This window comes from Streptomyces sedi (genome assembly GCF_006335015.1).
In the GTDB taxonomy this organism is placed as follows: Bacteria; Actinomycetota; Actinomycetes; order Streptomycetales; family Streptomycetaceae; genus Streptomyces; species Streptomyces sedi.
In genome coordinates this window covers 1-168,917 of sequence record NZ_VDGT01000014.1, presented here as the reverse complement: position 1 = coordinate 168,917, position 168,917 = coordinate 1, and the positions used below count along the sequence as shown (strand labels likewise).

109 protein-coding genes, 1 pseudogene and 1 riboswitch are annotated in these 168,917 nt (G+C 74.6%); of the genes and pseudogenes, 45 read left to right on the top strand and 65 right to left on the bottom strand.

The features are described from left to right. Positions 1 to 8 precede the first annotated feature (8 nt). On the top strand, positions 9 to 122 hold the full coding sequence (locus tag FH715_RS18990) for a DUF397 domain-containing protein (protein ID WP_342782180.1): 114 nt from the start codon (positions 9 to 11) through the stop codon (positions 120 to 122). A gap of 5 nt (positions 123 to 127) precedes the next feature. Next, the gene (locus FH715_RS18985; RefSeq protein ID WP_139646902.1) at positions 128 to 316 is read left to right on the top strand and encodes a DUF397 domain-containing protein; all 189 of its coding nucleotides are present in this window, start codon (positions 128 to 130) and stop codon (positions 314 to 316) included. A gap of 61 nt (positions 317 to 377) precedes the next feature. Here the strand turns inward: FH715_RS18985 and FH715_RS28305 are convergent, their stop codons facing one another. Next, entirely contained in the window at positions 378 to 731 is a 354-nt protein-coding gene (locus tag FH715_RS28305; RefSeq protein ID WP_170184766.1) for a peptidoglycan-binding domain-containing protein, read from the bottom strand. 322 nt (positions 732 to 1,053) lie between these two features. On the opposite strand from FH715_RS28305, the gene FH715_RS18975 reads away from it, so the two are divergent. Continuing rightward, complete coding sequence (locus FH715_RS18975) at positions 1,054 to 1,911, top strand: helix-turn-helix transcriptional regulator (RefSeq protein ID WP_170184765.1); 858 nt, start codon at positions 1,054 to 1,056, stop codon at positions 1,909 to 1,911. Positions 1,912 to 1,946: 35 nt separating this feature from the next. Here the strand turns inward: FH715_RS18975 and FH715_RS28610 are convergent, their stop codons facing one another. The 4 genes from FH715_RS28610 to FH715_RS18955 all read right to left on the bottom strand — a co-directional run bounded on the left by FH715_RS28610 (position 1,947) and on the right by FH715_RS18955 (position 18,360). Beyond that, positions 1,947 to 2,801, bottom strand: coding sequence for an RICIN domain-containing protein (locus tag FH715_RS28610; RefSeq protein WP_139646898.1), 855 nt, complete (start codon positions 2,799 to 2,801; stop codon positions 1,947 to 1,949). Positions 2,802 to 2,911: 110 nt separating this feature from the next. Then, positions 2,912 to 3,799, bottom strand: a complete 888-nt coding sequence (locus FH715_RS18965; RefSeq protein WP_139646896.1) for an RICIN domain-containing protein — start codon at positions 3,797 to 3,799, stop codon at positions 2,912 to 2,914. A 57-nt stretch (positions 3,800 to 3,856) separates the two neighbouring features. Further along, a complete protein-coding gene (locus FH715_RS18960) occupies positions 3,857 to 6,154 on the bottom strand; it encodes a right-handed parallel beta-helix repeat-containing protein (protein ID WP_139646894.1) in 2,298 nt (765 codons plus the stop codon). Beyond that, positions 6,151 to 18,360 carry a hypothetical protein gene (locus tag FH715_RS18955; RefSeq protein WP_139646891.1) on the bottom strand — a complete coding sequence of 4,070 codons (12,210 nt, stop codon included), beginning with the start codon at positions 18,358 to 18,360 and terminating at the stop codon, positions 6,151 to 6,153. The genes FH715_RS18960 and FH715_RS18955 overlap by 4 nt, the downstream gene beginning before the upstream one ends. A gap of 231 nt (positions 18,361 to 18,591) precedes the next feature. On the opposite strand from FH715_RS18955, the gene FH715_RS18950 reads away from it, so the two are divergent. The 3 genes from FH715_RS18950 (at position 18,592) to FH715_RS18940 (ending at position 20,392) form a co-directional block, all read left to right on the top strand. After that, on the top strand, positions 18,592 to 19,563 hold the full coding sequence (locus FH715_RS18950) for a serine/arginine repetitive matrix protein 2 (RefSeq protein ID WP_139646889.1): 972 nt from the start codon (positions 18,592 to 18,594) through the stop codon (positions 19,561 to 19,563). 72 nt (positions 19,564 to 19,635) lie between these two features. After that, positions 19,636 to 19,941 (top strand): hypothetical protein, encoded by a 306-nt coding sequence (locus tag FH715_RS18945; protein WP_139646887.1) that lies wholly within the window; start codon positions 19,636 to 19,638, stop codon positions 19,939 to 19,941. Positions 19,942 to 19,951: 10 nt separating this feature from the next. Continuing rightward, on the top strand, positions 19,952 to 20,392 hold the full coding sequence (locus FH715_RS18940; RefSeq protein WP_139646885.1) for a hypothetical protein: 441 nt from the start codon (positions 19,952 to 19,954) through the stop codon (positions 20,390 to 20,392). Positions 20,393 to 20,479: 87 nt separating this feature from the next. On the opposite strand, the gene FH715_RS18935 is transcribed toward FH715_RS18940, so the two are convergent. Genes FH715_RS18935 through FH715_RS18925 form a run of 3 tightly spaced genes read right to left on the bottom strand, consistent with a single transcriptional unit; the run spans position 20,480 to position 27,054 of the window. Beyond that, entirely contained in the window at positions 20,480 to 25,153 is a 4,674-nt protein-coding gene (locus FH715_RS18935; RefSeq protein ID WP_139646883.1) for an FtsK/SpoIIIE domain-containing protein, read from the bottom strand. A gap of 45 nt (positions 25,154 to 25,198) precedes the next feature. After that, a complete protein-coding gene (locus FH715_RS18930) occupies positions 25,199 to 26,419 on the bottom strand; it encodes a hypothetical protein (protein ID WP_139646881.1) in 1,221 nt (406 codons plus the stop codon). Continuing rightward, on the bottom strand, positions 26,416 to 27,054 hold the full coding sequence (locus FH715_RS18925) for a sigma-70 family RNA polymerase sigma factor (RefSeq protein ID WP_211367708.1): 639 nt from the start codon (positions 27,052 to 27,054) through the stop codon (positions 26,416 to 26,418). The genes FH715_RS18930 and FH715_RS18925 overlap by 4 nt, the downstream gene beginning before the upstream one ends. 692 nt (positions 27,055 to 27,746) lie before the next feature. Here FH715_RS18925 and FH715_RS18920 point away from each other — a divergent pair. Next, the gene (locus FH715_RS18920) at positions 27,747 to 28,208 is read left to right on the top strand and encodes a Rieske (2Fe-2S) protein (protein WP_139646878.1); all 462 of its coding nucleotides are present in this window, start codon (positions 27,747 to 27,749) and stop codon (positions 28,206 to 28,208) included. Positions 28,209 to 28,519: 311 nt separating this feature from the next. Here FH715_RS18920 and FH715_RS18915 read toward each other — a convergent pair whose 3' ends face one another. The 4 genes from FH715_RS18915 to FH715_RS18900 form a co-directional block, all read right to left on the bottom strand. Beyond that, on the bottom strand, positions 28,520 to 29,707 hold the full coding sequence (locus tag FH715_RS18915; protein WP_139646876.1) for a glycoside hydrolase family 64 protein: 1,188 nt from the start codon (positions 29,705 to 29,707) through the stop codon (positions 28,520 to 28,522). Positions 29,708 to 30,351: 644 nt separating this feature from the next. Further along, positions 30,352 to 31,443, bottom strand: a complete 1,092-nt coding sequence (locus FH715_RS18910) for a hypothetical protein (RefSeq protein WP_139646874.1) — start codon at positions 31,441 to 31,443, stop codon at positions 30,352 to 30,354. Positions 31,444 to 31,528: 85 nt separating this feature from the next. Continuing rightward, positions 31,529 to 32,434 carry a LysR family transcriptional regulator gene (locus tag FH715_RS18905; RefSeq protein ID WP_139646873.1) on the bottom strand — a complete coding sequence of 302 codons (906 nt, stop codon included), beginning with the start codon at positions 32,432 to 32,434 and terminating at the stop codon, positions 31,529 to 31,531. Between the two features lie 79 nt (positions 32,435 to 32,513). After that, on the bottom strand, positions 32,514 to 33,860 hold the full coding sequence (locus FH715_RS18900) for an aminotransferase class I/II-fold pyridoxal phosphate-dependent enzyme (protein WP_246108836.1): 1,347 nt from the start codon (positions 33,858 to 33,860) through the stop codon (positions 32,514 to 32,516). A gap of 79 nt (positions 33,861 to 33,939) precedes the next feature. Between FH715_RS18900 and FH715_RS18895 the strand changes: the two genes are divergently transcribed. Beyond that, on the top strand, positions 33,940 to 34,611 hold the full coding sequence (locus FH715_RS18895; protein ID WP_139646871.1) for a pyridoxamine 5'-phosphate oxidase family protein: 672 nt from the start codon (positions 33,940 to 33,942) through the stop codon (positions 34,609 to 34,611). A gap of 185 nt (positions 34,612 to 34,796) precedes the next feature. Next, entirely contained in the window at positions 34,797 to 35,513 is a 717-nt protein-coding gene (locus FH715_RS18890) for a DUF4232 domain-containing protein (RefSeq protein WP_139646869.1), read from the top strand. 97 nt (positions 35,514 to 35,610) lie between these two features. Here FH715_RS18890 and FH715_RS18885 read toward each other — a convergent pair whose 3' ends face one another. Both FH715_RS18885 and FH715_RS18880 read right to left on the bottom strand, forming a co-directional pair. Continuing rightward, a complete protein-coding gene (locus tag FH715_RS18885; RefSeq protein ID WP_211367711.1) occupies positions 35,611 to 36,375 on the bottom strand; it encodes a CPBP family intramembrane glutamic endopeptidase in 765 nt (254 codons plus the stop codon). Between the two features lie 124 nt (positions 36,376 to 36,499). Beyond that, entirely contained in the window at positions 36,500 to 37,990 is a 1,491-nt protein-coding gene (locus FH715_RS18880; RefSeq protein ID WP_139646865.1) for a glutamate-cysteine ligase family protein, read from the bottom strand. Between the two features lie 272 nt (positions 37,991 to 38,262). Between FH715_RS18880 and FH715_RS18875 the strand changes: the two genes are divergently transcribed. Then, positions 38,263 to 38,832 carry a hypothetical protein gene (locus FH715_RS18875; RefSeq protein ID WP_139646863.1) on the top strand — a complete coding sequence of 190 codons (570 nt, stop codon included), beginning with the start codon at positions 38,263 to 38,265 and terminating at the stop codon, positions 38,830 to 38,832. A 78-nt stretch (positions 38,833 to 38,910) separates the two neighbouring features. Here the strand turns inward: FH715_RS18875 and gcvP are convergent, their stop codons facing one another. Then, positions 38,911 to 41,802 (bottom strand): aminomethyl-transferring glycine dehydrogenase, encoded by a 2,892-nt coding sequence (gene gcvP, locus FH715_RS18870; protein WP_139646861.1) that lies wholly within the window; start codon positions 41,800 to 41,802, stop codon positions 38,911 to 38,913. Positions 41,803 to 41,978: 176 nt separating this feature from the next. Then, a riboswitch (glycine riboswitch) is annotated at positions 41,979 to 42,081 on the bottom strand. A gap of 145 nt (positions 42,082 to 42,226) precedes the next feature. On the opposite strand from gcvP, the gene FH715_RS18865 reads away from it, so the two are divergent. After that, positions 42,227 to 42,601: a PRC-barrel domain-containing protein gene (locus tag FH715_RS18865; protein WP_425472744.1), complete on the top strand. Its 375-nt coding sequence runs from the start codon at positions 42,227 to 42,229 to the stop codon at positions 42,599 to 42,601. Here the strand turns inward: FH715_RS18865 and FH715_RS18860 are convergent. From FH715_RS18860 to clsA, 9 genes are all read right to left on the bottom strand, one after another. Continuing rightward, positions 42,520 to 43,953, bottom strand: a complete 1,434-nt coding sequence (locus FH715_RS18860) for a DNA polymerase IV (RefSeq protein ID WP_139646857.1) — start codon at positions 43,951 to 43,953, stop codon at positions 42,520 to 42,522. The two genes, FH715_RS18865 and FH715_RS18860, sit on opposite strands and share 82 nt — an antisense overlap. A gap of 241 nt (positions 43,954 to 44,194) precedes the next feature. Then, entirely contained in the window at positions 44,195 to 44,815 is a 621-nt protein-coding gene (locus FH715_RS18855) for a MerR family transcriptional regulator (RefSeq protein WP_139646855.1), read from the bottom strand. A 143-nt stretch (positions 44,816 to 44,958) separates the two neighbouring features. Next, on the bottom strand, positions 44,959 to 45,432 hold the full coding sequence (locus FH715_RS18850; RefSeq protein WP_097232511.1) for a bifunctional nuclease family protein: 474 nt from the start codon (positions 45,430 to 45,432) through the stop codon (positions 44,959 to 44,961). Between the two features lie 76 nt (positions 45,433 to 45,508). Beyond that, entirely contained in the window at positions 45,509 to 46,210 is a 702-nt protein-coding gene (locus FH715_RS18845; RefSeq protein ID WP_139646853.1) for a double zinc ribbon and FHA domain-containing protein, read from the bottom strand. Positions 46,211 to 46,374: 164 nt separating this feature from the next. Then, positions 46,375 to 47,160, bottom strand: coding sequence for a DUF881 domain-containing protein (locus tag FH715_RS18840; protein WP_139646850.1), 786 nt, complete (start codon positions 47,158 to 47,160; stop codon positions 46,375 to 46,377). A 5-nt stretch (positions 47,161 to 47,165) separates the two neighbouring features. Further along, the gene (locus FH715_RS18835; protein WP_097232514.1) at positions 47,166 to 47,498 is read right to left on the bottom strand and encodes a small basic family protein; all 333 of its coding nucleotides are present in this window, start codon (positions 47,496 to 47,498) and stop codon (positions 47,166 to 47,168) included. Next, positions 47,495 to 48,424 carry a DUF881 domain-containing protein gene (locus tag FH715_RS18830; RefSeq protein ID WP_139646848.1) on the bottom strand — a complete coding sequence of 310 codons (930 nt, stop codon included), beginning with the start codon at positions 48,422 to 48,424 and terminating at the stop codon, positions 47,495 to 47,497. The genes FH715_RS18835 and FH715_RS18830 overlap by 4 nt, the downstream gene beginning before the upstream one ends. Before the next feature lie 53 nt (positions 48,425 to 48,477). Then, complete coding sequence (locus FH715_RS18825; RefSeq protein ID WP_139646846.1) at positions 48,478 to 50,973, bottom strand: mannose-1-phosphate guanyltransferase; 2,496 nt, start codon at positions 50,971 to 50,973, stop codon at positions 48,478 to 48,480. Between the two features lie 133 nt (positions 50,974 to 51,106). After that, entirely contained in the window at positions 51,107 to 51,715 is a 609-nt protein-coding gene (gene clsA / locus FH715_RS18820; RefSeq protein WP_139646845.1) for a cardiolipin synthase ClsA, read from the bottom strand. A 130-nt stretch (positions 51,716 to 51,845) separates the two neighbouring features. Between clsA and ptsP the strand changes: the two genes are divergently transcribed. Beyond that, a complete protein-coding gene (ptsP, locus tag FH715_RS18815; protein ID WP_139646843.1) occupies positions 51,846 to 53,582 on the top strand; it encodes a phosphoenolpyruvate--protein phosphotransferase in 1,737 nt (578 codons plus the stop codon). Between the two features lie 55 nt (positions 53,583 to 53,637). Here the strand turns inward: ptsP and FH715_RS18810 are convergent, their stop codons facing one another. Together FH715_RS18810 and FH715_RS18805 are read right to left on the bottom strand one after the other, a co-directional pair. Beyond that, on the bottom strand, positions 53,638 to 54,354 hold the full coding sequence (locus tag FH715_RS18810) for a hypothetical protein (protein WP_139646840.1): 717 nt from the start codon (positions 54,352 to 54,354) through the stop codon (positions 53,638 to 53,640). A 32-nt stretch (positions 54,355 to 54,386) separates the two neighbouring features. After that, a complete protein-coding gene (locus tag FH715_RS18805; RefSeq protein ID WP_139646838.1) occupies positions 54,387 to 56,408 on the bottom strand; it encodes an acetoacetate--CoA ligase in 2,022 nt (673 codons plus the stop codon). 147 nt (positions 56,409 to 56,555) lie between these two features. On the opposite strand from FH715_RS18805, the gene FH715_RS18800 reads away from it, so the two are divergent. Beyond that, positions 56,556 to 57,287: a M15 family metallopeptidase gene (locus FH715_RS18800; RefSeq protein WP_139646836.1), complete on the top strand. Its 732-nt coding sequence runs from the start codon at positions 56,556 to 56,558 to the stop codon at positions 57,285 to 57,287. A gap of 236 nt (positions 57,288 to 57,523) precedes the next feature. Here the strand turns inward: FH715_RS18800 and FH715_RS18795 are convergent, their stop codons facing one another. Beyond that, positions 57,524 to 57,973, bottom strand: a complete 450-nt coding sequence (locus FH715_RS18795; protein ID WP_139646835.1) for a roadblock/LC7 domain-containing protein — start codon at positions 57,971 to 57,973, stop codon at positions 57,524 to 57,526. 112 nt (positions 57,974 to 58,085) lie between these two features. Then, entirely contained in the window at positions 58,086 to 60,491 is a 2,406-nt protein-coding gene (locus FH715_RS18790) for a sensor histidine kinase (protein ID WP_139646833.1), read from the bottom strand. 269 nt (positions 60,492 to 60,760) lie between these two features. On the opposite strand from FH715_RS18790, the gene FH715_RS18785 reads away from it, so the two are divergent. After that, entirely contained in the window at positions 60,761 to 61,150 is a 390-nt protein-coding gene (locus tag FH715_RS18785) for a hypothetical protein (RefSeq protein WP_211367707.1), read from the top strand. On the opposite strand, the gene FH715_RS18780 is transcribed toward FH715_RS18785, so the two are convergent. The 4 genes from FH715_RS18780 to FH715_RS18765 form a co-directional block, all read right to left on the bottom strand. Next, positions 61,045 to 65,688 (bottom strand): hypothetical protein, encoded by a 4,644-nt coding sequence (locus FH715_RS18780; protein WP_139646831.1) that lies wholly within the window; start codon positions 65,686 to 65,688, stop codon positions 61,045 to 61,047. The genes FH715_RS18785 and FH715_RS18780 overlap by 106 nt on opposite strands. 90 nt (positions 65,689 to 65,778) lie before the next feature. Beyond that, entirely contained in the window at positions 65,779 to 66,654 is an 876-nt protein-coding gene (locus FH715_RS18775) for a hypothetical protein (protein ID WP_139646829.1), read from the bottom strand. Next, complete coding sequence (locus tag FH715_RS18770; protein ID WP_139646913.1) at positions 66,651 to 68,153, bottom strand: hypothetical protein; 1,503 nt, start codon at positions 68,151 to 68,153, stop codon at positions 66,651 to 66,653. The genes FH715_RS18775 and FH715_RS18770 overlap by 4 nt, the downstream gene beginning before the upstream one ends. 609 nt (positions 68,154 to 68,762) lie before the next feature. Then, positions 68,763 to 71,171, bottom strand: a complete 2,409-nt coding sequence (locus FH715_RS18765; protein WP_139646827.1) for a SpoIIE family protein phosphatase — start codon at positions 71,169 to 71,171, stop codon at positions 68,763 to 68,765. A 246-nt stretch (positions 71,172 to 71,417) separates the two neighbouring features. Between FH715_RS18765 and FH715_RS18760 the strand changes: the two genes are divergently transcribed. Further along, the gene (locus FH715_RS18760) at positions 71,418 to 71,873 is read left to right on the top strand and encodes a cyclic nucleotide-binding domain-containing protein (RefSeq protein WP_139646825.1); all 456 of its coding nucleotides are present in this window, start codon (positions 71,418 to 71,420) and stop codon (positions 71,871 to 71,873) included. A gap of 10 nt (positions 71,874 to 71,883) precedes the next feature. On the opposite strand, the gene FH715_RS18755 is transcribed toward FH715_RS18760, so the two are convergent. Together FH715_RS18755 and FH715_RS18750 are read right to left on the bottom strand one after the other, a co-directional pair. Beyond that, the gene (locus FH715_RS18755; protein ID WP_139646823.1) at positions 71,884 to 75,474 is read right to left on the bottom strand and encodes a hydantoinase B/oxoprolinase family protein; all 3,591 of its coding nucleotides are present in this window, start codon (positions 75,472 to 75,474) and stop codon (positions 71,884 to 71,886) included. A 174-nt stretch (positions 75,475 to 75,648) separates the two neighbouring features. Continuing rightward, on the bottom strand, positions 75,649 to 77,070 hold the full coding sequence (locus tag FH715_RS18750) for a HEAT repeat domain-containing protein (RefSeq protein ID WP_139646819.1): 1,422 nt from the start codon (positions 77,068 to 77,070) through the stop codon (positions 75,649 to 75,651). Positions 77,071 to 77,296: 226 nt separating this feature from the next. On the opposite strand from FH715_RS18750, the gene FH715_RS18745 reads away from it, so the two are divergent. After that, positions 77,297 to 78,676 carry a PP2C family protein-serine/threonine phosphatase gene (locus FH715_RS18745; protein WP_139646817.1) on the top strand — a complete coding sequence of 460 codons (1,380 nt, stop codon included), beginning with the start codon at positions 77,297 to 77,299 and terminating at the stop codon, positions 78,674 to 78,676. A gap of 144 nt (positions 78,677 to 78,820) precedes the next feature. On the opposite strand, the gene FH715_RS18740 is transcribed toward FH715_RS18745, so the two are convergent. Continuing rightward, positions 78,821 to 80,269 carry a DNA-binding protein NsdB gene (locus FH715_RS18740; protein WP_139646815.1) on the bottom strand — a complete coding sequence of 483 codons (1,449 nt, stop codon included), beginning with the start codon at positions 80,267 to 80,269 and terminating at the stop codon, positions 78,821 to 78,823. A 235-nt stretch (positions 80,270 to 80,504) separates the two neighbouring features. Between FH715_RS18740 and FH715_RS18735 the strand changes: the two genes are divergently transcribed. Then, complete coding sequence (locus FH715_RS18735) at positions 80,505 to 81,602, top strand: aminoglycoside phosphotransferase family protein (protein ID WP_139646813.1); 1,098 nt, start codon at positions 80,505 to 80,507, stop codon at positions 81,600 to 81,602. Between the two features lie 347 nt (positions 81,603 to 81,949). Continuing rightward, a complete protein-coding gene (locus tag FH715_RS18730; protein WP_246108834.1) occupies positions 81,950 to 83,932 on the top strand; it encodes a DUF2264 domain-containing protein in 1,983 nt (660 codons plus the stop codon). A gap of 31 nt (positions 83,933 to 83,963) precedes the next feature. Here the strand turns inward: FH715_RS18730 and FH715_RS18725 are convergent, their stop codons facing one another. Continuing rightward, positions 83,964 to 85,487 (bottom strand): alpha-N-arabinofuranosidase, encoded by a 1,524-nt coding sequence (locus FH715_RS18725; RefSeq protein ID WP_139646811.1) that lies wholly within the window; start codon positions 85,485 to 85,487, stop codon positions 83,964 to 83,966. A gap of 171 nt (positions 85,488 to 85,658) precedes the next feature. Here FH715_RS18725 and FH715_RS18720 point away from each other — a divergent pair, with 171 nt between their 5' ends. From FH715_RS18720 to FH715_RS18705, 4 genes are all read left to right on the top strand, one after another. Beyond that, a complete protein-coding gene (locus FH715_RS18720; RefSeq protein WP_139646809.1) occupies positions 85,659 to 86,039 on the top strand; it encodes an ArsR/SmtB family transcription factor in 381 nt (126 codons plus the stop codon). Further along, positions 86,039 to 86,521 (top strand): SRPBCC family protein, encoded by a 483-nt coding sequence (locus FH715_RS18715; RefSeq protein ID WP_139646807.1) that lies wholly within the window; start codon positions 86,039 to 86,041, stop codon positions 86,519 to 86,521. The genes FH715_RS18720 and FH715_RS18715 overlap by 1 nt, the downstream gene beginning before the upstream one ends. Positions 86,522 to 86,533: 12 nt before the next feature. Next, positions 86,534 to 87,022: a pyridoxamine 5'-phosphate oxidase family protein gene (locus FH715_RS18710; RefSeq protein WP_139646805.1), complete on the top strand. Its 489-nt coding sequence runs from the start codon at positions 86,534 to 86,536 to the stop codon at positions 87,020 to 87,022. A 110-nt stretch (positions 87,023 to 87,132) separates the two neighbouring features. Then, positions 87,133 to 88,128, top strand: coding sequence for a LacI family DNA-binding transcriptional regulator (locus FH715_RS18705; protein WP_139646908.1), 996 nt, complete (start codon positions 87,133 to 87,135; stop codon positions 88,126 to 88,128). A gap of 25 nt (positions 88,129 to 88,153) precedes the next feature. On the opposite strand, the gene FH715_RS18700 is transcribed toward FH715_RS18705, so the two are convergent. From FH715_RS18700 to FH715_RS18685, 4 genes are all read right to left on the bottom strand, one after another. Continuing rightward, positions 88,154 to 88,651 (bottom strand): hypothetical protein, encoded by a 498-nt coding sequence (locus tag FH715_RS18700; protein ID WP_139646803.1) that lies wholly within the window; start codon positions 88,649 to 88,651, stop codon positions 88,154 to 88,156. A gap of 157 nt (positions 88,652 to 88,808) precedes the next feature. Beyond that, positions 88,809 to 90,638, bottom strand: coding sequence for a serine/threonine-protein kinase (locus tag FH715_RS18695; protein WP_139646801.1), 1,830 nt, complete (start codon positions 90,636 to 90,638; stop codon positions 88,809 to 88,811). A 144-nt stretch (positions 90,639 to 90,782) separates the two neighbouring features. Next, positions 90,783 to 92,999 (bottom strand): MMPL family transporter, encoded by a 2,217-nt coding sequence (locus FH715_RS18690; protein ID WP_139646799.1) that lies wholly within the window; start codon positions 92,997 to 92,999, stop codon positions 90,783 to 90,785. Positions 93,000 to 93,199: 200 nt separating this feature from the next. Further along, positions 93,200 to 93,937 (bottom strand): maleylpyruvate isomerase family mycothiol-dependent enzyme, encoded by a 738-nt coding sequence (locus FH715_RS18685; RefSeq protein ID WP_139646797.1) that lies wholly within the window; start codon positions 93,935 to 93,937, stop codon positions 93,200 to 93,202. A gap of 219 nt (positions 93,938 to 94,156) precedes the next feature. Between FH715_RS18685 and dhaK the strand changes: the two genes are divergently transcribed. The 3 genes from dhaK to FH715_RS18670 are packed head-to-tail and all read left to right on the top strand — an operon-like array spanning position 94,157 to position 96,192. Then, on the top strand, positions 94,157 to 95,155 hold the full coding sequence (dhaK, locus tag FH715_RS18680) for a dihydroxyacetone kinase subunit DhaK (RefSeq protein WP_139646795.1): 999 nt from the start codon (positions 94,157 to 94,159) through the stop codon (positions 95,153 to 95,155). A gap of 12 nt (positions 95,156 to 95,167) precedes the next feature. Then, positions 95,168 to 95,779, top strand: a complete 612-nt coding sequence (dhaL, locus tag FH715_RS18675) for a dihydroxyacetone kinase subunit DhaL (RefSeq protein ID WP_139646793.1) — start codon at positions 95,168 to 95,170, stop codon at positions 95,777 to 95,779. Beyond that, positions 95,776 to 96,192 carry a PTS-dependent dihydroxyacetone kinase phosphotransferase subunit DhaM gene (locus FH715_RS18670; RefSeq protein ID WP_139646791.1) on the top strand — a complete coding sequence of 139 codons (417 nt, stop codon included), beginning with the start codon at positions 95,776 to 95,778 and terminating at the stop codon, positions 96,190 to 96,192. The genes dhaL and FH715_RS18670 overlap by 4 nt, the downstream gene beginning before the upstream one ends. On the opposite strand, the gene FH715_RS18665 is transcribed toward FH715_RS18670, so the two are convergent. From FH715_RS18665 to FH715_RS18655, 3 genes are read right to left on the bottom strand one after another with little or no spacing between them, the layout of a single operon-like run. Further along, positions 96,177 to 96,683 carry an NUDIX hydrolase gene (locus FH715_RS18665; RefSeq protein ID WP_139646789.1) on the bottom strand — a complete coding sequence of 169 codons (507 nt, stop codon included), beginning with the start codon at positions 96,681 to 96,683 and terminating at the stop codon, positions 96,177 to 96,179. The genes FH715_RS18670 and FH715_RS18665 overlap by 16 nt on opposite strands. A 7-nt stretch (positions 96,684 to 96,690) precedes the next feature. Further along, positions 96,691 to 97,485: a glutamate racemase gene (locus tag FH715_RS18660; RefSeq protein WP_139646787.1), complete on the bottom strand. Its 795-nt coding sequence runs from the start codon at positions 97,483 to 97,485 to the stop codon at positions 96,691 to 96,693. 52 nt (positions 97,486 to 97,537) lie between these two features. After that, the gene (locus tag FH715_RS18655) at positions 97,538 to 98,830 is read right to left on the bottom strand and encodes a TerD family protein (protein WP_139646785.1); all 1,293 of its coding nucleotides are present in this window, start codon (positions 98,828 to 98,830) and stop codon (positions 97,538 to 97,540) included. Between the two features lie 245 nt (positions 98,831 to 99,075). Here FH715_RS18655 and FH715_RS29030 point away from each other — a divergent pair, with 245 nt between their 5' ends. Next, complete coding sequence (locus FH715_RS29030; RefSeq protein ID WP_246108833.1) at positions 99,076 to 99,675, top strand: DUF6643 family protein; 600 nt, start codon at positions 99,076 to 99,078, stop codon at positions 99,673 to 99,675. A 49-nt stretch (positions 99,676 to 99,724) separates the two neighbouring features. On the opposite strand, the gene FH715_RS18640 is transcribed toward FH715_RS29030, so the two are convergent. Together FH715_RS18640 and FH715_RS18635 are read right to left on the bottom strand one after the other, a co-directional pair. Continuing rightward, on the bottom strand, positions 99,725 to 101,122 hold the full coding sequence (locus tag FH715_RS18640) for a family 2B encapsulin nanocompartment shell protein (protein WP_139646783.1): 1,398 nt from the start codon (positions 101,120 to 101,122) through the stop codon (positions 99,725 to 99,727). 332 nt (positions 101,123 to 101,454) lie between these two features. Beyond that, a complete protein-coding gene (locus tag FH715_RS18635; protein ID WP_139646781.1) occupies positions 101,455 to 102,891 on the bottom strand; it encodes a family 2B encapsulin nanocompartment shell protein in 1,437 nt (478 codons plus the stop codon). A 457-nt stretch (positions 102,892 to 103,348) separates the two neighbouring features. Between FH715_RS18635 and FH715_RS18630 the strand changes: the two genes are divergently transcribed. After that, positions 103,349 to 105,769, top strand: a complete 2,421-nt coding sequence (locus FH715_RS18630) for a right-handed parallel beta-helix repeat-containing protein (protein ID WP_139646779.1) — start codon at positions 103,349 to 103,351, stop codon at positions 105,767 to 105,769. 363 nt (positions 105,770 to 106,132) lie between these two features. Here FH715_RS18630 and FH715_RS18625 read toward each other — a convergent pair whose 3' ends face one another. Next, on the bottom strand, positions 106,133 to 108,481 hold the full coding sequence (locus FH715_RS18625; RefSeq protein WP_211367706.1) for a hypothetical protein: 2,349 nt from the start codon (positions 108,479 to 108,481) through the stop codon (positions 106,133 to 106,135). Positions 108,482 to 108,615: 134 nt separating this feature from the next. On the opposite strand from FH715_RS18625, the gene FH715_RS18620 reads away from it, so the two are divergent. From FH715_RS18620 to FH715_RS18610, 3 genes are all read left to right on the top strand, one after another. Then, the gene (locus FH715_RS18620) at positions 108,616 to 109,464 is read left to right on the top strand and encodes a DeoR/GlpR family DNA-binding transcription regulator (protein WP_139646777.1); all 849 of its coding nucleotides are present in this window, start codon (positions 108,616 to 108,618) and stop codon (positions 109,462 to 109,464) included. A 91-nt stretch (positions 109,465 to 109,555) separates the two neighbouring features. Beyond that, on the top strand, positions 109,556 to 111,199 hold the full coding sequence (locus FH715_RS18615; RefSeq protein WP_246108832.1) for a bifunctional 3'-5' exonuclease/DNA polymerase: 1,644 nt from the start codon (positions 109,556 to 109,558) through the stop codon (positions 111,197 to 111,199). 269 nt (positions 111,200 to 111,468) lie between these two features. Further along, positions 111,469 to 111,840 carry a VOC family protein gene (locus tag FH715_RS18610; protein WP_139646773.1) on the top strand — a complete coding sequence of 124 codons (372 nt, stop codon included), beginning with the start codon at positions 111,469 to 111,471 and terminating at the stop codon, positions 111,838 to 111,840. A 10-nt stretch (positions 111,841 to 111,850) separates the two neighbouring features. On the opposite strand, the gene yczR is transcribed toward FH715_RS18610, so the two are convergent. After that, the gene (yczR, locus tag FH715_RS18605) at positions 111,851 to 113,356 is read right to left on the bottom strand and encodes a MocR-like transcription factor YczR (protein ID WP_139646771.1); all 1,506 of its coding nucleotides are present in this window, start codon (positions 113,354 to 113,356) and stop codon (positions 111,851 to 111,853) included. Positions 113,357 to 113,457: 101 nt separating this feature from the next. Here yczR and yczE point away from each other — a divergent pair, with 101 nt between their 5' ends. Both yczE and FH715_RS18595 read left to right on the top strand, forming a co-directional pair. Beyond that, positions 113,458 to 114,159 carry a membrane protein YczE gene (gene yczE, locus FH715_RS18600; RefSeq protein ID WP_170184763.1) on the top strand — a complete coding sequence of 234 codons (702 nt, stop codon included), beginning with the start codon at positions 113,458 to 113,460 and terminating at the stop codon, positions 114,157 to 114,159. Between the two features lie 169 nt (positions 114,160 to 114,328). Continuing rightward, complete coding sequence (locus FH715_RS18595; RefSeq protein WP_097232556.1) at positions 114,329 to 114,703, top strand: RNA polymerase-binding protein RbpA; 375 nt, start codon at positions 114,329 to 114,331, stop codon at positions 114,701 to 114,703. A 130-nt stretch (positions 114,704 to 114,833) separates the two neighbouring features. Here FH715_RS18595 and fxsA read toward each other — a convergent pair whose 3' ends face one another. The 5 genes from fxsA to FH715_RS18570 all read right to left on the bottom strand — a co-directional run bounded on the left by fxsA (position 114,834) and on the right by FH715_RS18570 (position 121,082). Continuing rightward, positions 114,834 to 115,409 carry an FxsA family membrane protein gene (gene fxsA / locus FH715_RS18590; protein WP_139646769.1) on the bottom strand — a complete coding sequence of 192 codons (576 nt, stop codon included), beginning with the start codon at positions 115,407 to 115,409 and terminating at the stop codon, positions 114,834 to 114,836. Further along, on the bottom strand, positions 115,390 to 116,178 hold the full coding sequence (locus FH715_RS18585; RefSeq protein ID WP_139646767.1) for a polyprenol monophosphomannose synthase: 789 nt from the start codon (positions 116,176 to 116,178) through the stop codon (positions 115,390 to 115,392). The genes fxsA and FH715_RS18585 overlap by 20 nt, the downstream gene beginning before the upstream one ends. Positions 116,179 to 116,182: 4 nt before the next feature. Beyond that, positions 116,183 to 117,955 carry an apolipoprotein N-acyltransferase gene (lnt, locus tag FH715_RS18580; RefSeq protein ID WP_139646764.1) on the bottom strand — a complete coding sequence of 591 codons (1,773 nt, stop codon included), beginning with the start codon at positions 117,953 to 117,955 and terminating at the stop codon, positions 116,183 to 116,185. A 987-nt stretch (positions 117,956 to 118,942) separates the two neighbouring features. Next, positions 118,943 to 120,583, bottom strand: a complete 1,641-nt coding sequence (locus tag FH715_RS18575) for an amidohydrolase (protein ID WP_139646762.1) — start codon at positions 120,581 to 120,583, stop codon at positions 118,943 to 118,945. Between the two features lie 46 nt (positions 120,584 to 120,629). Continuing rightward, the gene (locus FH715_RS18570) at positions 120,630 to 121,082 is read right to left on the bottom strand and encodes an Lrp/AsnC family transcriptional regulator (protein WP_170184762.1); all 453 of its coding nucleotides are present in this window, start codon (positions 121,080 to 121,082) and stop codon (positions 120,630 to 120,632) included. A 232-nt stretch (positions 121,083 to 121,314) separates the two neighbouring features. Here FH715_RS18570 and FH715_RS18565 point away from each other — a divergent pair, with 232 nt between their 5' ends. After that, complete coding sequence (locus FH715_RS18565) at positions 121,315 to 121,704, top strand: hypothetical protein (RefSeq protein ID WP_139646757.1); 390 nt, start codon at positions 121,315 to 121,317, stop codon at positions 121,702 to 121,704. Between the two features lie 4 nt (positions 121,705 to 121,708). On the opposite strand, the gene FH715_RS18560 is transcribed toward FH715_RS18565, so the two are convergent. Beyond that, positions 121,709 to 122,881 (bottom strand): acyl-CoA dehydrogenase family protein, encoded by a 1,173-nt coding sequence (locus FH715_RS18560; RefSeq protein ID WP_139646906.1) that lies wholly within the window; start codon positions 122,879 to 122,881, stop codon positions 121,709 to 121,711. A 169-nt stretch (positions 122,882 to 123,050) separates the two neighbouring features. Next, positions 123,051 to 123,566, bottom strand: coding sequence for a cupin domain-containing protein (locus FH715_RS18555; RefSeq protein ID WP_139646755.1), 516 nt, complete (start codon positions 123,564 to 123,566; stop codon positions 123,051 to 123,053). A gap of 220 nt (positions 123,567 to 123,786) precedes the next feature. Here FH715_RS18555 and FH715_RS18550 point away from each other — a divergent pair, with 220 nt between their 5' ends. Continuing rightward, positions 123,787 to 124,539: a GNAT family N-acetyltransferase gene (locus FH715_RS18550; protein ID WP_139646753.1), complete on the top strand. Its 753-nt coding sequence runs from the start codon at positions 123,787 to 123,789 to the stop codon at positions 124,537 to 124,539. Positions 124,540 to 124,564: 25 nt separating this feature from the next. Here FH715_RS18550 and FH715_RS18545 read toward each other — a convergent pair whose 3' ends face one another. The 4 genes from FH715_RS18545 to FH715_RS18525 form a co-directional block, all read right to left on the bottom strand. Then, positions 124,565 to 125,185 (bottom strand): L-threonylcarbamoyladenylate synthase, encoded by a 621-nt coding sequence (locus FH715_RS18545; protein WP_139646751.1) that lies wholly within the window; start codon positions 125,183 to 125,185, stop codon positions 124,565 to 124,567. 272 nt (positions 125,186 to 125,457) lie between these two features. Continuing rightward, a complete protein-coding gene (locus tag FH715_RS18535; protein WP_246108831.1) occupies positions 125,458 to 126,549 on the bottom strand; it encodes an enoyl-CoA hydratase/isomerase family protein in 1,092 nt (363 codons plus the stop codon). Positions 126,550 to 126,985: 436 nt separating this feature from the next. Beyond that, complete coding sequence (locus FH715_RS18530) at positions 126,986 to 128,569, bottom strand: alanine/glycine:cation symporter family protein (RefSeq protein WP_139646744.1); 1,584 nt, start codon at positions 128,567 to 128,569, stop codon at positions 126,986 to 126,988. A 391-nt stretch (positions 128,570 to 128,960) separates the two neighbouring features. Continuing rightward, positions 128,961 to 129,998 (bottom strand): LacI family DNA-binding transcriptional regulator, encoded by a 1,038-nt coding sequence (locus FH715_RS18525; protein ID WP_139646743.1) that lies wholly within the window; start codon positions 129,996 to 129,998, stop codon positions 128,961 to 128,963. Between the two features lie 775 nt (positions 129,999 to 130,773). Between FH715_RS18525 and FH715_RS18520 the strand changes: the two genes are divergently transcribed. From FH715_RS18520 to FH715_RS29335, 4 genes are all read left to right on the top strand, one after another. Further along, complete coding sequence (locus FH715_RS18520; RefSeq protein WP_139646741.1) at positions 130,774 to 132,066, top strand: ABC transporter substrate-binding protein; 1,293 nt, start codon at positions 130,774 to 130,776, stop codon at positions 132,064 to 132,066. Positions 132,067 to 132,138: 72 nt separating this feature from the next. After that, the gene (locus FH715_RS18515) at positions 132,139 to 133,029 is read left to right on the top strand and encodes a carbohydrate ABC transporter permease (RefSeq protein WP_139646739.1); all 891 of its coding nucleotides are present in this window, start codon (positions 132,139 to 132,141) and stop codon (positions 133,027 to 133,029) included. Next, positions 133,026 to 133,916 carry a carbohydrate ABC transporter permease gene (locus tag FH715_RS18510; RefSeq protein WP_139646737.1) on the top strand — a complete coding sequence of 297 codons (891 nt, stop codon included), beginning with the start codon at positions 133,026 to 133,028 and terminating at the stop codon, positions 133,914 to 133,916. Before FH715_RS18515 ends, FH715_RS18510 begins: the two co-directional genes overlap by 4 nt. Before the next feature lie 299 nt (positions 133,917 to 134,215). Beyond that, complete coding sequence (locus FH715_RS29335; RefSeq protein ID WP_139646735.1) at positions 134,216 to 137,113, top strand: SpoIIE family protein phosphatase; 2,898 nt, start codon at positions 134,216 to 134,218, stop codon at positions 137,111 to 137,113. 67 nt (positions 137,114 to 137,180) lie between these two features. On the opposite strand, the gene FH715_RS18500 is transcribed toward FH715_RS29335, so the two are convergent. After that, on the bottom strand, positions 137,181 to 138,758 hold the full coding sequence (locus tag FH715_RS18500) for an alpha/beta hydrolase (RefSeq protein ID WP_139646733.1): 1,578 nt from the start codon (positions 138,756 to 138,758) through the stop codon (positions 137,181 to 137,183). Between the two features lie 427 nt (positions 138,759 to 139,185). Here FH715_RS18500 and FH715_RS18495 point away from each other — a divergent pair. Further along, positions 139,186 to 140,334: pseudogene (locus FH715_RS18495) on the top strand (acyltransferase family protein); the annotation flags it as partial. A 219-nt stretch (positions 140,335 to 140,553) separates the two neighbouring features. Here the strand turns inward: FH715_RS18495 and FH715_RS18490 are convergent. The 6 genes from FH715_RS18490 to FH715_RS18465 form a co-directional block, all read right to left on the bottom strand. Then, a complete protein-coding gene (locus FH715_RS18490; RefSeq protein ID WP_139646729.1) occupies positions 140,554 to 141,153 on the bottom strand; it encodes a helix-turn-helix transcriptional regulator in 600 nt (199 codons plus the stop codon). Further along, complete coding sequence (locus FH715_RS18485; protein ID WP_139646727.1) at positions 141,150 to 141,773, bottom strand: response regulator transcription factor; 624 nt, start codon at positions 141,771 to 141,773, stop codon at positions 141,150 to 141,152. The genes FH715_RS18490 and FH715_RS18485 overlap by 4 nt, the downstream gene beginning before the upstream one ends. Before the next feature lie 267 nt (positions 141,774 to 142,040). Continuing rightward, the gene (sbnB, locus tag FH715_RS18480) at positions 142,041 to 143,075 is read right to left on the bottom strand and encodes a 2,3-diaminopropionate biosynthesis protein SbnB (RefSeq protein WP_139646726.1); all 1,035 of its coding nucleotides are present in this window, start codon (positions 143,073 to 143,075) and stop codon (positions 142,041 to 142,043) included. Continuing rightward, positions 143,069 to 144,109 (bottom strand): 2,3-diaminopropionate biosynthesis protein SbnA, encoded by a 1,041-nt coding sequence (gene sbnA / locus FH715_RS18475; protein ID WP_139646724.1) that lies wholly within the window; start codon positions 144,107 to 144,109, stop codon positions 143,069 to 143,071. Before sbnA ends, sbnB begins: the two co-directional genes overlap by 7 nt. A 105-nt stretch (positions 144,110 to 144,214) precedes the next feature. Beyond that, the gene (locus FH715_RS18470; RefSeq protein ID WP_139646722.1) at positions 144,215 to 144,433 is read right to left on the bottom strand and encodes an MbtH family protein; all 219 of its coding nucleotides are present in this window, start codon (positions 144,431 to 144,433) and stop codon (positions 144,215 to 144,217) included. A gap of 471 nt (positions 144,434 to 144,904) precedes the next feature. Beyond that, positions 144,905 to 146,140, bottom strand: a complete 1,236-nt coding sequence (locus tag FH715_RS18465) for an MFS transporter (protein WP_139646719.1) — start codon at positions 146,138 to 146,140, stop codon at positions 144,905 to 144,907. Between the two features lie 207 nt (positions 146,141 to 146,347). Here FH715_RS18465 and FH715_RS18460 point away from each other — a divergent pair, with 207 nt between their 5' ends. From FH715_RS18460 to FH715_RS18435, 6 genes are all read left to right on the top strand, one after another. Continuing rightward, on the top strand, positions 146,348 to 153,679 hold the full coding sequence (locus FH715_RS18460) for a non-ribosomal peptide synthetase (RefSeq protein WP_139646716.1): 7,332 nt from the start codon (positions 146,348 to 146,350) through the stop codon (positions 153,677 to 153,679). After that, complete coding sequence (locus FH715_RS18455) at positions 153,679 to 154,695, top strand: TauD/TfdA family dioxygenase (protein ID WP_139646714.1); 1,017 nt, start codon at positions 153,679 to 153,681, stop codon at positions 154,693 to 154,695. The genes FH715_RS18460 and FH715_RS18455 overlap by 1 nt, the downstream gene beginning before the upstream one ends. Positions 154,696 to 154,828: 133 nt before the next feature. Continuing rightward, entirely contained in the window at positions 154,829 to 164,395 is a 9,567-nt protein-coding gene (locus FH715_RS18450; protein WP_139646712.1) for a non-ribosomal peptide synthetase, read from the top strand. Next, on the top strand, positions 164,392 to 165,720 hold the full coding sequence (locus tag FH715_RS18445) for a diaminobutyrate--2-oxoglutarate transaminase (protein ID WP_139646710.1): 1,329 nt from the start codon (positions 164,392 to 164,394) through the stop codon (positions 165,718 to 165,720). The genes FH715_RS18450 and FH715_RS18445 overlap by 4 nt, the downstream gene beginning before the upstream one ends. A gap of 65 nt (positions 165,721 to 165,785) precedes the next feature. Further along, positions 165,786 to 166,727: an ornithine carbamoyltransferase gene (locus tag FH715_RS18440; protein ID WP_139646708.1), complete on the top strand. Its 942-nt coding sequence runs from the start codon at positions 165,786 to 165,788 to the stop codon at positions 166,725 to 166,727. A 140-nt stretch (positions 166,728 to 166,867) separates the two neighbouring features. Continuing rightward, positions 166,868 to 168,917: lantibiotic dehydratase (locus FH715_RS18435; RefSeq protein WP_139646706.1), on the top strand; the 2,050-nt coding region annotated here is incomplete at its 3' end.

The following is a 168,917-nucleotide window of genomic DNA, read 5'->3' as shown; positions in this document are numbered from 1 at the left end:
CCGCGCGACTGGACAACGGCCAGGCCATGGCCATCCGCGACACCAAGGACCGCACCCTCCCCGCCTTCACCTTCACCGGCGATGCCTGGAACACCTTCCTGACCACCGTCAAGGAAGGCTGACGCCCATGGCGGCGAAACCCCGTTGGTTCACCTCCAGTTACAGCAACGACCAGGGCGGCGACTGTGTCGAAGCCGCGCGACTGGACAACGGCCAGGCCATGGCCATCCGCGACACCAAGGACCGCACCCTCCCCGCCTTCACCTTCACCGGCGATGCCTGGAACACCTTCCTGACCACCGTCAAGGAAGGCTGACGCCCTCGCGCCCGCTCGGCCAACGGCCGGGCGGGCGCGGGGTGTTGCGCGCTATGTCACGTCAGCACCAGGTGGTGTCGGGGTGCAGCGCGTCCCAGGTGTTCGGGCCGATGATGCCGTCCACGCTGAGATTGCAGTGCCCCTGGACCCACCTGACGGCGGTGGCCGTCCCGGGGCCGAACTCGCCGTCCTGGGTGATGCCCCGGCCGTGCACCGCGTTCAACAGACACTGCGCGTGCAGCACCGCCGCACCACTACTGCCCTGCGAGAGCGTCGGGTGGCTGCCGTTGTAGTTGCAGCTACCCAGCACGGAGACCGAGCCGGACGCCGAGGTCGCCGCCGTCGCTGCCGGGGCCAGGCTGACGCCGACCAGGAGGACGGCGAGGGCCAGCATGGTTCGGAAGACATGCCTCATGAGTGTTCTTACCTTCCCTGCGTTGGTCGTCCACTGTGGGATCGCAGGGGGGAGGACCCCCCGATGCCCCGCTGGCACCGCGGCCTTCTTCCGTGCGTGGTGGCACGGCCCCCCGGTCGCGGTGGTGCGGTGGCGTGACCCATGGTGGCGGGGAGGGCGGCCCCGTGGGAGGGGTCGGGCTGACCCCTTGTGCGGCCTGTTATGTCCTGCTATGGCGCGCGGGCCGCCTTGTTGCCCGACCTTGTCCGAGGGATGCCCGAGGCATGTCCGTGACTTTTGCGGGGCTTGTCCCGACAAAGCGTCCACCCCGATACTCGACCGCATGGATCGCCGCTCAGAGCTGAGGGACTTTCTGCGTTCCCGCCGGGCCAGGTTGAGCCCGGCCGAGGTGGGGTTACCGACCTACGGGGAACGGCGCCGGGTGCCCGGCCTGCGCCGCGAGGAGGTCGCGAGTCTCGCCGGCACCGGCGCCGAGTACTACGTGCGGTTGGAGCAGGGGCGCAACGACCGGGTGTCGCCGGGTGTGCTGGACGCGGTCGCGCGGGTGCTGCGGCTCGCGCCGCTGGAGAGGACGCATCTGCACCGGCTGGCCCGACCGGCCAGGCAGCGCGCGGCGCGGCCCTGCCCGGACAGCGCCGCGCCCGGGATGTGTGAACTGCTGGACTCCCTCCCCTCGTTGCCCGCGTGTGTCATCGGGCGGCGTACCGAGTTGCTGGCGTGGAACCGGCCGGCCAGGCTGCTCTTCGGCGAGGTGTTCTCCCCGGAGCCCGGCGCGCGGCACATGGTGCGGCAGGTGTTCGTGCACCCGGCGGCGCGCGGTCTCCTCCGCGACTGGGAGTTGACGGCTCGTCTGCTCACCGGGCGGCTGCGGCTCAGCTTCGGGCGATGTCCCGACGACCCCGAACTCCTCGCGTTGATCGAAGCGTTGTCGGCGGCCAGCGCCGAGTTCCGGCGGGTCTGGTCGGAGCAGCACCTGGCGATGAGGAGTCACGGCTCCTATCGGATCACGCATCCCGCGTTCGGCGCGTTCACCCTGCCCTACCGGGCGTTGAGCCTTCCGGACGAACCTGACCAGTTGCTGGTGGTCCACTCCGTCGCCCCGGGATCGGAGCTGGCGGCGGCGTTGGGCGGACCGGCAGGCCCGTCGAAACGGCCTCCCTCCCCGGAGAGTTCCGGGTAGGGAGGCCGTCTCGTCTCGCCGTGGTGCCGCGTTGGCTACGCGCGCTCCAGCTTCCAGGACTGGGCGATGCTGCCGTTGCAGTTCCACTGCTGGATGCGGGCCTGGAGGGCGTTGCTGCTGGACTGGATGTCCAGGCAGTAGTCGCTCTTCTCGGACCGCAGGCTGGCCGTGCCGTCCTCGTTCAGCTCCACGCGCCACCGCTGCGGCGACAGGCCGTTGCACGTCCACGTCTGGATCTCGGCGCCCATGGACGTCGAACCGTTGGGAACGTCAAGGCAGTTGCCCATGGCGGAGAGCGTGAAGACGTTCGGGGAACCGGCCTGGCGCAGTGTCCACTGCTGGGCCGAGGTCCCGTTGCACTCCCACTGCTGGATCTTGGCGCCGGCCTCCGTGTTGCTGGCCTCGACGTCGAGGCAGCGGTCGGGTCCCGTCGTGGCGACCAGATAGTAGGCGGCGCCGTCCACGATGGTGAGGGACGGCTGGTTCGCGAGGGGCTCGGGATCCGGCTCCGGCTCCTCCTCGGGTTCCGGCTCGGGCTCGGGTTCTGGTTCGGGCTCGGGCGCCGGGGCGGGAGGGGGAGCGGGTTCCGGCTCTGGCTCCGGCTCGGGCTCCTCCTCGGTGGGTTCCGGTTCGGGTTCCGGTTCCTCGGTCTCCTCCTCGGTCGGTTCCGGCGCGGGGGGCGCGGGGGCCGCGACGGGGCGGCCCTCGTCTCCCCCGAAGACGCCACCGACCAGTTGGACGGAACCGGCGATCACCGCCACCATGACGAACGCCCACACCAGGGAGGTGTAGACGCGCTTGGCCGGCAGCAATCCCCGGCGCGCCTTGGTCGGTTGACGCGCGAACGCGTCCGCGAACCGACCGTCGGTGCGGTTCGGCTGTTGTTTCATCAGTGCCTCACGGTCAAGACGAGGGGCGCCACACGGGTGCCCTCGTCGTGGTTCGTCAGGGGTGCCGTCGCGGCGTCGGGGCGGCGACGGACCTGGGGGTTCTCTCCTGGTCAGCCACCTCCCTGCCGCGCACTGCCGCCGATGTCCTCGGGTCGGACGATGTCCCACTCCTGGTCGTCGGTGTTGGTGCACGTGAAGATCATCAGGTGCAGCTGCTCTGCGTCGTCCCGGTTGCCCGGGACGTCGAGGCAGACGTTGTTACTGGCGTAGTTGCGTATCCAGTAGGTGCCGTTGTCCTGCTCGTCGAACCACCACAACTGGTTGTCCTCGGTGGTTCCGTCACAGGTGAACTCGTAGACGCGGGTGTGCAGCGGCCGGGCGCCGTACTTGGGCAGGTCGAGGCAGAGGCCGTCGAGGGCGTTGCGGATCTGGACGAGGGGGGCGCCGCCGGGGCCCTGGTCCTCGTACATGACCTCCAGGTGCCACTGCTGGTTGTCCTCGTCGGGGAGGCAGCGGTACTGCTGGACCTTGCCCGAGGGCTCGCCCTCGCCCTCGCCGGGGATGTCCACGCAGCGGCCGGTGGCGTAGTTGCGCAGCATGACGTTCTCGGCCGGGACCGGCGCGGGCTCCGGGTCGGCCATCGGCTCCGGTTCGGGTTCCGGTTCCGGTTCGGGTTCCGGCTCGGGGACGGGCTCCGGTTCGGGCTCGGGCTCGGGTTCCGGTTCGGGCTCCGGTTCGGGTTCGGGCTCGGGTTCCGGCTCGGGTTCGGGTTCCGGGACGGGGGGCGCGACGGCGGCGACCGGGTCGGTCTCCTCACCGTCGGAGAAGACGGCGCCGACCGCCCGGACGGAGCCGGTGATCACCGCCACCGTCAGCACGGCCCACACCACGGAGGTGTAGACACGCCTGCCGGGCAGCAGTCCCCTGCGGGGCCTGGCCGGCTTCCGGGCGAAGGTGTCGGCGAACCGGCCGTCGGTCCGGTTCGGCTGGTCTGTCATCGCTGCCTCACGGTCGGGGCCCGGCGTGGGGGGCTCGGGCGGTCGGGGGCGGGGTGGTCAGGAGGTGGAGTCGGGCAGGTCGTTGTCGTCGAGGGTCGTCAGGTCGCTCTCCTTGGGTGAGGTGAGCTCGGCGACGCGCATGGCCTGGTGCTCGGTCATCCGCTGGAAGATCTGGCGGGCGCTGCGCCCGTTGCCGAAGCCCTCGCCCCTGGGGATGGAGCCGATGTGGTCGCCGAGCGCCTTGCGGGCGCCTTCGGTCAGCTCGTAGCGGTGGCGCCTGGCGTGGTGCTCGACGATGCTGACCAGTTCCTCGGTGGAGTAGTCACTGAAGAGCAGGCTGCGGGTGAAACGCGAGGCCAGGCCGGGGTTGGAGTCGACGAAGCGGTTCATCTCGCCCGGGTAGCCGGCGGCGATCACGACCACCTCGTCGCGGTGGTCCTCCATCAGCTTGACCAGTGTGGCGACCGCCTCCAGGCCGAAGTCCTGGCTGACGCCGGCGGGGGTCAGGGCGTAGGCCTCGTCGATGAAGAGCACGCCGCCGCGCGCCCTGTCGAACGCCTCGGTGGTCTTGGGGCCGGTGTGGCCGATGTACTCGCCGACCAGCGCGCTGCGGTCGACCTCGACGAGGTGGCCGCGGGAGAGCAGGCCGAGGGCGTGCAGCAGCCGGCCGTAGAGGCGGGCGACGGTGGTCTTGCCGGTGCCGGGGTTGCCGGCGAAGACCAGGTGGCGGCTGAGCGGGGGCGCGGGCAGTCCGGCCTCCTGGCGCATCCGGACGGTCTGCATCAGCTTGACCATGCCGCCGACGTCGCGCTTGACGGTCTCCAGGCCGACGAGTTCGTCGAGTTCGGCGAGGAGGTCGGTCAGCGACTCGGCCTCGATCTCGCCGTCGTCGCCGTCCGCGCCCTGGCCCGCGGCGGCGGTGGCCGTCGGCGCGCCGGCGCGCGCTCCGGCGCCCGCGCCGGGGGACGCGGGGGGTGTGCCGGCCGGGCCCTGGGGGCCGCCGGGGTCTCCGGCGGGCGGGGTGGGGCCGCTGTCGCCGGCGCGGTCGCGGGACCGGGGGGCGGGGGTGCCGGGCTCGGTGCCGCCGCGCCGGACGCCGGGCAGCCGGGGGGAGCCGACGTTGATGGAGACGCAGTTCTCGAAGACAGGGCTGGCGCCCTCGAAGACGCCCAGGTCGTGGGCCGAGTCGAAGACGCGGCAGCCTCGGAAGCGGGGGGCGGCCTCGCGGCCGACGTGCAGCGCGGGGAAGCCGGTGGCGATGACGTCGCAGTGGTCGAAGGTGCCGCGTGAGCCCTCGCCGACCATCACGCCGTGCTTGCCGCTGCGGGCCACCCGCACGCCGCGCACCCGGGCGTCGGCGCCCGACTCCAGTTCGACGCCGTTGCCCTGCTGGCCCGTCACCGAGCAGTGCAGCAGGGTCGACTCCTCGGTGGAGCGCAGGCGCACGCCGGTCTCGCCGCCGACGACCCGCACGCCGCGCATCGTGACGCGCGCCTGGTCGCGCACCTCGACGCCGGACAGGCGCGCGTCACGCAGCGTGGACTCCTCGATCTCGGCGCGCGCGGTGTGGTCGAGGCGGATGCCGGAGCGGGCGGCGTTCTCCACGCGGCAGTCCGTCAGCAGCGCCTCGGCGGCGTCCTGCACGAGGAGGCCGTTGCGTCCGGCGCCGAACAGGCCGCTGGCGCGCAGCAGTACGCGGGAGGCGTCGCGGGCGCGCAGCGCCGAGCCGGAGCCGCCGTGGACCCGCAGCTGGTCGGCGCGGAGGACGGCGGTGCCGGAGACGGCGACGCCGATGCCCTCGACGTCCTCGATGGCGGTGTCGTCCAGCCGGGCCAGGGCGTCGCCGGTGAGGTGGAGCGCGGTGTGGCGGGCGGCGCGCAGCCGGCTGCGGCGGGCGACGAGGACACCGCCGGCGGTGGGGTCGGCGAGGTCGGCGGCGAGGTCGTGGTTGAGGGGGATGTCCGTCACCGGCTGGTCGGGGCGGGTGGCGTGGTTGCGCGAGCCGAGGACCTCGACGCGGCCCTGGCTGATGACGCAGTGCTCCAGGGTGAGCCCGGCGGCGTCCTCGACCCGCAGCAGCGCCTCGCCGGGGTCGACGCCGCGCAGCACCAGGCCGTTGACGCGGCAGTCGGGGGCGGCGACGGAGAGCGCGCCGGCGGCGGCCGGGACGGCGACGGTGACGGAGCCGGGTCCGTGCTGCGGGACGAGGGAGACCTTGCGGATCAGCCGGAACGACTCGCGGTACTCGCCGGGGGCGATGCTGATCACGGCTCCGGCCGGGGCGGCGCCCAACGCCTCGGTGATCGTCCGATAGGCACCCCGGACGCGGGGCGCTACGCGGATCGGCTCTGTCATGGGTTCTCTCCGGGGGCGTCTGAGGTCGTCTCGGGGTCGCCCGAGGCGTCGGGAACGGATGGGGTCTCCGGCGGCGGCGGCGGAACCGGTGAGGTGATGCCGAGGATGTCGCGGACCTCGGGGCCGAAGACCAGCTGCCCCAGTGGCTTGTCGATGAACTTGCCCATGACCGGGACGACCACGAAGTCCATCACACCCTGCCGGTGGTACCAGCGGGCGCCCATCGAGTTCTGCATCGCGGCCTTCAGCGCGCCGGTCGCCAGGCCACCGACGACGGTGCCCAGCGCGGTGGCGCCGGCGAGCGCGGCGGCCTGGCCGAGGGAGACGTCGTGCCACTCGCCGTCGGGGCCCTTGACGCCGAGCGCCTCGGCGGCGACCAGGGTGCCGAGGAAGGAGCCCAGCGGGGCGACGACGAAGCCGTCCTTGAAGAAGTCGTAGGTGCCGCCGCGCCAGCGCAGCACGAACTCGTTGGAGGCCCACTCCCCCGCCCAGTCGTCGTCGTCCTGGCGGTGGCGGTAGGGGAAGCCGCGGTCCTGCCAGTTGAGGCCGACGCGGAACTGCGAGTGGTGGGCGGCGAAGTTGTGCAGCCCGATGAAGCCGGCCTTGACGGAGGCCCCGACGAGCGCGCGCAGCGCCGCCGCCGCCACGTCGTTGAGGCCGAAGTCCCCTGGCATGGCCGCGTAGATCGCCATGCCGACGCCGAAGTCCAGCACGAACTCCTGGGCGAACTCGATCGCCATGTGCTGGAAGTTGCGCAGCGCGAACGGCGTGTAGGTGGACTCGCCGGTGGCCTCGACGCCGGAGCCCCAGGGCGTGCGCCGGGGCTGCCGGTACATGCGCTCGAAGCCGCGGAACTCGTTGAGCGCGTCGATGTAGTAGGTCTCCCGGCCGGTCAGCCGCAGGTCGCCGCCGAAGCGGGCGGCGCCCTCGGCGCTGAACGAGGCGGCGGGGATCTCCCGGACGTAGCCGGCGACGGAGCGCTCGGTGAGGACCTTCCAGGTGCCCGCGTCGGCGTCGTAGTTCCACCGCCGCCAGTGCTTGGCCATGGCCTCGATCTCCAGGAAGGTGCCGTCCGGCAGCTGGGTCTTGCGGCGGGCGACGGCGCCGGACTCGAACTCCGTCCAGGCGAGACCGCGGTGGTTGTCCCGCGTGCGGGGCAGCGTGGTGAGGCTGTTGGCGTCGGGGAAGTACTCGCGGACCCGCAGCGGGGAGTCGTTGAACGCCTGGCGGATCGAGCTGCCCACGGCGGTGGGCAGTTCCTGGACGACGGTGTAGCCGCCGCCGGGGTTGACCAGTCGGTCCTCGAACCGGCGCATGTCGTCGAACCAGACGCGGACCCGCTGGCCCTGCTCGCCGAAGTTCATGACGTTGCCGAAGCGGTCGACCTTGTTCCAGTGCCAGGTGTCGGGCGCTCCGTCGGCGCCGCGCCCCTTCCAGGCCATGACGGCGGTGTTGTCGGAGAGGACCCGGAACTCGCGGACCAGCTCGCGCTGCCCGTTGACGGTGGCGTAGTCGCGGAACGACTCGCGGTCGAAGTACTGGTGGTGGTCGAACTGGTTGCGGGAGGCCAGGCTGCGGCTGCCGCCGAGCGTGGTGCCCTCGACGGACCAGGTGACCTTGCCGCCGCTGTAGAGGCTGAGGACCCGCAGGTCGGCGCCGTTCGCGCCGGCTCCGACCCAGGTGTCCATGCGGCCGATCAGCTTGCCCTGGTGGGTCATCAGCGTCCAGTCGCCGTTGCCCGCGTGCACGGTGCGCTGGAAGTCGAGGCCGCCGTCGCCCGCCTGCCCTCCGGTGCGGGGCGGCGGACGGAAGTCGAGGATGGTGCCGTCGCGGAAGCCGATGCGGTTGGTCTGCCAGGCGTCGCCGGCGTTCCGGGTGTACCAGTTGCCGCCCGCCGGCACGTCCGCGCGGAACTGGTCCTGCCAGAGCACGTCGGCGCGCGTCTTACCAGTGGCGGCCGGCGGGTCGATGAAGTCGGCCGCCTGGAAGGTGCGCTGGCCCGACAGCTTGCCGGGGCCCTCCGTCCAGGGCAGGTAGCCGTCCTGGCGCGTGGCGCCGTCCGGCAGCTTGACGGTGGGGCCGACCTCCAGGGTGTTGCCGTTGGTCAACGGCCTGGTCTCGCCGGCGATTCGGCCGTCGTGCGAGATCATCATGGTGTTGAAACCGCGGGTGCTGGTCACCTGCACCCCGTGGTCGAGCACGGTGTCGCCGCGGCCGATGCGGTACTCGTTGGTCTGGAGCCGGCTGTCCATGAACCAGGGCGCGTCGCCGCCCTGCCCGAGGTAGCGGTTCTCCCGGGGCAGGAACGGGTGCGGCAGCCCGAAGAAGCGGCCCCGCGAGGTGTTCATGTCCATGTGACGGAACTCGGAGGAGAGCAGCGCCCGGAAGATGTTGTTCGGCCGCTGCTCCGCGATCCTGTGGGTGTCCATCCACAGGTCGTCCGGCAGGTCGCGGTGGGTGCGGACGTCCTTGGCCTGCGGCGAGACGCTGACGAAGCCCTGCTTGGGCAGGCCGTCGGTGCCCAGGTCGTCGGCCCTGAAGGTGCGCAGCCCGTGCACGCCGAGGCGACCGATCTTCTCGTTGACCTGCGCCACGGTGTTGGTGCGCGGGTTGGGCATCTCGTCGTGCCAGCCGTTGCCGAACCAGCCGTAGCGGCGGTTGCCGGTGGCCTGGAGGCCGAGGTCGCCGTCGAAGCGGTACCAGCGGCCGACCTCTCCGGTCTGGAACGACAGCCCGTCGCGGGAGTCGCGCAGGCCCAGCACATAGCCGCCCTGCGGGGTCTCCCGGTAGTGGTGGACCGGGCCGGTGGAGGTGCGGGAGACGTGGATCTGCTCGCCGTAGTCGTAGAACGTGCGGCGGCTGGTGCCCCAGATCCGCAGGCCGTCGCCGGCGGCGTTGCCTCCGGCGTCCAGCTGCTGCCAGCGTTCGCGCTGCGTCGTGCCGAACGAGAAGACGCCCCTGCGCTTGACGAAGTCGGCGACGGCGCCGGGCGCGTGGGCGTCCAGCACGCCGCCGTTGGGCAGCGGGCGGCGTTCGAAGGCGAAGCCGCGGATGCCGTGCTCGTTCATGGTGAGCAGGAAGACGTGGCCCTCCGAGGCGCCCTTCGGGTCGACGCGGCCCCGGTCCAGCCACGGACCGCGCGCGGGTGGCGCCTCGCCGCCGCGCCAGTGCTCCCAGGAGCCGCCGGTGACCTTGCCGTTGGCGTCGTGCTCGTAACGGACCAGGTAGAACTCGCCGTCGGGGTGCCGGCCGTGGTGGACGATGTTGACGCGCTGCTCCAGCAGGCGGCCGTCGGCGGCGTACTGGCGGTACTCGCCGTCGCGCAGCCCCCGGGCGTCGCCGGTGTAGCGGAAGCCGCCGCCGTCGGTGGCGGTGGTGGTGCGCCCGGGCATCGGGGCGAAGTCGACGTCGCGCACCAGGCGGGCGCCGTCGATCTCGGCGAAGCGCCGCCCCTTGGCGTCGCCCATCTCCACCACCCGGACGGTCCGGGGCTCGATGGCGCCGCCGCCGGCCGGCTGCTCGTAGGTGGTGAGGGTCCGGACGCGGCTGCCGTCGGCCGCCGCGGTGCCGAGGTGGGCCTCCAACCGGCCGTCGCGGCCGAAGACCCAGACGCGGCCGTCCCCCGTGTCGCGCACCCGGAAGCCGCCGTTGAGGTCGACATCGGTGGGTGTGGCCTGCCGGCCGACCACCAGGCGGTCGGCACGCGGCGTCAGCGTGTTGTCCAGCACGTCGTAGGCGCGGTAGGTCTGCCCCTTGTAGGTCATCTCGTGGACGCGCACGAAGTCGCCGACATCCCCCGCGTTGCCGCCGGTCAGCGGCCTGACCTGGAAGCGGAAGGCGCCGGTGTCGGTGAACACGTCGGTCAACGTGTCGCCCGCGCGGGTCACCCGCAGGCCGCCGTCGGCGGTGCGGACGACCTGGGGGCCGGCCAGCTCCGTGCCGTCGGCGGCGCGCGGCGTGGGAAGCACCGCGTCGTCGGCGAGCCGCACCCAGGCGTGGGTGCCGGCGGTGGCGTCGGAGCCGGTGAAGCTGATCACGCGGTGGGTGGCACCGCCGGTCGAGGGGTCGACGATCAGGTGGTCCTGCTGGAAGCGGACGCGCAGCGAACCGTCCGTCTGGAAGACGGCGGTGACGGAGCGCGCCTCGCCGCCGGGGGGCGTGATCCGCGCTCGGCCGGGGTCGCGCGGGAGGTCGAGCCGGTGGCCGTCCAGCGCGCCGCCGTTGAGGGTGAGGCGCTCCATCGTGAAGCCGCCGTCGGCGTCGTGCACCCGGGTGATCCCGCCGCCGCCCGGCGTGGAGACGTGGTACTCGCCTCCCACGACCCGGAAGTCGGCGGTGTGCTCGGCGCCGCCCGCGGCGCGGAGCACGGGCCCGCCGCCGGCGGCTGCGTCGACGGACCGGAAGACCCAGGCGTCGGCGGCGCCGGCGCGCGGCGTCAGCGGCACGGCGGTGTGGGTGACGTGTCCCGTGCCGTCGACCACGGTGTGCGGCCGGCCGACGCCCTCGTCGATGCGGAAGCCGTCGAAGCCGCCCCAGTGCTGCGCGGTGGCCTGCTGGTTCGCGGCCCCGGGGGTGCGGACGTGCGGCGGCTGCCCGTCGTGCGGGACGACCAGGGTGCGGCCCGGCACCGGCCCGCCGGCGATCGGGTGGCTCTCGCGCAGCAGTTGGCCGGCGAAGCCGCCGCCGGCCGCGGCGTCGGCCCGGTACTCGAAGTGGGAGCCGCCCCTGGTGACGGTGAACTGGCCGTCGATGGCCGGGTTGAACCTGACGCCGAGGTCGCCGACCTCGTCGGCCGCGTTGACGAAGAAGTGCTGCCCGCCCGGGCGTTGGGACCAGGCGACCAGGCCGGTCGTGCCGTCGGGCAGCGTCGTCTCCACCAGGCGGTGGCTGAAGGCGCCGGTGTCGTCGACGACGCCGTGCGCGCCGCCGACGCGCACCAGGTAGCCGTGGTCGCCGAGCGGGGTGGCGGAGCCGCCGGGCACGGGGGCGCCGCCGCGCGTGAGGTGCGGCACGCCGCCGGTGTGGGGCACGACGAGGTCGACGCCGTCCAGCCCGTCACCGGCGCCGCGCACCCGGTGCGCCTCGCTCAGCAGGGAGCCGTCGGTGCCGTGGGTGAACGCGGAGTCGCCGCGGTGGACTTCGACGGCGCCGCCGACGATCCGCACGTCGTGGCCGCCGACCACGGCGTGGGTGGTGACGTTCCGCACCTGCGCCGGCCCGCCGGGCGGGGTGTGCAGCGCCCAGTCGGACGCGGTGCCGTCGGCGTTGCGCAGCGGCAGCGTGACCTCGGTGGGGGCGCCGGCGCGGTTGACGCCGGCGATCGCGTCGTCGGAGACGAGCAGCAGGTCGTCGCCCCGGGGGACGACGCGCACGTCGAGGGCGCCGCCGGCGGCGTCGACGAGGCGGGGGCCGCCGGTGACCGGGTTGACCAGCCACGCGCCGTCGAACGCGGTGCCGCCGCGGAGGCGTTGGGCGAGGTGGACGAGGGCGCCGTCGGCGCCGTGCGAGGCGACCGTGTCGGGCTGCTCCAGGCGGCGGACCTCGAAGCCGTCGCCGACCCGTTCGACGGTCGAGCCGGCGATCCGTCCGCCGCCCGCCGCCTCCAGCCACGCGGTCTCGCCGCCGGCCGGGCGCGCGGGCACCACGATGTGCTCGCCCGTGGTGTCGGGGCCGTGGCGCAGCGGCAGGTCGTCGCCGATCCTGGTGCCGTCCGCCCCGATCAACTGGCCGGCGCCGGTCGGCGGTTGGACGCGGAACCTGCCGTCGGTGAGGACGTCCACGGTCGCGCCCACGGCGGGGCGGCCGGGCGGGGCGACGAGCGTGGGCCGCGCGCCCGGGGTGCGGCCGGTGTCGGGCACGCGCAGGTCGTAGCCGCTCCACTGGCCTTCCGTCAGGTGGTGGACGCGGGTGTCGAGGGCGCCGGTCGCCGGGTCGTGGATGTCGGTGGTCTGGCCCCGGCGGATCGTGACGGCGTCCGCGGTGACGTCCAGCGCGCCGGGCCGGGCGTTGCCCGCGGCGTCCACCAGTACGGGGGCCCCGCCCCCGCCGCCGACGGGGGTGAACACGTGGTCGGTGGCCGGGCCGCCGCCTGCGGGGCGCAGCGGCACCACGGTGTGGGTCGTGGCGCCGGTGTGGTCGACCACCCGGTGCCCGTCGGCCAGGGCCAGGTGGAAGCCGGAGCCGTCGGCGAGCGGGGTGACCGCGTCGTCCACGGCGGCGAGCCCGCCGTCGGGGGTGACCCGGTGCAGCGTCAGGCCGCCGCCGGTGAGCCGGCCCTGGAGGCCGGCGCCGAGGGAGACCCAGCGTTCGGTGTGGACCTCGACGCCGTCGCGGATGACGCGCACCACGTCGCCGTCCGGGCCGTTCTCGAATCGGACGGTCGGCGGGGTGGCGCCGTCGGCGGCGGAGCCGGTGAGGTCGGCGCGCGCGAGGCGGCCGGTGCCGGGGTCGAACGCGAGGCGCAGGTCGTCGGGGGCGAACGACGCGCCGTGTCCCGGGTTCCCGGCGCCGCCGGCGTTCCCCGTGGCGCCCGGGTTCCCGGCACCGCCCGCGTTCCCCGTGGCGCCCGGGGGCGGCACGAGCGGGCTCTCGTCCATCGCCCTGGCGACGATGAGCGTGCGCGGGATGTCCGGCATCGGCGGCGTCGGGCGCTTGACCGCCTCCATGAGCTGCTGGCGGACCAGGGCCTGGTCCTCGGCGTTGAGCAGGCGGTAGTCGACCTCGGTGACGCGGTGCGCGCCGGGCATGGAGGGCTGGTCGGACCGGAAGGCCCCGTTGAACAGGTCGTGGCTGACGGCCCGGGAGTCCGGCGTGTACACCACCAGTCGCGGCGCGCCCCTGACATACCGCCCGTCGGCGCCGATCTCCGTCGGGTCGACGCGGCGCACCGTGTGGTCGGTGAGCGTGACGCCGTCGGCGCCGCGCGGGTGCGGGTAGATCGTGCCGTGGCGGCCGACGACCGCCATCATGTCCGGCTCGCCGGGGCGGCCGGTGAGGACGATCACCCGGTGGACGTCCGTGCCGCCGGGCTCGATCAGGTGGTGAATACCACCGTCGGTGGTCATCAGGTGACCACCGGAGCCGAGCGGGGCGACGTCGGCGTCGGGCACGGCGCGGCCGTCGGCCTCGACCAGGCGGGGCGGCGCGCCTTCGGGGATGAGGAACACCCGGCCGTCGAGCGGCCCGGCGGTGACGGGCAGGGCGCGGCCCAGCACGCTGCCGTCGGCGGCGACGAAGTCGGCGGTGCCGTCGGGGAGTTCGCGGCGCAGCACCGCGCCGTCCAGCCACGCCCCGTCGAGCGGCTGGGTGCGGCCGGCGCCGGCGGGCAGCGCGACGAGCCGGTCGGCGCCGCCGGGCACGGGCACGTGCACGACGGGCTGGGCGCCCAGCCCGGTGCGGTCCAGCAGCACCGCGCCCTTGCCCGGCACCTCGGCCAGGAACAGGTCGTCGCCGAAGCGGGCGACCGTCGCGGCGTCCAGGATCGCGCCGGCGGCGTCCGCGACGCGGTGCGCGCCGCCGGGCAGCAGCGTGACCTGGTAGCCGGCCAGCGGGCCCTCGTCGACGCCTCGGCGCAGCCCGGTGAAGCGACCGCCCATGTCGTAGACGGCGCCCGAGCCGCCCTCGCGGCCGATGAGCAGCAGGTCGCCGTCGTGGACCAGGTTGATCCCGCGCGCCGGGGTGCCGTCGGGGCGGAACGCGAGGGGCACGCCGCCGTCGCGCAGCGGCATGCCGCCCAGGCCGTGGGTGGCGCCGTCGCCGCCGCGCAGCGGGAAGACGTCGTGGGTCTGGACACCGGCCCCGTCGACCACGCCGGGCCGCTGGCCGGGGACCTGCACCAGGTGGCCGCCGTCGCCGGCCGGCCGGACCGTGGCGCCGGGCACGGGGGCGCCGTCGGCGTCGACGACGCGGGCCCGGCCGCCGCCGGCCGACACGTCGAGGCGGTTGCCCTCGCCGAGCGGGCCGCCGGCGCGTGCGGCGCCGGAGCCGAGGAACGCGCCGTCGGCGCCGTGCACGGTGTAGGTGGCGCCGGTGCGGACGACGACGCGGTTGCCGTCGAAGCCGGCGGTCACGTCGTCGGTCAGCAGCCGGCCGTCGGTGCGGTAGACGGCGCCGCCCGCGGTGCCGGTCGGCGGGGTGTAGACCAGCTCGGTCGGCTGCCCCGCGCGGTCGCTCAGCCGCACCGCGGGGCTCGACGAGCCGGCCGCGTCGACCAGTTGGAACGGTCCGTCGCCGAGGCGGACCAGCGTGCCGTGCGCGCCGAGGCGCACCGCGGGCCCCGCGTCGGTGAAGGCGCCGCCGACGTCGCGGACCAGCACCGGCTTGCCGTCGAGGGCGCGCTGCGGGACGGCCAGCATCAAGTCCTCGCCGCCGTCGGTGAACCGGAAGGCGTCGTGGGTGTGGACGCCGTCGCCGTCCATGACGACCGCGCGGTGGCCCGGGCGTTCGACCAGCAGGCCGTCGCCGAAGGGCCGCACGCCCGCGCCGTCCAGGAGCTGCCCGTCGGGCCCGACGACCTGGGCCGGCCGGCCGCCGGGGGACGTCATCAGCTCGTGGCCCCCGCGGCCCGGCAGGCCGTGGGCGGAGCTGAGCAGGTCGCCGTCGAGGGAGTGGAAGTCGACGGTGCCCGGCTTGCGCTGGACCAGCAGGGAGTCGCCGACCACCTTCGCCGGGTGCGGGAGTTGGTCGCCTCCCCTGCCGATGAGCGTCACCTCGTCGCCGGCGCGCGGCAAGGCGGCGAAGCCGCCGGCCGTGCCGCCGGAGCCGCCGCGCAGCGGGACCAGGTCGTGGGTGTGGGCGCCGGAGGCGTCGACGACGGCGCCGCGCGGCGCGCCGGGCGGGACGACGGCCCAGCCGAGGTCGCCGACCCGGCTGACGGTGGCTCCGGCCACCGGCTGCCCGCCGAGGGTGACCAGGCGGGGCGCGCCGTCGAGCGAGGTGACGACCGCGTGGCCGGCGAGCGGCCCGGAACGGTGGGCGGTCAGGCCGCCGAGGTAGGCGCCCGCGTGGTCGTGGAGGGCGACGCTGTCGCCGCCGCGCACGGTGAGGCCGTCGGGGAGTATCCGCACCTCGCCGGGGGTCTGGGTGTCGCCGCGCAGCAGCGCGGGCGGGCCCTCGCCCCGGCCGGCGACGGTGACGCCGGTGGGGGCGCCGTCCTGGCCGAGGAGTTCGACGCGGGAGTCGGGCCGGAACGCGCCGCCGCCGTCGACCTCCGTGCCCCTGGCGGGGGTGCCGACGGGCGCGGCCGGGGCGTCGTCGAGGGCGGCGATCAGGTGGCGCACCGGGTCGGCGGGCGGCGGGGTGGCACCGTTGCCCGGGCCGTGGAAGAGGCCGAACCCGTTCGCCTCGCCCCCGCCGGCGCCCCGGGGGGTGAGCGCCGGTGGGGGCGTCGCGGCGGTCGAGGGGGGTGTGAGCGGCGCGGCGGCGGCGGGCCGGTGGGAGACGACGATGTTCTCCACGGGGACCACGCCGGGGCCGTGGCTGCCGGGGCGCTGGGCAAGCCCCAACGCGCCGTTGTCCGCGCCGCCTTCGCCGCCGCCCGCGCGGCTGACGGGCGGCGGGACGGAGGAGGCGATGCCGTCGGCGGGGGCGCCGGTGCCGGTGTCGAGGGAATCCAGCCGCACGGGCTGGATCCCGGAGCCGTGGATGCCCTCGCCTTCGAGCCCGCCGCCGCGCGGCTGCCGCACCGGCGCCGAGACCGTGCCGTCCAGCGCGGGCGCGACGGTGGAGGGCGGCGGGGTGGTGGTGGCCCTGACGGCGCCCGAGGTCTCGCCGCCCACGTGGCCTATCCCGCCGAGCGGGCGGGCGAGCGGCACGTCGCCGGCGGCGCGTGCCGCGCCGTCGCCGAGGTCGACGAGCGTGGAGCCGCTGTCGCCGCGCGCGGGGGTGGGCGTGACGCCGCCCGCGGTGTCGGTGACACCCGTGCCGGGCGTCGTCTGGTCGACGGGCCTGGCGGGGGCGCCGTCGACGGGCGCGGTGTGGAAGTCGGAGGTGGCGCGGGCGCCGTTGCCGATCTGGGAGGCGTCGGGGGCGGCCATCCCCATGCCCTGGTCGGCGAAGCCGACGCGCAGCGGCGGCGGCGCGCTGTGGGTCAGGTCGGCGCCGAGGTCGCCGGTCACCTTGCCGCCGACACCGGTCACCCCGGTCGAGGTGCCGACCTGCGGGACGGTCGCCGGGTTGACGGTGGAGACGTTGACGTTGACCGCGCCGGACTCGGCGCGCGGCGGGGCGATGCCGGCGGGCGGCACCGCCATGGTCTCGCCGAGCTGCTGCATCCCCGTCACGTTGACGGCGGGCAGGTCCGTCACGGCGCCGTCGGCGCCGACCATGCGGCCGACGTCCAGCGCCTGGTCGAAGCGGAGGGAGCCCACGTTGGCCTGGGAGACGTCGGCGCCGACCCCGCCGGTGTTGACGGCCTGGCCGCCGGGCACGGCGGGAGTGGGTGTGTTGACCTGCGAGAGCAGCGGCATCTCCACGCCGACGACCTGGCCGCCCGGGCTCGGCATGTGGGTCACGACGGAGGCCGGCGGCGCCACGTACAGGTCGCCCGGCAGATGGCCCATGCCCTCGACGGAGCCGATCTGGGAGCTGGGCGGGGCGAGGCTGGGCACGCCCATCCGGGTGCCCGACTCGGCCATGTGGACCGAGATCGGGGACACGGGCCGCATGTCCGCGAGGGACATGTCCACCATCTGGCCGTTCTGCGGCGACGGCACCGAGGGCGAGGTGACGGCGGTCGGCGGCTGGAAGGTGCCGGTGGGCGGCGGGTTGGTGACGGAGAGGTCCATCACGGAGGAGTTGGGCGTGAGGATCGGCGTGCGGTTGCCCGGGGTGAGGGCGAGCGGGGTGCCGGTCGGCGAGATGTCGCCCATGTTGAGGTCGACCGAGGCGCGGTTGGGCGTGCCGAGCCCGTTGAACCCGCCGCCGATCGTGATGACCGGCGCCTTGCTGGCGTCGCCGAGACCGGCGCCGAGGCCGCCGAGGAAACGCGCGGTGGCCGCGCCGCCCGGCTGGTAGCGCGACCACAGGGCGACGTTCACCTGCGGGTTGCGGGCGCCGTCGAAGCCGGCGATGGCACGGACGTCGATGGTGTGGGTGCCGTGGACGAAGGCGCCGGTGCGGTACTGGTTGAGCACGCCCCGGTTGAACATCGAGATCTTGAACGCGTTGGTGAAGCCGGAGAGGGACCACGCCTTGGAGCCCATCTCCATCACGTTGACGGGCAGGATGATCGCCGAGGGGCCCATCCCCTTGAAGTGGGACGTGACGTAGCCGGCGAAGCCGTCCACCCCGCCGAGGCCCTTGAAGATGGAGTTGTCGGCCCAGGCACCGCCCCTGATCAGTTCCTTGGTGCCCTTGATGGTGGTGGTGATGATCCCGCCGATGAACGCGATGCCGCCCGTGACCAGGCGCTTGGGGATCGTGCTCAGCTTGGTCACGATGTCGCGGAACGTCATGCCGGAGAACTTGGTCCAGGTGGAGGCGCCCCAGCTCTTGATGGCCTTGAAGGCGCCGATGACGTTCAGGCCGCGGGTGGTGGGGACCAGCATCCCCAGCACGGAGAGGACCAGTTCGGCGACGCTCGCCTTGCCGCCGGCGAAGTCGATGGCGGTCTTGACCATCAGCACCGCGCTGAGGGTGAGGAAGAGCACGGCGGTCGGGCCGCCGAGGATGATCGCCGGGAGGATCAGCGCGAGGACGAAGTAGGTGAGGAACTTCCAGAACTCCTCGCAGGGGTCGATCATCGAGCTGATGTCGGAGCCCGCGGTGGAGACGACGCCGGCCGCGGTGGAGGCCGCCTCGGAGAGGGTCTCACCGGCGTTCTTCGCGGTGGTCTGGTGCTCCTCCCACTCGGAGTCCTCCTTGTCGAGGCCGGCGGCGCTGCTCAACGCGCTGTCGGCGATGCCCTGCTGGGTGACCATCACGCCGTGGTAGGTGGTCAGGGCGTCGTACACCGACTGGTGGGCGTCCCGGAAGCTCTGGACGAACTTCCGCACCCGGCTGTCCATCTCGTCGCGGAGCGCGTCGGCGGTCTCGCCGATGAAGTAGGAGCTGTTCTCGCTCATCAACTCGTCGAGGCCGTCGTCGATGTCGGCCGCCAGGTCGATGATCTCCTTCTGGGCCTCCAGCAGCGCCTCAAGCTTGTCGGGGTCCCCGGGGGTGGGGTCCTCGTCCAGGTCGAGGGAACTCCAGTCGGACGAACGGGCCACGACGTGTCCTCTCCTCTCGACGGCGCGTCAGCCGGGGCGGCGCCGTCCCCCGCCGGGGGACGGTCGGGGGCCGTCCGCGACCAGCCCCTCGTCTTCTTACTACGTACGAGAGCGCCCCGAGGTTCACCGGGAGTGGCATAAATGCTGAACCTTCCGCCGGGCCGGTGCGTGGAAAGGGGTGAGGGCGCGCCTCACGGGGCCGCCGAGGCGAACGACGAGGAGGGAGGCACGATGGCGGACCTCGCCATGGACTACGACAAGCTCTACGCCATGCAGCGCGGGCTGCACGCCCTGGTGGAGCGGGCGGACACGGCCGGCGGCATCGGGGCCTGGCAGGAGATCGGGGACGGCACCGCCACCTCCAACGAGTCGATCTTCGGCAACTACGAACTCTCCTACGAGTTCCAGGTGTTCTACGGCCTGTCCAAGACCCGGATCGACGAGGGCAAGGACAAGCTGGAGCGGTTCGGCGACATGTTCGGCGGCGTCGCCGACGCGATGCTCCAGCAGGACGCGACGCTGGCGAGCAACGCGCTGGTTATGGCAGGTCAGACGCTGCACGACCGGTGGCTCGGCGAGAAGGAGGCCGTCGAGAACTGGGAGGACCGCAACGACGCCTGGAACTCCTACCTGGAGGAGATCGGCGCGTCCGACTACTTCGACGAGCACCCGGACGCCGACATCTGGGAGGTCTGCTCGAACCCGGAGGCCCCCGAGTGGTGCCAGGCGTGGAAGGACGACTACGGCGAGGACCGGCCCGCCCCGCCCGGCGAGCGGCCCCCGGACCCCGAGGACGACCAGCCCACCCACATCTGGCTGGAGGACGAGGACGGCAGCAGCGTCAAGGTGTGGCTGGAGTTCGACGACGACCACAACGTCATCGGCGAGAAGACCACCGTCGACACGGGCAACGGCCAGGAGACCACCACCACCATCGAGTACGACGGCGCGCCCGACCCGAGCGAACCCGACGACGACGGCAACACCTACGACCGTCGGGACTACACGATCACCACCATCAACCCGGACGGCAGCGAGACCGTCTCCGAGGTGACCATCAACGAGGACGGCTCCGGCAGCCAGACCTCCACCACGACGTCGACCAACGACGACGGCGAAGAGGAGACCGAGGTCACCGAGTACACCCGCAAGGGGCCGAGCGGTGACGACGCCGAGTGGGTGGAGGTGGACGAGGACGACTGACCGCCGGCGCCCGCCCGGCCATCCGACGGACGTCACCCAGACGAGACCTTGACGAGCAGGAAGTGAGTGGTCATGCCCAACATCAGCATCACGTACGAGGAAGTCGAGTCCGCCGCCTCCGCGATGAAGAGCTCCAACAACGACACCATCAGGCCGGCGAAGGACTCGGCCAAGGGCGCGATCGACGACGCCCTGGGCACCTCGTTGGTGCTGCCGGAGACCAACGCGGCGATCACCGACCAGTACAACATCCTCCACGAGCAGCTGGGTCAGCTCTGCGACGCGATCGACGGCTTCGCCGAGCAGTTCCGGCAGATCATGGAAGGCATGAAGGACTTCGACAAGCAGTACGCGGAGAACATCCGCAACCCGAAGTGAGGCCGGGGACATGGCAGACATCTCAGCCGACTACGCCGGCATCGCCGAGACGGCGGGCAAGCTCAGCACGCAGTGCAACATCATCGTGCCCGAGATCTACAGCCTGCTCAGCACGGTGGGCACGCTGTTGGACAACGGGCTCTACCTGGAGCAGGCGAGCCCTGCGCTGAAGACCGCCTACGAGGAATTCAGCAAGTCCATGCACATGGCGGCCAGCAACATCCAGAACTGGGCGAACCTGTTCACCAGCCTCAACGACGCGTTCCAGAACAACGACGCGGAGCTGTTCGCCGCGACGCTCTCCAGCATCGACGGCGAGGGCGGCCTGGAGGTGACCGCCGACGAGGTCACCACCGACACCGACGACCCGCCGGAGTGGAACGACTCCGAGGGCCTGGACGGCACCCCGGTGGAGTGGAACGACGACCGCACGGAGATCAGCCAGAGCTGACGCGGCCGTCGCACCACCGGGGGCCCGGACGCCGCGTCGGCGTCCGGGCCCCCGGTCCTTCCGGCGTCCTCCCGTTGCTCCGGCGGGCTACTGGAGCACGGTCAGCGGCACCTGCACGGCCCTGACCCGGCCGTTGGGCCCCGCGGTCCAGGCCCGGCCGGGCACGGCGCCGCCGCGCAGGTGCTCCGGCGTCAGGCGCGCGCCGATCAACTCGCCCTCGTTGAGCCCCTTCGGGCCGAGCAGCAGACCACGCCGGCCGCGGCGGGCCACGCCGATCCACCCCATGGTGGTCATCGACTCCGCGGGCGCGGCGAGCAGCAGTCCGTGGCCCCGGTCGCGCCCCGAGGAGCCGACCTGCCGCAGTGGCCGGTCCAGCCGGCTGTTGACCAGGAGTTCCGCGTCGTCGACGACGACCACGGCCGGCCGGTCGGCGACCTCGGCCAACGCCTCCTCCAGCACCTCGGGGTCGGGGTCGACCTCGGCGATCACCCGCGCCAGCCCGTGCCGGGACAGCTGCCGCAGCGGCGAGTCCCTGGGGGTGAGCACCACCAGCGAGGTGCCGCTCATCACCAGCGAGACGCACATCGCCGCCAGCGCGGTGGAACGCCCGCTGTGCGGCGGCCCGGCGACCAGGAACGAGCCGGAGCCCTCGGCGAAGTCGTAGCCCAGCACCCCGCCGTCGTCGCCGCCGACGCCCAACAGCGCCCACAGCGGCCTGCGTTGTTCGTCCGTCATCTGGTCGGCGACCTCCTGGAAGCCGACCATCTCCGGCAGCGAGGCCATCGCGAACGGCCGCTGCTCGTCGGCGACCCCGCCGTCCCGCAGCGTCGCCTGCCGGCCGATGGCCCGCAGCGCGTCGGCCTGGTCGCCGCCCTTGGCCAGTGCGGACAGCGGCAGGGTGAGGACCTGGCCCTCCACGCCGCCTGGCGAGGACCAGCCGCGTCCCGCGGGCACGTTCTCGGGGACCACCCTGCGGTTGACGCCGACCACCGCGTAGTCCATGCGGTCGGCCTGGCGCAGCATCAGCCGCCGGTCGTTGTGCTGGCCGGCCCTGCCGCCCAGCAGCATCCGCTCCGAGGTGGCGATCACGTGGAGCCCCGAGGTGGCGCCCTCGCGCAGCAGCCGCAGCAGGTCGTCCGTCGCCCGGCCGCCGTCCTGCTTCTCCAGCATGGTGACCAGCGCGTCCCAGCCGTCGATCAGCAGCAGCAGGTGCGCCGGACGCTCGGCGGGCGCCAGCTTGGGACGCAGCTCCGTCAGGGACGACACGTCGTGCTTGGCCAACAGCGCCTGCCGCCGCGTCAGTTCGTCGGTCATCCGCCGGATGAGGCGGTCCAGCCGCTCCCCGTCGTGCCGGGGCACCACGGCGCCGCAGTGCGGCAGGGACTCCAGCGCCGCCAGGCCGCCGCCTGCCGCGTCGATGCCGTAGATGTGCAACTGGTCGGTGGTCAGGTGCAGCGCCGCCGACCCGGCGATGGTGCGCAGGGTCTGGGTGCGGCCGGAGCGCGGGGCGCCGATGACGTACAGGTGGCCGAAGACACCGAAGTCGATGTGCCCGAGCCGCTGGTCCTGGTGGCTCGGCAGGTCGAAGAAGATGTACGGCACCGGGGGCAGCCGGGTGGCGCCGGGGCGGGGATCGCCCTTCGGCGCCTCCATCGGCATCGTCGGCGGCAGCGGCGGCAGCCACGGCCTGGGCTGCGCCTCGAAGTCCTCCAGCGCCTCGGCCGCCGCCCGTACGGCGTCGACCAGCGCGGTCAGCTCCGTCGGCGGGTCGCCGGGGCGCTCCTCCCCCTCGGCCTCCCGCGCGTCCTCGTCGAGTTCCTCCTCGCCGATGACCGGCGGTTCGTGGACGAACTGCGGCGCCGGCAGCGGCTCACCGAGCTGGTCCAGGCTCAGCTCTGCGCCGCGCGCCGTGCGGGGCTTGGGGCGCTCCACGCCGTCCGCGCCCTCCGGCGGGCGCTCCGCGCCGGCCCAGGCGGTCTGGAACGGCAGCGGCGGCCCGTCGCCGCGCCGCACCAGGGCGCGGCCGGGCGTGGAGGGGGAGATGGAGGCGGCGGTCGGCGCGTTGATGATGTCGGTGCTCTCGGTGCGGTCGGTGACGCGCAGCGCGATGCGGAGGTTGGTGTTGGCGCGGATCTCGTTGGAGACGGCGCCCGCCGGCCGCTGGGTGGCCAGCAGCAGGTGGAGGCCGAGGGAGCGTCCCCGCTGGGCCAGGCTGACCAGTCCGGGTACGAACTCGACCAGTTCCCTGACCAGCGTGGCGAACTCGTCAATGACCAGCAACAGCCTGGGCAGCGGCGGGAGTTCGGGCTCCCTGGCGCGGCGGGCCTGGTACTCGCGATGGTCCTTGACGCCGACATCCGCCAACACCTGCTCGCGGCGCCGCAGTTCGGCGTCCAGCGAGGCCAGGGCGCGCTGGACCAGATGGCCGTCGAGGTCGGTGATCATGCCGAGGGTGTGCGGGAGTTCCGCGCACTCCCGGAACGCGCTGCCGCCCTTGTAGTCGATCAGCACGAACGTCAGCTCGTCCGGCCGGTTCACCGCGGCCAGCGAGGCGATCATCGTCTGGAGCAGCTCCGACTTGCCGGCGCCCGTGGTGCCGCCGATCAGGCCGTGCGGCCCGTCGGTCACCAGGTCCAGATAGGTGGTCCCGTCGTAGCCGGCGCCCACGGGGAAGCGGGTGCTGGCGGGCGCGCGTTCCCAGGCGCGCACCAGCGCGGCCGGGTCCGGCGGCTCCTGGCCGAGCAGCGGCAGCAGCCGCACCTCGGAGGGCATTCCGGCGTCGGACTCCACGGTGACGTCGCGCAGCGGCGCCAGCGCGCGGGCGGTCTGCTCGCACCACTCGGGGGTGACCTGGTCGGCGCGGATCTCCGAGACGGAGGGCGTGCCGGAGACCCGCATGGTCAGCCGGTTGCCGCTGGCGGTGACGACGGCGGCGCACTCCTCGGGGAGCAGGTACTCGCGCTCGTCGAGGCAGAGGCTGTAGATCCGCACCGGCGGTCCCTGCCGCAGGATGCCGATGACGCCCGGCACGTCGCGCAGCCGGTAGGCGCCGTCCATCACGACCAGGATGTCCGGCTCGTTGGGCACGGCGGCGCGCCCGGTGTTCTGCCCTGCGGCGGCGATGCGCGACTGGACGTCGGCGTACAGCTCGCTGACCCGCCGGGTGGTGGAGGTCTGGTCGCGGCCGAAGGAGACCAGCGGCGAGCGGGCGCCGGGCCGGACCGGGCGCAGATGGCGCAGCCAGCGCACCCAGGCCCACTCGGCGGTGTGCTCCTCGTCGGTGAGCACCACGATGCGCAGGTCGCGCGGGCTGTGCAGCACGGCGGACTGGGCGACGGCCCAGCGGGCGACGGCCCGGACGGTCCGTTCGTTGCCGGTCATGCCCAGCACGCCGAGCAGCGGGAGTTCGGCGCCGACCGGCACGTCGGCCAGCCGCCAGTTGACGCTGCGGTGGTTGCTCTCGCGCGCCTGGTCGGAGATGCGCTTCAACGAGGCACGCGTGACGGTGCCCAGCCGCAGCGTCAGATAGTCGCCGTGCGGGCGGCGGCGTTCCCACAGCTGGTGGCCGGGGCCCCTGGCTATCTGGAGGACGGCGGCCGGGTCGGGCGAGGCCGTGTTGCGCTGGTGGCGTTCCTCCACGGTGGCGCGGCGCATCTCGCGCTCCAGCGCGGCGCGGCGCAGCCGGTAGCGGCGGACCTGCTCCTCGTGGCGCTTGCGGTTGGTGCGGCGGCCCAGCATCCAGTTGCCGAGCGCCATCAGCGGCGTGAAGAGGATCAGGATCAGGAAGTAGAACGACCGGAAGATCGCCACCATGGCCATGCCCATGATCATCGGGGAGATCATCAGCATGAACGGGAACGGGCGGGGCCCCTGCGGCGCCGGCGGCCCGGGAAGGGTCAGGTTCTCGGCGTCCAGGTGCGGCAGGATGCGCGGCGGGCGGCTGTACTCCAGCGTCATCCCGTCGTCGGACAGCCGCACGGCGGCGTCCGCCTCGAACGGCGCGGCCAGCCGCAGCAGATGGTCGCCGAGGGTCAGGTCGGCGAAGGCCGGCCACGGCGCGGACCCGTCGCTGGGCGGCGGGCGGTAGCCGGGCGGCGGCAGCGGCTCGGGCTCGGGCAGCCCGTCCTCGCCGGCGGGCGGCGGCTCCTCGCTGTGCCCGCCGGGGCCGCCGTCGCGCGAGCCGGCCGGCTCCTCGTCCGTGAGCGGCGTGCCGGTCTCCGGGTCGACGGGCGGCGGCGGGGTGAGGCTGCGCAGCCCGCACTCCTCGGGGTCGGCGTCCTCGGGCAGCCGGAAGCGGACCGTGCCGTCGGCGTTCACCGTGATCCAGGTGCCGTCGGGCGGGGTCGCCGACTCCTCGTGGACGCTGCCCTCGGGGGCGTCGGGGCTGGGGTCGGCCAGCCGGATGGCGCAGCGGCGGTCGGTGCCGACCTCGTAGGTGCCGGGGCCCAGCCGCCAGACCTGGCCCGCGCCGGGGCCCGAGACGTGGCGCAGTTCGAGCAGCACGGGGTCGGTGGCCGGCGGGTCCCAGGCGTCGGCGGAGTCCTCGTCGACGAGCACGGGGGCGTCGAGCCCCAGCAGCACGCCGTCGCGGACGCCGCCGGCGCCCAGCGGCGTTCCGGAGTCCAGCAGCTGTTCGCCCAGGTACAGGCGCGGCGTCGACAGCACGGCGGCGAGCTCGGCGACGGTGGCGTCGCTCGGCAGGTCGAGCAGGTGGTCCGTCCGCCGCCCCTGGGGGTCGGCGGTGGTCAAGGTGAGCTTCAAGGGCCTTCCAACGGTGTGTTGAAGGGTGGCGGGGGGCGGAGGGGGTCAGGAACGCGCGGGGCGCGCCGAGGGCAGCGGGGTGTCCGGTGCCGCGGGAACGGGCGTGGGCACGGCCTCGGCCTCGTCCTCCTCCTCGGTCTCGGCGACCGGCGGGGCGGTCAGCCCGGAGGGGGTCGGGGTGGACGGCAGGGCGTCGCCCTCCTCGTCGACGGCCTCCTCGTCCAGCTCGGCGAAGGTCCGCGCGGTGCTGTCGGTCTCCCCCGCGGGCTCGCGCGGCAGCACCGGCGGGATGTCGGTGAGCACCTTGGCGACGGCGCGGCTGAGCGCGTTGCCCTCGGCGAGCAGGGGCGTGCCGACGACGCGGACCTGGCCGGTCCTGTCGGTCAGCACGATCCGCAGGTAGGCCCGTCCCTCGCCGAGCAGCAGCAGCCGCAGCTCGGGGAAGTCGCTGGGCGGCGCGGTGAGTTCGGGCGGCAGCGGGTCGGGCAGCTCGGCGGCGATCAGCACCGGCGCGATGCCGGCGCGCGGCTTCAGCCGGTCGGCGGCGCGGTGCGCGACGCGGGTGGGCATCCCCTCGTAGCCGCGGTGCACGCCCTCGGCGATCACGACCATGCCCTGCGGGAGCCGGACCTCGACCTGCGCGGCCAGCGCCTGGTGCAGGGCGACGGCGGCCCGGCTCTCGCCCTCGACGCAGACCACGGGCGGCCCCGAGCCGAGGTCGAGCAGGCAGCAGCCGCCCTCGGCGGCGCCGACGGCGACCAGCACGGGCGGCGCGAGGTCGGGAACGGGCACCACCGGCGGGAGTTCGGCGCGTTCGGCGCTCCAGTGGTCGGGGGTGTCGCCGTCGGCGACCCACCAGGGGCCGTCCTCGGGCGGCTCCTCGCCGAGCCCGGTCAGCAGCACGGTCACCGTGCGGTCGGTGATCAGCACCGCGTACGGCCTGGAGCGGCTGTCCCTGGTCGCGTGCCGGGCGGCGGCCAGGGCGAGTTCGGCGTCCCGCCAGGTCTCCGGCGCGCGCAGACCGTGGACCAGGACGCGCAGCGAACGCCGGTGGCGCAGCCACGCCTTGACGGGCGCGGCGAACGCGTGGGCGGTGACGGCGCACTCGCGCTTCACCCGTGCCCAGGCCGCCCCCCAGCCGCCGAGGCGCATGGCCACCGCGCGGATGATCAGGAACAACACCAGGAGCACGGCCAGCAGGCCCAGCACCTTGAAGATGGTGTCGCGGTGGCGGTTCAGAAAGTCGAGAGGGTCGGTGGTCCTCATCCGGCCGGGAACTCCCGTCGCAGGGTGGACAGAGCGTAGTGCACCCGGGACTTGACAGTTCCCTGGGGTATGCCCAGTAAACGGGCCGTCTCGTCGCGGGAGCGGTCACAGAGGTGCACGTGGACGAGCGCGTCGCGATGGCGGGGGCCGAGTCGGGCCAACGCCCCGGTCAGGGCGATGCGGTTGACGACGGTCTCCGCCATGTCCGGGGTGTCGGTGGCGCGTTGGAGCAGGCCGGCGGGGGTGATACCGGTCGGTGTGCTCCGGTCACGGCGACGGGCGTCCACGGCCAGGTTACGCGCGACGACGTACAGCCAGGCGGCGAGGCGGTCGTCGTCCTGCCGGGAGCGTGACTCGTCGTCGGCGAACTCGTCGGAGGCGAGCCAGGCGCGGAGCATCGTCTCCTGGACGATGTCCTCGGCGCCGTGCGGGTCGCCGCCGGTGAGGCGGTTGACGTAGCGCAGCAGGCGGTTGCGGTGGCGCTCGGCGGCCGGGGGGCGTTCCACCGCGGGGTGGCGTTCGGCGGCGGCGCGGCGTTCGGCCGCGGGGTGGTGGTCGGCCGCGGGCGGTGGCTGGTGCCGGGCTGCGGCCTTGGCCGCCCGCGGTGCGGGTGGCCGGGAGGGTTGTGTGTGCATGGGGTCGGCTCCAAAAGCGCACTGTGGATGGCGCCTTACGAGGCTGAGGTGCTGTCCGGCGGGTCCTCGCGGGACGCCCGTCGCCGTCGCCGACGTCTCGCCGGGATACCGAACTCCCCCGTGTGGCTACGTGCGTGGGGCGCTCCGGTACCCGGCGACGCGCCGTCCGCGGCGTCGCGCGTTCCCTACGAAGTTCCCCCGGACCGACCTTAGGCCGTGGAGGGCTGGAAGAGGGTTTCGATTGGGTTGCTTCTCTATGGTTTATAGGGTCGAAAGGCATCACATGTAGCTCAAGAAAAGCTCTGAACTTGATTTTTTTCGTTCAGTGCCGTGCCGGAGACCGTACGTCAGCGGCGCCGTGACCTGCTACCGCTGCCCCCGAGGGCAGAGTTCGGACGTCCGGCGGAACGACGCGGAGAGGCCGCGGAAAGGGTGACCGGCCGGTAGCTTCCCGGTTTCGCGGAGGCGGTCCTCCTGCCGGGCGGAGAAACGAGCGGGGAAACGGGCGGGGAAACGGGCACGTTTCCCGGGGAAAGCGGGCATGGGCCCGGACTCCGTTGCCGGCGAAGGCCGTTCCGGGACCCCACGCGGGGCAGAGGAAACGGGGGCTCCTCGGCTACCCTCGCCCGACGGCCGGGCGGACGGACGCGCGTACCGGGCGCCGGCAGAGCCTTCCGAGAGGGGTTGCGCGAATGAACGGTCCGAATACCACACGACGCACGGCGGTGCTGGCGGGCGCGGCGGGGCTCGCCGCCGCCGCGCTGACGGCCTGCGGCTCCGAGGACGAGGAGGACGGCGCGGAGAGCAACGGCGGCTCGGAGAACGGCGGTTCGGACGGCGGCGACTCCGGCGGGGACGGCGGCGGCGCCGAGGAGCTGACCTCGACGGCGGACGTCCCGGTCGGCGGCGGAACCATCCTGGACGAACAGAAACTGGTCGTCACCCAGCCCACCGAGGGCGAGTTCCTGGCGTTCTCCGCCATCTGCACCCACCAGGGCTGCCCGGTCTCCCAGGTCACCGAGGACGGCATCCTCTGCACCTGCCACGGCAGCGTGTTCGCGATCGCCGACGGCTCGGTCGTGGAGGGCCCGGCCACGCAGCCGCTGCCCGCCGAACCGATCACGGTCGAGGGCGAGTCGATCCTGCGCGGCTGACGCGCGCGGCGGGCCCGCGTGCGCGGGCCCGCCGGGCAGCGCCCCGCCCCCGGCGGCGGGCTCGGGGCCCGGCCGCCGGGGGCGGGGGTGGTCACGCGGGAGCCGGCCTCCGGTCACTGTCACCGACCGGGGGTACGGGTTCCCCGCGCCCGACGCGGTCGAGCGGGGCCGAACGATCGCGACCGATCACTGTCGTTCCTTCGCTGATCGCCGCCGGGCGATCAGCGAGGGAACGATCGGTCGGGAAACGATCGGTCACGGAACGCTCGGTCGGGGAGCGGTCATCCGACGGTCGCCCGTTCGGAGTGCGCTCAGTCGAAGGGCGTCAGCGTCATGAACGCCGCGACCGGGTCGCCGTCGTGGACCAGCGACTCGTGGTTGCCGACGTCGTCGAAGGCGAAGGCGTAGGCGTTGCCGTCCACCATCTGCTCGTGGATGACGCGCGCGTAGTGGTTGGTGTTCTCGTCCTGGTAGAAGTTCGAGTTGTCCGGGTCGGGCTGGTTCGGGTTGTCCAGCAGCGTGGTGCGGTTGAACCCGGCGCACAGGGTGCGGGCCAGCGGGCCGATGACCTGGTCGTTCGGGGCGTCCAGGTCCTTGTGGCAGCCGAAGACGCTGTCGGTGTCCGGCTTGTTGAAGCTGGCGACGACCTCGCCCGAGCCGTCGGTGAAGTTCATGACGTCACCCTCGACCGTGCCCTCGTACTGGTTCTCCGGCTCGTGGGTGATCGGCGTGACCGTCATGGTGTTGGAGGAGTAGTGCTCCCACACCCGGTCGATGTAGTCGCTCATCGCGTCGGCCGGCACGTCGCCGGTGGAGACGCCGTGGCCGGGCGAGAGCACGCGCAGCGGCTCGCCGTCCGGGCCGTTGTGGACCAGGTCGCCCCAGCCGGCGTCGCGCACGCCGTCGAAGACCGCCGAGTAACCGCCGGGCTTCAACTCGCCGGTGGACAGCACCTCGCCGCCCTGCTGCTCCACACCGACGGTGTAGGGGGCGGTGAACATGTCGACCTGGGTGCTGTTGATCCACAGACCCGAGTCGTTGAGCGTGTACTCGGACCAGTTGAAGAGGATGTCCCGGTTCGGGTCGTCCGGGTTCTGGATGGCGGGCTGGACGAGCCCGTCCTGGGTGAGGGAGAAGTGCAGTTTCTCGCCCACGGAGAAGTAGACGCGCCCGGAGAACTTGGGCATGTCGATCGTGAGGGTCTCGCCGTCGGCGGGGCCCTCGATCGAGGCGTCGGGGGCGGGAATCGGCGGGTTGTCCCCGGCCGGCCAGGCGTGGAAGGTACCTTCCGCGTCGGCGTAGCCCATCTCACCGCTGCTCAACTCGGTGCCGAGGTTGTAGATGTAGACCGGTTCGCCCCGGCCCGAGTCGTTGGTGATGGTCAGCGGGATGGTGTCGGGGACAGCCTCCGCCTCGGGCGCCGGGCCCGAGACGATCAGGCCCGTCGCCACGGCCAGGCTCGCGGCGCCGGCCACCAGTATTGTCCGCAAGCGGAACACCGGGTCCTCCTAGTTCGGCTGGATGCTGAACGCGCCGGGCGGGCCGCCGCCGTGTGTACGCGGAACGGGCAGGTGGTTCCCTCCCGCCGGCCCGCCGCCACGACGCGGCGCGGGCGGCCAGGGGCGCCCGGGAGCGTCAGGTGTTGACATGTTGAAGCGTGGAAACGCGCTCCCAGTGGGGGTGAGAGCGCTCTCACCGTCCCGTAAGGCCCTGTGGCTGTCAAGAGTTGAACCCACTCTCGCCCGGTTCCGGGTGCACACGGACCGTCAGCCGGCCCGTGCGCCGCGCGGTGGAAACGGAGGGCGCGTTCCGCTCGCGCGGCAGGGCCCGACGGGCCGCCGCACCGTGCCCCACCTGAGGGTGACGCGGATCGGGCGGCGGTTCAACCCGTCGCGCGCGCCGCGCCGTTGGCGGGTGGCGGGGGCGCACGTCGGGGGCGTGGGCCGAGCGCGGGTGACAAGTCGACACGACGACACCCGGGGCGGAGGCGTGGCGCCACCCTGCGGCACGCCTCCCCCGCCCGGCCGCTCACCCGACGGCGCGTCTCCCCTCCCGGGAGTCTCGGGAGGCCGCGCGGGTGACGGGCATCCGTCGTCCGGCGCGGGCGAGTCGAGCGGGCGGCGCAACCCCGTGGACGCGCCGGTCAGGCGACCCCGCGGGCTATCAGCTCCTCGACGCGCGCCCGGCGTTCCCCCTCCTCCAGCTCGTCCCGCACCCGGGTCAGCGCGGCGAGCGCGGCCCCCCTGACTCCCGGGGCCTCGCGCACGGAGCGCGCCAGCCAGGCCAGTTGCGCCCGGAAAGCCTTCTCGCCGGGGCGGAGCAGCACCCGCGGGGACAGCTCGACCACCCGGGCCGGCGGCAGCAGCTCGTCCAACACCTCCTGCGCGTGGACGACGACGGTGGCGGGGCCGCCCACCAGGAGACGGACGTAGTCGTCCTCGTACCGCACACACGCCTCGGGTGGGGGCGCGAGACACCGCAACGTCTCCAGACGGAATCTCATGACGTGTGCCACCCGACTGCCCCGGACCAGCGAGGCGAGCACGAGGCGGTGGAGACGGTCGGCGTCGAGGGTGCCGTCCGCCGCGAGGGAGGCGAGCGCCGCCGGCCAGGTGTCGTACTCGTCGCCAAGCATCACCTCCGGCTCCCAGTCGAGTGCGAAAAGGCGATCGAGGAGCGTGGGCAGGAACGGGTCGACGGCCAGCGCCGCGCGCCGCCGCCGCTTGGCCGTCTCCCGGGCCCAGGTGCGGACGAACAGCTCCGTGGTCGGCACCGGGCAGCCGGAGCGCCGGACCAGCTCGGTGACCAACCGGTAGTAGGGCTGGTCACCGGAGTCGGCCGGCGCCTCAGCGATCCGGCGGACCAACTCGGTCTGGAAGGCGGTGTCCCGGCTGTCGGGGCCGTCGGCGAAGAGGCAGCGGAGCAGTGGCTCGTCGGGCCGCCACACCCGCCATATCCGGATCGAGGGCACCCGCGTGTTGCCCGTGAGCAGCCAGTCGGCGACCGCGTCGACCGTGTCGAGGCAGCCGGCGCCGGCGAGTTGGACCGCCACGCGGCGGTCATGGTCGTGGCTCCGCGCGTCGGCACCGACCTCGCCGAGCGCGGCGCGGGCGGCCCTCAGCCCGGGAACGGCGGCCCGGCGCTCGTCCGCGGTCATGGCGGCCAGGGCGTCGGGGACGGCCTGGTAGTCGCCGCCGTCGATCAGTCGGAACAGCGTGTCAGCGGAGTCGTGCATGGTCGGAACGGTAGACCGTGGGTCTGACACTCGCCCGGCCCCGGGCGGCCGACGGAGCGACAACGCGTCGCCGCCGTGGCGGAGTTCAGAGCGGCGGCGCCGGGCAGGCCGCGCGCAGCGCGGTGACGGCGGCGCGGATCGAGGGGCGGGTGCCGGATCCCTCGCGCCAGACCGCGTAGACCCGGCGGGTGATGGTGCCGCGCACCGGGATCAGCGCCACCCCTTCGGGCACCGGGGTGCGGCCGAGGCGGGGCGCCACCGCGACGCCGAGTCCGGCGGCGATCAGGGCCAGTTGGGTGTGGTGCTCGGCGGCGGTGTGCACGATGTTCGGCTCGATGCCGCGCCCGCGCAGGGTGAACATCAGCCAGTCGTGGCAGATCGCCCCCGGTGGCCAGGAGACCCAGGGCTCGTCGGCGAGGTCGGTCAGATCCAACTCGGGCCGGTCGGCGAGGGGATGGTCCACGGGCAGGGCGAGGTCGGCCACGTCGTCGAAGAGGGGCTGCCGGCCGAGGCCGCCGGGTAGGGCGAGCGGGCGGTTGAACCAGTCCAGGACGACCGCCAGGTCGATGTCCCCGCGCGCCAGCACGGTCAGCGCGGCGTCCGGCTCCATCTCCCGCAGCGTCGGCCGCAGTTGCGGATGCTCGCCGCGCAGCGCGGCGAGCGCGGCGGGGAAGAGGCCGCGCGCGGCGGTGGCGAAGGCGCCCACCCGCAACTCGCCAACGGCCTGGCCGCGTTGGGCCTCCAGGTCGGCGTGGGCCAGCTCCAGCTGGGAGAGGATGCGGTCGGCGTGCTCGGCCAGCAGCCGGCCGGCGTCGGTGAGCCGGATGCCGCGCCCGTTCCTCGCGGAGAGCCGCTGGCCGGTCTCCCGTTCCAGCTTGGCCAGTTGCTGCGAGACGGCCGAGGTGGTCACCCGCAGGGCGAGGGCCGCGCCGCTGACCGAGCCGTGGTGGTGGACGGCGTGCAGCACACGGAGCCGGTCGATGTTCAACACCTGAGCGATGCTACACACTTCCCGGGGCCTTCTGTCAGCGATGCTTCACTGTGGGGCGCGGGCCGGGGCCGCGCACCGTTCACCCGAACCTGCGCCCGGTGGCCGGTCGGACCGCCTCGGCCACCGCTTCGGCCAGTGGCGCCGTCTCCGTCTCGGCCAGCGCGGCCACGGTGAGCCTGACGCCCGGCGGCGAGGAGAGCCGGAAGCGGGCGCCGGGCGCCACCGCCCAGCCGACGCGCAGGAGTTGCGCGACGGCGCGGGTCTCGTCCGGCACCGGCACCCAGACGTTGAGCCCGCTGCCGCCGCGGGCGGCGACGCCGCGTTCCGCGAGCGCGGTCAGCAGGAGACGGCGCCGCCCGTCGTAGGCGGCGGCCACCCGGCGCGGATCCACCGCGCCGGTGCGCCAGAGGTGGGCGGCGGCGGCCTGGAGCAGCCGGCTCACCCAGCCGGGGCCGAGCCGCTGCCTGCCCAGCACCAGGTCCACCGTGGCGCGGTCCCCGGTGAGCACGGCGACGCGCAGGTCGGGGCCGTGGGACTTGGCCAACGAGTGCGCGTGCGCCCAGTGTTCGGTGGTGCCGACCACCGGGGCCAGCGGCGTCGAGACGATGTCGCGCCCGTGGTCGTCCTCGATCACCAGCGTCCCGGGGTGCGCGGCCAGCAGGGAGCGCAGCTCGCCGGCGCGCGCCGGCGTGACGGAGGCGCCCGTGGGGTTCTGCGCGCGGGCGGTGAGCACCAGGGCACGCGCCCCCGCGTCCAGCGCGCGCGCCACCTCCTCGGGGCGCGGACCCGCGCCGTCGAGGCCGCAGGGCACCGGGCGCAGGCCGAGCGCGGCGACCAGGTCGAGCAGCGCGCCCCAGCCCGGATCCTCGACGGCGACCGCGTCACCTGGCCGCAACCGGGCGAGCAGCGCCCGCTCGATGCCGTCCAGGGCGCCGGAGACGACGGCGACCGGGCCGGCGGGCACGCCGTCCGCGTCGAACCTCTCCCTGGCCAGCGCCGTCAGCTCCTCGTCGAAAGGCTCGTCGCCGTAGAGCACGGGCGCGCGGGAGGCGCGCGCGGCGGCGTGCGCCAAGGCCTCGCCGAGCGGGGGCAGCAGGGCCGGGTCCGGGTTGCCCAGCGACAGGTCGCGGGCTCCGGGCGGCAGTGCGAACGGCAGCGCCTCGCGGGGCGCGGTCGCCGGCCTGGCGCGCACCCGGCTGCCGCGCCGACCGGCCGTCTCGATCACCCCGCGCTCGCGCAGGGTGCGGTAGGCGGCGGCGACGGTGTTGGCGTTGACCCCGAGCCGGGCGGCCAACTCCCTTTGCGGCGGCAGGAGAACGCCCGGCGCCAGGGCGCCGTCGCCGACCGCGCGCTCGACGCTGGCGGCGATCTCGGCGGCGCCGCGCCCGCTGATCGGATACCCTGCCGGGCTGTATTCATCTAGCACAAAACAGAGTTTGCACTAGTGCGATACCGGGCGCAAGGCGCGCCCGGCCCGCCGCACCCGTGAGCGAAGGAGCGAGGAGATGACCGGGCACACGCCGACCGATCCGACCGAGGAGTACGCCCGCACGGCGCGCACCACCCCGACCCGGGCCCGGGAGCGGGTCTCCTACGACCGGGAGTCCGTGCACGCGATCCTGGACGCGGCATTCCTGTGCCATCTGGGCTTCGTCGCCGACGGCCGGCCCGTGGTGCTGCCCACCCTCTACGCCAGGGACGGCGAACGGCTCTATCTCCACGGCTCCACCGGCGCGCGGGCGCTGCGCCGGGACGCGCTCCCCGTCTGCCTCACCGTCACCCATCTGGACGGTCTGGTTCTGGCCAAGTCCGCGTTCCACCACTCGATCAACTACCGCTCGGTCGTGGTGCACGGCACGGCGCGGCGGGTGACGGACGAGGCGCGGGCGCGGGCGGCGCTGGACGCGGTGGTCGACGCGGTCGCGGCGGGCAGGTCGGCGGACTGCCGGCCGGCGGACGCCAGGGAGTTGGCGGCCACCGCGGTGCTGGAGCTGGAGCTGGCCGAGGTCTCCGCCAAGGTGCGCGCCGGCGGTCCGAACGAGGAGCCGGAGGATCTCGGGCTGCCGCACTGGAGCGGGGTCGTCCCCCTGCGGACCGTCGCCGGCGTCCCCGAGCCGGCCGGTGGCGAGGCGGCGCCGGCCGAACTCCCCTCCTACCTGCGGGAACTGGCCGGCTGACCCGGTGCGGTCGCCGCGTGGGCGGCGGTGCGCCCGCCGGGCCACCGGCGCGTGGCGCCGCCCGCGCGCCCATCGCGCGCTTCCGCGCGCCCACGAGGGGAGTCACGAGGGGGAACCCGGGGTAGGTGCCGCTCGTCGAACCGGACAGCACTCCTCCGCAACCAGCCGAGACCCCCGGAGGACCGATGACCCCACGATCCCGTTCCCCTCTTTCCCGGCCCCTCTTCCGACGCTCCCCGTCCCGTGCCGCGTCCCGTGTCCCGCTCGCCCTCGGTGCCGCCCTGGCGGCCACCGGACTGCTGCTGACCGGCTGTTCGGGGAGCGAGGACTCCGAGGGCGACGCGGCGGAGCGCGAGGCGAGCGCGCCGGACGAGCGTTCCGATCCGCGCCCCCAGGCCGGCTCGGAGGGCTCGGACGCGCCCGACGACGAGAGCGCGGCACCGCCTCCCGAAGCGGACGGCGCCGCGGCCGACGCGGCGGACTGGTGCGCGACGGACGCCCTGTCGGCGACGGTCACCCCGCTGGACTCCGGCGCGGGCAACCGCCACGCGACCCTCGTGCTCACCAACTCCTCGGACACCGACTGCCGCACCCAGGGCTGGCCCGGCCTTGAGCTGGCCACGGGCGACGAGGCGCTGCCCACCACCACGGTCAGGGACACCTCGCGGGAGGCCGACCAGCTGACGCTGGCCCCCGGCGAGAGCGCCTGGTCCCAGCTGCGGTGGACCGTGGTGCCGGGCGAGGAGGACCCGGCGGACGGGCCCTGCGGCCCGGAGCCGACCACGCTGCGGGTGATACCGCCCGACACCCGCGAGGCCACCGAGGCCGACTGGGAGTGGGGCGAGGTCTGCGGCGACGGCCGCATCGAGGCCCGCGCCCTGGCGGCCGGCGAGGGCCCCTGAGGCGGCGACCGACCGGGGACGCGTGGCGTTCCGACGGTCAACGGGCGACGTGCGTACGCCCGTTGACCGTCGCGCCGACCGGGCGACGCGGCCCGCCTCAGAGGGTGGGCAGCCAGTCCACGCGTCCCGCGAGCAGCCCGTAGCCGACGAAGGCCACGATGTCGATCAGGGCATGGGCGACCACCAGCGGCATGACCCGGCCCCAACGCCGGTACAGCCAGACGAAGATCACGCCCATCGCCACGTTGCCGAAGAAGCCCCCGATGCCCTGGTAGAGGTGGTAGGTGCCGCGCAGCAGCGCGCTGACGACCAGCGAACCGGTGGCGCTCCAGCCCAGCTGGTCCAGCCGCCGCAGCAGGAAGCCCACCACGATGACCTCCTCCACCACCGAGTTCTGGATGGCGGAGGCGATCAGCACCGGGTACTTCCACCACACCTCGGGCAGCGACTCGGGGACCACGGTGAGGTTGGCACCGGCCGCGTGGGCGCCCAGGTAGAGCGCCAGCCCGCTGCCGCCGATGCCCGCCGCGACGACGGCGCCCCAGGCCAGGTCGAAGCGCGGCCTGGCGAGGTCGAAGCCGATCAGCCGCATCCCTCCCCCGCCGTAGCCGCGCTCACGCAGCAGCAGATGGGCCACGAGCAGCACGGGCACCAGCGCCGTCGAGATCGAGACCAGCTGCCAGGCGAGGTCGAGCCACGGCCGGTCGGGGGCGCGCGAGGTGTTGAGGTTGGCCGCCTGGTCGCCCAGCCCGCCGGGCCGCGTGACCGTCCCGGCGAAGCTGACCAACGCCCGCACGGCGCTCGCCCCCAGCGAGACGCCGAGCACCAGCAGCAGCTCGTGGCGCAGGGCGCGCGCCGGCAGTGCGCGGGGCGCCTCCCGGGCCGGTGGGTCGGCCGCCGCCCCTTCGTCACGCGTGAGCCGCACTCCTACTCCCGTCCGGCGCGCGCGCCGCGCCACCCCGGCGTGCGCGCCGACCCGCGCGCCCTCAGGGGCGGGTCGGCCAGTCGTGCACGGGGGTGTCGGTCCGCGCCAGTTCGCAGTACCGCCGCACGAGGCCCCGCAGGGCCGCCGCGCGGTCCTTTCCTTCCGCCACCAGCTGGTGGTAGACGGCAGTCTGCCAGCCCGCGCCGGTCACCCCACGACGGCACCGCCCCTCGATGACGGACAGATAGCGGTCCCGGTCGGCGGCGCTGACGCCCCAGGCGTCCAGCCCGGAGGCGGCCAGCGGCAGCAGCGTTCCCTCGACCAGCTCGGCCGCGGGCACCTCGCGCGGTGTGCCGTCCGGCCCCGGCCAGCTCAGCCGGGCGTCCAGGCCGTGCCGGCAGGCCGCCTGGAAGCTGCGTTCCGCCTGGTCGAAGGGGAGCCGCCGCCAGACAGGGTCCGGCTGGTCGGCCAGCGCCCGCACCAAGCCGTAGTAGAAGACGCCGTTGGCGATGGTGTCGGTGACCGTCGGCCCCGTGGACAGGACGCGGTTCTCCACCCGCAGGTGCGGAACGCCGTCCACCACGGCGTAGACCGGGCGGTTCCACCGGTAGACCGTGCCGTTGTGCAGGGTGAGTTCGCCGAGCGCGGGGGTGCCGCCGGCGGCCAGCACGGCGCGCGGGTCCTCGTCCGAGAGCAGCGGCAGCAGCGACGGAAAGTAGCGGACGCTCTCCTCGAAGAGGTCGAGCGCGGAGTCGATCCACCGTTCGCCGAACCAGGTGCGCGGGCGCACGCCCTGCGCGGCGAGCTCCGGCGGCCGGTCGTCGGTCGACTGGAGGAAGAAGAGCGGCCGGGACTCGGGCCACAGCTCGCGCCCGAAGACGAACGGCGCGTTGGCGCCGAGCGCCGTCTGCGCCGCCAACGCGGCCTGCGCGGCGTTCCACACCGGCGCGAAGCGCTCGGGGGTCACCTGGAGGTGGTACTGCACGGACGTGCACGCCGACTCCGGGGCGATCGACTCGAACGTCCTGGTCAGACGCTCGGCACCGGTGATGTCCAGCTGGATGGCCTCGCCGCGCGCCGCCATGATCTGGTCGTTGAGCAGGGTGTAGCGGTCACCGAGCGAGAGGCTGGTGGGCACCATCTGCTCGGCGGTGATGGTGGGCAGCACGCCGGTCATCACCACCTGCGCGTCGAATTCGCCCGCCATTCGGTCCGCGTAGCGCAGCGCGATACGCAGCTCCTCGGCCATGTCGGCGAAGACGCCGCCGGCGAGAGAGCGCGGCGACATATTCAGCTCGATGGTGAATTTTCCCAGCTCACTCTGGAAATCCCGGGTCCCCATTCGACCGAGGACTTCCTCGTTGACCATTCGCGGGGACCCGTCGGAATCGGCCAGGCAGAGTTCGACCTCCATGCCGACGCGGTCCTCCGGGCCGTGGAAGCGCCCCTCGGCCAGGAGCGTCCCCATGGCGTCGAGACAGGAGCCGAGCCGGTCTCTGAACCGCCCTCGGGCGGTGAGATCGAACCGGTCAGCCGCGACCTTCTCCCCCATGGGGCACCTCCTGCGTCGAGCGATGGGCGCCCTCGATCCTGCCCACGTCACGCCGGAGGTAACACGCAACGTGATCCTCGCCCCCCGAGGCGAGGGCATATTCCCCTGGCATGAGGCCGGGAGAAACCTCCCTTTTGCCGGCCGGATTTACCCTTGCCGAAACACTGCGGTAAGGCTAGCGGAAACAATCCACTATCGGGAATCGTATAAGATCTCGGTACGGCGTGTCTCCTATTAGAGGCGACCTACTCCAAAGCGAGAGGCGACCCATCATGCCCCTGAGCATCCCCCCGGCTCCCGGTGTCGTGGAGCGGACCATCGACGAGGCGCTGCGCTCGGCCGCCGTGCCCGCCCCGCGCGGGCTCCGGTTCGACCGCGGTTCCCTGCGCCCCACCCTGCCGCTTCCCGTGCACCGGCTCGAACGCCTGACGGCGCCCGCCGAGCCGCCCACCTCCCGACTGACCGGCTGGCGCTGCCTGCTCGCCAGGGACGACCGCTCCGTCGGCACGGCGGAATGCCGACTCACCACCGAGGGCTGGGAGTTCTCGCACTTCGGCGAGGGCCCCTACATGGCGTCGACCGAGCGCGCGCTCCGGCTCGCCGAGGAGCGCCAGGAGCACTACCAGCCGCGGTTGTTGAGCGTTCCCGAGCTGTACATGCTGACGCTCTGGCTGCATCCGGACCCGTCGGCCGACCCGGCGGAGGGCGGGCCCTCGGGGAGTGACCCGTTGATCCCGCTCGCGCCGGCGCCGCCGGGGATCGCGGCCGAGCGGCTGATCACCGTGGACGCGCTGGTCACCCTCGTCGCCAACCGCCTCGCGCCGCTGGGGCTCGCCAGCTGACAGGCCGCCGTGCCGTTCCGCCCGGGACCGGCCCGGCGCCCCACCGGGCGCCGGCGCCGCCCCGGGCGGACGTGCGTCTCAGGACTCGGCGAGCTCCTCCACGGGCGGGCAGGAGCAGACCAGGTTGCGGTCGCCGAACGCGCCGTCGATCCTGCGCACCGGCGGCCAGTACTTGGCGTCACCCGTGGAAGCGCCCGGGTAGACCGCCTCCCGGCGCTCATAGGGGTGCGGCCACTCCCCCGTCAACTGCTCGGCGGTGTGCGGAGCGTTGACCAACGGGTTGTCGTCGGCCGGCCATTCGCCGGAGGCGACCCGGTCGATCTCCCCGCGAATGGCGATCATCGCCTCACAGAACCGGTCAAGCTCGGCCAGGTCCTCGCTCTCGGTGGGCTCGATCATCAGCGTGCCCGCCACCGGGAACGACATGGTCGGCGCGTGGAAGCCGTGGTCGATCAGCCGCTTGGCGACATCGTCGATGGTCACCCCGGTCGCCTTGGTGAGCGGGCGCACGTCGATCACGCACTCGTGCGCCACCAGCCCGCCGGGACCGGTGTAGAGGACGGGGTAGTGCGCCTCCAGGCGCCTGGCCACGTAGTTGGCGCTGAGCACCGCGACCTGGGTGGCGCGGCGCAGCCCGGCGGCGCCCATCAGCCGGACGTACGCCCAGGAGATCGGCAGGATGCCGGCCGAGCCCCAGGGCGCCGCCGAGACCGGGCCCGAGCCCTCGGGCCCGGCGGCCGGCTGCGCCGGGTGCCCCGGCAGATAGGGCGCGAGATGGGCGCGGACCGCGACCGGGCCCACGCCGGGGCCGCCGCCGCCGTGCGGGATGCAGAACGTCTTGTGCAGGTTCAGATGCGAGACGTCGGCGCCGAAGCGGCCGGGCCTGGCCAGCCCGACCAGCGCGTTGAGGTTGGCGCCGTCGACGTAGACCTGGCCGCCGGCGTCGTGCACGGCGGCGCAGATGTCGCCGATGCGCTCCTCGAAGACGCCGTGTGTCGAGGGGTAGGTCACCATCAGCACCGCCAACTCGTCGCGGTGCTTGGCGATCTTGGCCTCCAGGTCGGCGACGTCCACGTCCCCGCTCTCGCTGGTGGCGACGACCACCACCCGCATCCCGGCGAGGACGGCGCTGGCCGCGTTGGTGCCGTGCGCCGAGGAGGGGATCAGGCAGACGGTGCGCTGCTCCTGGCCCTGGGCGCGGTGGTGGGCGCGGACCGCCAGCAGCCCGGCCAACTCGCCCTGGGAGCCGGCATTGGGCTGGAGCGAGACCGCGTCGTAGCCGGTGATCTCCGCCAGCCGTGACTCCAGCTCGCGGATCAGCGCCAGATAGCCCTCGGCCTGCTCCGGCGGTGCGAACGGGTGCAGCCCGGCGAACTCCGGCCAGGTGATCGCGGCCATCTCCACCGTGGCGTTGAGCTTCATGGTGCAGGAACCGAGCGGGATCATGCCGCGGTCCAGCGCGTAGTCCCGGTCGGCGAGCCGCCGCAGATAGCGCAGCATCGAGGTCTCGGAGCGGTGCGCGTGGAAGACCGGGTGGGTGAGGTAGGCGTCCTCGCGGAGCAGCCCGGCCGGCAGCGCCTCGGCGACCCGGGCGTCCAGCGCGGGGATGTCGGCCTCGGTGGCCGACACGCCGAACGCCGCCCACACGGCGGCCAGATCGGCACGCACGGTGGTCTCGTCGCAGGCCACGCCGACCCGGTCCGCGTCGATGTGCCGCAGGTTGACCCCGGCGGCGGAGGCGGCGGCGACCACCTCGGCCGCGCGCCCCGGCACACGGGCGGTGACCGTGTCGAAGAACGCGTCGTGCGCCACCTCGACGCCGCCCTCCCGCAGCCCGGTGGCCAGCAGCGCCGCCATCCGGTGGGTGCGGCGGGCGATGGCGGCCAAGCCCTCGGGGCCGTGGTAGACCGCGTAGAGCCCGGCCATCACGGCCAGAAGCACCTGGGCGGTGCAGATGTTGCTGGTGGCGCGCTCCCGGCGGATGTGCTGTTCGCGCGTCTGGAGCGCGAGCCGGTAGGCGGGCCGGCCGGCCGCGTCGCGCGAGACGCCGACCAGCCGCCCCGGCAGGCTCCTGGCGTACGCGGCGCGCACCGACATGTAGCCGGCGTGCGGGCCGCCGAAGGCCATCGGCACGCCGAACCGCTGGGTGGTGCCCACCGCGATGTCAGCGCCCAGCGCCCCCGGGGAGGCGAGCACGGTCAACGCCAGCAGGTCGGCGGCGACCGTGACCACCGCGCCCAGCTCGTGCGCCCGCGCGATCACCGGGCGCGGGTCGCGCACGGCACCCGACGCGCCCGGGTACTGGAGCAGCACGCCGAACACCCCGCGCTCGGCGGCCTCCGCGGGGATCCCCTCGCTCAGGTCGGCGACCAGCACCTCCACGCCGGTCGGCTCGGCGCGGGTGCGGACCACGGCCACGGTCTGCGGCAGGCAGTCGGCGTCGACCAGGAAGACGCCGCCCTCGCCCCTGACCACGCGCCGGGAGAGCGCCATCGCCTCGGCGGCGGCCGTGCCCTCGTCGAGCAGCGAGGCGCCGGCGGTCGGCAGGCCGGTCAGATCGGCCACCACCGTCTGGAAGTTGAGCAGCGCCTCCAGCCGGCCCTGGGAGATCTCCGGCTGGTAGGGGGTGTACGCCGTGTACCAGGCCGGGTTCTCCAGCACGTTGCGCTGGATGACCGGCGGCGTGTGGGTGCCGTAGTAGCCGAGGCCGATCATGGAACGGGCCACGGTGTTCCGCGCCGCCAGCGACCGCAGCTCGCCCAGCACGGCCGCCTCGTCCAGCGGGTCGGGCAGGTCCAGCGCCTCGGTCTGGCGGATGGTCTCGGGGACGGCGGCGTCGGTCAGCTCGTCGAGCGAGCCGAAGCCCACCTGCGCCAGCATCTTGGCCACGGCGCCCTGATCGGGTCCGATGTGCCGGTCGGCGAAGGGGATGCCCTGCTCCAGGGCGGTCAACGGGGTCTGCGCGGTCATCGTGGAGGCTCCTTGGGCCGTGGGCGACCTACGGGGCGCCAGGCGACACCGCCTGACTGCCTCCCCCTCTGTCATACGACCTGAGAGCTTCGCCCCACGCACGCGCCGGGCTTGCACCGTCGGTGAGGACCACCGCGGAAACGCCGCTCCGCCGTCGTCCTGCTTTCCAGAGTGGTTTCGCTCGCGCGGTACGGGTGCCTGAGAGATTCCGGGGAGGATTTGCTCCTTCGGCGCCCGGCACCCCCGACAGGGGCGACGGAACTCTCCCGCACGAGGTCGACAACCGCCTCCGAGACTACCAGCGCGCCGGCGCACGGCCGAGGGGTGGATCTCGACTGGCCGATCGGCCCGTTGTGGCTTTGGGTAGGAGACAGGGGGACCCGTCCCAGGGGCGTCGCGACCCGGCGCGCAGTTGGAGGAACCCGTGCGAACCGACATCGATCCGCGCGGCCTGATCGGCCGCAAGGCGTTCGACCGCCACGGCGAGAAGATCGGCACCGTGGACGAGGTGTATCTGGACGACGCCACCGGCGTCCCCGAGTGGGCCGCCGTGCGCACCGGGCTCTTCACCAGGGACGCCTTCGTGCCGCTGGAACCCAGCGAACTGGTCGGCGACGCGCTGCGCGTCCCGTTCGACCGGGCACTGATCCGCCGGGCACCCGATCTCGGCGTCGGCCGCCACCTCTCCCCCGAGCAGGAGCTGCTGCTCTACCACCACTACGGGCTCGACCTGCCGCCCGAGGAGGAGCCGCCCCCGGACAGCGACTTCGGCACGCTGGCCACCGACCCGGAGTCCTGACCGGCCGGGGCCCCGGGCACCAGCGGCAAGGGTGCACCCCGCCGCAGCTCCGGGTCGTCCACGGGGAAGGTACGCACCCGCCCCGGCGCGCGGTCCTCCGGCCGCTCGAAGCGCACCGTCACGCGCCCCACCCCGCTGCCCTGCACCCAACCGGGGCCGTAGCGCTCGTGCCGCGCGTCGAGCCCGGGCAGCCATGTCCGGTCCGCCTCGGGCGCCTCGTCCTCCCCGGCCCCCGGCGCGCGCGCCGGCTCGGGCGCGGGCGCGTTCTCGGCCGCCGCACGCCCCGATTGGGCGAAGAGATCCTCCTGGGTGAAGTCGGCCAACGCACTGACGCCGACGCCGAGCAGCCGCACGCCCTCCGTGGTGTCCACCCCCTCCAGCAGCCGCTCGGCCGCCTCCCGCACCACCGCCGGGTCGTCCGTCGGGCCACGCAGCGTCTCCGACCGGGTCAACGTGCTGAAGTCGTACCGTCTGACCTTCAGCACGACGGTGCGTCCCGAGCGTCCGGCCGCCCGCAGCCGGGTCACACAGCGCTCGGCGAGCCTGCGCACCTCGAACCTGATCCGCGCGCGGTCCGTCACGTCGACGTCGAAGGTGTCCTCCACCGAGATCGACTTGCCCTCCCGCTCCGCGACCACCGGCCGGTCGTCGATCCCGCACGCCATCCGGAAGACCCCGGCGCCGTGCGCCTTCCCCAGCAGCCGGGTCAACTCGGCCTCGCCGGCCCGCACGGTCTCCTCTATCGTGTGGATCCCCGCCCGCCGCAGCACCTCGGCCGTGGCCGGGCCCACCCCCGGCAGCGTCCGCACGGTCAACGGGGCCAGCAGCTCCCGCTCGGTCCCCGGCTCGATCAGCACCAGACCGTCGGGCTTGGCCCGTTCGGAGGCGATCTTCGCCAGCATCTTGGCGCCCGCCAGACCGACCGAGCCCGTGACCCCCGTGACGGCGGCGATCTCCTCCCGCAGCCGCTCCCCCACCGCCCGCGCCTCGGCCGCGGTCGCGGCACTCCCACCGGCGGCCAGGTCGACGAACGCCTCGTCCAGGCTGAGCGGCTCCACCAGCGGCGAGAGCCGGGCCAGCAGCGCCATCACCCGCTCGCTGACCGAGCGGTACACCTCGAACCTCGGTACCAGGTAAGCCCCGTGCGGGCACAGCCGCCGCGCCTGGGCGGTGGGCATGGCCGACCGCACCCCGAAGACCCGGGCCTCGTACGACGCGGTGGCCACCACCCCGCGCGGCCCGATGCCTCCGACGACCACGGCCTTGCCGCGCAGGCTGGGCTTGGCCGCCTGCTCGACGGAGGCGTAGAAGGCATCCATGTCGAGGTGGAGGATCGTTGGCTGACCCCTCACACGTTCGATACTGCCCTACCGTGACAGGTTCCGACGGCCAGGTGGAAGCGACAAGAGGCGCGGGAAACCACGCGAGCAACCCACCCCGGCCAGGGGCCGACCGCGGTGAACCGGCACACGATGACCCCGCCAGCCCCGCCAAAGGGGCGCGGGGAACTACGCGAGCGACCCACCACGGCCCGCGGCCGACAGCCCGCCCCGGCCAGGCACACGAGGAGTCGACCGCGCCCAGCGGCACGCGTCAGGGACGGACGCGCGCCCTGCGGCGAGCCAGCTCGTCCTCGGGGTGCTGTGGCGGCGCCACCCGCTCCCCCGTGTCCGTGCGCTCCGCGTGCAGCTGGGCCAGCGCCGTCTCCACGTCGCTCCACACCGCCCCGACCGCGATCCCGAAGATCCCGCGCCCGCCGCGCAGGAGCTCGGCCAGCGCGTCTGGCGAGTCGCAGCGGAAGACGGCCGCGCCGTCGCTCATCAGCGTCATCTGGGCCAGCGTGCCCAGCTCCGCCGTGCGCAGCGCCTCCGCGGTGGCGCGGATCGCCTGGAGCGACACCCCGGCGTCCAGCAGCCGTTTGACGATCTTGAGGACCAGCACGTCACGGAAGCTGTACAGCCGCTGTCCGCCCTGCCCTGGGGCCGGGCGGACCTCGGGCTGGACGAGTCCCGTGCGGGCCCAGTAGTCGAGCTGCCGGTAGGTGATCCCGGCCGCCGCGCAGGCGCTCGGGCCCGGGTATCCGAGCCGCTCACGCGGCGTCTCCTCCCTGGGGCCCGCCGGGGGTGCCACCGACTGCCGCAAGCCCGGAAGGGGCGCGGCACCCGGAAGTGCCGTGCTGCCCCCGACCGCCCTGCTGTCGCCGTCACCTGTCACGCCGGCCTCCGTTCCACATGTCCCGACCGTGCCCTCGTCACTCACCGGCTGTCACGATGAGTAGGCACACAGCGCTCCTCCCAAGACATGCCCCACTGAAGCTAGGTATCCACACCGAACGCGTCAACGATCGCCACGCGCGGCTACTGGCTGCTGGTACCGAAGTCCTCGGGGGAGATCTGGTCGAGGAACTCGCGGAACCGTTCCACCTCGTCCTCCTGCTCGTCGGGGATGATGATCCCGGCGTCGTCGAGCACGGCGTCGCTGCCGTAGATCGGCGTACCGATCCGCAGCGCGAGCGCTATCGCGTCCGACGGACGGGCGCTGACCTCGACCCCGCTGGCGAAGACCAGCTCGGCGTAGAACACGCCGTCGCGCAGATCCGTGATGCGCACGGCGCTGAGCTCCTGGTCCACCGCCTCAAGGACATCCTTGAAGAGGTCATGGGTCAGCGGCCTGGCCGGGGTCATCCCCTGCTGGGCGAACGCGATGGCGGTCGCCTCTCCCGGACCGATCCAGATCGGGAGGTAGCGATCACCACCGACTTCTCGGAGGAGCACGATGGGCTGGTTGTTGGGCATCTCCACCCGCACGCCCACGACATCGAGCTGATTCACACAGCAACCCTAGGCCGTGGCCGGTGCATTTGGATAGTCGAGCCTCGATCCCACGCGCTCGCGCGCCCCTGCATCGTCAGTGCCCCTGCCGTCCGGCGAAGTACACCATCCGGTACTTGCCGATCTGGACCTCGTCGCCGTTGGCCAGCGCGACGGAGTCGATCTGCTCCCGGTTGACGTAGGTGCCGTTGAGACTGCCGACGTCGCCGACGGTGAAACCCCCGTCCGGGCTGCGACGGAACTCCACGTGGCGACGCGAGACGGTGACGTCGTCCAGGAAGATGTCGCTCTGCGGGTGGCGGCCCGCCGTCGTGACGTCGCTGTCGAGCAGGAAGCGGGAGCCCGAGTTCGGTCCCCGGCGCACCACGAGCAGCGCCGAGCCGGCGGGCAGCGCGTCCACCGCGGCCTGGGCCTCCGGCGAGAGCACCGGAACCGGGTGCTGACCGGTCGCCTCGGCGTCGTACGCCTCCAGGCCCGAGATGGAGATCGTGGAGGTGGTCTCCGACGATCCCTCGACCCCCGGGCGCAGCGGGGCTCCGCAGTAGGAGCAGAAGCGGCTGTTGGGGGTGTTGGCGTTGCCACAGCGACCGCAGGCGGGACCGGCGGCGGCCTGGCCCTGGTCCGCTATCCCACCGGCCCCGGGGACCTCGTCCCGGAACAGCGGGCGGCCGGGCTCGGACGGCGGCGCCGGGGGCTGGCCTTGCTGGCGGGCGTGGGCCCCTGCGGCACTGTGGGTACCCCTCTGACGCCTGCCGAACAACCTAGCGAAAAAACTCACCAGCGATCCCCTCGCACCTAGCCCGTCCCGCCACCGGCGGCGGGACGGTCCATTCTCTCTCTCCACCGACCACACACGTCATACTGACAACGTGGGTGGTCTCCCTTAAGTTTCCCTCACTGGGCGGCACCGTGATCGACAACCCCCGTGACGTCGAGTTTCGGTCATGATGACGACTGAGCGTAGTCAGGCTGCTCCGCTGATCGCAAGGCGTCCACTGTCACTGTCTCAGGACGCGTCACGTCCACGGTCGCCTGCTTGTTCTCCAGGGACTGCACCACACCGCCGGGGATGTTCAGCGCCGGCTCCAGGTCCTGGGGGCGGCCGATCGCTTCCACCACGAACGGAGCACGTATCCGCTCCTCGTCCACGTGGACTCCACCGTTGTGGTCCACGAAGGAAGTACTCGCGACGACACGCACCTCGTTGATCTGGAGCGCCTCCGCACCCGCGGCGCGCAGTTCCTGAACCGCGTCGAGCAACATGTCCGCCGTGACGGCTCCCGTCGGATCGTCGACCCGGAGCGTGATGCCCGGGCCCTCGGCGGCCACCGTACCGGCCAGGACACCCAGTTGTCGCTCCCGCTCCTCACTCTGACGCCGGGCCTCCTCGGCCTGGTCGCCGCTGTTCTCCAGCTCGGTGCGCTGGTCCTCCAGGGTGGATCTCTCGTCCTCCAGCCGCGCCGACCGGTCCTCCAGGTCGCTCAGGATGCGCACCAGGTCCTCGGGTCTGGCGCCGCGCAGCGCGGTGTCCTCGCTGCCGGCGGCGCGCACCTGGATGGCCAGGCCGAGGCCGAGGACGAACAGCAGGACGGCGGCCACCAGTTGGCCCCGGCTGGCGCGCGGCGGCCACAGGGCGGCCCGCAGCGCGGCCCGGCCCGTGGGGCGGGGCGACTCGGCGGGCCCGGGCTCCGGCGTGGGCTCGGGGTGTCCCGGGTCGGGCTCGGTCATCGGCCTCACGCCCCGAAGACATGGCGGCGGATGGCCGCCGCGTTGGAGAAGATCCGGATGCCGAGGACCACCACCACACCGGTGGAGAGCTGGGCGCCGACGCCCAGTTTGTCGCCGAGGAAGACGATCAGGGCGGCGACCACCACGTTGGAGAGGAAGGAGACCACGAAGACCTTGTCGTCGAAGACCCCGTCGAGGGTGGCGCGCAGCCCGCCGAAGACCGCGTCGAGCGCGGCGACGACGGCGATCGGCAGATAGGGCTCCATCCCGGTCGGCACCACCGGGCGGGTGACCACCCCGATCACGACGCCCAACACCAGGCCCAGCACGGCGATCACGGGGCGGTCACCTCTTCCGGGTCCTCGGGGTGGGAGAGCGTTCCCTCCGGCTCCGGGGGGAGCGGGCGGGCGCTGCGGGTGGTCAGGCTGGGCGCGGCGGGCAGCCGCAGCCCGTTCTCGGTGGAACGGTCCACACGAATGTCGTAGTCGTCCCTGAGCGTGGCCAGGTAGTGGCCGGCGAGGGTCGCGTCGAACGCGTCGAGCAGGCCGTCCGGGTCGCCGAGGGCCAGCACGGTGTACGGCGGCACCAGTGGCCGGTTGTCGACCAGCACGGCGTCGCCCGCGGCGCGGATCGCGGAGAGCGCGGTCAGCCGCTGGTCGTTGACGGTGACGGCCTCGGCACCCGCCTGCCAGAGGCCGTTGACGACGCGTTGGAGGTCGCGGTCGCGGACGCGGCCGGTCTGGGCGAAGCCGTCGTCCCTGGGGCCGCCGGCGGTGCCGGCGACGTCCTCGGCGTCGTCGACGACCAGCTTGACGCCGGGGCCCTCCACCGCGCTGGCGCCGGCCAACAGGGCGACCAGCTCGGCGCGTTCGGCGTCCTCGTCGCTGAGCGCCACCCGCTGGCGTGCGTCGACGTCGGAGCGCAGGGCGTCGACCCGGCTCTGGAGCGCGTCCAGCTGCTCGGTGCCGTCATGGACGCGCTCCAGCAGCTCCTCGCGCTCCTTGGCCACGGTGGGGGCCGCCTCGCGGGCCTGGGCGGCGCCCAGGGTGACGACGAGGCCGGCGAGGACCAGGCCGCCGGCCAGCCAGAGCTTCGCGCGGGTGGTGCGCGGCAGCTCCGACCGGCCGGCCTCCCGACGCCTCGCCGCCGCCTGGGCGTAGCCCTCGTCGAGGGTGTGGTCCATGACGGTGGTGAGTAACGACATGGAGGCGTCGGGGCGCGCGCGGGGCGCGGCCCCCGGCTCCTGCTCTGGCATGGCGCACATGGTGGCACGCCGGTTGTCCGGAGATCGAATCGGGCCGGTCCGCCGGCCCCCGGTCAGCCCTCGGCGCCCTCCACCACGCGCGACCAGTCGTCCAACAGCTCCTGCGCCGCGGCGTCGTCGGGCCCCTCGGCCCACAGGTGGGTGACGGCCTCGGCCGGGTCGGGCAGGACCAGCACCCAGCGACCGTCGGGCTCGACGACCCGCACGCCGTCGGTGGTGTCGACGGAGCGGTCGCCGGCGGCCTCGACGACGCGGCGCATCACCAGGCCCTTGACGGCCCAGGGGGTGGCGACGTCGCGGCGCTGGACGTGGGCGCGGGGGATGCGGGCGTCGATCTGGCTGAGGGAGAGCTGGGTGCGGGCGACGAGGCCGAGTAGCCGGGCGAAGGCGGCGGTGGCGTCGAAGACGCTGCTGAACTCGGGGACGATGAGGCCGCCCCTGCCGTCGCCGCCGAAGACGGCGTCGTCGAGGTGGGCGGCCCTGGTCAGGTCGTCGGGCGAGGTGGTGCTCCAGTCGACCTGGGTGCCGTGGTAGGCGGCGACCTGCTCGGCGATCCGGGTGGTGGTGACGGGCAACGCGACCCGGCCGCCCCGGCGTTCGGCGGCGATCAGGTCGAGCATGACCAGCAGGGCGCGCTGGTCCTCGATGATCCGGCCGCGCTCGTCCACCAGCGCCAGCCGCTCGCCGACGGGGTCGAAGCGGACGCCGAACGCGGCGCGCGCCGAGGCGACGATCTCCCCCAGGCGCACCAGCCCGGCGCGGCGGGTCTCGGCGCTCTCGGTCGGTCGGGCCTCGTCGAGGCCCGGGTTGATGGTCAGGGCGTCGACGCCGAGCCGGCCGAGCAGGCTGGGCAGGACGAGGCCGGCGCTGCCGTTGGCGGCGTCGACGACGACCTTGATGCCGGACTCGGACAGTCCCGTGGTGTCGACCGCGCGGAGCACCGAGCCGGTGTAGGCGTCGAAGACGCTGGCGGGGAAGCGCAGGTCGCCGATCTCGCCGGGGAAGGCGCGGCGGTACTCCTGGCGGGCGTAGACCCGGTCCAGCTTGCGCTGGCGGGCCTGGGAGAGGTCGGCGCCTCGCTCGTCGAAGAACATGATGTCGACGGAGTCGGGGACGCCGGGGGTGGTGCGGATCATGACGCCGCCGGCGCTGCCGCGCGCGGTCTGCTGGCGGGCCACGGGCAGCGGCACGTTCTCCAGGTCGCGGACGTCGATGGCGCTGGCCTGGAGCGCGGAGATCACGGCGCGCTTGAGGGCGCGCGCGCCCCGGGAGTGGTCCCTGGCCGTGGTGACGGTGGAGCCCTTCTTCAGGGTGGTGGCGTAGGCGCTGGCGAGGCGGACGACCAGCTCGGGGGTGATCTCGACGTTGAGGATGCCGGAGACGCCGCGGGCGCCGAAGAGCTGGGCCTGGCCCCTGGCCTCCCAGATGACCGAGGTGTTGACGAAGGCGCCGGCCTCGATGGTCTTGAACGGGTAGACGCGGACGTTGCCCTGGACGATGGACTCCTCGCCGATCAGGCACTCGTCGCCGATGACGGCGCCGTCCTCGATCCTGGCGGCGCGCATGACGTCCGTGTTCTTCCCGATGACGCAGCCGCGCAGGTTGGTGCCTGGGCCGATGTAGACGTTGTCGTGGACGACGGCGCGGTGGAGGAACGCGTCGGACTTGACGACGACGTTGGAGCCGATGACGGTGTGCTCGCGGACCTCGGAGCCGGCCTCGATCTTGGCGTAGTCGCCGACGTAGAGGGGGCCGCGGAGCTTGGCGTCGGGGTGGACCTCGGCGCCCTCGGCGATCCACACGCCGGGCGAGATCTCGAAGCCGTCGATCTCGACGTCGACCTTGCCCTCCAGGACGTCGGCCTGGGCCTTCACATAGCTCTCGTGGGTGCCGACGTCCTCCCAGTAGCCCTCGGCGACATAGCCGAAGATGGGGCGGCCCTCCTTCATCAGGCGGGGGAAGACGTCGCCCGACCAGTCGACGGAGGTGTCGGGCTCGACGTAGTCGAAGACCTCGGGCTCCATCACGTAGATGCCGGTGTTGACCGTGTCGGAGAAGACCTGGCCCCAGGTCGGCTTCTCCAGGAAGCGTTCGACGCGGCCCTCGTCGTCGACGATGGTGATGCCGAACTCCAGCGGGTTCGGCACCCGGGTGAGGCAGACGGTGACCAGCGCCCCGCGCTCGCGGTGGAAGCGGACCAGGTCGGTGAGGTCGAAGTCGGTGAGCGCGTCCCCGGAGATGACGAGGAACGAGTCGTCGCGCAACGCCTCCTCCGCGTTCTTCACACTTCCGGCCGTGCCCAGCGGTTTCTCCTCGTGGGCGTAGGTGAGGTCCATTCCCAGCTCCTCACCGTCGCCGAAGTAGTTCTTCACCAGGGAGGCGAGGAACTGCACCGTGACCACGGTCTCGTTGAGCCCGTGCCGCTTCAGCAGGCGCAGCACGTGCTCCATGATGGGGCGGTTGGCCACGGGCAGCAGGGGCTTGGGCATGCTCGCGGTCATGGGACGAAGCCGGGTGCCTTCGCCACCAGCCATTACGACGGCCTTCATAACGGAAGTGTCCTCCTTGGGTCCGACAGTCGTTCCGACTGTGCCCGCAGGGAGGGGCCCGGGCCCGGGGTGGCTCCCCGGATTGCGTGCGACACGTACGGGCTCCGGACCCCCGCGACGCTGCCAGGGCACATCAGTCGGGCGTGGCATCCACCGTGAGAAGACGGCGGACCTGGACCACGTAGAGGATCCCTGCCCACCAGTAGAGCGCTGTACCCCAGCCGGCGAACGCCCATCCGAAAATAGCAGCGAGTGACCCGAGCACACCACTTGAGTCACTGAGGAGCAGCAGCGGGAAGGCGTACATCAGATTGAAGGTGGCGGCCTTGCCCAGGAAGTTGACCTGGGGTGGGGCGTAGCCGTGGCGGTCGAGCAGCCAGACCATCACCAGCAGCATCAGCTCCCTGGCCAGGAGCAGCGCGGTCAGCCACAGCGGGAGGACCTCACGCCACGTGAGGCCGACCAGGGTGGAGAGGATGTACAGCCGGTCGGCGGCCGGGTCGAGAACGCGGCCGAGCGCGCTGATCTGGTTCCACCGGCGGGCGAGTTTGCCGTCGAGGTAGTCGCTGACGCCGCTGAGGAAGAGGACGAGCAGCGCCCAGCCGTCCCTGTTGGGGCCGTCGAAGACCGGGGAGAGCACGAGCCAGAGGAAGAGGGGCACACCCAGCAGGCGGGCCATGCTCAGGACGTTGGGAATCGTCCAGATCCGGTCCGTCTGCACCCGCGTCTCCTGGACCTCCACCCGGAAGCCTCCCCATCGCACCGTGTCGTCGCCAACGCGTTCAGACCCTACCGGGCGGCGGTGACATCGGGCACGACGGGGACGCGCCGGAGGTCAGGGGCGTTTGACGACGGGTCGGCGGCGCCGTTCGATGACCTCGGGCGCCCCGGCGGGTGCGCCGGGCAGCCGATGCGAGGCGGGTGGAACGGGCGTGACGGAGACCAGACTGCTGGGTGTCGGGGTCAGCCACGGGGTGGCGATCGGGCAGGTCAGGCACATGGGAACGGGCGTGGTCGAGCCGCCGGCGCGGCGTGTCACGCCCGCGGACGCGCCCAGGGAGCTGGCCAGGACGCGGCGGGCCGTGCGGGCGGTGGCGGCCGACCTGCGGGCGCGGGGCACGCTGGCGGGCGGCGAGGCGCAGGCCGTGCTGGAGGCGCAGGCGCTGATGGCGGAGGACCCGGAGCTGCTGGCCGACGCCGAGCGGCGGATCAGCGTGGGCAGCGGCGCCGAGCGGGCGATCCACGACGCGCTGGCGGCCTACCGGGCGCTGCTGGCCGGCGCCGGCGACTATCTGGCCGGAAGGGTCGCCGACCTGGACGACGTGCGCAACCGGATCGTGGCGCGGCTGATGGGGCTGCCGACGCCGGGGGTGCCGGACAGCGACGAGCCGTATGTGCTGATCGCCCGGGATCTGGCGCCCGCCGACACGGCGTTGCTGGACACCTCGCTGGTGCTGGGGTTCGTCACCGAGGAGGGCGGGCCGACCAGCCACAGCGCCATCCTGGCGCGGGCGTTGGGGGTGCCGGCGGTGGTGGCCGTGGAGGGGGTGGGGCGGATCGCCTCGGGGACGGTGGTGGCGGTGGACGGCTCCACGGGGGAGGTGGTGGTGGAGCCGGACGCCGCGCGGCGGGAGCGGCTGGCCGAGGCGGCGGCGCGGCGGCGGGCGGCCGTGCTCAACACCAAGGGGCCTGGGGCCACCTCGGACGGGCACCGGGTGCCGCTGCTGGCGAACGTCGGCGGTCCGGCGGACGTCCCGGCGGCCGTGGCGGCGGGGGCCGAGGGGGTGGGGCTCTTCCGCACGGAGCTGCTCTTCCTCTCCGGCGGGGAACGGCCGCCGGAGGTGGCGGAGCAGACGCGGGTCTACCGGGAGGTGCTGGCGGCCTTCCCCGAGGGGCGGGTGGTGGTGCGGGTGTTGGACGCGGGGGCGGACAAGCCGCTGGCCTTTCTCGCGTCGGGGGCGACGGAGCCCAACCCGGCGCTGGGGGTGCGGGGGTTGCGGGCGCTGCTGGCCCATCCGGAGGTGTTGGCGGGGCAGTTGGCGGCGCTCGGCGAGGCGGTGGCCGGGCTGCCGGTGCATCTGGAGGTGATGGCGCCGATGGTGGCCGACCGGGCGGACGCCAGGGCGTTCGCCGAGGCGTGCCGGGCGGCGGGGCTGGCGGCGTCGCCGGGGGCGATGGTGGAGGTGCCGGCGGCGGCGCTGCGGGCGCGGTCGCTGTTGCGGGAGGTGGAGTTCCTCTCCGTGGGGACCAACGATCTGGCGCAGTACGCGTTCGCCGCCGACCGGCAGGTGGGGGCGGTCTCCCGCTGGCAGGACCCGTGGCAGCCGGCGCTGCTGGACCTGGTGGCGTCGGCGGCGCGGGCCGCCGGGGACGCGGGGAAGGGGTGCGGGGTGTGCGGGGAGGCGGCGGCCGATCCGCTGCTGGCCTGCGTGCTGACCGGACTCGGGGTGACCAGCCTGTCGATGGGGGCGGCTGCCATCCCGCAGGTGCGGGCGACGCTGGCGCGGCACACGCTGGCGCAGTGCCGCCGGGCGGCCGAGGCGGCGCGCGCCGCCGAGGGGGCGCGGGAGGCGCGGGCGGCGGCGCGCGGGGTCCTCTCCGGGGAGTGAGCCCCTGCGGGGAGGCGCCCCGCGGGGCTCACGCCTCGGGCGCGCCCTCGGGGGCTCAGCCCGGTGTGGCCTCCTCGCGCCGCCCGGGGCAGGCGCCGGTCGGCGGCCTCGGGGAGGCGCGGTAGTCGACGTCCGGCTCGGGGGGCAGCGGCTCGCCGGAGGTGGGGTCGGTGCAGTAGGCGGCGAAGACCTGGGCCTCGCTCAGCGGCAGCAGCCGCCCGGCCGTCAGCCGCCAGCCCCGGACCGACTGGCGCGGGGGCTCCTCGGCCGTCCGCAGCACCAGGCCGCCGGAGGCGCCGCTGACCAGGCCGGCGGCGAGCACCGCGCAGAAGACGGCGGCCTCCTCCTCCCCGTAGGCCCTGCCGCCGGAGGAGGCGGCGGGCTCGACGCCGAGGCTGGCGCTGAGCGTGGCGTCGGGCAGCAGCACGCTGCACACCAGGTGGTGTTCGCCGGGGCCGGCCCGCTCCAGCAGCCAGCGCAGCAGGCCGGCGGCGCGCGCGAAGGCGCAGCGTCGCTGCGGGACGCCGCAGCGCGGGCAACGCCCCGCCTCGGCCAGCAGGCGGACGCCGCGGTCCCAGACGTAGCGCGGGTGGTCGGCCGGGGTCGGCGGCCCCCCTTCCGGCCGGGCGCCCGGCGGCCGGGACGGCGCCGGCCGGCGCCGCTCCTCCCGCCGGCCACCGGTCGGGCGCCGCCTCCCGCGCCCCGGGCGGCGGTCCCTCGACCGCCCGGCTCCCGGGTCCCCCGCCCCCGCGAATCCCTCGAACCAGCTCATGACGCCCACCTCACGGTCGAACCAACAACTGGTCACTCACCGTAGCGGCCGTCACTGACAGTCGCCCTCTCGTGGGCGAGGCGGGCGAAGAAACGGAGCAGCTCCGGGTCGTCCACGGCGCCGAGATTGGCTGCCCGCTCCAGTGCGACGCCCTGGAAGAGCCGCTTGACCGGCACCTCCAGGCGCTTGCCCGTGCGGGTGTGCGGCACCCCCGGGATCTCCAGGATCTCGTCCGGGAGATGGCGCGGCGAGAGCCGTTCGCGGATCGTGGCGGCGATCCGCTCGCGCAGCGCCCCGTCGAGCACCGCGCCGTCCGCGAGCGCCACGAACAGCGGCATCCAGTAGCCGCCGTCCGGCCGTTCCACGCCGATCACCAGCGACTCGGCGATCTCCGGAAGCAGCTCGACCGCCTCGTAGATGTCCGCCGACCCCATCCGCACGCCCTGCCGGTTGAGCGTGGAGTCGGAACGGCCGTGGATGACCACCCCGCCCCGCGAGGTGTGGGTGATCCAGTCGCCGTGGCGCCAGACCCCCGGGTAGGTCTCGAAGTAGCTCTCCCGGTAGCGCGCGCCGTCCGGGTCGTTCCAGAAGCCCACCGGCATCGAGGGCATCGGGGTGCCCACCACCAGCTCCCCCACCTCGTCGATCAGCGGGGTGCCGTGCGGGTCCCAGGCCGCCAGGTCGGTGCCGAGGCAGGGCGCCTGGAGCTCCCCCACGTACACGGGCAGCGTCGGCACGCCGCCGGCGAAGCAGCTGCACACGTCGGTGCCGCCGCTGACCGAGGCGATCCACAGGTCCTCCCCGGCCTCCTCGTGCAGCCAGCGGAACCCGTCGGGCGGCAGCGGCGAACCGGTGGTGGCGACGCAGCGGGTCGCCGACAGGTCCAGGTCGCGGGCCGGGTGGACGTCCTTCTTGGCGCAGGCGGTGACGTAGGCCGCCGAGGTGCCGAAGACCGTGGCCCCGACGCGGGCGGCGACCCGCCACTGCACGTCGGCCGTCGGCTGCGCCGGGGCGCCGTCGTGGAGCACGGCCGTGGTGCCGGTCAGCAGGCTGGAGGCGAGGAAGTTCCACATCATCCAGCCGGTCGAGGTGTACCAGTACAGCCGGTCGCCCGGCCCGAGGTCGAGGTGGAGGCCCACCTGCTTGAGGTGCTCCAGCAGGATGCCGCCCTGGGACTGGACGATCGCCTTGGGCAGCCCGGTGGTGCCCGAGGAGTACAGCACCCACAGCGGATGGTCGAACGGCACCCGCTCGAAGACCGGTTCGACCTCGCCCGCCGTCAGCTCGTCCCAGCCCAGCGCCGACTCCGGCGGCGCCTCACCGAGCAGCGGCACATGGACGACGGCGCGCAACGAGGGCAGCCCCGCGCGCAGTTCCGCCACGGTCTCGGCGCGCCGGTGCTCCCGGCCGCCGAAGCGGTAGCCGTCCACCGCGAACAGCACGACGGGCTCGACCTGCTGGAAGCGGTCCAGCACGCTGCGCGCCGCGAAGTCCGGGGCGCACGAGGTCCAGACCGCGCCCACCGCCGCGCTGGCCAGCAGCGCCACCACGGCCTCGGGGACGTTGGGCAGATAGCCGCACACCCGGTCGCCGGGGCGCACGCCCAGCTCGCGCAGCGAGGCCGCGAGCGCCCCCACCGCGTGCCGCAGCTCACGCCAGCCGACCGCGCGCTCGTTCAGCTCCTCGTCCAGGGCGAGCAGCGCGGGGGGCGCGTCGTCCCGCCCGTCCGCCGGGCCGCGCAGCGCGTGCTCCGCGTAGTTGAGGGTGGCGCCGGGGAACCAGCGGGCGCCCGGCATCCTCGGGTCCTGGAGCACCGCCGACGGCTCGGTGGCGAAGCGGACGTCGAAGAAGGCGGTGACGGCACGCCAGAACGCCTCCAGGTCGGTGACCGACCAACGGTGCAGCGCCGCGTAGTCGGTCCCGGGGTCACCGGTCGGCGGCGGGGCGCCGTGGTCCTCGGCGGCCCGGGCGTGGAAGCGGCTGATCCGGGCGGCGGCCACCCGCTCGGGGCTCGGGCGCCACAGGGGCTCGGGGGCGCGGTCTTCGGTGGTCATGGGCGGCTCCGTGGGCGACGACACTGGCGCTGGGCTACCGGGACGATCTCAGCTCGCCACGGTCGGCACCAGTGTGGCGGCACCCGAACGGCCGGCCAACGCCCGCACCGGCTTTCGGGGCGTGCGGAGCCCTGGTACTGCTGAAGGATGCGCCTGCTTCGCGTGGTGACCGCCGTGCTGGCGGTGGGGGCGCTGGCCGCCCTGGCCGGCGTGCTCGCTCCGACGCGCGCGCCGGAGCGGTCGGCTCACGCGCCGGCGGACTTCGTCGCGCTGCGCGACGTGGCGCCCGGGATCGAGCAGGACATCCGGTACGCCGGGGACCACAACTTCGTGGGCGAGCCGATCGACGGCTACGAGGAGGCCGAGTGCCTGCTGGCCGAGGAGACGGCACGCGCCCTGGAACGGGTGCGGCGCGACCTGGAACGGGAGGACGGTTCCGGCCTGCGGGTCTTCGACTGCTACCGGCCGCAGCGCGCCGTGGACCACTTCCTGCGGTGGGCCGACGACCCGTCGGCGACCGAGCGGCGCGAGGAGTTCTATCCGCGGGTGCCCAAGGAGCGGCTCTTCGACGAGGGCTACCTCGCCGAGCATTCCGGCCACAGCAGGGGCGGCACCGTCGACCTGACGCTGCTGGACCCCGAGGGCCGCGAGGTGGACATGGGCACCGGCTTCGACTTCTTCGACCCGGCCTCGCACCCCGACTCCACCGAGCCCGACGAGCGGCAGCGGCGCGCGAGGGAACGGCTGCGGGAGGCGATGGAGGCGCGCGGGTTCTCGCCGATCGACACGGAGTGGTGGCACTTCAGCCTCGACGAGGAGCCCCACACCGACCGGCGCTTCGACTTCCCCGTCAACCGGGAGGAGTTGCGGACCGGGTGAGGGCGCACGCCGGCGGGTGGTTGACCGTCACCGCCGAAAACGGTGACGGCGGCGTCCCGGAGCCACCCCCGTCGGTCCCGGAACCCGCCGTCCCTGTATCTGGACGCCACTTTCGCGACCTTGGTTCGCCCCTTCCCCGGCTTTGTCACCCGTTCGCGACAATCAGTGGCCGAGTCCCGGGCAAAAGGGGCCGAAAGCGCTCCCGGTACCGGTTCCGGTGCGGAGAGGAAGGCGGTTCAGGGGGTGGTGCGAGGGCGGCGCGGCGGGACGGCGACCAGCGGGCCGAGGCGTTTGACCAACATGGCCATCTCGTAGGCGACCTGACCGACCTCCGCCTCCGGGTCCGTCAGCACGGCCAGCGCGCTGCCCGATCCGGCCGCCGTCACGAGCAGGAACGCCTCGTCCAGCTCGACCAGCGTCTGACGGGCCGTCCCGGTGTCGAAGTGCTGGCCGACGCCGCGCGCCAGGCTGTGGAACCCGGAGGCGACGGCGGCCAGTTGCTCGCTGTCCTCCCGGCCCAGGGCGCTGGAGGCCCCGCGCGCCAGGCCGTCGGCGGCCAGCAGCAGGGCGTGGCGGATGCCGGGCACCCGCGTCACCAGTTCGTCCAGCAGGGGGTCGAGGGACTCGGCAGCCGGCTGGCCCTTCCGCTCGGCGGGGCCGGGGGGCGTGGGCTCGGGTACGGTCATGCGTCCTGTCCTTCTGTCTGACGTCTCTTCGGTTGCCGCGTGGCTCGGTGGCGGGCGGGCGACGGCTCTCGGGGCGGGGTCCCCCAGGGGCGGGTCCCCAGAGGGCCGGTCCTCAGGGGGTGGGGGCCGGCGGCGGCTCGTCCTCCCCGTCCGGCTCCGTCTGCTGCCGGCCGCGCCGCCAGCCGCGTTGCAGTGCCGCCAGCCGGCTGCGCAGCTCGTCGGCGTCCACCTCGGGCACGGCCTCCGGGTCGGGGTGGCCGCCGGGCTCGCCGGTGGCGCGCGCCGGGGTCTCGGGCGCCGGCGCCGCGCGGCGCACGCGGCGCGGCAGGCCGGCGCCCGTCACTCCCTCGCGCGCCGGGCGCTCGGGTTCGGACGCGCCGGCGCCCGCGCCGCCCCGTTCGGGTGGCGGCGGGACCGGCCGGCCGTGGTCGGCGACCAGCACGGGCGCCGCGTGGCGCCGCCCGCCGGGCGCCGGGCGGGCGCCCGGGTGCTCGGCGGCGTGCTCCTCGGTGCCGGCGGGGCGTCCGATGTCGCCCTCGGGGTCGACCGCCGCCTCCAACTCGACCGGCCCGTCCACCGGTCCGTCCAGCAGCGCCGGCCGCCCCGCGCCCGAGGCGAGGCGCTCCCGCACCGGCGCGCCCTCGGGGGCCTCCGACAACAGTTCGCCGGGGATCAGGGTGACGGCGGTGGTGCCGCCGTAGGGTGACTCGCGCAGCGCGACCTTGACGTGGTGCCGCTCGGCCAGCCTGGCCACCACGAACAGCCCGATCCGGTCGGTGTCGGAGAGTTGGAACTCGGTGATCTCCGACAGCCGCCGGTTGGCCTCGCGCAGCGCCTCCGGCGTCATGCCGAGACCCCGGTCGTGGATCTCCAGGGTCACGCCGTGCGGAACGCGCTCGCCCGAGACCTGGACCGCGGTGTGCGGGGGCGAGAACACCGTGGCGTTCTCCAGGAGTTCGGCCACCAGCTGCACCAGGTCGGCGACCGCGCCGCCAGCGACCACCAGCGGTGGGAGGCGGCGGATCTCGACACGTTCGAAGTCCTCGATCTCGTCGACGGCGGCCCGCACCAGCTCGCTCAGATGCTCCGGCTTGCGCCACTGGCGGGCGGGCGCGGCGCCGGAGAGGATCACCAGGCCCTCGGCGTTCCTGCGCATCCGGGTGCTGAGGTGGTCCAGGCGGACCAGGTCCACCCGGGCCTCGCTGTCCTGGCTGCGCTGCTCCATCGTCTCCAGCAGCTGGAGCTGGCGGTGCAGCAGCACCTGGTTGCGGCGGGCCAGGTTGACGAAGACCTCGGAGACCCCGCGCCGGGTGTAGGAACGTTCGACGGCCGCCGAGGTGGCCTCGCGTTGCAGGGTGTTCAGGGAGCGCCCGATACGGCCTATCTCGTCCTCGGCGTACTCCAGGCGGGGCGCCTCCGTCTCCATGTCGACGTGCTCACCCGCCTCCAGGCGGCGCGTGACGCCGGGCAGCCGCACCTCGGCCGCGTCCGTCGCCTCCCTGGCCAGGTCGGTCAGGTCGCGGGTGAGGGAACGCGCCCCGCGCACCGCGATCCAGGCCGCGCCCGCCACCAGCGCCAGGCCGAACCCGCCGGCCAGCACCGCGCGGACGACCAGCGGGGTGTGGGAGGAGTCGAGGCGGTCGGCCAGCCGGCCGTCGGCCTCGGCGATCAGCGCGCCGGTGCCCTCCAGCACGTCGAAGGTGCTCTGCTGCCAGTGGCCCGGCAGCGGGGAGCCGAGATCGCCCGCCAGCTGCTGCTCCGCCTCGGCGAGGATGCGCGCGGTGCCGCTGTCCCAGAAGCCGTCGTGGTTCTGCCGGTCGTCCAGCGGGAGGTCGGGCACGGACTGGGCGTAGACCGCGTTACGGGCGGCTATCAGGTCGGTGAGCGCGCGGCGTTCGGTCTCCGTGCCGCGGCCGGTGCCCAGGACGCCGGCGACCAGCGCGTCCTCCTGGGAGATCAACTCGCGGGCCTGGCGCAGCCCGGCGACCGCGCTGGCGTGGCGCTGGCCGGAGGCGTTCTCCGCCGGGGGCAGCGCGGCGCGGAAGCGCAGCGCCGAGGCGGTCAGGTCGCTGTAGGCGTCCAACGCGCCGGAGAGCGGGATGGTGTTGCTGTCGGTCTGGCCACGCAGCCGGTCCAGCTCGCCCAACGTCCGCCGCAGCGTGGCGAGTCGGCTCTCGGCCGCACCCGCGAGGCCGCCCTCGGCGTCGTCGGTGGCCCGCCACAGCCGGCGCAGCGCGACCCCGGTCTCGGCCCTGGCGGCGTCCAACGCGTCGAGCGCGTCGGCCCGTCGGGGGTCCGCGAGATAGACGACGGCGTCGCGCCGCTCCCGCTGGAGGGCGGCTATCAACTCCTCGGTGGGGGCGGTGAGCCGGTCGGCCGCGGAGGAGGAGTCGGTGGCGTCGAGCGCCGCCGAGACGGTGAGCGCCGCGGTGAACGCCCAGACCAGCAGCAGGGACAGGAGCGGCACCAACACCAGCGTCCAGACCCTGCGTGGGACCGTCTTGCCGCGAACGCGCATACCCTCCCCTTGCTGTGCCCGGCCGCTCCGCACGCGATGGGTGTCCACGTGTCAACGTGTCGACAGCGCGAGCCTACTACCGGTCAGGCCGGCGGGCCCGCCCGGTGCGCACTCCCGCCATGATGGGGTGACCCGGTGGGCGCCTCATCCTGGTCCGTGGCCGGCGGAGGCGCAAGGCGTTCTACCATGGTCACCCGAGGACATATCCGCGCATCTCACCGTGCAGGGGGCCCAGCGGCGTGTATGCGAGACCCCGACTTCCCGATCCCGTGCGCACCGCAGCCGTGCGCGCGGTGATCATCATCGCCCTGACGCTCTGCCAGCTGGTGGTGATGCTGCTCGCGTTGCTCGCGGGCTCCTGGCTGGTGCTGCCGATGGCCATATCGACACTGCTCAGCGCGGTGGTGGCGACCTGGTCCGTGCTGGACATCTGGGTGACCTCGCAGTCCTGGCGGCAGCGGAACGGCGTGGTCTCCGTGCCGAGCAGCGTCGCGCGGGCCAACGCCAGGGCCCGGCGCGCCGAGCGCCGGGCCGCGAGGAAGGCCGCGCGCCGTCAGGGCAGGGGCGGCGCCGCGCCCGCGTCGGACGCCTCGACGGGCGCCGAGGGGACGGAGGGTTCCGAAGGCGCCGGCGACTGGGACGTGTTGGGCCTGCGGTAGACGCGGGTGGCGGTGACCTCGCCGTGCACCGGCTCCGACTCCTCGTCGGTGCGCGGCAACCCGGGGCGCAGATGTTCCTCGACGCTGATGTACTTCAGCCCGGCGCGCAGGTCCGCGTCGTTGCGCAACCGGATGACCAGGGGGAACTCGGCCAGCGCCGTCGTGTCGAACAGGCCCGTGGTGTAGAGGAGTTGCACGCCGAGGGCGTCGGCGACCGCGCGTTGCAGCTCCAGCAGATAGGTGGCGTTGGCGCGGCCGATGGGGTTGTCCAGGAAGAGCGTCCCTGCGTGCCGGTGGCCGTCGCGGCCCCGGTCGTTGCCGCGCAGCGCCGCCATCGTGCAGTACAGGGCGATGGCGGCGGTCAGCAGCTGGCCGCCGGAGAAGACGTCTCCCATCTGGCCGACGGGCACCCGCTCGGCGCGCAGCACGGCGTCCGGCTTGAGGATCTCCACGCGCACGCCCGCCGGGCTGATCGCCGCGTGCGTGCCGCGCAGCAGCAGGGAGACGCCGTCCCGGCGCAGGTCCGTGTTCTTCCGGACGGCGGCGCGGGTCACCTCGTCGACGACCTCGCCCAGGCGCTCGGTGAGCGTGGCCTGGTCGGGCTCGTCGAAGCGGATGCGCAGGAACTCCTGCCCCGACCACTCCCCCAGCCCCTCCGGCAGCCGGGAGAGCCGCTGCGCGGAGCGGAGGGTGGCCAGCGCCGACTCGACGAGGCCGCGCAGCCGGTCGACGATGCCGTCCCTGTTCCGCTCCAGCTGGGTCAACTCGTCGCCCAGCACGCGCAGTCGGGGCGCGAACGCCTCCGCCCAGGCCGCGGCGTGGGTCGGCAGGGCGGCGGCCGGCAGCTCCCTGATCTGGGTGCGGGCCGGGGTGCGGACCTGCTCGTAGCGGCTGGCGTTGGCGTGCCGCACCAGCTGGTCGCAGGCGTCCCGCACGGCGGACTCGGCGGCGGCCAGCCCGGAGCCCGCGGCGCGCAGCGCCCGGCGGGCGTCGCCGACGGCCGACCTGGCCTCGTCGATGGCGCCGGGGTAGGGCTCGGGGGCGGCCGGCGCCTCGTCGGACTCCTCGCCGGGGTCGCGGAGTTGGTCGCCGAGCTGGGCGGCGCTCTCGGCGAAGCCCTCGGCGGCGCGCACCGCGCGGGCGTGCCGCTCGGCCAGGGCCCGGTGGGCGGTCTCGGCCTCGGCCAACTCCTCCTCGCGGGCCGCCAGCTCGGCCTCGGCGGCGCGCAGCAGCTCGGCCGCGCGCGCCGCGTCCTCGGGGACGCGGTCCTCCGGCAGCGCGATGTGGGCGTCGCCCTCGGCCGGCGCCAGCCGCTCGGCCTCGCCGCGCAACCGGCCAAGACGCTCGCTGGCGGCGGCCGAACGCCCCTCCAGCGCGTGGACCTGCGCCTCGGCGCGCTCCGCCGCGGCGCGGCGGGACGGGCCGTCGGCGCCCTCCGAGTCGTCCAGGAGGCGGGCGGCGCGGGTGCGGACCTTGTTGCTCAGGCGGTCGAGGGCGGCGCGGGCCGCCGACTCGTCGCCCTCGGCGCGGGCCTGCTCGGCGCGCAGGTCGGCGCCGACGCCGACCTTCTCGTAGAGCCCGGAGGCCGAGCGGTACGCCTCGCGCAGCGCGGGCAGCGAGGTCTCGGCGCCGGGCCGCGCCCCCAGGTCCGCGTCGTCGGGGGCGCCGGAGACCTCGGCGCGCTCGGCGCGCAGCGCGTGCGCGGTGCGGCGCGCGTCGTCGGCGGCGCGCTGCGCGGCGCGGCGGTCCTCGTCGGCGGTCTGGGCGACGTTCAGCAGCTCGGCCGCGCGGGCCTCGGCGTCGGCGGCCTCGGCAGCCAGCTCCCGGCTCCGGGTCCGCCAACGGCCGCGCTCCCGCAGCCGGGAGGCGAGGCCGACCAGCGCGTCGGCGGCGCGGCCCGCGCGCTGCGCCGCCTCCTGCCGGGCGTCCCTGGCGTCGGTGGCCTCGGTGGCGGCGACCGCCGCCTCGTCGGCCTCGGCGACCAGCGCCGTCAGCCGCGCCTCGGCCTCGGCCGCCGTGGCCGCCGTGCGCTCGGCCGTGGCGCCCAGCTCGCCGAGCCGGCCGGCCGGGCAGCCGGCGCGCCAGGAGGCGAGCCGCGCGGCCAGCGCCCGGTCGCCGGTGACGCGGGCGGCCAACGTCCTGATGTCGCCGTCGCGTTCGCCGGCGCGGGCGCGCAGGGCGTGGCGTTCGTCGTCGGCAGCGCGCTCGTCGTGCATCGCCGGGTTGGGCGGGACCAGGAAGATGCCGCTGTCCGCGCCGCCGGGCGGCGGGGTCGGGGCGAGCAGCGCGGCGGCGGTGCCGACGGCGACGGCGGAACGGGGCAGCAGCGCGGCCTCCGCGAGCACCTCGCGGGCACGGGCGTGGCTGTCCACGTCGGTGATGACGACGCCGTCGACCAGCTCGGGCCGGGCGGCCAGCACCGCCGCGTGGTCGGCCGGGTCGACGGCCTGCGCGAGATAGCGCCAGCCCGGCAGGGCGGGAACGCCGTGCTCGCCGAGGAACTCGACGGTGGCCAGCACGTCGGGACCGGGCGGCAGCAGGCCGCCGTCACCGAGCGCGGCGAGGATGCGGGCGTCGTCGGCGGCCTCGGTGCGCAGCGAGAACAGTCGGCGCTCGGTCGTCTCCAGGGAGTCGTCGAGCAGCCCGGCCAGGGTCTCCGCGTTCCCGTCGAGGTCGGCGACGGTCAACTCCTCGGTCACGCCCAGTAGTTCGGCGAGACGTCTCTCGGTGGCCAGGGAGCCGGCGGTGGCGCGTTCCGCGGCCAGTGCGGCCTCGGCCGCCTGCGCGGCGTCGGCGGCGCGGGCGGCGGCCAGCTCGGCGGAGGCCCGCTCGCCGGCCAGCTCACCGGCGCGTTCGGCGGCGCCGGTGGCGGCGATCCGCGCCGTCTCGAACGCGGCGACCGCCGCGCGGGAGGCGTCGGCGGCGGCGAGCGCGGCGGCGGCCGGGTCGGCGCCCGGGCCGTCCTCCAGCCAACCCGCGCGGACGGCCTCCGCCATCTCCTGCTCGGCCTCGTCGAAGCGCTGCCGCAGATGCTCGGCCTCGCTGCGGGCGCGCTGCGCCTCGGTGGCGGCGGCGGTGGCGTCGCGGTGCGCGGTCTGGGCCTGGCCCACGAGGGCGGCGGAGCGCTCCTCGTGCTCGGCGGCGGTGGCCTCGCCGCGCTCGGCCGCCGTGTGCAGGGCGCGCACCAGCGCGGCTGCGGCCTTGGACCTGGCGGCCAGCGCGGGCGCCGCGTCCCGCTCGGCCTCCTGGATGGCGGCGGCGACCCGCGCGGCGCGGTCGGCGGCGGCGCGGTGCTGGAGCACCGTCTCGGCGGCCTGCCAGGCGGCCTGTCGGGTGCGGGCCTCGGTCAGCTCACGGCGCTGGGCGGTGGCCGCCTGCTCGGCGGCGGCCAACGCCAACGACGCGTGGCGAAAGGCGAGTTCGGCGGTGATGCGAGCCGCCCTGGCCCGGGCGTCCTCGGCGGCGGCGACGGCCTCGGCGCCGCTGTCCGCGCTCTCCGCCAGCTCGGCGGCCAGCCCCCGCTCGCGCTCGGCCCTGGCCGTCAGCCGCCGGGTCAGCCCGCGCGCCCGGTGCTCGGCGGCCGAGTGGACCGAACGGGCGGACTCCCGCTCGCCGGCCGCCTCCGTGACCCGGCCCAGCAGCTCGACGGAGCCGGCCGTGAAGTCGCGCTCGGCGGTCAACTCGGCGCGCCGGCCCAGCTTGTCGGCGAAGCCGTGCACCAGGTCGGCCAGGCCGTCGGTGTCCCTCGGATCGGTGACGGCACGCAGCAGCAGGTCGGTGAAGTCCACGTCGTTCTTCACCGCGAAGAGGCCGGCGGCCTCGCCCTCGTCCGCGTTCATCTCCCGCTGGTAGCGGAAGAGTTCGGGGTCGAGGCCGAGCCGGCCCAGGTGCTCGATCCAGCGCTCGTGGATCTCCTCCCAGACGACGTCGAGGTTCGGGTAGGCGCGGCCGGTCTCGGTGAGGACGTCGCGGAAGCCCTTCATGGTGCGGCGCCGGCCGCGCGCCCCCGAGCTGCCGTCGCCGGACTCGGGGCGGCGCAGCGCGGTGGACTCGGCGACGGGCAGCGAGTCCAGGCTCATCCCCGGGCCAGGGCGGAACGAGTACCACGCCTCGGCGAAGCGGCGCGGGTCGTTCGACACCTGGCGACCGCGCCACTCGCTGACCTTGCCCACGACGACGCTCTCGCCGGTGCGGGTGTGCTGCCACTCCAGGGCGACATGGCCGCAGTCGTCGGCGAGCAGGAACTTGCGCAGCACGCCGGAGCTCGCGCCGCCCAGGGTGTTGCGGTGGCCGGGCAGCATCACGGAGAAGATCAGCTTGAGGAGCACCGACTTGCCGCCCCCGTTCTCCAGGAAGAGGACGCCGGCGGGGGCCGGGCGCAGCGGCGGCCCGACCGGCTCGTCCTCGAAGAAGTCCGCCTGGGCGGGGGCCGGTTCGGGGACGGGCGCGCCGACGCCACGCAGGTCGAGCACGGTGTCGGCGTAGCGGGCACCGGCTGGGCCGATGGAGTAGAGGCGGACCCGGGACAGCTCGTACATGGCGGCGACTCTCGTGCGTTTCTACGTGGTGGGGACGGTGGTGGTGCGGGCTCGGCGGTGGAACGGCGGGAAGGGGTGGCGGTGCGGGGCTCAGCGGTGGAACGGCAGTCCGGCGCCGTCCGCGAGGTCGGTGGCGTCCGGGTCGCCGGGCAACAGGGTGCCGGAGCCGTCGCTGACCGGGACCAGGCCGAGGTCGGTCAGCTCCGTCAGCGCGGCCGTGGTCGCCAGCTCGCGGACCTGGAGCTGGTAGCGGGGGGTGGTGCGGTAGGTGCCGCCCTGCTCGTCGCCGACGCGGTGCAGGAAACCCGAGTCGGCGAGGAAGGCGACGGCCTTGCCGACGATGCCGGTCGTCGAACCGGCCAGCCGGCGGGCGTCCTTGGTGGCGCCGGTGGCGCTGCGCCGGACATAGACCCGCCAGGCCGCCTCCAGCCCCGGCTCCTCGCTGGCGGGGTCCGTGTTCTCCCCGCGCTCGGCGGCGCGCTCGGCCAGCCGCTCGCAGGCGTGGCGGACGAAGGACTCCACGCCGTTGACCGTGATCCGGCCCAGGTAGTCGTCGTCCGCGAGATCCGCCGGGCGGGGGAACGCCAGCGCGGCGACCGCCAGATGGGCCAGGCCGTGCAGGAAGCGGTCGGTGGTCTCGGCGGTGGCGCGGCGCGCGTACTCGCCCATGCGGACGGCGAAGACCGAGTCCTCAGCGGCGGCCACCGCCATCCCGGCGCGCGGGGAGACCTCCAGCACGACCAGCCCCAGGCCGCCGGCGACCGCGTCGGCGACCCGGGCGAAGGGCGGCTCCTCCTGGTAACGGCGGAGCAGGGCCGCGTAGTCGGCGTCCCTGGCGGGCGGCAGCTTGGGCTGGAGACCGAAGGAGACCAGCCGGGCCGCGTCGGCGGCGTCGGCCGGGGTGAGCGGCACCGCGGCCGGCGGCCCCTGGGGCGTGGGCGCGGTGCTGGGAGGCGGGATGCTCAACGGTTCTCCTCCGTGCGTGCGGCGGCCATACCGGCCGCGTCCAGCAGGGCGGTGCCGACGACGAGGTCGGCGCCGCCGAAGTCCTGATCCGTCAGCGGCGTGCCGTCGTCCACGGCGAACAGCAGCCGCCGCTCGCCCTGCCGGTAGGCCGTGCCGACCGGCGGACTCGCCGCGTGCGCCGCCAACAGCGCGATCAGATGCGGCAGCTCGGGGTCGCGGGCGCGGGCGTCGGCGAGCAGCCCGGAGAGCCGGCGCGGGGCGTCGGGCGGCAGCCGCAGCAGCTCCGTCGCCGACTCCAACTGGGCCTCGCTGAACCGGCTGTCGTCCGGGGTCGCCACCAGGTCCGGCTCGGGCAGCTCGGCGCCCAGGTGCTCGCGGGGCGCGGGCGGGGTCAGCAGCTGCTCGACGAGGTCGGTCAGCCGGACGGCGCCCGGCGGGCGCGGGCCGGTACCCCGGGCGAACCAGGCGTCGGTCACCCGCGTCGCCTCCGCGACGGGCGTCGGCAGCAGCGGGGCGAGAAGCTGGCCGTACAGGTCGGTCCCGGCGCGGGCGGCCGGGGCGGCGAACGCCTGGCGGTCCTGCTCCGCGCGGAAGAGCGGGCCGGCCTCCAGCAGCCGGGACTGGAGCTGGGTGTGGCGCCGGATGCAGTCGCGGACGATGTCCACCAACTCTGCGGCGCGCAGCTTGTGGTCGGAGTCGACCGCCTCATCCCTGGCGTGCCGGATGTGGGTGAGGATCGCGTTCTCGTGGCGGTAGCGGTCGGCGATGTGGTCGAGCGCCTCGTCGACCATGTCGGGCACGGTGTGCAGCCAGTCGACCGCGCGCACGTCCCGCCGGGTGGAGTCCAGGGTGCGGCGCAGCGTCTCCGCGTACTGCACGGTGCGGTAACGCGCCTGCTCGGCGGCGAGTTGGGCGTCGGCGAGGCGGCCCCTGTTGACCAGCACCTCCAACTTGACCTCGGCGGCGATCTGGGCGCTGGTGACGTCGGTGTCCAGGGCGCCGACCAGGACGTTGACCGCCTCGTCCGTGGTCCGCAGATAGACCGCGCCGCCGGGGCCCTGGACCTCCTCGATCAGCTTGAAGTCGTAGTCCCTGCGGGTGTATTCGCCGTCCGCGCCGAAGGTGCCGTAGACGGCGCGGAAGCCGCGGTCGACGCTGCCGACGTTGATCAGGTTGTCCACGACCCAGCGGGCGACGCGGCGGTGCTCGGCGACCGGGCGGCCCGGCGCCTGGGCGGCGATCCTCGGCAGCAGCCTCGCGATGACCTGCTCCTGCTCGGCGCCGGTGTCGAAGTCCATCGCGAGAGTGACCAGGTCGATGGCGGCGAGCGCGACCTCGGCCATCGCGTAACGGGCGTACTCCCCGGCCAGGTTGGCCTTGCGGGTGTCCAGGTCGTGCAGCGGCGCAGTGCAGGCGAGGGCGCGCAGGCGGCGCGCCAGGCCCTCGTCGGCCGCGGGGCCGGGGGCGGGTCTCGCGGACGCGGACGCGGACGCGGGCACCGGGGGCGGTGCCTGCGCGGCTGCTCCCGGCGGGGCCGGCGCGGCCGGCGCGGCTCCTCCCGGCGGGGCCGGCGTGGTGGTGCTGCCGTTGGGTGAGGGTACGGTCACGAGGCACACCCTAGGCGGTGCCACCGACAACGCTTGATTCGGCACGGATGCCTGGGTTGTCCGCGGGGGCGCGGGGGTTGGCCAACGACGGCCGTGGGGGGGCGATTGTCATGCGGCTGGTGGTGGGTGGGGTGCGGTCGGTGGTGTGCGGTCGGTGGTGTGCGGGGCGACAGCCGAGCCGGGACTTGCGGTGGGGCGTCGGCCTCGGGCCGGTGAGGGTTGCTCGCACAGTTCCCCGCGCCCCCGGAGCGCCGCGTCAGGGAAGGGGAGGCGGCGAGCCTTCAGCCGGTGGGGGTTGCTCGCGCAGTTCCCCGCGCCCCCGAAGGGCCGCGTCGGGGAAGGGGTGTGGGCGACCCGCAGGCAGGTGGGAGGTTGCTCGCGCAGTTCCCCGCGCCCCCGGAGCGCCGCGTCGGGGAAGGAGTGTGGGCGGCCCAAAGGCCGGTGGGGGTTGCTCGCGCCGTTCCTCGCGCTCCCCGGAGTGCGCCGCGGGGGTGGTGGGTGTCAGGACAGGGGTTGTTCGGTCCAGATGGTCTTGCCCGTGGCGGTGTAGCGGCTGCCCCAGCGGTGGGCGAGTTGGGCGACGAGGAAGAGGCCACGGCCGCCCTCGTCCGTGGGGCGGGCGCGGCGCAGGTGGGGTTGGGTCTCGCTGGGGTCGGAGACCTCGCAGATCAGCGCCTCGTCGCGGATCAGCCGCACGCCGACCGGGCCACCGGCGTAGCGGATGGCGTTGGTGATCAGCTCGCTGATGATCAGCTCGGTGGGGAAGGCGGTCTCCGTCAGCTCCCACTCGCGCAGCTTGTCGAGGACCAGGTCGCGCGCGCGGCCGACGACGGACGGTTCGGCCGGGAGCTGCCAGTCGGCGGTGGAGTCGGGCGGCAGCGGGCGGACCCTGGCGACGAGGAGCGCGATGTCGTTGGCGGGGGCGCGTTCGGGCAGCAGCCGGTCGAGGACGGCGCGGCCGGTCTCCGCCGGGGAGCGGTCGGCGCGGGCAGCCCCGGTCAGTTGCCCGGTCAGCTCGGCCGTCCGGTCCTCGACCAGGTCCTCGCTGAAGAACGCCAACAGGCTGCCGGGGCCCACCCGCAGCGAGAACGTGTCGAACGGCGTGCCGCCCACGCCGAGCGAGGGCCCGGGCTTGAACGGCAGCACCTCGGCCGCCTCCCCCGGCTGCGCCACCACGGGTGGTGTGCGGCCCGCGCTGGCCATGACGCACTCGCCGCTGACCGGGTCGTAGACGCAGTACAGGCAGGTCGCGCCGATCGCGCCGCCCTCGCCGTCCTGCTCGTCGGAGGCGAACTCGGCCAGCCTGACGGCCAGGTCGTCCAGGCGGGTCATCAGCTCGTCGGGCGCCAGGTCCATGTCGGCCAGCGTCTGCACCGCCGTCCGCAACCGGCCCATGGTGGCGGTGGCGTTGAGTCCGTGTCCCGCGACGTCGCCGATGACGAACGCGACCCGGGCCGAGGAGAGCGGGATCACGTCGTACCAGCTGCCGCCGATGCCGGCGGTGGTCTCGGCCGGCACGTAGTGGCCCGCGGTGCTGGCGGCGGTGACCTCGAAGTCGGCGGGGGGCAGCAGGCTGCGCTGGAGGGTCTCCAGGGTGTGGTGCTCGCGGGTGTAGCGGCGGGCGTTGTCCAGGCTGAGGGCGGCGCGGGAGCCGACCTCCTCCGCGAGGTCGGCGTCGGCGTCGTCGAACGCGGAACGGTCGGGCGAGCGCCACAGTGCCAGCGCGCCCAGCACCTGTCCCCTGGCGCGCAGCGGCACCACCATCAGCGAGCCGGGCGGCCTGGGCAGCAGCAGCCGGTCGGTGTCCTGGCCGCCCGGGGAGCGGTCGTCGGCGTGGACCGCGCGGAGCGCCGCCGCGTCCCCGTCTCGGATGACCCGGCGGCCGTCGTCGGGGGCGGCGCCCGGCGGCGCCTCGACGTGGAAGACGGCGCCCAGCGGGTGGACCCCGTCGGGCCACGCGCCGTGCGCGCCGGCGGTCGCGACCCGGCGCACCTGGCCGGTGCTGAGCGCGTGGCGCCCCGGTTCCTCGCCGCCGAGGACACGCTCGCCGAGGTCGACGGCCGCCAGGTCGGCGAAGTCGGGCACCAGGACGCGGGCCAGTTCCTCGGCGTTGTGGGTGACGTCGAGCGAGGGGCCGATGCGCTGCGCCGCGCGGTGCAGCAGGTCGAGCCGCAGCTGGGTGCGGCGTTCCTCGGTGACGTCGGTGTAGACGCTGACCACGCCGAGCAGCCCGCCGCGCGGGTCGTCCAGGCGGAGCGAGGTGATCGACACCTTGCGCTCCCGCTCCGGGGAGTCGCGGCGGCGGTAGACGTGCTCCCAGTTGACCAGCGGCTCGCCGGTGCGGGCGACGCCGGCGAGGCGTTCGGCGACGGCCGCCGCGTCCTCGGGGTCCATGATCTCGTCGAGGGTCACGGGCAGTTCGTGGTGGAGGCCGAGGCTCTGGTTCCTGGTGCTCCACTCGTTGGGGTCGGCGTTCATCCGGGTGATGGTCAGCTCGCCGTCGTGGATGGAGAGCCCGACCTGCTGCTGGGAGAACAGGGCCCGCACCAGCGCCCGGTCCTCGTCCTGCTGCCGTGCGGTGCCCGCGTCGGTGAGCGCGACGAGGCGGTGTTGGCGTTCCCCACGCAGCGGGGGGAAGACGTCGAGGCGCGCCTCGACGGGCGGCCCGTCGCGGTGTGGGACGCGGACGGGCCAGCTGCCGACCGTGCCGGCGCGCAGCGCCTCGCGGGCCTCGGGGTCGGTGACCAGCTCGGTCAGCGGGGTGCCGGGCAGCTGCCCGGTGGGCACCCCGGTCAGCCACTCCGACCCCGGGGTCACGGCGAGGACCGTCCCGTCCTCGCCCACTTCGAGCAACACCACCGGTCTGCCGGGCGCACCGCCCAGGTCACCGGGTGTGGGGATCGCGCACACGTTCCTCCCTCGGGTCCGCGGGACGCAGCCCTCTCCCCCACTGTCGCGGACACCGCCGGGACCGGCGACTTCTCCGGTCCGACCGGGTCCCAGCCGGTGCGACCCGGGAGGAGGGATGCGAACGGCCCGGAGCGGGGATGCGGGCGCGCCGGGACGGGAGTGCAATGGGGGGACGGCCCCCGAACGGCGGGGGCGGGCGAGTCGACGGCGCGGCCCGGCCGGGTCCGGGCGGGGAAGGAGGCGGCGATGACCGCTCCACGGCGCCTGCTGCGGGTTTTGCCACCGGAGCACAGGGACACGCTGATGGGCCTGGCGAGTGAGGTCTCCTTCGAGCAGGGGCGGCGGATCTTCGAGGAACGCGGCACCGCCGACCGGTTCTGGATCGTCCGTTCGGGCACGGTGACGCTCGATCTGCGGCTGGGCGGCCCCCGGCCCACGGTGGTCTCCTCGCTGGAGTCGGGCGACCTGCTGGGCTGGTCCTGGCTCTTTCCGCCGTTCCAGTGGGACTTCGGCGCCGAGGCGCTGAGCCCGGTGCGGGCCTACGAATGGCAGGGCTCCCAGGTGCAGGCGCGCTGCGAGAGCGACCCGGAGTTCGGCTACGCGCTGCTGCGGGTGATCACGGAGATCCTGGCGCACCGGGTGCAGGCGGCGCGGGTGCGGCTGCTCGACCTGTTCGCGCCGCACGCCGCCGCCGGGCGGTGAGCGCGCGCCGTCAGGGCGCCCCGTACCCGCCGCCGCCCGGCGTCTCCACGCGCAGCACGTCGCCGGGGCCGACGTCGACGCTGTCGCTGCCGGCGAGGTCGGTGACGGTGCCGTCGGCGCGTTCGACCGCGTTGCGCCCGAGGGCGCCGGGGGCGCCGCCCGCCATGCCGTAGGGCGGGACGCGGCGGTGGCCGGTCAGCAGCGCCACCGTCATGGGCTCCAGGAACGCCAGCCGGCGGACGACGCCCTCGCCGCCCCGCCAGCGCCCGGCGCCGCCGCTGCCGTCCCGGACGCGGAACTCCTCCACCCGCACCGGGTAGCGCCACTCCAGCACCTCGGGGTCGGTCAGCCGGGAGTTGGTCATGTGGGTCTGCACCGCGTCGGCGCCGGGGAAGCCGTCGCCCGCGCCGGAGCCGCTGGCCAACGTCTCGTAGTACTGGGCCCGTTCGTTGCCGAAGGTGACGTTGTTCATCGTGCCCGAGCCCTCCGCCTGGACGCCGAGCGCCGCGTAGAGGGCGCCGGTGACGGCCTGGGAGGTCTCCACGTTGCCGGCGACGGTCGCCGCCGGGTGGCGCGGGTCGAGCATCGACCCCGGCGGGACGCGGACCTCGACCGGCACCAGGCAGCCGCTGTTGAGCGGGATGTCGTCGGCGACCAGGGTGCGGAAGACGTACAGCACGGCGGCCAGCACGACCGCGCGGGGCGCGTTGGTGTTGCCCGGCTGCTGCGGGGAGGTGCCGGCGAAGTCGATCACGGCGCGGCGCGCGGCGCGGTCCACGGTGACGGCGACCTCGATGTGGGCGCCGGCGTCGGTCTCGTAACGGGAGCGGCCGTCCCGCAGCGTGGCGATGATCCGGCGCACCGCCTCCTCCGCGTTGTCCCGGACGTGCCCCATGTAGGCGTGCACGACGTCGAGGCCGAACTGGTCGATGACCGCGCGGAGTTCGGCGATGCCCCGCTCGTTGGCCGCGATCTGGGCGCGCAGGTCGGCCAGGTTGGCCTCCACGCCGCGCGAGGGGTGGGGGGCGGAGGTCAGCAGCGCGCGGGTCTCGGCCTCCCGCAGCCGGCCGCCGCCGACCAGCAGCCAGTTGTCGAAGAGCACGCCCTCCTCGTCGACGGTGCGGCTGAACGCGGGCATCGAGCCGGGGGTGATGCCGCCGATCTCGGCGTGGTGGCCCCGGGAGGCGACCAGGAACAGCAGCCGGTCGCCGTCGAAGACGGGGGTGACCACGGTGACGTCCGGCAGATGGGTGCCGCCGTGGAACGGGTCGTTGACGGCGATCACGTCGCCGGCGCGCAGCGCGCCCGCGCGGCGGCGCAGCACCTCCTTGACGGCCTCGCCCATCGAGCCGAGGTGGACGGGGATGTGCGGGGCGTTGGCGACGAGGTTGCCCTCCGCGTCGAAGAGGGCGCAGGAGAAGTCGAGGCGCTCCTTGATGTTGACGGAGTGCGCGGTGTTCTCCAGCGCCACGCCCATCTGTTCGGCGATGGACATGAAGAGGTTGTTGAAGACCTCAAGCCGCACCGGGTCGACGTCGGTGCCGACGGCGACGGCGCGGCGCCGGGGGGCGACCCGGTCCAGCAGCAGATGGCCCAGCTCGCCGACGCGGGCGCGCCAGCCGGGCTCCACGACGGTGGTGGCGTCGTCCTCGGCGACGATCGCCGGGCCCGTGACGGACTCGCCGGGGCGCAGCGCGGAGCGCCGGTGGAGCGGCACCCGCCGCCGGGCGCCCTCGGTCCACATCTCCACGGTGGTCGCGGGCTCCGGCTCGCCGGAGCCGGCCGGCGGCAGCGCGGGGCGGCCGAGGTGGCCGCCGGCCGCGCCGACCGCCTCCACGGCGACGACGGCGGCGACCAGCGGCTTGTCCATGGTGAAGCCGTAGCGGGCGGTGTGCAGCGCGGCGAACTCGGCGGCCATCGCCGCCGGTTCGGCCCACGCCACCGGCAGCGCCGCGTCCGTTCCCGCGTACCGCAGATGGAGGCGGACGGAGTGCCGCACGGCGTCCGCCGGCACGCCGTCGGCGCGCAGCGCGGCGACGGCCTCGGCGGTCAGCTCCTCGGCGGCGCGGGCCACCTCGGCGATCCCGGCGTCCGTCAGCTCGCTCTCCACCGAGCGCTCCCGCAGCGCGGTGGCGTCCGCGACGCCGATGCCGTAGGCCGAGAGCACCCCGGCCAGCGGCGGCACCACGACCGTCTCCACGCCCAGCGCGTCGGCGACCCGGCAGGCGTGCTGACCGCCGGCGCCACCGAAGCTGGCCAGCGCGTAACGGGTCACGTCGTGGCCGCGCTGCACGGAGATCTTCTTGACGGCGCCCGCCATGTCGAGGACCGCGATATCCAGGAACCCCTCGGCGACCTCCTCGGGTCCCCGGTCGTCGCCCGTGGCCTCGGCGATCTCGCGGGCCAGCGCGGTGAACCGTTCAACGACCACCTCCTCGTCCAGCGGCTGGTCGCCGTCGGGGCCGAAGACCCGGGGGAAGTGGTCGGGTTGGACACGTCCGAGCATCACCTGCGCGTCGGTGACGGCCAGCGGCCCGCCGCGCCGGTAGCAGGCCGGGCCCGGATGGGCGCCGGCGGAGTCGGGGCCCACGCGGTAACGGGCGCCGTCGAACCGCAGCAGGGAGCCGCCGCCGGCGGCGACCGTGTGGATGTCCATCATCGGCGCGCGCATCCGCACCCCTGCGACCTCGGTGCCCCACACCCGTTCCAGGGCGCCGGCGTAGTGCGAGACGTCCGTCGAGGTGCCGCCCATGTCGAAGCCGATCACCCGGTGGTGGCCGGCCTCGGCGCAGGACCGCGCCATCCCGACGACCCCGCCGGCCGGCCCGGAGAGCACCGCGTCCCGCCCCCGGAAGTGCCCCGCCTCCCGCAGCCCGCCGCCGGACTGCATGAACAGCAGCCGCACGCCGCGCAGTTCGTCGGCGACCCGCTCGACATAGCGGCGCAGCACCGGGGAGAGATAGGCGTCGACGACCGTGGTGTCGCCACGGGAGACCAGCTTGATCAACGGGCTGACCTCGTGCGAGCAGCTGACCTGCGTGAACCCCGCCTCCCTCGCCAGCGCGCCGACGGCCAGCTCGTGCGCGGGATGGCGGTAGCCGTGCATCAGCACCACGGCCGCCGCCCGGAAACCCTCGGCGCGGGCGGCGCGCAGCGCCTCGGCGACCGGCTCGGCCGCCAGCGGCCGGACGACGGCGCCGTCGGCGGCGAGCCGCTCGGGCACCTCGATCACCCGGTCGTAGAGCGCCTCGGGCAGCCGGATGTGGCGGTCGAAGAGATGCGGCCGGTTCTGGTAGGCGATGCGCAGCGCGTCGCGGAAGCCGGCGGTGGTGACCAGCACGGTGGGCTCGCCCCGGCGCTCCAGCAGGGCGTTGGTGGCGACGGTGGTGCCCATCTTCACGATCTCGACCCGCTCGGCCGGCACGGGCTCGCCGTCGGCCAGCCCCAGCATCCGGCGGATGCCGGCGACGGCGGCGTCCCGGTAGCGCTCCGGGGCGTGCGAGAGCAGCTTGTCGGTGACCAGCCGCCCGTCGGGGCGGCGCCCGACGACGTCCGTGAAGGTGCCACCCCGGTCGATCCAGAACTCCCAACGCCCGTCCATCACCCCATCCTGCCCCAGCGGGCCGCCCCGGTGGGTGGTTCCCCGCGCCCCCAGCACGTCGGTGGGCGGCTTGAGGGGCGCGAGGAACCGCGCGGTGCATGAGCGACGACCCGCAGACGACCACGCCCCCGCACCGGAACGGCGAGTAGTCGCCCCCCGTCAAGTCGCCCCCCGTCAAAGAGCCAGGCGGCAGCGCACCGCGCTGACCACGCCCGCCTGTTCGGCCGGATCGCTGGCGAGGCTGCGCATCCGTTCCAGCACCCGCGCGTCGCCCGTCGGCACGGACTCCGCGCCCAACTGGCGGGTCTCCTCCTCGCAGTCCCACAGGCACTCGACGGCGAGACCGTGCGCGAAGCCGGGGTCGGTCGCGGCCAGCGCGCGCGCCGCGTGGCCGCGCAACTGCGAGGAGGGCGTCTCGCGGTACAGGTGGCGCAGCACGGGAACGGCCGCGGTCACGCACAGCCGGCCGACGCCCTCCACCAGTGGGCCCAGCTCCCGGCCCTCGGCGCCGGGCGCCCGCACCGCCCGGTGGAGTGCGGCCAGCACGCGCGGCGCGTCGGTGGTGGTGCCGCGCCGTGCCAGCAGCGCAGCCGCCGTGGTGCCCAGCTCGTCGCCGCGGACCGCCCACGTCCTGGCCCGGTCGAGCACGCGGGGCCCGGCCATGCGGGAGAACGCGGTGAGCGCGGCCCTGCGCAACTGCGGATGGGCGGCCCCGGTGGCCGCCTCTATGAGGTCGAGGGCCCTGGCGTCGTCCCGGTCGGCGAGGTGGCGCAGCGCGGCGGCGCGGGGGGCGGGGTGGCCGCCGCCGGCGGCGGCCAGCAGCGCGGGACGGTCCTCGGGGCCGGCCACGGCGGCCAGGCAGCGGGCGGCCGGCGCCTCGCGCCACTGCGGCGGGGTCTGCTCGTGGCCGTCCCTGGCCCAGTCGAGGACGGAGGCGACGCTCCAGCCGGGGCGGGGTCCTGAGGGGCGGAGCTGGCGCTGCCAGCGGTCGAAGTCGCCGCGCTCCAGCGCGGCGGTCAGGCGTTTCCGTTGGGCGGGGCGCTCGGGGTCCTCGGCCCAGATCCGCCAGGGGCGTGGCTCGAACGAGTCGCGGACGGCGGCGGCCAGCGCGTCCTCGCCCTCGGTGGTGCGCGGGAAGCGCTCCAGGATGCGCGGGCCCAGGCCGCGCAGGCCGGCGTCGCTGTCGCGGACGGCCAACTCGTCGAGGGCCCACCGCCAGTTGGCGCCGCGCACGGCGTAGCCGCGCAGCAGCCGCAGGGCGTGGCCGCGGCCGTAGGTGGCGAGGTGGCCGAGGACGGAGAGGGCGAGTCCGGTGCGTTCCTCGCCACCGGTGGCGTCGTCGGCGTGGAAGAGGTGGTCGGTGAGCGGCCACAGGTCGGCGCCCAGCTCCAGGTAGAGCCGCGCGTAGTAGAGGGAACGGCGCTCCAGCTGCCAGTCGGCGCGGGGGTCGTGGAGCACGCAGTGCTCCAGCGCGGCCACCGCCTCGGACCTGGGAGCGGCCAGGGCGTGCAGCCACCCGTCACCGCGCCCCCGCTGGAGGAGGCCCAGGAGGGTCCCGCTGGGCGCTATGTCGGTTTCGGTCGGACTGGCGAACATATGAGTCAGCATCCGGTGCGTCGGTGTCGGTGGCAACGGGATTTCGGTGGGATGTCCCGAGACGGCTCCTTGCCGTCCCGAGGAGTTCTACACCCGGCGTGCCACCGTGCGCGCCCCGTGCGGCGGCTGAATCTCTTACGGAGCGGGTAGGGCTGTGCAACAGTCTGGAGTCGTCCGCGCCGACCGCTCCGGCCGTCAGGCCCGACTCGCCGTTTCGAGGTCAGCCATGCTCTCCTCCCAGAACCCCAAGCCACCGATCACGCCGCCGTTGGCGAAGCACCCCGCGGGGCCTTCCCTCGACGAGCTGGTGGTCCGCACCCGCCGGCTGCGGGACGATCTCGACGCCGCACGCCGCGCCGACCCGCGCGCCACGGCCGGGGAACCGGTGCGCCGGGCGGCGTGGGAGCTGGTCGGCGGCTGGCTCGACGACGTGGCAGAGCAGCTGCACGAGCTGCGCACCGCGCCGGGGCCCGCGGTGGGTGCGGCACCGGTGCCCCGGGTGGGCAGCGCCGAGTGGAACCTGCTGACGGACGGCGCGGTGTGGTCGGACGAGCTGTACGTGATCTTCGGGCGGGCGGTTGGCGAGGGCCCGCTCTCGCTGGACCAGCTGCCGTCGTTCCTGCCGCCGGAGGACCAGCCGGCGCTGACGGCCGCCGTCACCGGGTGCCTGGTGGACGGCCGGCCGATGGACTGCGAGTTCCGGATCACCCGGCCCGACGGCTCGCTGCGCGCGGTGCGGATGGCCGGGGAGCCGGTGCTGGACGACGACGGGGGCACGGTCGCGCTCTGGGCGATGATCAGGGACGTCGAGGTGGTGCGGCACCCCGTGCCCAGCCAGCGCCGGGCGCCGGCGCGGGTCAGCGGCGGGGGCGTGGCCGAAACGGCGGAGGGCGCCGACAGCGGGGTGGAACGCGCGCTGGCCGAGGTGGCGCGGGGGGCGGCGCCGCCGGCGCCCGGCGGCCTGGAGCTGGCCGCCCGCTATCTGCCGGCGGGGCGCGGCGCGCCGCTGACGGGAAAGTGGTGCGATTCGCTCGAACTACCGGGCGGGGCCAGCCTGTTGAGCGTCGGCGACCTGGCGGGGCGCGGGCCGGCCGCCGTGGCGGGCACGGCGACCGCGCTGGGCGCGATCCGGGGCATCGCGCTGGCCGGCCAGTCGCCGGCCGCGCTGCTCGGCCACCTCAACCAGCTGCTGGACCGTGGGGCGCACCCGGTGCTCGCCAGCGTGCTGTGCTGCCGCTACGAGCCGAGGGACGGCAGCCTGGTGTGGGCGCAGGCCGGCCATCCGGCGCCGCTGCTGTGCCGGGGCGGCACGGGGTGGGCGCTGCCGCGCCCGACGGGCACCCTGCTGGGCGCGGTCGGGGACACGGCGTACACGGAACGCACGGATCCGCTTCAGCCCGGGGACGTGCTGGTGCTCCATACTGATGGTCTGTTTTCGGACATCCCGGCGCGTGGAGTGACGGGCCACGCCGGGGACCACCGGCTGATCGGTCTGGCCGGCCGGCTGAGCGCCGCCGACAGCGCGGCCGAGTGCCTGCGGCTGATCGTCGAGGAGCGCGACGGCGGCGACGACGCCTGCGTGCTGGTCGCCCGCGTCGGGCGGTGAACGGCTCCCGCCCGCGGGGGCGCGCCGCCGCTGGCGTTCTCGCGGGCCGGTCCCGAGCCGAGCGGCATCGCCCGCGGGGGCGCGCCGCCGGCCGCCGTTCCCGCCCCGGTCGAGGGAACGGCGGCCGGCCCGCCCGACCCGGCGTTACACCAGGCGGGGGGGCGGGGCCTGGCGCGGCAGCGACTCCGCCAGCTCCTCCCGCAACTCCTCGATGCGGGCGTAGCCGGCGTAGTAGCCGGTCAGCCGGTACATCTCACGCAGCCGGTCCCAGGTGCGGTGCGAGGAGTTGTCCGACACCGAGGCCAGCGCCAACCGGGCGTAGCGGTCGGCCTGTTCGGGGTCGTCGCCGATGAAGCACGCGGAGGCCAGGGAGATCTGGTCGAAGATCTTGGCCCGCTTCAGCTCGCCGCCGCGCAGGACGAGCGCCTGCTTGGCGTGCCGCTCGGCGTGCGCCGCCGCCGAGGGGTCGTGCTCGGCGAGGGTGCGGTAGGCCAGGGCCTGCATCCCGTGCAGGTCCGCCTCGTCGAAGAGCTGCATCCAGCTGGGCGGCGGCACGTCGCCCCGGTCGGAGACGAACAGGTCCTCCGCCTCGCCCAGCGTGCGGCGCATCGCCTTGCCGTGACCCATCGAGGCGTGCGCCCACGCCTCGATGGTGCGCAGCATCGCCCGGGTGCGCGGCAGCGCCTCCCGTCCGACGCCCGCGTTGGCCAGCCGCATCAGGTCCAGGGCGTCGTCCGGCCGGCCCAGGTGGACCATCTGCCGCGCCGCCCTGGACAGGGCCTCGCCGGCGCGCGGCTGGTCGCCGCCCTCGCGGGCGGCGTGCGCCGCTATCACGAAGTACTTCTGCGCGGTGGCCTCAAGACCCACGTCGTGGGACATCCAGCCGGCGAGCACCGCCAGGTTGGCGGCCACTCCCCACAGCCGCCGGCGCAGGTGCTCCGGGTGCTGGTAGGCCAACAGCCCGCCCACCTCGTTGAGTTGGCCCACCACGGCCTTGCGTTGAAGCCCGCCGCCGCGCGCCGCGTCCCAGGCGCGGAACACCTCGACCGAGCGTTCGAGCGCCTCGATCTCCTCGGAGCCGACCGGGGCCGCCTCGTAGCGGTCGAGGCCGGGGTCGCCGGCGGGGAGGCCCGGGCGTGGCCCGCCCTCCGGGGTGGTGAGCCAGTCGTGCATGGCGTCGCTGAGTGCGGAGCCGGCGGCGAGCGCGGCTCCCGCGCCCACCATGCCACGTCGGTTCAGCATGAGGTCCATTCCCGTGAATTCGGTGAGGACCGCGGCCGTCCGCCAGGGGGTCCACGGAAGCCCGTGGAGCGTGGGCTGTCGTCCGCCGTTCCCTGGCCTGCGCAACCCGAGGTCCTCGATGGTCACGACACGGCCGAGTCGCTCGGTGAACAGCGTCGCCAGCACGTCGGGAACGGGGTCGCGCGGGGTCTCGCCGGTGTCGATCCACCGACGCACCCGCGAGGTGTCGGTGGCCAGCTGCGGAAAGCCCTGGGCCGCCGCCTGCCGGTTCACCAGCCTCGCGAGTTCCCCCTTGGACCACCCGGCGAGCCTGAAGAGGTCCGCCAGCCTGGTGTTGGGTCCTCTGTTCACGTCAAGCCCCCAGGATCTCGGCTGAGTTGACAGTAACCGCGGGAGGGCACCGACATGACAATTCGCCAGGGTTCGCCAGGGCCCGCCAGATGGTGTGCCACCCGTGGAAGGGGGTGGTGTGTCCTTGGCGCCACTCCGGCCAGGAAGCGGCGGGCACTTCCCCAGGGTGCCCCGGCACGGTCCGGCGCGGCGCCGCTCCGACTCGTCCGCCGCCACCGAAGGGACTCGGCCCGGTATGTACCCAGCACCCTCCCCCGTGGTAACCCGGCACCGGCCACCGCCCACCGGAACCGCCGGCGGTCCACGCGGCGCGCTCGTCGACGAACGACTGCGGCGGACCCGGCGCGCCGGCGCGCCGGTGCCGGTCGGCTCCCGGTTAGACCTCGCGGGGGCGGGCGGCGAACGGCTGCGGGTCGCGCTCGAAGCGGTGCAGCGGATCTGCCCGGAGTTCACCCCGGCGCGGGTGCTGCGGGACGCGGACGGCACGGTGGTCCTGGCCGGCATGGCCGGGCGGCGCGCGGCGGTCGCCAAGTGTGTGCTGGACCCGGGCGAGGAGCGCGGGGAACGGTTCGCGCGCGAGTTGGCGGTCAACCGCGCGTTTCTGCGTCACCGCCCCCCGGTGCGGGTGCCCCGGCTGATCGCCGACGGCGACCACACGCTGGTCACCGAGTTCGTGCCCGGGCGGGTGGCCTCGCCGCAGCGCCACCCCTCGCTGCCGCCGGCGTGGACCGACCTGCGGGCGACGCTGGCGGCCGTGCGGCGGATCAACGCCTGGCGGCCGGCCGCCGGGGTCTTCCCCGACGAGGTCAACCACGCGGCCCAGCTGGCGCGTTACCAGCCGTTCGGCCTGCTGACGGACCGCGATCTCAGCGACCTGAAAACGTTGCTCCACGACGTGTGCGGCCGGGGCGAGCCGCCGCGCGAGTTCGGCCACGGCGAGGCGCTGCCGCCGCACGTGCTGCTCTCCCCCACCGGGCCGGTGCTGGTCGACTGGACCTCGGCCGGGTGGCGGCTGCCCGGGTACGACCTGGCGACGCTGTGGGTGGCGCTGGGCGAGTCGCCGCTGGTGCGGCGGCAGATCAGCCAGTCGGCGCAGGCGGAGGGACGGCCGGCGCGGGACTGCTTCCTGATCAATCTGATGCTGGTGCTCGCCCGGGAGATCCGCCACTGCGAGCTGGCCGTCCGCCGGGCCATGGACCGCCCGGGCAGCGCCTCGGCCGACCGCTCGGGCGGGCCCGCGCCCGGCGAGGAGAAGCGGCTGCTGCTGCGCCGGCTCCACGACGACTGGGCACTGACCCGCCGCGCGATCCGGGCGGCCGTCGGCACCAGGTAGGCGCCGGGAGGGACCGGGCGGACGGGATGCGGGCCGGGCGGACCGGGCGGACCTGACGGGCCGGAACGGGTGAGGGGAACGAACGCCGCCCGGCCGGCGCCTCGCGGGGGAGGGCGACGGCCGGGCGGGGCGCGCGGGGGCGCGGGGGCTCGCGCGCGGTGGCGGGTCTGGCGGTGTCGCGCCCCGCGCCGGGTCCGCGACTCCGGGCCGCGTGCGGGGAATCGCTCCCCGCTCCCGAAGTCCGGGGCGGGGCCCGGGCGCGGGGCCCCCGGCGTGAGACGTTCCATTGACGGGTGGCGCTGACCTGCGCGACAGTGCGGAGCGCACCGCCCTCCCAAGGAGCTGTCGTGAACCACGCCCCCCGCGGCCCCGCGTCGTTCTCCTCCCCGCTGACGGGGATGGACCGAGGGCGCTGGGAGGAGACCGCCGACCGGCTGCTGGCGGCGCTCGCCCCGTTCGCCGTCCACGGCGGCGCCGGCTACCGGCTTCCGGGCCCCGCCAGCGGGTCGGGCCCGGCCAGCGACGCGCTTGAGGCGTACGCCCGCACCTTTCTGCTGGCCGCCTTCCGCGCCGCCCACGCCCGGCAGTCGCACGCCGAGCGGCTGCTGGCGCCGTACGCCGCCGGGCTGGCGCACGGCGCCGACCCGGGCGCGCCGGGCGGCTGGCCGCGCCCCGCCGAGCTGCCGCAGGCCAGGGTCGAGGCCGCGGCGCTGGTCGTGGCGCTGCACGAGTCGCGCGGGCTGCTCTGGGAGCGGTTGGACGAACGGGCCAGGGGCCACGCCGTCGACTGGCTCAGCGAGGTCGCCGAGGCGCCCGTGCCGCGGAACAACTGGCTGTGGTTCCGCGCGGTGGTCGCCGCCTTCCTCCGCTCGGTGGGCGCCCCGCACTCCGCCTCCGACATCGCCGAGGCCGTGGAACGCACCGAGGACTGGTACGCCGGCGACGGCTGGTACAGCGACGGCAGCCGCGGCCCCGGCCAGCACCGGAACTTCGACCACTACAACGGGTGGGCGATGCATCTCTTCCCGCTCTGGTACTGCCGGATCTCCGGCACGGCGGCGGAGCCGGGGCTGCTCGACCGCTACCGGGAGCGGCTGCGCCGCCATCTCGCCGACGCCGTCCATCTGATCGGCGGCGACGGCGCGCCGCTCTTCCAGGGGCGGTCGCTGATCTACCGGTTCGCCACGGCGGCGCCGCTCTTCGCCGGCGCGCTGTTCGACGCCACCCCGCTCTCCCCCGGGCTGACCCGCAGGGCCGCCAGCGGCACGCTGCGTTCGTTCCTCGACCGGGGCGCGGTCGACGAACGGGGGCTGCTGCCCGCCGGCTGGCACGGGCGTTTCGACCCGCTGCGGCAGAGCTACTCGGGCCCCGGCTCCCCGTACTGGGCCAGCCAGGGCTTCGCCGGGCTGCTGCTGCCGCCCGACCACCCCGTCTGGACCGAGCCGGAGGAACGACTGCCCGTCGAACGAGGGGACTTCACCCGCACCGTCGGCCCGCCCGGCTGGCTGGTCTCCGGCACCGTGGCGGACGGGGTGGTCAGGGTGGTCAACCACGGCACCGACCACACCCCGCCCGACCGCCCGGCGCGCGACGACCCGAGCTACGCGCGGCTGGCCTACTCCACGCACACGGGCCCCGACCTCGGCCCGCCCGACCCGTGGCACGACGACCCCGAGGCCGGGTTCCGGGACGGGGACGCCCGTGCCGACCAGGGCCCGGACAACCGGGTCGCGCTGGTCGACGCCGAAGGGCGGCTCTCCCACCGCAGCCCGCTGCGCCGCGGGGAGGTCGAGGCGCCGGCGGCCGTCTCCGAGCACGTCCCCCACTGGCCGGTGGCCGGCGTCCCGGAGCGCGAACGGTGGCCGGCGGGACCGCCGTTGGTGACCGCCTCACTGGTCAAGGGCGCCTGGGAGGTCCGGGTGGTGGAGGTCGCGGGGGACGACCGACTGGTCAGTGTCGGCGGCCACGCGCTGGCCGCGCCCCTCCCTCCTCTGGGCGCGACCACGGCGCGCGCGGTCCTGCTGGCCCGCGAGGACGGGTTGACCAGTGCGCTGGCGGTGCTCACCGAGACGCCGGCCGCGCTCGCCGAGCACCGCGAGGAGGGGCGCAACGCCTTCGGCGCGCACAGCGCGACGCCCGTCTACCGCGCCACCGGCCCGCTGCACGCGGTCGGCGTCTTTCTCGGAGTCCACCGCGAGCCCGGCCCGCCCGTTCCGCCCCGGGTGCTCCTCTCCCCCGGGCGCGCGACGGTGGAGTGGCCCGACGGCACGTCCGACACGGTGCGTTGGCGCTCCCCCCGACGCGCCCTCCCGGGTCGGCGGGAGGACTGACGGGAGGACTGACGGGTGGACTGACGGGGCGTCAGTCGCGCCGCCCGCTCACCGTGACGAAGGAGTGCGGGGGCAGGGTCAGCGTCAACGCGCCCTTCTCCACGCCCAGTTCGGTGAACGGGCGGGCGGAGACCGGGCTGCGCTCCGGGGTGTTGTGGTCCTGGAGCCGGTCGGCGGTCAGGATGCGGGCGGTCGGCTCGGCGAGGGTCCCGCCGCGCAGGTCGAGGGTGACCTCGGCCGGCCGGTCGGCGTCGAGATTGGTCAGGGAGACCAGCACCGCGCCGTCCCGGACGCTGGCCGAGGCGGAGAGAGTGGTCAACGAGGTGTCGCCGACCTGGCGTCGCGCGTCGTCCGAAGTGGTCAGGTGAACGGGCAGCGAGGTGGCGTCCTGGTGCCCCTTGTTCATCTCGAAGACGTGGTAGGTCGGCGTGCGGACCAGCTGGTCACCATCGGTGAGCAGCACCGACTGGAGGACGTTGACGGTCTGGGCGAGGTTGGCCATCGCCAGCCGCTCGGCGTGCCGGTGGAAGATGTCGAAGTGGGTGCTGGCCACCAACGCGTCGCGCAGCGTGTTCTGTTGGAAGAGGAAGCCCGGGTTGGTGCCGGGCTCGACATCGAACCAGGTGCCCCACTCGTCGACGACCAGGCCGACCCGGCGCGCCGGGTCGTAGGCGTCCATCACCGTGGAGTGCCCCTGGATGATCCGGTCCATCCGCGCGGCGGCGGCCATGGTGCGGTAGTAGTCCTCGGTGGTGAACTCCGTCGCGCTGCCCTTCGCCTCCCAGGGGCCCGTCAGGGTGTAGTAGTGCACGGAGAGCGCCTGGAAGAAGTTCTTCGGGGTGGCCTCGCAGCCGAAGCAGCTGATCTGCCGCATCAGCGTCTCGGTCCAGGCGTAGTCGGCGTCGGAGGCGCCGGCGGCGATCCGGTAGAGCGTGTTGTCGCCGTGGTCACGGCAGTAGGTCGCGTACTGGCGGGCCAGGTCCGCGTAGTAGTCGGCGCGCATGTTGCCGCCGCAGCCCCAGGCCTCGTTGCCCAGTCCCCAGAACCGCACGCGCCACGGCTCCTCGCGACCGTTGGCCCTGCGCAGCGCCACCATGGGGCTGTCCCCGTCGCGGGTGAGGTACTCCACCCACTCGCTCATCTCACGCACGGTGCCGCTGCCGACGTTGCCGCTGATGTAGGGCTCGGCGCCCAGTAGTTCGCACAGGGCCAGGAACTCGTGGGTGCCGAAGTGGTTGTTCTCCTCCACGTTCCCCCAGTGGGTGTTGACCATCCGGGGGCGGTCCTCGCGCGGGCCGATGCCGTCCTTCCAGTGGTACTCGTCGGCGAAACAGCCGCCGGGCCAGCGGAGGTTGGGGATGTCCAACGCGCGCAGCGCCTCGACGACGTCCAGCCGCAGGCCCCCCTCGTTCGGGATCGGCGAGTCCTCCCCGACCCACAGGCCGCCGTAGACGCAGCGCCCGAGGTGCTCGGCGAAGTGGCCGTAGAGGTGGCGGCTGATGACCGGCCCCTCGATGTCCAGGTTGATGATCGCCCTGCCGCTGCTGCCGGACATGCGGTTGCTCCTCGTCGCTGGGCCGCGTCGCTGGTCGACGTCTTGTATCGATAAAAACTGGCACGGCGCCCCCGAGGCGTCAAGGGTCGCGGCGCCGGACGGGCGGAGCCGTTGACGGCGCCCCCGCGTCCCGCTACATTTGCGTTGTTGCTTAATTAAGGAGTTCCGAAAATGCAGGACACCTCCCGGACTCTCGACCTCGTCTTCGGTGCCCTCGCCGATCCGCGCCGGCGCGCGATGCTGGCGCGGCTGAGCCACGGCCCGGTCACCGCCGGGGAGTTGGCGGAGCCGCTGCGGATCAGCAGGCCGGCCGTCTCGCAGCACCTCAAGGTCCTGGAGACGGCGGGGCTCGTGGTGCGCGGCCGAAGCGCCCAGTGGCGCACGTGCGCCCTGCGCACCGAGCCGCTCGACGAGGTGTCCGCGTGGCTGGACCAGCAACGGACCGTGTGGGAGCAGAGCTTCGACAACCTGGAGGACCGGCTGCGGGAGATGCGGCGCGAACGGGCCACCGGGACGGCGGAGGAACAGCGCGACAGGGAAGAGACGGACTGATGCACCGAGACACCCGACCGGACGACGAGACGCCGGGCTTCACACTCACCCGGGTGCTGGACGCACCCCGCGACCTCGTGTGGCGGGCGTGGACCGAACCCGACGAGATGGCCCGGTGGTTCCACCCCCGGGGGATGACCTCGCCGCGCGAGCACGTCCACGCGGACCTGCGGGTCGGCGGTCGCTACGCGTACGTGATGGTCTCCGACGCCACCGGGGAGCGCACCCCGACCGGCGGGGTCTATCTGGAGATCGCCGCCCCCGAGCGCCTGGTCTTCACCTGGGGCCACCCGGAGGCGGCGGCCGAGGACTCGCCCGTCGTCACGGTGGACCTCGACGACCTCGGCGACAGGACCGGGATGACCTTCCGCCTCCGGGGGGTGCCGGGACGGCCGGGAGACGACTCCGTGTACGACGGCTGGTCCTCCGCCCTCGACGTCCTCACCGAAGCCCTGGCCGGCGGCCCCGGCCACCGGGCTTAGGCGGTGCGCGCCATGCGCCCCGACGACGTGCGGGAGGTCCTGACCCGCCCCCTCGCGTGCGCGCTCCTCGCCTCCCGGGCACCCGCGCGGCTCGCCTATGTCGCGCGGGACGGCACGCCCCGGGTGATCCCGATCGGTCACCACTGGGACGGCACCCGGTTCCTGATGTTCACCGCCACCGACGCCCCGAAGGCGCGGGCCCTGGAGGCCAGGCCCGAGGTGGCCCTCACCCTGGACACCGAGGGCTTCCCGCCGCGCGCGCTGCTGGTGCGGGGCACCGCGCGGCTGGAGACGGTCGACGGGGTGCCGGAGGAGTTCCTCGACGCGAGCGCCCCCGCGGGTGCCGAGGAACGGGCCGCGTTCGCGGCCGAGGCCCGTTCCCTCTACCGACGGATGACGCGGATCGCGGTCACCCCGGAGTGGGCGAAGCTGTTGGACTTCGAGACCACGCTGCCCAGCGCCCTTGAGAAGCTCGCCGCGGCACGCGACGGGGGTGGTTGACCGGCACCGCACGCGGGAGGGGCCGCCGCCGGCCCTGGGTATCGTTGCCGGGCGGGGGCCGCCGGGCACGGACGGCCCGGGGCCGAGGAGGTGGCCGGTTCGTGGTGACGATGAGCGACGTGGCGCGGGCCGCCGGGGTGTCGGCGATGACGGTCTCCAACGTCATCAACGGCCACCCCCACGTCAGCGAGGAGACCAGACGGCGGGTGGCGGAGGCGGTCGACCGGCTCGGCTACCGGATGAACTACGCCGCGCGCCACCTGCGTTCCGGCACCACGGGGGTGATCGGCCTGGCCGTCCCCGGCATCGACCAGCCCTACTACGGCCATCTCGCCGCGCTGGTGATCGCGGGGGCGCGGCGCCTCGGGTACCGGGTGGCGGTCGAGCAGACCGGCGCCTCGCGCGAGGGCGAGACGGAGGCGCTGGCCCACTCCCGGTTGCGGACCTACGACGGGCTGATCATGGCCACCGTGGAGCTCGGCGAGGAGGACGGCGGCGCGCTCTTCGCCGACTTTCCCGTGGTCACGCTGGGCGAAAGGTTCCGGGGCGCGCACGTGGACCACGTCGGCATGGCCAACTTCGAGGGCGCGGGTGACGCCACGCGCCACCTGCTGGAGCGCGGCTGCCGCCGGATCGCCGTGATCGGCGGGCGCGCGGAGGGCGAGAGCGGCGCGGCGACGTTGCGCACCGCCGGCCATCTGGCCGCTCTCGCCGACGCCGGGGTGGCGCGCGACGACGCGCTGCTCGCCGGCTGCGCCTTCACCACGGCGGGAGGCGCCGAGGCGGTGCGCCGACTGCGGGACGGCGGCGTGCCGTTCGACGGCGCGCTCTGTCTGACCGACTCGCTGGCGCTCGGGGTGGTGCGCGGCCTGCGGGACGCGGGACTCTCCGTGCCGGGGGACGTGCTGGTGGTCGGCTTCGACGACATCCCGGGGGCCGCCTACGCGGTGCCCTCCCTGACCACCGTGGCACCCGGTCACGCCGAGATGGTCGCCGCGGCGCTGGAGATGCTGACCGAACGGATCGCCGGCCGCCGGCCGGCGGGCGAGGTCCGGAGCTTCACGGGGCCGCACCGCCTGGTGGTGCGCGAGTCGACCACCCGTTGAACGCCCGTCACCAGACGGGAGCGACTCAGCGCTGGAACATCTCGGCGGGCAGCGGTTTCAACAACTGGTAAAGCTCGTCGGTGATCGGCCGTTCCCAACTGGCGATGGTCACCAACACGCCGTCGCTGCGGTCGAACTGCACACAGGCCACCCGGCCCTCGCTGCACAGCACCCGGCGGACGATCAGCAGGTTCCCGTCGTGCATCACGGGTACCTCCTCGGTGCCCGTGCAGGTGACCTCCTCGTTCATCTCCAGCGCCGACATCAGCTGGTGCACCTCGAACGGCGCCTCGTCGTCGGCGCGTTCCCTCGCCGGCGAGCCCTCGGGGAGGTTGCCGATGATCATGGCCGGGCCCCTCCCGCCGAAGAGGTCGTACCGCAGCACGACGCCCTGACAGCTGCCGTCCGGCGCGGGCAGCAGGCCGGCGCCGAGCACCCCGGGCCAGTCCCCCGGGTCCATGGCCAGCACGTCGAAGTCGGGCCCGGCGGGGGATGCTGCGTTGCGGCGGCGGAGGAAGGACATGGGGGCCATCGTACGTCGGTGACCCGCGTTCCCCGGCAGTCAGGTCGGACGGCGGGACGCGGGGCGAACCGCGGTCAGGGCACCGGTGGAAGGCGGTCGACCGCGCGTCGGGGGACGGCCGCTCGCGCGGTCGCCCACGCGACTCCCCCGAGGGGCGTCACGCCGTGTCCGCGTCGTCGGCGCGCAGCGTCGCGACCTGGCGGTAGAGCTCCACCGCCTCCGCGCCGCGGCCCAGCTGTTCGAGGCAGAGGGCCTCGTCGTTGCGGCTGATCAGCGCGTCCGGGTGGCTGGCGCCCAGCACGTGTTCGCGCACCAGCCGCACCCGGTGGAAGCGCTCAAGCGCCGCCTCCCAGCGGCCCAACCAGCCGAGCGCCACCGCGATCTCCCGCTCGCTCACGAGCGTGTGCGGGTGCTCGGCGCCCAACGCGGCGGTCCTGGCGCGGTGCACCTCGACCGCCTCGGCCAGCGCCTCCTCCCAGCGGCCCAGCCGCCCCAGCGTCATGCCCCGCCCGTGGCGGGCGCGCAGCGTCTCGGGGTGGTCGGAGCCCCGGGTGCGGGTGTACGCCTCGATCAGCACCTCGTAGAGCGGCAGCGCCTCCGCCGGGCGGCCGAGGCGGCCCAGGCAGATGCCCACCTCGTAGACGACCTCCAGGGTGTCCTGGTGCTCGGCGCCCAGCACCTGCACCCTGGCCTCCGCCGCGTCACGCAGCCCGGCCAGCGCCTCCTCCCAACGACGCAGCCGCGCCAGGGCGTACGCCGCCTCGAAGCGGCTGGTCAGCGTCTCCTCGTGCAGCTCGCCCAGGGCCTCGCCGCGCAGTTCGGCGACGGCGCTGTGCACCTCGTACGCCTCCTCCCAGCGCCCGAGGCGGCCCAGGCTGAGGCCGGCGCGGTGGCGGCTGGCGAGAACGGCCAGATGCTCGGGCGAGGGGCCCCGCCGCACGCTGGTGGGATGCGCCAGCACGGTGGCCGTCATCCCGGTCCACTGGCCGGTGAGACCGGCGGAACGGTCCGGCGGGGCCAGCCGCAACGACCAGGAGCCGCTGGCGCGCGAGCCGACGCGCATCCCCCTGGTCCACTCGGGCAGCCGCGCCGGCTCGCGCCGGACGCGGGGCACCAGCTGGGTGCCGGTCGCCACCGGGGTGGGCTGGCCCAGCATCTCGCGGAGCGTCCGGGCGGCGTCGTCGGGGCGTTCGTCCGGGTCCTTGGCGAGCAGCGCCAGGATGAAGCGCTCCAGCCCCTCGGTCAGCTCGGGCCGCAGCGTCCTGGGCGGCTCGGGCGGGGTGTCGCGGTGCCCGATGAGGATGGCCCAGGGGTCGCCGAGGTCGAACGGGGGCGCGCCGGTGGCGATCTCGTACAGCACGCAGCCCAACGAGTAGAGGTCGCTACGGGCGTCGACGTTGACGCCGGCGATCTGCTCGGGCGACATGTAGTGCGGGGTGCCCATGGCCATTCCGGCGCTGGTGAGCTTGGTGGACAGCCCGATCCCCTGGGCCAGCCTGGCGATGCCGAAGTCGCAGATCTTCACCGTGCCGTCGGTGAGCCGCATGATGTTGGCCGGTTTGAGGTCGCGGTGGACGATGCCCTGCTCGTGGGTGTAGGCCAGCGCCGCCGAGACCTGCTCGGCGACGTCGATGACCTCGCTGACGGACAGCGGTCCGGGTCCCGCCGCCTGGAGCAGCTCGCTGAGGTTCCTGCCCTCCAGCAGCTCCATCACCAGGTAGAGCACCCCGTCGGACTCGCCGAAGTCGTGGACCACGGTGATGCCCCGGTGTTGCAGCCCGGCGGCGACCCTGGCCTCCCGCCGGAACCGCTCGCGCAGGACGCGCAGGAACGACTCCTCCTGCTGGCCGCCCAGCGGCTTCAGGCACTTGACCGCGACCCGGCGCCCGAGCGCCTCGTCCCTGGCACGCCAGACCTCCCCCATGCCGCCGCGCCCGATGAGTTCGAGCAGCTGGTAGCGGCCATGCAGCAGCACGCCATCCGTCATCGTCCGGTGTCCACCCCCCGTCGTCGACCCGTTGTCCGCCCCTGCCACCAGTATGGCGTCCCGGGCGGGACGTTCCTATGCCAAGTGGCGGGAAAGAGGTGGAACGGGCGGATGCGCGGCGTCCGTTGACGCCGGGGCGCGGCGTCACACGCGGGTGTGCGACCGTTCCACCGGCTCGGGCGTGTCGTGCCGGTCGGCGCCCGGCAGGCCACGGCCCTCGACGTCGACGTGCGGCAGCCGCCGTTCCAGCCAGCCGGGCAGCCACCAGCCGGCGCGCCCGACGAGTACCAGCACGGCGGGCACCAGGGTAAGCCGGACGAGGAACGCGTCAACCAGCACCCCGACGGCCAGGCCGAACGCGATGGGCTTGACGATGGCGTCCTCCATGGTCACGAAGCTGGCGAAGACCGCGAACATGATCAACGCGGCGGCCGTCACCACCCGGAAGGCCAGCGGCGCGCCCTCCCTGACCGCGCCCGCCGGGTCGGCGCCGTGGGCGTGCCGCTCGTGGATGCGGGAGACGACGAACACCTCGTAGTCCATGGCGAGTCCGAAGAGCACGCCCATGAGGATGATCGGCAGGAAGCTGACGACCGGGCCGGTGCGGGAGACGTCCAGGACGTCGGCCAGCCAGCCCCACTCGAAGACGGCGACGACGGCGCCGAACGCGGCGGCCACCGAGAGCAGGAAGCCGAGGGTGGCCTTGACCGGCACCACGAGCGAGCGGAAGACCAGCAGCAGGATCAGCAGGCCGAGGCCCACCACGACGGCGCCGAACGGGAGCAGGGAGTCGCCGAGTTGGCGGGAGACGTCGACCGCGACGGCGGTGTTGCCCGTGACGGCGAGGGCCACTCCGGTGTCGGCGGCGTGGTCGCGTGACCAGTCGCGGATGGTGTGGACGAGGCGCTCGGTGCCCTCCTGGTCGGGCCCGGTGGTGGGGACGGCCTCGATCAGCCAGTCGGTGTCGCTCTCCGTGGGGCGCGGCGGGGCGACCTCGGCCATGCCGGGCAGGCCGTCGAGCTGCTCGGTGACGGCGGCCAGCGCGCGGGTGGGGTCGCCCTCGACGTCGGTGGTGTCGGCGAGGATCAGCAGCGGCCCGTTGAGGCCGGGTCCGAAGGTGTCGCTGATGGCGTCGTAGGTCTCGCGCTCGGTGCTGCCGACGGGCGCGGAGCCGTTGTCCGGGAGGGCGAGCCGCAGTTCGCGGGCGGGCAGCGCGACGACCAGCAGGCCGACGACCAGGGCGAGGACGGTGAGCAGGGGCCTGCGGGTGACGGCGCGGACCCAGCGGGCGCCGAGGGTGGTGGCGGGGGCGCCCGTGGCCGTGGTCCCCTCGCGGCGGGCGGCGCGCGAGTCGGGGGCCGGGCGCAGCCGTTCGCCGGCGAAGCCGAGCAGCGCGGGCAGCAGGGTGACGGCGACGAGCACCGCGATCACGACGGTGGCGGCGGCGCCGAGGCCCATCACGGTCAGGAACGGGATACCGACGACGGAGAGCCCGGCCAGGGCGACGACGACGGTGAGCCCGGCGAAGACCACGGCGCTGCCCGCGGTTCCGAGGGCGCGGCCCGCGGACTCCTCGGGGTCCGCGCCGTGGGCGAGTTGGGAGCGGTGGCGGGAGAGGATGAACAGGGCGTAGTCGATGCCGACGGCCAGGCCGAGCATCACGGCGAGGGTGACGGCGGTCGAGGAGAGCGTGAAGAGGTGGCCGCCGACGAGCAGTCCCCCGACGGCGGTGCCGACGCCGACGAGCGCGGAGAGCAGGGGCATTCCGGCGGCGAGCAGCGAACCGAAGGTGACGACCAGGACGATGAGGGCGACGCCGACGCCGACGAGTTCCTTGGCGCTCATCTGGACGCCGGTCGGGGAGAACGCCTGCCCGCCGACGTGGACGTCGAGTCCGGCGTCGCGCGCGGGTTCGACGGTCCGCTCCAGCGCCTCGGTGGTGCCCGGCGCGAGTTGGAACGCGGTCTCGGGGTAGCGCACGGTGGCCAGGGCGGTCCGTCCGTCGGGCGAGTAGGTGCCGACCTCGTCCGGCGGGACGACGGCGGAGACCTCGGGCGCCTTCGCGGCCTCGTCGAGGGAGCGGGCGATGGGTTCGGCCCACTTCTCGTCGGTGACGGGGCTCCCGTCGGGGGTGGTGAAGAGCAGCTGGCCCGTGGTGCCGCCGGCGGGTGGCAGCACCTCGCGGAGGGTGTCCAGCGCCTGCTGGGACTCGGAGCCGGGGATGGTGAACTCGTCGTCCAACGCGCTTCCCAGCGCGCCGCTCACCGCCAGCAGCGCGGCCAACGCGCCGAGCCAGAGCGAAGCTACGAGCCGTCGGCGCCGGAAGGCGCCGCGACCGAGCCGGTAGAGGAGGGTGGCCATGGGTGCTCCACGGAAGGTGAGTCAACGGGTGATGCGCGGGCCCATGCAACCGGCCCAGCCGGACGCTATCGTGCATAACTGGCGCTTCGCCAAAAACAACCCATCGCGCACATGTTCCCCCTTTCCGGCTCACCGCAGGGGTGGTCTCCGGAACGGGGAAGGGACCGCGGCGCGCACTCGCCCGTGCGCGCCGGCGGGTGTCACACGGTGGCGCGTGCCCGCCAGAGCTCCATGACCCGCGCGTCGCCCTCCCACCGCACCGGGGCTTCCCGGTGGTCGGCCCGGTTCCACAGGGTGGCGTACAGCGCCGCGGCCGGGCCGCTGATCCGGCAGTCGAAGCGCGTGGCCGCCTCCCGCACGGTCGACGGCGGTTCCTCGGACAGCCGCGTCGTCCACCGCCCGCCCTCGTCGCCCTGGACCGCGAGCACCCGCGGCTCGGGGGCGCGCACGCGGGAGCGCGGGCGGGCGTGGAAGCCGGTGAGCAACTCGTCGATCCCGTCCAGCGCCAGCGCGACCGGCACCCCCGACAGCGCCCGTTTGGCGGCGAGTTGGGCGTCCATCAGGTGCACGGTCGTCTCGTGCGCCTGACGCCGCGCCCAGAACGCGCGGGCGCCGGTCGCCCCCGGCAGGAAGACGAAGCAGTCCAGGTCGTCGTCGGCGGCGCGCAGCGTCGCCTCCAGCGCGTCGAGCCCCTCGGAGAACCAGCCGGCCAACGCGGCCCCTGACGGATCGGCCTCCGGGAGCGGAACCCGTTCGGCCAGCCGCTCGCGCACGATCCGCTCGGCCCAGCGGTGCACGTTGCCCAGATGCCGCACCAGGTCCTCCAGCCGCCACCCGGGGCAACTGGGCACCTCGGCCGACCAGGGCGTCTCGGCGGCCACGGCGAGCAGCGCGTCGCCCGCGCGGCGCAGGGCCTCGATGTGCGCGTCGATCTCCATGACGTGAGCGTGGCATCGATCGCGCCCCCGGGGAACGGGCGGGGCGGCCCGGTGCCGACCGTTGCCACGGGGGCGTCACGGGGGCAACGATGGGCCGTCGGCCCGACCGGAGCGGAGGGCGCGACCCGCACGCCGGGGGGCGCCTTCCTACGTGACCACGCCCCCGTCAGCGTCGATACTGCGGAGGCCGGTCACGCGCTCAGCCACGAGGAGGCACCGATGAAGATGCTGATCAACGGAGCGGAGCGGGTGGTCGCCGACGCGTTGCGCGGGATGGCGGCGGCGCATCCGGAGCTGCGGGTCGACGTGGACCAGCGGCTGGTGGTGCGGGCGGACGCGCCGGTCGAGGGCAAGGTGGGGCTGGTCTCCGGGGGCGGTTCGGGGCACGAGCCGCTGCACGCGGGGTTCGTCGGGTACGGGATGCTCGACGCCGCCTGCTGCGGGGAGATCTTCACGAGCCCCGTGCCGGATCAGATGACGCGGGCCGCGGCGGCGGTGCACGGCGGTGCCGGGGTGCTGCTGATCGTGAAGAACTACACCGGTGACGTGCTGAACTTCGACATGGCGGCCGAGCTGGTCGAGGACGAGGGCATCGAGGTCGCCAAGGTGGTGGTCCAGGACGACGTGGCCGTCTCGGACAGCACGTTCACGGCCGGCCGCCGGGGCACGGGCGGGACGCTCTTCGTCGAGAAGCTGGCCGGCGCCGCCGCGCAGGAGGGCGCGCCGCTGGCGGTGGTCGCCGACGTCGCCCGCAGGGCGGCCGAGGGCTCCCGCAGCTTCGGCGTCGCGCTGCACGGACCGACGACGCCCGCCAAGGGCAGCCCGACGTTCGACCTGCCGCCCGACCAGCTGGAGCTGGGCATCGGCATCCACGGGGAGCCGGGGCGTGAGCGCCGGTCGGTGCTTGGCGCGGCGGAGATCGCCGACCTGACCGTGGAGGCGCTGCTGGCCGACTACGGCCCCGGGCCGACGGGCCCGCTGCTGTGCCTGACCAACGGCATGGGCGGCACGCCGCTGCTGGAGCTGTACGGCTTCCACGCCGAGGTGGTCAGGGCGCTCGGCGCGCGCGGGATCACGCCGGCGCGTAGCCTCGTCGGCGACTATGTGACCTCCCTCGACATGGCCGGCTGCTCGGTCTCGCTGTGCCAGGTGGATGACGAACTGCTGCGGCTGTGGGACGCTCCGGTCTCCACGCCGGGGCTGCGCCGGGGTCGTTGAGAGGAGTCGGACGTGGCAGGGCAGACGACGGAACGTGACGCCGCCTTCGTCGCGGCGTGGCTGACCGCCTCGGCCGACGCGGTCAGGGCGGAGGCGGACCGGCTGACCGAGCTGGACTCGGCGATCGGCGACGCGGACCACGGGAACAACATGCGGCGCGGCTTCACCGCCGTGGTGGCGAGCCTGGAGAACGAGCCGCAGACGGCCCCCGGCGGGGTGCTGCTGCTGGCCGGGCGGACGCTGGTCTCGACCGTCGGCGGCGCCTCGGGACCGCTCTTCGGGACGCTGCTGCGCCGGGCGGGCAAGGCGCTGGGCGAGGCCGAGCGGGTCACCGACGCGGAGCTGAAGGAGGCGCTGGGGACCGGCGTGGACGCGGTGGCCCAGCTGGGCGGCGCGGCGCTGGGCGACAAGACGATGCTGGACGCGCTGCTGCCGGCGGTGGACGCGCTGCCGGACTACGCGGCGGCGGCGCGCGCCGCCGAGGCGGGCTCCCAGGCCACGATCCCGCTGCGGGCCCACAAGGGCAGGGCCAGCTACCTGGGCGAGCGCAGCGTCGGGCACGAGGACCCGGGGGCCGCCTCGGCGGCGCTGCTGCTCGGGGCGCTCTTCCAGGTGTCCAGGTGACGGCCGGCGTGGACGGCGTGGTCGGCGTGGTGCTGGTCTCGCACAGCGCCGAGGTCGCGGCCTCGGTCGCCGCGCTGGCGCGCGGCCTGGCCGGCGGCGGCCGGCTGGGGCCGGTGGAGCCGGCCGGCGGCGCGCCGGACGGCGGGCTCGGCACCAGCGCGGAGCGGATCGCCGAGGCGGCGGCGCGGGCCGACGGCGGCGCGGGCGTCGCGGTGCTGGTCGACCTGGGCAGCGCGGTGCTGACGGTGCGGGCGCTGCTCGCCGAGGGCGACGTGCTGCCGCCCGGCACCCGGCTGGTCGACGCGCCGCTGCTGGAGGGCGCGGTGGCGGCCGTGGTGACGGCCTCGACCGGCGCCGACCTGGACACGGTCGAGGCGGCGGCGGCCGAGGCCTGGGACTACCGCAAGGGCTGAGCGGCGTCGGCCGGGACGTCCTCGGGCTGGAGGAAGCGGGTGGGCTCGTCGGAGCCGGCGAGCCTGATGCGCTCCAGGGCGTGCGCGGAGAGCGGCGGCAGCGCGTCGGGGGCGAACCAGCCGACCTCGACGGACTCGTCGTCGTTGACCCTGGCCTCGCCGCCGACCGCCCGGCAGGCGAGGCTGACGTCGAGGAACTGGCACACGTCGCCGTTGGGGTAGTGGGTCGGCGACAGGGCCTCGACGGCCAGCACCCGTTCGACGACGCAGCGCACCGCCGTCTCCTCCTCGACCTCGCGGACGGACGTGACCGCCGGCTGCTCCCCCGGCTCGGGGATGCCGCCGATGAGCGTCCAGCGGCCGTCGTCCGCGCGGCGCACCAGCAGCACCCGGCCCAGGTCGTCGCGGACCACGCTGGTCACGCCGGGCAGGAAGAGCAGCTGGTGGCCGATGGAGCCGCGCAGGTCGCGGATGAAGTCGGGCGTGGCCATGGGTACCTCAGGGGTGGTCGGCGGGCGGGGGTGCGGTCAGCAGCGCGCGGCCCTCGGCGTAGCGCAGGGCGGGCTCGGGCAGCGGGACGCGGCGGCCGTTGGCCAGCACGGTGAGCGTGCCGGTGGCCGGGGCGCCGGGCGCGGGGAGGGCGCCGAGCCGGCGCAGGGCCTGGGCGGCGACGGCGGCGGCCGAGCCGTGCAGGGTGACGCGCCGCCCGGTGAGCGCGGTCAGTTGGCGACCGATCTCGTCGGCGACCAGCTCGTAGTGGGTGCAGCCGAGCACCACCGTGGTGGTCTCCGGCGGGGTCAGCCCGACGGCGGCCTTGACGGCGGCGCTGACGGCGGCGGCGTCGCCGCGCTCCACCGCGTCGGCCAGCCCGTGGCAGGGCACCTCGGCGGCGGGCGTGGAGCCGGCGAACTCGGCGAGCAGGCCGCGCTGGTAGGCGCTGCCGGTGGTGGCGGGCGTGGCCCAGACGGCGAACGGGCCGCCGGCGACGGCCGCCGGCTTGATGGCGGGCACGGTGCCGATGACCGGCAGCCCCGGCTCCCACTCGGCGCGGAGCGCGGGAAGGGCGTGCACGGTGGCCGTGTTGCACGCCACGATCAGGGCGTCGGGCCGCTCGGCGAGCGCGGAGCGGGCGCACGCGGTGGCGCGCTCCACGATCCGGGCCGGGGTGAGCGGGCCCCAGGGCATGTGGTCCGGGTCCCCGGAGAGCACCAGGTCCGCGTCGGGCCGCAGCCGCCGAGTCTCGGCGGCCGCGGCCAGCAGGCCGATGCCCGAGTCCAACAGTGCGATTCTCACGAAGCCCCAGCCTACGCGGGCCCGGGCGCCGTTCTTCGCACGCTCCCGCGGGTCACTTGCGGCCAGGCGTCCACTGCATGCCGAAGCCGTAGGCGTGGTCCACGGTGCGCTGGGGGCTGACGCCCTTGTCCGGCACCAGGTAACGCGCCTCGCGGTTGACGAGCAGCTCGCCGTTCTGCTGGGTCAGGGTGGCGAGTACGCAGACCGGGGAGGGCACGTCGCACTCGTCGAGGAAGAACTCGACGGGCGCGCCGCGCTCGGGGGTCAGGGTGACGGTCGCGTCGAGGTCCTGGAAGCTGGTGGCGCCCGAGTAGATCGTCACGAAGAGGACGACCCGGCGCAGCTCCTTGGCGTGGTCCAGGTTGACCGTGAGGTTCTCACCCGAGGAGACGGCGCCGGTGCGGTCGTCCCCGTCCAGGTGCATGTAGGGCGGCTGGTGCAGCGAGCCGAACGCGTTGCCCAGGGCCTGGATGACGCCCTTGCGGCCGTCGGCCAACTCGAAGAGCGCGCACAGGTCGAGGTCGAGGCCGCCGCCCATCGCCTTGGCGATGCGGTCCTTCCACTTGGACTGCTTGGGCGCGGCGGCGGCGCTGCGCTGCTGCCAGTTGAGGTTGACCCGGAGCTGGCCGCTGGTGGCGCCCTGCTTGGCCAGGGAGATCGCCGGCGCGTCCTTGGTGAGCGTGATCTTGCTCAGCCGGATCGGGGAGCCGCCGGAGGCCGCCGGGGGCGCCTGCGCGGGCGCCGGGGGCGTCACCGGGGCGGGCGCGGGCGGCGGGGGCGTCGCGGGCTGGGCGGGGGGCGGCGTGGGCGCGGCGGCGGGGGCCGGCTCGTCGTCCACGCTGATCCCGAAGTCGGTGGCGAGCCCGGCGAGTCCGGTGGCGTACCCCTGGCCGACGGCGCGGAACTTCCAGGCGCCCTGGCGGCGGTAGAGCTCGCCGATGACGAACGCGGTCTCGCTGGTGGCGTCCTCGCTGTCGAAGCGGGCGACCTCCGCGCCGCTGTCCGCGTCGAGCACCCGGATGTGTAGTCCGGGAACCTGGCCGAAAGTGCCCCCGTCGGCGGACGCGGCCAGGACGACCTTCTCGATCTCCTGCTCCACGTCGGCGAGGTCGACCCCGAGTCGGTCGACGACCGTGGCGCCGGCGGGCTGCTTGCCCTCGTGGCGCACGGCGCCCGAGGCGTGACGGGCCTGGTTGTAGAAGACGAAGTCGTCGTCCGAGCGGACCCGGCCGTCCTTCAGAAGCAGCGCGGAGGCGTCCACGTCCGGTGCGCCGGCCGCGGTGTTCCAGCCGATCTCGACGCGGACCGCTCGCGCGGACACCGGGACATTAGAGCCTTTGAGCATCGTGCGTTCCTCCGTCGGGTGGGACTGTTCCCGTCTGCGTACCCCTGTTCGCGCTGGGAACGACTCACTATGCCATCCGGTTCCCGGGTCGCTTTTCGGGCACCCCTGAAACAACATCATGAGGGCACCGATCGCCGCTTTATCCGCTTATGGCGGGATCGCCGGGTGCACGAGGGCCCCAGCCTGCCAAATGAGCGGCTGATCGGTCTCCCCAACAACCCGATGGTGGGCTTAACTTATGGAGCATGACCCTCCCGCGCCCCTACGGTGGTGGCTACTCCTCCTCTTCCTTCCCCGACACCCCGATCTACGACAGGCTGGTGGCAGAGCGGGGTACCCCGCAGATCGCTCCCATCCGGGTGCCGGCCGCTTACGACACGATGGGCTACCAGTCCCCCGCGCCCCAGTCGTCGTTGCCCGCCCTGCCGGCCCTTCCGTCGGCCGCCTCGGCCCCGCCCCCGCAGCAGCACGGCGGCTACCAGGGGCACCAGCCGGCGCCCGTCAGGCAGCCGGTGGGCGGCGGGCAGTCGTTCGGAGGCCAGTCCTTCGGCGGGCAGTCCTTCGGCGGGCAGCAGCTCAGCGCCCCCGCCCCCGGCGGATACCGCGGGGGGAACGGCGGGTATGTCCCGCAGCCCCAGCAGGGCGGTCGCCCCTACCCCGCGCCGGCGGCCCCGCAGGCGCCCTCGCCGCAGCAGGCGAGGCCGGCCGCGCCGCAGCAGATGCGGCCGGCACCGCAGCCGATGCGGCCGGCGGCGCCGCGCCCCGGCGGCTACCCGGGTGCCCCGCAGTACCCGCAGTCGCAGCAGGCGCAGCAGGCGCCGGCGCCCGGCTACTGGTCGGAGTGAGGCGGGGGGAGACCACGCGAGGGAGCACGGCGACCGCCCCGGGGGGACGTCACAGCTCGACGTCCTCCAGCACACCGAGGGCGTCGGGGACCAGCACGGCCACGGAGTGGTACGCGCTGACGAGGTAGGAGAGCACGGCGTGCTCGTCGACGCCCATGAAGCGGACGTTCAGGCCCGGTTCGTGTTCGTCGGGAAGGCCCGTCTGGCGCAGGCCCACGACGCCCTGGCGCTCGGTGCCGGTGCGGAGGGCCAGCACGGAGCTGGTGTTGGTCGGGGAGATCGGGATCTTGTCGCAGGGCAGCAGGGGGATGCCGCGCCAGGCGTGGACGGGGGTGCCGTCGACCTCGGTGGTCGCCGGGTAGAGGCCGCGCGCCGTGCAGGCGCGTCCGATCGCCGCGATGGTGCGGGGATGAGCCAGCAGCAGGCGGGTGTCGCGGCGGCGGGTGACCAGTTCGTCCAGGTCGTCGGGGGTGGGCGGCCCGGAGCGGGTGAAGAGGCGCTGGCGCGGGTCGACGTTGTGGAGCAGGCCGAACTCGCGGTTGTTGACCAGTTCGTGTTCCTGGCGTTCCCGCAGGGCGTCGACGGTGAGGCGGAGCTGCTCCTCCACCTGGTTCATCGGCTCGTTGTACAGATCCGCGACCCGGGAGTGCACCCGCAGCACGGTCTGCGCCACGCTCAACTCGTACTCGCGCGGGGACAGTTCGTACTCGACGAAGGTGCCGGGCAGCCGCGGCTCGCCGACGTGGCCCGCGGCCAGCGCGATGTCGGCCTCGCCGCGCCGGTTGGCCTCGGGGCTCGGGCGCTCGGCCTCCCGCGCGAGATGGGCGGCGAGCACGGGGGCGTTCTCGGCCACCTCGGCGACGGCGGCCAGCGGCAGCGCGAGGACGGTGCAGCGGGTCGTGGTGCGCAGGGTGTGGGGCCAGGTCCCGGGCTCGCCGACGAGCGCCTGGGCGCCGGCGAACGCGCCCCCGGCGAGCGTGGCGAGGGCGGCCTGGCCGTCGTAGGCGCCCGGCACCCACTGGCGGACCTTGCCGTGGGCGATCAGCAGCACCTCGGTGACGGGCGCGCCCGCCTCGGCGAGGGTCTCGCCGGCGCGGTGGTCGCGCCGGACGCAGCGGTCGGCGAGCGCGGCCAGCGTCGCGGGGTCGTCCAGGCCCGCGAGCGGCGGGAGTTCGCGGAGCTCGGCGGGGATGACGCGGATGTCGGGGCCGGTGGCGTGGAACTCGACGCGGCCGTCGCCGAGCGTGTGGGTCAGCCGGCGGTTGACCCGGAACGTGCCGCCCGAGACCTCGGCCCACGGCAGGGTCCGCAGCAGCCAGCGCGGTGAGGTGCCCTGGTTCTGCGGCGGGGTCTTGAGGGTGCTGGCGAGCCGGCCGGCCGCCTCGGTGCCGAGTGCGGTGGGGGCCTGCCGGGCCTCGGGTTCTGCGGTCGGGGTGGGGGCGTTCACGGGGGCCTTTCGGGTGGGGATCGCCGCCGCGCGGCGGGACGGGGTGGGGCCGCCGCCGCGCGGCGGGACGGGGTGGGGCCGCCGCCGCGCGGCGGAGGTGGCGCGGCGGCGGCTGTCCTGCGGGGAACGGCGGGCGGCGACACGCGCCCGGCGCCGCGCGCACGCGGGCACTGGCGCGGTCGTGCGCCCGGCGGGTGGCCACGCGCCGCGCGGAACCGTTTCCGCGCGGCGGCACCCGCACCGCCCGGCGGGATGAACTGTCCCGTTCCGAGCGGTGTTTCCCTTGACCAGTGGTTGCTTACCAGTGGACGTGACCAGCGGGTGGGCGGTCCTCAGTGGCCGATTTCGACGTCCTGGAGAACGCCGAGCGCGTCGGGTACGAGAACGGCCACGGAATAGTAGGCGCTCACCAGATAGGAAATGATCGCCTGCTCGCTGATGCCCATGAATCGCACGGAGAGGCTGGGCTGGTATTCGTCGGGAATTCCGGTGCGGTGCAGTCCGACGACGCCCTGCCGCTCCATGCCGGTGCGCAGCGCCAACACCGAACTGGTGCCGGTCTTGCTGATCGGGATCTTGTCGCACGGCAGCAGCGGCACCCCGCGCCAGGCGGCGACGGAGTGGCCGCCGAACTCGGCGGGCGCCGGGTAGATGCCCCGGGCGTTGCACTCCCGGCCGAACGCGGCGATGGCGCGCGGGTGCGCCAGCAGGACGCTGGGCTCCTTCCAGACGGCGGCCAGCAGCTCGTCCATGTCGTCGGGACCGGGCGGCCCGGACCTGGTGTGCAGCCGCTGGCGCGGGTCGGCGTTGTGTAGCAGGCCGAACTCCCGGTTGTTGACCAGCTCGTGTTCCTGGCGCTCACGCAACGCCTCGACGGTGAGGCGGAGCTGCTCCTCGACCTGGTTCATCGGCTCGTTGTACAGATCCGCGACCCGGGAGTGCACCCGCAGCACGGTCTGCGCCACGCTCAACTCGTACTCGCGCGGCGACAGTTCGTAGTCGGCGAAGGTGCCGGGCAGCGACGGCTCGCCGACGTGGCCCGCGGCCAGCGCGATCTCCGACTCACCGCTGGCGTTGCGCTGGCCGGGGATCCGGGAGCGACCGGCGGTCAGGTGGGCGGTCAGCGCTTCGGAGTTCTCGGCGATCCGGTCGAAGTCGGCGCGGGCGAGGGTGAGTACGGTGCCGCTGGTCAGCGCGGTGAGACCGTTCTGGTAGGCGCCGGGCTCGACGGCGGTGAGCGCGTCGGCGGCGAAGAAGTCGCCGTCGGCCAGCACGTCGAACTCGGTCTCGTTGTCGTAGGCGCCGCGCCCGCGCCGGCTGAGCTTGCCGTGCGCGATCAGCACCACGCGGTCGGCCGCGTCGCCCTCGCGCAGCAGCACCTCGCCGGGGACGAAGTCCCGCTGCACACACGCCTCGGCGAGCGCCTGGAGGGTCGCCTGGTCGTCGAAGCCCGCCAGGCCGGGGAGCTCGGTGAGCTCGGCGGGGATGACGGAGATCTCGGAGCCGGTGGCGTAGAACTCGACCCGGCCGTTGCCGAGCGTGTGGGTCAGCCGGCGGTTGACCCGGAACGTGCCGCCCGAGACCTGCGTCCAGGGCAGCACCTTCAGCAGCCAGCGCGAGCTGATCGCCTGCATCTGCGGCGGGGTCTTGGTGGTCGTCGCCAGGTTGCGCGCCGCCGCCGTGTCGAGGCTGAGCCGAGGCGCCGGCTCCGTGGTTCCGGCCTGGTTCTCGGGCGTCGGGTCGAGCGCGCCCTCAAGGGAGGTTGTCATGCGAAAAGTGCCCCATCTGCGGTTGTCCGGCGGCCAGTTGAATGCCCTGGGAGGAGGGCCGGCCAAGAAACTAGGCGCATTTCTCAAGCCGCCGCAATCACTCAAAAGTGGCGCCAACTCCCCGCTTCACAGGACGAATTGATGGGTAGCTCGCCCGGATTCGCCAGCTGGCCGGAAGGCGGCCCCCCCGGAACCGGGGCGCGCCTCGTTCACCCACCCCGCGCGAGGGCGCTGACCGGCCAGGAGTCCGATGCCCCTACCGCCCCCACCAGGCACTAGGGTGGGGGCGCTCGGACGCGGTGACCGCGCGCCGGGGCACGTGCGCCTGGCGTTCGGCCAGCGCCCTGTCCGAACTCGCCTGTCATTACGTCCGGTTCACGGCGCGCTACGGTGGAGCGGCCGGACGCGCGCGATGAGGCGTCTTTCGATTTCGCACGAGGTTGGGGCACATCAGTCCATGGCTAAGGGCTCGGTCCAGGTGACGCACACCGGAACTGCACGTTGGCGGCGTCGAACGGCCGTCTACGCCACGGTCACCGAGGCCCTGGCCGCCGCCGCCGACGGCGACGTGCTGCTGCTGGGCCCCGGCACCTACCGGGAGAACCTGGTGGTCGAGCAGGCGGTGACCATCCGCGGCCCCCAGGACGAACGGGACGGTCCCGCGCGGATCGCCCCCGTCGAGGGCGTCCCGCTGACGGTGCGCGGCTCGGCTACCGTGCGGGAACTACTCCTGGAGGGCCAGGACACCACCGTGCCCGCCGTGCTGGTGGAGAGCAGCACCCCCGAGCTCTCGGGGCTGCGGGTGCGGACCGCGTCGGCGGCCGGCGTCGAGGTGCGGGCCGGCGCACGCCCGACCGTGCGCGGCTGCGCGGTCTCGAACGCGACCGGCGTCGGGATCAACGTGAGCGACCAGGCCGGCGGGCTCTTCGAGGAGTGCCACGTCACCGAGTCCGGCCAGGCGGGCATCGCCGTGTCCGGCGCGGCCCATCTGCGGCTGGAGCGCTGCCGGGTGGAGCGGGCAACGGGCGCGGGGCTCTCGGTGACCGGCGAGGGCAGCGCGGTGGACGCGCTCGGCTGCGTGCTCGAACAGATCAAGGGCGTCGGGGTGCGGCTGGCGGAGCGCGCCACCGCCCACCTGACGGAGTGCCAGGTGTCGGGGACCACCGGCGACGGGGTCACCCTGGAGACCGACGCCGTACTGACCCTCGCCGACAGCCGGTTGACCGACATCCCGGAGAACGCCCTGGACCTGCGGTCCCGTTCGGTGCTGACGCTGATGCGCACCGAGGTGACCCGCTTCGGCCGCAACGGCGTCTCCGCCTGGGACCCCGGCACCCACGCGGACGTGCACGACTGCGAGATAGCCGAGTCCACCGGCGACTACCCGGCGGTCTGGGTGAGCGACGGGGCGACCGTCGTGCTGGAGTCCTGCACGGTGCGCCGGGTGCCGGACGCGCTGTTCGTGCTGGACTCCGGGTCACGCGCCGACGTGGTGGACAGCACGGTGGAGGAGGTGCGCGGCTCGGCGGTCTCGGTCAGCGACGGCGCCACCGCGCGGCTGGACGCCTGCCGGATCTCAGGCGCCGGCACCGGCGCCTGGTTCCGGGACGCCGGCAGCGGCGGCTCGGTCACCGGCTGCACCATCGAACGCAGCAGGACCGGCCTGATCGTCACCAAGGGCGCCGACCCCGAGGTCTCCGACACCAGCGTGATCGGCCCGGCCGAGGCCGGGGTCTACGTCTCGGCGGGCGGCCGGGGCCGCTTCAGCCGCTGCCGGGTGACGGACTCGGGCGGCTACGGCTTCCACGTGCTGGACGGCTGCCGCACCACGTTGCACCGCTGCCGCACCGAACGCTGCGCGCGGGGCGGCTATGTCTTCGCCCAGGAGGGCCCCGAGGTGGTCGACTGCCACAGCGACGAGGCGGTGGCGCCCGGCGCGGAGCCGGCGCCCGCGCCGGCCAGGGCGACGGAGAGCGCCGCGCCCGTCCCGCCGCCCGCGCGGCCCGCCGCGAAGCCGGCGGCCCCCGCCGGGTCCGCGGAAGCCGCGGGCGAGGAGCCCGCCGAACACCGACCCTCCGAAACGGTGTTGGCCGAGCTGGACGACCTCGTCGGGCTGCACAGCGTCAAGCGCGAGGTGCGGGCGCTGATCGACATGATCGAGGTGGGCCGCCGCCGGGTGGCCGCCGGCCTCAAGGCCGCCTCCGTCCGCCGCCACCTGGTCTTCACCGGCTCCCCCGGCACCGGCAAGACCACGGTGGCCCGCCTCTACGGCGAGATCCTGGCCTCCCTCGGGGTGCTGGAACGCGGCCACCTGGTGGAGGTCTCCCGCGTCGACCTGGTGGGCGAGCACATCGGCTCCACCGCGATCCGCACCCAGGAGGTCTTCGAACGGGCGCGCGGCGGGGTGCTGTTCATCGACGAGGCGTACGCGCTCTCCCCCGAGGACGGTGGCCGCGACTTCGGCAGGGAGGCCATCGACACACTGGTCAAGCTCATGGAGGACCACCGCGAGGCGGTGGTGGTGATCGTCGCCGGCTACACCGAGGAGATGGCCCGCTTCCTGGCCACCAACCCGGGTGTCGCCTCCCGCTTCTCGCGCACGATCGCCTTCGGCGACTACGCGCCCGAGGAGCTGCTGAACATCGTCCGCCAGCAGTCCGGCGAGCACGAGTACGACCTGGGCGAGGGCACCGAGGACGCGCTGGTGAAGCACTTCACGGCGATGGACCGGGGCCCCAGCTTCGGCAACGGGCGCACGGCGCGGCAGACGTTCGAGGCGATGGTGGAACGCCACGCGGGGCGCGTGGCGCGGCTGCCCGACCCCAGCACGGAGGAACTCACCGTCCTCCACCCGCAGGACCTGCCGCCCCTGCCCTGACGGCCCCCGCCCGACCACCCACCTTGCCGGTGCGGAACCGTGGCCGCCTGCCCCCCGCCACGAATGCACCGCGCAGTTCCCCGCGCCCCCTCAAGCCGCCCACCGCCGGTGAAGGGGCGCGGGGAACTGCGCGAGCAACCACACACCAGACCGCGGACGACAACCCACCCCGACCGGCAAGGTCAGTAGTCGACCAACCCCCGCCACAAATGCACCGCGCAGTTCCCCGCGCCCCTCAGGCCGTCACCGGCCCAGCGTGAACCCGCACCTCAACGAACACGCCCACCACCACCAGGGGCGCGAGGAACTGCGCGAGCAACCACCCACCAGGCCGCACCCGACACCCCACCCCGACCGGCAAGGTCACCGCTCCGTCGGCGCCGATTCCAGAGGCCCGGCGGACTGCGCCGGCAGCGGCGCCGTGCCCAGCGGCAGGCGCCGCATCAGCGCGGCGCGTTCCTCAGCGAACGCGGGGTCCGCCGCGTAGTCCCCGTGGCCGAGGATCGGCTCCGGCAGCGGCGAGCGCAGATTCCGGCCGTAGTGCATCGGGTCGGCCAGCGCCGGCCGGTCCACCGCCGTCTCTTCGCCCTCCGCGACGCGGACCCGCCCCCCGATGGGGTCGGTCTCGCGCCACAGGTTCCGCCAGCACGGCACGTCCCCGTGGAGCGCGCGCAGCGCCTGCGGGCCGAAGTAGGCGGGGAACCACCGCCCGTAGAGCCGTTCCAGCGGTGAACCGTGGGTCAGCAGCGCGATGCGGCTGCGCGTCGCGGCGTCCAGCTGCCAGACCGCCGCCGCGGCGAGCACGCTGCCCTGGGAGTGACCGGAGATGACCAGTCGCCCGCCGGTGGTGTCGATCCAGGTGCCCATGCGCCAGGACAGGTCCGGCACCGCGCGCTCGGCGTAGCACGGCGGTGCGAACGGGTGCGCGGCCCTGGGCCAGAACGTGCCGACGTCCCACAGGATGCCGATGGTGCGGCGCGCGCCGGCGTCCCGGTAGGCGCGGCGGCCGAGGGCCAGCAGCAGTATCACGCCGAAGCCCATGAGCCAGGAGCCCAGCGCCTGGCACGCGTCGGCGACGGCCTCCAGGACGGCCGGGCCGCCGTCGGCAGCCTCGGACGGGGTCTCGCGGGTGAGCGTGCCGGCCACCGTTCCCAACCCGAGCAGCAGGCTCATTCCGGCGATCCAGCCGACCAACGGCCCGGCGGACTCGGTGAGTTCGGCGCGGGCGGTGGCCGAGGCGATCCGGCGGCTGCGGTCCGTGTCCGGCGCGCAGGACTCGTCGGGGTAGCGGTCCCTGACCGTGGGGGCCAGCTCGTCGCGCCGGCGCACCACGCGGCCCACGGCGACCAGCGCGAGGACGACCACCACCAGCAGCAGCGGCGGGATCGCCGCCGCCTCCCAGCTGAGCATCACCGGCGGTCCGGCGATCCGCGCCTCGGGCGCTCCCGGCGCGGCGGACGGATCGAGCCAGTCGGCGATCCGCTGCGCCACACCGCCGGTGAAGACGCCGCCCAGCGCGCAGGCGAGCAACGCGACGGCGGCGCCGCCGAGCCCGAGCAGCACGCCGCGTTCCCCGTCGCGGGCCTGCCGGTGCAGCCGGAACGCGACCCAGGCGAGGGCGACCACGAGCACGCCCTGCGCGACGACCAGCGCCGGGAACACCTCGCTGCCCAGCGGCAGTCGGCCGGAGCTGGACCAGTCGGGGCGGCTCCAGGCGGTGTGCGCCAGCACCAGCACCAGCAGCGCCATCGCGCCCCAGGGCAGGGCGCGGGCGGCGGGCGGCTCGGGGCGCTCGTCGCGTTCGTTCTCGCTGCGGCCGTGGCGGATCTGCTGGACCAGCAGCACCAGCCACCCGGCGACGGTGAACGCGGTCAGCAGCAGCCCGACGCCCGCCACCATGGGGTCGCCCTCCGCGCCCCGGTCGTGGACCCCGGTGGCATAGACCAGGGCGGTCGCGACGGTCAGCAGGCCGGCGGCGGTGTGCCCGGCGCGCAGCCGTGCGACCAGCACCCTGCCGTACCAGAAGCCGGGCAGGCTCAGCGCCGCGTCGTCGCCGTCGGTGCGCGGCCTGACCGGCGGGGAGGCGGACTCGTAGGCGCTCCAGGTGCGGTGGGAGAGCCACCACAGCAGCACGAGCAGCGCCACGGGCAGCAGGCTGCCGAGCAGCAGCCGCCGGCCGGGCTGCCCCCACCAGGGGTCGGTCGCCCACGGCTCGATCCACGCGGCGCTCGTCGCGCAGGACTCCACGCCGGCGCACTGCCAGGCGATCAGGTCCAGGGAGACGGCGCACGCGCCGGCGGTCAGAAGCACGGTGAGGGACAGCGCGGTCAGCCGCACCAGCAGGTCGTAGTGGCGGTTGGTGCGCTCCCCGGTGCGGCCCGAGGGGCGCATCCAGTGCGCCACGTTGACGATCATGAACGGCAGCAGCAGCAGCCACAGCGCCCGAGTGCCGTTCCCCGAGGTGAGGTTGGACCAGGAGTACGCCTCGCGCACGGGGCGCGCGTCGTCCCAGGGCCGGTCGTCCAGGTCGTCCGTTCTGCGGTGGACGCTGGCGGTCGCGTCGCCCGTGATCCGGGTGGTGCGGGCGTCCTCCAGCATCTCCTGCGGGGTGGCGCCGCCGACGCCGTGGACCAGTAACTCCATGGCGGGCTCCGTCCCTTCGAGCCCCCGCGCCCCGGACGCGCCCTCCCCCGCCGACTGCCGATCCGTCATCGTCTCCCCTGCCCGGCACGCACGGCGCGTGCCTGCCTGTCTGGAACTCTCTCCGCTGAGGCCGTGGCGAACCGCCTCCGAAGGGTTGATGTCACCATGGCAGGATGTGGCGCACCGAGGAGGTGGGAGGTCCTGTGAGCGACAACCAGAACCTGCTGGCGGGCCAGCGGCGGGCGCTCATCCTGGACGAGGTGCGCCGCAGGGGCGGCATCCGGGTGAGCGAGCTGACACGCATGTTGCAGGTTTCGGACATGACGGTCCGTCGGGACCTCGACGTGCTGGCCAGGCAGGGGGCGTTGGAGAAGGTGCACGGCGGGGCCGTGCCCGTTCCCGAACGCCGCACGCACGAGCCCGGATTCGAGGCCAAGTCGGCGCTGGAGCTGTCGGCCAAGAGCGCGATCGCCCGGTCGGCGGCGAGCCTGGCGACTCCGGGGAGCGCGGTGGCGCTCTCCGGCGGCACGACGACCTTCGCCGTGGCGCACGAGCTGCTGGAGGTACCGGAGTTGACGGTGGTGACCAACTCGGTGCGGGTCGCCGACGTGTTCCACCACGCGCGCCAGGCGGGCGACGCGGGCGCGGGGCAGGACGGGGGTGACGCGGCGCGGGTGGTGCTCACCGGCGGGGTGCGCACGCCGTCGGACTCGCTGGTGGGTCCGGTGGCGGACGCGGCGATCGCCTCGCTCCACTTCGACGTGCTCTTCCTCGGCGTGCACGGGCTCTCGGTGGAGGCGGGGCTCTCCACGCCGAACCTGGCGGAGGCGGAGACCAACCGGCACTTCATCCGTTCGGCGCGACGGGTGGTGGTGGTGGCCGACCACACCAAGTGGGGGACGACGGGCCTGAGTTCGTTCGCCTCGCTGGACGACGTGGACACCTGGGTGACGGACGGCGGGCTGCCGGACTCCGATCGCGAGGAGGTCGGGGCGCACCTGGCCGAGCTGCTGATCGCGGGCGGCGAGACGTCGGACCAGCGGCCGGCCTGAGGGCGGCCCGAGGGCGACCTGAGGCCGGGCGCCGCCGCCGCGACCGGTGGCCTCGGCCGGATTGTCAGTGGCCGCTGCCAGAATCGCTCGGGTGAGCGAGGAGCGGGTGGCGCACTGCGCGTTGGCTGAGTATCCGGACGGCTCGGCGCGGGTCTGCCCGTTGGACGCCGCCGGCCGTCCGGCCGGCGCGGTGCGGGTGGAGCGGGACGCGGTGACGGCGGTGCGCGGGCGGCCCCTGGTGACGCGCTGGGTGTGGCGGGCGACGTCGGCGGTCTATCCGGAGCTGCTGGCCGCCGGGGTGCGGGTGGAGCGGTGCCACGACGTGGAGGCGGCGGAGGCGCTGCTGCTGGGGCACGAGGGGGCGTGGGGGCGGCCCCGTTCCCTGGGAGCGGCGTGGGCGCGGCTGCGGCGGCTGCCGGAGCCGGCCGATCCGCCGCCGGGGGCGCCGAACGAGCAGCCGTCGCTCTTCGAGGCGGCGCCGGCGCCGCTGCCGGGGGACGCGGACCCGATGGAGGCGCTGCTGGCGGTGTACGCCGGGCAGCGGGAGCGGATCGGGCTGGCGCGGCATCCGGAGCGGATGCGGCTGCTGCTGGCGGCGGAGTCGGCGGGGACGCTGGTCGCCGCCGAGCTGCGGGCGGTGGGGCTGCCGTGGCGGGCCGACATCCATCGGCGGCTGCTGGACGAGCTGTTGGGCGAGCGCTTCCCCGGCGGGTCGGAGCCCCGGCGGCTGGCGGAGCTGGCCGAGGAGGTGTCCTCGGCGTTCGGCGGGGGCACGCGGGTGCGGCCCGACCTGCCGGCCGAGGTGATACGGGCGTTCGCCAGGGCCGGGGTCCGGATCGGCAGCACCCGCGCCTGGGAGCTGCGGGAGGTGGACCACCCGGCGGTGGCGCCGCTGCTGGAGTACAAGCGGCTGTACCGGATCTGGACGGCGCACGGCTGGTCCTGGCTGCGGGAGTGGGTGCGGGACGGGAGGTTCCGCTCGGAGTACGTCGTGGGCGGCGCGGCGTCGGGCCGGTGGACGACGCACGGCGGCGGCGCGTTGCAGATCCCGAAGGTGGTGCGTCGCGCGGTGGTGGCCGACCCGGGGTGGCGGCTGGTGGTGGCGGACGCGGCGCAGTTGGAGCCCCGGGTGCTGGCGGCGATCTCCCGCGACCGCGGTCTGATGGCGGTGGCGGCCGGCTCCGAGGACCTGTACGGCAGGCTGGCCGGGCAGGCGGGCGGCTGGGACCGTTCGGCGGCGAAGCTGGCGCTGCTGGGGGCGATCTACGGGCAGACCTCGGGCGACGGGCTGCGTCATCTCGCCGACCTGCGGCGGCGGTTCCCGGCCGCGGTGGCCTGCGTCGACGAGGCGGCGCGTGCCGGGGAGCGCGGCGAGCCGGTCCGCACCTGGCTGGGGCGCACCTCCCCGGCGGGGGACGAGGACGCCGAGGGGGTGGGCGCCTCGGCGCGGGCCAGGGGCCGCTTCACTCGGAACTTCGTGGTCCAGGGCTCGGCGGCCGACTGGGCGCTGCTGCTGTTGGCCGCGCTGCGCAGGGAGTTGCGGGGGTGCGCGGCGGAGCTGGTCTTCTTCCAGCACGACGAGGTGGTGGTGCACTGCCCGGCCGAGGAGGCGGAGCGGGTGGTGGCGGCCGTCGCCGGTGCGGCGGCTTCGGCGGGGCGGCTGGCGTTCGGGGACGTGCCGGTGGCGTTCCCCTTCACGACGGCGACGGTCGAGTGCTACGCGGACGCGAAGTAGCGGGTGCGGGAGAGCCGCCGGCCGTTCCGGGCGCGCCGGCCCGCCGGCCGGCGCCGCCCCCGGCGGCTCCCCTCGGGCGGGCACACCCGCGGGCGGGGCCCCGCCCTTCTTCCTCCCACCCCGCGCCAAGGGTGGGCCACCCGCGCCGGGACCCCGCCCGGAGGTGACCGGGTCGCCGCCGCACCGATGAGTTTCCGCGGCCGGCCAGGTCCACCCTCCGGCGGTCGCCCGCGGGAGGCGGCGCCGGTATCCGAGGAGAGGCAAGGGACATGGAGCGGGAGAACGTCAACGGGCTCGGCATCCTGATCTGCGGCACCGAGATCGAGGAGCTGATCGCGTGGTACCGGGCGGCGTTGGAGCCGCTGGGCGCCCGTTGGGAGGAGCATCTGCTGGCGGTCGGCCCCGGCGCCGTCATCGGCTTCGACCGGCGGGACGACGTCGCCGAGCGGGCGGCCGAGCCGGGCCGGACGCTGGTGAACATCACGGTGCGGGACATCCGCGCCGCCGAGCGCCATCTGAACTCGCTCGGCGTGACCTGGGTGCGGCCGGTGGAGGAGGTGGGCGGGGGCTGGTACTTCTCCACGATCACCGACCCGGTGGGCAACTACCTCCAGTTCCTCCAGGGGCCGGTCGAGCCGTGAGACGCGGCGGTCAGCTGGTGTAGCCGGCGGGCATCTGCTGGTCGGGTACGCCGTGGCGGGCGACGGCCTCGGCGGCCCGCGCCAGCCGGGCGGCGGCCTCGTCGGCGACGGGGCCGCGCACGGTGAACGGCAGCCGGACGTAGCCCTCGAAGGCGCCGTCGACGCCGAAGCGCGGCCCGGACGGCAGCCGGACGCCGCACCGTTCGCCGGCCTCTGCGATCCGGGAGCCGGAGAGGCCGCCGGTGCGCACCCAGAGGGTGAGCCCGCCGGGCGGCACGGTGAAGTCCCAGTCCGGCAGCCGTCGGCGCAGCGCCCGCACCAGGTCGGTGCGGCTGGCCCGGATCTCGTCCCGGCGCTGGGCGACCGCGTCGTGCCAGCCGCCCGAGGTCAACAGCCAGCTGACGGCGAGCTGTTCGAGGACGGGGCTGCCGAGGTCGGCGTAGGCGCGGCGGGAGATCAGGCCCCTGATCACCTCGGGGGCGGCGCGGACCCAGCCGATCCGCATCCCGGCCCAGATCGACTTGCTGGCCGAGCCGACGGTGATGACGCCCGCGCCGCCGTGGTCGAACGCGCTCATCGGGCGCGGCATCCGGCGGGCCGGCTCCTCGTCGAGCGCGAGGTCGACCATGGTCTCGTCGACGACCAGCGTGGTGCCGGCCGCCCTGGCGGCGGCCACCAGCTCGCGGCGGCGGTCCTCGTCGGCGAGTGCGCCCGTCGGGTTGTGGAAGTCCGCCACCACGTAGGCCATGCGCGGCGCCGCCTCGGTGAGGGTGCGCCGCCAGGCCGCGAGGTCCCAGCGGGGCGCGGCGTCCGCCATCGGCACGGGGATCAGCCGCGCGCCGGTGTCGCGCATCAGCTGGAGGACGTTGGCGTAGGAGGGGTGCTCGACGGCGACCCGCTCGCCGGCCGCGAACATCCGGCACAGCGCGGCCATCGCCCCCATCGCGCCGGTGGTGACCATGATCTGTTCGGGCATGGTGGGCACGCCGCGCTCGGTGTAGCGGTCGGCGAGGGCCCGGCGCAGGGCGGGCAGGCCGGCGGGGAAGTCGCCGTGGGTGGCGGCGGCGGGCGGGAGTTCGGCGAGCGCGGCCTGGCAGGCGCGGGTCAGCCAGGGTTCGGGCGCGGGGAGCGCGGCGCAGCCGAGGTCGATCATCGAGCCGACGGCCTCGGGCGGCAGCGGTTCCAGGCCGCGCGCCGGCAGCGGGCGGCCGGCGGGGACGGCGGTCCAACTGCCGGCGCCGCGCCGGGACTCCAGGAAGCCCTCGCCGCGCAGCGCCTCGAACGCGGCGGCCACGGTCGTGCGGCTGACGGCGAGGGCGCCGGCCAGCTCGCGCTCGGCGGGCAGCCGCGCGCCGACCGGGACGCGGCCCTCCAGCACCAGCAGCCGCACGCCGTCGGCGAGCGCGCGGTAGGCGGGGGCCTTCCTGGAGCCGCCGGGCGTCCGGCCGTAGCCGTCCTGGGAGTGGAGCAGCCGCGCCAGTTGGCCGGTTCCGACCGTCGAGGTCCACTCAGCCATGAAAATCGGTCCACCTTACTCGGATTGGACGTACCACCGGCCCGAGATCAGGCCAGAGGCTAGCTCTCAGTCAGTCCAATTCAACCAGAAGGACTTGCCCGATGAGCCGGTTGTCACGCCGCCTGGTCCAGCTCTATGTCGGCCTGCTGCTCTACGGCGCGAGCGCCGCGCTGCTGCTGCGGGCCGGCCTGGGACTCGTCCCGTGGGACGTCTTCCACCAGGGGGTCGGCGAGAGAGCCGGCCTCTCCCTCGGCCTGGTGGTCAACATCACAGGCGTGCTGCTGCTGTTGCTCTGGTGGCCGCTGCGCGAGCGCCCCGGGCTCGGCACGGTCTCCAACGTGCTGCTGGTCGGGCTCTCCCTGGACGCCACGGCCGCCCTCGTCCCGCCGGTGACCTCGCTGGCCGGACAGATACCGCTGATGCTGGGCGCGGTGGTGCTCAACGGCCTGGCGACCGGCCTCTACCTCTCGGCCAGCTTCGGCGCCGGCCCCCGGGACGGCCTGATGACGGGGGTGAGCCGGGTCGCCGGGCGCTCGGTCCGGCTGGTGCGGACGAGCATCGAGGTCCTGGTCCTGGCGGTCGGCATCGTCCTCGGCGGCACGGCCGGGGCGGGGACCGTGGTCTACGCGGTGGCGATAGGGCCGCTCGCGCAGTTCTTCCTGCGGGTGCTGGCGCCGCCCGCCCCCGGGGGCGACACGGGCGGGAGAATGGATTTCGAAGACCGGGGCAAGCGGGGTACTGTACGCCTTTGGTCCCGCCGGGTGGACCGTGACAACGAGCCATCCTCTGCGGACGCCGGGTGACATCCCCTCTCAGATGTGACAAACCGGGCGACGGTGGGTACAAGAAGGGTCGGTACGACGGGCGACGTATGACCTACGACGGGAATCTTCGCCGCCGACCGGACGTTGACCTGATTGATGATGACAGCGACACCTGTCCTGTGGGCGACCAGCCCGGGAGGCACGATTCATGAGTGAGCGAGCTCTGCGTGGCACGCGGCTCGTGGTGACCAGCTACGAGACCGACCGCGGTATCGACCTCGCGCCGCGTCAGGCGGTGGAGTACCAATGCCAGAACGGCCATCGCTTCGAGATGCCGTTCTCGGTGGAGGCCGAGATTCCTCCGGAGTGGGAGTGCAAGGTCTGCGGCTCCCAGGCCCTGCTGGTGGACGGCGAGGGCCCGGAGGAGAAGAAGGGGAAGCCCGCGCGGACGCACTGGGACATGCTGATGGAGCGGCGCACCCGCGAGGAGTTGGAAGAGGTGCTGGCCGAGCGGCTGGCGGTACTGCGTTCGGGCGCGATGAACATCGCGGTCCACCCGCGCGACAGCCGCAAGTCCGCTTAGGCGGCCGGGCCCCCGCCCGCGGGGAGCCCCACAGAGACACGGAAGGCCCGGGTCACCGTTCGGTGGCCCGGGCCTTCGTGCCGTTCACGACGGCTCCATGGTCGGGTGGTGGTCAGGCGTCGGGTGGCGGTCAGGCGCGGCGGTCGCGGTCCTCGCCGGGCTCGTCGTCGTCGCGGACGACCTCGCCCTGGACGACACGGCCGTCCGGGTGGCGCATCCGCCGGCCGGCCTCCCCCGCCGCGCGGAACGCGGGCCCCACGGGCCAGGTGTGCCGCTCGACGGCGCGCGCGGCGGAGCCGCGGATCAGCTTGGCGGTCGGCGGGAAGAGGCACAGCAGCGCGACCACGTCGGAGAGCAGGCCGGGGACCATCAGCAGCAGGCCGCCCAGCATGGTCAGCACCCCACCGCCGGCCGGCGAACGGGTGCCCGGCTCCGCCGTCCCCCTGGCCTGCGCCGCCAGCCGCTGCCAGGCGCGCCTGCCGGCGTGCCGGATCACCAAAGCGCCCGCCAGGACCCCGGCGACCAGCACCAGGAAGACGGTGAGGCCGCCGGCCGCCTGGCCGAGCATGATCAGCAGCCAGATCTCCAGCAGCGCCCAGGCGGCCACCACCAGCGGCAGCAGGGCCAACGGGCCACGGCGGCGGCCGACGGCGCGCGTCGCGCCCGTGCGTCGGCCTCGGTACGGGTCAGGGCTCCCGGATGTCATGCTGCAAGTGTGCCTGGCGTCGGGGCAATCCACCGAGTCGGGCGGCGATTCCCCAGGCGGTCACCCGCCACAGCGCCTCGATCACGATGTCCCGGCTCATCTTGCTGTTGCCGTGCGCCCGCTCGACGAACGTGATGGGCACCTCGACCACCCGGTGCCCCGCCCGGATCGCCCGGTGGGCGAGGTCCACCTGGAAGCAGTAGCCCTGCGACGCCACGTCGTGCAGCAGCGCCTCGTTCAGCACCCGCGCCCGGAAGGCGCGGTAGCCGCCGGTCACGTCCCTGATCGGCAGGCCGAGCACCCGCCGCGAGTAGGCGCTGCCGCCCCGGGAGAGCAGCTGACGGTAGCGCGGCCAGTTGACGATCCTGCCGCCCGGCACCCAGCGGGAGCCGAGCACCACGTCGGCCGAGGCCAGGGCGGTCAGCAGCCGGGGCAGCTCCTCCGGCTGGTGCGAGCCGTCGCCGTCCATCTCGACCAGCACGCCGTAGCCGCGTTCCACGCCCCAGCGGAAACCGGCCAGATAGGCGGCGCCGAGGCCCTCCTTACCCGGCCGGTGCAGCACATGGACCCCGGGGTCGGCGGCGGCCAGCTCGTCGGCGAGCTTGCCGGTGCCGTCGGGGCTGTCGTCGTCGGCGACCAGCACCTCGCACGCAGGCATCAGCGCGCGCAGCCGTCTGACCAGCGGCGGGAGATTGTCCGCCTCGTTGTACGTCGGGATGACCACCAGGACCCTGCCCAGCGGCGGAAGGGCCCGCGCGTCCTCCCTCACCCGCTCACTCCTTCCGCTCTCCCGCACCGCCCTCGGCGGCCGTGTCTCTCCCGCCGGCCGTGTCTCCCTCGCCCGCGTCGGTCACGCCGGTCGCGCCGCTGGTGCCGCTCGCGCCTTTCCCACGGCGTGCCAGGCGCGGGCGGAGACCGGTCCAGGCCCAGGCCAGCAGGCCGCCCAGGGCCAACGACCACTCGGGGGCGGCGCCCACCCGGTCGGCGACCGTGCGGCCGTCGCGCAGCGGCAGCTCGGTGGTCAGCACGTCCTGGGTGAACTCCTCGGTGCGCTGCTCTATGGAGCCGTCGGGCCTGACCACCGCGCTGATGCCGCTGGTCGCCACGGTCACCACGGCCCTGCCGTGCTCGACGGCGCGCAGCCGCGACATGGCCAACTGCTGCTCGGGCTGGCCGGTGTTGCCGTACGTGGCGTTGTTGGTCTGCACGACCAGGGCGCGGGCGCCGTCGTTGACGGTGTCCGTGACGATGCCGTCGTAGGCGACCTCGAAGCAGATCACGTCGCCGAGACGGGCCGGGCCGACATCCAGCACGCCCGAGTGCTCGCCCGGCCAGAAGTCGCGCGGCACCCGGTCCAACCGGGAGATCACCGTCGACAGCTGGTCGCGGAAGGGCACGTACTCGCCGAACGGCACCGGGTGCTGCTTGGTGTACGAGTCGCCGGGCCCGCTCTCGGGGTCCCAGACGATGCCCTGGTTCTCGACGTACCCCTCCTCGGTCGGGTGGTCGACCAGGGCGCCCACCAGCACCGGAACGCCGATGGCGCGCACCGCGCTGTCGATGGCCGCGTACGCCTCGGGGCGGCGGTAGGGGTCGAGGTCGGAGGCGTTCTCCGGCCACAGCACCAGGTCGGGCTGGTCCGCGCGGCCGGCGGCGACATCGTCGGCGAGCCGCCGGGTGGCCTCGACATGGTTGTTGAGGATCATCATCGGGCGGCCGAGGAAGTCCATGCCCGGCTGCTGGACGTTGCCCTGCACGACGGCGACCCGCGCGGTGTCGTCCGCCGCCGTGGGCACCGGCACGGCGTAGCCGCCGGCGCCCACCGCCACGGCCAGGCCGACGCCGCCGAGCGCGGGCAGCGCCTCGCGGGGGGTGAGCAGGCCGGCGCGCCGCAGATGCCACAGGCGGACACCCGCCCAGGCCAGCAACGTGCCGGTGAGCGCGACGGCGAACGTGACCAGCGGCGCGCCACCGAGCGCGGCCAGCGGGGTGTAGGGGGTGTCGGTGTTGGCGAACGCCAGCCGCCCCCAGGGGAAGCCACCGAACGGCACCCGGCCCCTGGCCCACTCCTCCGCCACCCACAGGCAGGCGGCCCACAGCCACCAGGCGCGCATCCGCGCCGTGGCCGCGAGCCCGGCGCCGAGCGGCACGAAGAACAGCGCCTGGATGACGGACAGCCCGAACGTCGCGTCCCAGCCGACCACCCGCAGCCAGCTGAGCAGCCCGAAGAAGAACGGCAGACCCATCGCGAAGCCGAGCCAGCCGCCCCTGCGGGCGCTGCGCCCCCTGGTCAGCAGGGAGAGCGCGGCGACCGCGACCAGCGACAGCGGCCACACGTCGTAGGGCGGGAACGCGGGCACCAGAGCGAGGCCCGCGAGCACCGCGAGCACGGTGACCTGCCAGTCGTGCCGCAGGGCGGCGAGCAGCCGACGCGGCCAGCGGGGACGGCGCGCCGGAACGCCGGCGGCCGGCCCGGGCGGAGCCTCGGGCCGCACGCGTCGGTCGTCCGACTCGTCCCTGGTGGTCGTCTCTGGGCCCGATAGCACCACGGTCGTGGCCTCTCCTCAAGAGCGGGGCGGTGAGAAACGACCGTACCTCGAACGACGCGGGGGGCCGTCACCGGCAGCCGACAACCCACCTTGCCGGTGCGGGACCGGTCGCGCCCACCACGACCAGGGGCGCGAGAAACCCACCACCGAGGCGAGGACGACAACCCGCCCTGCCGGTGCCGGACCGCGGTCGTCCAACCCCCGCCACACACGCACCGCGCAGTTCCCCGCGCCCCCAAACAGCCCACCACGACCAGGGGCGCGGGGAACTGCGCGAGAAACCCACCACCGGGGTGCGGGCGACAACCCACCCCGCCGGTACGGCACCGTCGTCGTCCGACCCCCGCCACACACGCACCGCGCAGTTCCCCGCGCCCCCAAGCACGCCACCACCGACCGACCACGCCCACCACGACCAGGGGCGCGGGGAACTGCGCGAGCAACCCACCACCGGGGCGCGGGCGACAACCCACCCTGCCCATACCGGACCGTCGTCGTCCGAAACCCGCCGCCGGGGCGCGGGCGACAACCCACCCGGGCCGGCAAGGCCGGTGGTCGGCTCCCAGAAACCGTCGGAGACATCTGCGGGCCGGAGCCCGGCGCCCTTCGGTCCGACCCGGGACCCGCTGGCTGCGGGTCGACCGAAAGCCGTTGTCTACTGAGCGTCCGGGCCCCGCCCGGGTCGCACCAGCCGACCGGGCGGTGCCTCCCGTCCCCGTGCCGCGGACACTGGACCTGGCTCCCGGTGGCGGGGCGCCGGGTTGGCGCCCGCCCTCTGGCCCAGCAGCGTTCGACGACTGCGTGAAGGTGCGCCGGCCGGACGTCCTGTGGTGGACCCGGCCGAACCTACCCCCGGAGGCCCGCTGGCTGTCAACATCCGTCTCACCAGGGCGTTTTCCTGAAAACGGCAGGTCAGTGCCGAGCACCGGCCGCGTTCCCGGCGCGGCGGTAGCCGTCGTTCGGCGGTATCGGCCGGGACCGGGATCACTCGTTCAGCCGGTCGTACACGGTCCGCCCCCCGACCACGGTACGCAGGCAGCGGGGCAGCGGGGAGCCGGGGGTGAGGTCGGGGAGCCCGGGGGTGCCGGAGCGCGGGTCGGTTGACCAGCGGGCCACCCGGTCGTCGGGGGCCTGGACGAGGAGCGGCCCGGTGTCCCAGAGCGCGTAGTCGGCGGGCGCGCCCGGCACCAGCACGCCGGCGTCGTCGCGGCCGACGGCGCGCCACCCGCCCCTGGTGTGCGCGGTGAACGCGGCGCGCACCGAGATCCGGTGTTCGGGCGTGCGGTGGTACGCGGCGGCGCGCACCGCGCCCCAGGGGTCGAGCGGGGTGACGGGCGCGTCCGAGCCGAACGCGAGGGGCACCCCGGCGCGGGCCAGCGCCGCGAACGGGTTGAGCGCGGCGGCCCGTTCGGCGCCGAGCCGGTCGACGTACATGCCGTCGGACCCGCCCCAGGCGGCGTCGAAGGCCGGCTGGACGGAGGCGACCAGGCCGAGTTCGGCCAGTTCGGCGACGAGGCCCGCGGTGAGGAGCTCGGCGTGTTCGACGCGGTGGCGCAACGCGCGCACCCGTTCGCGGCCGACCCGGTCGGCTGCGGCGCGCACCCCCCGCACGACGGCGGTGACGGCCGCGTCGCCGATGGCGTGGAAGCCGGCCTGGAGTCCGGCCTCGGTGCACAGCGCGACATGGGTGGCGATCTGCTCCTCGGTGAGGTGGGCCACGCCGGTGTCGGTTCCGCCGTCCGCGTAGGGCGCGCACAGGTGGGCGGTGCGCGAGCCGAGGGAGCCGTCGACGAAGAGGTCCCCGGCGGCCCCGGCGGCGCCCAGCTCGGCGATGCGCAGGGCGTCCTTGGGGTCGGTGACCAGCTCGGCCCAGTAGCCGAGGACGCGTGGCCCCGGCTCGTCCTCGGCGAGCCGCAGGAGGGCGAGCAGGTCGTCCTCGCTGGAGATCTCCGGGCCGCCGCACTCGTGGAGCGCGCCGATCCCCAGGCTCGCCGCGTGGGCGCGGGCGGCGCGCTGGGCCTCGGCACGGCGCCCCGGGGTGAGGGCGCCGAACGCGTGTGCGCGCACCGCGTGGTGGGCGTCGCCGGTCAACGGGCGGTCGGCGGCGTATCCCTCGCGGTCGGTGACGCCGGGGACGAGGTCGAGCAGGGCGGTGGTGGCGAGCGCCGAGTGGACGTCGACCCGGGAGAGGTAGAGGGGGCGTCCGCCGGCGGCCTCGTCCAGCTCCGCCCGTCGGGGGGCGCGGCGTTCCGGCCAGCGCGCGGAGTCCCAGCCGTGTCCGAGAAGCACCTCCCCCGCGGGCCGGGTCGCCGCGTAGGCGCGGACGGCGGCCAGCGCCGCGTCGAGGGAGGCGGCCTCGGTGAGGTCGAGGCCGGTGAGCGCCAGGCCGGCGGCGGTGGTGTGCACGTGGGCGTCGGTGAACGCGGGGGCTACCAGGGCGCCGTCGAGGTCGACGGTGTGGTCGGCGCTGTCGGCCAGGGCGTCGGCGGCGGCCTCGGAGCCGAGCCAGGCGACGCGGTCGCCGGTCACCAGCATGGCGGTGGCGAAGGGGTCGGCCGGGCTGTGGATCTCGCCCCGCCGCAGCAGCGTGGAGGGTGCCGTGGCGGAGGTGGTGCGTCGGGTCATGCCCGCTAGTCTCGCGCCCGCCGCGGGGCGCCGGGCGCGGTGGGGGTCAGATCCGGGGCGGGCGGGCCTCGTAGGGGGTGGAGAGGACCACGGTGGTGCGGGTGGAGACGCCGGCCAGGGAGCGGATGCGGGCCAGCAGGTGCTCCAGCTCGGCGGGGGCGCCGACCCTGACCTTGAGGATGTAGCTCTCGTCGCCGGCGACGCTGTGGCAGGCCTCGATCTCGGGGACCTCGGCGAGCCGGTCGGCGGTGTCGTCCGGGGCGCTGGGGTCGAACGGCTTCACGGAGATGAACGCGGTCATCGGCAGCCCGACGGCCTCGGGGTCGACGAGCGCGGTGTAGCCGCGGATGACACCGCGCTGTTCGAGCCGGCGGACGCGCTGGTGGACGGCGGAGGTGGAGAGGCCGGTGGCCCTGCCCAGGTCGGTGTAGCTCATCCGCCCGTCCTTGACGAGCAGTTCGACGATGCGCCGGTCCAGGTCCTCCGATAGGTCACTCACGAGTCCGTAACCTACCCGCACGGCGGGCGGGGCGCTGGACGCTTTCCGGGCGTTCGGGACGGGGCGGGCGGGCCGGCGGGCACGCCCACCCCGGAGGGAACAACCGTTCGTCGCCGAAATGTGACGAAGACCACCTTCCCTCGTCGACAGGGCGGCCTGACGGGTGATTATCCGCCGATCGGCACGGGCAACTCTTGCAGTGGCCATCGGATGTGCCATCCAAGGGGGATAAATGCCCACTGCTCAACCACCCCGACGCACCGGCGCGAACGGGCGGCGACTCGTCGAGGCGATCGAGGCGTTCGAGCCGGAGCACGACCCGACCGACGCCGAGGCGGCGCGGGCGGTCTGCCCGGACTGCTCCCGCTCGATCGCCCTGGAGACGGCGGACGCGCCGCTGCCCTCCCACGCGCTGGTCGCCACCCCGTGGCAGCCCTTCGGGCTGACCGTCTGCCCCGGCTCCGGCCGGGAGCCCGCCGCGACCGACTGGGCGCTGACCTGGACGCGGCCGGCGCACGGCGACTCGCGGGCGCTGGCGGCGCTGCCGGAGGGCCTGGACTGGCGGCTCCAGCCGTTCTCCCACGCCTCGGGCCCCGCGCCCGCCCTGCGGCAGGCCGCCTGAGCGCTCAGTCCCCGGCGCACGCCCCGTCGAGCAACTGCCGTGCGATGACCAGCCGTTGGATCTGGTTGGTGCCCTCCACGATCTGGAGCACCTTCGCCTCCCGCAGATAGCGCTCGGCCGGGTAGTCGGCGCTGTAGCCGTACCCGCCCATCAGCTGGACCGCGTCGACGGTCACCCGCATCGCGTGGTCGGTGCAGAACAGCTTGGCCATGGCGGCCTCGGCGGTGAACGGGAGACCCGCGTCCTTCAGCCGCGCCGCGGAGAACAGCAGCGCGCGGCCGGCCTCGATCCCGGTGGCCAGGTCGGCCAGCAGGAAGCGGGTGCCCTGGAAGTCGCTGATCGGGCGGCCGAACTGCCGCCGCCTGACGACGAACGCCGTCGCCTCCTCCAGCGCCGCCCTGGCCAGCCCGACCGCGCAGGCCGCGATGCCCAGCCGCCCCGCGTCGAGCGCGGCCAGCGCGATCGACAGGCCGCGCCCCAACTCCCCCAGCCGGCGGCCGTCCTCGACCCGGACCCCGTCGAAGTGCAGCTGTGCGGTGGGCGATCCGCCCATGCCCATCTTCCGTTCCGGCTTCGCCGCCGTCAGCCCGGGCGCGTCGCCCGGCACCAGGAACGCGCTGATGCCGCCCGGGCCTTCCTCGCCGGTGCGGGCCAGCACGGTGTAGAAGTCGGCGATCCCGCCGTGGGTGATCCACGCCTTGGTGCCGGTGATCACCCACTCGTCGCCGTCGCGCACCGCGCGGGTGCGTAGGCTGGCGGCGTCGGAGCCGGCGGTGGGCTCGGAGAGGCAGTAGCCGCCGAGGAGTTCGCCGCCGAGCATCGCCGGCAGCCAACGGGCGCGTTGCGCCGCGTCCCCGAAGCCGGCCAGTGCGTGGCAGGCCAGGGTGTGCACGCTCACCCCGAGCCCCACGGTCAGCCGGGCGGCGGCCAGCTCCTCCAGGACCCGCAGATAGTGCGCGTAGGGCTGGTCGCCCCCGCCGTACTCCGTCGGGTAGGGCAGGCCGAGCAGTCCCGTCCTGGAGAGCAGGGCGAACGTCTCGCGGGGGAAGACGCCGGCCTCCTCCTCCTCGGCGGCCGGCGGCCTGACCTCGCGGGCCGCCACCCGGCGGGCGAGGGCGAGGAGTTCGTCGGCCTCGTCCCCGGCGGGCGCGGGGCGGGTCGGCATCTCGGACGGCATGGTCACCATGGTTCCTCCTGGGCGGCGGGTACGGGTGGCCCGCCGGGCCGCGCGCCGGGGGTTCGCCCGGGCGTACGGGTGGCGTTTCGTCGGTGCTGAGCAGTGAACCAGCGCGCGGCCCGTTGGTCGAGCGGGCCGCCGCCGGCGCGGGCGGTCGTGGCGGGCGGCGCTACTCCGGGCAGCCCGGGTTCTCGGCGGGTTCGGAGAGCGGCGCGCCGTGCGGGACCACATAGGTCGCGTAGAGGACGACGGGCTCGTCGCCGAGATTGCGGCCGACGTGGGCGTGGTCGGCGCCGTGCGGCTCGACCAGGGCGTCACCGGGGCCGGAGACCTCCACGGAGCAGTCGTCCAGGGTCCTGGTGAGGGTGCCGGACTCGACGACGCCGAGCAGCGGCCCCGCGTGAGTGTGCCAGTCGGTGGTGCCTCCTGGCGGGATGGTGATCACCTTCTGCGCGACGTCGGTCGGCCCCTCGGCGTCGATCGCGACACCCTCCGGGGCGAAGCCCTCGGTCAACGGCTCGACGACCGGCTCCCCGCCGGTCGCCGCGGTGTTCTCCGACGGTGCCGTCGCCGACGCGCCGGCCGTCGTCTCCGCCGCCGAGGAGGGGACGGCGACCAGTCCCCACGCCGCGCACACCGCCACCGGCACCGTCGCCCAACGCCCCCACCGAGCCCGCATGTCCATGGGTCCTCCGCCCTTCCGTGTCCGGCCCCCGCCCGCCACGGCGATCATGCCCCGCCCGTGGCCGCCCCAAAGACCGAGCTCCCCGGGCGCGGGGAGGCGGTGGGTGGTGGGCGCGCGCGGCGGGCTGGGGCCTCTCCGGAAAAAGGCCCTAGCCGGGCGGCGGGGCGCGGTGTCACAGTCGGGCTTATGGAGACGGACTGCTCATGGTGACGGACTGCTGATGGTGACGGACTCGTTGATCACCGGCGTCCGCGCCCGGTGGGCGGGATGGGCCGGGGTTCCGGCGTCGTTCCCGGGCCGGGGCGAGGCGAACGTCGTGGTCGCGCCGGAATCCGGTCTGTGCCCGCCCGGCTGGGTCGGCGCGGTGGTGCTGGGCGGCGCGGCGCTCGTGACCGCGCCGTCCGAGCCGACGGCGGAACTCGTACGCGCGACCCTGGGCGCGTTGCCGGCCGAGGCGCGGCAGGTCGTCTCGTTTGGATCTCCGCGGGGGCGCGGGGCGCTGCCGGTGGTGGAGGTGCTGGGGCCGGCGGCGCTGGCGTATGTCTCCGCCGAGTGGTTCCGTTCGGGGGTGGCCGGGGAGGCGGTGCCGGTCGAACGGCTGCCGGCCCGCCACGCCGAGCTGGCGCGGCTGGCGGAGCTGGCCGGCCGCGAGGAGGTGGGCGAGGCCGGCCTCGAAGGGATCACCTCGCCGGCGTTCGTGGTGCGGGACGGCGGCCGGGTGGTCGCCGCCGCCGGGTACGAGGGGTGGACGGGCGGCGTCGCGCACGTCTGCGTGCTGACCGGCGCACGGTGGCGGGGCCGGGGCCTGGCCCGCGCGACGGCCTCGGCGGCCGTCGCGCACGCACTCGCGGCCGGTCTCCTCCCCCAGTGGCGCGCCAGGGTCCCGGCGTCCCGAAGGGTCGCCGCCGCCCTGGGCTTCCGCGAACTGGGCACCCAGATCAGCCTGCTGCTGGCGGACGGCCAGCGGGGGTGAGCCGGTCGCGGCCGATCGGCGGCCGTTACTCGAAGCGGCCCGGGTCGCCCGCGCCGCGGCGGACGATCTCCGCCTCGCCGTCGGAGAAGTCGACGACCGTGGTCGGCTCGGTGCCGCAGTCCCCCGAGTCCAGGACGGCGTCCACCACGTGGTCGAGGCGTTCCTTGATCTCCCAGCCCTGGGTCAGCGGCTCCTCCTGGTCGGGCAGCAACAGGGTGCTGGAGAGCAGCGGTTCATCCAGTTCGGCCAGGAGCGCCTGGACGACGGGGTGTTCGGGGACGCGCACGCCGACGGTGCGGCGCTTGGGGTGCAGCACCCGGCGGGGGGCCTCCTTCGAGGCCGGCAGGATGAACGTGTAACTGCCGGGCGTGGCCGCCCTGATGGAGCGGAAGGCGGTGTTGTCGAGCCGCACGAACTGGCCGAGCTGGGTGAGGTCGCGGCAGACCAGGGTGAAGTGGTGGCGGCTGTCCAGCTGCCGGATCGTGCGGATGCGGTCAAGTCCCTCGGCGTTGCCCGGCAGGCAGCCGAGCGCGAAGCAGGAGTCCGTCGGATAGACGATCAGCCCGCCCTCGCTCAGGATCTGGACCGCCTGGGTGATCACGCGGCGCTGCGGGTTCTCCGGGTGGACGTCAAGGTATCTCGCCATGCGCCCGAGCCTAGGGCACCCGTCGCCTGCCCCCTGCCCGGCGGGCGGGGGCGAGGGGCGGGACATGGCCGGTGGCCGGTGGTTAGTGGTCAGTGGTCAGTGGTCAGTGGTCAGTGGTCAGTGGTCAGTGGTCAGTGGTCAGTGGTCAGTGGTCAGCCGACGGTTGTTGTCCGGGGAGGTGGTCGGTCAAGTGGTCGGTGAAGTGGACAGGCGCGGTGGTCAGCTGGTCAGACGCGGTGGTTTGGTGAAGTGGTCGAGTGGTCAGGCGCCGGTCAGGTGCTGGTCAGGCCCAGTCCTGGCGTGTCCACGGGGGTGGTCAGGTACCGGGCGACGTCCGCTTCGGTGACCTCGTCGAGGGTGGCCGGACGCCACCGGGGAGAGCGGTCCTTGTCGACGACCTGGGCGCGGACGCCCTCCGCCAGGTCGGGGCTGGCCAACAGGGCGCGCGAGACGTGGTATTCGGCCTCCAACGCCCGCTCCAGGCTCAGCCCGAGCCGGCGGACCCGGCGGACCGCGCCCAGGGTGACCTTCAGCGAGGTGGGCGACCGGGTCTCCAGGACGGAGGCGGCCCGCAGGGCCGCCTCCTCGGGGCGGTCCCGCAGGCGGGCGACGATCTCGGCCACGTCGTCGGCCGCGTAGCAGGCGTCGATCCAGGCGCGCGCCTCGGGCAGCGCCCCTGGCGCGGCGGGGGTCGCGTGGGCGGCGACCGCGCGTTCCGCCGGCGTCTCGGCGAGGTCGGCGAGGTCGGCGAGCAGCGCCGGGAGCGCCGAGGACGGCACATGGTGGTCGGCGAACCCGCAGTGCAGCGCGTCGCCGGCGGTCATCTCCCCGCCGGTGAGGGCGAGATGGGTGCCCAGCTCGCCCGGCGCGTGCGCGAGCAGCCAGGTGCCGCCGACGTCGGGTGTGAAGCCGATGCCGGTCTCCGGCATGGCGACCCGGGAGCGTTCGGTGACCACCCGCACGTCGCCGTGGGCCGAGACGCCGACACCGCCGCCCATCACGATGCCGTCCATCAGCGCCACATAGGGCTTGGGGAAGCGGGCGATCAGCGCGTTGAGCCGGTACTCGTCCCGCCAGAACGCGGCGGAGGCGGCTCCGGCGTCGACGGCGCCGGAGGTGGCGTCGCGGTGGATGGCGCGGATGTCGCCGCCGGCGCACAGGCCGCGTTCGCCGGCGCCGGTGATCGCGACCATCGCCACCTCGGGGTCGCCCGCCCACGCCTCAAGGGCGGCGGTGAGCCGGCGCACCATCGCGTGGTTGAGCGCGTTGAGGGCGCGGGGGCGGTTGAGGGTGACAAGTCCGAGTCGGCCCCGCCTGGTCAGCAGCACCTCGGGGGCGTCGGGGGTCGCTTCGCCTCGCGTCACGCGCGCGTCCTTCCTGCCGGCTTCCGGTCCTGTCCGGGCGGAGCGCTCCGCCCGGGCGGTCAACGCGAAGAGACTACGGCGGGGCGGCGGCCAGGAACCGGGCGGGAGGGCCTGACGGAAACGGCGCACGCCGGGTCGTCCGCGGGTCAGGGCCCGCGACCGACCGGGCGGGAGGAGGAGGCCACGGGGGGCGAGGCCGCCTCCGATGGGCGGGGCGTCGGCGGACGCACGGGGAGCCACCAGTGGCCGAGCGCGGGTCGGGGCCCGGCGGCGGCTGAAGGTCCGCCACGCGCGGCGCTGAGCGTCCGGCCACCGACCAGTGGTCGACTGACCGGTCAACGCGATGCCGCACTGGTCAACTGACCAGTGCGGCATCGCTCGTTCGGGTCCGGGGCGGCGTGGGGAGCCGCCCCGGAGCCTGTCCGACGGGTGCGGGTTACCGGGCCCCGGTCTCCCCCGCGTGCGCCTCGGCCTCCCTGGCCTCGTCCGCCTCGATCTCCGCGTCGCTCTCGCCCGCGTCCCGGCGCCGGATGTACTCCAGCACCTTGTCCAGCTCCCGCTTGACCACCGGGGCCAGCAGGTAGAGCCCGATGATGTTGAAGAGCGCCGCGGCGAAGAGGACGGCGTCCGCCAGGTCCACCAGCACGCCCAGCGAGAGCAGCGCGCCGGTCACGATCACCGAGCAGAAGATGATCTTGTAGATCATCTCCGACGTCTTGCTGTGCCCGAAGATGTGGCCCCAGCTCTTCAGCCCGTAGTAGCCCCAGGTGATCACCGTGGAGAAGGCGAAGAGGATCACCGCGACGGTGAGTATCTGCGGGAACCAGGGCAGCGCCGTCTCGAAGGCGTCGGAGGTGATGGAGATGCCCACCGAGGTGCCGGAGACACCGTCGCCCTCGCCGCTGGCCACCGCGTCACGGGCGTCGTTGTACATGCCGCCGTCCGCGATGATGATGGTCAGCGCGGTCATGGTGCAGACGATCACCGTGTCGACGAACGGCTCGATCATCGCCACCAGCCCCTCGGTGGCCGGCCGCTTGGTCCGCACCGCCGAGTGGACGATCGGCGCGGAGCCGACGCCCGCCTCGTTGGAGAACGCCGCGCGCTGGAAGCCGACGATCAGGGCACCCAGCAGACCGCCGGCCACGCCCTCCGGGTTGAAGGCGCCGGAGAAGATCGCGCCGAACGCGTCGGGCACGTGGCCGATGTTGAAGCCGATGACCGCCAGGCAGGCCACGACGTAGAGGATGGCCATGCTGGGCACCAGCCGGCTGGTGACGGCGCCGATGGAGCGCATCCCGCCGATGAGGACCAGCGCGACCAGGGCCGCCGCCAGCAGGCCGAAGAAGATGGCACCGCCGCTGGTGTTGAAGAAGCTGTCGTCCTTGCCGGTGACCGCGACCAGCTGCTCCAGCGACTGGTTGATCTGGAAGAGGTTGCCGCCGAAGAGGGTGAAGAAGAGCAGCATCGCGGCGGAACACCAGGCCAGCACCTTGCCCACGCCGGCCATCCCGCGCTCGGCGAGGCCCTTGCGCAGGTAGAGCATCGGCCCGCCGTTGACGGTGCCGTCCTCGTTGAACTCGCGGTACTTCACGCCGAGCGTGCACTCGACGAACTTGCTCGCCATGCCGAGCAGGCCGCAGACGATCATCCAGAACGTCGCGCCGGGACCGCCGATGGCGACGGCTATCGCGACACCCGCGATGTTGCCCAGCCCCACCGTCCCGGAGACCGCCGAGGTCAGCGCCTGGAAGTGGTTGACCTCGCCGGGGGCGTCCGGCTGGTCGTACTTGCCCCGGACGAGGCGCAGCGCCTTGCCGATGTGTCGGACCTGGGCGAGCCCGAAGTAGATACTGAACACCAGCCCGGCGACGGCGAGCCAGGCGACGATGATCGGGAAGTCGGCGCCGAAGACCGGAACCTCATAGAAGACGATATCGCCCAGAACCTCGGATACCGGCTCGAAGACGTCGTTGACTTTCTCGTCAACCGTCTCGGTCCAGGAACTTTCGTTGGCCATGTGCACCTCTGGCAGCCTTTTCGTAACGATCGAGAGGGGGGAAGCCGGCACCGCCGGCTCCCAGTTGCCCCCACCTGCCCAGGCTTCGGAAAGCTAACCCAAGAAAGCCGATAATCTCTCTGGCGAACGAAAAGACCCGACGAAAGGACGTCGCGCGCCCCGCGCGGCCGTCACTGCGACGGGAAATCCGGCCCCCGAGGGCACACTTGGCCGTGCCCGCACGGCGACAAATGGAAGGGGAAACGGGCATTCGGCGCCCGCTTCGCCGCCTTCCGGGCACGGAATGCGGAGCGCGGAATCCGCCTCCCATTACCGGCGCCCGGACCCGACCGGGGAACCGCCCCGGCCGCGCGTCCGCCCCGGCCGCGCGTCCGCCCGGGGCGCCGGCGGCTCAGCCCGCGGGCGTGAGGTCGCCGCGCGTCCGCAGATGCGTGGCGAGCGTGATCTGCTCCGTGGTGCGCGAGGGCCGCCCCAGGCGCTCCAACGCCAACTCCGCGGCGGCCTCCCCCATTCGCGCCGGGTCGTAGGCGACGACGCTGACGTCCATCGCCTCGGCCAGCTCGAAGTCGTCGAAGCCGAAGAGCACCACCCGCGAGGGGTGCGCCCGCACGGCGCGCGCCGCGCCCGCGGTCGCCCGGTTGTTCGCCGTGAAGACGGCGGTCGGCGGGTCCGGCAGCGCCAGCAGCTGGCGGGTCGCCGCCTCGGCGCCCTCCACGTCCGCCGCGTCCTGCCTGATCAGCTCCGGGTCCGTCGGGAGCCCGGCCGCCCGCAGCACGTCCTCGTAACCGCTGCGCCGCTCCGCGTGTGGCCGCAGCCGCGAGGAGGAGCCGACGAACGCGACCCGCCGGTGTCCGGCGTCCACGAGCGCACGCACCGCCTGGGCCGCGCCGCCCCGGTTGTCCAACGTCACGAGGTCGCTGACCGCGTGCGACAGCGGGCGGTCGACCGCGACGATCGGGGTGCCCAGCTCCCGCTCCCCGTCCAGGTACGAGTGGTCGTCGGCGATGGGCACCAACAGCAGGGCGCGGACCCGGCGTTCGAGCATCGCCGTGACCGCCTGGGACTCGCGTTCCACCAGGTCCTCGGTGGCCGCCAGCAGCATCGTGAGGTCCTGACGCGCCAACGCGCGCTCCACGCCGGAGGCGACGGAGGCGTAGAACGGGTTGGTGAGGTCGCCGATGACGAAGGCGACCGTGCGGGAGGTGCCCCCGGTGCGAAGGTCGCGGGCGACCGCGTTGGGCCGGAACCGCAGCGCGCGGGCGGCCCGCAGCACCCGGTCCCTGGTGTCGGGGGCGACGTTCTGCCCGCCCGACATGACGCGCGAGACCGTCTTGCGGCTCACCTCGGCCAGCCGCGCCACATCGTCCAGCGTGGGCCTGGCCACGACGTCGACCGCGCTGGGCTGAGGCGGACTGTCCATCGAGGTCATGGCGGGAAGAGTAGCACCGGGCTGTGGGCCTGACCACAGCGCTTTCCACGCAGGTCACCGCGATAAGACGGCAGAATTAACCGCTTAAGTCAAGGGCTCTTGCCGCAATGGCTCCAGCTGACAACGTGAGACACGTTCGAGGGGCCGACGGTCTCGCACCCGCCCCGTCCGAGATCCCGGACGGCCGGTCCGCATTGCCCTGGTATGCCCCTCCCCCCCAGCCTCGCGCACGCCCCACCCCGGGGCCGCGGCCTTCTTTCTCCCCGTCACGACATCGTGGGCCAGGTCACCGGCCGCCGCGTCGACCGACCCCCGGGGGTGTGCGGCGATCGACCGTGAACCGGGCGCGAGTTGCCACGGAAACGGTCACACCCACTCTTACATGTGGTTGTTCTGAACCGACCCCATAACACCATCGATCAACAAGCCGTAACAGAATCGACCTTGACAGCCCGTGCCGGGGTCGTCAGACTCTTGCGTCGTGACATCGATGTCAACGGCCGTTCGGGACCGCCTGGACGGGGCGGGAAGGACGCTCGGAGCGTACCGGACGGCGCCCCCACCGCGTCCCGCCGCCGCTGATCAAGGCGGTGTTCACGGTCGCTCTCCGCTGCCGGGCGCGCGCGTGGTCGACGCGTCGCGCCCGCGCCCGCGTTGGCCCTCGTGAGCCAGTCGCTGTCACACACGGTCTCCCGAGCCCCGTCCCACGGTGCCGAGACCGCCACCACCTCGGGCCCTGGAGCCCGTGGGCACGCCATGGAGAACCGGAGGAACGATGAAGATCCGAGGCAGGACGACCAGAACCCGGTGCATAGGCGCGGCGACGGTGGCACTGGTCACCGCGTTCGGCGCCACCGCCTGCGGTTCCGACGGCGGCTCCGGCACCGGCGAGGGCGAGGTGGAGGTCTTCACCTGGTGGGCCCAGGGCAGTGAGAAGGAAGGCCTGGACGCGCTCGTCGGCGTCTTCGAGGAGCAGCACTCTGACCTGAAGTTCGTCAACGGCGCGGTCGCCGGCGGCGCCGGCAGCGACGCGAAGAACGTGCTCGCCTCCCGGCTCCAGACCAACGACCCGCCCGGCACCTTCCAGGCGCACGCCGGTGCCGAGCTGACCGACTACATCGAGCAGGGCGACATCGAGCCGCTCACCGACGCGTACTCCGAGGAGGGCTGGGACCAGCTCTTCCCCGAGAGCCTGCTGGAGCAGATCGAGCAGGAGGGCGAGTACTACTCGGTTCCCTCCAACATCCACCGCGCCAACGTGGTGTGGGCCAACCCGGCGGCGCTTGAGGAGGCGGGGGTCGACCCCAACGCCGAGTACGCCGACCTGGACGCCTGGATCGCGGACCTGGAGAGGATCGAGGAGGCGGGCATCACCCCGCTGTCGATCGGCATGGACTGGACCCAGGTCCACCTGCTGGAGACCGTGCTCCTCGCCGACCTCGGCACCGACGGCTACAACGGCCTGTGGGACGGCACCACCGACTGGGCGGGCGCGGAGGTGACCGAGGCGCTTGAGCACTACGAGACGCTGCTCGGCTTCACCAACTCCGACCGCCAGTCCCTGGACTGGCCGGACGCGACCCAGCAGGTCATCGACGGCACCGCCGCGTTCAACGTGATGGGCGACTGGGCGGAGGCCGCCTTCGCCTCGCAGGACAAGGCCTTCGGCGAGGACTACACCACCTTCCCCGTGCCCGGCACGGACGGCGTCTTCGACTTCCTGGCCGACTCCTTCACGCTGCCCGTCGGCGCCCCGAACCCGGACGCCTCGCGCGCCTGGCTGGACACCGTCGCCAGCGCCGATGGACAGCAGGCGTTCAACGCGGCCAAGGGCTCCATCCCGGCCAACCTGGAGGCGGACACCTCCGAGTTCGGCGAGTACCAGCAGACCGCCATCGAGTCGTTCGCGCAGGACCCGATCGTCTCCTCGCTGGCGCACGGTTCGGCCGCCTCGGTCAGCTGGCTGACCGACATCACCTCCTCCATCAGCCAGTTCGGCAGCGGCGGTGACGTGGCCTCGCTCCAGGAGGACCTGGCGTCCACGGCCGAGGGCCACCTCGCCGACTGACCGACACGCACCGGGGGCCGGTCCGTTCCGGGCCGGCCCCCTTGATTCCTTTTGATTCCTTGGAGGTGAAGCGTGCGCAGACGGCTCCAGAACTTCGGACCGCCGTTGCTGCTGATCGCGCCGTCGGTCGTGCTGGTCGGGGTGTTCGTCTACGGCCTGATCGCCGTCAACGTCAACACCTCGCTGACCGACCGCCACTCCCGCGCCCCCGCCGACGGCTATGTGGGCCTCGACAACTACAAGGCCCTCTTCTCCGACGAGGACTTCCAGCACGCCCTGGGCAACCTGCTCATGTACACGCTGGCCTTCCTGGTCGGCGCGCTGTTCTTCGGATTCCTGTGGGCCTGGCTGCTGGAGCGGGGCGCCCGGGGTGAGGGCATATTCCGCACCATCTACCTCTTCCCGATGGCGGTGTCGTTCATCGCCTCCGGTGTGGTGTGGCGCTGGCTGCTCAACAGCGCGGAGGGGGACCGTGCCTCGGGCATCAACCGGTTGTTGGACTCGACCGGCCTCGGGTTCCTCCAGAACTCCTGGTGGAGCGACGAGAACTGGGGCATCCTCGCGCTGACACTGCCGGCGATCTGGCAGCTGTCGGGATATGTGATGGCGCTGTTCCTGGCCGGATTCCGGGGTGTCCCCGAGGAGCTGCGCGAGGCGGCCCGCGTGGACGGCGTCACCGAGTGGCAGCTGTACCGGCACGTGATCTTCCCGCAGCTGAGCCCGGTCGCGCTGTCCGCGATCATCATCGTCGGGCACATGTCGCTGAAGGTGTTCGACCTGGTGATGGCGATCGCCGGCCAGACGAACTACACGACGCAGGTGCCGGCGACCCAGATGTGGATCGAGTTCACCCGGGGCGACTACGCGCTCTCGGCGGCCATCGGCACGGTGCTGCTGCTGATCGTCGCGGTGCTGATCGTGCCGTATCTCGTCTACACCTACCGACAGGAGCGCAACCGATGAGCACGGTCTCGACCGCGCCGCAGCCCGTGGCTCCTGCGCCGGCCTCCCCGTCGAAGTCGGCGCGCGCCCGGCGGAGCCGTGGCATCCAGGTGCTGCGCTACGGCCTGTTGCTGTTCTTCCTGATCATCGTGATGATGCCGGTCTACGTGCTGCTGGTGACCAGCTTCAAGGGCCCGGGCGACGCCAGCCCGGACCGCGCGTGGCTGCCGCCGACCGAGCTGCACCTGGACGGGTGGCGCACGGCGTGGGAGCAGCTGTCGCCCGCGCTGGGGCGGACGTTCGCGCTGGTGATCCCGGCGTCGCTGATCAGCGCCTGCCTGGGCGCGATGAACGGGTTCGTGCTCTCCCGGTGGCGCTTCCCCGGCGCCAACCTGGTGTTCACGCTGATCCTCTTCGGGATGTTCATCCCGTACCAGGCCGTGATGATCCCGCTGATCGAGCTGATGCAGGACCTGGGCGTGCAGAGCGGCGTGCCGAGCCTGATCGTGCTGCACGTGGTCTTCGGTCTGCCGATCACCACGTTGATCTTCCGCAACTACTACGCGGGTGTGCCGCAGGAGATGATCGAGGCGGCCCGCGTCGACGGCGCGGGGATGCTGCGGACGTTCCGTTCGGTGGTGCTGCCGCTGTCGGTGCCGGCGTTCGTCGTCACGCTGATCTGGCAGTTCACCTCGGCGTGGAACGACTACCTGTTCGCGTTGTTCTTCTCGAACGCGCGCAACGGCCCGGTCACCATCTCGCTGAACTTCCTGGCCAGCGGTCAGCTCCAGGACTACTCGGCGAGCATGGCGGGCGCGCTGATCGCGTCGTTCCCGACGTTGATCGTCTACATCGTGCTGGGGCGGTGGTTCCTCGGCGGGCTGATGGCGGGCTCGTTGAAGGGCTGACTCGTCGAGGGACCGACTCGTGGAGGGGCCGAGGGGCCGGGCGGCGCGGAAACGCGTGCCGTCCGGCCCCTCGCCGCGCGTCGGGCCGAGGTGAAGGACCACCCCGGCCCCCGCAAGGGGCGCGGGGAGCTGCGCGAGCACCCCACGACGGACCGCACCCGACACCCCACCCAGGCCACGCACGTGAACAGTCGACCGTTAGGGGGGTGGGTGGGGGCAGGCCGGGTTCGTGGGAGTGTGTCCACCGCGCTCCGTGTTATGACGGTGTGTCACCCCACCGGCATGTCGCGGAGCTTCGCTTGTTTGATGACGCTGCGGATCTGATTCGCCTCGGGACGCTGGCCGGCGTCGAGGTCACCGCCGAGGTGGAGCTGTTGCGGTTGGCCGTGCAGCACGCCGTGGCCGGCACCGGCGGTCTCGGGGGCTTCGCCCATCTCCGGCAGGGCGCGGGCGTGCCGCTGCGGCTGGCCACCGTGGTCGGGCTGCCGGTCACGGTCGCCAGGCGCTGGGACCTGCTGCCCGAGGAGTCCCCGACCGCGCCCGCCGTCGCGCTGCGCGAGGGCGGGCTCCGCTGGGCAGCCGCGTGGCCGCCCGGTGGCGAGCCGGAGGGCTCGGCCTGGGGTGCGGTGGAGCGCGTGGGGGTGCTGGCGCTGCCGGTGTGGGGGGACGAGGGGCCGGCCGGGGTGCTCTCCGTGCTGGCGGCCGACCCGCCCGAGCCGCGGCGCGCGTTTCTGCGGCGGCTGGCCGAGGTGGCGGGCGAGCGGCTGGGGTCGGTCGCCCACCAGCGTCCCGGGGAGCCGGCGCCGTGGCGGCGGCCGACGCCGACGGCCGCTTCGCGGACGCGGAGCGTTCCGGTGGCGATGTGGTCCTGGGACCTGGCCACCGGGCTGATGGAGCACGGTCCCGAGGCGGCGCCGCTGCTGCGGCTGGCGGGCCTCGACCCGGAGCATTGGGACCACAGGGCGGGCACCCTGATGGCCCGGGTCCACCCGGACGACCGGCCGGCGGTGGAGGCCGACGTGCGGCGTGCCATCGCCGAACGGAAGGTGCTGGCCGTGGAGTTCCGGGTGCGGGACACCTCGGGGCACAGCAACTGGCTCTCGTTGCGCGGGCAGTTCAGGTTCGACGCGCAGGGCGTGCCGACCCGGCTGGAGGGGCACTCCTGGGACATCACCTCCTCGCACTCGGTGCTCCAGTGGCTGCCGACGCTGCTGGAGAACCATCCCGACCCGCTCTACACCTTTCTCGCCGACCGCGAGGTGATCTGGTCCAACCGGGCGGCGAACGCGATGGCCGCGGCATACGACCCGGGCCATCCGGAGGACGTGGCGGGGTGGTTCGTCGGTGGCCGTGCGGGTGAGGAGAACGCGCGGGCCGTCCTGGACGCCGCGTTCGCCTCCGCCGGGACGCTGGTCACCCACGAGTTCACCGCCCCGGCGGCCGTGGCGCCGGCGCCGCGTGCCTGGCGAGCCCGTTCGGGACGCATCGGGGAGCACATCGCCGTCCAGTTGATGGACATCAGCGCCCAGCACGACACGGAACGGGCGGCGGCGCTGCGTGCCCAGCAGGTGGACCGCTTCCGGGAGGCGATGGCCCGCGCGGTGCGGGCGAAGGACGCGGCGGCGGCCGTCGCGGAGCATGTGCTGCCGATGGTCGACGCGGACGGGCTGCTCGTCTACCAGTACCAGGCGGAGGCGACCGAGCTGATCGGCTCCGCCGGCTACAGCGCCGAGCGGCTGCGGGAGTTGGAGGAGAGCGGGGTGGCGCCCATGGGGCGCGGGTTCCCGGCCTCGGAGGCGCCCACGTTCTACGGCTCGCCCGAGGAGCTGACCCGGCGGGCGCCGGAGATCGCGGACGTGGTGCGGGCCGGGGGCCGGCAGGCGTGGTTCTCGTTGCCGCTGGCCGTGGCGAACGAGAAGGTGGGGCACTGCGTCCTGTCCTGGAACCGGCCGCACGCCCTCGGCACCGAGGAGTTCAGCCTGCTGGCGACGCTCGGCGGGCTGCTGGCCCAGTCGTTGGAGCGCGGGCGGTTGTTCGACCGGGAGCACTCCAGGGCGCAGGCGCTGCGGCAGGCGCTGCGCCCGTGGGAGCTGCCGATGCCGGTCGGGGTGACGGTCGCGGCGCGGCGGCACCCGCTGCGCCAGGCGGACCGGTTCGGGAGTTGGAGCGCGGCGCTGCCGCTGCCGAGCGCGCGGACGCTGCTGGTCAGCGCGAGCATCGGCAGCGACGGGTTGCGGGCGGCCGTCGCGATGGGGCAGTTGCGCACCACGGTCTCCGAACTGGCGCGCCTGGACCAGCCGTTGGACGAGCTGGCGGCGCAGGTCAGCGAGTGCGAGGTGGTGACCAGGCTGGGGCGCGACCCGGAGGCGCCGTGCCCCACCCTCCTTCTGGCGCTCTACGACGCGACCAGCGGGCGGCTGGACGTGCTCAGTGCCGGGCATCCCGTTCCGCTGCTGACGTCACCCGACGGCCGCACGGAGGTGTGCCGGGTCCCGGTCGGGGTGCCGTTGGGGGCTTCGGCCATCCCCTACACGACGTGGCGGACCGAGGTGGCGCCCGGCTCGCTGCTGTGTGTCTCCACCGCCTCCCTGACCGTGGACGGCGCGGGTGAACGGCCGGCCCGGGCGCCGGCCGGGGCGTTGGAGGCGGTGGCGGGGGCGCCGGCGGAACGGGCGCTGCCCCTGCTGGAGGAGCGCTGCGAACGGGTCTGGGACTCGATGGGCGAGGCGCCGGAGAGCGGCGCCACGCTGCTGCTGGCGCGGCTGGACCGGCTGCCTCCGGGGCGGCAGGCGACGATCAAGCTGCCGTGCGAGCCGGCGTCGGCGGGGCTGGCGCGGCGTTGGCTGGCGGAGCGGCTGGTCGAACTGGGCCTGGAGAAGCTGGTGTTCGTCGCCGAGCTGTCGGTGAGCGAGCTGGTGAGCAACACCGTGCGGCACGCCTCGGGGCCGATCCGGCTGCGGCTGCTGCGTCTGACGGACCGGCTGGTCGTCGAGGTGTACGACCACAGCCAGTCGGCGCCCCGGCTGCGGCCGTTGAACCTGCTGGCGGAGGAGGGCAGGGGGCTGCTGCTGGTCGCGCAGACGGCGGAGGCGTGGGGCTCGTTCTTCACCGAGGACGGCAAGTGCATCTGGATCGCGCTCGCCCTCGAAGGCCCCGGTGGCGCGGGGGCGTTCGAGGGCGACGCGGAGTCCGGCTGAGCGGCGGGCGCGGGCGTGCCGCGGGCGCCGCACGGGGCGCGTCACGCGGGCGCCGCGCGGGGGCCGGTCACTGGGCGCAGGTGGCGCCGTCCTCGGGGGCGGTCAGGTCGATCAGGTAGGCGGCGGCGGCCTCGTTGACGCAGGCGTTGGCGCCGGAGCTGACGACGGTGTGGCCCTCGCCCTCGACGGTGAGCAGGGAGCCGCCGAGGGTCTCGGCGAGGTTGACGCCGCCCTGGTGCGGGGTGGTGGGGTCGCCGGTGATCGAGACGACCAGGGTCTCGGGCAGGCCCTCGATGTCCTGCGCGTACGGGTACCCCAGGCTGGGCTCGACGGGCCAGTGCTCGCAGGAGTCGCGGACGCCGTCGGTGACGTCGACGCCCGGGTCGGTGAACGGCGCGGAGTCCAGGACCGCGGTGCGGAGTTCGGCGCCCTGTTCCGGGCTCAGCCGTTCCTCGTCCGCGCAGTTGATCGCGTAGTTGGCCTCCGACATGTTGGGCCAGGCGCCCTCTTCGTCGCGGCCGGCGAAGTCGCGGTTGAGCTGGAGCAGGATGTCGCCCCTGCCCTCGCGGAGTTCGGCGAGGCCGTCGGTGATCAGCGGCCAGGCCTCCTCGCTGTAGAGGCCGGCGATCACCCCGCCGACCGCGCTGTCGAAGGTGAGCCGCTGGTCGAGGGCGGGGACCGGCTCCTCGAAGAGCGGGCGGACGAGCTCCTGGAACCTCTCGGTCGCCAGCGCCGGGACGTCGCCCAGCGGGCAGCCGCCGCGTTCGGCGCAGTCCGCCGCCATCCGTTCGAAGGCGCCCTGGAATCCGGCGTAGGCGCCGACCCGGCGTTCGTACGTGCCCTGCATGGGGTCGATCGCACCGTCCAGGACCATGGCCCGCACCCGCTCGGGGAACTGTTCGGCGTAGACGGCGCCGAGCCGCGTCCCGTAGCTCTGGCCGAGGAAGCTCAGCTTCTCGTCGCCGAGGGCGGCGCGCAGGATGTCCATGTCGCGGGCGGCGTCGCGGCTGCCGAGGCGGGTGAGCACCTCGATGCCGCCGGAGCCCTCAGCGCAGCGTTCCATCAGCGCGCGGGTCTCCTCCTCGGTCCACTGGACCGTGTTGCCCTGGCTGCTGAGCGGCACGTCGCCGGTGTCGGCCTCCGCGTCGGAGTAGCAGTCGACGGCGGGCTCGGAGGAGCCCACCCCGCGCGGGTCGAACCCCACCACGTCGAAGCGTTCGGTGATCGGGCTCTCGGCGAGCGTGAGGCTCGTGGTGGCGGCGCCGAAGAGGCCGGAGCCGCCGGGGCCGCCCGGGTTCGTCACCAGGGAGCCGATCGCCTCGCCCCCGGCCGGCACGCGGTTGACCGCCAGCCGCAGGGTCTCGCCGTCGGGGTCCTCGTGGTCCAGGGGCACGGTCAGCAGGGCGCACTCCATCCCCTCGACCGCGTCGTAGACGGTCGACTCGGCGGCTGTGTTGGCGTACCCCTCGCACGGTTCCCACGCCAGTTCCTGCGCGTGGAACTCCTCCAGTCCCGAGGTCCGCGCCCCGTCGTGCGCCTCCCCGTCCGGGTCGGCGTCGGAGGAGCACGCGGTGAGCGGCAGCAGCAGCGCCGTGGCGACGAGGCCGCCCTTCGCTCGGCGCGAGGGGCGGGTCCGGGTCAGCATGGGGTTCCCTTCCGGTAGAGGCGTCGGAGGACGCGTCGTGGGGGCGCGGTGGGGCACGGTGGGGCACGGTGGGTAACGGCCCCCCGGCGCGGCTCTTCCGCGGCGGCGGTCAACCGCCCGTGGCGCCGGGGTCGTTGGCTCGGCCCCCCGGGTCCTGGTTTCCAGCTCACACCGTGCCCCGGGGGCAGGGTCAAGGAGCGCCCGACAAACCCCCGTGAACCGTGCGTTCCCGGACGGGGAGGGAGGGGGCGGGGGGTTGCCCTGGTAGATAACGTTCCTGTTACGGTGGCGGGTAGAGGCCCAGTCCGGCCTCCTGGCAGGGGCTGGTCGGTACGTCGGCCCCACCTGGCGTGTTCCCCGCCGTCCCGCCGCGCGCAGCGCACCGGGTCTCGTGAGTCGCCCCGCTCCCTCACGAGAAAGAGAAGTCGTGCCGCAGGAACCGCAGACCGGCGTCCCCCACGCCCCGCGTCCGCCCGCTCGGAGTGCCCGAAGTACCCGGCGTGCCTGGAGTGCTCGGAACGCTGGGACCGCTCGGACCGCTCGGACCCGCGAGGGGGGCGCGCCGGCCGACGGCCGGGACGCCTTCCTCGACAACGCCAAGTACCTGCTGATCGTCCTGGTGGCGGTCGGCCACGCCTGGGAGCCGCTGGAGGAGAGCCAAACGCTCCGGGCCCTGTACCTCTTCGTCTACACCTTCCACATGCCGGCGTTCATCCTCATCTGCGGCTATCTCTCGCGGAGCTTCACCGGCAGCCCGCGCCAGCTGCGGCGGCTGGTGTCCGGCGTGGTGGTGCCCTACGTCGTCTTCGAGACGGCGTACTCCCTCTTCGAGCGCCGCTTCGGCGACGACCCGAACCATCCGATCAGCCTGCTGGACCCCTGGTATCTGACCTGGTTCCTGGCGGCGCTCTTCGTGTGGCGGCTGACGGCACCGCTGTGGCGGCGGCTGCGCCACCCGCTGCCGCTGGCGCTGCTGGTGGCCGCGTTGGCCACCACCTCGCCCGCCATCGGGCAGGACCTGGACCTCCAGCGGACGCTGCAGTTCCTGCCGTGCTTCGTGGTGGGCCTGTGCCTGCGGCGCGAGCACCTGGAGTGGGTGCGGCGCCGGGAGGTGCGGCTGCTGTCGGTGCCGGTGGTGGCCGCCGCCGCGCTCACCGCGTACTGGGCGGTGCCCCGGGTGGAGACCGACTGGTTCTACCGCCGGGCCAGCGCCCAGGAGTTGGGCGAGCCCTGGTGGAACGGTCCGATCATGTCCCTGTCCCTCTTCGGCTGCGCGATGCTGCTGACGGCGGCGTTCCTGGCGTGGGTGCCGGCGCGGCGCACCTGGTTCACGGTGCTGGGGGCCGGCACGATCTGCGGCTATCTGCTGCACGGTTTCCTGCTGACGGGCGCCGAGTACGGCGGGTTCTTCGAGGCCTACTCCTGGCCGCACGACCCGGCCGGCACCGTTCTGCTGTCGCTGGTCACCGCGTTGGCCGTCACGCTGATGTGCTCCCCGCCGGTCCGCCGGCTGCTGCGGCCGGTGACCGAGCCGGACCTCCGCTGGGCCTTCCGCTCCGAGACGCCGGACGAGACCCGTTCCGCGCCGGGGGAACGGCCGGAGGCCAGGCCGGGGCCGGAGCCGGCCGCCCGGACGCGGGACACCTCCGAGACGCCGGACGGCTCGGAGGCACGGGACACCTCCCTGGGCACCTCCCGGAGCACCTCCCTGGGCACCTCCCGGGCGTCGGAGGCCAGCAGGGGGTGAGCCCCGGCGTGCGCGCGGGGGCGTGCACGGGGGCGCTCGCCCGGTCGTTCAGATCAGGCCGGAGCGGACGGCGTGGGCGACGGCCTGGGAGCGGTTGCGGACCTGGAGGCGGGCCATCAGGTCGTAGAGGACGTTCTTGACGGTGTGCTCGGAGCAGGACAGGGCACGGGCGATGGCGGCGTTGCCCTGCCCCTCGGCGACCAGGGCCAACACGGCGGTCTGGCGCGCGGTCAGCGGGGAGTCGGGCTGCGGCAGGTCGCGTCCCGCGCCGGCCAGCACGCGGACCAGGGTGTCGTGCGACATCCGGCCCTCGCCGTGGTGGGCGGAGCGCACGGCGGCGCGCAGCCGCGCGGGGGTGGCCTCGGCGCGGGAGAGGATGACGAGCACGCCGGCGCGCAGGGCTGTGCGCGTGCCCTCGGGCCGCACGGTGTTGGCGATCACCAGGTGCGGGCCGGCCGGGCCGGCGCGGCCCGCGCGCAGCGCGTCCTGGACGCTGTCGCCGGCGGCCACCGACAGGGCGCCGCGCGGGGCGAGCGCGACGCCGGCGTGGCGCAGTGCGGTGGCGACGGTGGTCCGCAGCCGGCCGGGCGCGGCGAGCAGGGTGACGGCGGCTTCGGGCGCGGCCCCCCGGGGGTGCGGGCTGTTCACAGCAGGCCCGCCCGCAGGGCGTAGGCGACGGCGTGGGCGCGGTTGCGCAGCCGGAAGCGGTGGGTGATGTCGTGCACGACGGTGGTCACGGTGCGGGTGGAGTAGCAGAGTTCCCTGGCGATCTCACCGGTCTCCATACCGTCGGCGACCAGCCGCAGCACGGCCCGTTCGCGTTCGCTCAGCCCGTTCGCCGACCAGGCGGGGGCGGGGGGTTCCGAGCCGGCGCCCAGGAGTTCGCCGAGCAGGTCGATCGGGACGGTGCAGTCGCCGCCGGCGACGGCGAGCACGGTGTGCGCCAGGCGCGCGCCGCTGGCCTCGCGCCGGCGCAGCACGCCGCGCACGCCGGAGGCGACCGCGTGCAGGGCGTCGGCCGGGGTCAGGTCGGCGACCACCAGAACGACCTCGGGACGCGGCGGGGTGTCCCTGATCTCCCGCACCAGGTCGAGCACGGACGGCGCCACCTGGTCGGCGACCACGACCGCGACCCGGGCGTCCCCGGCGACCGCGGGGGTGGCGCTCGGCTCCAGGGACACCTCGGGGCTGGCGGCGAGGGCGCTGCGGGTTCCGGCCTCCAGGACGGGGTCCGTCGCGACGACGCTGACGCGCACCGGGTCACCCATGGGGTTCCTCCTCATGGTCTCGGCCCCGGGAGACCCCGCGAGCCACTGCCTCCAGCGTCGGCGAACGGCGGTCCGCGCACATGGGGTATCGCCACCCAATTTCGTGGCGGCGGCGGGGAGTCGGCGGCGAGAACGGCGGGGAGTCGGCGCGAGTCGGGGCGCGAACGGCGGAGTCGGGGCGCGAACGGCGGGCGCGCGGGCGTGGGAGCCGGCCGCCCCCGAGGGGTGGGGGCGGCCGGCTCCGGAGTGGGCGCGTCAGGGGGCGCGTCAGGGGATGCTCGGGAGGTCCTCCGCCTCGGGGTCGGGCAGGAAGTCGGGGACGGGGACGCCGAGGCCGGCGCGGTGGGCGCCGGTCAGCACCAGGTCGGCCACGGCCAGGTCGAGCACGCCGAGGCCGAACGGGGAGAAGACGGTGAGCCGCTCGGCCGCGCGCGGCGCCGGGTGCGGGTCGCGCAGCAGCGCGCCGACGGTGGTGCGGATGAACTCCCGGTGGCCGACGCGCTGTTCGGCCAGGTGCAGGGAGGTCGCCGCGCGGCAGACATGGTCGGGGTCGTCGACCACGTTGTCGGCGGCGAGCACGGTCGGGATGCGGATGTCGCGCAGCGACAGGTGGAGCACCAGCGTGCCCGGCCGGCAGGGCGCCAGGTCGAGATGTGGGACGGCCGCCGTGGTGGCGACGCTCACCAGCCGGTGCGCGACCAGCGCCGACTCGACCCGGTCGACGACCCGCACGGTCAACGCCGCGCCGTACCGTCGCGCGCAGCGCGCGGCGAACGCCTCGGCGCGCTCCCGGTCCAGGTCGAAGACCGTCACCTCGGAGAGGCCGGGGACGGTCAGACGCAGAAAGTGGAGGGTCTCCGCGTTGATCACCCCGCAGCCGACCAGGCTCACTCCGGTGTCCCGGGGCACGCCGGGCAGCGCGGCGGCGGCCAGGGCGGCGCTCGCGGCGGTGCGGCGCGCCGAGATGGTGGCGCTCTCCAGCACGGCCAACGGGCGGCCGGTGAGCAGCGAGTTGAGAATCATCGTCGCCGAGGCGCGGGGCATCCCCTCGGGGACGTTGCCGGGGAAGGACGCGATCCACTTCAGCCCGGCGACCGGGCGGCGCCCCTCCCCGCCGCCGAGATAGCCGGGAAGCCCGATGATCCGGTCGTGCGGGTTGTCGGGGAAACGGAGGAAGACCGAGTGCGGCAGCGCGGTGTCGCCCGCGGAGTGCCGCAGATAGGCGTGGCGCACCGCCGCGAGAACGGCGTCCTCTGCGCCGTCCAGCACCCGCCTGACGTCCCGGTGTCCGATGATCAGCACGAGGCCACCTCCACGGTGTCTTCTTCCTTCCAGAGGGGGCCGACGTCGCCGAAGTGGGCCGCGACCCAGGCGTCGTCGTAGATGGTGTCGAGATAGCGCTCGCCGCTGTCGGGGAAGACCAGCGCGCAGTGCGCCCCCGCGGGGATGCGGGCGCTCAGCCGGGTGAGGGCGCTGACCACCGCGCCCGAGGAGCCGCCGGCCAGGATGGCCTCGCGGCCGACCAGCCGCCGGCAGCCGACCAGGCAGTCCAGGTCGCTGACGTGGACCACCTCGTCGGCGAGCCCCGGACGGTAGAGCCGGGGCGCCTCGGCGGCGCCGTGCCCGGGGATCAGCCGGCGGCCCACCGGCGGCCGGAAGATCGCGCTGGCCTCCGCGTCCACCGCGACGATCCGCACCGGCAGCCCGGCCTCCCTGGCGTACTCGGCGCAGCCGCGCAGCGTGCCGGCCGAACTGACCGTCACCAGCAGGTAGTCGAGGCGCCCGTCGAGCGCCTCGACGATCTCCCGCATGGTGGTGCGGTGCGCCCAGGCGTTGCGCGGGTTGGCGTACTGGTCGGGGCAGTAGGCGTCAGGCAGGGAGTCGACCAGGTCGCGCACGTACCGCTTGCGCGCCGGCAGGTACTCGCCGGTGGCCGGGTCGACGCTCTCCACGGTGCGCACCTCGGCGCCGAGCGCCCGCATGATCGCGACATTCTGCGGGTTGGTCCTCGGGTCGACGACGCAGACGAAGCGGAGGCCCAGGTAGCGGCACGCCTGGGCGAGGCCGATACCCAGGTTGCCCGAGCTGGACTCCACCACCACCGTGCGCCCCGGCACGACGGCGCCCGTGCGGACGGCCTCGGCGACCATGGCGCCGGCAGAGCGGTCCTTGATGCTGCCGCCCGGGTTGGCCGCCTCCAACTTGGCGAACGTGCGGAACGCGCTGCCCGGCAGCAGCTTCGTCAGCTCCACCAGCGGGGTGCCGCCCACGGTGGACAGCACCCCGGAGGCGTAGCCGACCGACGGTGGCGTGGCATCGAACGTGGCGCGGTTCATCGCCTGACGTCCCCTCTCCCCTTTCCCGGTCTCCCGGTCTGGCTGTTTCCCGGTCCGGCTGTCTCCCCCGGTCCGGCTGTTTCCCGGATCGCCCGACGCCGGCGGTCAGCCGGCCGACTCGGTCTCGGCCATCCGGCGGCGCAGCGACGCCGGGCGCATGTCCGTCCAGATCTCCCCGACGTGTGCGAGGCACTGCTCCCTGGTGCCCTCCGTTCCCTCCGCGTACCAGCCCAGCGGCAGTTCACGGTCGGCGCGCCAGAGGGAGTACTGCTCCTCGTCGTTGCGCACCACGAGGTAACGGTGCTCGTCTTCGCCGTCGCCCATCGTCCGTCCTCCCATGTCACGGTCGGCTCTCTCGCTCACCCGCTGAGCGTGCCCGCCGGGCGGGCGCGGCCATAGAGACAAACGGGCAGCGGTCTCGGCGCGCGGCGCCGCGTAGCGGCGTGGAACGGGGCGACCACCCGCCGCGGCGGCGCACGTGAGTCGTCGACCTCGGCCCGCCACCCAGCATTCGCGCAGTTCCCCGCGCCCCCAAGCCGCCCACCGACAGTGCAGGGGCGCGGGGAACTGCGCGAGCAACCACACACCGGGCCGAGGACGACAACCCACCCAAGCCACGCACGTGAACAGTCGGCCAACCCCCGCCACCCAGCACTCGCGCAGTTCCCCGCGCCCCCAAACAGGCCGCCACCTACCGAACATGAACCCGCAGCTGACCCACCACGCCCACCACAACCAAGGGGCGCGGGAAACCGCGCGAGCAACCACACACCGGGCCGAGGACGACAACACCCCCTACCGCGCCACCGCCTCCGCGGTGGCTTCCGCGCGCACCGAGGGGCTGAGGGTGGCGAAGAGCGCGCACAGCAGCATCCAGCCGCTGAGCACCCCGATGGTGGACTCCGCGCCGCGCCAGCTCAGCAGGTAGCCGCCCACGACGGAGCCCAGCGGGACGGCGCCGAAGGCGACCATGCCGGCGGCGCCCAGCACCCGGCCCCGCAACCGGTCGGGGGTGACGGCGAGTTGGTAGGCGGAGGTGGCGACGTTCCACAGCGGGCCGACGAAGCACATCAGCGCGTAGACGGCGCCCAGCACCAGCGGTTCGTCCGCGACCAGCAGCAGCGGGACGAGCGCCGCCCAGGCCCAGTTCGCGCCGACCACCACGGTCTTCAGGGAGATCCGCGCCACCACCGCCGGCGCGGCCAGGGAGCCGGCCAGCCCGCCGACGGCGGCGACGCCCAGCATCAGGCCCACGGTCGCCGGCCCCGCGCCGCGGTCGGCGGCGAGCACGATGACCACCAGGAACAGCGCGCGGAAGAGGAAGTTGCTGCCGGCGACCAGCAGCGTGGTGGCCCGCAGGAACGGCTGCCGCCACAGCCACACCGCGCCCTCGACGAACTCCCGGCGGCCCAGCGCCGCCCGTGCCGCGCGCGGCTCGCGGGCGCGTTGGAAGTCGCCCCTGATCAGCAGCAGCGCGACCAGCGACACCAGATAGGTCACCAGGTCGAAGAGGAACGGCACCGCGCGCCCCAGTCCGAAGAGCGCGCCGCCCAGCGGCTGCCCCAGCATCGCCGCCCCCCTGGCGCGCGCCTCGTTGCGGGAGAGGGCGAACGTCACCTGGGTGGGGTGCACCAGGTGCGGCACGGCCGAGGCCGCAGCCAGCCGGTAGGTGACGGCGAGCACGCCCTCGACGAAGCCGACGACCAGGATGTGGGGCAGCGTCAGCCGGCCCGCGAGCAGCGCGGCGGCGAGGCTGCCGATGGCCCCCACGCACAGCAGGTCGCACCCGATCATCAGCCGTCTGCGGTCGACCCGGTCGACCACGACGCCGGCCGGCACCTGGAAGAGCAGCTGCGGCAGCAGCGCGACGAAGCCGGCGAGCCCGGCGTCGCCCGGCGCGCCGGTCAGGGCCAGCACCAGCAGCGGGTAGGCGACACCGGAGGCGTTCGAGCCGAGCATCGACACGGCCGAACCGGACCACAGCAGCAGGAAGTCGCGGTTGCGCCGCAACGGGAGCACGTCTCGGGGCATGGCCCCGATCGTCGGCAGCGGCCCCGGCCCGGTCGTAGAGAAGAACCGGCGGCGTCGACGGCCGACCTCGCTGCGCGCGACGGCACCGCGCCGGCCCTGCCGTTCCCCCCACCGCGCCCGGCACCGTGGCCCGTGGTCGGTCCCGGGCGGGCCGTCGGGGCCTCCGAGCCGGGGGTCGGTCCGGGGAGACGCGTAGGAAGGCGAACGATGGGCACCAGCTCGACCCCTCGCGCGGAGTTGCTGCGCCAGCGGCTGCGCGGACTGCGGCCGGCCGCGCCGGAGACCGGTGTCACTCCTGTGGCGCGGTCCGGGCCGCCGCCGCTGTCGTTCGCGCAGCGCCGGCTGTGGGTGCTGGACCGGTTGACGCCGGGCGACACCCAGTACGTGATGCCGTTGCGGCTGCGGCTCCCCTCGTCCCTGGACGAGTCGGCGCTGCGTCGGGCGCTGGACGAACTCCTCGCCCGGCACGAGGTGTTGCGCACCCGGTATGTGGAGGTCGAGGGCGAACCGGCGCAGTGGATCGACCCGCCCGGTCCGCTGCCGCTGACCCGGGCCGATGTCGCGGGGCTGCCGCCGGAGGAGGCGCGCGCCCGGGTCGGGGCACTGGTCGACGCGGAGGTGGCGCGGCCCTTCGACCTGGCGGACGAGTGGCCGGTGCGGGCGCTGCTGGTGCGGGAGCCCGAGGCTCTGACGCTGCTGCTGACGTGCCATCACATCGCCTCTGACGGCTGGACGGAGGGTCTGCTGCTCGGCGAACTCGACACGCTCTACGGGGCGTTCGCCGCCGGGGAGGCGTCGCCCCTGGCGCCGCCGCCGGTGCAGTACGCGGACTTCGCGCAGTGGCAGCGCGGCCGGCTGCAAGGGCCGGTGCTGGATCGGCAACTGGACTACTGGGGCGCGAAGTTGCTCGGGCTGACGCCGTTGGCGCTGCCGTTGGACCGGCCCCGGGCCCCGCTGCGGGACAGCGCGGGGGCCACCGAGGTCTTCGAGGTGCCGGCGGGGGTGGCGACGCGGCTGACCGAGGCAGGCGGGGAGCGGGGCGCGACCCCGTTCATGGTGCTGCTCGCCGTCTTCAAGCTGCTGCTGTCGCGGCACTGCGGGCAGCGCGACGTGGTGGTGGGCAGCCCGGTCGCCGGCCGGGAGCGGGCGGAGACCCAGGCGATGCCGGGGCTGTTCACCAACACGGTGGTGCTGCGCACGGACCTCGCGGGCGCGGCGACCTTTCCCGAGCTGCTGGAGCGGGTGCGGGAGACGGCGCTGGGCGCGTTCACCCACCAGGAGACGCCGTTCGAACGGCTGGTGGAGACGCTCGCGCCGGAGCGCGACCCCTCGCGCAACCCGCTCTTCCAGGTCGTCTTCCAGTACGCGACGGCCGGCGAGACGCCGCTGCCCCGGCTGGGCGGAACGCAGTCGCCGGTGGCCTCCCCCACCGCCAAGTTCGACCTGGGGCTCGCGCTCGCCGCGCGCCCCGACGGCTCGCTCCTCGGCCAACTGGAGTACGCCACCGCGCTGTTCGACGCGGCGACGGTGCGCCGGCTGGTCGGCCACTACCTGCGGCTGCTGGCCGGGCTCGCCGCCGACCCGCACGCACCGCTGGACGCCCTGCCGATGCTCGGCGAGGAGGAGGAACGGCTGCTGCGGGAGTGGAGCGGTGCGGGGGAACGCTTCCCGACGGAGCGTTCCCTGCCCGAGGTCTTCCGTGCGCGCGCGGCGATGGCGCCGGACGCGGTCGCGGTGCGCTGCGCGGGGGAGTCGCTGCGGTACGCCGAACTGGACGCCAGGTCCGACGCGTTGGCCGGACGGCTGCGCGCCGAGGGCGTCGGCGCCGGCGACCTGGTGGGTGTCTGCCTGCCGCGCGGCGTGAACCTGGTGGTGGCGCTGCTGGGGGTGGTCAAGTCCGGTGCCGGCTATGTGCCGCTCGACCCCGGGCTGCCGGCCGGGAGGCTCGCCTTCGTGCACCAGGACGCGGGTCTCGCCCTCATCGTGACGGAGCGTCAGCTTGTCGGGGCGCTGCCTCCCGGCGACCGGGCGCCGCTGCTGATGGACGAGGGGGACGACGCGTGGGCCCGGTTGGCTCCTCCCCCGCCGCCGGGGCCCGAGGAGATCGCCTACGTCATCTACACCTCGGGCTCCACCGGGCGCCCCAAGGGCGTCGCCGTCACCCACGCCAACGTGCTGCGGCTGCTGCTCTCCTGCCAGGAGGACTTCGGCTTCGGCACGGGCGACGTCTGGACGCTCTTCCACTCCTACGCCTTCGACTTCTCCGTCTGGGAGCTGTGGGGGCCGCTGCTGACCGGCGGCCGGGCGGTCGTGGTGCCGTTCGAGGTGTCCCGTTCGCCGCGCGACCTGCTGCGGCTGCTGGCGGAGGAGCGGGTCACGGTGCTCAACCAGACGCCTTCGGCGTTCCGTTGGCTGACGGAGGCGGCCGTCGACGGGCCGCTGGCTCCCGGCCGACTCGCCCTGCGGACGGTGGTCTTCGGTGGTGAGGCGCTGGACGTCGCCGAGCTGGCGCCCTGGTACGACTGGTATGCACGCGCCGGGGTGCCGGCCCCCGAACTGGTCAACATGTACGGGATCACCGAGACCACGGTGCATGTCACCCGCCGGCCGCTGCTGCCTGCCGAGGTCGCCGAGGCGGCGCGGACCGGCCGCCGGCACAGCCCGATCGGGCGGCCCCTGGCCGACCTGCGGGTGCGGCTGCTGGACGGGGCGCTGCGCGAGGTGCCGATCGGCGTCCCCGGTGAGCTGTATGTCTCGGGCCCCGGGCTGGCCAGGGGGTATCTGCACCGGCCGGCGCTGACGGCCGACCGCTTCCCGCCCGACCCCCACGCCACCGCGCCGGGCGCGCGGATGTACCGGACCGGCGACCTGGCCAGGTACCGGGCGGACGGTGAGCTGGAGTACCTGGGGCGCGCCGACGAACAGGTCAAGATCCGGGGCCACCGGGTGGAGCCGGGGGAGATCGAGGCCGCGCTGGCCTCCCACCCGGGAGTGGAGCGCGCCGTGGTGCTCGCCCACACGCCCCCGGGCGAACGCGAGGCGCGACTGGTCGCCTACCTGGTACCTACCAGCGAACGGGACCCGGAGGTCGCGGAGTTGCGCGCCCATCTCGGGCGGTGGCTGCCGGGCTATCTGGTGCCGTCCGTCTTCGTCCCGGTGGCGGGGATCCCGTTGACCGGCAACGGCAAGACCGACCGGGCGGCGCTGCCCTCCCCCGAGGACCACCGCGCCCTGCCGTCGGGCGGGCGGACCGCGCCGCGCGACGCCGTGGAGGAGGCGATGGCGCGCGGCTTCGCCGAGGTGCTCGGCCTTCCGGCGGTGGGGGTGGACGACAACTTCTTCGCGCTGGGCGGCGACTCGATCCGCGCCATCCGGGTGGTCGGCGCGCTGCGGCGGGCCGGCGTCGAGCTGACCGTCCAGGAGCTGCTGTCGCACCAGACGATCGGCGGCATCACGGCGGCCCGCCGGGACGCGGCGCCGGCCGCGGGGGCCAGCGAGGAGGAGCGCAGGGTCGCGCCGTTCGCGCTGCTCGCCGCGGAGGAGCGGGCCGCGCTGCCGGAGGGCGTGGTGGACGCCTACCCGCTGTCCATGGTGCAGGCGGCGATGGTCTACCAGATGCTCGCCGACGGCGAGGAGAGCCCGTACCACAACGTGACGGTCTTCCCGATGGTCGACGACGCCCCGTTCGACCTGTCGGCGCTGCGGGCGGCAGCCGCGCTGCTCGCGGAGCGGCACGAGATCCTGCGCACCCGCTTCGACCTGACCACTTTCCGGGAGCCGGTCCAACTGGTAAACGCCGAGGGTGTGGTCGAGGTCGGCCACACCGATCTGCGCGGGCTCCCCGAGGAGGAGGTCCGGGAGGAGCTGCGGCGGTTCGTCGCCGACACCAGGAGCAGCCCGTTCGACGTGACCCGGGCGCCGATGGTCCGCTTCCACGCGCACCGCACGGGCGAGAGCCGGTGGACGTTCTCGTTCATCGAGTGCCACGCGGTGCTGGACGGCTGGAGCCACCACTCGCTGATCGACGAACTGCTCACCGAATACCGGGAGTTGCGCCAGGGGCGGGCGCCGGGGGAACGGCCGGCGCACTCGGTGCGGTTCGCCGACTACGTCGCGCGGGAGCGTCGCGCGCTGGCCTCGGCGGCCGACCGGGAGTTCTGGCGGGACCGGCTGGAGCGCTTCGACCGGGTGGAGCTGCCTCCCTCCTGGGCGGCGGACCCGGCGGCGGGCGAGGAGCCCTACCTGCTCAGCGTCGACTTCGACGACCTGGAGCCGGGGTTGCGCCGGCTGGCGTCCGCGGCGAGCGCCTCGCTGAAGAGCGTGCTGCTGACCGCGCATCTGAAGGTGCTCGCGATCGTCGGCGGCACCCGCGCCCCACGCACCGGGCTGGTCTGCAACGGCCGGCTGGAGACGGAGGGCGGCGAGCTGGTCCGGGGGATGCACCTCAACACCGTGCCGTTCGCCGTGGAGTTGACCGGTGCGGACTGGCGGACGCTGGTGCGGCGGGTGCTGGCGGAGGAGGCGGCGCTCTGGCCGCACCGCCGGTTCCCGCTGCCGGAGATGCAGCGTCGCTGGGGCGCGGGAACGCCGCTGGTGGACGTCGCCTTCACCTATCTCGACTTCCATGTGCTGGACGACCGGTCGATCGAGTCGGCCGGCGTGGTGGACGTCAGCCCCAACGAGTTCGGGCTCGACGTGTGGACGTTCCCCGGCCGGCTCTATGTCTCGGCCCGGCCCGAGCGGCTCGGGCGGGCACGGGGGCGTCGGCTGCTGGCGCTCTACCGGCGGGTGTTGGAGGCGATGGCGGCCGACCCGGCGGGCGACGCGCGCGGCTGCTTCCTGGACCCGGAGGAGGAACGGCGGCTCGCCGGCCACGCGTGGGGCCCGGCCGTCGCATACCCGGAGGCGTGCGTCCACGAGCTGTTCGAGCGGCAGGTCGGGCGCACCCCGGGCGCGGTGGCGCTGCGGGCCGCCGACGGTTCGACGCTGTCCTACGCGGAGTTGAACGCGCGCGCCAACCGGCTGGCGCGGCGGCTGCGGGCGCGGGGCGTCGGCGTCGAGTCGCGGGTCGGGGTGCTGCTGCGGCGCGGCCCCGACCTGGTGGTGGCGCTGCTCGCGGTGCTCAAGGCGGGGGCCGCGTATCTGCCGCTCGACCCGGCCCATCCGCCGGCCAGGCTGGCGACGCTGCTGGGCGAGGCCGACGCCCGACTGGTGCTGACCGAACCCGGGTTGACCGACCGGCTGGCCGGCTCCCCGGCACGCCCGCTGCCGGTGGCGGCCGAGGGCGAGTCGGACGCGGACCTGGGCGTCACCGCCTCCCCCCAGTCGCTGGCCTATCTCGTCTACACCTCGGGCTCGACCGGCACCCCGAAGGGCGTGATGGTCGAGCACCGCAACCTGGTCAACTACGTCTGCTGGTGCCTGGACGCCTACCGCCCGCTGGGCGGCACCGGGTCGCCGCTGTACTCCTCGATGGCGTTCGACCTGCCGGTCACCTCGCTCTTCCCCGCGCTGCTCTCCGGCCAGCCCGTCACCCTCACCGAGGACGACGGGACGCCGGGCGTCGACGCGCTGGTCCAGGCGCTGGAGCGGGGCGGTTTCGGGCTGCTGAAGCTGAGCCCGGCGCATCTGGCGCTGCTCAACAGGACGCTCAGCCCCGAGGGCGCGCGGCGCGCCACCGGCCGACTGGTCGCGGGCGGCGACGAGTTGGTGCGCGACATGGTCTCGCTGTGGGCCCGCCACGCGCCGGAGACGGTGGTGGACAACGAGTACGGGCCGACCGAGACGACCGTCGGCTGCTCCCATGTCGAGGCCACGGCCGCCGCGTTGGAGTCCGGTGTGCTGCCGATCGGACGGCCCGTCAGCAACACGGTGATGCGGGTGCTCGACGCCGACCTGGCGCCCGTTCCGGCGGGCGTGGTCGGGGAGTTGTATCTGGGCGGCGCGCAGCTGACGCGCGGCTACGTGGGTCGGCCCGCGCTGACGGCGGAACGCTATGTCCCGGACCCGTACGCGACGCGGCCGGGCCAGCGCCTCTACCGCAGCGGTGACCTGGCGCGCCGCCGCGAGGACGGGGTGCTGGAGTTCGCCGGCCGGGTCGACGACCAGGTGAAGGTGCGCGGCCACCGGGTGGAGATCGGCGAGGTGGAGGCGGCGCTGCACCGGCACGCCGAGCTGCGGGACGCCGTGGTGCGGCTGGTGACCATGCCGAGCGGGGAACGGGACCTGGTCTCGTATCTGGTGCCGGCCGAGGGCGTCGCCCTGGACCCGGCGGAGCTGGACGCGCGGCTGGCCACCGAGCTGCCCGGCCATCTGATCCCGGCCGGGCACATGGTGCTGGACGCGCTGCCGATGACGCCCAGCGGCAAGATCGACGTCAGGGCGCTGCCGGAGCCGGCGGGTTCGGCGGTGTCGACGGCCTACCGGGCGCCGCGCACGGCGGTGGAGAACGTGCTGGCGCGCACCTGGGCGCGGGTGCTGGGCGTGCCGAGGGTCGGCGTGGACGACACGTTCACCGCGCTGGGCGGCAACTCGATGACGGTGATGCGGGTGATCGTGGCGCTCCGCGAGGAGCACGCGCTGTCGTTGACGTTCCGCGGCTTCTACGAGCACCGCACCGTCGCCGAGTTGGCGCGCGCGGTGACCGGTGCCGGCGCGGACGGCGTCGGCGCGGCGGAGGACGCGGCGGACGCCGTGGTGTGGCTGCGCAGGGAGGGGAGCCGGCCGCCGCTGTTCTGTGTGCACCCGGGCAGCGCGCACTGGTTCGCCGAGCTGGCGGCCCACCTGGACGAGGACCAGCCGGTGGCCGCCTTCGAGTGGCCGGGGCTGACCCGTCCGTGCCCGGCGCCGGAGAGCGTCGGGGCGATCGCCGAGCTGAACCTGGCGCAGCTGCGCAGGATCGCGCCCCACGGCCCCTACCGGCTGCTGGGGTGGTGCGGCGGCAGCCAGATCACCAGCGAGATGGTGCGGCGGCTGCGGGAGGCGGGCGAGGACGTCACGTTCGTGCTGCTCGATCCGGCGCTGGACAGCTACGAGCGGGAGAACATGCGGGAGTTCATGGCCCGCTTCCGCGAGGCCGAGGCGCTGCTGGCCGAGCTGGCCGAGGCCGGGGAGGAGCGGGTGCCGGCGCTGCGGAGGCGGGCGGCGGAGGTGCTGGAGGTCATCGTCGACGACGGCACCGTCGACCCCCCGGTGCCGGGCGACCCGTTCTGGCCGTCGCGGGTGCGGGTGTGGCGGGAGCTGCTCCAGACCCGGCTGGACTACCGCCACCGCCCCTGCCCCGGCGCGCTGCACCTGATCGCCGGCGACGAACTGGCCGCCGGAGACCACGAGGTGGCGTTCGGGCAGAGCTTCGCCGACTACACGGGCCGCTGGTCCGAGCTGGCCACCGGCGGGCTGAGCGTGCACCGGGTGGCCGGCACCCATCTGGGGGTGCTGCGGGCGCCCCATGTCGCCGAGGTGGCACGGACGTTGACCGGGCTGCTCGCCCACGAGGGCCGCTCCGGCCCGCCGTCGAACGAACCGAAGGAAGCGCACTGATGTCCCCATCCCTGCTCGACACCGACTCCCCGCGGGAGACCGGGAGATCCCCCGGTGTCCTCGCCCTGGACGACGCGACGGCGACCGCCGTGGACGCGGTGGCGCGGGCCCTGCTGCCGGTGGCCGGCGGCGCGGTCGACGCGCCCGGGTGGTCGGCGGCGGCCCGGCGGCTGTGGCACGAGCTGCCGACCGCGCTGCGCCGCGCGCTGGCCGACTTCCGCCGCGACCCGGGCCCCGGCGGCGCGCTGCTGCTGCGCGGGCTGCTGGTGCACGAGGCGGGTGTGCCGGCGACGCCCGCGGTCAGCGGCTCCGTGCAGCGGCACGCGACCCTGCCGGCGTCCGTACTGGCCCTGGTCGCCCACGCGTTGGGCGACATGATCGCCTACCGCTCGGAGAAGGCGGGCGCGCTGGTGCACGACGTGGTGCCGGTGCCCGGCAGCGAGGAGTTCCAGGGCAACGAGGGCTCGGTGCTGCTGACGTTCCACAACGAGAACGCGTTCGACATCCACCGCCCCGACTATGTGCTGCTGTTCTGTCTGCGCGCGGACCACGAGCGGGTGGCGGGGCTGCGGACGGCCTCCATCCGGCAGGTGCGGGGGCTGCTCGACGAGCGGCACCGGGAGGCGCTGTTCCGCGCGGACTTCGTGACGGCGCCGCCGCCGTCGTTCGGCGCCGGGAGGGGCGGGTCGCTGCGGCACGCGGTGCTCAGCGGCGCGTGGGACGACCCGGACGTGCTGGTGGACTTCGCCGCCACCTCGGCGGTGACGCCCGGGGGCGCCGAGGCGATGCGGGCGCTCCAGGAGCTGTTCGCCGCGCACGCCGACACGCGTCTGCTGGTCCCCGGGGACCTGGCGATCGTCGACAACCGGCTGACGGTGCACGGCAGGACGGCGTTCGCCCCGCGCTACGACGGGCTGGACCGCTGGCTGCAACGCGCCTTCGTGGCCAGGGATCTGCGCGCCTCCCGGGCGCGCCGGGCCGGCGACGGCCAGGTGCTGGCCGACCTCACGCCCTGAAACCCCCCGGGGCCGGCGCCCCGACGAGACGAGGACGCAGCCGCGCCGACGGGCGACCGTCGCTCTTCCTTCCCTGGTGGGGGCCGCGCGGCACTCGACAGACTCACCAGGCGTGACCCCCAGGAGGTGGGCGATGGACGTCGAAGGCGACGCGCGGACCGGTGCCACCGTGGCGACCTCGTTCGCGCAGGCGCGGCTGTGGTTCCTCGACCGGCTGCGGCCGGGGTCGCCGGAGTACGTGCTGCCGATGGCGCTGCGGCTGCGCGGCCCGCTGGACGCGGCGGCGCTGACCGGGGCACTGGAGGCGGTGGTGACGCGGCACGAGGTGCTGCGCACCCGCTACGCCGTGCGCGGGGAGCGCCCGGTGCAGTGGGTCGAGCCGCCGGGCCCCCTCCCGGTGGAACGGGTGGACCTCGCGGGCGGCGGGCGGGGCGAGGCGGCCCTCTCCGAGCTGCTGGCCGCCGCCGCGCGCCGCCCGTTCGACCTGCGGAACGAGGCGCCGCTGCGGGTCGCCCTGGTGCGGCTGGGCGAAGGGCACCACGTGCTGCTGGTGCTGGCCCACCACATCGCGTTCGACGGCTGGTCCTGGGACCTGTTCACCGCCGAACTGTCCGCCGGCTACGCGGCGTTGACCGGCGGCGCGCGCGCCGTGCCGCCGGCGCCGCCGGCGGGGAGCTATCTGGACTTCGCCGCCGCGCAGCGGGATCGGCTCGCCGGCGGCCGGCTGGCGCGCGGGCTCGCGCACTGGCGGGAGCGGCTCGCCGACCTGCCGCCGCTCGCGCTGCCCACCGACAGGCCGCGCCCCTCGGTGTGGTCGGGCGAGGGCGACGTGGTGCGGTTCGCGCTGCCGCCCACGCTGGTCGCCGAGGTCGACGCGTTCGCCCGCCGCCACCGGGCGACCCGCTTCATGGTGCTGCTCGCCGCCTTCCAGGCGCTGCTGTCCCGCTACACCGGGCAGCGCGACCTGGCCGTGGGCACGCCGGTCGCCGACCGCGGCGCGCCGGGGGCGCGGGAGATGATCGGGCTCTTCGTCAACACGCTGGTGATCCGCGGCGACCTGTCGGGGCGGCCGTCGTTCACCGAGCTGCTGCGGCGGACCCGGCACGAGGCGCTGGAGGCGTTCGGGCACGCGGACACGCCGTTCGAGCGGGTCGTGGACGAGCTGGCGCCCGCGCGTGACCTGTCGCGCAACCCGCTCTTCCAGGTCTCGTTCTCGCTGCGGAACGCGGTCACCGCGCCGCCGGCGCTGCCCGACCTTGAGACCGAGCTGGTGCCGACGCCGCTGGTGGGCACCCCGTTCGACCTGGTGCTCGACCTCAACGCCGTGCCGGGCGGCGGGCTTTCGGCCCGCCTCCAGTACGCCACCGCGCTCTTCGAGCCGACCACCGCGCGGCGGCTGGCCGGCGGCTACGCGACGCTGCTGCCCGCGCTGCTGGCGGCGCCCGATGAGCCGTTCACCCGGGCGGAGTTGCTCTCCTCGGGGGACCGCGTGACGCTGGTCGAGGAGTACAACGCGACGGACACGCCCGTGCCCGACGCCTGCGCGCACGAGCTGTTCGCCGAGCGGGTCGCCGCGGCGCCCGAGGCGCCGGCGCTGCGCGGGGAGTTCGGCGAGCTGAGCTACCGGGAGCTGTCGGAACGCGCCGACGCCTGGGCGGCGCGGCTGGCCGCGCTCGGCGTGGGACCGGAGACGCTGGTGGGTCTCGCGCTGCCGCGCGGCCCCGAGCTGGTCGCCGCGCTGCTCGGGGTGTGGCGCGCCGGCGGCGCCTACCTGCCGCTGGACCCGGCCCATCCGGCGCCGCGTCGCGCGGAGTTGCTGCGCGGGGCGGGCGTCGCCACGCTGCTGGCCACCGGGGAGACGGCCGCAGGGCTGACCGGCTGGTCCGGCACCGTGCTCACCCCCGGCGAGGTGCCGGTCGGCGCCGCTCCCCCGCCGGCCGTCCGCGTCCACCCGGAGAACCTGGCCTACACCGTCTTCACCTCGGGCTCGACCGGCCACCCCAAGGGCGTCGCGGTGACCCACCGCAATCTGGTCAACTACGCGCTGTGGGCCGCCGGAACGTACCGGCCGGGCGGGGCAGGCACCGTGCTGTACTCCTCGCTCGCCTTCGACCTGCCCGTCACCTCCCTGCTGCCGGCGCTGCTGACCGGCGCGGCGGTCACCCTCACCCCGGAGACGGGGGCGCCCGCGTTCACCGGGCTGGCGGACGCGCTGCGCGGCGGCCGGTTCGACCTGGTCAAGGTCACCCCGACGCAACTGGCGGCGCTGGGCCGCGAGTTGCCGCCCGAGGCGCTGCGTTCGGCGACGCCGCGGCTGGTGGCCGGCGGTGAGACGCTGACCGGCGCGGCACTCGACCCGTGGCGCAGGCACGCGCCCGGGACGCTGGTCTTCAACGAGTACGGGCCGACCGAGACCACCGTCGGCTGCTCCGTACTGGTGGGCCGCGCCGGGGAGTTGGAACGCGGGGCGCTGCCGCTCGGCCGGCCGGGCGCCAACACCCGGATGTATGTGCTGGACGAGGAGCTGCTTCCGGTGCTCCCTGGCGCGGTCGGCGAGCTGTACATCGGCGGCGCGCAGGTCGCGCGCGGCTATCTGGGGCGCGGCGACCTGACAGCGGAGCGTTTCGTGCCCGATCCCGACGCGGGGGTGCCGGGCGCGCGCCGTTACCGCAGCGGCGACCTGGTGCGGCACCGGGCCGACGGCGCGCTGGAGTTCGTCGGCCGGGTCGACGACCAGGTGAAGGTGCGTGGTCACCGGGTCGAGCCGGCCGAGGTGGCGGCGGCGCTGGCCGCCTCGGCGACGGTGGCGGAGGCGGCCGTGCTGGTGCACGGCGCGGGTGAGGACGCGGCGCTGGTCGGCTACGTGACGCCCGCGGCCGGGGAGCGGCCCGAACCGGCGGCGCTGCGGGCGGGATTGGCGGCGACGCTGCCGGCGCACCTGGTTCCGGAGCGGCTGGTGGTGCTGGACGCGATCCCCTCCACGGCGAGCGGCAAGGTCGACCGCCGCGCGCTGCCGGCGCCCGTCGCCGAACCGCCGGGCGTCGACCGGGTGGCGCCGCGCACCCGCACGGAGCGGCTGGTGGCCTCGGTCTGGGCGCGGCTGCTGGGGGTGGACGCGGGGCGGATCGGGGCGCACGACGACTTCTTCGCGCTGGGCGGCCACTCGCTGGCCGCGATGCGCGTCGCGTTCCGGCTTCGGGCGCTGCTGTCCGTGGAGTTGCCGCTGGCCGAGGTGTTCGCCGCCCGCACCGTCGCGGAGCTGGCGGCGGCCGTGGAGGGCGCGGAACGGGCGGCGCCCGAGCCGATACCGCCCGTCTCCTACGACCGGCCGCTGCCGCTGTCGTTCGCGCAGCGGCGGCTGTGGTTCCTGGACCGGCTGACGCCGGGCGCCACCGACTACCTGGTGCCGGTGGCGCTGCGGCTGACCGGCGTGCTGGACCGGGCGGCGCTGCTGGCCTCGGTGGGCGACCTGGCGGCGCGGCACGCGGTGCTGCGCACCCGTTTCGTGGAGCGCGACGGGGAGCCGGCGCAGCACGTCGCGGCCGAGGCGGCGGTCCCGCACCGCGACATCGACCTGGGCGCGGTGCCGGAGGCCGCGCGCGAGGCCGAGGTGGGGCGGCTGCTCCAGGCGGACCTGCGGCGCCCGTTCGCGTTGGAGACGGAGGTGCCGGCCCGCACCACGCTGCTGCGGCTGGGGCCCGAGGAGCACGTGCTGCTGCTGACCCTGCACCACATCGCCTGCGACGGCTGGTCGGCCGAGCTGCTGGCGACCGAGCTGGGCCGGCACTACGCGGCCCGCCGCGCGGGCCGGACGGCCCGGCTGCCGGCGCTGCCCGTCGGCTACCCGGACTTCGCCGTCTGGCAGCGCCGGCGGGCCGAGGCCGGGGCGTTCGAGGCGCCGCTGGCCGCGTGGACCGAGCGGCTCGCCGGGATGCCGGCGTGGGAGCTGCCGACCGACCGGCGCCGGCCCCGCACGCGCGACGGGCGCGGCGACCGGCTGGCGGTGCGCGTGCCGGGCGCGGTCGGCGAGGCCGTGGAACGGCTGGCGGAGCGGCACGGGGCGACGCCGTACACGGTGCTGCTGGCGGCGTTCTACGCGCTGCTCGGCCGGTACACCGGGCAGCGGGACCTGGCGGTCGGCACGGTGGTGGAGGGCAGGACCCGGCCGGAGACCGAGCCGCTGATCGGCTTCTTCGCCAACACGGTGGTGCTGCGCGGCGACCTGTCGGGGGAGCCCTCCTTCGACGAGCTGGTGGAACGGGTGCGGCGCGGCGTGCTGGAGGCGTTCGGCGACAGCGAGGTGCCGTTCGAACGGATCGTGGAGGAGCTGGCGCCGGAGCGCGACCCGTCGCGCAACCCGCTCTTCCAGGTGATGTTCGAGACCCGGCCCGACCAGGCGGCGGTTTTCGACCTGCCGGGGCTGGACGTGCGGCCGTTGCCGGTGTCCTGGCCGGTCGCCAAGTTCGACCTGATGCTGTCGGTGCGGCGCCGCGCCGACGGCGCGCTGGACTGCGCGTTCGAGTACGCCACCGCGCTGCTTGACCGGGCGACGGTGCGGCGGCTCGCCGAGCACTACCGGCTGCTGCTGACGGCGGCGGTCACCGAGCCGGGCGCGCCGGTGGGGCGCCTGGAGCCGCTGCCGGCGGCCGAGCGCCGGCTGCTGACCGAGGGGTGGCGCGACACCGCCGCGGCACCGCCGGAGGCGGGGCTGCCCGCGCTGGTCGCCGCCCGCGCCGCGCGGACGCCGGGCGCGCCGGCCGTGGTCTTCGGCGCCCGCACCCTGAGCTACGCGGAGTTCGACTCCGCCGCCACCCGGCTCGCGCGCCGGCTGCGGGCCCTGGGCGTGCGCGCCGAGACCCCGGTCGCCGTCCGGCTGCGGCGCGGGCCCGAGCTGGTGACCGCCGTGCTCGGGGTGCTGCGCGCCGGCGGGGTCTATGTGCCGATCGATCCGGAACACCCGCGCGCCCGGCGGGAGTTCGTGCTGGCCGACAGCGGCGCCAGGGTGCTGGTGCACCGGGCGGGCGAGTCGGAGGAGGAGCCGCCGCCCGGGGTGCGGGCGCTCGACCTGGACGCGGCGCCCGAGCCGCCCGGCGCGGAACCGGCGGCTCTCGAAGCGCCGCTGCCCGAGCAGGCGGCCTACGTGATCTACACCTCGGGCTCCACCGGCCGCCCGAAGGGCGTGGTGGTCCCCCACCGCGCCCTGGCCAACCGGGTGATGTGGACCGTGCGGGAGCACCGACTCGGCCCCGAGGACCGGGTGTTGCAGAAGACGACGGTCAGCTTCGACGCGTCCGTATGGGAGTTCCTGGCGCCGCTGGTCGCCGGCGGCACGGTGGTGGTGGCGGCCGAGGGCGTGCCGTCCGACCCGGCGGCCATGGCAGCCGCCGTCGCCGCGCACGGCGTCACCGTGCTCCAGCTGGTGCCCTCGGTGCTGCGCGCCCTGGTGCGCGAGCCGGGGCTCGGCGACTGTCTGACGTTGCGTCATGTCTTCAGCGCCGGCGAGCCGTTGTCCGTCGAGCTGGCCGAACGGCTGCTGGCGCGGCTGCCGGTGCGGCTGACCAACACCTACGGGCCGACGGAGTGCGCGATCGACGTCACCTCGTGGACGTTCACCGGCGAGGAGCCGGGCGAACTGGTGCCGATCGGCACGCCGATCGACAACACCCGGGTGCTGGTCCTGGACTCGGAGGACCGGCTGGCGCCGATCGGGGTGCCGGGCGAGCTGTGTGTGGCCGGCACCGGGCTGGGGCGCGGCTACGCGGGGCGTGGCGACCTGACCGCCGAGCGGTTCACTCCGCACCCGTTCCCCTCGGCGCCCGGCGAGCGGATCTACCGCACCGGTGACCGGGCGCGGCGGCTGGACGACGGGCGGCTGGAGTATCTGGGGCGGCTGGACGGGCAGGTGAAGGTGCGTTCGGTCCGTGTGGAGCCGGCGGAGATCGAGTCGGTGCTGGGCGAGCACCCCTCGGTGGCCGCGGCGGCCGTCGCGGTCGACCGGCGCCCCGGGCAGGAGGACGCGGCTCGGCTGGTGGCGCACGTGGTGCCGGCCGCCGGCGGAGCGCTCGACATGGCGGAGCTGCGCGCGCATCTCGTGGCGCGGCTGCCGGCGCCGCTGGTGCCCTCGCTGCTGCTGCCGCTCGGGGCGCTGCCGTTGACCGCCAGCGGCAAGATCGACCGGGCGGCGCTGCCGGCGCCGGGTGCCGCGCGCGGCGAGGCGGAGCGGGTCCCGCCGCGCGGGCCGGCGCAGACGGCGGTGGCGGCGGCGTTCGCCGAGGTGCTGGGCGTCGACGCGGTGGGCGCCGACGACGACTTCTTCGCCCTGGGCGGGCACTCGCTGCTGGCGACCCGGCTGGTCTTCCGGCTCCGTGTCGGCCTGGGCGCCCGGGTGCCGGTGGCCGAGGTGTTCGCGCGGCGCACGGTCGCCGCGCTCGCCGAGCTGGTGGCGGCGCCCGGCGCGGACGCCGCACGCGACCCGCTGGTGCCGGTGGACCGGGGCGGGCCGCTGCCGCTGTCCTCCGCCCAGGCCCGGATGTGGTTCCTGGACCAGCTCGACCCGGGCGGCGAGGAGTACCTGGTGCCGCTGGTGCTGCGGCTGCGCGGCGCGCTGGACGAGGCGGCGCTGGTCAGCGCGCTGGACGGGCTGGCCGCCGCCCACGAGGTGCTGCGCACCCGCTACCCGGCGCGGGACGGCGCCCCGACCCAGGTGATCGACCCGCCGGGACCGCTGCCGCTGACCCGGCTGGAGCTGGCGGGCCGCCCGGCGGAGGTCACCGCCGCGCTGGCGCGGGAGACCGCGCGCCCCTTCGACCTGGCCGCGCGGTGGCCGCTGCGCGCGACGCTGGCGCGGCTGGCCGACGACGAGCATCTGCTGCTGCTGACGGCCCATCACATCGCGGTGGACGGCTGGTCGTGGGACCTGCTGCTGGACGACCTGTCCGCCGGCTACCGTGCGGGCGTTACGGGCACGGCCCCGCCGGCCGTGCCCGCCCTCGGCTACGCCGACTTCGCCGCCTGGCAGCGGCGATGGGACGCCGGGTCGGCCGCCGCCGAGCAACTCGCCTACTGGACGGACCGGTTGGCCGATCTGGACCCCCTGGAGCTGCCGACGGACCGGCCGCGTCCCGTGGCGCGCGACGCGCGCGGCGCGCTGCTGCCGTTCGAGATCCCCGACGAACTGGCCGACGCCGTCACCGCGTTGGCGCGGCGGCAGGCGGTCACGCCGTTCGTGGTGCTGCTGGCCGCGTTCGACGTGGTGCTGTCCCGGTGGACCGACCGCACGGATGTCGCGGTCGGCACCCCGGCGGCCGGCCGCAGCCGTCAGGAGACCGAGGGGATGGTCGGCGTCTTCGTCAACACCGTGGTTCTGCGTACCCGTTGGGAGGGCGACCCGACGTTCCTGGCGCTGCTCGGCCGGGTGCGGGAGGACGTGGCGGCCGGATACAGCCGCCAGGACCTGCCGTTCGAGCGGCTGGTCGACGCGCTGCGGCCGGAGCGCGACCTGGCACGCAACCCGCTCTTCCAGGTCATGTTCGAGCTCCAGCAGGGCCAGGGCGGCGCGCCGCGCCTGGAGGGGCTGGCCGTGGAACGTGTCCGGGTGCCGTGGCACACCGCGAAGTTCGATGTGACGTTCTCCCTGGCCAGGCGGCCGGACGGGGGGCTGCGCGGGCTGGTGGAGTACGCCGTGGCGCTCTTCGACGAGGCAACGGTGCGGCGGCTGTCGGGGCACTTTCTGCGCGTGCTGGCCGCCGCCACCGCCGCCCCCGAACTGCCGCTCTCCCGCCTGCCGTCGCTCACCGATCCGGAACGGCGGCAGCTGCTGGTCGACTGGCAGGCGGCGCCCGCAGCGCCGCCCGCGCTGAGCGTTCCCGAGGCGTTCGCCCGAAGGGCCGCCGAACGGCCGGACGCGCCCGCCGTGGTCTTCGGCGCGCACCGGCTGACCTACCGCGAGACCCTGGAACGCGCCGAGGGCGTCGCCGCGCTGCTGCGCGCCCGGGGCATCGGCCGGGGGCGGCTGGTGGCGGTCGCCCTGGAGCGCGGCATCGAGGTGGTGCCGACGCTGCTCGGCGTGCTGCGCGCCGGCGCCGCCTACCTGCCGGTCGACCCCGAACACCCGGCCCAGCGGCTGGCGTTCATGCTGGACGACGCCCGGGCCGACCTGGTGGTGACCGTGGACCGGTTCGCGCGGCGGCTGGAGCGCGCCGGCCGGCCGCTGCTCACCCTCGACACCGAGCCGGCGACCGCGCCGCCCGGGGACCGCGCCCCCTACCCGGCCCTCGACGAACTGGCCTACGTCATCTACACCTCCGGCTCGACCGGGCGCCCCAAGGGCGTGTTGATCGAGCACGGTTCCTACGCCCAGCACTGCCGGGTCATCGCCGACTCCTACGACGTGCGCCCCGGGGACCGGGTGGTGCTGCTCTCCGCGCTCACCTTCGACGTCGCCATGGACCAGACGGCGGCGACGCTGCTGGCGGGGGGCACCGTGGTGGTGGCCGACCCGAAGTTCTGGAGCCCCGCCGAGCTGCCGGCCCGCATCGCCGAACACCGCGTCACCCACATGGAGATCACCCCGGCGTACTACCGGGAGATGATGCACCATGTCCCCCCCGGCGACCCCCGGCTGGGCGGCCTGCGGCTGATGAACGTCGGCAGCGACGTGGTCACCGTCGCCGACGCCAACCGCTGGCTGGCGTCCGGGCTGCCCGGGCGCTTCCTGTGCAACTACGGGCCGACCGAGGCCACCGTCACCTGCCTGCTGCACCCGGTGCCCGACCCCCTGCCCGAGGAGGCCGCCGCCACCGCGCTGCCCATCGGCCGCCCGGTGCCCGGCACCCGCGCCCATGTGCTGGACCGGGACGGCGCGCCGACGCCGGTCGGCGTGCCCGGCGAGCTGCACCTGGGCGGGCTGCGGCTGGCCAGGGGCTATCTGCGCCGGCCGGCGCTGACCGCCGAGCGCTTCGTGCCCGACCCGTTCTCCGGCGAGCCCGGCGCCCGGCTCTACCGCACCGGCGACCTGGTGCGCTACCGGGCGGACGGCGCCATCGAGTTCCTCGGCCGCCTCGACCAGCAGGTAAAGCTGCGCGGCTTCCGCATCGAACTCGGCGAGATCGAGGCGGTGTTGGCCGAGCATCCGACGGTGCGCGCGGTCTCGGTGGTGGCCAGGGACGTGCGTCCGGGCGACCGGCGGCTGGTCGCCTACCCGGTGGCGCACGAGGGCTCCGACGGCAAGCCGCTGGACCTCGCCCGGCTGCGGCGGCACGTCGCCGAGCGGCTGCCGGAGTACATGGTGCCCTCGCTCTGGGAGGAGCTGCCCGCGCTTCCGCTCACCCCGAGCAAGAAGGTCGACCGCCGGGCGCTGCCGGCGCCGCGCCTGGACGGCGCCGCCGACCACCGCCCCCACCAGCCGCCGCGCGACCCCGCCGAGGAGGTCGTCGCGGAGATCTGGGCCGACGTGCTCGGCCTGCCCGCGATCAGCGTGCACGACGACGTCTTCGCGCTCGGCGCGCACTCGCTGCTGGTCACCCGGGTGCTGGCCCGGGTCAACCAGGCGTTCGCCCTCGACATCCCGCTGCGCCGGCTCTTCGACGCCACCACGGTGGCGGCGCTGGCCGAGATCGCCAGGGAGGCCGTCGAGGAGGAGCTGGCAGGACTGTCCGACGACGAGGTCGGCGCGCTGCTGGCCACGGAGGGAGAACGATGAGCGAGACCGGGGCGGCGACCCTCGCCACCGCGCCCGACGGCGAGACCGCGGGCACCCGCGCCGCCGACGTCGGCCCGGACACGGGGGTGTTCGAGCGCTACGAGTCGGAGGTGCGGCTGTACTGCCGCACCTTCCCGGAGGTCTTCGACCGGGCGAGGGGCACCGAGCTGTTCACCGAGGACGGCCGCCGCTACCTGGACTTCTTCTGCGGCGCCGGCAGCCTCAACTACGGCCACAACAACGAGCTGATCAAGCGGCGGGTCGCCGACTACCTCGCGGCCGACGGCCTCACGCACGGCCTGGACCTGCACACGGTCGCCAAGCGCGACTTCCTGCGCGCCTTCGTGGAGACCGTGCTGCGGCCCCGGGGGCTGGACTACAAGGCGCAGTTCGTCGGGCCCACCGGGACCGACGCGGTGGAGGCCGCGCTGAAGCTGGCCCGCCGGGTGACGGGGCGAAGCGGGCTGGTCGCGTTCACCGGCGCCTTCCACGGCATGTCCCGCGGCTCGCTCGCCGTCACCGGCAGCCGCCGCGCCCGGCGGGCCGGCGGCGCGTCCGGGCAGGACGTCACCTTCGTCCCCTACGCGGACGGCCCGGGCGGCCCGTTCGACTCCGTGGGCTATCTCGAACGGCTGCTGGCCGACCCCTCCTCCGGCACCGAGCCGCCGGCCGCGGTGATCGTGGAACCGGTGCAGATGGAGGGCGGGGTCTATCCGGCGCCGGCCGGCTGGCTCGCCGAGCTACGCGAACTCACCACCCGCCACGGGGTGTTGCTCGTGCTGGACGAGATCCAGACCGGCTGCGGGCGCACCGGCACCTTCTTCGGCTTCGAGGACGCCGGGATCGTCCCCGACCTCGTCACCGTCTCCAAGTCGATCGGCGGCCTGGGGCTGCCGTTGGCGCTGACGCTGCTGCGCCGCGACCTCGACGCGTGGCGGCCGGGCGAGCACACCGGCACCTTCCGGGGCAACCAACTCGCCTTCGTCGCGGCGACGGCGGCCTGCGAGCTGTGGCGCGCCCCCGCGTTCCAGGCCGGGTTGACGGCCGGCACGGAGCGGCTGCGCCGCTTCGGCGTCGAGTTGACAGAACGTGAGCCGGCGGTGCGGGTCAGGGGGCGCGGCATGGTGCTCGGGGTCGACCTGGCCGGAGCCGGCGGCGCCCGACGGGCCCGACAGGCGCAACGCCGCGCGTTCGACGGCGGGTTGATCGTGGAACTCTGCGGAAGGGACGACGAGGTGATCAAGCTGCTGCCGCCGCTCACCGCCACCCCCGCCGAACTCGACGAGGGACTGGGCGTGTTGGCGACCGCCCTGCGGCCGGACTGACGCCCGTGCCGCGCACCCGCCTTCCGCACCCGCCGTTCACCCGTTCCCCGCCCGAAGGAGCCCCCATGACCCGCGCCGCGCGCCGCCATCTGATCTCGATCGACGACCTGGGCGACGAGGAGCTGCGGTGGCTCGTGCGGCGCGGCGTCGAGTACGCCGAGGGCGCCCACCGCGACGCCCGCCCGCTGCGGGACACCGTCGTCGGCACGCTCTTCCGCAAGACGTCGACCCGCACCAGGACCGCGTTCTCCGCCGGGGCGCTGCGGCTCGGCGCCCAGGTGATCGCGTACGGTCCGGCCGACCTCCAGGAGAACACCGGCGAGAGCGCCGCCGACACGGCGGCGGTGCTCTCCCGGATGCTGGACGCGCTGGTCGCCAGGACCGCCGGCGACGAGTCCGAACTCCGCACGCTGGCGGCCCAGTCGACGATGTCGGTGATCAACGCGATGAGCGCCGCCGAGCATCCCACCCAGGCACTCACCGACCTGACGACCCTTCAGCGTTACTTCGGCGCGGTCGACGGGCTGCGCGTGCTCTATGTCGGCGAGGGCAACAACACCGCCTCCGCGCTGGCGTTGGCGCTCTCCCGCCACCCCGGCACCCGGCTCTGGCTGCGCACCCCGCCGGGGTACGGGCTGGCACCGGACTACCTGGGGCGCGCCACCGCCCACGGGGAGCGCGTCGGCTCCCGGGTGGAACAGCGCCACGACATGGCCCGGTTGCCGGAGGCCGACGTCGTCTACACCACCCGTTGGCAGACCACGGGGACCACCAAGCACACCGAGGACTGGCGGACGGTCTTCGCGCCGTTCCGGGTGGACCGCGCGGTGCTCGAAGCCAGCGGGGCCGGGGTCTTCCTCCACGACCTGCCGGCGCACCGGGGCGACGAGGTCACCGGCGAGGTGCTGGACGGGCCGGCCAGCCTGGCCTTCGCCCAGGCGGAGAACAAGTACCACAGCGCCCGCGCCGTACTGGAGTGGTGCGTGGCCGCGCCCGACGGCACCTGACCGCCCGACGGGACGGCGGTCTCCCGCCCCGGAGGGCCGGCCGGTCAGCGGGCCGGCCGGTCGTCGGGGCGGCCCGACGGAACGCCCGGCGCACGCCCTACGCACGCCCTACGCACAAGCCCCTGGAAGGAAGGTCAGCGATGTCGGAGTCCGTTCTCCTGCCCGGTGGGAGATGGCGGTTGTGGGGTCGGTTCGCGTTGCGGGGCGCGGGCTTCCCCATCCACGAGATCCACCCACTCGCCCACACCCACCTAGCCACCACAGCCGACCACCTCACCCCCCACCCACGCGACACACCCGACTGGAAAACCTACGAACACACCTACAACCAAACCACCCTCACCACCACCCAACACCTCCAACACCTAGCCACCCAACCCACCCTCAAAGCCGCCATCGCCTGGCAAAACCGCACCCTCCTTACCACCGCACTCCCCTCCTTCCACAACTGGCAACCCACCACCACCAACCGCACCAGCATGAACCGCCAACGCGAAGAACTCCTCGCCCACTACTGGCAACGCCTCACCACCAAAAACGACACCATCGGCTTCTTCGGCCCCGTCGGCTGGGGCCACTGGAACACCCACCCCCACCAACCACACCTGACCACCCACCCCGGACAACACCTCACCACCACCACCCACCACTACTACTCCAGCTGGGCCATCGACACCCTGGCCACCACCCTCACCACCCACCACCAACTCCACCCCTGGACACCACCCCACCGCACCCCCCACCACCACACCACCCCCACCCACCACCACACCCCCGCCCGACCACCCACCCCGATCGACCCGTTCACCAGGGAACTGCTGCTGCTCTGCGACGGGGTCCGGCTGCCCGCGGAGTTGGCGCGGGAGCTGGGGCCGCGCGTGGGCCGGACCGTGGCAACGGACGAGGTGCTGGAGGCGCTGGGGGCGCTGGCCCGCAGGCGGTGGATCAGCTGGCGGCTGTCGATCCCGGCGTCCGCGCACCCGGAGCGCGCGCTGCGCGCCGCGCTGGAGCGGGTCGGCGACCCCGACCGGCGCACGCGGTCGCTGGCCGCCCTGGACCGGCTGGAGGCGGCGCGCGACCGGGTCGCCGCCGCGGGGCGTGACGGCGAGGCGCTGGACGAGGCGATGGCCGGCCTGGAGGCCGAGTTCGCCGAGCTGACCGAGACCCCGGCGCGGCGCGCCAAGGGCGCCAGGACGGCGCCCTGCCGTTCGCTGCTCTACTCCGACAGCCGCCGCTCCGCCACCGTCACCCTCGGGCCCGCGCTGCTGGCGGAGCTGGCGCCGATGAGCCTGTGTCTGACGGCCGCCGGATGGCTGACGGCCCGCTACGCCGAGCGGGTCGGCGCCCGCATCCGGGAGACCTTCGACCGGCTGCGCGGCGCACGCGACAGCGTCGATCTCGGCTCGCTCTACCTGGCCTGCCTGCCCGCGCCGCACGCCGGCTCGGTCGAGGACATCGACGCGCTCCAGGCGGAGCTGCGGGACCGCTGGGCGGCGATCATCGACGCGGAGCCCGGCGCCCGGCGGGTGTGGCGGTCCTCGGCCGAGCTGGCCCCCCGGGTGGCCGAGGCGTTCGGCGAGCCGGGTGACGCGTGGAACATCGCGCGCTACGCCAGCCCCGACGTGCTGGTCGTCGCGGAGAGCGAGGAGGCCGTCAACCGGGGCGAGTTCGAACTGGTCCTGGGCGAGCTGCACGTGGCGATGAACACCATCGGCGCCTCGCTCTTCGTCAACCAACACCCGGACCCCGACGAGCTGTTGGCCGAGACCGACCGCGACTTCCCCGCACCCCGCCTGATGCCCCTGCTCCCCAAGGAGCAACCGCCGCGCTGGTCCACCAGGAGCCGTCCCGCACTGGTAAGGCCACAGGACTACCTGGTCGCGCTGGCGGAGCACACCGGCGACCCGGCCCGCCCCCGCACCGTCCTCAGCGGCGACGTCCTCGTCCAGGACCGCGAGGGACGCCTCACCGCCGTCCTCCCCGACGGAGCCACCTTCCCCCTGCTCGACGTCTTCGGCAACGCGCTGACCAACCGCGTCATGGACCGCTTCGCCCTGCGTCCCGAGGCGCCGCACTCCCCCCGGATCACCGTCGACCGCATGATCATCGCCCGCGAGACCTGGCGCCTCGACCCCACCACCCTCCACTTCGCCCACGAGAAGAACGAAGCCCACCGCTTCGCCACCACCC

Excerpts from the sequence above, each read along its gene's own strand:
- FH715_RS18985 (WP_139646902.1), top strand. The coding sequence starts at position 128 with ATGGCGGCGAAACCCCGTTGGTTCACCTCCAGTTACAGCAACGACCAG.
- FH715_RS28305 (WP_170184766.1), bottom strand. The coding sequence starts at position 731 with ATGAGGCATGTCTTCCGAACCATGCTGGCCCTCGCCGTCCTCCTGGTC.
- FH715_RS18975 (WP_170184765.1), top strand. The coding sequence starts at position 1,054 with ATGGATCGCCGCTCAGAGCTGAGGGACTTTCTGCGTTCCCGCCGGGCC.
- FH715_RS28610 (WP_139646898.1), bottom strand. The coding sequence starts at position 2,801 with ATGAAACAACAGCCGAACCGCACCGACGGTCGGTTCGCGGACGCGTTC.
- FH715_RS18965 (WP_139646896.1), bottom strand. The coding sequence starts at position 3,799 with ATGACAGACCAGCCGAACCGGACCGACGGCCGGTTCGCCGACACCTTC.
- FH715_RS18960 (WP_139646894.1), bottom strand. The coding sequence starts at position 6,154 with ATGACAGAGCCGATCCGCGTAGCGCCCCGCGTCCGGGGTGCCTATCGG.
- FH715_RS18950 (WP_139646889.1), top strand. The coding sequence starts at position 18,592 with ATGGCGGACCTCGCCATGGACTACGACAAGCTCTACGCCATGCAGCGC.
- FH715_RS18945 (WP_139646887.1), top strand. The coding sequence starts at position 19,636 with ATGCCCAACATCAGCATCACGTACGAGGAAGTCGAGTCCGCCGCCTCC.
- FH715_RS18940 (WP_139646885.1), top strand. The coding sequence starts at position 19,952 with ATGGCAGACATCTCAGCCGACTACGCCGGCATCGCCGAGACGGCGGGC.
- FH715_RS18930 (WP_139646881.1), bottom strand. The coding sequence starts at position 26,419 with ATGAGGACCACCGACCCTCTCGACTTTCTGAACCGCCACCGCGACACC.
- FH715_RS18925 (WP_211367708.1), bottom strand. The coding sequence starts at position 27,054 with ATGCACACACAACCCTCCCGGCCACCCGCACCGCGGGCGGCCAAGGCC.
- FH715_RS18920 (WP_139646878.1), top strand. The coding sequence starts at position 27,747 with ATGAACGGTCCGAATACCACACGACGCACGGCGGTGCTGGCGGGCGCG.
- FH715_RS18910 (WP_139646874.1), bottom strand. The coding sequence starts at position 31,443 with ATGCACGACTCCGCTGACACGCTGTTCCGACTGATCGACGGCGGCGAC.
- FH715_RS18895 (WP_139646871.1), top strand. The coding sequence starts at position 33,940 with ATGACCGGGCACACGCCGACCGATCCGACCGAGGAGTACGCCCGCACG.
- FH715_RS18890 (WP_139646869.1), top strand. The coding sequence starts at position 34,797 with ATGACCCCACGATCCCGTTCCCCTCTTTCCCGGCCCCTCTTCCGACGC.
- FH715_RS18880 (WP_139646865.1), bottom strand. The coding sequence starts at position 37,990 with ATGGGGGAGAAGGTCGCGGCTGACCGGTTCGATCTCACCGCCCGAGGG.
- FH715_RS18875 (WP_139646863.1), top strand. The coding sequence starts at position 38,263 with ATGCCCCTGAGCATCCCCCCGGCTCCCGGTGTCGTGGAGCGGACCATC.
- gcvP (WP_139646861.1), bottom strand. The coding sequence starts at position 41,802 with ATGACCGCGCAGACCCCGTTGACCGCCCTGGAGCAGGGCATCCCCTTC.
- FH715_RS18840 (WP_139646850.1), bottom strand. The coding sequence starts at position 47,160 with ATGACCGAGCCCGACCCGGGACACCCCGAGCCCACGCCGGAGCCCGGG.
- FH715_RS18830 (WP_139646848.1), bottom strand. The coding sequence starts at position 48,424 with ATGTGCGCCATGCCAGAGCAGGAGCCGGGGGCCGCGCCCCGCGCGCGC.
- FH715_RS18825 (WP_139646846.1), bottom strand. The coding sequence starts at position 50,973 with ATGAAGGCCGTCGTAATGGCTGGTGGCGAAGGCACCCGGCTTCGTCCC.
- ptsP (WP_139646843.1), top strand. The coding sequence starts at position 51,846 with ATGACCTCGGGCGCCCCGGCGGGTGCGCCGGGCAGCCGATGCGAGGCG.
- FH715_RS18810 (WP_139646840.1), bottom strand. The coding sequence starts at position 54,354 with ATGAGCTGGTTCGAGGGATTCGCGGGGGCGGGGGACCCGGGAGCCGGG.
- FH715_RS18805 (WP_139646838.1), bottom strand. The coding sequence starts at position 56,408 with ATGACCACCGAAGACCGCGCCCCCGAGCCCCTGTGGCGCCCGAGCCCC.
- FH715_RS18800 (WP_139646836.1), top strand. The coding sequence starts at position 56,556 with ATGCGCCTGCTTCGCGTGGTGACCGCCGTGCTGGCGGTGGGGGCGCTG.
- FH715_RS18795 (WP_139646835.1), bottom strand. The coding sequence starts at position 57,973 with ATGACCGTACCCGAGCCCACGCCCCCCGGCCCCGCCGAGCGGAAGGGC.
- FH715_RS18790 (WP_139646833.1), bottom strand. The coding sequence starts at position 60,491 with ATGCGCGTTCGCGGCAAGACGGTCCCACGCAGGGTCTGGACGCTGGTG.
- FH715_RS18780 (WP_139646831.1), bottom strand. The coding sequence starts at position 65,688 with ATGTACGAGCTGTCCCGGGTCCGCCTCTACTCCATCGGCCCAGCCGGT.
- FH715_RS18760 (WP_139646825.1), top strand. The coding sequence starts at position 71,418 with ATGACCGCTCCACGGCGCCTGCTGCGGGTTTTGCCACCGGAGCACAGG.
- FH715_RS18755 (WP_139646823.1), bottom strand. The coding sequence starts at position 75,474 with ATGGACGGGCGTTGGGAGTTCTGGATCGACCGGGGTGGCACCTTCACG.
- FH715_RS18750 (WP_139646819.1), bottom strand. The coding sequence starts at position 77,070 with ATGTTCGCCAGTCCGACCGAAACCGACATAGCGCCCAGCGGGACCCTC.
- FH715_RS18745 (WP_139646817.1), top strand. The coding sequence starts at position 77,297 with ATGCTCTCCTCCCAGAACCCCAAGCCACCGATCACGCCGCCGTTGGCG.
- FH715_RS18735 (WP_139646813.1), top strand. The coding sequence starts at position 80,505 with ATGTACCCAGCACCCTCCCCCGTGGTAACCCGGCACCGGCCACCGCCC.
- FH715_RS18725 (WP_139646811.1), bottom strand. The coding sequence starts at position 85,487 with ATGTCCGGCAGCAGCGGCAGGGCGATCATCAACCTGGACATCGAGGGG.
- FH715_RS18720 (WP_139646809.1), top strand. The coding sequence starts at position 85,659 with ATGCAGGACACCTCCCGGACTCTCGACCTCGTCTTCGGTGCCCTCGCC.
- FH715_RS18715 (WP_139646807.1), top strand. The coding sequence starts at position 86,039 with ATGCACCGAGACACCCGACCGGACGACGAGACGCCGGGCTTCACACTC.
- FH715_RS18710 (WP_139646805.1), top strand. The coding sequence starts at position 86,534 with ATGCGCCCCGACGACGTGCGGGAGGTCCTGACCCGCCCCCTCGCGTGC.
- FH715_RS18705 (WP_139646908.1), top strand. The coding sequence starts at position 87,133 with ATGAGCGACGTGGCGCGGGCCGCCGGGGTGTCGGCGATGACGGTCTCC.
- FH715_RS18700 (WP_139646803.1), bottom strand. The coding sequence starts at position 88,651 with ATGTCCTTCCTCCGCCGCCGCAACGCAGCATCCCCCGCCGGGCCCGAC.
- FH715_RS18695 (WP_139646801.1), bottom strand. The coding sequence starts at position 90,638 with ATGACGGATGGCGTGCTGCTGCATGGCCGCTACCAGCTGCTCGAACTC.
- FH715_RS18690 (WP_139646799.1), bottom strand. The coding sequence starts at position 92,999 with ATGGCCACCCTCCTCTACCGGCTCGGTCGCGGCGCCTTCCGGCGCCGA.
- FH715_RS18685 (WP_139646797.1), bottom strand. The coding sequence starts at position 93,937 with ATGGAGATCGACGCGCACATCGAGGCCCTGCGCCGCGCGGGCGACGCG.
- dhaK (WP_139646795.1), top strand. The coding sequence starts at position 94,157 with ATGAAGATGCTGATCAACGGAGCGGAGCGGGTGGTCGCCGACGCGTTG.
- FH715_RS18665 (WP_139646789.1), bottom strand. The coding sequence starts at position 96,683 with ATGGCCACGCCCGACTTCATCCGCGACCTGCGCGGCTCCATCGGCCAC.
- FH715_RS18655 (WP_139646785.1), bottom strand. The coding sequence starts at position 98,830 with ATGCTCAAAGGCTCTAATGTCCCGGTGTCCGCGCGAGCGGTCCGCGTC.
- FH715_RS29030 (WP_246108833.1), top strand. The coding sequence starts at position 99,076 with ATGACCCTCCCGCGCCCCTACGGTGGTGGCTACTCCTCCTCTTCCTTC.
- FH715_RS18635 (WP_139646781.1), bottom strand. The coding sequence starts at position 102,891 with ATGACAACCTCCCTTGAGGGCGCGCTCGACCCGACGCCCGAGAACCAG.
- FH715_RS18630 (WP_139646779.1), top strand. The coding sequence starts at position 103,349 with ATGGCTAAGGGCTCGGTCCAGGTGACGCACACCGGAACTGCACGTTGG.
- FH715_RS18625 (WP_211367706.1), bottom strand. The coding sequence starts at position 108,481 with ATGACGGATCGGCAGTCGGCGGGGGAGGGCGCGTCCGGGGCGCGGGGG.
- FH715_RS18610 (WP_139646773.1), top strand. The coding sequence starts at position 111,469 with ATGGAGCGGGAGAACGTCAACGGGCTCGGCATCCTGATCTGCGGCACC.
- yczR (WP_139646771.1), bottom strand. The coding sequence starts at position 113,356 with ATGGCTGAGTGGACCTCGACGGTCGGAACCGGCCAACTGGCGCGGCTG.
- yczE (WP_170184763.1), top strand. The coding sequence starts at position 113,458 with ATGAGCCGGTTGTCACGCCGCCTGGTCCAGCTCTATGTCGGCCTGCTG.
- FH715_RS18595 (WP_097232556.1), top strand. The coding sequence starts at position 114,329 with ATGAGTGAGCGAGCTCTGCGTGGCACGCGGCTCGTGGTGACCAGCTAC.
- fxsA (WP_139646769.1), bottom strand. The coding sequence starts at position 115,409 with ATGACATCCGGGAGCCCTGACCCGTACCGAGGCCGACGCACGGGCGCG.
- FH715_RS18575 (WP_139646762.1), bottom strand. The coding sequence starts at position 120,583 with ATGACCCGACGCACCACCTCCGCCACGGCACCCTCCACGCTGCTGCGG.
- FH715_RS18565 (WP_139646757.1), top strand. The coding sequence starts at position 121,315 with ATGCCCACTGCTCAACCACCCCGACGCACCGGCGCGAACGGGCGGCGA.
- FH715_RS18560 (WP_139646906.1), bottom strand. The coding sequence starts at position 122,881 with ATGCCGTCCGAGATGCCGACCCGCCCCGCGCCCGCCGGGGACGAGGCC.
- FH715_RS18555 (WP_139646755.1), bottom strand. The coding sequence starts at position 123,566 with ATGGACATGCGGGCTCGGTGGGGGCGTTGGGCGACGGTGCCGGTGGCG.
- FH715_RS18550 (WP_139646753.1), top strand. The coding sequence starts at position 123,787 with ATGGTGACGGACTCGTTGATCACCGGCGTCCGCGCCCGGTGGGCGGGA.
- FH715_RS18545 (WP_139646751.1), bottom strand. The coding sequence starts at position 125,185 with ATGGCGAGATACCTTGACGTCCACCCGGAGAACCCGCAGCGCCGCGTG.
- FH715_RS18530 (WP_139646744.1), bottom strand. The coding sequence starts at position 128,569 with ATGGCCAACGAAAGTTCCTGGACCGAGACGGTTGACGAGAAAGTCAAC.
- FH715_RS18525 (WP_139646743.1), bottom strand. The coding sequence starts at position 129,998 with ATGACCTCGATGGACAGTCCGCCTCAGCCCAGCGCGGTCGACGTCGTG.
- FH715_RS18520 (WP_139646741.1), top strand. The coding sequence starts at position 130,774 with ATGAAGATCCGAGGCAGGACGACCAGAACCCGGTGCATAGGCGCGGCG.
- FH715_RS18510 (WP_139646737.1), top strand. The coding sequence starts at position 133,026 with ATGAGCACGGTCTCGACCGCGCCGCAGCCCGTGGCTCCTGCGCCGGCC.
- FH715_RS18500 (WP_139646733.1), bottom strand. The coding sequence starts at position 138,758 with ATGCTGACCCGGACCCGCCCCTCGCGCCGAGCGAAGGGCGGCCTCGTC.
- FH715_RS18485 (WP_139646727.1), bottom strand. The coding sequence starts at position 141,773 with ATGGGTGACCCGGTGCGCGTCAGCGTCGTCGCGACGGACCCCGTCCTG.
- sbnA (WP_139646724.1), bottom strand. The coding sequence starts at position 144,109 with ATGAACCGCGCCACGTTCGATGCCACGCCACCGTCGGTCGGCTACGCC.
- FH715_RS18470 (WP_139646722.1), bottom strand. The coding sequence starts at position 144,433 with ATGGGCGACGGCGAAGACGAGCACCGTTACCTCGTGGTGCGCAACGAC.
- FH715_RS18465 (WP_139646719.1), bottom strand. The coding sequence starts at position 146,140 with ATGCCCCGAGACGTGCTCCCGTTGCGGCGCAACCGCGACTTCCTGCTG.
- FH715_RS18460 (WP_139646716.1), top strand. The coding sequence starts at position 146,348 with ATGGGCACCAGCTCGACCCCTCGCGCGGAGTTGCTGCGCCAGCGGCTG.
- FH715_RS18455 (WP_139646714.1), top strand. The coding sequence starts at position 153,679 with ATGTCCCCATCCCTGCTCGACACCGACTCCCCGCGGGAGACCGGGAGA.
- FH715_RS18450 (WP_139646712.1), top strand. The coding sequence starts at position 154,829 with ATGGACGTCGAAGGCGACGCGCGGACCGGTGCCACCGTGGCGACCTCG.
- FH715_RS18445 (WP_139646710.1), top strand. The coding sequence starts at position 164,392 with ATGAGCGAGACCGGGGCGGCGACCCTCGCCACCGCGCCCGACGGCGAG.
- FH715_RS18440 (WP_139646708.1), top strand. The coding sequence starts at position 165,786 with ATGACCCGCGCCGCGCGCCGCCATCTGATCTCGATCGACGACCTGGGC.